Source organism: Aquabacter cavernae (genome assembly GCF_003993795.1).
Lineage (GTDB): Bacteria > Pseudomonadota > Alphaproteobacteria > Rhizobiales > Xanthobacteraceae > Aquabacter > Aquabacter cavernae.
The window spans coordinates 338,099-568,784 of the sequence record NZ_RWKV01000008.1; the positions used below are offsets into that span (position 1 = coordinate 338,099).

Consider the following 230,686-nt stretch of genomic DNA (forward strand, 5'->3'; position numbering starts at 1 on the left):
GACCTCTCCAACGCCCGCCCGCTGGAGCGGGTGGCCGCGCGCACCTTCGCCGGGGCTCTGCTGTTCGTGGCGGGGTTCAGCGTGGTGTTCGTGGCGCTGGGCGCGGGGGCGTCGGCCATCGGCGAAGTGCTCAGGACGCATATGGAGGTCCTGTCCATGGTGGCGGGCATCGCCATCGTGGTCATGGGCCTCAACTTCCTCGGCGTGTTCCGCATCCATCTGCTCTCGCGCACCGCGCGCAAGGAAGTGGCTCCGCCCACGGGCATCTGGGGCGCCTTCGTCATGGGCCTCGCCTTCGCCTTCGGCTGGACGCCCTGCCTCGGGCCGGTGCTCGGCGCCATCCTGGCGGTGGCCGGTTCCTCCGCCACGGTGGAGAAGGGCGCGTTGCTGCTGGCGGTCTATTCGGCCGGGCTCGGCGTGCCGTTCCTGCTGGCCGCGCTGGCGGTGCGCCCCTTCCTCAACGGCCTGCGCCATGCGCGGCGCTTCCTGCCGGTGATGGAGAAGGTGATGGGTGTGCTGCTGGTGCTCACCGGCATCGCCTTCATGTCGGGCTGGATCGCCGAGGCCTCCTATTGGCTGCTGGAGACCTTCCCGGCCCTCTCCACCATCGGCTGAGGCGCGTCAGGTCAGCGGCGTCGCCACGCCCGTCCGGAAGGCCGGGCGCTCGCTGATGCGGGCATACCAGGCGGCAAGGTGCGGCAGATCGGGCCGTTCGATGGGCATGGCGAACCAGCCATAGGCGAAGCAGCCCAGCGGAATGTCGCCCATGCGGAAGCTGTCGCCGGACAAATAGGGCGCATGGGCGAGGGCGGCGTCCACCCGCTCCAGCAGGCCCGCGCATAGGGTGCGCCCGCGCTCCATGGCGGCGACGTCGCGGGTTTCGGGCGTCATGCGCACCTGATTCCAGAACACGTCCCGGAACGGCGCGGCGAAGCTGGATGTGGTCCAGTCCATCCATTTGTCGCCCACGGCGCGCAGCGCGGGATCCTCGGCCCAGAGGCCGCCGGAACCGTAGCGGGCGGCGAGATAGCGCACGACCGCGTTGCTCTCCCAGAGCAATGTGTCGCCGTCTTCCAGCAGCGGCACCAGGCCATTGGGATTCTTGGTGCGGTAGGCGGGATCATTGACGATGCCGAACGCGCCGCCGGCATCGATCCGCTCATAGGCAAGGCCCAGTTCCTCAAGGGCCCACAGGACCTTCCTGACGTTGGACGAGTTTGCCCGGCCCCAAAGTTTCATCATGGGATTTCCTCCATCACCTGCCGCAAACAAAAAGGCCCGCGCCGGAGCGCGGGCCTCGAAGCGAGTCTTCGTGGGACTCACAGCTCGCTATAGCTGCCGTCCTTCCACGTATAGACCACGTAATCCTTCTTGGTGATGTCGCCCTTCTTGTCGAAGGAGAGCGGGCCAAGCACCGTCTGGAAGGTGGCGCCGGAATGCATGTAGTCCGCCAGCTTCTTGGGGTCCGTGGACTTGGTGGCCTCCATGGCCTGCTTCATCACCTGCACGGCGGCGTAGGAATAGAGGACGTAGCCCTCCGGATCGATGCCCTTCGCCTTGAACTTCTCCACCACTTCCTTCGCGGCGGGGTTCTTGCGCGGATCGGGGCCGAAGGTCATCAGCGTGCCCGCGGCGCCGGGACCGGCGATGGTCCAGAACTCCTTGTCGGTGATGCCGTCGCCGGAGAAGAGGACGGACTTGAGGCCCTGGTCGCGCATCTGGCGCACCAGCAGGCCCGCTTCAGGATGCAGGCCGCCGAAATAGACGAGATCGACGCCCGCCGCCTTCAGCTTGGAGACAAGGGCGGAATAGTCCTTCTCGCCGGGATTGATGCCCTCGTAGAGGACTTCCTTCACGCCGCCCTGGTTCATGGCCTTCTGGGTCTCGTCCGCAAGGCCCTTCCCGTAGGGGGTCTTGTCATGGACGATGGCGACCTTCTTGCCCTTGAAGTTCTTGGCGATGTACTCGCCCGCAACCGCGCCCTGCTGGTCGTCGCGTCCGCAGGTGCGGAAGGTGTTCCACAGCTTGCGCTCGGTATAGGTGGGGTTGGTGGAAGCCGGGCTGATCTGGAGGACGCCGGATTCCTCATAGTCGGTCGAGGTCGGGATGGAGACACCCGAGTTGAAGTGGCCGACCACGTACTTGACGCCGTCCGAGATGAACTTGTTGGCGGCCGCCTTGCCCTGCTCGGGCTTGGAGGCGTCGTCGCCCACCGACAGCTCGATCTTCTGGCCGTTGATGCCGCCCGCGGCATTGATATCCGCCACGGCCTGCTCGGTGCCGGTCTTGAGCTGGGCGCCGAAGGCGGCGTTCGGGCCGGTCATGGGGCCACCCACGCCCATCTTCAGCGGCGCCTGGGCATGGGCGCCGCTCGCCAGAGCGAGGCCGGCGCCGAGCGCGAGACCCGCCAATAAGAGCTTCTTCATCAGGTTCTCCTCTGTCCTCCGCAGCTGCCGGTTCCTGCCGGTTTCGGCCGCGGTATTGGCTGTCCCAAGGTCATTCTGCCCGTTTTCCGGGTGGTGTCGATGCCCGTTGCCTCACGACTTCGCGTCATCCCCAGCCGGCGGCTTGACGCTCCAGGCGAGCGGGCCTGCGGGCGCGAAAAGCCAGTCATAGCGCTGCACCATCTGGGCCTTGCGCACCGAGCGGAAGCCGAGCGTGGCGATGGAGACGAGCAGCACCAGTTCCAGCAGATAATAATCGAGCGCGCGCAGCGTGCCGTTGAAGAGGGCGAAGTGGCAGAAGCGCACGGCGGCGGTGAGCAGGGCGCAATAGACCAGCACCTGCCAATAGGGGCTCCATCCCTTCGCCACAGCTCGCCCGGTGAGCCAGGCGGCGCCGCCGCCCAGGAAGAGGGTCACCAGCATGAAATCGCCGATGGACACCTCCACCACGGCGCCGGGACGGACGACGAAGAGGACCAGGATGGCCACCAAGGCCAAGGCTGGCACCACCACCATGGGGGATGTTGGGCGGCCGGGTTCGAAAGCGGTCATGCTCACGCGCCTCCTTCCAGATAGGCGGCCTTCACGTCCGGATTCTCCAGCAGCGCGCGGCCGGTGCCCGAAAGCGTGATGGCGCCGTTCACCAGCACATAACCGCGATGGGCGAGCTTCAGCGCGTGATAGGCGTTCTGCTCCACGAGGAAGACGGTGAGCCCCTCGGTGGCGTTGAGGTCGCGGATCACGTCGAAGATCTGCCGCACCACCAGCGGCGCGAGGCCGAGGGAGGGCTCGTCCAGCAGCAGCAGGCGCGGGCGGCTCATAAGGGCGCGGGCGATGGCCAGCATCTGCTGCTCGCCGCCGGAGAGCGTGCCGCCGCGCTGGTGCAGGCGCTCCTTCAGGCGCGGGAACAGGTCGAACATGCGTTCGAGGTCGTCGTTGAAATGGGCGTAATTATCCAGCGCCGCGCCCATCTGGAGATTTTCGAACACGCTCATGCGCGGGAAGATGCGGCGGCCTTCCGGCGACTGGGCGATCTTCAGGCGCATGATCTCGTGGGTGGGCATGCGGGTGATGTCCTGCCCCTCGAACAGGATGCGCCCTTCGCTGGCGCGCGGGGCGCCGCAAATGGTCATCATGAGGGTGGACTTGCCCGCGCCGTTGGCGCCGATGATGGTGACGATCTCACCCTCGTTCACGTCGAGGTCCACGCCCCTCAGCGCGATGATCTTGCCATATTGGGTCTTCACGCCCTCGGCGCGCAGCATGGGGGCACTCATACGCCCACCTCCGCTTCGACGGCTTCCACCGCGTCCTCGTCCACGCCCAGATAGGCGGCGATGACGCGCGGATCGGTGCGCACCTCCGCGGGCGTCCCGTCCGCGATCTTCCGGCCATATTCCAGCACCACCACATGGTCGGAAATGCCCATGACCACGGACATGTCGTGCTCGATGAGCAGGACCGAGGTGGCGAAATCCCGCCGGATGGAGAGCAGAAGCTCGTTGAGCGCCAGGGATTCGCGCGGGTTCAGCCCGGCGGCGGGCTCGTCCAGGCACAGCAGGACCGGCTGGGCGCACATGGCCCGCGCGATCTCCAGGCGTCGCTGGTCGCCATAGGGCAGTTCGCCCGCCGGGTCGTCGGCACGGTCCATGAGATGGATGCGCTCCAGCCATTCCACCGCGCGCGCCACGGCGGCCTTCTCCCGCCGCTGCCAGCCCGGCAGGTTCAGCAGGGCGGAAGGAGAGAGCAGGCCGGTTTCGGTGAGGCCCATATGCTGGGCCACCAGGAGATTTTCCAGCACCGTCATGCCGGAGAAAAGGCGGATGTTCTGGAAGGTGCGGGCCACCTTCGCGCAGGAGGCCACCTTGTGGTCCGCCAGGCGCTCCAGCAGATGGAGGCTGCCGGTTGCGGTGCGCATGGAGGCCTGCCCCAGGCGGGTCAGGTCATGCAGCTCCTTGGGCAGAGGCGGGCCGCCCTGGGCGAGGGCGAGGCGCCCCGCGCTCGGCTTGTAGAAGCCGGTGATGCAGTTGAAGACCGTGGTCTTCCCGGCGCCATTGGGGCCGATGACGGCGGTGACTTCGCCGCGCCCCACCTTGAAAGACACATCGCCCACCGCCAGAAGCCCGCCGAAACGCATGCTCAGATGGTCGATGGTGAGAATCGGATCCAGCTCCCAGGACCTCATCCGTGGCCCTCCGCCACGAGGTCGCCGGACACCTTCTTGCGATGCTTGAGGAAGATGGTGGCGAGGCGCCCGGAGACGAGGCCGCGCGGACGCCAGGCCATCACCGCCACCATGGCGAAGCCGAAGATCAGCATGCGGTAGAGGCTCGGGTCGAAATCCGGGCCCAGCAGCCAGGGGGATTTCAGGAAGGTGAGGTTGCGCAGCATCTCCATGCCGCCGATCAGCAGGATGGCGGACATGGCGACGCCCATCTGAGAGCCCATGCCGCCCAGCACCACGATGGCCAGGATGACGGCCGATTCCATGAAGGTGAAGGATTCGGGCGAGACGAACCGGATGCGCACCGCGAAGAACGCCCCCGCGAACCCGCCGAACATGGCGCCGATGGAGAAGGCGGTGAGCTTGGTGAGGGTGGTGTTGATGCCCAGAGACCGGCAGGCGATCTCGTCCTCGCGCAGCGCTTCCCACGCGCGGCCCACGGGCATACGGCGCAGGCGCACCGTGGCGAGCGCCGTGAGGGCGGCCAGCGCCAGGATCACGAAATAGAGGAAGATGTTTCGGTGCATGGGATCGAAAGTGAGCCCGAACAGGCTCGCGAAGCCGCCGTCGCTATTGGTGAAGGGAATGCCGAAGAAGGTGATGGGCGGAATGGAGGAGATGCCCGCCCCGCCATTGGTGAGATCCACCCAATTGATGAGCACGAGGCGGATGATCTCGCCGAAGGCCAGCGTCACGATGGCCAGATAGTCGCCCCGCAGCCGCAACACGGGGAAGCCGAGGATGACGCCCCAGAGAGCCGCGAGAATGCCCGAAATGGGCAGGCAGACCCAGAAGCTCCAGGCTTTCCAGAAATCCGCGCCCAGCGCGCCGGCGAAGAAATCCGACACGGGGATAGAGGTGGAGAGGAGCGCGAACGTATAGGCGCCCACCGCATAGAAGGCGACGTAGCCGAGGTCCAGGAGGCCGGCGAGCCCCACCACGATGTTGAGGCCCCAGCCCAGCATCACATAGGTGAGGATATAGATGCCGAGATCCACCCAATAGCGGCTCGGCCCGAGCCCGCCGGAGCCGAGCACGGCCAGGAGCGGATAGACCAGCAGGATGCCGAAGAAGGCCGGCTTGAGCACCGGCGCCAGCCGGTCGCCGAGCCCGTTGAACAGGGCCGGGCCGGTGCGGCCCGGCTTCGCGCGGGCGGGGTGCCAGATGGTGAGCAGCAGGACGAAGCGCAGCACGCCCACGATGAGCCCGAAGATGGCCACCAGCCCGAAGCGGGTGGTAAGGATCAGCGGGCCGCCGCCTTGCTCGGTCGCCCGCAGGCCGACCAGCGGGACGAGGAGCAGGGCAGTGAGCGCGGCGCTGATCACCGCGTCCTTCAGGGCCGCGGCGACAGGACCGGGCGCGGAGGCCGACACAGGGCCGACCGCCATCACACCTTCTCCACTTCCGGCCGCCCGAGCAGGCCCTGCGGCATGAAGACAAGGGTGATGGCGAGGATGGAGAAGGCCGCCACGTCCTTGTATTCAATGGAGAAGTAAGCGGACCAGAAGGTCTCGATGAGGCCGATGAGCAGGCCGCCGATGACCGCGCCGGGCAGCGAGCCGATGCCGCCGAGCACCGCGGCCGTGAAGGCCTTCACACCCGGCACGAAGCCATCCGCGAAATTCACCACGCCGTAATAGCTGAGGTAGAGCACACCGGCCACGGCGGCGAGGGCGGCGCCGATGATGAAAGTGAGCGAGATGGTGCGGTCCACGTCCACGCCCAGCAGGGCGGCCATCTTGCGGTCCTGCTCGCAGGCGCGCTGCGCCCGGCCGAGCGGGGTCTTCTGCACCAGCCACCAGAAGCCGAACAGCAGCACGGCGGTCACCACCATGATGAGGATCTGCTTGTAGGCCAGCGTCACCTGATAGGAGCCGCTGTCCCACACCACGATCACGTCCGGCAGGATGGGCGGCAGCGCCTTGTTGCGTGGGCCCTGGGCCACCTGCACGAAGTTGGACAGGAGGATGGACATGCCGATGGCGGAAATCATCGGCGCGAGGCGGAAAGAGCCGCGTAGTGGCCGGTAGGCGACCCGCTCGATGCTCCAACTCACCAGCCCCGTGAAGGCCATGGCCACCACCAGGACGATCGCCAGCACCAGGAAGATGGAGGTGATGCCGAGCACGGTGGTCAGCAGCAGGAAGGCGATGAGCGCGGTGAACGTGCTCACCATGAACACATCGCCATGGGCGAAGTTCACCATGCCGATGATGCCGAAGACCATCGTATAGCCGATGGCGATGAGGCCGTAGATGGAGCCGAGGGTCAAACCATTGATGAGCTGCTGCAGGAATATATCCATGCCGCCTGAAACCCCTCTGTCTGGTGGGCGCTGATTGCTTGATCGTGCCTCATGAATGGGCGCGCCTCATATCAAGTCATAGCGCGGGTGGTTGCGGGTGACAAATGCCTGTCGCGACCAGTTTTGCAGCTTTCCCTTGTCCCGCCGCCGTGGCCTGCGCCAGCATGGCCATTCCCGAGGGAGGACGACGCCATGGCTCTGGAAATGACCGGCTCCTACGACATCCCGGTACCACGGGAGAAAGTGTGGGAAGCCCTGAACGACCCGGCGATTCTCAAACGCTGCATTCCCGGCTGCGAGGAATTGGAGCGGACGGGCGAGACTGAATTGCGGGCCTTGGTGGTCGCGAAGGTCGGGCCCGTGAAGGCGAAGTTCAAGGGCAAGGTGTTCCTGTCCGAGCTCGACCCGCCGTCAGGCTATCGGATTTCCGGCGAGGGAGACGGAGGCATCGCCGGCTTCGCCAAAGGCGGTGCAAAGGTGGAACTCAGCGAGACACAAGCCGGAACAACTCTGGTATACACCGCTGAAGCGCAGATCGGAGGCAAGCTCGCCCAGCTTGGGCAGCGGCTCGTCGCCGGAACGGCCAAGAAGACCGCCGACGAGTTCTTCAAGAATTTCGCCGAAGCGGTGACAGGGGAAACGCACGAAGGGGTATAGTTCCTAAGACCCCGAAATTGCGATGTTGGCTCGACTTAAGGTTGATCCGTTCGTTCTTGCACTGTTGGTTGTCGTTGCCGCCGCGGTGGCGTGGCCCACGCCCGGAGAGACCGGCGGGCCGCTGCATGCCGAGAAGGTGGCCAGCTACGGCATCGGCCTGATCTTCCTGCTTTACGGCATCTCGCTGTCGCCGGAGCAGATGTGGCGCAGCATGGGCAAATGGCGCGAGCACCTTCTGGTGCAGGCCGCCACCTTCCTGCTGTTCCCGGCCATCGTGTTTGCCGTGCAGCCGCTGACGGGCCACGTCTTCCAGCAGGACGTTCTCACCGGCCTGTTCTTCCTGGCGGCGCTCCCCTCCACGGTGTCGTCCTCCGTGGCCATGACGTCCCTGGCGCGGGGGAATGTGCCGCTCGCCATCTTCAATGCCAGCATTTCCAGCTTCATCGGCGTGTTCGCCACGCCCGTCCTGCTGGCCTGGTATCTCCACGCCACCGGCGCCAGCCTGCCGCTGAGCACGGTGATTCTGAAGCTTGTGCTGCTGGTTCTCCTGCCCATCGCTGTCGGCCAGTTTCTGCGTCCCCTGGCAGGGCCCTGGGTGGCGCGCCACAAGGTGGTGGTGCGGGTGGCGGACCGGGCGGTGATCCTGGCCATCGTCTACAATTCCTTCTGTGATTCCGTCGCGGGCGGTGTCTGGAGTTCGCAGGACATCTGGACCCTGCCCATCCTGGCAGGTGCGGTCATCGGGCTGTTCCTCTGCGTCTACGGCATCCTCGACGGCATCTGCCGCCTGGTCGGCCTGAAGGTGGAGGACCGGATCGCGGTGCTGTTCTGCGGCTCGAAGAAGTCGCTGGCGACGGGCCTTCCCATGGCCGGCATCATCTTCGGCACGGGACCGGCGACAGCCCTCATCATCGCACCCGTGATGATGTTCCACTTCTTCCAGCTTCTGATCGTGAGCTTCATCGCCGCCTCCTATGCCCGCAGGCCGGAGGAGGGCATCCCCGCTCCGCAGGAAGCCCTGCCGGAGCGCAAGGAAGCGGCCGAATAGGATCAAAGGCCCGTGAGCATTTCTCGCGGGCCTTTTTTGTACGGTCTGCGCGGCGCGCAGGTGCGGGGCGGGCCCGTTTCGCATCTTGACCGGCCGTTCGCGACGGCGCCACACTGGAACCAATAAAATGAAAAACCGGGGGGAGATCCCCACTGGTTCCGGGCGCCCGAGGGAGGCCGCTTATGACGAAGATTTCCCTGACCGTGAACGGCAAGTCCGTTTCAGCCGAGGTCGAGCCGCGCACATTGCTGGTCCAGTTCCTGCGGGAGAAACTCCTGCTCACAGGCACCCATGTGGGATGCGACACCAGCCAGTGCGGCGCCTGCGTGGTGCATGTGGACGGTTCGGCCGTGAAGTCCTGCACCATGCTGGCCGTGCAGGCGGACGGTGCGCGCGTCACCACCATCGAGGGTATCGCCCAGGGTGGTGTGCTCCATCCCATGCAGGAGGCGTTCCGCGAGCATCACGGCCTGCAATGCGGCTTCTGCACGCCGGGCATGATCATGTCGGCGCTGGACATGGTGAACCGCCTCGGCCCGATCCTGGATGAGAGCGCCATCCGCGAAAACCTGGACGGCAATCTCTGCCGGTGTACGGGCTACCACAACATCGTGAAGGCCATCGCCGCGGGCGCGGCGGCCATGGGCGCGAATCCCACCCGGGCGGCAGCGGAATAACAAGCGCGCCGTCTTTTGATGCTCTGACGCGCTTCCGTTCAGCGAACCGCTTCACACCTCGCTCGGAAACGCTCTGGAAGACACGTCCTTGAGGGAGGACACCATGAACGCCAGCGTCGTGACCCCTATCGGCGCCCCCGTGCGGCGCAAGGAAGACCATCGTTTCATCACCGGCAAAGGGCGCTATACGGACGACCTGTCGCGTCCCGGTCAGGCGCACGCTTATTTCCTGCGCTCGCCTTATGCCCATGCCCGCATCCGGGCCATCGACACGTCTGCGGCGATTGATATGCCCGGCGTCGTCGCCGTCCTCACCGGCAAGGATCTGGCGCAGGACGGCCTCGGCGGTCTCATCTGCGGCTGGATGATCCACTCCAAGGACGGCTCGCCCATGAATGCGGGCGCCCACCCCGCTCTGGCGCTCGATACGGTGCGCTATGTGGGCGACCATGTGGCGGTCATCATCGCCGAGACCCTGAATGCCGCGAAGGATGCGGCTGCAGCGGTTGTGGTGGATTACGAGATTCTGCCCGCCGTGGCGGACCTCGCGCAGGCGCAGGCGGAGGGTGGCCCCGTCATCCACGATGTGGCGCCGCGTAACACCGTGTTCGAGTGGGAGTTGGGCGACAAGGCGGGGACTGAAGCCGCCTTCGCCCGTGCCGCCCATGTCACCGCCATCGACATCGTCAACAACCGCCTCGCGCCCAATCCCATGGAGCCGCGCGCGGCCATCGGGGACTATGATGCGGGCGACGATGCCTTCACGCTCTGGACCACCAGCCAGAACCCCCATGTGGCCCGTCTTGTCCTGTCCGCCTTCGTAGGCCTCGCCCCCGAGAACAAACTGCGCGTGATCGCGCCGGATGTGGGCGGCGGTTTCGGCTCCAAGATCTTCATCTATGCAGAGGAGACGGTCTGCGCCTGGGCCTCCAAGCGGGTGGGGCGCCCGGTGAAATGGACCTGCGAGCGGGGCGAAGCCTTCCTGTGCGACGCCCATGGCCGCGACCACATCACCCGTGGGGAACTGGCGCTGGACGGGGAGGGGCGCATTCTCGGCTTCCGGGTGAAAACCACAGCCAATATGGGCGCCTATCTCTCCACCTTCTCGTCCTGCGTGCCCACCTATCTCTACGCGACGCTGCTCTCGGGCCAGTACGCCATTCCCGCCATCTATTGCGAGGTGGACGCGGTCTATACCAACACCGCCCCGGTGGATGCCTATCGCGGCGCCGGGCGGCCGGAGGCCACGTTCCTCGTGGAGCGCATCATCGACAAGGCGGCGCGCGAACTGGGCATGGATCCCGCGGAGATGCGGCGGCGCAACTTCGTCACCGCCTTCCCGCATCAGACGCCGGTCATCATGTGCTACGACGCGGGCGATTATGGTGCCTCGCTGGACAAGGCCCTGGCGCTTGCGGACTACACGGGCTTCCCCGCCCGCAAGGCGGAGGCCGAACGGCGGGGGCGCCTGCGGGGCATCGGCCTCTCCGCCTATATCGAGGCATGCGGCATCGCGCCGTCCGCGGCCGTGGGTTCGCTGGGGGCGGGCGTCGGCCTGTGGGAAAGCGCCGAGGTGCGGGTCAATCCCACCGGCAATGTGGAGGTGCTCACCGGCTCCCACAGCCATGGCCAGGGCCATGAGACAACCTTCGCACAACTGGTTTCCGCCCGCCTCGGCATCCCCATCGATCAGGTGAGCGTGGTGCATGGCGACACGGACAAGGTGCAGTTCGGCATGGGCACTTACGGGTCCCGTTCGGGCGCGGTGGGCATGTCCGCCATCGTCAAGGCGCTGGACAAGGTGGAGGCCAAGGCGAAGAAGATCGCCGCCCATGTGCTGGAGGCCAGCGAGGGCGACATCGAGTTCAAGGACGGCCGCTTCACCGTGGCCGGAACCGACCGGGGCCTCGCCTTCGCGGAAGTGGCGCTGAACGCCTATGTGGCCCACAAATTTCCCACCTCGGAGATCGAGCCGGGGCTGAAGGAGGGCGCCTTCTACGACCCCTCCAACTTCACCTTTCCGGCCGGCTGCCATGTGTGCGAGCTGGAGGTGGATCCGGAGACCGGGGTGACTCAGATCGTCAACTGGGTGGCGGTGGACGATTTCGGCACCGTCATCAATCCCATGATCGTGGAAGGGCAGGTGCATGGCGGCATCGCCCAGGGCGTGGGGCAGGCGCTCATGGAGCGGGTGGCCTATGACAATGACGGCCAGCTCGTGACCGGCTCCTATATGGACTACCAGATGCCGCGTGCGGAGGACCTGCCGTCCTTCACCCTCGGCCTCACCGAGACGCGCTGCCCCTCAAACCCGCTGGGCATGAAGGGCTGCGGAGAGGCGGGGGCCATCGCCGCCCCGCCCGCCGTCATCAATGCGTTGACCGACGCGCTCGGAACCCAGGACATCTCCATGCCCGCGACGCCCGCGAAGCTTTGGGCCGTCGCCCAGGCGCGCGTGACACGCCGCGCGGCGGAATGACGGAGGACAGCCATGTACGCCTTCGATTATCAGCGGCCCTCCTTTTCCCAGGATGCGGTCTCCATGATGCGCTCCCTGGAGGAGCCCAAGCTCCTGGCTGGCGGGCAGACGCTGCTGCCCACCCTCAAGCAGCGCCTCGCCCAGCCCGGCACCCTGGTGGATCTCTCCCGCATCCCGGATCTCTCCGGCATTTCCGTTGCGGGGGACGTGCTGCGCATCGGCGCCATGACGCGCCATGCGGAGGTCGCGACCTCTGATCTCGTCCATGCCCATAGCCCGGCGCTTGCGGAGCTTGCGGGCATGATCGGCGATCCGGCGGTGCGCAATCGCGGCACCATCGGCGGATCGCTCGCCAATAATGACCCATCCGCCGACTATCCCGCCGCCGCCTTGGCGCTGGGGGCGACCCTTGTCACGGATCGCCGCCGCCTCGCCGCCTCCGACTTCTTCCGGGGGCTGTTCGAGACGGCGCTGGAGGAGGACGAACTCATCCTCGCCGTGGAGTTTCCGAAGTCCGGCCCGGCGGCCTACCGCAAGTTCCGCAACCCCGCCTCCCGCTATGCCATGGCCGGCGTGTTCGTGGTGCGCGGCGCGGACGGCGTGCGCGTGGCGGTCACGGGCGTGGGGCAGGAGGGCGTGTTCCGCTGGAAAGAGGCGGAGGCCGCGCTGACGGCCCGCTTCGCGCCGGACGCGCTGGAGGGCATCGCACTCGATCCCCACACGGCCATGAGCGACCTGCACGGGGACGGCGCCTATCGCGCCCAACTCACCAAGGTGATGGCGCGGCGCGCGGTGGAGGCGATCGGCGGCTGAGAGCGGTGTCGTCCCGCCGGAGGCTCAGGCCCCGGCGGGTGCGCCGTCCAGCGGCACCACGGGGGCGTTCTTGCTCTGCTTGAGCGTGAGCGCAGTGCGCACATTGCGCACATTGGGCGTGGCGGTGATTTCCAGCACGAAATTCTGGAAGGTCCGCAGGTCCGGCGCCACGCAGAGCATGAGGAAATCCACTTCGCCGGAGAGCATCCAGGCGCCGCGCACCAGGGGCCAGCGGTCGATCCGTTCCTGGAAGGCAGAGAGGTCCACTTCCGCCTGGCTCACCAGATGCACCATGGCGAAGGCCATCAGGTCATAGCCCAGGCTCTTCTCGTCCAGCAGCGCGCGGTAGCTCTGGATGAAGCCTTCCTCTTCCAGATGGCGCACGCGGCGCAGGCACGGAGGCGCGGAAATGCCGACCCGGCGCGAGAGTTCCACATTCGTCATCCGCCCGTCGCGCTGCAGCTCGGTGAGGATTTTCCAGTCCACAGCATCGAGATCAACGGGCAAGGGAACCTCCGGTAAGCGTGCGCACCTTAGTTCAGCTTCCTGGCAGTGCAACGAAATAATATTTCTCGCACAGGCCTGGGCCGTGGACCGCATGACGGTAGGCCATGCTTGTCCTTGTGGGGCCTCTGGTGCGTCCCTACATTGATGCATAGCTCTATTTGCCGCGCGCGCGTCCGAAGGGGATGCGCAGCCGCGCGAAGGCGTTCCGCCGTTCGAGGAAGTCATGTCCACGCATCACGCCAAGGTCGTCATCATCGGTTCTGGCCCGGCCGGCTACACCGCTGCCATCTACGCTGCCCGCGCCATGCTCGAACCGATCCTGTTCGAGGGCATCCAGCCCGGTGGGCAGCTCACGATCACCACGGACGTGGAGAATTATCCCGGCTTCGCCGACGTCATCCAGGGCCCCTGGCTCATGGAGCAGATGCGCGCCCAGGCCGAGCATGTGGGCACCCGCATCATCTCCGACCATGTGTCGAGCCTGGAAATGACCGGCCGCCCGTTCCGTCTCGTGACCGACAGTGGCGACACCTATCTGGCGGAGACGGTGATCCTCGCCACCGGCGCGCAGGCGCGCTGGCTGGGAATTCCCTCCGAGGAGACCTATCGCGGCTTCGGCGTCTCCGCCTGCGCCACCTGCGACGGCTTCTTCTATCGCGGCAAGACCGTCGTGGTGGTGGGCGGCGGGAATACGGCGGTGGAGGAAGCTCTCTTCCTCACCAATTTTGCCGCCAAGGTCATCCTCGTGCATCGCCGGGACAAGCTGCGGGCCGAGCGCATCCTCCAGGATCGCCTGTTCGCCCATCCCAAGGTCGAGATCATCTGGAACGCAGAGATCGAGGAGATCGTGGGCGCCGAAGAGCCGTCGCGCGTCACGGGCGTGCGGCTGCGGGACGTGGATGGCGGGGGCGAGCGGCTGGTTGCGGCCGACGGCTTCTTCGTCGCCATCGGCCACGCGCCCTCCACCAGCCTCGTGGAAGGCAAGGTGCGCCTGAAGCCCAACGGCTATGTCTGGACGGCTCCTGATTCCACCGCCACCTCCGTGGCCGGGCTGTTCGCCGCCGGAGACGTGGCGGACGATGTCTATCGGCAGGCGGTCACGGCCGCGGGTCGCGGGTGCATGGCAGCGCTGGAAGCCGAGCGCTTCCTGGCGCGCGAGGAAACTCCGCTCGCGGCGGAATGAGGAATGCCGGGCGCGGGAAAGCCCCGCGCCCGTTCAATGAGAACAGGGCGGAAGCGCGGGCGCGCATCCCAACCAGGGGCGGGCAGGAATGGACTGGGACAAACTTAAGGTTTTCCATGTCGCGGCGGAGGCTGGCTCCTTCACCCATGCGGGCGAGACGCTGGGCCTGTCGCAGTCTGCGGTAAGCCGGCAGGTCTCGGCGCTGGAGCAGGAGCTGAAGGTTCCGCTGTTCCACCGGCATGCGCGCGGCCTCATCCTCACCGAGCAGGGCGAGCTGCTCTACCGGACGGCCCATGAGGTGTTCCTCAAGCTGGAATCGGCCCGCGCCCAGCTCACCGACAGTCGCGAGAAGCCGAACGGCGAATTGCGCGTGACCACCACCATGGGTCTTGGGACACATTGGCTGACGGCCCGAGTCGGGGAGTTCGTGGAGCTGTATCCCGATATCCGCATCCAGCTCATCCTCACCGACGAGGAGCTGGACCTGGCCATGCGCGAGGCGGACGTGGCCATCCGCATGCGCCAGCCGGTACAGCCGGACCTTGTGCAGCGCAAGCTGTTTACCGTGCATTTCCATGCCTATGCCTCGGCCGACTACATCAAGCGGCACGGCCATCCCCGCTCGCTGGACGAGTTGGACAAGCACCGCATCCTGCTGCTCGGTGGTCCCATTCCCAGCTATTTCCAGGGCTTGAACTGGCTGGAGCATGCGGGCCGGGAAGGCGGGGCGCCGCGGGTGCCGGCGTTCGAGGTCAATTCTGTTCTCGGCCTGCGGCGGGCGGTGGAGCGGGGCGTGGGAATCGGCACGTTGCCGGACTATCTCACCGACGACGCCTCCTCGCTGGTGCAACTCTTCACGGATCGGGAAACGCCTCAATTGGAGGCATATTTCACCTATGCCCAGGAAATGCGCTCCGTGGCGCGTATCCAGGTGTTCCGTGACTTCTTAATTTCCAAAGCACAGCGTTGGAATTACTGAAATATGACCATTTTCTCGCGTTTGGACGAATTTCGCGCGAGGAGCTAAGCGTTGGGCACATGCCTGACATGCGGTCATGTTGCGTTGCATTCTGCCTAAGAGGCGGGCATATTTCTCGGGCATTGCTTGCACCCTGTGCGGTGTAGCAATTGTTCCCCTCTGGAAGGTTCGCCGCTCTGCGGCGATACTTGCCGGACCTCGCAAGAGGTCCGGCTTTTTTCTTTTGGGCGCTCCTGTTCCGCGATATTCCGCGTTGGCCTTGCCTGTAACAGGCAAATTCCGGAACTTTCGCGCGCCGCGCCGCGTTCCTTCCGCTCCTGCCTCCACCCGCCACGCACGAGGCGCACTTATGGAGGAGACATGACGCAGGCGACCCTCGATACCCGGCTCCAGGCCGGGCCGTTCCCCGATCCCAGCCGCTCCCCGGATCCTCCCATCCTCCCGCCCGACCCGGTGGAGGATCCGTTCCCCCCGGACGAGGGGCCGGACCTGCCGCCCTTGCCGGAGGACGACCCGTCCCGCACGCCGCGCCGGGAGCCGTTTCCGGAGCCGGGGCCGATTGACGATCCCCTCTGGCCCGGTAACGATCCCCTTAGACAGCGCGCCTGAGGGGCGAGGGGGGCGGGATGAAGCCGAGCGTGGTGGTGATGGGGGCGGCCTTGGCCGCCGGTCTCTCCGGTCCCGCTCCGGCCGCCGAGGCGCTGCCGCCCGGCTTCGTGAACGTGGCCGAGGCGATCCCCGATGCCCGATTCGACATCCGCTATTATTCGGACGCGAATTTCGTCGGCACCCGCATCGACGGTTATGAGGCGCCGCGCTGCTATCTCACCCAGCCCGCCGCCGAGGCGCTGAAGGTTATTGCCCAGAAGGCGGAGGCGCAGGGCCTCGGCCTGCTCATCTTCGATTGTTATCGGCCCGCCCGCGCGGTGGCCCATTTCGCCCGCTGGGCAGCCGATGCAGCCGATCAGGCCCATAAGGCCGCCTATTATCCGGATATCGCCAAGCAGGATCTGTTTCGCGAGGGCTATATCGCGGAGCGCTCCGGCCATTCGCGGGGCTCCACCCTGGACCTGACCCTGTTCGAGCGGGCCACGGGCCGGGAGTTGGACATGGGAACGCCGTTCGACCTGTTCGGCCCGCGCTCATGGACGGCGGCGCCGGACATCACCCCCGCCCAGCGCGCCAACCGCGTTCTGTTGCAGGATCTCATGGCGTCCGGCGGCTTCAAGGGGTTCGACAAGGAATGGTGGCACTTCACCCTGGCGGGCGAGCCCCATCCGGACACCTATTTCGATTTCCCCATCCGATAAACGGGCTGCGCGGTCATCCCGTCAGTTGCGGGTGACTTCCTCCACCTGCATGCGGCGGCCCCAGGCGTCGAAGAAGGCACCGGAATTCAGCGTGAGCCGGTCTTCCTTCACCCGGCTTTCCAGGGTCCTGAGGCGCGCGCGCGCCTCGGCATTCAGCAGCGGCCCCCCGGCGTCCAGCACGGGGAAGAAAGCCGCCCCGTCCCACGCCTTGCCCGATCCCGCGAACAGGCTGACGATCTCCGCCCAGCGGGTCTCATCGCCGATGAAGCTCACGAATGTGGAGGCCAGCGGCTCCACTTTCAGGTCGCCGATCTTCACCAGCATGACGAGCGCCGTGAAGGCGCCTTCTTCGCCATAGGTCTGCTTGAGCCAGGCATCGAATTCCGTGAGCGCGGCGGCCCGGCCGGGGCCACGCATGTGCGGGGGGCGGCTAGAAATCGACAAGGGGTGTCTCCGGCATGTAGTGCTCGAAGAGATACCAGAACGGTGTCTCGCGCGTCGCGGAATACCACGCCTCGAACGCCTCCAGGGCCAGAGAGGGATCTCCCAGTGAGGGATCTTGCGTAGCACCTGCCTCGGCAGCCACGTCTTGCACCGGGGATGCTTGCGCGGGGGTGTCGGGCGCCTCGTTCTGCGCAGCGCCGGAAATCGCCCCATGGACGGCAAGAGCCACCGGGCCGAGGCGGTCCAGCACCTCCGTGCGGGCGGGCGTCATCTCCTCCCAGTCCAGGCGGCTGCGCAGATAGGCCTGGGCGGCCCGCACCGCTTCCGGCCCGTCCGGCGCGGCGCTGAGGCTGCCGGCCAGACCCTTGAGGAAGTTCAAGCGCCGGAATGCTTCGGCGCGGGCGGCGGCGAGCGCCTGTCCGCGCGCCAGCGCTTCCGCCTTGAAGGCATGTTCGGCCGCGGCCGCCGTCTCGGCTGCCTGCTCCAGGGTCGTGACAAAGGCGGCAAGACGATCCGCCGGGGGAGGGGAGGTCATGGGCACACTCCTGCGGGGATCCTGAGACCGCGGGCCGAGGGGAGAGGCGTCATGACGACCCGCCTTTCCGACGTGCAGGTCCGGCACGGCCTGTGTCCGGGGTCGGCGTGGAAGGTGGCGGAAGAGAGTGGGAGTCGAACCCACCAAGGACCGGCTCGCGGCCCCTCCCGGATTTGAAGTCCGGACGCCCCACCAGGGACGCTTCTCTTCCATTGCCCGCTTCGCCCGGAGCAGACACCGCTGCTTCCTGCTCAGTTGTCTTCTGCGCTATCGACGGTTGTGCCGTCAATTCCTGCGCCGGCGCATCTTCCGCTGTCGGGCGGAACAGGTCCAGCCGGTGCGGATTGGTGCGCCGCAGGTCGCCCCGGCGCAGGGTGACGCCGTGGCGGTCGAAAAACTCCAGGATCTGGATGGCCACCTTGCGGCCATTGTCCACCTGGTCGCGGAACTGGGCAGCGGTGAAGGCGCCCGCATGCTCGGCGTCCAAGCGCACGAGGATGGACACCATCTCGGCCACGGTGGCGCGCAGGAAGAAATGGTCATGGGCCACCTCGTCCACGCGGCCCATGCGGCCAAGCAGCTTCATCATGCGCCGGATGTCGGCCTCCGGCTCGTCCAGCACCCCCGCTATGTCGCGCACCCGGGGCGGACGGAAGCGTTCCGGCCCGCTGACGAGGAGGCAGGCCCGTGCCCACAACGCCTCGTCCCGCGGGGTCAGGCGCACCTCAAAGCCCGCTCGGCGGATCCAGGCCCCTTCGCGGGAGATAACCCCTTCCTGCGCCAGATTATCCAGCGCGGCGGCGAAGACCGGGGCGGGCAGGCGCGGCTGGAGCTGGAGGCGCATGCGCTCGCTGCCCATGCCCGGCAAATCGGGATTATCCGCATGGAAGGTGTCCAGCCGTTCCAGCAAGGCGGCGTGGAACGCCCCCCAGAGCGGGCGTGCCATGGCGTGGACGGTGCCGGCGACGGGGAGCGTGACGAGGTCCAGCGCGTCAGAAATGTCGGCGGCGGCGCTTTCCGGCAAGGCGCGGTCGCGGCAGAAGGTGGCGAGGTCCAGCACGAAGGGGGCGGTCGCCAGCAGCGCCGCCACCGCCTGGGCCGGGTCGGTCTTCTCATGGGCGGCGAGCTGGGCAAGGCGCTCCGGCGTGCGGCGCTTGCGGCTGGGCGCCCGCAAATCCAGCAGGCGACCGCCGCCGATGGTGCGCTGGGCGGAGGTGTCGCGCACCACGAAGCGGTCGCCGGACGCGGCGGCGATGGGCGCCTCCAGCACCAGTTGCACGAGCCCGCTCCCGCCCGGCGTGATGGGATCGCCCAGAAGCACCAGCCGCGCGCCCACCTCGCAGGCGGCCGTGTGCAGGCGCACGGGCAGCCATTGGGCGATGGGCTTCTTCTCGCCGGGCAGAACTCGCAGCGTGGCGTCCATGCGATCCGTGGGCGCGTGAAGGGTGGGATCCACAACCACGTCGCCGCGCGCCAGGGCGTCCTTGGTGATGTCCGGCCCGGCAAGGTTCAGGCCGCAGCGGTCCCCAGCCTTTCCCATCTCGGACGGGCGATCCTGCGCGCGGATGGAACGCACCCGCGCCTCGAGGCCCGTGGGGCTGACGCGCACCCGGTCTCCCGCATGCACGACGCCTGAGAGCACGGTGCCCGTGACCACCGTTCCCGCCCCGGACAAGGTGAAGGAGCGATCCACGGCGAGGCGGAAGCGCCCGGTCTCGGGTCGATGACGCGGCGCCTTGGCCTCAGTGAACAGGCGCGTGCGCAGCGCCTCCACGCCCAGCCCGCTGGTGCTGGAGACGGGGAGGATATCCGCCCCCTCCAGGCCGGTTCCGACCAGGGTGGCGGCGATCTGCGCGCGCACCTGAGACAGGCGCGCTTCGTCGGCCAAGTCCGCCTTGGTGAGGGCGATGACGCCACGGGTGAGGCCCAGCAGGTCGAGGATGGCGAGATGCTCGCGAGTCTGGGGCATCACCCCGTCATCGGCGGCCACCACGAGCAGCGCGAAGTCGATGCCGCCTGCGCCCGCCAGCATGGTGTGGACGAACTTTTCGTGGCCGGGAACGTCGATGAAGCCCAGCGTCTCGCCGCCCTCCACGGGGAGATAGGCGAAGCCGAGATCGATGGAGATGCCCCGCGCCTTCTCCTCTTTCAGGCGGTCCGTATCCACGCCCGTCAACGCACGCACCAGCGAGGTCTTGCCGTGGTCGATATGGCCTGCCGTGCCGATGATCACGGAGCCGCCTCCGGCACGGGAGGCGCCAACGGACGGCGCGCCCGCTCCTCCGCGTCTGCGAGGGCGGCGGGGGATAGCGCGGCCTTTACGGCCTCAAGAAAGGGCGCGGCAAGGCCGCTGCCGCCCTCATGGCCGCGCAGCAGCCATTCATAGGCGACCTGCGGGTCACGCGGCACGCCCGCGCCCAGATGGTGGGCCGCGCCCAGCATGGCCTGCCCGTCCGCGTCGCCCCGCTCGGCGCCCTTGCGCCACCAGCGGGCGGCTTCCGCAGCGTCGCGCGCGACGCCCAGCGCATTGTGGTGGAGCATGCCGAGCCGCGTCATGGAGGAGGCGACGCCCTGGTCGGCGGCGGCTTCGGCCCAGAGGCGGGCGCCCGTGATGTCCAGGGGCACCACTTCGCCTTCCAGCAGCATCCAGCTCAGCATGTCCTGCGCGGGGGCGTCGCCCTGCTCGGCGGCGGCGCGGTAGAGGTCGGCGGCGCGGGCATAATCCTGCGTGACGCCCTCGCCCTTGAAATAGAGGGCCGCGAGATTGCGGCGTCCCACGGAGTCACCGCCTGCGGCGGAGAGGGAGAGCCAGCGTTCCGCCAGCGCGGGATCGCGCGCGAGGCCGCCCATGCCTTCCGCGAAGCAGGCGCCGATATTGTTCTGGGCGCGCGCATGGCCGGCGCGGCCGAGCCGTTCCCAGATGTCGAGGGCGGCGGCATAGTCGCCCGCGCGGGCGGCGGCGAGGGCCTGTTCCATCTCGGCCTCGGGGGCGGGCGCCGCCGGGCGGCGCAGCCGGTCAAGCCAGCCCATGGGGAGGCTCCGCCGCCCGGAGCGCGGCGAGGAAGGCGGCCTCGTCCTCCAGGCACCTGAGGTCCAGCAGCAGCGCCCCATCCTCCATGCGGCCGATGACCGGAACGGGCAGTGCGCGCAGCCGCGCCGCCAGCGCATCCAGCGCGCCGCCCCCGCCCTCGGGGCGCAGGCTCAAGGCGTGACTGTCCAGGGTTTCGGTGGGCAGGGCGCCGGAGCCGATCTGGCTGCGGCACGCACAGGTGGAGACCGTGACGTGCGGGCCGAGCAGCGCCGCCACCACAGGCGCGAGGCGCAGGGCCGCCGCTTCCAGATCCGGCGCGGTGCGGGCCAGCAGGCGCAAAGTGGGCAGGCGCTGCGCGAGCCGGTCGGGATCCGCATAGAGCTTGAGGGTGGCTTCGAGGGCCGCGAGCCGGATCTTGTCCACCCGCAGGGCGCGCTTCATGGGGTTCTTGTTGATGGCGGCGATAAGGTCCTTCCGGCCGACGATGAAGCCGGTCTGCGGGCCGCCCAGCAGCTTGTCGCCGGAGAAGGTGACGAGGTCCGCGCCATCGGCCACGCATTCGCGCACGGTGGGCTCGTGCCCGAGGCCGTAGCGGGCGAGGTCGCACAAGGTGCCGGAACCCAGGTCATGGAACAGCGGCACGCCTTGGGCATGGGCGAGGTCCGCCAGCTCCCGCGCGGGCACCTCCTTGGTGAAGCCCTCGATCCGGTAATTGGAGGTGTGGACCTTCACCACGAGGCCGGTCTGCGGGCCGATGGCGCCCGCATAATCCTTGGGGTGGGTGCGGTTCGTGGTGCCCACTTCCACCAGAAGCGTGCCCGCCCGGGCCATGATGTCCGGCATGCGGAAGGCGCCGCCGATCTCGATCAGCTCGCCGCGCGAGACGATGGATTCCCGGCCCGCCGCCAGCGTGTTCAGCACCAGCAGCACGGCGGCGGCATTGTTGTTCACCACCGTGGCGTCCTCGGCCCCCGTGAGGTCGCACAGGAGCGCGCGCACATGGTCGTCGCGCTCGCCGCGCCGCCCGGCGGCGGGGTCGTATTCCAGCGTCACCGCCTGCCGCATGGCGGCCACAGCGGCCTCGATCGCTTCTTCCGCCAGGATGGCGCGGCCGAGATTGGTGTGCAGCACCGTGCCCGTGAGGTTGAAGACCGGCTGGAGCGAGGGGCGCGCCTGCGTCTCCAGGAGCTTTGCGGCTGCGGCGGCAAGGTCGGCGGGCGTCGCCGGGGCGTCTGCGCCGGCGCGGATGGCGGCCCGCGCCGTCTCCAGTGCAGCTCGCATCGCCGCCGTGGTGGCTGCGCGCCCGTGCCGCTCCAGCAGCGGGGTGGCGGCGGGAGAGGTGAGCACGGCGTCCACGGCAGGCAGGGCGCGCAGTCGCTCAGTGAAGGAAGGGGCGGGCGCGGTCATGGGCGCCTCAGAAGCCCAGCAGGAAGGGATTGAAGGCGGCGCGGCGATAGGGGCCGCTGCGCATCAGCAAATCGAGCCCGAGGGACGCGACGTCGTCGGCGAACGGGTCCACGTTCGCGTCCTTCGCCTCGTAAAGCACTTTCACATAGCTGCCGCACTCGTCGCAGGTCTCGGCCTTCACGGTGCCGCTGGTGCCCTCGATCTCCTGGAGGCCGATGCCCTTGGTGGAGCCGCAGGCCACGCAGCGCACGCGCACATGGTTCCACAGGGTGCCGCACAGGGCGCAGGCGCAGTAGCGCGCGCCGGGGGCGGAGGGCCAGTCCACCACGAGGCTGGACATGGGCGGCCCGCCGCAGCAGGGGCAGGCGCCTTCCGCGATGCGCACAAGGCGCTTGGCCTCCAGCCCGGCGGCGAGGCGCACGAAATGCACCTGGAGGGCAGCGGTGACATAGAGATGCTCAGCCAGGCTCTCCATGGGCAGGCTGTCCGCCAGCACGTTGCGCACCATGGCGTCGCGCGCGGCGGGGCCCGCGCTGCGCACCCGTTCCAGGGCGGCGGCGGCCGGTTCCGGCTTGGCGATGGCCTGCGCCGCCGTCGCCAGCCGCTCCAGCGTCGCGTCGAAGGCGTCGTCCAGGGTGAAGCGGCCCCTGTCGAGCGGCGGCATGGCGAACTCGGCGGCGCGGGCCAGCGTCTCTTCGTCGGGGGCTTCCACCGGGGGAAGGTCCGCAAGGACGGCGTCCTGCGCGCGGGCGAGGCCCGCGAGGAACAGCAGATAGGGCTTGAGATCGCTGCCCTCGGCGAGCGCGGTGAGGCGCCGCGCGCGGGTCGCGAAGATGGCGGCGGGGTCCGGAAGCCGGGCGTAAGGCGGCTGCGCGATGCCGCCGATCAGGGAGGGATCGGGCTGAAGGCTGGAGAAGTTCGACATCACATCCTCACGAACCCCACGGGTCACGCGGCGCCGCGGGTCGCGTCCATGGACCCGGTCGGCTCATTCTAGCACAACCGCCCGACAGCGCAGGCAGGCTCGGCTTTGGGGAAAGGGGCCGGGGCGGGCGGGCCGCCCCGGCAGGATCATTCCGCGGGCGTGCCGCGACTGCGGCGGACCACCAGTTCGCGGAGCCATTTGCGATGGTGGCGCCACGCCCAGCCGCCGGTGACCTGTCCCTTGGTCATGGCGGACATGGTGCCGCGCACCCAGATGGCGGCATAGACGTGGACGATCCACACGCAGATGATGCCGATGGCGGCCAGCGCATGCACGAGGATCGCCACCCGCTTCTGCGGGATGGTGGTGAAGGGATAGAAATACTGGTCCCACACCACGATGCCGCTGGAAATCAGAATCACGATCAGCGCCGACATGCCCCAGAAGACGAACTTCTGGCCGGCATTGTACTTGCCCAGCTCCGGCAGCCGCTCCTCATGCCCGGCGATCACGTCGCGGATGCGCCGCAGCCAGGTGCCGTCCTCGCTCTTCCAGAGGTTCGCCTTCCAGAAGCGCAGGAACAGGCCCATGAAGGAGAAGAACAGCACTACGCCGATCCAGGGATGGATGGCGCGGGTGGCCTGGCCGCCCCCGAACAGGGCGGTCAGGAAGAACAGCTTGGGGCTGAACAGGGCCATGCCGGAAATGGCCAGCAGGATCAGGCTGATGGCCGTCACCCAATGGTTGATCCGGGCGGCCAGCGTATAGCGGTTCACAATGACCGGATGGCCCTTGTGGACGGCGTCGCCGGGCTGGATGTCGTCGGGCATGCTCATGAGCGCTCCCCTCCGGCCAGCTTCTCGGCGTTTTCCTCATCCTCGGCCGAGACCTTGTTGGGTCCCGCCACCATATGGTGGAACACGCCCGCCACCGCCGCGAAGCCGATCACGGCGAAGCCGAAATACTTCGTGGCGCCCTTCCACAGCTCCACGATGGGGCTGATGGTGGGGTTCTTGGGCAGTCCGGCATAGATTTCCGGTTGGTCGGCATGCTGGAGCACGTACATGACATGCGTGCCGCCCACGCCCGGCGGGTCATAGAGGCCGGCATTCTGGTAGCCGCGGGACTTCAGGTCCGTGATGCGGCCGTCCGCCCACTTCTTCATCTCGTCCTTCGTGCCGAAGGCGATGGCCTGGGTGGGGCACGCCTTGGCGCAGGCGGGCCACTGGCCCACGGCCACGCGGTCGGAACACAGGGTGCACTTATAGGCCTTGTTATCGACCTTCGAGATGCGCGGGATGTTGAAGGGGCAGCCCTTCACGCAATAGCCGCAGCCGATGCAGGCGTCGTGGATGAAGTCCACGATGCCGTTGGAATATTGCACGATGGCGCCGGGGGCCGGGCAGGCTTTGAGGCAGCCCGGATCCTCGCAATGCATGCAGCCGTCCTTGCGGATCAGCCATTCCAGATTGTCGGTCTGCGGGTTCACCCATTCGGTGAAGCGCATGAGCGTGAGGCTGTTCGCCGTCAGGTCCGGCGGGTTGGTGTAGCTGCCGTTGAAGGTGCCCACCTCCTCGTGGAGGTTGTTCCATTCGAGGCACGCCGCCTGGCAGGCCTTGCAGCCGATGCACTTCGACACGTCGATGAGCTTGGCCACTTCGGTCTGGCGCGGGGAGGCCGGCGTGATGGTGGACGCCGACCTGCGGATCAGGTCCTTGTCCCCGAAGCGCTCGGGGACAGGAGTGATCGGAGGGTTTGGGGCTGGAGGAAACATGTTGCTCTACCTCCTCAAGCCACCGGCCCGGTCGTGGGCTCGATATTGACGCAGAACGCCTTGAACTCAGGCGTCTCGATGTTGGCGTCGCCGACAAACGGCGTGAGCACGTTGGCGGTGAAGCCCTTCCGGGCCGCGCCGACGAAGCCCCAATGGATGGGGATGCCGACGATGTGCACCGTCTTCCCGTCCACCGTGAGCGGCCGGATGCGCTTGGTCACATAGACCTTGGCGAGCACGCTGCCGCGCTTCGAGGAGACCTTGGCCCAGCCGGCATTGGAAATGCCCTTCTCCTTGGCCAGCTGCTCGGAAATCTCCACGAAGAATTCCGGCTGCAGCACCGCGTTCACCTGGTTGTTCTTCGTCCAGTAGTGGAAGTGCTCCGTGAGGCGATAGGAGGTCGCCGCATAGGGGAATTCCTTGGACGCGACTTCCGCGAACTGGGTGAAGTCGTCCTTGAACACGCGGGCCACGGGATTGCCCCGGATCTTGGGGGCGATCACGTTGGCGACCGGGCTTTCGAACGGCTCGTAATGCACCGGGAACGGGCCGTCCCGCATCATGCCCCGGGCGAACAGGCGCGAGACGCCTTCCGGGTTCATGATGAAGGGACCCACATCCTGCGGCTTGGCGGTGGGCGCGATGTCCGGGACGTCATAGCCCGTCCATTTCGCACCGTCCCACCACAGGAGCTTGCGGGTCTCGTCCCACGGCTTGCCGTTGATGTCCGCCGAGGCGCGGTTGTAGATGATGCGCCGGTTGGCCGGCCACGCGAACGACCATTTCAGGAACGCGCCCGTGTCGTCGGGATCGGAATTGTCCCGCCGCGCCATCATGTTGCCGGCCTCGGTATAGGACCCGGAATAGATCCAGTTGCCGCAGGCGGTGCTTCCGTCGTCCCGCAGGACGCCAAAGGTCGCCACCTGCTTGCCGGCTTCCAGCAGCTTCTTCGTGGGATCGTTGGGATCGGCCACGTCGGTCAGCACGTAGCCGTTCATTTCCTTGGCGAGTTCCGCCGCGGTGGGCTCGTGCGTGTCCTTGTAGTTCCAGGTGAGGTTGAGGATCGGATCGGGGTTGGCGCCGCCTTCCTTGCGATACAAATCCTTCAGCCGCAGATGGATCTGGGACATGATCCAAACGTCGGTCTTCGCCTCGCCCGGAGGCGAGCCCGCCGGCCAGTGCCACTGCATCCAGCGGCCCGAATTCACCAGCCCGCCTTCGTCTTCCGCGAAGCAGGTGGTGGGGAGCTGGATCACTTCGGTCTGGATCTTCGTGGGGTCCACGTCATTGTAGATGCCGTGGTTTTCCCAGAAGCGGGCGGTTTCCGTCTCCAGGGGATCCATGATCACCAGGAGCTTCAGCTTGGACAGGGCGGAGGCCAGCTTCGCCTTGTTGGGGAAGGCCTGCAGCGGGTTGAAGCCCTGGCAGACATAGGCGTTCATCTTGCCCTGGTTCATCAGCTCGAAGGCGCGCAGGATGTCGTAAGCCGGCACGTCGAGCTTGGGCAGATAGTCGTAGGCGAAGTTGTTTTCCGGCGTCGCCGCCGCGCCCCACATGGCTTTCTGGAAACTGACGAAGAACTTCTTGTAGTTCTGCCAGTAGCTCATCTGGTTGGGCCGCAACGGCTTGAAGCCGCGCGTGGACATGTAGGTGGCGAAGTCGGGCTCCCTCTCCGTCGGCAAGCTCATATAGCCGGGGATCAGGTTCGACATGAGCCCGATATCGGTCAGCCCCTGGATGTTGGAGTGACCGCGCAGCGCGTTCATGCCGCCACCGCGCACGCCGATATTGCCCAGGATGAGCTGGAGCATCGCCATGCAGCGGATGTTCTGGGATCCCTTGGAATGCTGGGTCCAGCCGAGCGCGTACATGGAGGTCATCGTCTTGGTGGGCGACGACGTCTCCGCGATCATCTCGCACACCTTCAGGAACTTGTCCTTGGGCGTGCCGGTGATGCGCGAGACCATGTCCGGCGTGTAGAGGGCCACATGCTCTTTGAGGAGATTCCAGACGCAACGCGGGTTCTGCAAGGTGTCGTCCACCATTGCATAGCCATCCGCCCCGATCTGGTAGTCCCAGGTCGAGCGGTTGTAGTCCCGCTTCTGCTCGTCATATCCGGTGAAGAGGCCTTCCTGATAGGTAAAGCCGTCCTTCACCAGATAGGCGGCGTTGGTGAACGCCTTCACATACTCCCACTGCACCTTGTCGTTCAGCATGCAGTAATTGATCACGCCCAGCAGGAAGGCGATGTCGCTTCCCTGGCGGATGGGCGCGTAATAGTCGGCCACCGCCGCAGACCGCGTGAAGCGCGGATCGACGACGACAAGCTTCGCGCCACGGGTGGCTTTCGCCTCCGTAACCCACTTGAAACCACACGGGTGCGCTTCAGCGGCATTGCCGCCCATGATGACAACGAGGTCGGTATTCTTGATATCCGTCCACGAGTTGGTCATCGCGCCACGGCCAAAAGTCGGGCCCAAACTGGACACCGTGGGGCCGTGTCAAACGCGCGCCTGATTGTCGAACACCACCATTCCGGCGCTGCGGACGACCTTGTAGGTACACCACGCCGTTTCATTGGTTGTTGCGGACGCGGCCAGGAAACCCGTGGTGGTCCACCGGTTCACGGTCACGCCGTCATTGTTCTTGGTGACGAGATTCTTGTCGCGATCGTCCTTGAGGACCCGCGCGATCTTGTCGAGCGCCGCATCCCAGCTCACGCGCTCGAACGTGTCCGAGCCTGCCTTGCGCATCATGGGATAGTTGAGGCGCTGCTTGGAGTGGACGATGTCCAGCAGGGCCGCGCCCTTCGGGCAGAGCGTTCCCCGGTTGGTGGGGTGGTCCACGTCACCCTCGATATGGGTGATGGTGGCCTTTTCGCCCTTCTTCAGGTCGCCCTTGGAGAAGATGAGAATGCCGCACGCGACCGAACAATAGGTGCAGGTGTTGCGCACCTCGGTCGTGTTGACGAGTTTGAAGGGCCGGATCGCGCTGGCCACAGCCTCTTCAACGCCGCCGAAACCAAGCGCGCCGAGAGATGTGCCCGCGATGCCCGCACCCGCCGTTCGTAAGAACTGGCGCCGCGAAAGCTCCATGTTCATCGAAGATGACCTCCGACTGGGCTGCCCCCTCCGGGGGACGTTTTTTAAAAAGGGGATCGAGCTGCCCCCTTCGTCGGGAATCCGACTTACACAAATTCTATTTTTGAATTGGAACTATGTCAAACCATCCCATTGCGCACGCAGGCGATTTTTGCTTTCGCGAGGGTTTGATTTTGCTTCCGGATCTGGTTTTCGCTTTGCTATCAGTCCGGTGGGGGAAGAAATACGGCCGGAAATGCTGCGTATGCGAGATGTATTCCAGCGCAGTGTTGCATTGCAACTTCATGCTGGCGGTCTCTTCTTAGGAAGGATTGACTGGTTGATGGGCCTGTTGCAGCCTTCGCTACGTGGATCAAACAGACACTCCCGAGTTTCGGGGTCTATTCCTGCGGCGCTCCCTGGCGGCCGCACATAGATCGCTCGCCCTGCATGCCCGCAGGCGTGGGGCGCGTTCTGCTGCCTATTCCATCCTGTCCGAACGCCCATTCCATGGGGCTCGCCGGTCCTGCGCCGTTGCGGTCGGGCTCGCGGCTGCGGTGTTCTGCGCCACGCCCGTGGCCGCGTCCGGTGCCGAGGTGCTCAAGGTCTATGAGGGGCCGCCGCTTGCGGCCCTGTCTCTTCCCCGCCTTCCCCTCGGTCCCGGCCCCACCGCTGTGCGCGTTCCGGGGGAGGGGGTGAGCGTGGTGCATTTCTTCGCCACCTGGTGCGAGCCGTGCCGCGCGGAGCTTCCCGCGCTCGCCGCCATGGCGCGGCGCCTCTCCGGGCAGGGTGTCCAGGTGATCATGGTGGATGTGGGCGAGCCCGCGAGCCGGGTGACGCGCTTCTTCGAGACCGCGCCCGTGGCCGGTGAGGTTGGTCTCGACGCTGACCGCGTGGCAGCCCGCGCCTTCGGTGTGGACGTGCTGCCCGCAAGCCTGGTCTTCGCCGACGGCCAGCCCCGCCTCATGGCAGTGGGCGAGGTGGCGTGGGACCACGCGGACAAGGATCTGCTGGGGCTTGTCCCCGGACGGTAACGACGACGTCTGAAATTGACGCGCAAACAAGATATTGGAGGAAGCCACATGACCACACGACGCGATTTCCTGAAGGCGGGCCTGCTGGCGGGGGCCGGGAGCCTTCTGCCCGCCGCCGCCTTCGCCCAGGCAGCGGCTCCGGCCGCGGCGACGACGACGCCGTTCGCGCCCAACGTGGGTCGCTGGCGCTCCTTCCAGATCGTCACCACGGTGGAAATCCTGAAGCCCGAGGGCAAGGTTCAGGCATGGCTGCCGGTGGCCTCGTTCAGCAATCCCGACTGGTTCAAGCCGGGCGACAATAGCTGGACCACCAATGCCGCCTCCGCGAAGCTGGTGCGCGATACCCGTTCCGGCGCGGAGATGCTGCATCTGGTCTGGGCCGATGGGGAGAAGGCGCCCCGCGTGGACCTGACCAGCAAGGCCACCACCCGCGACTGGAAGGTGGACCTCAACCGCCCCGGCATGCCCGCTCCCATCACCACCGAGCTGCGCACGAAGAACACCGCCTCCACCACGCTCATCCCCACGGGCGGCATCGTGAAGGAGACTTCGGACAAGATCGTTGCCGGCAAGAGCGAGGAACTGGACAAGGTCCGGGCCATCTTCCAGTGGGTGGTGGAGAATTCCTATCGCAACCCGGCCACGCGCGGCTGCGGCATCGGCGATATCGCGGCCATGCTGAAGAGCGGCGATCTCGGCGGCAAATGCGCGGACCTCAACGCTTTGTTCGTGGGCCTCGTGCGGGCGCAGGGCATTCCGGCGCGCGATGTCTATGGCCTGCGGGTCATGCCCTCGCAGTTCGGCTATAAGAGCCTCGGCGCCAATTCCGACATCGTCACGAAGGCCCAGCATTGCCGGGCGGAGGTCTACCTCTCCAAGTTCGGCTGGGTGCCCATGGATCCGGCGGATGTGCGCAAGGTGGTTCTGGAGGAGCCGCCGGGCAAGCTGGCCTTGGACGATCCGAAGGTGGTGGCCGCCCGCGCCGGGCTGTTCGGTGGCTGGGAGGGCAACTGGTTCGCCTTCAACACCGCTCATGACGTGGTGCTGCCGGGCTATAATGGCGCGCCGCTGGGCTTCCTCATGTATCCCCAGGCGGTGACCGCGGCGGGCCTTCTGGACTGCCTCGATCCCGACGGATTCAAATATACCATCCGGTCTTCCGAGATCGCTGTCTGACGTGCCCCGCCGCCGCGTTCCGATGCGGCGGCGACTTGTTTTCGAGAGATGCCATGACCGCCCGAGAGAATGTCCGCGAACGCCCCCAGGAGCCCGCGCCCTTCCGCCTGACCAGCCTCGCCCATGGCGGCGGCTGCGGCTGCAAGCTGGCGCCCAACGTGCTCCAGGACTTGCTGGCGGGCGGCCCCTTCGCCCAGCCCTTCGAGCGGCTGCTGGTGGGCACGGAGACCGGCGACGACGCGGCGGTGTGGGACCTGGACGGCGAGACCTGCATCATCGCCACCACCGACTTCTTCATGCCGGTGGTGGATGATCCCGACCATTTCGGGCGCATCGCCGCCACCAACGCCATTTCGGATGTCTATGCCATGGGCGGCACGCCCATCATGGCGCTCGCCATCCTGGGCATGCCGCTGGGCAAGGTGGACACGTCCATCGTGCGCGCCATCCTCCAGGGCGGGGCGGCGGTGTGCGCGGCGGCGGGCATTCCGGTGGCGGGCGGCCATTCCATCGATAGCCCGGAGCCCATTTACGGCCTCGCAGTCATCGGCACGGCGAAGAAGGCCGACATCCGCCGCAACAGCGGGGCGCGGGCAGGGGATGCGCTGATCCTCACCAAGGGCCTTGGCGTCGGCGTCTATTCCGCCGCCTTCAAGAAGGAGGCGCTACCGCCGGGCGCCTATGAGGAGATGATCGCCTCCACCACCTTGCTCAACAAGGTGGGCGCTGTGCTGGCGAAGGACGCGGACGTGCATGCGATCACCGACGTGACCGGCTTCGGCCTGCTGGGCCACGGCCTGGAAATGGCGCGCGGTGCGGGCGTGGCGCTGGAAGTGGGTTTCTCGTCTTTGCCCTGGCTCTCGCAGGCGCAGGCGCTGGTGCGCGAGGGCTTCGTGACCGGCGCCTCGCTGCGCAACTGGGCGAGCTATGGGGCCGCCGTCCGCCTGCCCGAGGGGGCGCCGGACTGGCACCGCCACCTGCTCACCGATCCCCAGACTTCGGGCGGCCTGCTGGTGGCCTGCGCGCCGGAGGCGGCGGACCGTCTTGTGGCCGAGATCCGCGCCGCGGGCTATCCGTCCGCCACCCGCATCGGCCGGGTCGTGGCGGGCGAGCCCGTGATCAAGGTGCGGGACATGGCGGGCGAGCACGTACGCAGCGGCCGGGACGTAGGGAACGGCTGACCTCAACTCAGCGTTTCGGGTGCATCAGAAGAAGGATGCGCCCGTGACACCCTGGCTCCCGAAATCCTCACATCTGCGTCGGTCCGCGCTTTTGGCGGCCGTGTGCATCTCTCTGGGCGCGCCGGTTTACGCCCAACCCGCCGCGCCCACATCCAGCGGCTGCGAGGCGACGCCCGCACCGGCTCCGACGCCCATGGCGCAGGGCGAGCATTCCGGCACCGCGCCGGGCGGCGCGGGTTCCACCGGCTGGACCGGCGGCACGGGCGGCTCAAATATCGGCACCACGCCGGGCGCGCCAACCCCAGGCTCCCCTACGGAGCACCCTGCCACCGTTCAGGGCAAGGACCCGTCCGTGGTGGGGCCGGTGCGGCGCGATTGCTGAGGCCGAGAAACCGTCGGCCCCGTCTTTGACCGGAGCCGCATGGGCGTCACCAAGCGCCTTTGGTCTCAGCCCTCGCCCGCATAGCGGCGGCGCAGATGGGCGATGAAGACCGAGGCGTCCAGCGGGCGGCCGGTGGCGCGGGTCAGCAGGTCGTCCGTCTCATAGAGCGAGCCCTGGCTGTGGATGTTGGCGCGCAGCCAGCGCACCAAAGGCGAGAAGTCGCCGCGCGCGAGACCCGGCACCACGTCCGCGTCCGCCCGGCGGGCGGCGTCGAACAACTGTGCGGCAGTCATGGCGCCCAGCGTGTAGGTGGGGAAATAACCCCAGCCGCCGCTCGGCCAGTGGATGTCTTGCAGGCAGCCCAGCCGGTCATCGGGCGGGGTGATGCCCAGAAGGTCCCGCATGCCCTGGTTCCAGGCGTCCGGCAGGTCGGCGAGCGCTAACTCGTCGCCGATCATCGCCTTTTCCAGCCGGTAGCGCAGGATGATGTGGGCGGGATAGGTGACTTCGTCCGCATGGATGCGGATGAAGCCGCGCTTCACCTGCGTATAGGCGCGGAACATGGCTTCCGGCTCCCAGGCCGGGCCTGAACCGCCGAAGATCTCCTGCATGCGCGGCGCGGCGAAGGTGAGGAATTCGCGGCTTCGGCAGGCCTGCATTTCCATGAGCAGGGACTGGCTCTCATGCACGCTCATGGAGCGCGCGGCGCCCACCGGCTGGTGGATGAAGGGCTGCGGGCGCCCCTGCTCGTAGAGAGCGTGGCCGGTCTCATGCATCACGCCCATGAAGGCGCGGGCGAAGTCAGCCTCGTCATAATGGGTGGTGATGCGCACGTCATTGTCCGCGCCGCCGCAGAACGGGTGGGCGGAAACATCGAGCCGCCCGCGCTCGAAATCGAAGCCCAGCACCTTCATCATGGAGAGGCCCAGCGCCCGCTGGGCATCCACGGCGAACGGGCCTTCGAGCGCCTCGGTCGCGGGACGGCGCGCCTGGAGGGCAATCACCTCGTCGGTAAAGCCCGGCAGGAAGGCGGCAAGGTCCGTGAACAGCGCGTCGATGCGCGCGGAGCGGGCACCGGGCTCGTAATCGTTCAGCAGCGCGTCATAGGGGGCAAGCCCGAGTTTTTCCCCCTTGGCCGCGCCGATCTCCTGCTGGAGCCGCAACACCTCCTGGAGGAAGGGGAGCAGAGCGGGAAAATCGGAATCCGCCTTCGCCTGGCGCCACTTCATCTCGCAGGCGGAGACGGCCTTGCTGGAGGCTTCCACCAGATCGGCGGGCAGGGCGGTGTCCACCGTGTAGATGCGGCGGATTTCGCGCAGATTGGCCTGCTCCCACGCCCCGAGGTCGCTCTCGCCCTCGGCCGCATCCAGCCAGTCGGCGATGCGCGGATCGGTGATCTGGGTGTGATGGCTCACCCGCAGCAAAGCGAGGCTGTCCGCGCGCGTGCCCACGGCGCCCTTGGGCATCATGGTGTCGCTGTCCCATTGCAGGATGCCGATGGCATTGGACAGCGCGGCGGCGCGGGCGAAATGGTCGGATAGCGCGCGATAGGCGGTCATGGCGTTTCCCCCGTCGGCGGCCGGAGCGGTCCGGCCATGTTCCGGACCTTCTCCTTAAAGTGCTGCTCCACCGGAGAAAACAGAAAAGCAGCGTGCCGCCCGCGCGGGTGCGCGCGTCAGGCCGCCTTGCGCCCGGCGATGGCGCGCATCTCGGCTTCGATGGTGCCGATGAAGGCGGCGAACGCCTCGGGGTCGTGCGTGGCCTTGTTCAGCTCCGTCGCCCAATTGGGGCGGCGCAGGGTGAAGGTGGTGAAGGCGGTGTGGGCGCCGGTCTTCTTCAGGAGATGGTCGGAGACGCGGGAGGGCAGGGCCTCCTCGATGAAATAAGCCAGCCCATGATGGGTTTTGTTGAAAGCGGTGATGCCCGCCGCCGCTTCCGCATAGCGGTCTTCCGCGATCAGGCCGGTGAGGCTGTCGATGAAGGCAATGAGCTCGGGCTTGTGGGCCGCAGATGCAACCATGTTCATCTCCCGTTCGTGCGCTCCCGCAGGTGAAATCCCGCGGGATGTGTTGGACACGAGGGGATGCGGAGCCGTTGGCGCGGCGGGGCAGCCGCATCCCATCCTGTGCGTGGTATTCAGTATGGCACGGGAGGCGTGGTTTTCAACGGGGCGGGCGCCCCCGTCATTTGTCCTCGGGCTTGTCGTCCGGCTTTCGCCCGCCCTGGCGCCCGCCTTCCTTGCCCGCCTTGCTGGCAAGGTCCCTGTCCAGGGAGAAGCTGCGCTTTTCAGGCGGCGTATTGCGCCCGCCGGTGGCTCCGGCCCGTGCGGCCAGATCCGTGCTCTGCGAGAAGCTGCGCTTTTCGGCCGGCACGCTCTTGCCGCCCATGCTCGAGATGCGACGCCGCTTTTCCGGATCCATCGAGGCGAACCCGCGTCGCGATTTCGGCTTTTCGTCCATCCTTGACCTTTGGTTGCGGGCCGTCCGGGAGGGCCAGACGGCGCCTGTGGCGGGATGTCCGGCCCGGTTGGCCTGACCTTGGGCAAACGCAAGCTAGGGCTCACGGTTCCACGGTCCGCGTGCATTCGCTCCGTGGAGCGTTCCGGGGCTGGGGCTTTCGCCGGACTGTCTTGGAGGCGCTATGGGCGCAGAAAGCCGTTTCCTCCCGTGACGTCGCGCTCTAGCGTGGCGCCGTTCCCGCTTTGGGGATGCGCAAGGGGGCTGACATGAAAACGGGTGTTCTCGGCGCGGCGATCGTCGTCGCCGCTCTCGCCGTCACGCCGGCCATGGCCAAGGGGCCTGGCAAATATGGGGTGAAGGGCACCAATGGCGGCGACAAGTCGGAATATTCCGGCAACGCCACCCTCACCAAGACCGGCGAGAATACGTGGCGGCTCGTCTCCGTCATCGGTTCGGACAAGTTCGAAGGCTATGGTATCGGCGACGACGACATCATCGCCGTGACCTATGCGGGCGGCGGCTCCACCGCCGTGGCGCTCTATGTGGCGCAGGCGGACGGCAGCTATTCCGGCGTGTGGGCCTTCAAGGGCGACACCAAGGTGAGCATCGAGACGCTGACCCCGAAATGAACTCTTGGGGTACGGGCCTTGCCGGGCGAGTGGGGGCGCTCAGGTGAGGTCCGAGAGGTAATGGGCCTGGTGCGTCAGGCATAGGCTGACGCGCCACTCCACCGGCACCTGGTCCAGCGAGAAGCCGAGCCGGTCGATGAGCAGAGCGGGCGTGCCGGGCGCAACGCCGAGGGCGGCCGCATCATCGGCGGGCGCGGCGACGGCCTTCAGCTTCTCCCGCGCCCGGGCCACGGTGATGCCGTAGCGCGCGGAATAGAGGCCGTAGAGATTGTTGGGAATTTCCATGTCGGTGAGGCCCGGGAACAGGGCCTCCGGCAGGGAGAGGGTCTCCACCAGCAAAGGCGCCCCGTCCAGAAGGCGCACGCGGCGGATGCGCACCACCCGGCTGCCCCGCACCAGATCCAGCGCCGCGCATTCCGCCGCGCTCGCCTTGGCCTTGCCGATGGACAGGACACGGCTGTCGGGAAAGCGCCGCACCCCGTCATTGGGCACCAGTTTGAAGAATTGGAAGAGGATGCGGTCCTCGTCGTGCCGCGCCACGAAGGTGCCGCGCCCCTGGCGGCGCACCACCAGATTCTCGGCCGCCATCTCGTCCAGCGCCTTGCGCACGGTGCCCTGGCTCACCCCCAGCTCGGCGGCGAGCTGCATCTCGCTGGGCAAGGGTTCGCCGGGCGCCCAGACGCCGTCCACCATGCGGCGGATGAGCGTGTCGCGCACCTGGCGATAGAGCGGCTTCATGCCGAGCCCGTCGCCGTCCGGCGCGGTGCCGGCCATGGTCCGGGACTGGTCGCCCCCGCTGATGCCCGCCTTGCCCACGCCAACGCTTCCCCTTCGCACCTTACCACTCCGCTTTAACGTGAAATGACGGCTCCCGCCACCACCCGGCGGCCGGGGAGGGCCGCTCTGGACTGGTCTTATATCTTATATATGATAGCAGAGCAAAGAAGCGGCGTGAGGCGCCCGTGGGCGGAACAGCCCCGGCGGCACGGCCGCAGGATCCGGGGAGTAGGATGCCTGATATTGTCGTAACCGAGTTCATGGACGAAGCCGCCCTCGATGTGCTGCGGGCGGACTATGACCTTGTCTATGATCCCACCCTCGTGGACAAGCCGGAAGCCCTGGCGGCCCTGCTGCCCGGCGTGCGCGGCCTCATCGTGCGCAACCGCACCCAGGTGCGCGGCGCGGTGCTGGAAGCGGGCACGCAGCTCCAGGTGGTCGGCCGCCTCGGCGTCGGCCTCGACAATATCGACGTTGATGCCTGCCGCGCGCGCGGCATTGAGGTGTGCCCCGCCACCGGTGCCAATGACGTGTCCGTGGCCGAATATGTGGTGTGCGGCGTCATGATGATGCTGCGCGGCGCCTATTTCGCCACCGCCGAGGTGGCCGCCGGCGCCTGGCCGCGCACCCGCCTCATGGGCCGCGAGGCCATGGGCGCGACTTTGGGCCTCGTGGGCTTCGGCTCCATCGCCCGCGAGACCGCCCGCCGCGCCCGCGCGCTGGGCATGGAGATCGTCGCGTACGATCCCTTCCTCCCCGACGACCACCCGGCCTTCGCCGCCCATGAGGCGCGCCCGGTTTCGCTCGACGCGCTGCTCGCGCAGTCCGACGCGGTGAGCCTGCATGTGCCGCTGACCGACGCCACGCGCAATCTGATCGATGCCGGCGCGCTGGCGGGCATGAAGTCCGACGCGGTGCTGGTGAATGCCGCGCGCGGTGGCGTGGTGGACGAGGCGGCGCTCGCCGAGGCCCTGAAGGCGGGCCGCATCGGCGGCGCCATGCTGGACGTGTTCGACCGCGAGCCGCTGCCCGGCGGCGGGCCGCTGATGGACGTGCCCAACCTCGTCCTCACCCCCCACATTGCGGGCGTGACGGTGGAATCCAACGTGCGCGTTTCCGGCGTCACCGCCGAGGCGGTCGCCCGCGTGCTGAAGGAGCGTGCCTGATGCCCGTGACCCTCACTTTGGATGACGCGCGGGATCTCGCGCGCGCCGCGCTGATGGCGGCGGGCACCTCGCCTGAGAATGCCGCCATCACCGCCGCTGCCCTGGTGGCGGCGGATGCGGATGGCATTGCCAGCCACGGCCTTTCGCGCCTGCCCGCTTATGCGGACCAGGTGGCGACCGGCAAGGTGCAGGGCAACGCGGTGCCCGCGCTGGACTGGACCGCCACTGCCACCCTGCGGGTGAATGCCGGCTGCGGCTTCGCCTTCCCGGCCGTGGCGGCGGGCCTTGCCGCCGCTGCCGAGCGGGTGCGCGAGACCGGCATCGTGGGTGTCGGTGTTTATGCCTCCCACCATGCGGGCGCCATGGGCCATCATGTGGAATGGCTGGCGGAGCGGGGCCTTGCGGGCATCGCCTTCACCAATTCTCCGTCCGCCATCGCCCCCTGGGGCGGGTCGCAGGGCGTGTTCGGCACCAATCCCGTGGCCTTCGCCGTGCCCCGCGCAGGCAGGCCGCCGCTGGTTATCGACGCCTCGCTGAGCAAGGTGGCGCGCGGCAAGATCATGGTGGCGGCCCAGCGCGGCCAGCCCATTCCCGACGACTGGGCGCTGGATGTGGACGGCAAGCCGACCACCGATGCCAAGGCGGCGCTGGCGGGCACCATGCTGCCGGTGGGTGACGCCAAGGGTGCGGCCCTGGTGCTGATGGTGGAAATCCTCGCCGCCGCCCTCACGGGCGGGCAGTTCGGCTTCGAGGCTTCGTCCTTCTTCACGGCGGACGGACCGTCTCCGGCCATCGGCCATCTGTTCCTGGTGATGGACCCGGTCCGGCTTGGGGGCGACCAGTTCCCGGCCCGTCTCGAAACCCTGCTGGGTGCGATCCTTTCCCAGGAGGGCACCCGCCTTCCCGGCGACCGGCGCATCGCGGCGCGCACCAAGGCGGCCGGGGAGGGGATCAGCATTCCCGACGATCTCGCCGCGGACCTTCGCCGCCGGGCGGGCGTCTGACGCGCTGCCATCGCATTTCGCATATCGAATCACCTGCGCGCCCGGCGGGCAGGTGTTTTTTTACGGGTCAATAGCCGTGAGAAAATTTTTATATTGCCGGCAAATTAAACTGCGTTTCCCTTAAAAAAGCGGCGTCCCGAGGGACGCCGCAGTTGGTCACAACATCGTTCGCGGGGTGCTACCATAACCCGCGTGCTGCTCAGGAGCGGCGCGCCAGGGCAGGGCGCCGACCGATGCCTCTTTCCATCGGCCCGATCATGGACCGGGCCGATGGGCTCAATTCAGGCGCTGCGATAGAGCTTGGTCATCACGAACTCGCGGTGGCCGAGGGATTCAGCCGCCGTGAGCCGGCCGTTGGCGGTGCGGATGATCATGTCGATCAGCGCGTCGCCGGCCTGCGGGATGGTCATGTCGCGGCGCAGCACGCCGGAAACGTCCACGTCGATATGCTCGCCCATGGTGCGGATCGTGCGGGGATTGCCCGTGATCTTGATGACCGGAACGATGGGGTTGCCGATCACGTTGCCCTGCCCGGTGGGGAAGGTGTGGATCACGTAGCCCGCCGCCGCCATCAGGGTCACGCACTCGGCAGCCGCCGAGGAGGTGTCCATGTAATAGAGGCCGGGACCCTTCGCAGGGGCTTCAGCCGCATCCAGGGCGTCGATGAACTTGCACTCGCGGCCGATCTTTTCGAGATTGCCGAGGGCCTTTTCCTCGATGGTGGTGAGACCGCCGACAATATTGCCCTTGGTGGGCTGGCTGTCGGAGAGGTCGTTGGTCTTGTGGGCCTCGATCACGTCGTCCTGGTAGGACTTCCAGATCTTGTACCACTTCTCCGCCACTTCCGGAGACGCAGCCCGCTCCTTGCAGAGATGCTCGGCGCCGGTGATCTCGGAGGTCTCGCCGAACACGCCGTAGATGCCGTGCGGGATCAGCTTGTCATACATGTTGCCCACGGTGGGGCAGGAGGAGAGGCCCGTGGTGGTGTCGCTCTCGCCGCACTTGGTGGAGACCCACAGCTCGGAAATGGAGCAGGTCTCGCGCGGCAGCTCGGTCGCCCACTGCACGAAGCGCTTGGCCTGGTAGGAGGCCTTGGCGATGGTGGCGATGTCGCCATGGCCTTCGATGCCGAAGCCCACAACCGGCTTGCCGGTCTTGGCGATGCCCTCGACCACGGTGTTGGTCCACTGGTCCTCAATGCCGATCACCACCACGGCGGCGACGTTCGGGTTCGAGCCGATGCCGATCAGGGTGCGGAAGTGGAGGTCCAGGTCCGCGCCGAACTGGAGGCGGCCATAAGCGTGGGGGAGGGCCTGCGTGCCCTTCACGTTATTGGCCACGGCCTCGCAGGCGGCGTTGGACAGGTCGTCGAGCGGCAGCAGGACGACGAGGTTGCGCACGCCGACGCGGCCATTCTCACGGCGCCAGCCGGTGAAGGTGGCGTTCTTGTAGTCGATGGAGGCGAGCTCGGTGGGGGTCGCCGTCGTCACCATCTGGTCGGGCGCGCCGCCGTTGAACGGGTTCTGTGCGGTCTGGGCATGGAACATTGCGTTTTCGGACATGTCGGCCTCACCAGCGCTTCGTCTTGGCATTGTGGACGTGGAGATGCTCGCCCTTGGCGATATCCGCCTTCGCGACGCCAATGTCCTGGCCGTATTTCCAGATGGTGTCGCCGGCCTTGATATCCACCAGCGCCACCTTGTGGCCGATCGGAACGTCCATCTTCGAGGTGAGGTGGAAGGCCGAATTGTCGTGGGTGATCACGCAGAGCATGTCGGTCCCGGCCTTCAGGCCCTCAACCACCACCACTCCGACCGTATCTTTTTTCTCGTGAACCAATAGGTGCGGCGCACTCACGCTTGCCTCCTCGCCTCTTCCGGCTTGCCGTTTCGACACAAGTCTTCTATAAGACGTATGATAGATGAGTTAATCGAAGGTCGGTGTCAAGCGCGGTTCCGGCACTTCGGTGAAAAACTCACAAAAACACGATGCGCGTCAATGCGTTAGCTGCCGTGTGCTTAGGGAAGAACCATTGAGGAGGAAGCTGATGGTGCGTTTGATGAAATGGGTGGCCGCCGGTATTTTCGGCCTCACCATGGGCGTGAGCGGGGCGTCCGCGCAGGGCTATCCCACCCGCCCGATCACTTTGATCGTTCCTTATTCCGCCGGCGGCCCGAGCGACGCCATTGCCCGGCTGCTCGGCCAGAGCATGTCGGCCACCCTGGGCCAGCAACTGGTGATCGAGCCGGTGGTCGGCGCGGGCGGCACCACGGGCGCGGGGCGCCTCGCAAAGTCCGCCCCGGACGGCTACACCCTTCTGATCCACCACGTTGCCCTGGCCGCGAGCGCCTCGCTCTATGCGAGCCTCGCCTATGACACCAACAAGGCGTTCGAGACCATCGGCCTGATCAATTACGGCCCGATGGTGCTGCTCTCCAAGAAGGACTACGGGGCGGCCAACATCGCCGAGCTGATCGCCAAGGTGAAGGCGGACGGCACCAAGACCACCATTGCCCATGCCGGTGTCGGCTCCAATTCCTATCTCTGCGCCCAGCTGCTCCAGAAGGCGATGGACGTGAAGATGACGGACGTGGGCTATCGCGGCACCGGCCCGGCCATGAACGACCTCATGGGCGGCCAGGTTGACCTTCTGTGCGAGCAGTCCACCACCGCGGTTCCGCAGATCAAGGGCGGCACCGTGAAGCCGTTCGCCGTGACCTCCGCCAAGCGGATGGAGATCCTCAAGGACCTGCCGACGCTGCAGGAAGCGGGCCTGAAGGATTTCGACTTCGTCATCTGGCACGGCCTCTACGCGCCCAAGGGCACGCCGGCCGACATCGTGACCAAGCTGAACGGCGCCCTCCAGAAGGCGCTGGAGGATCCCACCATCCAGTCGCGCTTCGCCGACGTGGGCACCAGCGTGTTCCCGCCCGCCGATCGCGGCCCCGATGTGCATCTCAAGATGTTCGAGAAGGAAATCGGCATCTGGAAGACGGTCATCGACAAGCCGGTTCAGTGAGGCTTTTCGACCTGTCCTGACATTGGGCGCGCGGCTCCGGCCGCGCGCCTTTTTCTTTTCCCGGCATCCCCGCTGGATACTACTGCCTCGCCGCCTCCGGTTACGCTTCAGATGAGCGACGAAACAGAGTGTAACGAAATCCTGCGTGTGCTGAGCGAGGCCGCGCTTTGGCAAGGTGTCGCGATTGGCCTCAACAGCCGCATACGGCTCACCGGCAAGCTGGCGCTGGAGGGGGACGCCGCCGCCAGCGCCTATGCCGTCGCCGGCCGGCCCAATGTGAGCCTCGGCGGTCGCTCCGGCTGGCAGGGGTGAACCTCGCCCCCGCGAATACCCGCATCGACACGGTGGCGATGACGCTGAACTGGCGCTTCGATCCCTTCGCGGCCCGCTCCGCGCCCTGAGCGCGGGGCGAACGGAGGTGGCCTGTGCCGGATGGCGCTCTATGCGGGCTTTCCCTTCGCCGCTATCCTGAGTGCCGATGACGCCGGAGCGTGCGCCGGAAGCGGAAGGCGAAGGGGCGGGTGAGATGAAAAGCGTGCGTTTCTTCGCGCTGGTGCTCGCCGCATGGTCGCTGATCGCGGCGGAAACCGCGCTGGCGCGGCAGGTGAAGTCGTTCGACGTGCGCGGCTGGGACGTGCATGTCTATGTGGACGACGATACCGGCGCCTTCAGCAATTGCGTCGCCTCCGCCGAATATGAAAGCGGGATGGTGCTGGCTTTCCAGATCGGCGCCGACTTCTCCTGGAACATGGCGGTCTTCGACGCGCCCGTGACCTTCAAGAAGGGTCAGAAGGTGGATGTCCGCTATCAGGTGGACGGCGGGCGGACCCGCCGCGCCTCCGCCACGGCGGAGGACACAGACTTCCTGCTTATCCCACTTCCGGATGATGTGGACCTGTTCAGCGAGTTCCGGCAGGGCAAGCTTCTGCGGGTGTTCGTCTCCGGCCGCACAGCCGGCTTCCGGCTGGACGGCACCGCCGCCATGCTGGCCGCGCTGCTGGACTGCGCCGACAAGCACCAGAACATGACCGCCGATTCCGGGGGCGGCAAGCGCGGCAAGGGAGAGGCGGAAGCGGGCAAGACGGACAAGGGCAAGGATGGCGGCAAGGGGAGTGGCAAGGGTGGCGGCGATGCCTCGGAGGGGGATCTCTCCACGGGCAGCGGCTTCTTCGTGACTTCGGACGGCGTCGCGCTCACCAATGCCCATGTGATCGAGGGCTGCACGGAGGCGGTGATCGCTGGCTACGGCGCCGCGCGCATCCTCGCCACGGACACCGCCAACGACCTCGCTTTATTGAAGGTGACGACGCCCGCCGCCACCACGCCCGCCCGCTTCCGGCGCAAGCATCTGCAACTGGGCGAGACCATCTTCGTCATGGGCTTTCCCTTGGCGGGGCAGCTCGACAACGGCCTGAACTTCACCAGCGGCATCGTCTCCTCCCTGGCCGGGCCGGGCAATGACACCCGCTCGCTCCAGCTCACCGCGCCCATCCAGGCGGGGAATTCCGGCGGTCCCATCGTGGATTCGGCGGGCCTTCTGGTGGGCGTCACGCAGGCCAAGCTCAGCGAGGTGGCGGCCATCAAGTCCGGCGGCGCCTTCCCGCAGAACGTGAATTTCGGCATCAAGTCCGATCTGGCGGCGAGCTTCCTGCGTGCCAATTCCGTGGACGCCCAGGAGGTAGAGACCGCCGAGGGCCAGCCCGCCGTCGCCATCGCCCGCGATGGGCGGGCCTATACGATCCAGGTGAAGTGCACGCCCAAATAGAGTGGTCGGGTGCCGCGTCAGGAATCCCGGTTCGTGCCTTGGACGAAGCGGTCGGTGAGGGCGAGCACGCCATAGGCGGCCACGAAGATGATGTTGGCCACCACGAGCCACTTCACCTGCGTCTCGCTCACATCTGTTTCAAGCCGCATCAAGGCTTTCAGCAGGGTGATGCCGCAAATGGCCATGAGCGAGGCGAACAGCTTCAGCTTGAGGCCGGAGAAGCTGATGCGGGTCATCCATTCCGGCGAGGAGGGGGCGTCGGCCCGGTCGATCTTCTCGACGAAATTCTCATAGCCGGAGGAGATGACCACCACGATGAGCCCGCCCACCAAAGCGAGGTCCACCAGGGTCAGCAGACCCATGATGACCTGCGTCTCGGTGAGGGTGGGCAGGCCCACCGCGAAGGTCCACAGCTCCCGGAAGAAGGCGAACACCAGCAGGATCAGGCCCGCCAGCAGGCCCACGAACAGCGGTGCCATGGCCCAGCGGCTCAGCACCACCAGGCGGATCATCCACTCGCGCACCGCCATCCCTCTCATCAGAAGCTACCCACCAGCGTGCCGAGCACGATGATGGTGGCAAGCGCGATGAGCGCCCCGACCACCGCCGCCATGACGATGTCCAGATAGCCTTCCTTGTGGGTCACCCCGCACACGGCCAGCAGCGTCACCACCGCGCCGTTATGAGGCAAGCTGTCCAGCGTGCCCGAGCCGATCACCGCGACGCGGTGCATCAGCGCCGGGTCGAGGCCGGTCTCGCCGGCGATCCGCATGAAGGTGGGGCCGAGCGAATCGAGGGCGATGGTGAGGCCACCGGAGGCCGAGCCCGTGAGCGCCGCCAGGATGTTGGTGGCCACCGCCAGCGAGACGAGCGGCCCGCCGCCGATATTGAGCACCCAGTCGCGCACGTCCGCGAAGGCGGGCAGGGCGGCGACGATGGCGCCGAAGCCCACGAGGCTCGCCACCGAGAGGATGGGCAGCACCGACGCATTGGCGCCCGCCGTCACCGTGGCGCGCAATTTCGGCACGCTGCGGAAGTTGATGGCGATGACCGTGATGATCGCGGCGATGAGCGCCACCATTACCGACCAAACGCCGCCCACCGCCGAGATGGTGGTGCCGCCCCACTGGGGCGAGGCGAGGAAGCTCGTGTCCATGCGCGGCAGCACCGCGAAGGACATGAGCAGGTTCACCACGATCACCACGATGATGGGCAGGAAAGCGAGGAGCGCGGACGGGACCTTCTTGGCCTCGTCGCTGTGGTGGATTTCGGCCGGGTCGAACGCCTGCGACGTGGTGGTGCGTTCGCGCACGATGGGATTGCTGGTGGCCGCCTCGGCGGCTGCCTCCGGCGTGCTGTCCGAGCGCCCGAATCCCTCGCCGGCGGCGCGGGCGGAAGCCTCGCGGCGCTTCAGCCACCACATGCCGAAGCCCAGCATGATGAGCGAGGCGATGATGCCCAGGCCCGGCGCCGCGAACGGCGTGGTGCCGAAGAACGGCATGGGGATGGCGTTCTGGATGGAGGGCGTGCCGGGCATGGCCGACATGGTGAAGGTGGAGGTGCCGAGCGCGATGGCGGCCGGCATGAGGCGGCGCGGCACGCCCGCGGCGCGGAACAGCGCCATGCCCATGGGCGCGATGACGAAGAAGGCCACGAACAGGCTGACGCCACCATAGGTGACGATGGCGCCCGCCAGCACCACGGCGAGGATCGCCCGCTTGGTGCCGAGGCGGCGGGTCATCTCATCGGCGATGGCGGTGACGGAGCCGGAATCCTCCATCAGCTTGCCGAACACCGCTCCCAGCAGGAACAGCGGGAAGAATTGCGCGACGAAGTCCGCCGCGCTGCGCATGAAGGTCTGGGTCCAGCTCGCCAGCAGCGGCTCGCCGGAGAACACGGCCGCGATCAGGCCCGCAATGGGGGCGAGCAGCAGGATGCTCGATCCCCGGAAGGCGAGATAGATGAGGAGCGAGAGCCCCGCGAGAATGCCGATCAGGCCCATGGCTCACACGCCTTCCAGAAGCTCGTCGAGGTCGATGGAGGATTCGCGGCCGAGCTTGTCGGCGTCATGGATGAGGAATGCCTCCGCCGATTTGCGCCCCTCGGCCTTCAGCATGGAGAGGAAATCCCACTCCGCATTGAGCTTGGAGGAATAGCCGAGGCTGGACATGAGCCGGTTGCGCACCATGTGGATGCGCATCTTCGCCCATTGCGCGCCCTCGGTATTGCCGGGGTCGGCCACCTTGCGGAGCATGGCGATCATGCGCAGCTCCTTCAGCAGCACCGCGTTGAACGACACTTCGTTCAGCCGGTTCATGATCTCGGCGGCGGACTTGGGCGTGCCGGGCCGCTGCACGGGATTGATGGGGATGAGGATGGTGTCGTCGGACTCCAACTCGCGCACCAGCGGCGTCATGGTGGGGTTGCCGGAATAGCCGCCGTCCCAATAGGGCTCGCCGTCGATCTCAATGGCCTGGAACATGGTGGGCAGGCAGGCGGAGGCGAGCAGCACGTCGGGCGTGATTTCGGGATTGCGGAACACCCGCCCGCGCCCGGTGCGCACATTGGTGGCGGTGATGAAGAGGCGGATGGGCGAGGACTTCAGCCGCTCGAAGTCGATCTGCTCCTCCAGGATGCCCTTCAGCGGATTGAAGTTGCCGGGATTCATGTCGTAGGGCGAGAACAGCCGGGACATGATGTCCATGCCGACAAAGAGCGGCGAGGTGTCCATGGTCCAGCGGCCGGTCAGCTTGTCGATGGGGCTGCGCTGGAACGGGCTGTAGCGGGCGGCGTTCGACACCGCCTTCCAATAGCGGTCGAGGGCCGCGCGCGCACCTTCCGGCCCGCCCGCCGCATAGCCGTCCGCGAGGACAGCCGCGTTCATGGCGCCCGCAGAGGTACCTGAAATGCCGTCGATCTTCAGCCAGCGTTCCTGGAGCAGGCGGTCGAGCACCCCCCAGGTGAACGCCCCATGGGCGCCGCCGCCTTGAAGGGCAAAGTCGATCAGCAGGGGAGAACGTTCCATGTCGCGCGTCTCCGGTCAGTGGCCCCGCCGTGGCGGGCCGTGAAAATGCTTTGCTCGCTGTCCGCTCTGTGCGCTTCCGCCGTGCTCGTGGCGGGCTTATGGGCAGGTTCTTGAGCCTGTCCTTGGACCGGGGCGCCGCCCCGGCCGTCCGTGTGCCCCGGGGTCAGGCCCCGGCGGGCTTCATGGTGTCCGGCTTGCCGCCTGCCGCCGCCGCCCGGCTCTCGGCCCGGCTGAACCAGGCCACATAGAGCGTGGGCAGGAAGATGAGGGTCAGCAGCGTGCCCACCAGCAGACCGCCCATGATGGCGAAGGCCATGGGCCCCCAGAACACCGTGGGCGCGATGGGGATCATGCCCAGCACCGTGGAGAGGGCCGTGAGCATGATGGGCCGGAAGCGGGCGCAGGACGCCTGCACCGCCGCATCAAGCACCGAGCGCCCGGCCGCCCGGTCCGCCTCGATCTGGCTGATCAGGATGACCGCGTTCTTGGTGATCATGCCGATGAGCGCGAGGACGCCCAGGATGGCGACGAAGCCAAGCGGGCGGCCCGAGAGCAGGAGCGCGGCCACCACGCCGATCAGCCCCAGCGGCGCCACGGACACGACGATCAGCGTCCGCTGGAAGCTCTTCAGCTCCACCATCAGAATGGTGAGCATGAGGAACAGCATGACCGGCACCACGGCGATGACGGAGGCGAGGGACGACGCGCTCTCCTCAACCGTGCCGCCCACCGCGATGGCATAGCCCGGCGGAAGGGTGCGCCGCAGGGCCTCGATCTTCGGATCGAGATCCGCCACCACGCCCTCGGGCAGCACGCCCCGCTCCACGTCCGCCTGCACGGTGAGGGTGGGGATGCGGTCGCGGCGCCAGATGGCGGGATAGTCCTGGCCGAACTCGAAGGTGGCGAACTGGCGCAGCGGAACCGTCCGCCCGTTTGGCAGCGGCACCTGCAGGCTCGCCAGCGTGGCGAGGGAGACGCGCTCCTCGTCGGTGGCGCGGGCCACCACATTGACGAGGTAGATGTCGTCGCGCACCTGGGTGACCGGGGCGCCCGAGAGCACCGTGTTCAGCACTCCGGCGATCTGCTGGGTGGAAAGGCCCAGCAGGCGCGCCTCGTCCTGGTCGATGCGGATGCGCACCTGCCGCGCGGGCTCGATCCAGTTGTAGTTGACCTGCTCCGTGCCGGGCACCGAGGCCATCACGGAGGCCAGCTGGAAGGAGATGTCGCGCACCTTTTCGATGTTCGGGCCGGAGACGCGATACTGCACCGGCCAGCCCACGGGCGGCCCGAGTTCCAGCGGCGAGATGCGGGTGACGAGCTGCGGGAAGTCGTTGGCCAGCAGCTTTTCGAGCTTGGCCTGGAGGCGCTCGCGGGCCGCCACGTCGGTGGCCACGATCACCGCCTGCGCGAAGAAATCGTTGGGCAGCTGCACGTCGAGGGGCAGGTAGAAGCGGATGGCGCCGCGCCCCACATAGGTGCTCCAGCGCTCCACGTCCGGATCGCCCGTCAGCACCTTGTCGAATGCCTGCGCCACGCTCTCGGTGGCATAGATGGAGGCGTTCTGCGGCAAGGCGAGGTCCACCAGCAGTTCGGGCCGGTCGGAGGAGGGGAAGAACTGGCGCGGAATGAGCGGCAAAGCCAGCACGGAGAGCACGAACAGACCGAGCGTGACCGCCAGCGTCACATAGCGCAGCCGCAGGCACAGGAGCAGGATGTTCCTGTAGATCGCCATCAGCCCCTTGGGCGGCGCGTTCGGGTCCGGCTGCTTGGCCGGGTCCGGGGCCTTCAGCAGCATCACCTGGAGGAGGGGGGCGAACAGGACCGCCACGATCCAGGAGACCAGCAGCGCGATGGCCACCACGGCGAACAAAGTGAAGGTGTATTCACCCGCCGAACTGGCGGCGAAGCCCACGGGCACGAAGCCCGCCACCGTCACCAGCGTGCCGGCCAGCATGGCGGGCGCATAGGCCTTGAAGGCGTAGGAGGCGGCTTTGTTCTTGTCGTCACCCGCGGCGAGGCGGGTCAGGGTCGCGTCGGTCGTCGTCATGGCGTCGTCCACCATGAGGGCGAGGGCGATGATCAGCGCGCCCAGCGAAATGCGCTGCATGTCGATGTGCACCATCTGCATGATGGCGAACACCAGAGCGAGGGTGAGCGGGATCGCGAGGGCCACGATGGCGCCCGCGCGCACGCCCAGCGCGATGAAGGACACCACCAGGATGATGGCCACCGCCTGCCAGAGGCTTTCCATGAACTCGGCGATGGCACTGTTCACGGTGACGGCCTGGTCGGCCACCAACTCGGCATTGATGCCCAGTGGCACATCGGCCATCTGCGCCTGGAGGGCCTTTTCGACGTTCTGGCCCATGGCCAGGATGTCGCCTCCGTCGCGCATGGCGATGGCGAGGCCGATGGCGGGTTGGCCGTTCACGCGGAACATGGGCTGGGGCGGATCGGCATAGCCGCGCCGGATGGTAGCGATGTCGGCGAGCCGGATCAGCCGTCCGTTGGAGACAAAATTGACGTTGGCGATGTCCGCTTCCGAACTGAAGGCGCCGGACACGCGGATGGAGATGTTCTCCGCCCCGGTCTGCATCTCGCCGGAGGGCTGCACCATGTTCTGGGCCTGCAGCGCCGCGAGCACCGCCGCGCGGTCGATGCCGAGGCTCGCCAACTCGCGGATGGAGAATTCGATGAAGATGCGCTCGTCCTGCGCCCCCAGGATCTCGATCTTCGACACATCGGGGACGCGCAGCAACTCGGAGCGCACGTCTTCCACATAGTCGCGCAATTCGCGCTGGGTGAAGCCGTCCGCGGTGAAGCCGTAGATGATGCCGAACGTGTCGCCGAACTCGTCGTTGAAGAACGGGCCGATAATCCCCTGGGGCAAGGTGTGGCGGATGTCGCCGACGCTCTTGCGCACATGGTACCAGATGTCCGGAACCTCGGCGGCGGTGGCGCTGCCCTTCAGGTTCACGAAGACGGTCGTGGTGCCGGGGCGGGTGAAGCTTTCCAGAAAGTCGAGCTGGGGCACTTCCTGGAGCTTGCGCTCCAGCCGCTCGGTAACCTGCTTGAAGGTCTCTTCCAGGGTTGCGCCCGGCCAGTTGGCCTGCACCACCATGGTCTTGATGACGAAAGTGGGGTCTTCCGCCCGCCCGAGGGCGCGGAATGCCAAGACGCCGGCAATCGCCGAGACGAGCATCAGATAGACAACCAGCGAACGGTGCCGGAGTGCCCAGGCGGAGAGGTTGAAGCCGCTCACCGGGCGGCTCCGAGCAGGCGCACCTTTTGGCCCGGATGGAGGGCCTGCACGCCTGCCGTCACCACGATCTCGGAGGGCTTGAGGCCCTCGGCCACGGCCACGGAGGACGGGGTGTAGCGCAGCACGTCCACATTGCGCAGCGCCACGGTCTCGGTCTTGGGATCCACCACCCACACGGCGGGCTTGTCATTCAGACGGGTGAGGGCGCTGGCCGGGATCTCGATGACCGGGCCGGTATCCACCACCACGCGCCCGAGCACCGTCACGCCGAGCCGCATGGCCTCTGGCGGATCGATGAGGCCGACGCGCACCCGGAAGGAGCGGGTCACAGGATCCGCCTGCGGCGCCACCTCGCGCACGCGGCCCATGGCCTTCACGGCCGGGTCGCTGGCGAGCGTCACTTCCACCTGCGGGTCCGCCGGAAGGGCGGTCAGCAAGGGGGCGGGTACGTCGAACACGGCGTCGCGCCCATTCTGGCGGGCGATCTCGACGACGGGCTGTCCGGCCTGGACCACCTCGCCCGCCTCGGCGCGGCGCTGGGTGACGACACCGGCAGAATCGGCGCGCAATTCGGTGAAGCTCAGCCGGTCGTCCGCCATGCGCAGGCGGGCGGTGGCGTCGTCCATCTGCGAGCGGGCGTTCAGGAAGGCTTGCTCGGCTTGCTCATATTGTGCGCGGGGGGTGAAGCCGCGGTCCAGCAATTGGCGCTGGCGCTCATACTGGCTCCGGCTCTGGTTCACCGCCGCCTCGGCGGCCGCCAAGGCGGCCTGCGCGGAGCGCTTGGCATTCTGCTCGTCCTGGGGATCGAGCCGCGCGAGCACCTGGCCCGGCGCGACCGTATCGCCCACATTCACCAGCCGCTCGAGAATGCGCCCGCCGATGCGGAAGCCGTAGCTGGCCTCGTTCTGGGCTTCCACGGCGCCGGTCAGAAGGATGGAATCACTTGCCGTGCGGCTGGATGTAACGATGGTGCGGACCGGCCGGGGACCGGGGGGCTCCGGGGCCTTCTGCTCGCCGCATCCGGCGATGAGAAGCACGGCGCCGAGGGCGACGGCGGGGCGCAGATAGGTGCGAAGACGGCCCTTGCCGGTGGTCCGCGGACGGTGATCCATATCGGTCAAGGCTAAGCGTCCCTTCGCAGTGCGTCTCATGGCTATAGCTTAGGTTGGGTGTGTCTGCCAGCCGGCCAGAGTCGCAGCCCGCGCGGTGTGGCCGCATGGCGACAGGCCCTGGTTTGGAGGCATTTTAATCCATTGCACGCGGAGCGGTTCGGGCTCACCTCGATGGAGGAGAGGCTCCGCGCGGCGAAAAACGAAGCAGGCTGCGGGCCCACCCGCGAACGGGAGAAACGCCGATGGTGACGGAACAGAACGGCATGCATGCGGATGCGCCGGGCAGCGGGAAGGCGTGGACCGGCTGGCGGCCCTTCTTCGTGGATCACCGGGTGGATGAAAGCGACGCCATCACCTCTTTCTGGCTGCGGCCGGTGGATGGCCGGACGCTGGCACCTCACGCGCCCGGCCAGCACATCACCTTGCGCCCCACCGGGGAGGGGGCGCCGGCGGGCCACCGCAACTATTCCCTCTCCGCCCCCGGCGACGGGCGCATGCTGCGCATCTCCGTGAAGCGCGATCCGCGCGGCGCCGTCTCGCGCTGGCTCCACGACCACGCGGTGCCCGGCACGGCCATCGATCTCCTGCCGCCCTCCGGAGACTTCTGCCTCCCGGCATCCGGGCGGCCTCTGGTTCTGATCAGCGCCGGGGTGGGCGTGACGCCGCTCATGGCCATGCTGGAGGCGGTGGAGCCCGAGCGGCGGGTGGCCTTCCTGCACGGCACGCGGGACGGAGCGACCCATGCCTTCGGCGCGCGGGTGCGGGAAATCGCCGGAGCGCGGCCGGGCCTGACGGCCCGCGTCCATTATTCCCGCCCCCGGAGCGCGGATGTGGAGGGGCGGAATTTCGACGCGGCGGGGCACCTGACGGTGGATGCCGTGGCGGGGCAGGTGCCGCTGGGGGAAAGCGACATCTTCATCTGCGGTCCCGTTGGCTTCATGCGGGACATGGTCACCGGGCTGCGCAAGGCGGGCGTCCCGGCCGTGCGCATCCATACGGAATTCTTCGGCGACTTCGCGGTGCTGGACGAGACTGCACCGGACGCCGCGCCGGCCTTGTCATCAAACGCCGCCATGGCGGCGCCCGAGGGCCTGGATCCCGCCTCCATCGGCGCGGCGCTGCTGGGCAGTGCCGCCGACGCCGTCATGGCCAGCGACCGGGAGGGCATCATCGTCCTGTGGAATGCCGGCTCGGAGCGCATTTTCGGCTTTTCGGCGCAGGAGGCATTGGGCCGGTCGCTGGACATCATCATTCCCGAGCCGCTGCGCGCCCGGCATTGGGAGGGTTATCACCACACGGTGGCCACGGCCGTGAGCCGCTACGGGGCGGGCGACATGTTGTCCGTGCCCGGCCTGCACAAGGAGGGGCACCGCCTGTCCCTGGAATTCACCATCGTCCTCATCAAGGACGCGGCGGGCACGGTGACCGGCATGGTCTCCACCCTGCGCGACGTGACCCGCAGGTTCGAGGAGACGCGCGCGCTCAAGAAGCGCATCGCGGAGCTGGAGGCAGCGGCGCGTCCGGAGGGGTAGGGGCTTCGCCTTCCGCCACCAGCCACCGCTCCAACTCCGCCAGGATGCGGGGATTGCGGGCGGCGGGCGGGCGGACGAAATAATAGCCCTCCTCCAGCTCCGCGACCGTGCCAAGGGCGCGCAGCCGTCCCGAAGCCAGATGCGGCGCGATGAAGCGCGCATCCGTCAGGACGACGCCGGCGCCCGCCAGGGCCGCTTCCAGGGCCTGCGCCCTGTTCTCCACCACCATGCCACCTTCAGGCGGGGCACCTGCAAACCCGGCCGCCTGCCACCAGAGCGACCAGTCCCGGAACCGCGTCCGCGCGCGGATGACGGGCCATGCGGACGGGGTGCCCGCGAGGACCCCCGGGGCGATGGCGGGGACCAGCGTCTCCCGGAACAGGAGGCGCGCGGTGACCCCCGGCCACTCCCCACGCCCGTGCCGGATGGCGCAGTCGATACCTTCCGCTTCCAGATCCGCCACCCGCTGTGTGGTGAGGATGGCCATCTCCACATGGGGATGCGCGCGCTGGAAGCCCGGCAGGCGCGGGAGCAGCCAATTGGCGGCCAGCGTGTTGACCGTGGAAAGCCGCACCTGCGCCCGCCGCCGCTGGAGCGGGGCGACCGCCGCCTCAATGCGCTCCAGCGCATCCCCCATGGCGGAAAGCAGTGCGACGCCGTCATCCGTGAGCATGGAAACGCGGCCCGTTCTGGCGGTGAGCGCCGCGCCAAGCTCGCGCTCCAATTCATCGATGCGATGGGACAAAGCGGAGCGGGAAATGCCCAGCGCCTGTGCCGCCGCCTTATGTCGCTTGTGGCGCGCGAGCGCCTGAAGGGCGGCAAGGCCACGCAGGGAGGGCAGGGTGGCGGGCATGCGCGTCTCTGCTCCTCGTGCGGCGTCCGGTCGGGAGGCGAACAGGTGAGAATATCTCACCGTTATCATGCCCCATCTGCGCTAGGGTCCAAACCAGTACTTTGCACAGGAGACAATGATGACCGCCCCCGATCACCGTCCGCGTGTGGCGCTCGACGTTCCGCCGCGTGTCACGCCCTCTAACTATCCCGCGCCCTTCGTGGCGCGCATGGCGGGGCGGGTGAAGCGGCAACTGGGTGATGCGTTCGGCCTGACGCGGTTCGGGGTGAACCTCACCATCCTGGCGCCGGGCGCCCAGTCCGCGCTGCTGCACCGTCACAGCCGGCAGGAGGAGTTCGTTTATATCCTGAGCGGCACACCCACATTGCGCACGGATGCGGGTGAGTTCCCGCTCTGCCCCGGCATGTGCGTGGGGTTTCCCGCGCAGGGATGCGCCCACCACCTCGTCAACCGGAGCGGGGAGGAGGTCCAGTATCTGGAGATGGGCGACCGGGATGCGCAGGATCGCGCCGATTATCCCGAGGACGACCTGGAGGCGGCCTTCTCGGCACACGGATGGTCTTTCACGCGCAAGGACGGCACGCCCTGGTGAGCGCCTGCCGCAGCGAGCGGCTCGGCTGATCCTTGCGCGGGAGATGTGACGCGGGACGCGCCTATTTCGGCCGCCGATCCGGCGGCGCCTGCCGTTCCGCCGCGTGAAGCGGGTGGGCCTTGTTCGCCTCCATCAGCGTCTGCAGGACGGACGCCACATCCCGTTCCTTGTCGCCGCGAAAGTGCTGCACGAGCGCGCGCAGAAGCGGCTTGTCGGTGCTACCCATGGTAAAAACCCCAGCTATCCAGGCGCAATCAACGCTTGGCTGGGGTTCCGGTTCCCGATGTGCGTAGGGAAGGGCGCAAAAATAAACCCCGGCCCTCCTGAGAGGACCGGGGCCGGGTTTCCAGGTACTTGGATCAGCGCTGGCCGGGATTGTCGCGATCCTTGCGCTGCTGATCCTGCGAGCCATGCTGGCCCTGCTGATCAGGCCGCTTCTGACCGCCCTGCTGGCCATGGCCTTCGCCGCCCTGGCTCTGCTGGCCCGGACGATTGGGATCCGTCTGGCGATTGGGATCCTGCTGCTGGCCGCCCTGCTGGCGGTTGCGGTCCTGTTCGTTCTGATTGCCCATGTTGATTTCCTCTTGTTGGGGTATTCCCACAAACACAACGACAGTCCCCACCATGCGTTTCAGCTTGGCCGGAAATAAAAGTCGGGTTTGGCATGGAAATGGTTGATGCAATTGGCTTTGCGCCGCCACGGGCGGGCGCTCGCCGAGGGCCGTCGGATTGGGCGTCGGAAAGCGAGCATCGCGGCTTTGTCGGCAAGCGTCGCGGTGCGCTTTAAGGGCCGTATGTCTTTCGTTGGCACCGAGCGCTCAGCGTCGATTGATATTTTCCTGCCGCTCAACCTGCAGTAACATGAGGCGATCGGGAGTGGGGCAAGCCACCCGGCGCTCTCCATGTCCCGTGCATTTTATCCGTATATTCATTGATCATGGGGCGGGGAACATGCGGAATTTCAAAAGCCTGACGGCCGTTGCGGCAGCATTTTGCGGATCATTGGTGGCCCTCACCGCCAGCTCAGCTTATGCGGGCCGGGGATTCCTCGTGACAATAGAAAATCACCGCAGCGGTGATGTTTATATAAACGTATCATCTTATCAAAACTGGTATAAATATGGATTTACATTTCAGCAAATGGTCCCGCCGAATGAAAAAAGAACTTTCTATACAGAATCGTGCGAGGCGTTTCTGGGGTGCATTGACAATTGGGGAGATCATGGAAAGCGATCTTTGAAATTTAAGATAGTAGAATATTCTGTACTTTTGGGTGAAGTTACGATTTTTGCTGAAAATTATTATAAATTTCAGAATGATCCGGCGAGTTTCTTGTGCGCTCCGCCTATTCAACACAGCAATTTCAAGAAGCCGAAAGCAGGAGAGCAATTGCATCTACGGGTGAAGGTTTTTCCAAAATGGCACATCGCGTGCAGTTCGGAATAGGTTATCCGTGCTTAATGGCATCGGTGACCTACCGTATAACGCAGGCTAACCCCAAATATGGGGGAGAAATGGAGAAGCGACCTGCAGGTCTCTGCAGGTTTTTGACGCTTCCATTCAGCGTATCTCGCAGACGTGACATGCCACTGGATTGGCGGCCGATATTTCATCGACAACAGAAATGACGCAATGCGCCGAGAGACGGGATGAAGGAGGCGGCATCGTGCCTCCTCCTTCCAAGTGTGGACACTTGGCGTTAGCCGATTTGTTCCGCAATAATCTGTCGAAGCTCTTCGCGCGTAAGACCGTTGGGCTGGGGCTTCCAGTCCGGTGAAGATCGGGGCGGGCGCGGGTGATGTGATGATTTAGTCTGAGTGTTCATAAATATCCTGGGCCTCGACATTGCAGCCGTGGCCAACGCCGTTTTTCCGGCGATCCGTTTGGTTTTTTGTTGATGGCGAATGGCGCGTGCATCTGCGCCAGGTGGCCGAAAATAATCGGCGATGAAGCTTATGATCTGAAACTACGGTTTTTGAAAGGCTGTGCCGGGATCTCCCTGGACGGCGCTCATCCCTGCTATACGACGCGCAACCAGTCCGAGCTTCGCCCGGGCGCAGCAGGAGCAGAACATGGCCGAGCGTTTTGAACGGCATCGCCAACCTTGGACCAACGATGAATTGGAGAAGCTGAAGCTTCTCGCGAAGAAGGGCATGGCGCTGAAGGCCATCTCGAAAGCGATGACGCGCAGCGAAGAATCCATCAAAGACCGCGCCAAGCTCGACGGCATCGGGATCGCGAAGCTGCGTTAGTTGATTGCTGGTGCCCACGACGCGGGCGATGTCGCCGCCAAGTTCGCGGCGCGGGCAGAGGTGCGCATTGTAGTGCTTGATGACGATAAAATCGCTTTCGGAATGGTTATGCGAAGTGTGCGTTCCGTTTAATCGGGAAGACACGACCGAAAATGAGAGTGAATAGTAGGTGATATCGGAAATGTTTACTGAAACGTTGGCAATATCATTGAGGGGCGTTGGGCGCTGTCCGGGGTAGCAATCGTAACCCATTGAAAAATTGGTGGGCCCGGCAGGACTTGAACCTGCAACCAGACCGTTATGAGCGGCCGGCTCTAACCATTGAGCTACAGGCCCCACCCGTTGGGCATCGTCCGAGCCGTCCGGTCGCCTAATGCGGGACGGCGCGGCGGCAACCCTTTGTCCGACTTCCAAATAACCCCGGAGACGGAACCGCCGGGCCGCCTGATTCAAGCGGCCCGCATCAGCCTCTAGCAAGTCCCGTGCACAGGAACAACCGCCCGCGCCCCATTGGCGCCGTGATCGCGCTGTCGTGTGGCACCCTCATTGTTCCCATGCGGAGACGTTCATGATCGCCCGACGGCTGCACCGGCACCTTGCCGCAGCGCTCGCCTTGTCCCTGTCGCTCGGTTGGCTCGCGGCGCCGGCGCACGCGCAGGATCCGGAGCGCGCCACCCTCTCCGTGGTGGGCGAGGGCGAAGCCGCTGCCGCGCCCGACATGGCGACCTTCAGCACCGGCGTCGTCGCCAGCGGCAAGACCGCCGAGGAGGCGTTGGCCGCCAATTCCAAATCCATGGGCGAGCTGATCAGCGCCATCAAGGCCATCGGCATCGAGGACCGGGACATCGCCACGTCCGGCTTCTCCATCTCGCCGCAATATTCCCAGCCCGCCCAGAACAGCCGCGAAGCGCCGCGCCTTGTGGGCTTCGAGGTGCGCAATACGGTGGGCGTGAAGGTGCGTGATCTCACCCGCCTGGGCAGCCTGCTGGACCGCATGGTCCAGGCGGGTGCCAATCAGGCGGGTGGCCTGCGCTTCGGCCTCGCCGATGACGGGCCGCTGATGGAAAAGGCGCGGGTCGCCGCGCTGAAGGACGCCCAGGCCCAGGCGAAGACCCTGGCCGAGGCGGCCGGAATGCGCCTGCTGCGCGTGCGGCGCATCGCCCCGTCCGATCGCGGCGGCGACATGATCGCCTCCGCACCCATGATGATGAAGGCGGAAGCGCGTGCGGTTCCCATCGAGGCGGGAGAGCTGGCCGCCCGCGCCCGCATCACCATCGTCTATGAAGTCGAGCCGATCTGAGGCGGCTGCGGCGCGGGGGCATCGCGCTCGCGCCGCTTGGCTTCCACCCATAGCGCCTCCATCTCATCGAGGCTCGCCTGCGCGGGATGGCGGGCCTGAGCCGAAAGGCTGTCTTCGATGAAGGCGAAGCGGCGGGTGAATTTCTGGTTCGTGCCGCGCAAGGCCGCCTCCGGGTCCACCCCCGCATGGCGCGCCAGATTGACCACGGCGAACAGCAGGTCTCCCACCTCGTCGCGGATCGCGTCCGTTCCCCCGGCTGCGAGAGCTTCGTCCACTTCCTCGGTTTCTTCGCGGATCTTCGCCAGCACCTGGCGGGCATCCTGCCAGTCGAAGCCCACCTTTCCGGCCTTTTCCTGAAGCTTGAGGGCGCGGGTCAAGGCGGGCAGAGGCACGGGGATGCCGTCCAGCGTGCGGCCCTCGCTGTCAGGCGGCAGGCCCGCCTGCGCCCGCCGCGCGGCGCGCTCCGCCTTTTCCTGCGCCTTGATGCGCCCCCAGCTGGCTTTCACGTCTTCCGGGCTGAGGTCGGCGGTATTGCCGAACACATGGGGGTGCCGCCGGATCATCTTGGAGGTGATGGCCTCCACCACGTCGCCGAAGTCGAAGGCGCCCGCTTCCTCTCCCATCCGCGCGTGGAACACCACCTGCAGCAGCAGGTCGCCCAGTTCCTCGGGCAGGTCGCCCATGTCGTTCCGCTCGATGGCGTCCGCCACCTCATAGGCTTCCTCCACCGTGTAGGGGGCGATGGTGGAGAAGTCCTGCTCCAGGTCCCAGGGGCAACCGGTTTCGGGCGTCCGCAGCGCCGCCATGATCTCGATGAGGCGCGCGATGTCGCGGGAGGGCTGCATGGAGGTCTCCGGTGGGCAGGGGCCGTGGGTTTCCTCTAGAGTGCGATCATGCCGCCTTGAAGCAAATTCTTGCCGGAGGGCGGCATGTGAATCGCTCGCTATCAACGAGCTGGAGCCTGATCGGATCAGGCTTCAGCGTGGGAATGGCTGGCGGGGAAGCGCCAGTGCGCGGTCTCCCATGAGGTGCGGCGGCAGGGAGGGGGATGGGGTGAGCGAAGTGAGCGATATACGGCCGGGCGAGGTGGCGGTGGACCTGCCATCCGCCTTCGATGGCGGGCTCTATTTCATCGGCCGCATCCGCACGCCCTGGACGCGCCGGGGGGAGTGTCCGCGCCGGGGCGCGGCGGATGGCCCGGTGTGTCGCCTGGAGGTGGACCCGCGCTGGTCGGCGGCGCTGGAAGGGCTGGCGCGCAGTCCCCGGCTCCAGGTGCTCTATTGGATGCATGAGGCACGGCGCGACCTGGTGCTCCAGTCCCCCAAGCATGACGGCACCACGCGGGGCACGTTCTCCCTGCGCTCGCCGGTGCGGCCGAACCCTATCGCCTCCTCGGTGGTGGATCTGGTGGCGGTGGAGGGAAACACGGTGCTCGTGCGCGGGCTGGATTGCCTGGACGGCACGCCGCTCCTGGACCTCAAGCCCGAGGCATGTGCTTTTGCCTGAGGGTTGCGCTTTTGCGCGAGGTGCGCGTAAAGGGCGATGAACGGTGACGGAACGGAAGACGATGGACGACCACGCGGACGACGGCGCCGTCACCTATGCGGCAAAACCGAAACTGGTGGGCCCGGGATCACGCTTCCGCCTGCAGGATGGCGTGCTGGACTGGACCGTGGGTCCCCGCTCGGGCCGCCTTGCCCTCACGGACGTGGTGGCGGTGCGCCTCAGCTATCATCCCGGCCAGCTCGCTGCGCCCAATTACGAGATGCGGCTGAAGGGCCGCAACGGCGAGTCGCTGCGCGTGGGCTCCCTCTCGCGCACCTCCGTCACCAATGTGGAGGACAACCGGGTCGCCTTCGCGGGCTTCGTGCGCGCGGTTCATGCCGGGGTCGCGGGCAATCGGGAAACGGACTTTGCCGCCGGGCTGCCGCGTTGGCGCTGGGTTTTGATGGCCGCGCTCGGCTTCATCACAGCCCTGGGCCTGCTCGCCGTGCTGGTGAGCGCGCTGATGCAGAGCGAGTGGCCGGTGGCGACGCTCATGGCGATCCTGTGCCCGGTTCTGGGCTGGCCGTTGGTGGAAACCCTCTGGCGAAACGTGCCTGGGGCCTATTCGCCGGGCGCCTTGCCCACGCGCCTGATGCCCGCCTGAGGCTCGGCCTGGGTTTCGGCGTCCTGCGCGCTGCGCACGAGGCCGCTCGCCACGTCCGCGATGCGCGGTGCCGGGAGGGCGGCGAAGGGCAGGGGGCGGGTGACGGCGATGGCGGCAAGGCCGAGCCGGGCCGTGAGCAGCCCGTTCACCACACCCTCGCCCAGCCGGGCGGAGAGCCGGGCGGCCAAGCCGTGACCCACCACTTGCTGAATGAGGCTGTCACCCGCCGCCATGCCGCCGGTGACCGCCAGATGGCTCACCACATGGCGCACCAGCCGGATCATGCCCAGGGCGCCCGGTCGCCCGCCGTAAAGGCGGGATAGTCGTCTCATGAGGGTGAGGGCCGTGTAGAACACGAACAGCAGGTCCACGGCGGCGCGCGGGGAGACGGCCGTGACCACCGACACCTGCTTGGCCGCGTCGGACACCATCTGGCTGGCCCGTGCATCCAGCGGGGCCATGAGGGTGCGCTCCGTGAGGCGGACGAGGTCCGCGCCGTCGATGATGGCACCCAGATGGGAGGACAGTTCGGCGCGCGGGCGGGCGAGCGCGGGCATGGTGGCGGTGAGGGAGAGGAGATCCCGCGTCACCGCCTCGGCCTCGGGCCGGTCGTCCGCCGCGAGCGCCGCCATGGCGCGGGTGCGCATGGCATCCAGGCTGGACAGGCGTGCCAGCGCCAGCCCTTCCCGGCAGATGATGGCAAGGGTCGCCGCACCGAACAGGGCCGCGAAGCTCAGGCCCACATAGCCGAGCCAATCGGCCCGTGCGAACAGGTCTTCCACCAGCTTGGAGACCGCAAGGCCCGTGCCCAGGCTCACCAACCCGCCAAGCCCGGCCCAGAACAGCGTGCCGAGGCCGAGGCGCGACCGGGCGGGCGGCGCTGGGACCGTCACGGGCAGAGCCAGTTCGTCGGGCATGGGCTCGGCCTCGGCAAAGGTGATACCGGCCTCGTCCAGGCGGAAGACCTGCGGGCGCGCGGCTTCTCCGCTGCTCTCGCGGGTGTTCGTGCCCTTCGCCATCCTTCGATCCTTGTCCTCGATCCCGCGTTTCTCTCACGCGAACCGCTTCACACTTCGCTCGGAAACGCTCAGCCGAGGCGGTCGCCAAGAAGGAACTGAAGCGCGCGGTCGAGGCGGATATGGGGCAGGGGAGCGCCGGTTCCAATCCCCGGCGGGGGGCGGAAGCGCAGGAAGCGGAAATCTGCATCGCCGCTGGCAAGCCCCCGGAAGCCCGAGCCGGAGGGGTCGAACAGGGTCTCGGGGTCCTCCGGCAAGGCGCCGGGAAACAGGGCCACCTCCTCCTCGCCGTCGAACAGGTGCCCGCCCGCCTCCTGTCCGGCCTCGGGCGTGCCGACGATGGCAGCCATGCGACGGCCATCTCGCGTAACTTCCGCCTCTCGGGTGGCGCGCACGGCGGCCATGGCCACCACGTCCAGGCTCGCCCCACCGGTGCGGGCGCGCGCATAGGCACGTTCCACGAGCCGGCGCAGAATGGCTTCCAGCCGGTCATGGCTGGTGCGGTGCAAATGGTCGGCCTTGGTGGCGGCGAACAATACCTTCTCGATGCGCGGCCGCCACAAAGCCGAGAACAGGCTGTTCCGCCCCACCCGGAAGGCCAGAAGGATGGAGTCCAGCGCCCGCTCCAGGTCGGCCAGGGCCGCCGGGCCGGCATTGAGCGCGGCCAGCACGTCCACCAGCACGATCTGGCGGTCCAGGCGGGCGAAATGCTCCCGGAAGAAGGGGCGCACGATGCCGGCCTTATAGGCCTCAAAGCGCCGCTCCATCATGGCCGCCAGGGAGCCTGGGGGCGGTGTGCCGGGGGCAAGGTCCAATGGCGCGAAGGTGAGGGCAGGTGAGCCTTCCAGATCCCCCGGCAGCAGGAAGCGGCCGGGCGGCAGGAGGCTCATGGCCACCCGCTCCGCGCGGCAGGCGGAGAGATAGGTGGTGAACCGCGCCGCCAGCGCACGGGCGGTGGCCTCGTCGGCCGGTCCCGCCGGGTTGGCTTCGCCGAGGCCCGCCAGCATCTGCGCCGCCGCCTCGCGCCGCGCGTCCGCCCGGGCGAGGCTCAGGCTCTCGCGGCTGAAATCCGCATAGGTCATGTCCAGCAGCGGCAGGTCCAGCAGCCATTCGCCGGGATAATCCACGAGGTCCAAAGTGAGGGTGCGCATGCCGCCGCGCCGGGTGGCGTGGCGCACGGCGAGGCGCAATTCACTGACGCGCGACGTGGAGGCGGGCCATGCGCGCGCCGCCAGGGACAGCAAATGGTCTTCCACGGGAAAGCGCGGGACGGTGTCGTCGGGCTGGGGCTGCAAATGCGCGCCGGCTATGCGCCCGGAGGCGAACGGCTCGAACACCGGAAGGCGGCCGCCATTGCGCAAGGCCTCCACCAAAGCGGTGGTGAAAACCGTCTTGCCGGACCGCGCGAGGCCGGTGACGCCGATCCGGAGCGTCGGCCGCGCCAGATCTTCCACCCTGTCCGCGACGGCGCGCAGGCCGATGCGCGCCTCCTCCAGCAGGCGCGAGCCGCCCGCCATGGGTCAGCTTTCGCCCGACAGCATGCGCGGCGTGATGAAACGGTCGAGGCGGCCGCTATCGGGCGCGATATCGATCCAGCGGTCCACGGGCAGGTCGATGACCGCCACGGCCCCGGTGGGGAACTTCTCGTCCATGGCATCCCGCGCGGAGACGGAGCCGTTCTGCACCAGCGTATCAGCCAGATCCTCGAAGCCAGGATTGTGGCCGATGAGCAGCAACGTATGGGCGGTGTCCGGTTGTTCCCGCACCACGGCGAGCAGGCGCGCCGCGCTGGCCTCATAGATGCGCGGTTCGCTGGCCGAATCCGGCAGGCCCTTCATCTCGGCGCTCAGGAGATCCCACGTCTCGCGGGTCCGCCGCGCGGGGGAAACCAAGATGCGGTCGGGCACGAGGCCTTCACGGGCCAGATAGCGGCCCATCAGGGGCGCGGCAGTCCGCCCGCGCGCCGCGAGCGGACGTTCGAGATCGACAATGCCATCGGGCCAGTCGGATTTCGCGTGGCGGAGCAGGATGAGACGACGCATTGCACCGGCAGTCGATGGGGAAAGGCGACTCGCAGTTTAGAGCGCCAGCGGCCCCGGCGGAAGCGCGGCACGCACCCGTTCCACCGCTCCCCCGCCCAAATGCAGCATCTGGCGAAGTCTGCGGGCTTCTGTCACACAGGTGGGCAGGGGGCGAGGGCTGCATGAGCACCACATCTTCGCGGGCATCCGCCGCGGTGCGGGACCTGGATTGCGACGTCTGCATTGTCGGGGCGACGCTGGCCGGGCTCGCCTGTGCCCTGTCGCTCGCGCTCCGCGACCGGGAGGTGGTGGTGGTGGAGGCCGGGGAGGTCGGCCCCTATCAGGGCAGCGGCCTCGTCCGGCCGGGTTTCGGGCGCACCGCGGCCGATCTGTGCGCGGCCGGCGCCCGCGATGACGTCCGGCGCATCTATGACCTCTCGGCGGCGGCCGCCCGCAGCGCCAACCGGCTCATGGAAGTGATCGGCATCGCCCCGCGTGCGGGCGGCCTCATCTATCTGCCCGGCCCCACCGGCCGCCTCGACCTGATCGACGAGGCGGCGGCGCGGGACAGCCTGGGGCTCGAAACGCTCGTTCATCTGGGGGCGGAGGAAGTGCGCCGCCTGCTGGGGATCAATGCCCCCTTCGGCGCCCTCTTCGATCCGGACCCCATCTCCTACGACGCCCACAAGGTCTCCCTCGTCCTCGCCAAGGCGGCGCGGGGGGCGGGCGTGCGAATCATCGAGCGCTCGAAACTTCTCTCCTCGGATCTGGACGGGGTGCGCAAATATCTGAGCGTGCCGGGCCTGCGGGTGCGAGCGGAGCATGTGGTGTTCGCCACCGAGTGGGGCCTCGGCGCCGCCGCGCCCTGGATCGCCCGTGCGCTCATCGGCGACCATTACGTGACCGGGCGATTCTCGGTCGGCGTGGATGAGAGCCGGGCAAGCGAAACGGTGGTGGAGGGCGGCGCGCGGGGCGCGAGCTTCGCCTGGGACGGGACAAGCCTGTCCTTCACCGCGGCCACGGCCAGTCTCGTGCGCGGTGAGACGGGCGCGGCATGTGCCCTGCGCCGCCACGCCGCCCGCCTCTATCCGGGTCTTCGCCGGTCTGTGGTGGAGGGTGCGCATGGCATCCGCACACGCAGCTCGCGCCACGGTCTGCCGCTCATCGGCGCCTTCCGGCCCGGCATCTGGTATGCCGCCGGCCTCGGGCCGGAGCCGCTTACGGTGGCAAGCCTTGCCGCCGACCTGATCGCCGACGCCATCGTGGAGCGGGATGACCTCATCGCGGCGTTCCGGCCCTTTGCCCCGTCCTATAGCTGGGGCATCCCCGGCCGCCTCGTGCGGCGCGCGGCCTATTGGACGGGCCGCATCTCCGATGCCTCCGCCCGCGCCGAGGCGCTGCGGGAACTGCCGACCGCGCCCCTGCAGGCTACATCTCAAGCTTAACCGCTCGTGGGGCGTGGTTTTTTACCCTCATGACTGTGGGGGAGGTGCGAATGTGTGGCATTCGCGCAACCAACCGGAAAGGCGTTTGCGCTATCGTGCTCACCGCTGGAGGCGTTCAAAATGCGTTTGATGAGCGGTCGGACTATTGCGGGTCTGTGCGTCGGTGCGGCCATTTCGCTGGGAGCCGGTGCAGCGTGTGCCCAGGAGGTGCTCGACCAGATCCCCGGCTTCCGGGCGCCTGAATTCGTTTATGACGAGAACAATTGGTACCTGAATGTGGGCGTGGGCATCATGGTCCAGCCGCGTTTCGCGGGCGCCGACCAGTATACGGTCCTGCCGTTCCCCGTCATCAGCCTGGCAAAGGGTGGCGAGCTCTACGACTTCAACAGCGTGGATGATCGTTCCTCCATCACCCTGTTCGACTTCAGCGGCTTTTCCGGCGGCGCGGCGTGGGGACTGAACCTCGGCCGCGACGAGGAAGAGGGCAATGAGCTGGCCGGGCTGGGCGATGTGAGCCCCAGCTTCGAGGCGGGCGGCTTCCTGCAATGGTTCCCGGTGTCGTGGTTCCGCCTGCGCGGTGAGTTCCTGTACGGCATGGGCGGGTTCAGCGGCTATGTGGGCAATGTCGGCGCGGACTTCATCGCCGCCAACGGCCCCTGGCGCTTCGCGATCGGCCCGCGCATGAGCTTCGGCGGCACCGACTATATGGATTCCTTCTTCGGGATCTCGCCGACCCAGTCGGCCATCGCCAATTATTTCGGGAACTACGTCCCGGCCTATCAGGCGTCCAGCGGGATTGAAGCCTGGGGCGTGACCGGCCAGGTGACCAAGTATCTCGGCAAGGGCTTCACCTGGGGCATGTACGGCACCTATGGCCGCCTTGTGGGGGATGCGGCGGATTCGCCTCTCACCCAGAGCGCGAATCAGTTCGAGGCCGGCATGTCCATCAGCTACGCCATCAATCTGGGCAAGTCCTGGTGGTGAATGTGCCCCTGTGCTGAGTGCCTGTCGCGCCGGGACATCCCGGCGCTGCACGCTTTATCAACGCGCCCGGCCCATTCGAATGGCAAAGCGCCCATTGCGTGATCATCTGTCGCTTGTGCGCTGCAGGCCAGTTGTCGGCGGGCCGACGTATGGCTATAAGCGCGGCGACCCCACGGGATCAGCGACGGCGTATCGAGGACTTTGCTGATGTCGATCCAAATCGACCAGGACTATCGCCCCCGCGAGGATGAGCCTTTCATGAACGATCGGCAGCGGGAATATTTCCGCAAGAAGCTGTTCGGGTGGAAGGAAGACATCCTCAAAGAGGCGCGCGAGACCCTACAGCACCTTCAGGACGAGAATCAGAACCACCCCGATCTGGCGGATCGCGCCTCTTCGGAGACGGACCGTTCCATCGAGCTGAGAGCCCGCGACCGGCAGCGCAAGCTGATCGCGAAGATAGACGCTGCGCTCATGCGCATCGAGGATGGTTCCTACGGCTATTGCGAGGATACCGGCGAGCCCATTTCGCTTAAGCGGCTTGAGGCCCGTCCCATCGCGACATTGTCGGTGGAGGCTCAGGAGCGTCACGAGCGGCGTGAGCGGGTTTATCGCGACGACTGATGGGAGACCGCCGAACGGCTGCGTTGCCGTCGTTCGGGGGCTCGGCTAGGTTTCTGGAAACGTCAATGCGGCGCGCGGCTTCCGGGCCGCGCGAGGGTGGGCAGGATGGTGGCACGTATCTACAAGCCGGCGCGCAACGCCATGCAGTCTGGCGTGGCGAAGACCAAGTTCTGGCTGCTCGAATATGAGCCGGAGCTTCCGCGCTCCATCGAGCCGCTCATGGGCTACACCTCCTCCACGGACATGCACAGCCAGGTTCGCCTGCGCTTCGAGACCAAGGACGAGGCGGTGGCCTACGCGGAGCGCCACGGCATCCCCTATCAGGTGTTCGAGGCGCACGATCCCGAGCACCGCAAGATCGCCTATTCCGACAATTTCGCGTTCGGCCGCGCGGGGCAGTGGACGCACTGACCTCCGCCGCGGGCGCGTCCCGCGTGCCCTTATGCCTGATGCTGACCGGCCCGGCCCGTTCCGGGCTGGGGTTTGCCGCCCGACTGGCGTAAAAGCGCAGCCATGGCCCCGTAGCTCAGCTGGATAGAGCAGCCGCCTTCTAAGCAGCAGGTCGCAGGTTCAAGTCCTGCCGGGGTCGCCACCTCCTCGCCGGGAGCAGGTTTCAGGCGATGGCGACGCGGTTTCGGCCTTCGCTTTTCGCGCGATACATGGCCGCGTCTGCGCGCCGCAGCAGCACGTCCACGGAACGTCCCACAGGTTCAAGAGCCCCGTGCGTGAGGGGATCGAGACGCGCGGCCGAGTCCAGGCCGGCATTGTCCTGCCCATGAGAGACACCCATAAGAGACGCCGCGTCTTGTTGCGGCGGGCCTCACTGGCGCACGAAATGGCCGAGCCCGTCGGTATTGAGGTAGTCGATGGTGATTTCCCCCGCCGGGTCCTGCCCGGATAGGGAGAAGGTGGCCGCCGCTTTGGAGCCGGCGGGTTCGTTCTCGCCAAACGGGACAAAGGCGAAAGTGTTCCCATCCCAATGGGTCAGCGGATAGCGCACCGCACCGTCGGGCCCGAGTGCCAGCTCCAGCGCGCCGTCCTTCTCAGTCACCCGGGCAGTGCCGAAATAGGGATTGTAATAGGAGCCCGCATAAAGGGCGGCGGTGGCGGCGGGCGCCGGATTGGGGGGCGCGGTGCGCCCGGCCAGGCTGCCCGCGGGCGCCATGAGCGGCCCCATCACCTGGCTGTAGGCCGCGAACCAGTCACGGGAGGTCCGGCCGATCTCCACCTGGTCCATGAATTCCGCGGCCACCGCTTCCGCCGCGCCGATGGGCTCCGCATTGGTGAATACGGCGATGCCGATGCCGAGCGAGGGGAGGAGGCGGTAGGTGGTGCCCGCGCCCATGGAGAAGGCGCCCGAATGGTCCAGCGACACCCGCCCGCTGGAGGAGATGCTGACGCCGAAACCGTAGCCGTAGGAGCCCGTCCGGGATTCCGGGGTGCGGGAGAGCGAGGAGATCATTTCCGCCCGAATGGCCGGGAGGAGGACGTTGGCTGGCACGATCTCACGTCCCTCGAAGGTGCCCTGCTGGAGCACCATGACCATCCAGCGGGCGAAATCATTCATGGAAGCGCTGGCGCCTCCCGCCGGTGCCTGTGCGTCCGGCTTGCGCTGGTATTTCGAGACGAATGTCCCATTAATCTTCACATGCGGAAAGGCGCGGTTGGCCCGCGCCTCGTAGTCGGCGAAGCGGGAACTGGTTGAGGCCATGCCGAGCGGCTTGTAGAGGGCTGTCTCGGACAGGCTGGCCCAGTCGGTGCCGGAGGCGACGGCCACCGCTTCCGCTCCGGCCGTCAGGCCGAAATTCGTATAGGCATAGGTGTCACGAAAGCTGGCCAGGGGCAGGTAGCGCAGCCGCTCCAGGACCTGCTGGCGGTCAAAGCCCACATCCTCCAGTTCGTCGCCCGCATGGTCGGGCAGTCCGGAGCGATGGCTGAACATGTCGGCGACGGTGACATGGCTGGTGACCCAGGGGTCGGACAACTGGAACCAGGGCAAATGGGACACGAGAGGCGTGTCCCATTTCACCATGCCGGCACCGACTTGCCGCGCCACGACGGTGCCGGACAGGGATTTGGAGAGAGAGGCGAGCTGGAAGACGGTGTCGGGGTCGATCTTGGCGGGCTCGCCCACCTTGCGGATGCCGAATCCCTTCGCATAGGCAACCTTGCCGTCGCGCACTACGGCGACCGCCATGCCGGGAATCTGGGTCCGGCGCATGATGGCTGCGGCGATATCGTCCAGGCGGGCGAGGGCGGCGTCCACCTGGGCCGGAGGCACAGGCGTGGCCGAATATTCGGCGGGCGACGGGTCCGCATGTGCATGCGTCGCGGGCAGCAGCCCGGTGAGGCCGAGAACCCCTGCCGCCAGGAAAAACCGCAGCGCCGACCGTCCCTTACCGCATTCGATCTGTGCCATGCTCTCGTCCGTTCGCAGGCGCGCGAGCGCCGTTTCGGTTCGCGGCGCAGCTTACATCAAGGGCCGGACACGTTAACCGGGGGCAGGCAGGTTTCGCTGCGGCATCTCTCCTCCTGCGCGGTGGGCTCCGCGGCTATTAAGGGCGTGGGTGGCGTTGGCGCCCAAGGTTTGATTTGATTGTGGCCATGGCTGCTCACTTTTCCTCCCGCGCCGTTCCGCGCCTGTGCGCCCTTGCGCTCCTGCTTGCCTTTACGTCCGCAGGGCTTGCCCGTGCGGATGCGATCCAGGTTCCCGCGCAGGACGCCTATCTCTTCGGCACGGCGCGGGTGATCGATGGCGATACGCTTGAGATCGCGGGCAACAGCATCCGGCTCGCCGACATTGATGCTCCTCCGCTCAGCTTCACCTGCGGCGCGGACGAGGCGGGTCGGCCGGTTCCCTGCGGGCAGCGCGCGGCGCTGTTTCTGCGGGAACTGGTGGGCCTCTCGCCTGTCGCCTGCATTCCCGAAGGGCGCGACAGCTATACGCGCGACGTGGCGCAGTGCCGCGTGAAGGAGCAGGATCTCGGCGCGGCCATGGTGCGCGCGGGTTGGGCGCTGGCGAGCTTCGGAACGCGCTATGTGGCCGAGGAGGCGCAAGCCAAGGCGGACAATGCCGGACTGTGGGGCTTTCCGGCGGGCCGTGCCTTCCTTCCCGCTGCGCCGCCTGCGCCATCTCCCGCGGCATCCGTGGGCACAAAACCCTGAGACATATGTCGCAGGACGTCGCGCCACTCTGTATTCGCCTCAAATTCAACCTCTTGTCTTGGCCAACTCACGCATGCTCTGCGCCGAATGCCCCCGTTGCCGCCGCCGATCCATCATCGGAATGCCGAAGCCGGATCTGTCCATAGAAGACCTCTCCGCCGCCGGCCCGTCCGCCGAAGGCCCCGAAACGGCGGACAGGCCCGCAGGCGCGCGCCTGCGGTGCGACCTGTGCGGAAGCCGCGCGGTGCGTGTGGTCAGCTTTGCCTCGCCCATCGAAGCCTTGCGCTTCACCACCGCCCGGCGCTGAAGCCACAAGCCATCCACGGGGCGAGAGCCCCGTTCTCTCAGGCGAAAGCGGCGTGCGTCGTCTGTGCGGCGGGGATAGCGATGCCGTGGCTGATCAGCGGGTAGTCGGCCAGAAGGCCGCCATCCACGCCCAGCGCATAAACGGCGAGACCTGCGGCATGGCCACGGTCGCTCTCCGCCATTTCCAGCGCCAGATCCAAATCGAAGCAAATGGTGTCCGGTTCGGTCAAAAGTGCCCCTGACGACGTCAGGAGGCAGGCCCGGACAAGGTAAGCATAAGCAGAGGAATGGATGGGCATGATAACGATCCCCGCCCCGCCGTGGCTGCGCTCCCCCCGGAACGACCCTCTGGCACACGACGAGCCCACAACCACCATACGCCCGAAGGGCAGGACCGGCTACACTCGATTCCTTTCCGATTGTTGCCGGTGAAACCGAAGGACTGCCTGCTCCATGGCCTCCGTGATCCTGTCCAACCTGGTGCTGCTCATCTGCGCGACCCTGGTGGTGGTGGGGACGGTATCGAGCCTCGTGGCGGCCCGCTTCGGCGCCCCCATCCTGCTGGTGTTCCTGATTGTGGGCATGCTGGCCGGCGAGGACGGCCTCGGCGGCATCCATTTCAGCGATTACTGGGCCACCTACATGGTGGGCTCGGCGGCGCTCGCCGTGATCCTGTTCGACGGCGGGTTGCGCATGCGGGTGTCCAGCATGCGCGGCGCGGTTGCGCCCGCATTGCTCCTGTCCACTGTCGGGGTCTTGGGCACGACCGGGCTGGTGGCGGCGGCGGCGGTGCCGCTGCTGGGGCTCAATTGGCTTCAGGGATTGCTGCTCGGCGCCATCGTCGCCTCCACGGATGCGGCGGCGGTGCTGTTCCTGGTGCGCGCCCAGGGACTGAAGCTCGGCCGCAAGCTGGATGCCGTGATCGAGATCGAGTCCGCCACCAACGATCCCGCGGCCGTCTTCCTCACCGTGCTGCTGGTGGAGCTGATCAGCTCCGGAACAGGGGATTTCGGCTGGGCGGTCATCACCGGCGTGCTGCGGGAAATGTCCGTGGGCGCGGTGATGGGCGTGGTGGGCGGCTTCGCGTTGGCCGCTTTCCTAAACCGGGTGGACCTTCCCGGCGGGCTCCAGCCCATCCTGGTGGTGGCCTGGGCGGTGCTGGTGTTCGCGCTCACGTCCCTGGCCCACGGCTCCGGCTTCCTGGCGGTTTATCTGGCGGGCCTCGTCCTCGGCAACAGGCCGGTGCGCGGCATCGCGGGCATCACCTCGTTCCATGATGCGGTGACGTGGCTGTGCCAGATCGTGATGTTCACCATGCTGGGGCTGCTGGTGACGCCCCATAGCCTGATGGTGATCCTGCCCGCCGGACTAGCCGTGGCGGGCTTCCTGTTCCTCGTGGCGCGCCCGGTGGTGGTGTTCGCCTGCCTTGCCCGGTTCGGCTTCTCGGTCCGGGAGAAGCTGTTCGTCTCCTGGGCGGGTCTCAGGGGCGCGGTGTCCATCTTCCTCGCCACCATTCCCATGCTGGCGCAGCTTCCCATGGCGCCGCTCTACTTCAACATCGCCTTCATCGTCGTCCTCGTGTCGCTGGTGCTGCACGGGCTCACGCTGGCTTTGTCGGCGCGGCGCCTGGGCGTGGCGCTGTCCGATCCGGCCCGCGAGCCGCAGCGCTTCGAGATCGACCTGCCGGGCCAGAGCGAGCACGAACTGGTGGGCTATCCCGTCGCTTCCGGTGCCCAGCCGATCCTGCCGGGGCTGCTCCCGTCCTGGGCGCAACCCGTTCTGGTGGTGCGGGAAGGGCATGTCCTGTCGGCGGCGGATGCGGGGCTCCTGATGCCGCGTGATTATGTCTATCTGCTCGCGCCCCCCAAGCGGGTGCAGCAGCTCGACCGCGTCTTCATGACCGAGTCGCAGATCTGGGCCGACGATTCCGCCTTTCCCTTTTCCGGCGACGTGCGGCTCGGCGACGTGGCGGACCTGTACGGCCTTCCCGTTCCCGAGGTGGACCGGCAGATGTCAATCGCGGACGCCTTCGCGGACCGGGCCGAAGAGCGGGTGGCGCCGGGCATGCGCATCATGCTTGGTCACGCCACCGTGGAGGTGCGCGCCGTGCATGGCGGGCGGGTCACGCAGGTGGCGCTGCGCTTCGAGGGGGTCGCGGAAGAGGAGCAGGGTGCGCGCGAGCGTCTGGTGCGTCGCGCCCGCCGCGCCGTCGCCCGCGCCGCCGCCCGCATTGTCGGGGGGTGAGGTCGCTCGCCATCGCTACGTTCGGAACGGCTTCATCTCTCAGGTTGGTTCAACCTGACGGGATCAGGCTCTATGATGCACGGGCGCGGACAGCGCGCGACGCTTTGGGAGGATCCAAGGGCATGGTGCGCTTCTTCATGCGCGGCAAAGGCGGGGACGGTAGCCGGGAGGCGGCCCGCGATGCGGCGCGCGAGGTGGCTGACAAGGTGCGCCGCCTGCTGGACCTCGATGAGGAGGCGACGGTCTCCGTCACCGAGATCGCCTGCGGGGATCCCGCCTGCGGCGGCGCGGAGACGGTCATCCTCGTCATGCGCGCCGGACGGCGGACCGAGGCGGCCAAGCTCCTGAAGCCGCTGTCCACCGTGACCGAGGAGGAACTGGCCGAAGCCCTGGTGCCGCTGCGTGCCGTGGGCTGACTTGGGCGTCCTGCCGCACGGCCGGGCTGCGCCCTTTTCCTTCCGCCCGTGAAGGATTACACATCCGCGCCCATGACAACGTCCGCGCCCATGACCAGCCAAGCCAACAGCCCCATCGTCCCGCGCCCCCTGAACGCGGTGTTCTCCGGCCTGCCGACCACCGTGTTCGAGGTCATGTCCGCGCTTGCGCGTGAGCATCAGGCCATCAATCTCGGCCAGGGCTTTCCGGACGATCCCGGCCCGCTGGACGTGCGCACCAAGGCTGCCGAGGCGGTGGTGGACGGCTGGAACCAGTATCCGCCCATGATGGGCCTGCCCGAGCTTCGGCAGGCGGCGGCGGACCATTACCGGCACTGGCAGGGGCTGGACCTGGACCCGGCCGCCGAGGTGATGGTGACATCCGGCGCCACGGAGGCGCTGGCGGGGGCCCTGTTCGCGCTTATCCAGCCCGGCGACGAGGTGGTGCTGTTCCAGCCGCTCTATGACGCCTATCTGCCGCTGGTGCTGCGGGCGGGCGGCGTGCCGCGCCTCGTGCGGCTGCAGCCGCCGCAGTGGCGCATCACCCGCGAGGCGCTGGCGGAGGTGTTCTCGCCGCGCACCAAGCTGGTCCTGTTCAACAATCCCCAGAACCCGACGGGCGTCGTCCATAGCCGGGAGGAGATGCAGCTCATCGCCGACCAGTGCCTCGCCTGCGACGCGCTGGCCGTGTGCGACGAGGTGTGGGAGCACATCATCTTCGACGGGCGAAGCCATCTGCCCATGATGAGCCTGCCCGGCATGCGCGAGCGCACGGTGAAGATCGGCTCGGCGGGCAAGATCTTCGGCATGACCGGCTGGAAGGTGGGCCTCGTCTGCGCCGCGCCGCCGCTCATGAAGGTGCTGAGCAAGGCGCACCAGTTCCTCACCTTTACCACGCCGCCCAATCTCCAGGTGGCGGTGGCCTATGGACTGGGGAAGGATGACGGCTATTTCGAGGGCATGCGGGCGGATCTCCAGCGCTCGCGTGACCGGCTGGCGCGGGGCCTGTCCGAACTCGGCTTCCCCGTGCTGCCGAGCGCGGGCACCTATTTCCTCTCGGTGGATCTCGCCGCGCTCGATCCCACGCTGGATGACGAAGCCTTCTGCCTCGACCTCGTGCGCACCCATGGCGTCGCGGCCATTCCGGTCTCGGCCTTCTACGCGCAGGATGCGGTGCGCTCGGTGGTGCGCTTCTGCTTCGCCAAGCGGGACGCCACTTTGGATGGGGCGCTGGAACGCCTCGCCGGAGCACTGCGCGGGCGGGTCTGACGGGCGGCGGAGGGGCTGCCGTCGAAAATCAAGTCGAGTATCAAACGGAACAAAATCGGCCATCGAACACGAACGTGATCGCCGACAGGCCGTGTGCTGTGTAAAGTCTTGAACGCGCGTTCGAGCTTTACCTTACGCATGCGCGGACGCGCGCTTCCTCGGATTTGGTTCATGGCGCTTCAGGCGCCTGAAACGCTCTCTGGCATGAATGGCATATGGCGCGCTCTCGGTCTTCTGGTCGCAAAATTCTTCTCATGGTCTTCGTTCTCGTCCTGGCGGGCGGGGGCGGGTGGCTGTGGACCAGTGGACTGCTCGGCAGCAAGGCCCCCGGCGCCAATGCCCAGACCACGGGCGCGCGCCAATCGGTGGCGGTGACCGTGGCCAATGCGGTGCGCGAATCCGCTCCCGTTCGTTTCGAGGCCATCGGCGCGGTCGAACCCCTGGTGACCGTCACCATCCGGGCCCGGGTGGCGAGCCGGGTGGAGCAGGTGAAGTTCGAGGACGGCGCCGAGGTGAAGGAGGGAGACGTGCTCTTCGTCCTCGATTCCCGCGAGATCGACGCGCAAATTCTCCAGGCCCAGGCGACCCTCACCAAGGACAAGTCGCAGCTGGAAAAGGCCATGCGCGACGTGGAGCGCTATAGCGGCCTCGCAGCGCGCAACGCCGTCTCGCAGGTTCAGGTGGACGATTCCAAGACCACCGCCGACATGCAGAAGGCCACGGTCCAGCAGGACGAGGCCAATCTCCAGGCGCTGCAGGTCCAGCGCTCCTATTACGAGATCAAGGCGCCGGTTTCCGGCCGGGCCGGCATCGCGCAGGCCCGTCCCGGCGCGGTGATCCGCGTGGACGACACGCTCGCCACCATCCGGCAGATCAAGCCCATCTACATCGCCTTCGGCGTGCCTGAGCGCTATCTCAGCGACGTGCGCACCAACATGGCGCAGGCCACGGTGCAGTTCCGCCTCCAGGGCAGTGGCACGGTGGTGTCCGGCGGCAAGGTGGCCGCGCTCGACAACACCATCGATATCCAGACCGGCACGCTCATGGTGCGCGCCATCTTCCCCAACGCCGACGAGCGCCTGTGGCCCGGCACCCTGGGCGACGTGACGGTGACGCTGCGCATGGAACCGAACGTGGTCACCGTGCCCGCCGAAGCGATCCAGAGCGGCCAGTCCGGCACCTTCGTGTTCACGGTGGACAACAACACCGCGCGGGTGAAGCCCGTGACCGTGGAGCGCACGGTGGACGGCAAGGCGGTGGTCTCGGTTGGCTTGTCGGGCGGCGAGGTGGTGGTCACGCAGGGTCAGCTGGCGCTGCGCAATGGCAGCCGCGTCGATATCAAGGCTGAAACGAAGGCGCCGAGCGCGGGGAGCTGACCGTCATGTTCTCCGATCTCTGCATTCGCCGACCGGTGATGACATGCCTGATGATGCTGTCGCTGGTGGTGGCGGGCCTGTTCGCCTATCGCCTGCTGCCGGTGGCGGCGCTGCCCCGGGTGGATTTCCCCACCATCAACATCAGCGCCACTCTGCCGGGCGCGAGCCCGGAGACCATGGCCTCGGCGGTGGCGACGGTCATCGAGCGCCAATTAGCGACTATTTCGGGCATTTCCTCGCTCACCTCGTCCAGTACCCAGGGCTCCACCTCCATCACGGTGCAGTTCGACCTCTCCCGCAATATCGATGACGCGGCGCTGGACGTTCAGTCGGCTCTTTCAGTGGCGCAACGGCAATTGCCGGATGAGATGACCACGCCGCCAAGCTTCCGTAAGGTCAATCCTGCGGACGCTCCGGTGATCCTGCTGGCGGTCTCCTCGGATACGCTGCCGCTGTCCTCCGTCAACGAATATGCCGATACCATCATCGGCCAGCAGATCTCCCAGCTTCCCGGCGTCGCGCAGGTGCAGATCTACGGCACGCAGAAATATGCGGTGCGCATCCGGGTGGACCCGGCCGCCGCGGGCGTGCGCAACATTTCCGCCAGCGACATCCAGGGCGCGGTGCAGGCGGCGGCTTCCAACACGCCCATCGGCCAGCTCTCCGGCCCGCGCCAGAACCTCACCATCGACATGGGCACCGCCAAGGCGAGCGCGGAGCCGTTCCGCCGCATCGTCGTCGCCTGGCGCAACGGCGCGCCGGTGCGGCTCGACGAGATCGCCCGCATCACCGATGGGGTGGAGAATGAGCGGGTCGCGAGCTGGTTCAACGACAACCGCGCCATCGTGCTCGCCGTGGTCCGCCAGCCGGAAGCCAATACGGTGGCCGTGGTGGACGAGGTGCGCGGCCATCTCGACCAGTATCGCGCCCAGCTTCCCCCCTCCATCAGCATCGAGGTTCTGAACGACCGCTCGCGCTCCATCCGCGACGCGGTGGCGGACGTGCAGAAGACGCTGCTGGAAGCGGTGGTGCTGGTGGTGCTGGTGATCTTCCTGTTCCTGCGCAATGTGCGGGCGACGATCATCCCATCGCTGGCCTTGCCCCTGTCCATCGTCGCCACCTTCGCGGCCATGTGGGTGCTGGATTTCTCCATCAACAACATGACGCTGCTGGCCCTTACGCTGTGCGTGGGCTTCGTGGTGGACGACGCCATCGTGGTGCTGGAGAACATCTATCGCCACATCGAGAACGGCGAACGTCCCTTCAAGGCCGCCATATTGGGCGCGCGGGAGATCAGCTTCACCATCATCTCCATGACGCTGTCCCTGGTGGCGGTGTTCATTCCGGTGCTGTTCATGGGCGGCGTCGTGGGACGGGTGTTCCGCGAGTTCGCCGTCACCATCTCGGTGGCCATCCTGGTCTCGGGCTTCGTGTCCCTGACGCTCACGCCCATGCTGTGCGCGCGGCTCCTGAAGCCCGTGGACCATTCCAAGCGGCCCAACGCCTTCTTCCGCGCCAGCGAGCGCGTGTTCGATGCGTGGCTCGCGGGCTACCGCGTCAGCCTCGACTTCGTCCTGCGCCACCGTCCCTACATGCTGGTGGTCACCTTCGCGACCATGGGGCTGGCCGCCTATCTCTATGTGATCGTGCCGAAGGGCTTCTTCCCCACCGAGGATACCGGCTTCATCACCGGCACCGTGGAAGGCGCCACCGATATTTCGTTCGACGCCATGGTGGAACGGCAGAAGGCGGTGGCGGACGCGGTGCGGGGCGATCCCAACGTCGCCTATCTGGTTTCCACCGCCGGGGCCACGGGCGTCAGCCGCACGGCCAATAGCGGGCGCATGTTCATCGCGCTCAAGCCCCAGTCCGAGGGGCGCCCCAGCGCGTTCAACATCATCCAGGACCTGCGCAAGCGGGTCGCGGTGGTTCCGGGTGTGAAGGTGTTCTTCCAGCCGGTGCAGAACATCAATATCGGCGGCGTCGCCTCCAAGAGTCAGTTCCAGTACACGCTGCAAAGCTCGGATTCCGAGGCCCTCTATCCCGCCGCCTCCGCCATGGAGGACCGTCTTGCCGCCTTGCCGCAATTGCGGGACGTGACCTCGGACCTGCAGATCACCAATCCGCAGCTCACCATCAATCTGGAGAAGGACAAGGCGGCGGCCCTGGGCATCACCGAGGAGCAGTTGCGCAATGCCCTCTACACCCAGTTCGGCACCCGCCAGATCGCCACCCTCTACACGCCCACCAACCAATATGCGGTGATCGTGGAGGCGCAGCCGCGCTTCCAGCAGGATGCCACCGACCTCGGCCGCGTCTATCTGCGCACCTCCAGCGGGGCCGTGGTGCCGCTGGAGACGGTGGCGGACATCACCCGCTCCGTGGGGCCGCTGCAGATCGCCCACCAGCAGCAGCAGCCGGCGGTGACCATCTCGTTCAACCTGGCGCCCGGCGTGTCGCTGGGGCAGGCGGTTGACGCCATCGGCGTGGCGGAGCGGGAGGCGGGCCTTCCGGCCTCGGTCAATACGGGCTTCCAGGGCACCGCGCAGGTGTTCCAGGATTCCCTCTCCAACCAGCCGCTCCTGATCCTGGCGGCGGTGGTGGTCATCTATATCGTGCTGGGCATTCTCTATGAGAGCTTCGTTCACCCGCTGACCATCCTGTCCGGCCTGCCGTCCGCGGGCATCGGCGCACTGCTGACGCTCATGGTCTTCGACATGGAGCTGTCGGTGATCGCCCTCATCGGCATCATCATGCTGGTGGGGATCGTGAAGAAGAACGCGATCATGATGATCGACTTCGCGCTGGAGCGAAGACGCGAGGGGGCGGATGCGCAGGATGCCATCCGCGAAGCCTGCCTGCTGCGGTTCCGCCCGATCATGATGACCACGCTCGCCGCCATCTTCGGCGTCCTGCCCATCGCGCTCGGCGGCGGGGCAGGGGCGGAGCTGCGCCAGCCTTTGGGCATCGCGGTGGTGGGCGGCCTGCTCGTGTCGCAGGTGCTGACCCTCTACATCACGCCCGTGGTCTATCTCTATCTGGACCGCTTTGACCGCATGGTCACCAAGGCCGTGAGCGGCGAATCCTCCGGCGCCGGCAGTGCTCCCCATCCCGCCGAATAGCGGGCGCCGGCGTTCATTTCATTTTGATGTCTGATCAGAGACGGGCGGGTGCGGGCAGCGCATCCGCCCGTTTCCTTTACGTCTGCGCATGGATCTGCCCCAGCGCCATGCGTTGATTTTCGCATTCCAGTGTATTAGGGGACGTTGAGCATCATTCTGATAAATATTGAGCTATTCCAAAGTAGCTCGAAAGCTTCGCCGCCGTAGTTTTGGACGCATTTTAATTTGGAGTCATTCAAATGACGAAGCATGAGCACAAGTCGGCTGCATGGTCGTCGCGGGGGAAGGCCCGGTCGGTCTTCATGGTGGAAGAGCAGTTGGACAGCCGGGACCTGTTTTCCTCGTCGAAGGTGATCACCATCGCCCATGGGGGGCAGGTCTATCAGTTGCGCCTGACGTCGCAGGATAAGCTCATCCTCACCAAATAGGCCGGTCGCCGCTCCGGGGGAGGGCAGCGGTTACGGTGTCGTGCGGCCGAGACAGAACGCGCCATCATTCCGCCCACCTCGCTGGGCACTTGGGCGCGATCGGGAACAGGCCGCGCGTTTCGGTCCAGGGCATCTTTTCGCACCGGACGTTTCTGCTATGGTCCCGCGCCCTGAACCGACCGGACCCGAATTTACGAATGGCCCTCTCCGAGCCCGCCGGTAGCGCACGCACGGCCTCCCGATCGTCGCTGCTGGACTTCGCCGCGCGCGGCCTGGATTTCGCCAGCGCCACGCATCGCCGCGCGAGCCTCCTGCTTGTGCTGGTGGCGCTCTTCGCCTTTCTGCCCGGTTTCGGCTCCATCTCCCCCATCGACCGTGACGAGGCCCGCTTCTCCCAGGCCACCAAGCAGATGCTGGAGAGCGGGAATTTCGTCGATATCCGGTACAAGGAGACCGCGCGGCACAAGAAGCCGGTGGGCATCTACTGGCTCCAGGCGGCAAGCGTCGCCACGGCCGAGGCCCTGGTCGGACCCTCCGCCCGCACAACCATCGCCTTCTACCGCATCCCCTCGCTCCTGGCGGCCATCGGCGCGGTGCTGCTCACCTATTGGACCGCGCTCGGCTTCGTGACACGGCGGGGCGCCTTCCTCGCCGGGTTGATGATGGCGAGTTGCGTGCTGCTGGGCGTGGAGGCGCGCCTCGCCAAGACCGACGCCGTCCTGCTCTTCACGACACTCGCCTCCATGGGCGCCCTGGCGCGGGCCTATCTGCGCCCCGCGCCCGCCAAGGCGGATCTCGGCCTTGCCGCCCTCTTCTGGACCGCCATGGCGGCGGGCATTCTCGTGAAGGGTCCGCTTGCGCCCATGTTCGTGGGCCTGCCCATCCTGGTGCTTGCCATCGCGGATCGCTCTGCGCGCTTCATGCGCCCTCTCATGCCGCTTCCGGGCCTGCTCTGGTGCCTGCTGCTCTGCCTGCCCTGGTTCATCGCCATCTATTTTGTCACCGGCGGCGCCTTTTACGAACATGCCGTGGGCGTGGACATGCTGGGCAAGGTGGCGGAGGGCGCGGAGGGCCATTGGGGGCCGCCGGGAACCTATCTGCTCGCCGTATGGGGCACGTTCTGGCCGTCCGTGGTTCTGGTGGCCATGGCAGTGCCGTTCGCCTGGAAGAACCGGCGCGAAAGGCCGGTCCGGCTGCTTCTGGCCCTTATTGTGCCGTGCTGGCTGGTGTTCGAGATCGCGGCCACCAAGCTGCCGCACTATGTGCTGCCGCTCTACCCGGCCCTCGCCATCCTCACCGCGCTGGCGGTGGAGCGGGGCGCGGTGGATGCGGTGGGCAAGCGCCTGGGCGACCTTCGGGGCCTTTGGGGCATCCTCGGTTCCATCCTCGTTGTGGTGCTGGGCGGCGCCTTCATCTGGCTGAAGGGCGACTGGGCCTATGGCGTGGCCGCCGTGCCCTTCCTGGCCCTGTCCATCTATGTGCTGTTCCGGGCATCCTTCGGCTTCCGCCCGGCGGGCGCGGCCGCGGCCTTCACCACCGCCGCCTGCGGCGCGCTGCTGCTCTATGTGGGAGTCTACCAGTTCCTTCTCCCGCACATGCGGGCGGTCTGGATTTCCGAGCGCCTGGCGGAAGTGGCCCGCGAGAGCGGGTGCCCGGCCTCGTCCATCGCCACCGTTCCCTATCAGGAGCCGAGCCTTGCCTTCCTGGTGGGCACGGACCTGCGCTTCACGGACCCCGTCCAGGCGGCGGACCTGTTGAAGCAGGGCGGGTGCACCATGGCCTTCGTGGGCTCCAACATGGTGCCCCTGTTCGAGCAGCGCGCGCGGGAGATCGGCCTGCGCTATAAGGCGGCGTCGAGCATATCGGGCTTTACCTATAATGGTGGACGCAACGTGGTGATCACCGTCTTCCGGCCCCTGGAGGGTAATCCGTGACCAGCAGGGCCGCTGCTCTGGGTGCCGGGCTGGCTGCGGCCGTGAGCGGGCTTGTGGCCGCGTGGCGCTATCTGTGGCGCCGCCCGGTGCGCTTTCCGCGCCCGCGTATCGGCACGGCGGGCCTCGTGGAACTCGTCGCCCTTGCCATCCTGGTGGCGAGCCTCGTCGCGGCCTCCATGATCCTCATCGATCCGCTGGTGCCGGGCCTGCGCGGCAACCTGCCGCTGGAAGTGGTCCGCTTCTTCGAGCGCATCACCGAACTGGGTCTGGGCGGCGTTGTGCTTTGGCCCATCGGCCTGTGCCTGCTCGTCCTGTTCGGCCTGATGCCGCGCCTCGACGCCATGGGGCGGCGCATCGCGGCGGCGGCGGCGGCGCGGGTAGGTTTCCTGTTCATCTCCATCGCCGGGTCGGGGCTGGTGGTGCTGGTGCTGAAATATATCCTCGGCCGGGCGCGCCCCCATGTGGCGCTGCATCTGGCGGGGGCGAATCCCCAGCTCACCTTCGACTGGCTGGCCCTGAAGTCGAGCTTCGCCAGCTTCCCCTCCGGTCATAGTGCCGTGGTGTTCTCCACCGCGGTGGCGTTCTCGGCCCTGTTTCCGCGCGCCCGTGTGCCTCTGGTGCTGCTCGCGGTGCTGGTGGGATCGTCCCGCGTGGTGCTCGGTTCCCACTATCCCAGCGACGTTCTGGCGGGCGCGGCGGTGGCGACGGTATTCGTTCTGCTCATGGTCAAGGCGTTCGCTGCGCGCCGCATCGTCTTCTCTGTTGCGTCCGACGGCGCTATTTCACCCATGCTCGGGCCGTCCCCGCGGCGGCTCGCGCGGCTTCTCGCGCCGGCCGCGGCGCGGCCCGCCCTCGAAGAGGCCAGATCTTGACCCTATCCGTTTCCGGCGCGCCCGCTCCCGCGCGCCTGTCCGTGATCATCGCGGTCCGCGATGAGGTGGACAATATTCTTCCCCTCGTGTCCGAGCTGGACGCGGCGCTGCTGCCGCTCGGCTACGAGCTGATCTTCGTGGATGACGGCTCCACCGACGGCACGGGCGCGCGCCTCGTGGAGGCCGCCCAGGGCCGCCCCCATATGCGCGTGCTGACCCATGAGCGGTCCTGCGGCAAGTCGGCGGGCGTCGCCTCCGGCGCCTGGTTCGCGCAGGGCGACATGCTGCTGCTGCTGGACGGCGACGGACAGAACAACCCGGCCTACCTGCCGGAAATGGTGCGCCTGCTGGACAAAGCCGGCCCCGGCGCCGGCATGGTGCAGGGCGAGCGGCAGGGCCGGCAGGACACGCTGTTCAAGAAGGTGCAGTCGCGCTCCGCCAATTATGTGCGCCGGGCCTTGCTGCGGGACGGCACCAAGGATACGGGCTGCGGGCTGAAGGTGGTGCGCCGGGATATCTATCTGCGCCTGCCCCATTTCGAGGCCCTGCACCGCTTCACCCCCGCCCTCGTGGCGCGGGAGGGGTATGAGGTGCTCACCTATCCCGTGGTGGACCGGGCGCGCTGGCACGGCGTGTCCAAATACGGCTTCTGGAACCGCCTCTGGGTGGGGATCGGCGACATGCTGGGCGTGTGGTGGCTCCTGCGCCGGCGCAACGTGCAAAAGGTCGTGAAGGTTTATCCGGATGCTCATTGATCTCGCGAACACTGTCGGCGACTACCTGCACGACGTCTTCGTCACCCAGATCGACGGCTGGGTGATCCTGGGCTTCGTGGCCCAGTTCATGTTCACCATGCGCTTCGTGGTGCAGTGGCTCGCCAGCGAGCGGGCAGGGCGCAGCGTCATCCCGTTCGCCTTCTGGACCTTCTCGCTGGGCGGCGGCACGCTGCTGCTGGTCTATGCCGTCTATCGCCGCGACCCCGTCTTCATCGCGGGACAGGCGCTGTCCACCTTCATCTATATCCGCAACCTGCAATTCGCCCTGCGCGAGCGGCGCCAGAACAGGGCGGCGGCGGGCTGAACGCCCGCCTGTTCAGGTTGAAGCCGCCTCGTCCATGCGGACGAAAGCCTGGGCGAGGTCGGCGATGAGATCGGCGGGTGCTTCCAGGCCCACATGGAGGCGGATGGCCGGTCCCTCCGTCTGCCAGCGTGTCGCGGTGCGATAGGCCGAGCAGTCGAACGGGATGATGAGGCTCTCGAAGCCGCCCCAAGAATAGCCCATTCCGAACAAGGCCAGCGAATCGAAGAAGATGGCGAGCGCCCGCTCCGGCACCGGCTTCAGGATGGCCGAGAACAGGCCGGACGCGCCGGTGAAGTCGCGCGTCCACAGATCGTGGCCCGCATCGCCCGCCATGGCGGGATGGATGAGGCGCGCCACCTGCGGCTGGGCCTGGAGCCAGTGGGCCACTTCAAGCCCCGACTGCCAGTGCCGCTCCAGCCGCACCGCCATGGTGCGCAGACCGCGCGCGCCGAGCGCGGCGTCATCCGGGCTCACGCAGATGCCCATGTCGCCATGGGTGCCGATGACCTGTTTCCAGGCCCGGCCCTTCGCCGCGATGGTGCCGATATTCAGGTCCGCATGGCCGGAGAGATATTTCGTGCCGGCCATGATGGAGACGTCCACCCCGTGCTCCAGCGGGCGGAAATAGAGCGGCGTCGCCCAGGTATTGTCGATCAGCGTGGTGATGCCCCGGTCCCGCGCCACGGCGACGATGGCGGGCACGTCCTGCACCTCCAGGCTCTGGGAGCCGGGCGATTCCATGAAGATGGCCCGCGTTTCGGGGCGAACCAGCTCCGCGATGCCGCCGCCCACCAGCGGATCATAATAGGTGACTTCCACCCCGTAGCGGGTGAGCAGGCCATCGCAGACGCGGCGGGTGGGATTGTAGGCGCTGTCCGTCATGAGCAGGTGGTCGCCCGCCTTCAGCACCGAGAGCAGCGCCACGGAGACGGCGGACAGGCCAGAGGGGGTGAGCACGGTGCCGTCCGCGCCCTCAAGGGCCGAGATGGCCGTCTCCAGCCCCTCGCTGGTGGGATTGCCCCGCCGCCCATAGCTGTAGCGCCCGCGATGGTTCACGAGATCGTCATAGGTGGGGGAGAGCACGGTCGAGCCGCGCACCACCGGAGGATTGACGAAGCCGTCGAAACGGAACGGGTCCCGGCCCAGGCGCACCACCTCTGTTTCGGGCGCATATGCGGTTCCAGGGGCGGGCGCTTTCATCACGAACTCCCAAATGGACAAAGATAGGATGTTGAACGCGCGGACGAACTATTGACCGTCCGCCCGCAACCGAATGAGATACATGCATACGACGTCCCGGACGACGACGTCGACCCGCGGCGCGGGCGGAGATCGTCAGGGCTGGCTTGGGAGCGCAAAAAGCTATGTCACGGACATTCAAACACTTCCTGCTTGCCGCCGGCATGCTCGCCATGGGCGCCAGCGCCGCAGGCGCGGCGACGCTGGACGACGTGAAGGCCAGGAGCGCCCTCAATTGCGGCGTGTCCCAGGGGCTTCCCGGATTCTCCAATCCCGACGACAAGGGCAATTGGGCCGGCCTCGACGTGGATTTCTGTCGCGCCATCGCGGCGGCGATCTTCAACGATCCCACCAAGGTGAAGTTCTCGCCGCTCTCGGCGAAGGATCGCTTCACAGCCCTCCAGTCGGGCGCCATCGACGTTCTGTCGCGCAACACCACCTGGACCATGTCGCGCGACACGACGCTGGGCTTCAACTTCGCGGGCGTCATGTATTATGACGGCCAGGGCTTCATGGTCCGCAAGTCGCTGAACCTGAAGTCGGTCTCGGACCTGAACGGCGCCTCCATCTGCGTGCAGACGGGCACCACCAACGAGCTGAATGTCGGCGACTACTTCCGCACCAACAATCTGAAGTACGAGCTGATCGCGTTCGCGACCATCGACGAGACCATCAAGGCCTATGATTCCGGCCGCTGCGATGCCTTCACGGCCGACCAGTCCCAGCTCTATGCGGTGCGCCTCAAGCTCACCAATGCGGCTGACCACGTGGTGCTGCAGCAGGTGATCTCCAAGGAGCCCCTCGGCCCGCTGGTGCGCCAGGGCGACGACCAGTGGTTCGACCTGGTGAAGTGGACCTACTTCGCCATGCTCGACGCCGAGGAGCTGGGCGTGAACTCCAAGAACGTGGACCAGATGGGCTCCACCGCCAATCCGGAGATCAAGCGCCTGCTGGGCACGGACGGCAAGTTCGGCGAGGCCATCGGCATCTCAAACGACTGGGTCGCCCGCATCGTCAAGCACGTTGGCAATTACGGCGAGGTGTTCGACCGCAATCTCGGCCCCGCCACGCCGCTGGCCATCAATCGCGGCCAGAACAATCTGTGGAACAATGGCGGCCTGCAATACGGCATGCCGGTTCGCTGACGCTCTCCCGCCCGGCATCTGATTGATGCCGGGCGGCCTCTCGTGCGAGACATGAGAATTTTATAATAAGACTTTGATATAAAAGACTTTTGGGGAGACAAGGTCGCGTCTCAACCCGTCGTCGGCCTGGGGCGGTTGGCGGCACCGGAAGAATGATAAGGGCCAAAGCGCCCAGATTTCGAGGGGCTAATGACTGACGCACGCTTGCCGGATTCCGCTCCGGCGCGCCGATGGTCGTGGACCGACCCGGCGCTGCGATCCGCCGTGATCCAGGTCTCCCTGGCCATATTGCTCATCTGGATGGCGTGGTCGTTCTTCGCCAACGCCCAGGCCAACCTCGCCCGACAAGGCATCGCCTCGGGCTTCGGCTTCCTCGACAATTCCGCCGGCTTCGGCATCACCCAGACGCTCATTCCCTATTCGGAATCCATGAGCTACGGCCGCGCCTTCCTGGTGGGCCTGCTCAATACGCTCCTGGTGGCCGTGCTGGGCATCATCCTCGCCACCGTCATCGGCTTCCTGGTGGGCGTCGCGCGCCTGTCGGAGAATGTGGTCATCCGCGCTTTGGCCTCCGCTTATGTGGAGGTGACGCGCAACCTGCCGCCGCTGTTCCAGATCCTGTTCTGGTATCTGGCGGTGCTCGCCACCATGCCCAATCCGCGCCAGGGCTGGGCCTTCGGCCTCCAGCCCCTGCTTCAGTCGCTCGCCAACGGGGCGGCATCCATCGGCCTCTCCCCTCTGGCCGACGGGCTGCGCAGCCTTGCGGGTGACGTGTCCGGTCCGGGGGTCTTCCTGTCCAATCGCGGGCTCGTGGTGCCCCGGCCGGTCTTCGAGGCGGATTTCAATATCATCTTCGGCGTATTGGTCGTCGGCATCATCGCCGCCTGGATCGTGAAGCGCTGGGCGCATGTGCGTCGCGAGAAGACCGGCCAGCCTTTTCCCACCTTCTGGGTGGGACTGGCCCTGGTTCTCGGTCCCGCCATCATCGCGGGCTTCGTGCTGGGCTGGCCCATGACCTTCGAGAAGCCGGAACTGCGCGGCTTCAACTTCGCGGGCGGGGTGCGCATCATCCCTGAATTCGTGGCCCTGCTGGTGGCGCTGTCGGTCTACACGGCGGGCTTCATCGCGGAGATCGTGCGCGCGGGCATCCTGGCGGTGTCCAAGGGGCAGACGGAAGCTGCGAAATCGCTGGGCATGCGCTCCGGTCCGACCATGCGGCTGATCATCATTCCGCAGGCCATGCGGGTCATCGTGCCCCCGCTCACCAGCCAGTATCTGAACCTCACCAAGAATTCGACGCTCGGCGTGGCGGTGGGCTATCCGGACCTGTTCGCGGTGTTCGCCGGCACCACCCTGAACCAGACCGGGCAGGCCATTGAAATCATCGCCATGACCATGGCGGTCTATCTCACCATCTCCATCCTCACGTCGATGCTGATGGGTTGGTACAACAAGCGCGTCGCGCTTGTGGAACGGTGAGGAGGCGCGCCATGGAAACCCGCACCGTCGCCTTTGTGGCCCCTCCGGAGCTTCGCCCGCAGGAACCCGCACCCGCCAACACCCGCGGCGCCATCGGCTGGGCCCGCGCGCATCTGTTCGGCTCGGTCGGACAGGTTCTGCTGACCCTGCTCGGCATCTTCGTCGTCTATGCCGTCGTGCCGCCGCTGCTGAAGTTCTTCGTCTTCGAGGCGGTCTGGACCGGCACGGGTCGTGACGACTGCCTGCCCGAGAAGATCGGCCGCCCCGTGGGCGCCTGCTGGCCCTTCATCTGGGCCAAGTGGAACCAGATCCTTTACGGCTTCTACCCGGCGGCGGAGCGCTGGCGGGTGAACACGGTCTATCTCATGGGCGCGCTGCTGCTGGCGCCGCTCCTGTTCCCCAAGCTGCCCTTCAAGCGGCTCAATGCGCTCGCCTTCTTCGGTATCTATCCGGTCATCGCCTTCGTGCTGCTGACCGGCGGCGACCTGGACATGCGCACCTTCCTGCTCGGCTGGACCGGCCTGGATTTCGGGCTGGCGAGCTTCGCCGGACTGCGGGTCGGATTCTGGCTGCAATTCATCCTCGTGGCGCTCATCGCGGCGGGGATCGGCATGCTGGTCTGCCCCTTCTTCGGGGGCGAGCGCGGCAGCGTCGCGAAGTCCATCCTCAAGGTCTTCGCGGTGCTCGGCGTGATCCTGCTGGTGGTGGATCTCGATTTCGGCCTGGAGCCGGTGGAGACCCGCCAATGGGGCGGCCTGCTCGTGACGTTGGTGATCGCGGTCACCGGCATCACGGTGTCGCTGCCGTTCGGCATCCTGCTGGCGCTGGGCCGACGCTCCGACTATCCGCTGGTGAAATACGCCTCGATCATCTTCATCGAGTTCTGGCGCGGCGTGCCGCTCATCACGGTGCTGTTCTTCGCCACCTACATGCTGCCGCTGTTCCTGCCCGGCCGCTTCACCATTGACGGCCTTCTGCGGGCCCTGGTGGGCGTCGCGCTGTTCGCCTCCGCCTACATGGCGGAAGTGGTGCGCGGCGGCCTGCAGGCGATCCCCAAGGGGCAATATGAAGGCGCCATGGCGCTCGGCCTGCGGTCGGGCTTCATGATGCGCCTCGTGGTGCTGCCGCAGGCGCTGAAGCTTGTCATTCCGGGCATCGTCAACAACTTCATCGGCCTGTTCAAGGACACGACGCTGGTGCTGATCGTGTCCATCTTCGACCTGCTGGGCATCCTGCGGGCGTCCTTCACGGACCCCGCCTGGGCGACGCCGACCACGCTCTTCACGGGCTTCGGCTTCGCGGGGATCGTCTATTTCGTCTTCTGCTACGGCATGTCCCGCTATTCCATGGCGCTCGAGAAGCGCCTTGACCGCAGCCACCGCCACTGAGGAGAGCGCCATGAGTGCCCAGCAACAAGCCGCCTCCAATTCCACCGCCCAAGGCGCGGCGGAATATGCCGTCGAGCTGATCGGCGTGAACAAGTGGTATGGCGATTTTCACGTCCTTCGGGACATCAACCTGTCGGTGGGGCGCGGCGAGCGCATCGTGGTCTGCGGACCCTCCGGCTCCGGCAAGTCCACCATGATCCGCTGCATCAACCGGCTGGAAGAGCACCAGAAGGGTCGGATCGTCGTGGATGGCATCGAACTCACCAACGACCTCAAGCGCATCGACGAGGTGCGCCGCGAGGTGGGCATGGTGTTCCAGCACTTCAACCTGTTCCCCCACCTCACCATCCTGGAAAACTGCACCCTCGCGCCCATGTGGGTGCGCAAGATGCCCAAGAAGGAGGCCGAGGATCTGGCCATGCATTTCCTGGCCAAGGTGAAGATCCCGGAGCAGGCGGCCAAATATCCCGGCCAGCTCTCCGGCGGCCAGCAACAGCGCGTGGCCATCGCCCGGGCGCTGTGCATGCGCCCGCGCATCATGCTGTTCGACGAGCCCACCTCGGCCCTCGACCCGGAAATGGTGAAGGAGGTGCTCGACACCATGGTGTCGCTCGCCAATGAGGGCATGACCATGCTGTGCGTGACCCACGAAATGGGCTTTGCGCGGCAGGTGGCGGACCGGGTGATCTTCATGGATGCCGGGCAGATCATCGAGATGAACGAGCCGAGCACCTTCTTCTCGAACCCGCAGCACGAGCGCACCCGGCTGTTCCTGTCCCAGATCCTGCACTGAGCGAAAGCCCGCGCGCGGGCTTTAGTCAACGCACTTTCGTCAACGGGGCATTCCCCGGGTTTCGATCCGGGCAATGCCCCGTGTTGCCGCCGCTCCGGCGGCCGGGTTCACAGGAGCAGGTCGGGCCGCAAATGGCGGCGGTCCCGCACCATGGCCTTGAGGCAGGTTTCCGACACCGACCGCGAGAACAGGAAGCCCTGGCCGGTGTGGCAGCCCAGCTCCACGAGCGCCTCCCGCTGTCGTTCCGTCTCGATGCCTTCAGCGGTGATCGACACGTCCAGCGTGCCCCCGAGGCGCAATGTCATGTCCACGATGGAACGGGAGACGAGGTCCGTATCGATGGCATGGACAAAGGAGCCGTCGATCTTCAACTCGTCGAAATTCATCAGATTCAGGTAGCTGAGCGAGGAATAGCCGGTTCCGAAATCGTCCAGCGACACCTTGAAGCCCATGTCGCGGATCTGGTTGATCTTGCGGACTGTGTCCGCGATTTCGCGGCTGAACACGGTCTCGGTCAGTTCGATGGTCACGAGGCTTGGATCGATGCCTGTGGTGACCAAGTGATCTTTTAGCGTCAGCGCCACATCCACCCGGTCGAACTGGGCGTGGGAGACGTTCAGCGAAATGGGAATGGGCGCGACGCCGTCCGCTTCATCCAGCCACCGGCGCTGGAAGCGCATGACTTCTCCGATGACCCACTCGCCCAGCGGCACGATGAGCCCGCTTTCCTCCGCCACCGGAATGAACACCGCGGGGCTGAGCGGCCCGTCCGTGGGATGGCGCCAGCGCACCAAGGCTTCCGCGCCAATGATTTCGCCGGTGGAGAGGTTGACCTTCGGCTGATATTCCAGCTCCAGCCCCTTGTTGGAGACCGCGCGCTGGAGGTCCTCATAGAGCCGGACGCGCTCGTGGGCCTTGGCCTCCAGCTCAGGGCTGAAGAAGGCATATGAGCCTTGGCCTCGCCGCCGGGCGAGGCCGTGGGCGATTTCCGCCGCCTGCAGCAGCTTCTCGCCGTCATGCCCCACCGCACCCACATGGGCGGCGCCGACCGTCATCTGCGCCAGGAAGGTATGGCCGGTCAGCGGGTATTCTCGCGACAGATGGGTCACCAGGGAGTGGAGCCGGGCCTCGGGGTTGTGCCCGAGGCTGGGGCCGCAGACGAAAACGCAGAATTTCTCGCTGTCGGTGCGGGCCACCAGGCAGCCATGGGCGCTCAGCGTCGCAAGTGTCGCGCCGACGGCGGAGAACGCCTCGTCACTGATCTCGAAGCCCCGGAACTCCTTGAGGCCAGCGAGGCCCACAATGTCGAACACGAACAGGCAGTCGTCGTTCGCGGCGACGGACAACGGCGCGGCGACGGCAGCCAGGAAGCCTTCGCGGTTCGGAAGCCCGGTCTTGGAATCCAGGACGAGCTGCGAGCGCAGCCGCAATTCCAGGGCGCGCTGCTTGGAGATGTCCATCACCAGGATGGCGAAGCCTTCAGCGCTGCCGCCGGGGGCGATGTCGATGCGGCTGATATTCACCGTGAAGTAGCGGTCGATATCGTTCTGGATGCACCGCAGCTCCAGCGAAGCGTGCGATTTCAGGCCGGATGACACCAATTGCAGGTCGCGCAGGGCCTTTTCGAGGTTTTCCGTCAGCCCCTGGTCGCCGCCGGACCGGATGGCGTGGCGCAGGCTGGCGAACACGTCTCCGCGCAGATGCTCAGGCACCGCGAACATGTCGGAGAGGCTGATCCAGTTCTCATTGTGCTTGATGGCCCCGCCATTGACGTTGGAGATGGCAATGCAGGCGGGCGTCTGGGTGAACATGGTGTCGAGAAGGGTGGAAACCTCCTCCTGATTGCGGATGCTGCGGGCACCTGCCAGGCCGACGAAGATGATGACGGCGCTCATCAGGCCCGCCAGGGACAGGACCGCGCGGCTGAGGGCCCGCCATTCCGCCAAAGCATGTTCGGTCGGCACGGAGATGGCGAGGATCAGCGGCAAGTCGGGCAGGTGGCGCAGGACATTCAGGCTCTCGGCATCCCCCGCCAGGGTCTGCCCTTCCTCGGCAATGAAACGCTCGTTCGTCGTGGCGAAGCGCCGGAGTGCGGGATTGTCCTCGAAGGTGCGCGCAAAGACCGTTGCATCGGAGGGGGCCTGGGCGACGATACGGAACTTGGTGGTCAGCAGGCTGATGACGATGCCGGAATCGGGGCGGTATGTGGACAGCACGTTCTCGAACAAGGCGGTGTCGATGGAGGCGCAGATGACGCCGAGGGGATGCCCGTCCGGTCCGCGAATGGGGCGGCTCGCGAAGAATTGCCAAGTGTTGAGGACACGGCTGACGACGGTCTCGGAGATGTAGAGCTTGTCCTGCTTGCCATCGGAAATCTCCCGGAAATAGGGACGATCGGAGAAGGACAGGTAGGGGAATTCCGGAAGCCGGGAATTGGCAATCATGCGGCCGGTCGAATCCAGCGCGAAGACCGTCGAGAGGCCCGTGACGCCGGTGGCGAAGTCGGCCAGCTTGGCCTGGATGGCCCGGGTCTCCACCTGTCCGCCGGACGCCGCGATTTCACGGGAGCTTTTGTCGAGGACGCGGTCTATCCCCAGGATGGCCTTGCTGACGAATTCCGCCAGGACTGCGCTCGCATTCTCGATGCGGCGATAATTGTTGGCGATCGTGTTCTTTCTTTCGTAAGCAACATAAGCGAGTGAGCCGGCAATTATCGTGATCGCAATTGCAAAGCACGCCGCGACAAGAATCTTCGCCTGCGTAATCCTCATCACGGTTCGCCCGTGCGCGGAGTTAATCGGGGTAAAATTTCAGCCTCCTCCATACTTATTAACCTTAAAAGAAAAGCGTGTTTCTCCAAGATAGGTGGCTGAGATCACTCTTAAATGTGGCCGACCGCAGGGTGGAAGGTCAAGCTGAACCAGCGTGAATCCTGAAACGTTCTTCCTTGTGGATTGAAATAAAAAGTAATTCGAGGATGCGGGGGTCAAAGGGGGCCGAAAGCAGAAGCCCAAGCCCCTGGTTCCGATCCGGAACGGGCATAGCGGGCATAGCGATCCTGCGGTGGGGCACGTTCCGGTGATGGCGGGATCAGCGATCCGCCAGATGAGCGCGCGCCGATGCGCCTGGACAGCCCAGCGCGTCGCGAGCGTTCGTCATTCAGAAGGCGCTTGGATCCCGCTTCCCCACGCCAAGCCCGGCATGGCGGCTGGTTCGGGGCGCCCCGTCATACGGGGATGTTGTCGATAAGGCGCGTCTTGCCGAGCCACGCGGCCGCCAACAGGCGGATGGGTTCGCCCGGCTCAGCGAGGGGGGCAAGCGTCTCCGCGTGGCGGGCCTCCACATAATCTACCTTCAGCCCGGCCGCCGCGATGGTCTTTCTGGCCTGCGCCGCTGCATCGACGGGCGTATGTCCGGTCCGGATGGCATCCGCGGCGGTGATCAGCGCGCGGGCTATGACCGGCGCGGTGGCGCGCTCCTCGGGCGTCAGATAGCGGTTGCGGGAGGAGAGGGCGAGGCCGTCCGGCTCCCGCGTCGTGGGGCCGGGTACGATCTCGATGGGAATGTCGAGATCGCGGGCGAGGCGGGTGACCACCTTGAGCTGCTGGTAGTCCTTTTCCCCGAACAGGGCGAAGTCCGCGCCGGACTGGAGGAAGAGCTTCGACACCACGATGGCCACGCCCGAGAAGAAGTGCGGCCGGAACGTGCTTTCGAGGCCCTGCGCCGGGCCCTCAAGGACGATCTGGGTGGTAAAGCCGGAGGGGTACATGTCGGCGGCGGCGGGCACATAGACGAAATCGGCCCCCACCTGCGTGAGAAGCTCCACGTCCCGCTCCAGGGTGCGGGGATAGCGCGAGAAGTCCTCATTGGGGGCAAACTGCGTGGGATTGACGAAGATGGAGACCACCACCTTCTCGGCCAGCGCCTTCGCCTGACGCACCAGGTCCAGATGGCCCTCATGCAGGGCACCCATGGTGGGTACGAGGGCAACGCGCGCGCCGCCCATCTGCAAGGCCCGCAGGGTCCGTCGCAGCTCCGCCGGAGTGTCCACCAGCTTCGGCGCCTGCGTCATGATCCATCCTCCCGGTTTCTTTTTCGGCGCGGACCTTAGAGTGCCATCGCTTCGGGTGGAAGCGGCCGAGTGCTTGTGCAATGGGCGGTGAGGCTTATGTTCGCCCTCATGACCACGCCCGGCCTGTCCGCACGCTTTCCGGCTCCGCCCCATGGGTGACCGGGGCCCCCGCCTTCCCGTTGGAAGCACCTCGTCGCACGAGGAACTGGACGCCTTCCTCAAGGCCGCCGGCAAATCCGTCGCGACCCCAGCAGGCGGCGGGCGCGGGCGGCTGGCCTTCGCGCTGGACGCCACGTTTTCCAGGCAGGCCACATGGTCGATGGCGCAGGAAATCCAGGCCGAGATGTTCGCCGCGGCCATGGCGCTCGGCGGGTTGGATGTCCAGTTGATCTATTATCGGGGCGCCCGCGAGTGCCGCGCGTCCGGCTGGGTCAGCGAGAGCGCGGCCCTTGCGCGCCTCATGGGGCGAATCTCCTGCGAGGGCGGGATGACGCAGATCGGCCGGGTGCTCGCCCACCTCGCCGGCGAGGGAGAACGCGCCCGCCTGCGCGCGGCGGTGTTCGTGGGCGATGCGGTGGAAGAGGATCCCGGCGCGCTCTATGAAGCCGCCGGGCGGCTCGGCGTGCTCGGCCTCAAGCTCTTCCTCTTCCAGGAGGGGCGGGACCCGCAGGTGGAGCGGGTCTTCCGCGAGATGGCCCGCCTGTCCGGCGGTGCCTGGTGTGCGTTCGCGCCGGGCGCGGGCGATGAATTGAGGGCGCTGCTGCGGGCGGTCGCCGCCTATGCCGCGGGCGGGCGGCAGGCGCTCCTTGGCTCGCGCGAGGGCGGCGCCGTGCGTCTGCTTTCCGCCATGGGAGACCGGACACCGTGACTTTGCTTGCCGGCGTCGCCGTTCTTGGGCTGCTGCTTTACCTGTTTAGCCTCTGGTCGAAGGCCAATCCCAAAGTCCTTGCCCGGCGCCTCATAGAGGCGGGCGGCGTGGCCTGCCTGCTGGGCGCGGCGGGGCTCCTGGTCACCGGGCGCTTCATGGCCGCGATGGCCCTGGGCGGCGCGGGCCTGGCTCTGCTGGGTCGCTCCGGGGGGAAGTTCTCCGGCCTGTTCAAGGGCAGGACCGCGCCGAAGGTATCGCGGGTGCGCTCCCCCTGGTTCGAGATGGAACTGGATCATGGCAGCGGGGCATTGGCGGGAAGCGTCCTGGCCGGACCGCTTGCGGGAAGCAGACTGGATGATCTGTCCCTGGACAACATTCTCGCCATGCGCCCCGCGCTGGATGCCCAGTCGCTGGCGCTAATCGAAGCTTATCTCGACCGCCGGGCGCCCGCATGGCGTGAAAACGCTGAGGGCGATACGGGTCGCCGGCGCAGCGGAGAGGGCCTGAGCCGGAGCGCGATGACCGAGCAGGAGGCCTACGAGGTTCTTGGCCTTGAACAAGGGGCGGGGGAGGCGGAAGTCCGCCGTGCGCACCGGGCGCTGATGAAGAAGCTCCACCCCGATCATGGCGGTTCCGACTATCTCGCGGCGCGTGTCAACCAAGCCAAGGACATCATCCTGAGCAAACATCGCTGATTCTTCCGCCGCGCTCTAGGGTTTGATAGAGGGCCATTCACGCTCCACCTTGCAGCACCAGAGAGCTTCAAGGTGGAGCGATCGCGCTCTAGTTCAGTTCCGTATAGTCATGCAGTCGAAATCATTGCGTTGCAGTAAACGGCACGCATCCTTCGCACCCTTTTCGTCCAGGCCCGCGAAGCGGGCGCGGTAGATGGACGAGGAGCCCTTGCTGGCGCGCTCCACGAAGGGCTCGGCGCGGCCGAGCAAGGACTTGGCCTTGGTCTGGGCGAGATCGAGCCGGCTCTTCGCTTCCTTCTCGGCGCCAAATGCACCGATCTGGATCATCCAGCCCGACCGAGGCGTGGGGGTCTCCGCCTTGGGCGCGGGCGGCACGGCGCGCGGCGCTGCCGCCACGGGGGCCACGCTGGCGGGCAGGGCGATGGGTGCCGCGGATGCGGTGCGGATGGGCTGCTGCAGGACCGGCTGCTGAGAGGGAGCGGGCAGGGGCGGCAGCATCTGCCCGGCGGGCAGAGCGGCGGCCAGCGGCTGCGCCTGAATCGGCTGCTGGTAGACCGGCTGGGCCTGGAGCTGCTGGGGCGGCTGCATCTGGGCGGGCTGGGCGAGTGCCGCGGGCGGCGTCGGGCCACCGGAGAAGGTGGGCGCGGGCCCCGCCTGCATGACCGGCTTCGCAATGGCGGTGACCTTCACGGCGGTGGGCTTGATGGGCTCATTGGAGCCCGGCGCCTGGCGCGGCGCGATGGCGGCGGTGGTGACGGGATCGGCCGCATAGGCCATGCGCTGGGGCGTCGGCAGGGGGGCGACCTGGGCAGCGGCCTCGCGCACCGGGGCCGGAGTGGGCCGCGGGGCGGCCTCGGGGGCCTCGGCGGTCTCCACGGACTTCGGCGCGGTGCGCCGGCCAGCATAGGCGCGGCCCATGTTTCCGGTGATGAGGCTGGCCATTCGGCTGTCGCGGGACGCGGCGCTGCCGCCGCCCATCACCACGCCGATGACGAACTTGTCGTCATTGTGGACCGAGGTCAGCAGGTTGAAGCCGGAGGCATTGGTGTAGCCGGTCTTGATGCCGTCCACGCCCTCGATGCGCCCGAACATGCGGTTGTGGTTCGCGATCGCCTGCCCGCGATAATAGAAGGTGCGGGTGGAGAAATACTTGTAGTAGCGCGGGAAGCGGTCCTGGATGGCGATGCCCAGCGTGGCGAGGTCGCGCGCCGTGGTGACCTGGCCCTTGTTGGGCAGGCCCGAGGCATTCCGGAACTGGCTGTTATTCATGCCGATGGCGCGCGCCTTGCGGGTCATCATGGAGGCGAACGAGGATTCGTCGCCGCCGATGGCCTCGGCGATCACCACCGCGATATCGTTGGCCGAGCGTGTCACCAGGGCCTTGATGGCATCCTCCACCTCGATGGTGGCGCCCGGCCGCAGGCCCAGCTTGGAGGGAGACTGCGAGGCGGCGAACGAAGAGACCGTCAGCGGGCTGTCGAGCCGCAGGCGGCCCGCCTCAAGCTGCTCGAACAGCATGTAGAGGGTCATCACCTTGGTGACCGAGGCCGGGTGAAGCGGGTTGTCGGCATTGTCCTCATAGAGGACCCGGCCGGTATTGGCGTCGATGATGATGGCCGACTGGCCGCGGCGCCAGCCGGTGTCCGCGGCAACCGGTCGCGAGACGGAGGGTTTCGCCTTCGCCTGCTTCTTGGGCTTCGCATCCGCGGCTCCCGCGGACAGGCAGACGGAGACGGCAACGGCCGCCGCGAGGATCTTGGCCGGGAGGGTGCCGTGAGCCAGCGCCAATCGCATGAAGAAAGGTCCCGTGTCGGCGCGGGTGAGGCGCTCACGTTCGATTCATGTGGCAGTGCAACCGGGCCGCAAGGGTCGAACGTGTAAAAAGGTGACTGGCCCAGAGCCTAGAAAGGTGCGGTTACTAAGCCGTAAATTCGGGCGCCTCCGTGATTGTGCGGTGCACAAAAATATTGACGAAAATGTTGCACTGCATATTATGCAACCAGGCGGGGAAAAAGTGGCCTCTCGCCGGGCCCGCGGCCCGGACGAATGAGCTCTGATTCTGGAAAGGAACTCCCAATGGTACAGGTGCAGTCTGTCGAAGAATTTCAGAAGATCGGCAAGGACAACATGGATCTTGCCATGAAGAGCTTCGGCTCCTGGTCGAAGAGCGCCCAGGCAATCGCTATCGAGGTTGCCGACTATACCAAGACCTCGTTCGAGCTTGGCACGTCCACGCTGGAGCAGCTTCTCGGCGCCAAGACCGTCGAGCAGGCGCTGGAGATCCAGCAGACCTATCTGAAGAGCAGCTACGAGGGTTTCGTGGCCGAGGCGACCAAGCTGGGCGAGCTGTATTCTGCTCTCGCCAAGGAAGCCTACAAGCCCTACGAGGGCCTGTTCCCCAAGACCCACTGACGACGTGACCTCCTGACCTCTCGTCAGGACCGATCAGGCAGCGAGGGCTCGTCCCGGGTCCTCGCTGCGTATTGACCGTGCCGTCCCGGGCGTCATGCCTGTTGGACGACCTGCCGTCCCGGCATTTTCCGCCATTCTCCCGTCACGCGCAGCGCAGGCATCCGACCGTTTTGGCGGCCATGCGGCGGGAATTTCATATCTCGGTGGCGGGGCAGGCTGGCATAGTGCTGTCAGGCTTCCTATTATTTTGGCATGTGCCGAGGTGGCGGGGCGACGGGCCGCGCCAACACCGATCCGGCACTCAGAATTGCCAAATGACTGAGACTGACCACTCCTCTTCCGTGTTTAACTCCTCGCCGCGCCTGTCCGGCGAGCCCGGAAAACCGCGCCGTTCCGGCAGCGGGCCGGGCACGGCCGTCATCACGCGCACCAAGCCGCAGACCAAGCGCCCGAGCCTCTATCGGGTGCTGCTGCTGAACGACGACTACACCCCCATGGAGTTCGTCGTTCACATCCTGGAGCGCTTCTTCAGCAAGGACCGCGACGAGGCCAACACCATCATGCTCCACGTCCACAATCACGGGGTGGGCGAGTGCGGCATCTACACCTACGAGGTCGCGGAAACAAAAGTGACTCAGGTGATGGACTTCGCGCGCAAACACCAACATCCTCTCCAGTGTGTCATGGAAAAGAAATGATGCGGCCGCCAGCGGCACGCAGCTTTGACAGGGGGAACGGGGAGGGTCTTGCGCGGGGCAAGGGCCGGTACGAAGTTTAGGGGAGCGCGTGCACGCCGGGCCGGCTGGAGTGTCCAGTCCCGCCGGGCGAGGCACGGGATAGAGGTGTAGATGCCAACGTTCTCTCGCAGTCTTGAGCAGTCGCTGCATCGGGCCCTGGCCCTTGCCAACGAGCGCCACCACGAATACGCGACGCTCGAACATCTGCTCCTGTCCCTGGTTGATGACCAGGATGCCTCCGCCGTCATGCGGGCCTGCAACGTCGATCTCGAAAAGCTCCGGCGCAACCTCGTCGAATATGTGGATGGCGAGCTGGAAAATCTGGTCCAGCAGAGCGGCGACGATTCCAAGCCCACCGCCGGCTTCCAGCGCGTGATCCAGCGCGCGGTGATCCATGTGCAGTCCTCCGGCCGCGAGGAGGTGACCGGCGCCAACGTGCTGGTGGCCATCTTCGCCGAGCGGGAGAGCCATGCCGCCTATTTCCTGCAGGAGCAGGACATGACGCGGTACGACGCGGTGAACTACATTTCCCACGGCATCGCCAAGCGGGCGGGCATGTCCGAGAGCCGCCCCGTGCGTGGCGCCGAGGACGAGACCGAGACCAAGTCCGGCGACGACGGGAAGAAGAAGGCGGACGCCCTGGACGCCTATTGCATCAACCTCAACCGCAAGGCGGCTGACGGCAAGGTCGATCCCCTGATCGGCCGCGACAAGGAAATCCAGCGCACCATCCAGGTGCTGTGCCGCCGCCAGAAGAACAACCCGCTCTTCGTGGGTGATCCGGGCGTGGGCAAGACCGCCATCGCGGAGGGCCTCGCCCACCGCATCATCAATGGCGACGTGCCCGAGGTTCTGGCCACGGCAACGGTGTTCTCCCTCGACATGGGCTCGCTGCTGGCGGGCACCCGCTATCGCGGCGACTTCGAGGAGCGCCTCAAGCAGGTGGTCAAGGAGATCGAGGCCTATCCGAACGCCATCATGTTCATCGACGAGATCCACACGGTGATCGGCGCCGGTGCGACCTCGGGCGGGGCCATGGATGCGTCCAACCTGCTGAAGCCCGCGCTCGCCTCCGGCACGCTGCGCTGCATGGGTTCGACCACCTACAAGGAATACCGGCAGTATTTCGAGAAGGACCGCGCTTTGGTGCGCCGGTTCCAGAAGATCGACGTGGCCGAGCCCACCGTGCCCGACGCCATCGAGATCCTGAAGGGCCTCAAGCCCTATTTCGAGGACTACCACAAGCTGCGCTACACCAATGAGGCCATCAAGGCCGCGGTGGAGCTGTCGGCCCGCTACATCCATGACCGCAAGCTGCCCGACAAGGCGATCGACGTGATCGACGAGAGCGGCGCGGCCCAGATGCTGGTGCCCGAGGCGCGGCGCAAGAAGATCATCGGCCTCAAGGAGATCGAGGCCACCATCGCCACCATGGCGCGGATTCCACCTAAGACCGTCTCCAAGGACGATGCGGAGGTGCTGGCCGCGCTGGAAAGCACGCTCAAGCGCGTGGTCTACGGCCAGGACAAGGCCATCGAGGCGCTCTCGGCCTCCATCAAGCTCGCCCGCGCGGGCCTGCGGGAGCCGGAGAAGCCCATCGGCTCCTATTTGTTCTCCGGCCCCACCGGCGTCGGCAAGACCGAGGTCGCCAAGCAGCTCGCCTCCACGTTGGGGGTGAATCTGCTGCGCTTCGACATGTCGGAATATATGGAGCGCCACACGGTTTCCCGGCTCATCGGCGCGCCTCCCGGCTATGTGGGCTTCGACCAGGGCGGCCTGCTGACCGACGGCGTGGACCAGACGCCACATTGCGTGCTGTTGCTGGACGAGATCGAGAAGGCCCACCCGGACCTGTTCAACATCCTCCTGCAGGTGATGGACCACGGGAAGCTCACCGACCATAACGGCAAGTCGGTGGATTTCCGCAACGTCATCCTGATCATGACCACCAATGCGGGTGCGGCTGATCTCTCCAAGGCGGCCTACGGCTTTACCCGCACCAAGCGGGAAGGCGACGACGTGGAGGCCATCAACCGGACCTTCGCGCCGGAGTTCCGCAACCGCCTGGACGCGATCATTCCCTTCGCCCACCTGTCCACCGACATTATCGGCCAGGTGGTGGAGAAGTTCGTGCTCCAGCTGGAAGCCCAGCTCGCCGACCGCAACGTCACCATCGAGCTGTCCGACGAAGCCACCGCATGGCTGGTGGAGCGCGGCTATGACGAGCAGATGGGCGCCCGTCCCATGGCGCGGGTGATCCAGGAGTTCATCAAGACGCCGCTGGCGGACGAGGTGCTGTTCGGGCGCCTCAAGACCGGTGGGCATGTGCGCGTGGTGGTGGAGGAGGGCGAGACGGGCAGCAAGCTCGGCTTCTCCTTCCCCGAAGGCCCCGTCACGCCCAAGCCGGACAAGATCGCCCCCGCCACCAAGCGGGCACCGCGCCGCAAGGCCGATGCCTCCCGCTCCAAGGCGCCCCGTCCGGGCACCAAGGGCCGCACGGGCACCAAGCCCGGCCCGAAGGGCGGCCCCAAAGGCGGCGGGTCCGGTGGCAGCCATGTGCCCAAGGTTCCGCTGGTCAAGGCTTGATCTGAGCCGGGCGCCCGTCAAGGGGCGCCCGGTTCCTTCGCGTCGGGTCTGCCTTGCATTCCATGAACTCGACGCGCGCTTCGACGGACGCTAAACCTTCATCTTGAAGCGCCCCCGGCGCGCGAGAACGGCATTTTCCATGGTCACGCTCGTCAACACGCTGAACAGGCCCCGGCACCCCGAAAAGGCGAACCGCCCCGAGAACGAGGTGCTGCGCAAGCCGGACTGGATCCGGGTGAAGGCGCCCGGCTCGGCGGGATGGTCCCAGACGGCGGAGATCGTGCGCGCCAACGGCCTGCACACGGTGTGCGAGGAAGCCGGTTGCCCCAATATCGGCGAGTGCTGGGAAAAGAAGCACGCCACCTTCATGATCATGGGCGACACCTGCACGCGGGCCTGTGCCTTCTGCAACGTGCGCACCGGCCTGCCGGGTCCGCTGGATCAGGGCGAGCCCGAGAAGGTGGCCGCGGCAGTGGCCAAGCTCGGCCTGTCGCATGTGGTCATCACCTCCGTGGACCGCGATGACCTTTCGGATGGCGGCGCCGAGCATTTCGCCCTCACCATCCGGGCCATCCGCGCGGCGAGCCCCGGCACCACCATCGAGATCCTCACCCCGGACTTCCTGCGCAAGCCCGGCGCCATCGAGGTGGTGGTGGAGGCACGGCCGGATGTGTTCAACCACAATCTGGAAACCGTGCCCGGCCGCTATCTCAAGGTGCGTCCCGGCGCCCGCTATTTCCACTCTCTGCGCCTGCTCCAGCAGGTGAAGGAACTGGATGGCTCCATCTTCACCAAGTCCGGCATCATGGTCGGGCTGGGGGAGGAGCGGAACGAGGTGCTCCAGCTCATGGACGACCTGCGCTCGGCCGAGGTGGATTTCATGACCATCGGCCAGTATCTCCAGCCCACCCGCCGCCACCACAAGGTGGAGCGCTTCGTGACGCCGGACGAGTTCAAGGCGTTCGAGACGGTGGCCTATGCCAAGGGCTTCCTGATGGTGTCGTCGAGCCCGCTCACCCGCTCGTCCCATCATGCGGGCGACGACTTCGCCCGGCTGCGCACGGCCCGGGACACCAAGCTGGGCCGGGCGTGACATCGTGCCGGCCTTTTCCAGCACCCGCGTGGTCGGCCATTCCCCGGCCGACATGTTCGACCTCGTGGCCGATGTCGAGCGCTATCCCGAGTTCGTGCCTTTGTGCAGCGGGCTGCGCATCCGCCGCAGGAATCGCAGCGACGAGGGCGTGGAGATTCTCGTTGCCGACATGACGGTGGCCTACAAGCTGATCCGCGAGACCTTCACCTCCCGCGTCACGCTGGACCGGCCGCGCCTCGTCATCCATGTGGAGTATCTCGACGGCCCCTTCAGCCGCCTCGACAATCGGTGGGAATTCCATCCGGCTGCGGGGGAGCGCTGCGAGGTGAAGTTTCACATCTCCTACGAATTCCGCTCGCGCACCCTGGGCTTGCTCATGGGCGCCATGTTCGACGCCGCCTTCCGGCGGTTCGCGGATGCGTTCGAGAAGCGGGCCGACGAGGTGTATGGGGCGAAGGCGCGGGCCTGAAGGGCGCACATATTCAACGGGTGCACGTCGCTTCTTTTCTTCGCGAATTTCCCCCTCCCAACCCTCCCCCGCAAGCGGGAGAGGGCTTTACCCGACGGCGCAGCGACACGCTCCCTCTCCCGCCCGAACTCGACTGCTGTCGAGTTCGGATGGTGAACGTGCCGAAGTCGGAAACATCCGACTTCGGTGCGGGGGAGGGCTGGGGAGGGGGAAGACCGGGAGCAACGGGGAGGGGCAAGAGCGCTGAGCCAAAGCCCCACTCCCCGAAAAACTACCGCATTACATAGACTTTTGCGCCGACCTTCACGCGATTGTAGAGGTCGGTGACGTCGTCATTGGTCATGCGGATGCAGCCGGAGGAGACAGCCTGCCCGATGGTCTCCGGCTCATTGGAACCGTGGATGCGATAGAGGCTGGAGCCCAGATACATGGCGCGCGCGCCCAGCGGATTGTCGAGGCCGCCGGGCATGTAGCGGGGCAGATCGGGGCGGCGCTTCAGCATCTGGGCCGGAGGCGTCCAGGAGGGCCACTCCTTCTTCGCCGACACCACCTTCACGCCCGACCACTGGAAACCGTCGCGGCCGACACCGACGCCGTAGCGCACGGCCTGGCCCGGCGTGGTCACATAATAGAGCCGCCGTTCCGCGGTGTTCACCACCACACTGCCGGCCGGATATTTCGGATCGAAGGACACCATCTGGCGCGGAATGGGCGAGGTGCCGGCGGTCATCCCGAAGGGCGAGCCGAAGGGGGAACTGAAAAGGCCGCCGAAGATATCGTAGCGGTCGTCCGCCTGGGCAGGCAGGGCCAGCATGGCAGCCGCGGCGCACGCGGCCATGGCCATCAGCGTCCTCTTCATCATGCGCATGACTCGTCCTCTTCAGGGGGGCAGCGCGCCCGCCGGTTCAAGATGTCGCCGCATTTCGGGCGTTGCCGCAACATCTTTGTGCGGGGAATGGTTCCCCCTGCCGGTTTGCGGCTCAGAGGTGCTTAACGAAGTCTCGCAACAGATGGTTGAAGGCGGCCGGATGCTCCAGGAAGGGGGCATGCCCGGTGTCCGCCATCATCTCCAGCCGGGCGCCGGGCAGCATGCCTGCCAGGTGCACGGCCATGGCGGGCGCGATGACCTGATCATCGATGCCGTGGATGACGAGCGCGGGAATGTCCACGCCCGCCAGCGCCGCGGTATAGTCCGCGGGCCGCGCCATGGCGGCGCGCACGCGGGGCGGACACATCATGGCGGCCGCCAGGAGGCTTTCGGCAAGCTCCCCCTCCAGCGGGTGCAGCACGCAGGCCCGCTGGAAGGCGCGGGTGGCGGCGATGGATACAGCCGGGTCCGGGTCGCCCATCTCCTTCATGAGGCGATTGCACGAACCATAGAAGTGCCGGGCATTCTCGGTGATGGCATCCACGAAGACGAGCCCGGCGAGGGCGTGCGTGCCGAAGGCCGCCAGATAGTCGCCGATGATGCGCCCGCCATAGGACCAGCCCACCAGCGTCACGGCCTGAAGGCCGCACTGTTCCAGGATGGCGGCGATATCGCCCGCCCAAAGGGCGCTGTCCTGATAGCGGGAGGTTTCCGGCGGATGGTCGGAGCCGCCGTGGCCGGGCAGGTCGAAGGTCACGAGCCGCAGATGGGCCAGTTCGGGGGCATCCACCTGCCGGGCCCAGGAGAGGCCGGTCTGGGAATAGCCGTGGATGAACAGGACCGGCCGCCCCGTGGGATCCCCCCATTCGCGGACGGCCAGGGTGGTTCCGTCCGGGGCGGTGATGCGGAGGCTGCGGCGGGGAGGAGAGACGAGCATGGGAGAAGACTAAAGAGCTTCAGCCTTGCCCGGAAGGGCTCACTCGTCGCGCGGCAGGCCGAGGCGATAGACGCCACGGAAAGTGGTCGGGTCCACCGGCTTGCCCTTCCGATAGACCATGAGCCGCCCTTCCTGGGCGAGCTGCACGGCCGCGCGGCGGATTCGGGGCAGGGCCCGCTGCCAGTTCTCGCCCGGCATGAGGCGCTGGGCGGCCTCCATGGGGCTCAGCGTCTTTGCCGGGCCGATCTCGCGCGCAATGGTGAGAATGGCCGCCTGCGCCTCGGGATCGTCCGGGCCGGATTCGGTCGGGAGTTCGGATTCGCTTTCCATTTCGTCCTCATGGCACCCGCTGCTGGCCCCGGCAAGGGTGCGCTGCAGCGTGAATCTGAAAGGTTCGGTCACAAAAAGTGTGCGTTGCCGCATCCATGCATTGCTTCTTGGTTACGGAATGCCTAATGAATCGGTTTGTTCGCATGCGTGATGCAGCGGACACATCCAGGCATTCCGGCTTGTCCCGGCATTCAAGGTCCATTGTCATCATGGCAGTAAAGGCCGAGCGCTCCTGTTGGGGGATCGCACGTTTAAGTTTCGGCGTGTTTCTCGCCGCCATCGTCATGGTCTACCTGTTCGGCGGGTTCGAGCCCATCGCGGTCGTCGCCTCTCGGTAACGCGGCCGATATCGGCACGCCCGAGCGCCTGCGCCGACCCGCTTGTGCGACAAGCCGGTCGGTCGCCCGCAGCCTCCATGAACATTTAGAGTGCGATGTGCCGATCAGGTTGATTTAATCCGACCGGTCCGCGCTCTCATTCGGAATGCTCGCGCATGCTGACCCTGTTCATCGGCAACAAGAACTATTCCTCCTGGTCGCTGCGCGCCTGGCTGGCGCTGAAGGCGAGCGACGTTGCGTTCGAGGAGCGGCTGCTGCCGTTCCACACGCCGGAATTCGCCGCCGCGTTCGAGGGGCTCGGTTCGCCGCACCGCGTGCCGCTTCTGGTCCATGACGGGGTGCCGGTGTGGGATTCCCTCGCCATCATCGAGCATGTGGCCGAGCGTTATCCCGACAAGGGCGTGTGGCCTGGAGACCGGGCGGCGCGCGCCATGGCGCGGTCCATTTCGGCGGAGATGCATTCCGGCTTCCCGAATCTACGCCGTCACATGCCCATGAATCTCTGGCGACCCGTGGAGCCGCGCGCCTATGGCGAGGATGTGGGCGCCGATATCGCGCGCGTCCTTGAGATCTGGCAGGCTGCGCGGGCGGCGTTCGGCGCGGGCGGGCCTTTCCTGTTCGGCCGGTTCAGCGCCGCGGACGCCATGTATGCCCCGGTGGCCACGCGCCTGCGCACCTATGCCGTGCCGCTCGATCCGGTGAGCGCCGCCTATGTGGAGGCGATCCATGCCGAGCCGAACTTCGTCGCCTGGAAGGCGGCGGGGGTGCAGGAGACCTGGGTGGAAGCCCATGACGAGGTGGATTGGCCGGTCGTGAAGCGCGAGAGCGCCGAATGACCTCCGCCGCGCCCACCCGCGCCGTTAAGCCGGGGGCGGCACCGGGGCCGCTCAATCTCATCAAGCTGTGCGTCGGCGCCGAGAGCGTCGAGGACCTGACCGGCTGGATCGCCGAGCGGCTCGCGGATTGCCGCGCGCGGGGCGTGCCGGAACGCCAGATCCATGTGACACGCATGGTGCCGAGCCGCGCCGAGGACCTTCTGGCCGGTGGCTCTCTCTATTGGGTCATCAAGGGCGAGGTGCTCTGCCGCCAGAGCCTGCTCGCCGTCGAACCGTTCGTGGACGGGGAGGGCATCGGCCGCTGCCGGCTGGTGCTGGATCCCGATGTGGTTCGCGTCGCGCCGCGCCCGTCCCGCCCGTTCCAGGGCTGGCGCTATCTGAAGGGCGCCGAGGCGCCTGCGGACCTTGCGGCCGGAAACAGCGGCGCCGGGCTGCCCGAGGATCTCCAGCGCGAACTGCGCCAGCTCGGCCTGCTCTGAGCCGACCCGCTTTCATCCCGCCCGCAGGTTGGCGACGAAGTGCCGGACCTCCCGCTGCAATTGCGTGGCCTGGGAGGAGAGCGAACTGGAGAGCGCCAGCATCTGGGTGGATGCGGCCCCGGTCATCTCGGCGGCGCGGCCGACGCCGTGAATATTGTCGTTGACGCCCTCCGTGCCGTGGGCGGCGTGCTGGGTGCTGAGCGCGATTTCCCGCGTGGCGGCGCTCTGCTCCTCGATGGCCGCCGCGATGGCGGTCGTGGCGCCCCTTATCTCGCCGATGATGCCGACGATCTTCTCGATAGAGGTCACGGTCCGCCGGGTGGCGCCCTGGATCTCCTTCACCTTGGTGCCGATTACGTCCGTGGCCCTGGCGGTCTGGGCGGCCAGCGCCTTCACCTCGCTGGCCACCACCGCGAAGCCCTTGCCCATCTCGCCCGCGCGGGCCGCCTCGATGGTGGCGTTGAGGGCGAGGAGATTGGTCTGGCCCGCAATGGTGGCGATCAACTGCACCACTTCGCCGATCTGGCCGGCGGCGCGGGACAGGTCGCGAATCTCGCCATGGGTCTGCTCGCTCGCCTGATGGGCGTCCTCCGCGATGCGGGCGGCGTGGCCCACCTGGCTGCCGATCTCCTGGACCGATGCGCTCATCTCCTCCGCCGATGACGCCACCGTCTGCACATTCTCGGACGCCTGGGTGGCCGCCCCCGAGACCGCCTGGGCCTGCCGGGAGGTCGCCTCGGCCGATGCGGCAAGGCTGCGGGCCGCGTCCGAGACCTCGTGGGAGGAGGTCGCGAAGGCCCCGGCGAGGGCGCCCATGCGGGCCTCGAAATCCAGGGCGATGGCCTCCCGGTCGTCGCGCAGGCGCTCAGCGTTGCGCTGTTCCTGGAGAGCCGCCTCCCGCCGCACCGTCTCGGCTTCGGCGAGTGCGTTGCGCAGCAATTCGGCGCTGCGCGCCATGGCGCCCAGCTCGTCGCGGCGTTTGGTGCCGGTGACAAGGGTGTCGAGCCGCTGTTCCGCGAGGTCGTTCAGCAAGGCCGTGGTGCGGCGGATGGGGCGGGCAATGCCGTATGTGGCGACCAGCGCGCTCAGGCCGAAGGCCAGCAGCATCACCGCGCCGAAACCGGACAAGGTGAGCATCATGGTGCGATCCGCGCGTTCCTTCAGCGCTGCCGCATGGGCATCCTGTGCCGCCTGCACCTTCGTGACGAAGGCGGAGATGCGCTCCGTCACCTGCTTCAGGGCCGGGTCGCAGGTGGCATGCATGATGGCCGTGGCGCGGGCATTGTCCTCCTCCGAGAAGGAGTTGGCGGTGAGGGTGATCGCTTCCGCGCAGGTCTTCTCGATGGTGGTGTCGAAGGTGGAAACCAGCGGGTCGATCTCGGCGCCATAGTCCGGCATCGAAGCGTTCGCCGATGCCATGTGGCGCTTGAAATTCTTGGTGGCGCCAGCGACGGCCCCCGCGACCTGCAGGTTCTCGCCGGTCAGGATACCGTTCAGCCCGCGATAGATGACGGTCTGGGTGAGCACAGCCGCCCGGTTTGCGGCGGCAAGGGAGAGAAGGCCCCGCGACGCCCTGTCATGAAGCGCCACCAGCCCGTCCTGTGTCCCGCGCGCATTGAGCGAGACGGCGGCGATCCCGCACAGGCCGGCGGCCAGCATCAAAGCGGAAAGGGCGAGGATCTTGAATCGAATCGGCCAGTGATTGAATCCCATCGGAAGGCACCATCCTTGGCGGCGAACTTCTTCGGTTCGCCTTGAACGTCCTCATCGACGGAGTCCGGCATCATGCGTGCCGTTATGCTCCTGCGACGACGCCATTGGAGGCACCCCGCGCTTGCCCCAGGCTTGCGCGTGCGCGAAATGTTGCCGGTTACGCAATCCCTGGTGGTCAAAGCGCGAGGGTATGGCCGCCCGGCAGGCCGGGCGGCGGAGGGATCAGCCCGCCCGCAGGTTTTCCACGAAGCGCTTCACTTCTTCCTGGAGCTGTCCTGCGCGGTCCGACAGGGAATTGGAGAGGGTCATCATCTGGGAGGAGGCGGAGCCGGTCATCTCGGCGGCACGGCCCACGCCCTGGATGTTGTCATTGACCGCTTCCGTCCCGTGGGCGGCGCTCTGGGTGTTGTGGGCGATCTCGCGGGTGGCCGCGCCCTGTTCCTCCACCGCCGAGGCGATGGCCGAGGTGGACTGGCGGATGTCGGAGATGATGCCCACGATGCGCTCGATGGAATCCACCGTGCGCCCGGTGGCACCCTGAATTTCGGACACCTTGCCGCCGATCACCTCGGTGGCCTTGGCGGTCTGGGCGGCGAGTTCCTTCACTTCGCTGGCGACCACCGCGAAGCCCTTGCCCATGTCGCCCGCGCGGGCCGCCTCGATGGTGGCATTGAGGGCGAGCAGGTTGGTCTGGGCGGCGATGTCGGTGATGAGCTGCACCACCTCGCCGATCTCCGCCGCCGCCCTGGAGAGGTCGCGGATTTCCCGGTGGGTCTGCTCGGCGCCGTCGGACGCGACGCGGGCCACATCTGCGGCGTGGCTCACCTGTTCGCCGATCTCGCGGATGGACGCGCTCATTTCTTCCGTGGAAGCCGCCACCGTCTGCACATTGGTGGAGGCATCCCCGGCCGCACCGGCCACGGCGCGGGCCTGGCGCGAGGTTTCTTCCGCCGAGGCGGACAGGCTGCGCGCGGCGTCATAGACCTCGCTGGAGGAATTAGCGAAGGCGCTGGCGAGGGCGCCCATCTTGGATTCGAAGGCATCGGCGATGGCGTTGCGTTCGTCGCGCAGGCGCGCGGCGTTGCGGCGCTCCTGCTCGGCCGCCTCGGCGCGCTCCACTTCCGCAGCCTCCAGGGCCTGCCGCAGGGTCTCGGTGCCGCGCGCGATGGTGCCCATTTCGTCCTTGCGCTCCAGGCCGGGCACGAAAGTGGTGAGCTTGCCCTGGGAGATGGAGGTGAGAACGCCGGTCAGGGTCTTGATGGGCCAGGAGATGCCGATCAGGGCCGTGAGCGCGGTGAGGATGAAGATGACGGTCAGGCCCACCGCGACGCCCGTGAGGGTCATGAAGGTGGTGGAGCGGGAATTATCGATGACGCCCCGGGTCGTGGTCTCCAGATTGGTCTGGAGGTCGCGCACCAGAACCACCAGCTTGTCGCCCACCTCCTGCATGGCCGGGCGGCAGGCCCGGTTCATCAGGCGCGAGGCCTCGGCATCATCCTCGCTGGAGGTGGAATCGAGGGCGATCTTGAGCGGCTCGGCGCAGGTGGTCTGCACCGCCTTGGTGAAGGCCGTCTGCAGCGGCTGCAGTTCGCCGCTCATCTGGGGGAGGATCTGCTTGGCCAGTTCCATCTGCTCGTTGAAGGTCTTGATACCCAGCGCCTGGCGGTCGGTGGCGGCCTTGGTGTCGTTGGCCGTGAGGGCGGCAAGGGCCTCGTAGAGCGAGGCATTGGTGAAGGCGAGGGCCTGGCTGGCGCGGGACAGGGCGATGGTCCCGGCGGCATCCTCGCGCACCAGCCGCTCAAAGCGGTTCTCGATGAAGCGGGAGGTTGAGTTCATGAAGTAGATGGCGCCGCCCGCCACGATGAAGAGCATGATCGCCAGCGAGACGAACTTCACGATGATGGGCCAGTGCTTGAAATTCACTTTCTCGATGAATGCCGCGAAGAAACCGCGGGGATGAGGCTCGGAATCTGAAAAGGTGGCGAGTGACATGAATCGGGCCCTTAAAAGCTGAAAAACACGTCTGTCATACGCACGCGGGAGCGGAGGCGCGCTCGCGGAAATGCCCGAGACCCCGCCGCTCAGGAAAAGCCGATCCCATGTGTTGCGGTGCAAGCTTGCATGGACCTTGCCGTCCCGCATCGCGGCGAACCCCTAAGGGTTGTTACGGAGCGGACGTCAAAACGCGACTGCCCGCGCCGAGGGCGCGGGCAGGGGTAACAGTCAGGTTCGGAAGATCGAGGGTGGTGGCTCAGGCGCCGGTATCGATGGGCTTCTCGCGAGAGGCCCACTCGGTCCAGGAGCCGTCATAGAGCGCCTGGGGACGCTTGCCGACGCTCTCCAGGGCTATCCACAGGATAGCGGCCGAGACGCCCGACCCGCAGGTGGTGATCACCGGGCGTGCCATGTCGAAGCCGATGGCGGACAGTTCCTCGCGGACCGTCTCGGCCGGCACGAGGTGGCCGTCCTTTACCAGCTTGGAAGACGGAAGGTTCAGGCTGCCGGGGATGTGGCCGGACTTGAGGTTGGGCCGGGGCTCCGGCGCCGCGCCCGTGAAGCGGCCGGCGGCGCGCGCGTCGAGGATCTGAGTCTGGCTGCCAATGGCCTTTTCCATATGGGCGATGTCCGCCACGATGGAGCGGTCCACGCGCGGGGTGAACACCGCCGCGGGGCGCCGGGACGGGCCGCTTTCGACATCGCGGCCTTCCGCGATCCATTTGGGCAAGCCGCCTTCCAGGATCTTCACGTCGCTCGCGCCGAACGCGCGGAAGGTCCACCAGACGCGCGGGGCCGAGAACAGGCCGTGCGCGTCATAGACCACGATCCGAACGCCGTCGCCGATGCCGAGCGCCCCCACGGCGGTCGCGAAGTCGCGCGGCTCGGGCAGCATGTGGGGCAGGTCGGTGGAATGGTCGGAGATGGCATCCAGGTCGAAGAAGACCGCGCCCGGAATATGACGCTCCAGATATTCCTGCGAAGCGACCCGCTCGGTGGGCGGCAGGATCCAGGTGGCGTCCACGATGACGAGGTCGGGCGCGCGCAGATTCTCGGCGAGCCAGTCGGTGGAGACGAAGAGGGACATGGTTCAGGTTCCGGAAAACGAAATTCAGACGAGGACGTTCGGCACTTCGACCTTGCGCTCCAGCCACGCCGGGACCGGCAGGCTCTTGGTGCGCAGGAAGTCGGGGTTGAAGAGCTTGGACTGATAGCGCGTGCCGTAGTCGCACAGGATGGTGACGATGGTGTGCCCCGGCCCCAGTTCCCGCGCGAGGCGAATGGCGCCCGCCACGTTCACGCCGGAGGAGCCGCCGAGGCACAGGCCCTCATGCTCCAGCAGGTCGAAAACGATGGGCACGGCTTCTTCGTCGGGGATCTGGAAGGCCATGTCCACGGGGGCGTCCTCCAGGTTGGCGGTGATCCGCCCCTGGCCGATGCCCTCGGTGATGGACGAGCCCTCGGCCTTCAGTTCGCCGGTGGTGTAATAGGAATAGAGCGACGCCCCCATGGGGTCGGCCAGGGCCACCTTGATGGCAGGGTTGCGCGCCTTCAGCGCCATGCCGATGCCCGCAAACGTGCCGCCCGTGCCCACGGAGCAGACGAAGCCGTCCACCTTGCCGCCGGTCTGGTCCCAGATTTCCGGGCCGGTCGTGTCGAAATGGGCCTGCCGGTTCGCCACATTGTCGAACTGGTTGGCCCAGATGGCGCCGTGCGGCTCGGTTTTGGCCAGCGCCTCGGCGAGGCGGCCGGAGACCTTCACGTAATTGTTCGGGTTGGCATAGGCGACGGCGGGCACTTCCACGAGGGTGGCGCCGGCGAGCCGGAGCATGTCCTTCTTTTCCTGGGACTGGGTCTCGGGAATGACGATCACGGTCTTGAAGCCGAAGGGGGCGGAGACCAAGGCGAGGCCGATGCCGGTATTGCCGGCGGTGCCTTCAACGATGACCCCGCCCGGCTCGAGCGTGCCCTTGGCGATGGCGTCCTGGATGATGCCGAGCGCCGCGCGGTCCTTCACGGACTGGCCGGGATTGAGGAATTCCGCCTTGCCGAGAATCGTGCAGCCGGTCTCTTCCGAGGCTTTCTTGAGCCGGATCAGCGGGGTGTTGCCGATGGAATCGAGGAGGCCGTTACGGATGGTCATGGCGGAAAACCTTGAAGAAAGGGAACGCAAACTAGCCGGAACCATCCTGGCGCGGCAACCGAGGGACGCTAATTTCCCCTGATGTGCTCGAACGCGCGCAGCGCCCGCGCCCGCGCCGCATCATGGTCCACCAGCGGGCGCGGATAGGTGATGCCGAGGCGCACCCCGGCCCGCGCCAGCGCTGCCGCATCCGCCGCCCAAGGCTTGTGGATCAGGCTGTTCGGCAGGCGCGCCAGTTCCGGCACGAAGGCGCGCACATATTCGCCCGCCGGATCGAATTTCTCGCCCTGGAGCACGGGGTTGAAGACACGGAAATAGGGCGCGGCGTCCGCGCCGGTCCCGGCCACCCATTGCCAGCTGGCGGGATTATTGGCGGGGTCCGCATCCACCAGCGTGTCCCAGAACCACGCCTCGCCCTCGCGCCAGTCGATGAGCAGGTGCTTGGCGAGGAAGGACGCCACCACCATGCGCACGCGGTTATGCATCCACCCCGTCTGCCAGAGCTGGCGCAGGCCCGCATCCACCAGGGGATAGCCGGTGAGGCCCTTGCGCCACGCCTTCAACTCGCCGGACGCCTCCCGCCAGGGGAAGGCATCGAAGCGGGGCTGGAGGTTGCGCACGCGCAGGTCCGGCTCCGCTTCCAGCAGGTGGTGGGAGAATTCCCGCCAGAGCAGCTCCGCCTCGAACTTCTCCGCATCCCCGTGCGGCGCCTCGCCCGCCTCGGCGGCGCCCCGGATGGCATAGAGCACCTGGTTCGGGGAGAGTGCGCCGGAGGCCAGATAGGGCGACAGGCGCGACACATGCTCGGCGTCGGGCCTGTCACGCCCTTCCGCGTAGCCTTCCAGCCCGTCCGTGATGAAGTCCGCAAGACGCTTCCGGCCGCCCGCCTCGCCGCAAGTCCAGGCCGCGCGCATCCCACCCGCCCAATCGGGCGCGGTGGGCTCCAGCCCCTGGGCGGTGATCCAGGCTTCGACATCGTCGGACGGAAGGGTGCCGACCCCGGTCAGGCTCGGCGGCACGGGGAGCGGGCGGCGCGGCTCGGCGGCCTTGCGGCTGGCGCGCTGGAAGGCGCTGAAGGTGCGGGGCAGGCCGCCCGCCATGGTGCGGATCGAGCCCGGCTTGTAGAGCAGGTGGCCGTTGAAGCGCTTGACGGTGATGCCGTCATCTTCAAGCGCCGCCGCCACGGCTGTGTCCACCCGCGCCTCGGCCGCGCCGGGCCGGCTGTTGAAGGCGAGCCGTTCCGCTCCGATGTCGCGCGCCAAAGCAGGCACGAGATCGGCCGCCCGGCCGGTGCGCAGGAGGAGGGGGATGTTCCGCGCTGCGAGGTCTGCGGCGAGGGCCCGGAGCGATCCAGCCAGCCACCAGCGCGCCGCGCCGCCCATGGCGCGTATCCCATGCGAATCCTCGTCCAGCACGTAAAGGGCCGCCACGGGGCGGGCGTCTTCCGCCGCCCAGGCGAGGGCGGGATTGTCATGAAGGCGCAGGTCGCTGCGGAACCAGAGAAGGGTGGGGCGCATGGCATGTCCTCATATCGAGGGGCGGGGATGCCGACGCATCCGCCTCTCGAACGCTCAATGGCCGCGCGATGCCGATATCGGGCGGCGCCCGCTTCTACGGCTGCGGTCGCGTCTTGGATGCCTCATGCCGGACCCTGGTCCGGCATGGCTCGTGCTTGCCGGTCATATGGGTGTAGTGTCGGCGAAAAGCCAATCGGATGGGGATTAGATTTTGCCGAGACTGGATACCGTCGTCGAGGAGATCGCGGCGCGCATGCGCTCGCGCGAAGAGCGCGGCAAGGTGGCGAGCTATATTCCGGAGCTTGCCAAGGTGCCGCTGGACCAGTTCGGCATCGCCGTCTTCACGGCGGACGGCGAGATGTTCACGGCGGGCGATGCCGACATTCCCTTCTCCATCCAGAGCATCTCTAAGGTCTTCACCCTGACCCTGGCGCTCGGCAAGGTGGGTGACCAGCTCTGGAACCGGGTGGGCAGGGAGCCTTCGGGCCATCCCTTCAACTCCATTGTCCAACTGGAATATGAGAAGGGAAAGCCCCGCAATCCCTTCATCAATGCCGGTGCCATCGCGGTGACGGACGTGCTGCTGGCGGGACACCAGCCACGCGAGGTTCTGGGGGAGATCCTGCGCTTCTGCCGTTTCGTGGCCGATGACGACACGGTGGCCATCGATGAGCATGTGGCGCGCTCGGAGAAGGTGACGGGCTTCCTCAACACCGCCCTCGCCAATTACATGAAGGCGTTCAAGATGATGGAGAATCCGGTGGAGCACGCCCTCGGCGTGTATTTCCACCACTGCGCCATCACCATGACCTGCCGCCAACTGGCCATGGCGGGCCGCTACCTCGCGTTTTCCGGCCGCCTGCCGGGCAAGGGCGTGTCGGTGATCTCCTCGGAGCGGGCGCGACGCATCAATGCCCTCATGCTCACCTGCGGCCATTATGACGGCTCGGGCGACTTCGCCTTCCGCGTGGGCCTGCCGGGCAAGAGCGGCGTGGGCGGGGGCATTCTGGTGGTGGCGCCGGAAAAGGCCTCCATCGCCGTCTGGTCGCCCGGCCTCGATCCCCACGGCAATTCAGTGCTCGGCTCCCTGGCGCTGGAGCAACTGGCCAAGGCCATGCACTGGTCGGTGTTCGGCGGCTGATACCAACGGCAGCCTTGAAAAAGTCCGGAGGGCGGGGCATGGAAGGCGACGGTCGGCAGTTCACCGAGGCGTCGCTGTTCCCTTTGCGGAAAGCTAAACCTGCCGTTTTGCCTAACGTCGCTCACACTCGTCCCGTGCCGCGTCGGAAGCCAGCGACCAACGACATCGATTTGCGATCCCGGCACGACCGAGGATGAGTGATGTCCAGACAAACCCTGTCCTTCGAGACGAAGGACCTCTCCGCTTTCGCGCGTGCGCTCGGGCGTGAGTTGGCCCGCGCCGAGGGCGCGCCCGGCCATCTCGCGCTGCTGAACATGCTCGCGCGCGCCGGCGGCTTTCGGAACTACCAGCATCTGCGCCAGGACGCCGAGGCCCATGACCGCCTGGAAGCCGTCCCGTCAGCTCCCGCGCCGGTGGATCATCGCCGCGTGGAGCGCGTGTGCCGCCATTTCGATGCGCAGGGACGCCTGGTGCGCTGGCCCGGCAAGGCCAGCGAACGCACCTTGTGCATCTGGGCGCTGTGGGCGCGCCTTCCCACGCGGGAAACCCTGAGCGAGAAGGCCGTGAACGCCGCTCTGAATGAGCAGCACCTGTTCGCCGATCCCGCCCTGTTGCGGCGGATCATGTGCGATGACGGTCTCATGTGGCGCACCCGTGACGGGCGGGCCTATCGCCGCCTGGAAGCGGCACCGCCGCCGGAGGCCGTGGCGCTCATCCGCGCTTTGCGGCTGCGGTCCCCGGCAAGGGGAGGGTAGGGATGCGTCACGCCATTCCCCGCACCCTGGAGACCGGCCTTGGCCCCGTCGAACTGCTGGACAGCGGGACGGGGCCGGCCCTGCTCGCCCTGCATGGTGGAATGGGCGGTTGGGATCAGGGGCAGATCCTGGCGCAGACCCTGTTCGGCCTCCGCCCGCCCTTCCGTCTGCTGTCGCCTTCGCGGCCCGGCTATCTCGGCACGCCGCTCGCAGGCCGTGTGACACCGGCCATGCAGGCGGACTTGTTCGCCGCGAGTCTGGACCGGCTGGGTGTGGACAAGGCCCTCGTGGCCGCCGTCTCGGCGGGCGGGCCGGGGGCAGTTGCCTTCGCGGCCCGCCACCCTGATCGCTGTTCGGGCCTGATTCTCGTCTCCGCCTGCACGGGCGGGCTCGCCATGCCGCCCGGCGCGGCGCGGCGATTGCCCTTCATCCGCCTCGCCACCCGCATTCCGCCGCTTGCGGGGCTCCTGAGCCTCCTGGCGCGGGCGAATCCCACAAGGGCGGCCCGGCGCTCCATCTTGGACGAAGAGGTGCTGCACGAAACCCTGCGCCATCCGGAGGCAGGCCCGCTGCTGGTGGCGCTCCAGAACAGCGTCGCCAGCCGTCTGGCGGCGCGCCTGCCGGGGACGCTGAACGATGTGGCCCAGTTCGGCGCCATGGGCCCGCTGCCGCTCTCCGGCCTGCGCGTGCCCGTGCTCGCCATCCACGGCACCGGCGACCGCGTGGTGCCGGTCTCTCATCTGGATCGGGTGGAGGCGGAAGTCGCCCATGCCGCCATCCTGCGCATTCCGCGGGGCGAGCATGTGTGCCTCGTCACCCATCTTGATGCGGTACGGACCGCGGCGGCGCGATTGGCGGCGTTGGCGGAGGCCTGAAAAGAAAATCCCCCGTCCGCAGGGCGAACGGGGGATTTTCGGAAAGATCCGAAGCCGCATGGCGAACTTCGGAAGTGTTGGCTCCCCGGGCCGGATTCGAACCAGCGACCAACCGGTTAACAGCCGGTTGCTCTACCACTGAGCTACCGGGGAATAGGCGCTCACTTGCGAGGCGCGCCATATAGCAATGGAGCGCGGGCTTGTGAAGCCGCTTCGGCAAGAAATCTGCCGAAGAAGCTCACGCGCTCAATAAAGCAGGGGCGTTCTTGCCCTCCCGGCCTTCCATCTCGTGGGCGAACTGCATCTGGTAGAAGCTGTAATAGCGGCCCTTCGCGGCCATCAGCTCCTCGTGGCGGCCCACTTCCACCACCTTGCCGCCGTCCACAACGCAGATCTTGTCCGCGCGCACCACGGTCTGGAGGCGATGGGCGATGACGATGGTGGTACGGCGGCTCTGGAGGGTTGTGAGGGCCTTCTGCACCTCCGCCTCCGATTCGCTGTCCAGTGCCGCCGTGGCCTCGTCCAGGAGGAGGATGGGGGCATCCTTGAGGAAGGCGCGGCTGATGGCGATTCGCTGGCGCTGGCCGCCGGACAGCTGCACGCCGTGCTCGCCCACCTGGGTGTCGTAGCCGTGCTCGAAGCCCGAGATGAAGTCATGGGCGTGGGCGGCCTTGGCGGCGGCGATGATCTCGTCCTCGCTCGCGCCGGGGCGGCCGAGGGCAATGTTCTCGCGCACCGTGCCGGAGAACAGGAACACGTCCTGGCTCACGAGTGCCGAAGCGGCGCGCACGGAGTGCAGCCCATGGGCCATCACGTCGTTCCCGTCGATTCGGATGGTGCCGGCGCTTGGCGTGTAGAAGCGCTCGATAAGATTGACGATGGTGGTCTTGCCGCCGCCGGAAGCGCCCACCAGGGCCGTGGTCTGGCCGGGCTCGGCCACGAGATTCACACCGCGCAGCACCGGCTCGCCCTCGCGATAGCCGAACACCACCTCGTCGAACTCGATCCGCGCGCGGTCCACGGGCAGCTTGGGCAGGTTGTCGTCGCCCATTTCAGGGGCGTCGCCGTCCAGCAGCTCGAAGAGCATGCCGGCGCCGATCACCATGGGCGTGAGGTCCACATGGAACCGGGCGAGGCGCTTGGCGGGCTCATAGGCCAGCAGCAGCGCCGTCAGCACCGAGAAGAACTCGCCGGGGGTACGGTCCAGCACCACCACGTTATAGCCCGCATAGAGGATGACGCCGGCGATGGCGAAGCCGCCCAGCGTCTCCATGAGGGGGCTGGACTTGGCCTGGGTGCTGGTGAGGTTGTTGGCCGCCCGCTCCACCTCGTCCACATAGGTGTGGACCCGCTCGCGAACCACCGGCTCCAGCGTATAGGCCTTCACGGTGCGCACGCCCTGGATGAACTCCATGGCGATGGAATTCAGCTTCACCGCGCTGCCGAACTCGCGCTTGAAGATGAGCTTCGCCTTCTTGATGAGCTTGCGGGTGCCGACGACGGCCACCGGCATGACCACTGCCGAAATGATGGCGAGGAACGGATCCTGGATCACCGCCACCGTTGCCAGTGCCAGCAGGGACAGCACATCGCGGCCCATGGAGGTGATGACGAGGTTCAGCGCGTCACGCGCCGAATTGGCGCCCGATGAAAAGCGCATGGTGATGTTGGCGGTGTGGTTGTTCGCGTAATAACGAACGTCCTTGCCGAGCAGCCGGTCGAAGATGCGCTTCTGGTTGTCGGCCACAATGCGGTTGCCCACCCGCGCCATGGTCACCGTCTGGGCGTAAGCGGAGAAGCCCTTCACGATGGACAGGCCCATCATGGTGAGCGCCACGGCCCAGATGGCGGCGGTGGTGGGGGTGACGAAGATCGAGTCGATCGCATCCTTCATGAGATAGGCCATGCCGCCGGTGGCGGCGGCCATCAGGCCCATGAAGGAGAAGGCGATTGCATAGCCCTTCCAGTGCCGCATCCCGTCCGAGACGAACAGGCGGTAGATCACGCTCAGGCTTTCATCCCTGAGGATGGCGGCGCGAACACGCTCCAAGAAGGCAGCGATCATCAAGGTCTCCGGTTTGAGCCGTGCAGCGCCGTCACGGCGCGAGTGTTCTTCGTCGCGACGAGAAGGGGCGCGGAAGAACGGAGCGGCAAAGCAATCATCGGCTCAGGCTTTCGCCGCTGTTGGAGGCCACGCCCGGAATCGAACCGGGGTGCACGGATTTGCAGTCCGCTGCGTAACCACTCCGCCACGTGGCCTCATTCGCCGGGTTGTTAAAGCAGGACGGGCAGTTCTGCAAGTGACCGCCCCGGCACGGGGGCGGCGCGGCGGCCGTCAGGTGGCTGAAATGGGGCTCACGCAAGGTCATCCCGGGGCTGTCCCGGATGGGTCAATTATTGCGCGGACTATCGACTTGAGGATGACGCACGCGGCAGCTAGGCAGGCGCATCGCTCCGTGCGGGGGCGATGATTCAGGAGTAGTCCGATGAAAATGCGCACCCTCATTGCCGCCGGCGTCGTGGCGCTCGCGCCGACCTTCGCTCTCGCCGCAGATCCGATCCTGGCGGTCGGCTTCGTGGTGAAGGAAGAGATCAAGGCGAAGGTCTCTGCCGTGGACGAGAAGTCGCGCACCTTCACCCTGGTGGGCCCGGCCGGGAATTGGATGGTCATCAAGGCCACCCCGGAGATGCAGAATTTCCCGCAGATCAAGGTGGGCGACACCATCGTGGCGGCCATGGAGCAGGCCACCGAGATCAGCGTCGTGCATGCCAATGACGGCACGCCGCTCCCGGTAGACATCCAGACCCTCGACACCGCGCCGAAGGGCGCCAAGCCCGGCGTGATCGTGACCGACCGCCGCGAGATCGCGGCCACCATCACCAAGATCGCCGCCGACACCCGCACCATCACCCTGCAGGGCCCACTGGGCAATTCCGCGGACGTGAAGGTGCCGGGCGCTCCGGACGCCGACAAGGACGGCTTCAAGAAGCTGGGCGTGGGCGACCACGTGATCTTCCGTCAGGTGACCGTGGTCGGCATCGGCGATGCCGGCGCCGCTGCTCCCGCTGCTGCTCCCGCTGCTGCGCCCGCGGCTCCCGCGGCTCCCGCCAAGTGATCCGGTCTAAACTGATCCGGTCCACGTGACCTCGGGGCGGGGGCGGCAGAGGCTGCCCCCGCCTTGCTTCCGGCGGATGGCGAATGGGTGCGCTGCGGGGGAATGACCCGGCGGGCCGCTTGCAAATGGTCCGGCGGTGTGGCTCTTGACCCTGGAATGGCTCAAATGCGGACAAGCCGAAGGGGTTTGCCATGATCGATTTCGCCGAGTTGCGTCGTGGAATGGTGGATGGTCAGGTCCGCACGAACGATGTGACCGATCCGGGTATCGTCGATGCGATGCTGGAGATCCCGCGCGAGCGATTCGTCCCTGAGGCCCTCAAGGCACTGGCCTATATCGATGACGACCTGATCGTCCGGCAGGCGGGCCCCGGCGGCCCGGCCCGCTACCTCCTGGAGCCCATGTTCCTCGCCAAGCTGCTCCAGCTTGCGGACGTGCAGGCCACGGACCTCGTGCTCACCATCGGCGCGGGCACCGGCTATGCCGCCGCCCTGCTGGCGCGGCTCAGCAGCCAAGTGGTCTCGGTCGAAGACGATTCGGAACTGGTGGCGGCTGCGAATTCGGCCCTCGCGGATGTGGATGTGGGCAATGTGGCCACCTTCCAGGGCCCGCTCACGGCGGGCTGGGCGTCCGAGGCGCCCTATGACGTCATTTTCCTGAACGGCTCGATCGAAGTGATTCCCGATGCGCTCATCGCGCAGCTGAAGGATGGCGGCCGGCTGGTTGCGGTAAAGGGTCGTGGCGGGGCCGGGCGGGCCAGCACGTTCACCAAGGTGGGCAGCGCCCTTTCGGAATATCCCACCTTCAACGCCTCCGTCCCGCTGCTGCCGGGCTTCGAGGCCCCGCCGCGCTTCACCTTCTGAGGCGGTTAGGGCAGGGGCTGTGGCCCATCTGCCGCGGTTAACATAAAAGCTACTTTTGGTTCGGCCGCTCGGTTCCCTCGGCTGAAACCTATGGATATGGTCCGAACGCACATGCTGAGCTGGGCGGATCAGCATGTTTCGTTTGCGTGGGTCGGGGAGAGGTTCATGTCCCTTTCGGCGCGGTTTAGCCTGCGCGTTAATGTGTTCGGTTCGCTGGCAGCGGCTTCAATGCTCATGCTGCCGGTGGGAGCGAACGCACAGTCGCTCGATGCTGCCCTTGCGGCGGCCTATATCAACAATCCGTCTCTCAATTCGCAGCGGGCGGGAACCCGTGCGGTGGACGAGAACGTGTCCCAGGCGCTGTCCGGGTATCGGCCGAACGTGTCGGCGGGTGCCAGCGTCGGGTCGCAATATTCGCGCTACACGGCCGGCGGTCAGACCACGGACGGGACCATCGCGCCCCGCTCCTATAATCTCACCGTCACCCAGACCATCTTCAACGGCTTCCTCACCGCCAACACGACGCGGAAAGCCGAATCGCAGGTGAAGGGCTCGCGCGAGACCCTGCGCAACACCGAGCAGACCGTTCTGCTGAATGGCGTCACGGCCTATATGAACGTGATCCAGGGCGTCGCGTTGCTGGAACTGCAGAATCAAAATCTCGCTTCGCTCCAGCAGGAACTGCGCGCCACCCGCGATCGGTTCAATGTGGGTGAAGTAACCCGTACCGACGTGGCACAGGCCGAGGCGCGCGTCGCCGAGGCGCAGTATGAGGTGGCCCAGGCGGTCGCCAACCTGTCGTCCTACCGGGCAGTGTATCGTCAGGTGATCGGGCAGGAGCCGGGCAAGCTGATCGCTCCCGGCGCCGGCATCGAGCGGCGCATCCCGGTCAATCTCGACGGGGTGATCCGCACGGGTCTGCAGCATCATCCTGCCGTTCAGGCGTCGCAGTATGCGGTGGACGCGGCCAACTTCCAGGTGCGCATGGCCGAGAGCAATCTCGCCCCCGTCGTGAGCGCCACGGGACAGGCCCAGTTGAACCATGACCAGTCCGGGACTGTGGATTCCCAGTCCGGCGCGAGCGTCATGCTCAACCTGACGGTGCCGATCTATCAGGGCGGCTCGGAATACTCAGCCATCCGGCAGGCCAAGGAATATCTGACACAGGCCCGCATCGAGGTGGATGTCAACCGCGACCAGGTGCGCACCCTGGCTGTGCAATATTGGGGTTCGCTCGTCGCCGCCAAGGCGCAGATCGAATCCGCGCAGTCACAGGTGGCGGCGAACACGCTGGCGCTCGAAGGCGTGCGTGAGGAATGGCGGGTCGGTCAGCGCACCACCACGGACGTGCTGAACGCGCAGACGGACCTGACCAACTCCAAGTCCGCCCTCGTGGTCGCTCAGCGCGACCGCGTGGTGGCCGCCTACTCGCTGATCTCCACCATCGGCCAGATGGACGCCGTCTCGCTGAGCCTCAAGGTGCCGGTCTACGACCCGAAGGTGCACTACAATCAGGTCCGCGACAGTTGGGCCGGGGTGCGCACGCCGGACGGAAAGTAGGGGACGCGGCCCGGGCGGTGCCTATCGCCTGCCCGGGCTTGAATGTCATACTTCAATCATAGGTGTGATTCTGGCGTCCCTGCTCAATGGCGGCTTGCCGCGCGGATGGAAGGGCGTCTTCGGCCGGGGTCGGGACATGTCCGCAAGTGCGAAGCCTTCCGAGCCGTCCATGGACGACATTCTCGCGTCCATCCGACGGATCATTGCGGATGACGAGCCAGCGCCCCCTCGGCGCCCCGTAGCACCGTCCAAGACGCAGGCGGCCGAGCCGCCGCGTCGCGCAGCGCCGGTGAACGGCCCCGCGCCGCGCGCCAATCCTGAATGGACTGCACGTTCGCCCGAGCCCCGCTCCGGCGAAGCGCGGCCTGTGGAGTCTCGCATCCCCGCGCGCCCGGTTCCCGCCGCCTTCGGCGACCAGACGCCTGCGCCCGATGCGCTGTCGCCGCTGCCTGCGGCGCCGGCTTATGCGCCCGCTTATCCCGCAATTCCGGAGGACGTGCCCATGGCCGATCATCCGTATCCGACTGCCGACCAGATGCCGATGGGCTATGACCATGAGCTGACCGGCTATGATCACGCCCCGCCTGCCTATCGGCCCGTGCCTGAGCTCGCGCCGCGCCCGGCGCCGCGCAGCTTCGAGCCCGTCCGCAGCGCGGAGCCCTACCGGGCGCCCGAGCCGGCCCGCCGCAAGGAACTGCTCTCCCCGGACGTGGACGCAGCCGTGGCGGCAGCCTTCGGCACGCTGGGCGACCTCGTGGTACCGGCCCATGAGCGGACCATTGAGGATCTGGTGAAGGAGATCCTTCGCCCCATGCTCAAGACCTGGCTCGACGACAACCTGCCCCGGATCGTGGACGATCTGGTCCGCCAGGAAATCGAGCGGATCTCCCGTTCCGGCCGCTGAGGCGGGCCGACATTCAAACGCGCTCACGCTTGCCGTTTATCCGGCCGGTTGGCCGGGAACGGTCGGCTCGCCGATTCTGAGCGGTGCACTCTCTGTCTCTTTCATGTGATCCGTCGCCCGCATCTGCCTCGGCCCCAGGGCGCGCGGCGCACAGGCCGGTGCCAGCCGCCATATCCGCGTCTTCATTTGCGTCCCTGTGTGTCCCGCTGTCCCGGCCTTCCGGCTTGGGACATGCCGCTCCGGCGCGGCGCATTCCGCCCTGCGCAGCCTTTCGGGGATCGGATCCGCTCTCTGCCGGTTGACGACCTGCGGACCGAGCGGCTTTAACGCGGCTCACGTTTTCATCCGGCGGCCCCCGCCCGCCACGGAGCACTGACATGCTGGACAAGGTGTTTGAACCCGCAGCCGTCGAGGCGCGCATCTCCGCCGCCTGGGAAGAGGCGGGCGCCTTCCGGTGCGGTCGGCCCGAGCGCGCGGATGCGCCCGGCTTCTCCATCGTCATTCCCCCGCCCAACGTCACCGGCTCGCTCCATATGGGGCACGCGCTGAACAACACGCTCCAGGACGTGCTGGCGCGGTTCGAGCGCATGCGCGGCAAGGACGTGCTCTGGCAGCCGGGCATGGACCATGCGGGCATCGCCACCCAGATGGTGGTGGAGCGCCAGCTTGCGGAGCGCCAGCAGCCGGGCCGCCGCGAGATGGGCCGCGACGCCTTCGTGGAGCGGGTCTGGGCCTGGAAGGAAGAATCGGGCGGCACCATCGTCGAGCAGTTGAAGCGCCTCGGTGCTTCCTGCGACTGGTCGCGCGAGCGCTTCACCATGGATGAGGGCCTCTCGCGGGCGGTCCTGAAGGTGTTCGTCCAGCTCTATCGCGACGGGCTGATCTACAAAGACAAGCGTCTCGTGAACTGGGACCCCAAGCTCCTCACCGCCATTTCGGACCTGGAGGTCCAGCCGGTGGAGGTGAAGGGCAATCTCTGGCACCTGCGCTATCCCATCGAGGACGAGCCGGACCGCTTCATCGTGGTGGCCACGACGCGCCCGGAAACCATGCTGGGCGACACCGCGGTCGCCGTTCATCCTGATGACGAGCGCTACAAGGACCTGATCGGCCGCTTCGTCGTGCTGCCTCTGCTGGGGCGGCGCATTCCCATCGTAGCGGATGAATATTCCGATCCCGAGAAGGGCTCGGGCGCGGTGAAGATCACGCCGGCGCACGACTTCAACGATTTCGAGGTGGGCCGCCGCCATCGCCTGCCCATGATCAATGTGCTGGACGCGGAAGGCCGCATCGATCCGGCCGGCATCCGCGACGATTTCCAGTCGCGCCGCGATGCCTATGTGGACGATCCCGATTTCGGCGGCGTGCTGAGCCTCCTCGCCGGCACGGAGCGGTTTGCCGCCCGCAAGCAGATCGTCGAGCTGCTCACCAATCTGGAGCTGCTGGAGAAGATCGAGCCCCACACCCACATGGTGCCCCATGGCGACCGCTCCAACGTGGTCATCGAGCCCTGGCTCACGGACCAGTGGTATGTGGACGCCAAGACCCTGGCCCAGCCCGCGCTCGCCGCGGTGCGCGAGGGGCGTACCGATTTCGTGCCCAAGAACTGGGAGAAGACCTATTTCGAGTGGCTGGAGAACATCCAGCCCTGGTGCGTCTCGCGCCAGCTCTGGTGGGGCCACCAGATCCCCGCCTGGTACGACCCCTTCGGCAATGTCTTCGTGGCGAACGACGAGGACGAGGCGTTCGAGCAGGCGCTCGCCCATAATGTGGGGAACGAGACCCTCTCCACCGCCGACGCGCAGGAGCTGATCGACGACGCGGACAAGCGCGCAGCCTTCCTCACCCGCGACGAGGACGTGCTGGACACCTGGTTCTCCTCCGCTCTGTGGCCCTTCTCCACCCTGGGCTGGCCGGACGAGACGCCGGAACTGGCCAAATTCTACCCCACCTCGGTGCTGGTGACGGGCTTCGACATCATCTTCTTCTGGGTCGCCCGGATGATGATGTTCTCCCTGCACTTCATGCCCGACGTGCCGTTCAAGGACGTCTATATCCACGCGCTCGTCCGGGACGAGAAGGGCGCGAAGATGTCCAAGTCCAAGGGCAACGTCATCAATCCCCTGGACCTCATCGACCAGTATGGCGCGGACGCGCTGCGCTTCACGCTCGCCGCCATGGCCGCGCAGGGGCGCGACATCAAGCTCGCCACCTCGCGTGTGGAAGGCTACCGCAATTTCGCGACCAAGCTCTGGAACGCGGTGCGCTTCGCCGAAATGAACGGCTGCGTGCGGGCGGAAGGATTCGACCCGGCGAAGGTGGACGGCACGCTCGCCCGCTGGATCATCGGCGAGGCCGCCCGCGCCACCGACGAGGTCACCGCAGCCATCGAGGCCTATCGCTTCAACGATGCGGCCGGGGCGGTCTATCGCTTCCTGTGGAACGTGGTGTGCGACTGGCACCTGGAACTGGCCAAGCCTGTCCTCTCCGGCGCCGATGGCCCGGCCAAGGACGAGATCCGCGCCACCACCGCCTTCGTGCTCGACGTGGCGCTGAAGCTGTTGCACCCCTTCATGCCCTTCCTCACCGAGGAATTGTGGGCCCGCACGGGCGAGCAGGGCCCGGCCCGCACGGGCATGCTGGTCCTGTCCTCCTGGCCGGACCTGTCGGGCCTGGAAGCGCCGGATGCCGAGGCCGAGGTGGGCTGGGTGGTGGATCTCGTCACCGAGATCCGCTCGGTGCGCGCGGAGATGAACGTCCCCGCCGGGGCGCAGGTCCCGCTGGTGCTGGTGGATGCGTCCGCCGAGACCCGCGCCCGCGCGGCGGCGTGGGAGGATGCCTTGCGCCGTCTCGCGCGCCTGTCCGAGATTTCCGTGGCGCCTGTGGCGCCCGCCGAATCCGTGCAGATGGTGGTGCGCGGCGAGGTGGCGGCCCTGCCGCTGGCCGGCGTCGTGGATCTCGGCGCGGAATTGGTTCGCCTGGGCAAGGAAGAAGCCAAGCTCGGCCAGGAGGTGGCGCGCATCGACGCCAAGCTCGGCAATGAGAGCTTCGTTGCCCGCGCCCCCGAAGAGGTGGTGGAAGCCGAGCGCGAGAAGCGCGAGGAATATCTCGCCCGCGCCGAGAAGGTGCGCACCGCCATCCGGCAATTGTCCGGCGGCTGATCAGCCCGCCAGCAGGCCCCCGGCCGCCGCCAGCAGTATGACCACTGCCAGCGGCGGCGCCTGCCACACAGTGAGCAGGAGAAAGCCGCCTGCGGCCAGCGTGAAGTCCAGCGGCGTTGCCACGGCGCTGGTCCAGACCGGGCTGTAAAGCGCGGCGGCGAGCACGCCCACCACCGCTGCATTGGCGCCGCGCATGGCGGCCTGGGCCAAGGGCGCCCCGCGCAACACGCCCCAGAAGGGCAGGGCGCCGTAGACCAGCAGCAGGCCGGGCAGGAAGATGCCCACCGTGGCAAGCGCCGCGCCCAGCGGACCATCCGCCACCGCACCGAGATAGGCCGCGAAGGTGAAGAGCGGGCCGGGTACCGCCTGGGCGAGGCCGTAGCCCGCGAGGAAGTCCGCCTTGTCCACGAAGCCCGGCGCCACCACTGAGGCTTCCAGCAGCGGCAGAACCACATGCCCGCCGCCAAACACCAGGGCACCCGCGCGATAGCAGGCGGCGAATAAGGCCACCCCCGTGGAGGTCGCGACTAGCGGCAGCACCAGCAGCAGCCCGCCCGCCAGAATGAGGGCAAACGCCCCCGCGCGCCGGGAGACCGGGACCGGAATGTGGCTGGGCGCGTCGCTTCCCGCCGCCCGGCAGGCAAGCAGACCGACCGCCGCGCCGGCCACAATGGCCAGGACCTGGCTGACGGCGACGGGCCAGAGCAAAGTGAGCGCGAGGGCGAGGAAGGCGATCGCTGCGCGGGTCCGGTCGGGGGTGAGGGTGCGGGCCATGCCCAGCACCGCCTGCGCCACCACCGCCACGGCCACCAGCTTCAGCCCATGGATGATGCCCGTCGCCGCCGGCCCGCCGAGATGGGCGGCGCCCAGCCCGAAGGCGGCCAGCACCAGCGCCGAGGGCAAGGTGAAGCCGACCCAGGCGGCGATCCCGCCTAGGAGGCCGCCGGCGCGGATGAGCCCCAGCCCGAATCCCACCTGGCTGGATGCGGGGCCGGGAAGGAACTGGCAGAGCGCCACGAGATCGGCATAGGCCGCCTCGCTGATCCAGCGGCGGCGCACCACAAGGGCCTCGCGGAAATAGCCCAGATGGGCCACCGGCCCGCCGAACGCGGTCAGGCCCAGCAGGAAGAAGGTGCGGAACACCTCGCCCACGCCGCCGCTCTCTGCCCGATGATCCGCCATATGTGCCTCCCGCCGGGCGGCATGTTGACGAGCGGGCGGCAGCGGTCAAGGCCACTACCTGACGCTGCAATGTCCGCCCGGTGCAGTTTCGTGTGTCGCGCCCGCAACACCCGCGGCGTTTCAAGCGTCCGGAGGGGTCCGAGACATCTTGCGCCGCGATCCCGCCACAAAACGAAACGAGACGGTAAGGAGCGATGTGGCGAAGTGCGTATCCGGGCCGTGGTCCCGGCGTCACATGCGGGGTGATGTGAATGGTAGGGCACAAGATTGAGAACGGTTTTCCGCCGGGGGGCGTCTGCCAAGGAGAATCCTTGGCTTGGCCTTTCGGCAGCCGCGATGTTGCCCGCAGTCTTTGGCAATCTCAGCCTGTCATGATCGTTTCGTCCCATAGCCGCCAGCGCGGCGCGGCCGCTCCGGCCCGTCTCCGGTCCGCCCTCAGCGGGTCCGCGCGGGGCGCCGTGGGTGCGGCCGTCCTCGCGCTCAGCCTTGCGGCGTCTCTTGCCCCGGCCGCGGCCTTCGACGGCAATGCCCAGAATGAACCCTCCGGCTCCGTGCTGATGCCCCCGGCCAACGTGCCCATGGCGCCGCCGCTGCGTCCGGTGGACGAGGCGTTCCGCTCCGGCGCGCAGGCGCTGCGTTCGGGACAGACCGCGAAGGGCGTGGACGCCCTGCGCTATGCCGCCGACCAGGGCCACCCGGCCGCCCAGTGGAAGCTGGGGCGCATGTATGCCGATGGCGACGGCGTGAAGCGGGACGACATCAAGGCCTTTGAATATTTCAGCAAGATCGCCAACAGTCACGCCGAGGACTATCCCGGCACGCCCCAGGCGCGCTTCGTGGCGAGCGCCTTCGTGGCGCTGGGCGGCTATTATCTTGTCGGCATCCCCAATTCGGGCGTGCGCCGCGACGCCAACCGCGCTCGGGACATGTATTCCTACGCGGCCTCCTATTTCGGTGATCCGGACGCGCAGTTCCGCCTGGCCAAGCTCTATCTCGACGGCGCGGGCGTGAAGCGCGATCCGCGCCAGGCGTCACGCTGGCTGTTCCTCGCCTCCCAGAAGGGGCAGTACGAGGCGCAGGCCATGTTGGGCCACATGCTGTTCCGCGGCGATGACGGCGTGACCCCGCAGCCCGCCCGTGGCCTCATGTGGCTCACGCTGGCGCGCGACAGCGCCGCCGGGCCGGGCGACAAATGGGTGGTGGACCTCTATGAGGACGCCTTCCAGGACGCCTCTCCCGACGAGCGGGCGTCGGCCTTGAAATATCTGGAGCAGTGGCTGAAGACAGCCCAGCGCTAAGGCCAGCCTTTCCAGCCCTCACGCCGCGATGGCGAGATCGATCCAGACCGGAACATGGTCCGAGGGCTTCTCCCAGGCCCGCACATGCTTGTCCACGCCCGCCGCGACGAGGCGGTCCGCCGCCTGGGGCGACAGGAGCAGGTGGTCGATGCGGATGCCCAGATCGCGCTGCCACGCGCCCGCCTGATAATCCCAGAACGTATAGATCCGGTCCGAATCCGAGGTGGCCCGAATTGCGTCGGTGAGCCCCAGATGGATGAGATCGCGGAACGCCGTGCGGGTGGGCGGCAGGAACAGGGCGTCATTCACCCAGGCTTCCGGCACGGCCGCATCTGCGGGCATGGGGATGACGTTGAAGTCCCCCGCCAGCACGAAGGCTTCCTCCAACTCCAGCCGCGCGGCGGCGAGTGCTCGCAGGCGCGCCATGAAGCCGAGCTTGTAGGGGTATTTCTCCGTCTCGGGCGGGTTGCCGTTCGGCAGATAGAGGCAGCACACCCGCACCGCCATGCCCTTGACCGACACCACCGCCTCGATGAAGCGGGACTGCACGTCGCTCTCATCGCCGGGCAGGCCCAGGGTCACGTCCTCCAGCGGGAGCTTGGAGAGGAGGGCGACGCCGTTGAACCCCTTCTGGCCGTGCACCGCCACATTGTAGCCGAGCGCCTCGAACGCCTCGCGGGGGAAGGCCTCGTCCTGGCATTTGATCTCCTGGAGGCAGACCACGTCCGGCTGCGCCTCCTGCAGCCAGCGCACCGCATGGTCGAGCCGCTGGCGGATGGAATTCACGTTCCAGGTGGCGATGCGCATGGGGGCTCTCCGGTTCGCGGGGAGGATAGGATGGGCAAGCGGGCGTGCAAATCCCTGATGCGACGTTCTTCACGGCCTTGTCGGGTCGGCCAATCTTGCTCCGTCCGCAAAAGGATGGCATTTCAGTCCGCCCCCATCGGACGCCCGCGCCGGCATGACCTTCGCCTCCATCGAATTTCTGTTCTATTTCTTTCCGCTGTTTCTCCTGCTGTATTTCTCAGCCAGGACGATCAAGCTCAAGAACATCATCTTCGTTATTTTCTCGCTGGTCTTCTATGCGGGCGGGTACACGCCGCATCTGTTCCTGCTGCTCTTCTCCATTTTCGTGAACTACAAGGTGGCCCTTGCGCTCGATGCGCGGGAAGGGGAGGGGCGGCGCAAGCTTCTCGTCTATGGCGTGGTGTTCAACGTCGCCCTGCTGGGCTTCTTCAAATATACCGGCTTCTTTCTGGAGAATTTGGACGCCCTGCTGGAGCCGTTCGAGGTGGTGATTCCCGTTCCGCGCATCGGCCTGCCGCTGGGCATCTCCTTCTATTCCTTCCACGCCATCTCCTACATCGCCGACATCTATAAGGGCCGGGTGCGGGCGAACCGGGATCCGCTCCAGTTCGTGCTCTACATGACCATGTTCCCGCAGCTCGTGGCGGGCCCCATCGTGCGCTATTCCACGGTGGCCCGGCAGCTCGGGGAGCGGCACACCACATGGGGGCGCTTCTCGGCGGGCTCGCGGCTGTTCGCCATCGGCCTTGCCTGGAAGGTGCTGATCGCGGACGAGGTATCGCCGCTGGTCATGTCCATCTTCGACGGCACCAGCCATCCCACCATGCTGGAGGCGTGGCTGGGGGTCTATGCCTATGCCATCCAGATCTATTTTGACTTCGGCGGCTATTCGGCCATGGCCGTGGGCCTGGGCGTCATGGTGGGCTTCACCCTGCCGCGCAACTTCCGGATTCCCTATGCCGCGCTCAGCATCACCGACTTCTGGCGGCGCTGGCACATGAGCCTGTCGTCCTGGCTGCGCGACTATGTCTACATCACGCTGGGCGGCAACCGGCTCGGGCCGATGCGGACCTATGTGAATCTGTGGAGCGTCTTCCTGCTGTGCGGCCTGTGGCACGGGGCGAGCTGGAACTTCGTCATCTGGGGCGCCCATCACGGCGCCTTCCTGGTGATCGAGCGCATGGGCCTGAAGCGCTGGCTGGACAAGGGGCCGGCGGCGCTCGCCCATCTCTATACGGTGGTCGTGGTGCTGCTGGGCTGGGTCTGGTTCCGGGCGGAAACCTTCGACGGGGCGCTTGGCATGTTCGCCGGGCTGTTCGGCTTCAACGGGGTGGGTGGCATGAGCTTTCCCATCGCCTTCGGCCTGTATCCGCTCTCCGTGGCGGCGCTGGTGGCGGGCGGGCTCATCGGCTTCTGGAAGTGGCCGCGCATCAAGGTCGCGCTCGGCTGGCGGCCCGCCGTGGCGGTGCTCGACTATGCCATGATCGCGGCCATCATGATCCTCAGCGTCATCTGGATCGGCGGCGGCCCGGCCGCGCCCTTCCTGTATTATCGGTTCTGACCCATGCCGCTGCTTCTCCGACATCGCCGTCGCATGGGCATCCTGGTGGTGGGCATCATCGCCCTGCTGCTCATCGGCAATCTCATTCCCGACCCGTCCGGCCGCTATATCTGGCGCGGCGGGCAGAAGCTGCCGGGCGCGCCCTGGTATGAGCAGCTCCACGGCCGCCTCCAGCGCCTTGCTTTCTATGTGCAGGACAATTTCGGCTTCCGGGCCAGCCTGCCCCTGGTGCGCCTCGCCATCCGCGACACGCTGAACTCGCCCGAGAACGGCTTCATCTATGTGGGGCGGAATGGGCAGTTGCTGTTCGCCGGCCAGCATGCCGCCGGCCAGTCGGCGGGCGCGCTCATGCGCAAGGATGCCGTGGAGCGGTTCGCCGCGCTCATGATGGCGCTTCAGAGGGAACTGGCCTCCTACGGCACCAAGGTGGTGGTGGCGCTGCCGCCCAATGCCCAGTCCGTGGACCTGGAGCAGCTCCCGGAATGGCAGGACAAGTATCCCGCCCAGCCGACGGAATATTCCTACCTGCTGGAGGAACTGAAGGTGCGCGGCATCGCCGCCGTGGACCTGCGCGACGTGCTGCGCCAGTCAACGGATGCGCGGCGCTATCTGCCCAACGACACCCATTGGACCAACCGCTCGGCGGTGCTGTCCTTCAATGCGGTGATGCGCGCGGCAGGCCATCCCGACTGGCAGGTGAACGAGGCCGAGGTGCTCGGCCCGGTCGGCCCCTTCTTCCTTGGCGACCTCGCGCGCTCGCTCCGCCGCACGCCGCCGCTGCCGGACGAGAATCAGGTGCTGAACCTCAAGCCGCCGGGGCCATCCACGGGCTTCGTCTTCGAGGGCAAGCATGAGGCGAAGCCCTTCAACGGCTTCACCTATCGCTATGCGGAGAGCGGGCCGCGCGTGCTCATTATCGGCGATTCCTACACGCTCAATATCTGGCCGCGCCTGTTCGCCTTCACCCCCGTGGCGGAGGTGGGGTGGATGCATATGAGCAAGACCACCTACGGAAGCTGCGACTTCAATTTCGCGGATGTGAAGCGCTTCAAGCCGGATTTGCTCATCGTGGCACGCGGCGAGCGTCTGTTCCCGTGCCTCAACGGCTCCTGGCCGGACTATCTGACCTCGCCCGACTGACGACAAAAGCCCGGACGCAGGGGCGTCCGGGCCTTCGGGAAAGCCTGTGCCGCGCTGGCGTGAGACGTCTATCTCAGAGCGCGAAGCTGGTGCCGCAGCCGCAGGAGGCGGTGGCCTGGGGGTTGTCGATCTTGAAGGACGCTCCGATCAGGTCGTCCACGAAATCGATGCGCGAGCCGGAGAGATAGTCCAGGGACGTCCGGTCCACCACCACCACGGCGCCGTCCTTCTCGATCACGAGATCGTCGGGGTCGCGTTCGCGGGTCACGTCGAACTTGTATTGGAAGCCGGAGCAGCCGCCGCCTTCCACGCTGACGCGCAGGACGCTTTCCGGCGGCTCGCCGGAGAGGATTTCACCGATCCGGCGCGCGGCGCTGTCGGTGACGATGACATTGGGGGCGAGAGCGGCATCCACGGCGGGTTTCCGGAATTCGGCGGTTGATCCTTCACTGGCATATTAGTTAAGTGCGCCCGCGTCGAAGTTAAAGGGGCAGGGGGAATTGGCATGGCGGTTGCGGGAGGGCGGCCGCGCGTGCCGTGGGCGAGCGATCCGTTCCAGACCCGGGGCCGCCTGTTCGCCGAGCCGGACGATTCCCGCAATCCCTTCCGCCGCGATTGCGACCGCATCATCCATTCCACCGCCTTCCGGCGCCTGAAGCACAAGACGCAGGTCTTCGTGTTCCACGAGGGTGATCATTTCCGTACCCGCCTCACCCATACGCTGGAAGTGGTGCAGGTAGCCCGTTCCGTGGCCCGCGCCCTGGGGCTGGACGAGGATCTGGCCGAGGCGCTGGCGCTGGCGCACGATCTCGGGCATCCGCCCTTCGCCCATGCGGGCGAGCGGGCGCTTCATGCCTGCTTGGCGGAGCAGGGCGGGTTCGATCACAACGCCCAGTCGCTGCGCGTGGTGACGCGCCTGGAACGACGCTATGCGGAGTTCGACGGCCTCAACCTCACCTGGGAGGCGCTGGAGGGCATCGCCAAGCATAATGGCCCCCTGACCGACGCGGCGGGGAGCGGAATCGGGCGCTACTCAGGCGGCTTGCCCCACGCCATCGCAGTGCATTCGGCGGCGCAGGACCTTGAACTTCACCAACATGCGGGCCCGGAGGCACAAGTGGCCTCCATCTCCGACGACATCGCCTATGACGTGCACGATTTGGACGATGGGTTGCGCGCGGGCTTCTTCTCCCTGGAGGAGATCGCCGATCTACCCCTGGTAGGCGAGGCGGTGGCCGAGGTGCGCGGCCGCTATCCGGAACTGGAGCGCAACCGCATCGGCACCGAGGTGATGCGCCGCGTCATCACCCGCCTCATCGAGGATGTGGTGCGCGAGAGCGATGCCCTGGCGCTGGCGGCGGGCGTCTCCAGCGCCGCCGAGGTGCGCGCGCTGGGGCGTCCCGTCATCGCCTTCTCGCCCGCCATGGTGGAGGCGGAGGCGGCGATCAAGCGCTTCCTGTTCGCCCGCATGTACCGCCATCCTCGCGTGGAGCGGGTGATGGCGGATGCCATGCAGGTGGTGACGGACCTTTACGGCCATTTCCTCGCCCATCCCCAGGCCATGCCTGATCGCTGGCGCGAGGGGCTGGACCCGGCGGACGGCGCGCGCCTTGCCCGGCGCGTGGCGGACTACATCGCGGGAATGACCGACCGCTACGCCCTGGACCAGCATGCCCGCTTCTTTGACTTGACGCCGGATTTGCGTTAGGCGCCGCCCTTCGCCGGTTCCCGTTTCCGCCAGCCCATTGGATGCGTCCATGAACGTCTACGCGATCTTCGCCGATCACGTGCGCGCCGCCGTCACCGCCCTTCAAGAGGAAGGGCGCGTGCCTGCCGGGCTCGCGCTTGCCCGCGTGGTGGTGGAGCCGCCGCGCGATGCGTCCAACGGCGATCTCGCCACCAATGCCGCCATGGTGCTCGCCAAGGACGCGGGGATGAAGCCGCGCGATCTGGCGGTTCTCATCGCCGGACGGCTGGAGGGCTTGCCCCAGGTGACGAAGGTGGAGGTGGCCGGCCCCGGCTTCATCAACATCTCGCTCGATCCCGCCTTCTGGCCCACGGTGCTGGCCGAGGTTCTGCGCAAGGGCACCGCCTTCGGCGCCTCCACGCTGGGCGCGGGCGAGCCCATGAATGTGGAATATGTGTCCGCCAACCCCACCGGCCCCATGCATGTGGGCCATTGCCGGGGCGCGGTGTTCGGCGATGCCATGGCGAGCCTGCTGGCCTTCGCCGGCTACAAGGTGACGCGCGAATATTATATCAACGATGCGGGCGCCCAGGTGGACGTGCTCGCCCGCTCGGCCTTCCTGCGCTATCGCGAGGCGCTGGGCGAGGAGATCGGCGCCATCCCCGAGGGGCTCTATCCGGGCGACTATCTGGTGCCGGTGGGCGAGGCTCTGACCAAGGAGCATGGCCCGGCGCTCGCCGCTTTGCCGGAGGCCGACTGGCTGCCGGTGGTGAAGGATGCCGCCATCACGGCCATGATGGCTATGATCCGCGAGGATCTTGCGGCGCTGGGCATCTCGTTCGACGTGTTCTTTTCCGAGCGCTCGCTCACCCAGGGCGAGGACCGGGTGGGCGCGACCATCGCGCAGCTGCGCACCAGCGGCGAGGTCTATGAAGGCCGCCTGCCGCCGCCCAAGGGCGCGCCCATCGAGGATTGGGAAGACCGGGAGCAGATCCTGTTCCGCTCCACCGATTTCGGCGACGACGTGGACCGTCCGCTGGTGAAGTCGGACGGCAGCTACACCTATTTCGCGGGCGACATCGCCTATCACAAGGACAAGTTCGATCGCGGCTTCCTGCGCATGATCGACGTGTGGGGCGCCGATCACGGTGGCTATGTGAAGCGCATGCAGGCCGCCGTGAAGGCGGTGAGCGGCGGCACGGCGAGCCTCGACATCGAGCTGTGCCAGCTGGTGCGCCTCACCCGCAACGGCGAGCCGGTGCGCATGTCCAAGCGCGCGGGATCCTTCGTGACGCTGCGGGAAGTGGTGGACGAAGTGGGCCGCGACGCGGTGCGCTTCATGATGTTGTTCCGCAAGAACGACGCGCCGCTCGACTTCGATCTTGGCAAGGTGATCGAGCAATCGCGCGAAAATCCCGTGTTCTACGTCCAGTATGCGCATGCCCGCGCACAGTCGATTCTGCGCAATGGGCGCGTCGCATTTCCGGACCTTCCGCAGGGGCGGGAAGGGTTTGCGGACGCCGATCTGGCGCGCCTGGACGATTCCGGCGAGATCGGGCTGCTCATGCGCCTCGCCGCCTGGCCGCGTCTCGTGGAGCAGGCCGCAACGGCACGGGAACCGCATCGGGTCGCGTTTTTCTTGTACGAATTGGCAAGCGATTTCCACGCGCAGTGGAACAAGGGGAAAGACTTGCCACATTTACGCTTCATTATGGAGAATGATCTAGGTTTGACCATGCCGCGGCTGGGCTTAGTGCATGGCGTGGCGACGGTGCTCGCTTCGGGCCTCGCATTGCTCGGGGTGGAAGCGGTCCAGGAAATGAAGTGATCCCGCACGCCGGCATTTGTGCCGTACGCCATCGGCGGAGCAGGGTCGAAATCCCCGTTCGCAGACGGTTGAGGCAATATGGGCGACGACAGCAGCTTCCGCTACCGGCGCGATGACGGCTACCCCGGCCAGCAGGCCGGCTCCAGGTCTCCTCAGGCGGCCGATGGGCCGTCGGCGGAGGACGCGCTTGCGGAACTCGCCCGCCTGATCGGGCAGGATGATCCCTTCGCCGATTTCGCTGATATCGCCGAGGAACCGGCACCCGCTCCGGCGCGGCCCGCCCGTGAGGCGCCCGCGCCCCGGCCGCAATTCTCCGCCCCGCCGGTGGAGCGTCGCTTCGAGGACTGGCAGCCCGGCCGCCGGTCCGCCCGCGATGCGGCGCCGGACGCGCAGGAGCTTCCTCCCGCCCGCGAAAGCACGGTGATGCGTGAGCGCACCGTGCAGCGCGAGGCACCCACCTCCACCCGTGACATTCCCACCGCCGCCCGCGAGGCGACCGGCTATCGTCAGCCCGCTGGCTTTGCCGGGGGACAGGCGCCAGCCATGCCGCCGCGTGCCCCCATGCCCGCTGCCCCCATGCCTGCCGCGCCTGCGTCGTCCGGGCGTGATGCGGCCTTCCCGCCCCGCGAGAGCGGCGCGGTGGGTGGCTTGCGCGGCCGCGCGCCCGTCCAGAACGACTGGGGCACCGGCGAAGAGACCGGCTGGGGCGCAACCGAGGCTGCCTCCGCCCACCTCCAGACCGAAGCCCGCTCCACGGTTCGCTCCGGCTACGGCTCGCTCGCCCGGCGTGGCGAGACCCAGCCTGACGAGAGCCCCCGCGCGCCTAACGCCCGCCATGAGCAGGAGGCCGCGCACGACCCCTCCCGGCAGGACGGGGCCTACGCCTATACGGATTCCGAGCAGACCCGCTACGCCGACTATGACGACACCTATGACCCGGCCTTCGATGAAGAAGGCTATATGCCCCCGCACGGCGAAGAGGTCTATGAGACCGAGCCGCGCCGCAACAAGGGCCGCACGGCCCTGATCGCGGTGGCCGCCCTGGTGGGCCTCGGCGTCGTGGCGACGGCGGGCGTGATGGTATTCCGGGGCGGTGGGTCCGGTTCCTCCTCCACCGCCGAGACGGCGCCTGTCATCAAGGCCGACACCTCTCCCAGCAAGGTGGCGGGACCGACGCCCGCCAATGGGCAGAATGGCGACGGACAGAAGCTGATCTATGACCGCGTGGGCGGCCAGCCCGGCCAACCCGGCCAGGAACGGGTCGTTCCGCGCGAGGAGCAGCCCATGGACGTGGCAGCCGCTGCGGCCGCTGCCGCGGCGGGCGCCCCCCAGCAGCCCGCTTCCCCCACCGATCCCAAGCGTGTGCGCACCGTGGCGGTGCGCTCGGACGGCAGCATCGTGCCGGGCGCCAATCCGCCCGCCGCGCAGCCTGTTTCCACCGGCGCGGCGCCCACGGCCTACGCGCCCACGCAGAATCCCCTTCCTGCGGGCGCGCCCGCGCCCCGGACCGTGACCACCACGGCCACCACCGGCCAGGGGGGATCCGTGGCGGCTGCTGCTCCGGCCGCGACCCAGCAGGCCGCCGTAACCCCGGCCGCCCCGCCTCCGGCGGCGGCCGCCAACGGGGCCTATGTGGTGCAGGTATCCTCGCAGACCTCCGAGGCGGGTGCGCTCGGCTCCTTCAAGGTGCTCCAGAGCCGCTATCCGCAGCTTCTCGGTAGCTATAAGCCGTCCGTGCGGCGTGCGGATCTGGGCGAGAAGGGCATCTTCTACCGCGCCCTGGTGGGGCCCTTCGCCTCGCGCGACGAAGCGAACAATCTGTGCGCGGCGCTGCAGGCGCAGGGCGGCACCTGCTTCGTCACACGCAACTGACGAGACCCGCTTCCAATGAAAAAGGCCGGGCATAGCCCGGCCTTTTTTGTCTTCAGGCGCCTGCGGGCGTCAGGACCACCCCGAGGCGGCCGGCGAGATCCTGCACATATTGCCAGGCGGTGCGGCCCGAGCGGGCGCCGCGCGTGGTGGCCCATTCCAGAGCCTCCGGGCGCCATGTCTCCATAGTCACGGGCAAGGCGTGGTGCGCCACATAGGCTTCCACCATGGCCAGATATTCGTCCTGGCTGCATTTGTGGAAGCCGAGCCAGAGGCCGAACCGGTCCGACAGCGACACCTTCTCCTCCACGGCCTCGCCGGGATTGATGGCCGTGGACCGCTCATTCTCCATCATGTCGCGCGGCAGCAGGTGGCGGCGGTTGGAGGTGGCGTAGAAGATCACATTGTCCGGCCGCCCCTCGATGCCGCCTTCCAGCACCGCCTTCAGCGACTTGTAGGACGTGTCGTCCGCATCGAAGGAGAGGTCGTCGCAGAACACGATGAAGCGATGCCGCGAGGTGCGCATGCGCGCCATGAGGGCCGGCAGGGTCTCGATATCCTCGCGATGAATCTCCACCAGCTTGAGACGGCTGTCTCCTGCGGGAATTCCCAGATTCACATGGGCGTGGGCGGCCTTCACGAGGGAGCTTTTGCCCATGCCGCGCGCGCCCCAGAGCAGGGCATTGTTGGCGGGCAGGCCGCGCGCGAAGCGGGAGGTGTTCTCCACCAATTGGTCGCGCACCCGGTCGATGCCGTGGAGCAGTTCCATGTCCACGCGGTTCACGCGCGGCACGGGCTCGCAGCGAGGCGGCTCGGTCTGCCAGACGAAGGCATCGGCGGCATCGAAATCAGTCACGGGCGCGCGCAGTGGCGCCAGGCGCTCCAGGGCGTCGGCGATGCGCAGCAGCAGGGCCTGCGTGGCGTCGGATTGGGTGTCTGGCGTCATGATATCCTCCCGGGCCTGCGCATACCCGCCCGGGCCGGGAGCAACAAGGCTGAGATGCGCGACGCGGCGCGCAGAGGCATGCCGCCCGCGCATGGATGTGTGACCTCGCTGCCGCAGGTCACGCCGGATCGGCCGCGCGGGGGCGATTCGATGTTGCGTTGCGGCAGGCTTCCGTTAACTTTTGTCCATTCTACTGACGCTGCTGTTCCGGAGGCTGGGCCGGGCAGCATCCGATGCGATCGTGCGTTCCTTCGGGAATGTCGATCATGAGGAGCGCGCATGCGATTGACCCGGCCCCGAGCCTCTTTTGGCTCTTCGTCCCTTTCTCTCGTGGTTCTGTCTCTGGCCGTGGGCGCTTTGCCCGCGGGAGTGGCGCGCGCGCAGGAGCCTGCCGCTCCCGCCGCCCAGTCCACGCTGCCCTCGTGGGTGCCCGACTGGATCGCCATGGGCTTCGGCGAGGAGCCGCAGGCTGAGCCGCAGCCCCCCGAGCCCGAGCCCTATTTCCTGAATTCCACGCCCTCCGTTCCCGGTGGCTCGCAGGCGCAGGGCATGACCACCCGCGTCAGCCGCACCGTCAACAAGGACGGCAGCAGCGCGGTGACAGCCGCGGGCGCCGTGCGCGAATGGCGTGGGGCTGAGTTCGGCGTGGACATGGCGCTTGCCGCCCGCCAGGGCAATGCCGTGCCCGTCCAGAGCGCCGTTACGGCGAGCCAGGACGGCGCGGGTGCCGCCGCATGGGCGCGGGCGCAGATTCCCGGCGTCGCCAATCTCACGGGCTGGGACAAAGGATCGGTGGACGTGCGCGTGGACCCGGTCCAGGAGCAGGGGCGCCTGGGCACCACCTTCTCGCGCGAATTCGCCGTGACCGAAGGCGTCAAGGCGCGGGTGAGCGACAGCTATACGGTCGTCTCCGGCAGCGACGGCACCCAGCAATGGGAGACCGGAAAGTCCGTGAGCGTGGATCTGCAGGCCACGGGCACCAGCGTCAGCGTCGGCACGGGCAATCGCAGCGGCGATGCCAGTTGGCAGCCCTCCGTCAGCGCGTCCCAGCAGATCGTGGGCCCGCTGTCCGTGACCACCAGCGTCGCGGACAATGGCGATACGCTGAACAAGTCCATCACCGCCGGCTTCCGCCGCACCTGGTGAGAGAGAGGGGGCGCGGAATCCGCCCCCCGCCGGGGACTATTGCCAGATCATCGCGGCGAGGAAGCGCGCCACCATGAGAAGCAGGAAGCTGCCGAAGCCGATTTCCAGCGTTCGGCGCGACAGGCGATGGGCGAGCCGCGCGCCCAGCGGCGCCACAGCCGTGCTCACGGGCGCCATGCAGGCAAAGCCGATCAGCGACACATAGCCGATGGACAGAGGCGGCAGGTCCGCCATGTGCGACCAGCCGCCCACCGCATAGCCGATGATGCCCGGCAGTGGGACGATCATGCCGATGCCCGCCGAGGTGGCCACGGCCATATGGATCGGCACGCCATAAAGGCTCAGCACCATGGTGACGAGCCCGCCCCCGCTGATGCCCACCAGGGCGGCCATCACGCCGATGAAGAACGCATAGGCGCGCTGGGTCGTCGGGCCGGGCAGGGTGTCGGCGATGCGCCAGTCGCTGCGACCCGCCAAGGCTTTCGCGGCCATCACCAGGGCGATGACGATGAAGGCCGCCTGGAGCACCCGGCCATCGGCGAAGGCGGCCACCACAGAGCCCAGGGCCACGCCGATGAAGGCCGGCAGGCTCCAGAGGCGCAGCACGCCCGGCAGCACCGCGCCGCGCGCCTTGTGGGCGCGATAGGATTGCAGGGCGGTGGGAACGATGATGGCGAGCGAGGTGCCGACGCACAATTGCATGCGCACGGCCTCGTCCACGCCCATGGCCCGGAACACCTCATAGAGAACGGGGACGATCAGCGCGCCGCCGCCCACTCCGAGGAGCCCGGCGAGAAGACCCGTGAAGACGCCGCCGGCAAGCAGAGGCACGGCGAGCGTGAGAAGCTCGCTCCAGGAAAAAGACGAGAGCATGGGCTTGTGTCGGGATGGGTGGCGCCGGAGCGGCGCGGGAGAGGGCGGCACACTGAACCCGCCCCCTGTCCTTGTCCAGTTATCGCAGGGGAATGCCCGGCCGGCGAAACGCGGACGCCTCAGGCCGCGGCGCGGCGCGGCGCGTGGCGCACATCATCAACCGCCGCATGCAGCACGCCGAGCCCAGCGCCCGGCTGCACGCCTTCTGTGGCAAGCCGCCGCCGGAAGCGCCGGGAGCCCGGCTGCCCCCCGAACAGGCCCAGCATGTGCCGGGTGATGTCGTGGAGGCGGCCGCCCGCCTCCAGATGGGCGGCCATATAGGGCTCGAACGCCTCCAGCGCGGCGAAGGTGTCGGCATGGGGGGCGGGCGTGCCGTAAAGGCGCGGGTCCACGTCCAGCAGCAGCTCGGGATTCTGATAGGCGGCGCGGCCGAACATGACGCCATCGAGCCCGGCGCCGTGGGCCTCGGCATCGTCCAGCGTGGCAAGGCCGCCATTGAGGCTGATGGGAATGTGGGACAGGCGCGCCTTCAGGCGATGCACGCGATCATAGTCGAGCGGCGGGATTTCCCGGTTTTCCTTGGGCGACAGGCCCTTCAGCCAGGCCTTGCGGGCATGGACCGTGAGCGCGTCCGCGCCAGCGGCCACCACCGCATCGGCCAGGGCATCCAGGGCGATTTCCGGGTCCTGATCGTCCACGCCGATGCGGCATTTGACGGTCACGGGCACGCGCACCTCTGCCTTCATGGCCGCGACGCAGTCCGCCACCAGAGCGGGCTCGCGCATGAGGCAGGCGCCGAAATTACCGCCCTGCACCCGGTCGGAGGGGCAGCCCACATTCAGGTTGATCTCGTCATAGCCGAACTCGGCGCAGATGCGCGCGGCCTGCGCGAGAAGGGCCGGATCGCTGCCGCCGAGTTGGACGGCGACAGGGTGCTCTTCGGGGGAATAGCCGAGCAGGCGCTCGCGATCGCCATGGATCACGGCCAAAGCGGTGACCATCTCCGTATAGAGTAGCGCGCGGGCGGACAGGTGCCGGTGAAAGGCCCGGCAGTGCCTATCCGTCCAGTCCATCATGGGCGCGACGGAGAATGTCAAGCCATTGATATGGTTTTGTAATTCGCTCATTTCGATTGAGTTTTCCTCAAACTCCGGCGTTCGGCTCGCCTCCGTTTTCCGCCGTTTGTTCGCTGCCCGCACTGCGGTGCAGTATTATTTCGCACCGTGCAGTACCGGGGCGGGAATGGGGTATGGGGATCAGTATAACACGCCGTCGAAAGGACGGCTCGACCCGCCACCGGACCACCGTCAGCCAGGGGCGGTTCCGACGGGAAATCTTGACATCCTGAATCGTCGCGCGAACTTGCCGCGCCTCGGTTGGCGCGATCCTTACTCCTTGACGAACCGGATGTGGCAGCGCAGGCCCGCGGGGATGCTCAGGTCCGGGTTGGGCAGGGTGAGGCGCACGCCGAAGGTGCCGCTGGCGGTGTCCAGAACCTGATCCACCACAGTCACCTTCGCTTCGTGGCGGGAATTAAGCGGGGCGTCGAGGGTCACTTCCGCGCGGGTGCCGGGCGCGGTCTGGCCGTAATAGGCCACCGGCACGTAAACCTCCACCTGGAGGGGGTCGATCTCCGCCAGCGTCATGAAGGTGCCTTGCTCATTGCGGTATTCGCCGGGCTGCATGGTGCGCTCCACCACCACGCCATTGACCGGGCTCGCGATGCGCTTCTGGTCCAGCACGGACTTGGCCTTCTCCACCTCCAGCGCGGCGGCCTCAAGGTTCAGTTCCGCCTCGCGCAGGTTGAAGGCGGCAATCTCGGCCTGGGCCGTCGCGTCGTCGAACTGAACGGCGGAGACGGCACCGGGATTGGTCTGCTTGAGCCGTACGATTCGATCCGCGGACTGGGCGGTGAATTTGACACGCGCCCGCGCAGCCTGCACCAGTTGGTCGTTGCGCGCCCGGGAAAGCGCAACCAAAAGCTGTGCATTTTCCACGCTGGCCTCCAGTTCCACCAGCAGGTCGCCAGCCTTGACCTTGTCTCCGCGGTCGGCGTGCATTTTCTGGATAAGTCCGGGCACCGCGGCGCCAAGCTTTATTTTCGCATTGGCGTCAACGAGGCAATCATAGGCGGTATCCGATAGCGCGCGCGGCTGAGCCTGAGCCATAGTGGATATGGCACAGGCAGCGGTGGCGACAGCGAAGACAACGAATACTTGTATCATGCCAGATCGCATCGGCGTTTTCATTCTGTTTTCCGAATAGAAAGCTTTGTTCAAGCGCATAGTGCGCTGCAGGTGGCCGAAGAGGGTGTCGCGGTCAAATTTTGCCATGGGTATTGGCGGCTTGCTGCCTTCTAAAGCCCGCAACTGGCAGTCGCGCTTCCCTTCATCCCCCTTGAAATCATTGCCATTATTTAATGCGCATCGGCCCCCTCGCAACCCCATCCGCTCTGATTGACCTTAACCACGGCCTTAAGTTAATTACAGAATGTAAATCGCTGGATTTCTGACTGCGCAAGATTGCGTGCCAGTTTTTTTGGCCAAGGCGGGGGCCTTTATTCATGTCATCGGCTGCGAGTGAACGCGATCGCGGCTCGATTTCGCCTTTTGGCCGGTTGACGCGCTGGCTGAGTGGATCGGTCTCTCGTGCCGCCCTTGCGCCGCGCGAGAGGGTTCCGTCCCTCGCCTTCGAGCCGCTCGAACCCCGCCTGCTGCTCAGCGCCGACCCGCTGGCCGCCCAGTTGACCGTCGATCTCGGCACCATTGATCCCGGTTCGGGCGCGCGCTCCGTGTTGCTGCGCGTGGTGGAGGACACTACCCCGCAGCAGGGACACAAGCTGCAGGTCATCAATGCCCGCGACAATTCGCTGGTGCGCGAGACGGATGCGGAGTCGCTGCTCATCGTGTCCCTGCTCGGTAGCTCCGGAAGCGACACGGTCACGCTGGGAGAAGGCTTCCCCACCACCACGAAGGTTCTGTTTTCCGGCACTTCCGGAGACGACCGTCTCGTCATCAACACCGCCGGCGATGCGGGTGTCATTGATGAACTGACCGTCCGCCGCCTCTCCGTCAGTTCCGGCATCATCTCCGTGGACGGCGCGCAGGCGGTGCTGTTCGACAAGGTCGGTTCGGTCGAGATCAAGTCGCAGACCACCGCGTTCACCGTCTGGGACGACCGCGCTTCGACGAACAGCTTGGTGCTGGCGGATGCCGACAGCTCCGCCACGGACGGTCGTCTCGTCTTCACCGATGCCGCCGCGGCCAGCGGCACGGGCATCTTCTTCCGCGCGCCGCTGGAGACGCTGGACGTGTCCGGCTCGCGCAGCCTGCTGCGGGGCGATGCCATCGAGGTGCGCACCCTCGATCCGGACTTTGCCGGCGATCTTCATGTTACCACCGCGCGCGGCTATGATCCCTTCGCGGAGAACGCGGAGACGGACGCCGCCCTTGTGGCCTCCGACCTTGCCTTCTTCTCCGCCCTCGGCTCCCTGACGCCGGAGACCGGCGCCACGGGCGACCAGTTGTTTGCCTATCTTTCCAATGGCGGCTCCATCACGCTCAAGGGCCAGATCGCCACCAGCGGCGGCAGCTTGACGCTGATTGCCGATACCGTGACCGTTTCCGGCACGGGCACCGTTTCCACCCCAGCCTCCATTGATACGTCCGATGGCGTGGGGGAGGCGGGCGACATCATGATGGCGGGGCGCAGCCTTTTCATTGGGCGCGGCGTCACGCTCTATGCTGGCTCCGCCACAGACGGCAACGCGGGTGACATCACCTTGTCCGTCGAGGCGCGGGAATCCCTCGCCAAGGCGCTGCTTGCCACCCTCGTGCCCTTCAGTTTCGACCGGCAGACGACGGGCCTCGCCATCGACGGAGCGACCCTTGTCGGCGGCGATGTGGAGATCAAGGCCACCGCCAGTTCGGGCACGCTGGATGACGTGGATCTCGGCATTGCCATGCCGGAACTGCCGGATTTCGTGCTCGACGCATTGGAGGACAAGCTCTCCGAGATTCCCGGCCGGGAAGCGGCCGGCATCGGCCTGTCCAATATCGCCGCCGCCGTCTTCTTCAAGGGCGCGGACGCCACCATCACACTCACGGACACGCAGATCATCGCCGCCGGGGACGTTTCCATCGAGGCTGTCACCAGCGTCGCCTCGAAGCCCGAGGCGGATGTGGACCCGGACGAGAACAACCGGCCCACCGGCGTGCAGATTTCCGTTGGCGTCGGCCGCGCCGCCTCCGACGTGGCGGTCGCGCTCAATGGCGCGACGCTGATCCGTGCCGGCGGCGACGTTCTGGTGTCCGCCGAGGCGGAACTGGAGATCGAGGGCGCGGCCAAGGCCGCGGGCCAGGGCTCCGGCGATGCCGGCAACGCAAAGTCGCTGGCCGTCATCGTCGGCATCATCGATCTCGGCGCCAGCGTCACCCTCGGCAATGCCGCCTCCATCAGCAGCGAAGGCAACGTCAATCTCATCGCGAAGGGCAGCATCGCGATGAAGACGGAAGCGGGCGTCACCACGGTCGGCGACGCCAAGGGCGCCGTGGCGCTCGCTCTCGCCTTCAGCGACGCGGACGTGCAGACCAAAGTGGACGGGCGCATCGACGCCAGGGGCACCATCTCCGCCGCCGCGCCGGAGGGCGAGACCTCCGAGGGCAGCGTCGCGTTCGACGGCGACGACACGGGCGTGATCGACCTCGCGCAGGATGTCTTCTCCGTGGAAAAGCACGGCTTCTCGCAGGGGCAGCAGGTCTTCTACAAGGCGGAAGCCTCGCCCATCCTCGGTACGCAGATCGAGGCCGATCCGGTCGGCGGGCTGGAAGACGGCAAGGCCTATTACGTGATCGTCCTCGATGACGGCCACTTCCAGCTTGCCGAGAAGCCCACCATCGACCTCGGCACGCAGGGGGTAGACCCGGATTCCGTCCAGACTTTCTCCATCCCGCAGGCGGTGTCCGGCAGCCTCAACGCCATCGGCGGCGACACCATCCGCGTCAATAGCCACGGCTTTTCGTCGGGCGACCGGGTCACCTATGAGGTGCCGGCAGGCGAGGTCGCCATTTCCGGCCTGGCCGACGGCGCCACCTATCTGGTGGAAGTGCTGGATGCGAGCACGTTCCGCCTGAAGACGCTGGGCGGAGCCGTGATCTCCGTCGCGCAGGGCACGACCCTCGGCACCCATGTCTTCCGGCACGCGGACACGGCCCATCCAATCGCCATCGACCTCTCCGGCAGCCCGGTGGACGCGGCGGCAGACACGCTGCACCTAGCTGGCCATGGCCTCTCCGATGGCGACAAGGTGCGCTACGAGGCGGGCGGAACAGCCATTTCCGGACTGGTGAGCGGCCGGGACTATCTGGTGGAGACGGTGGACGCCGACACCATCCGCCTGACCGATGCAGACGGCACCGTCATCGACCTGCGCACCGGCGCCGCCAGCGGCACGCAGCGTCTCATTGCCGTGCACGAGGCGAGCCTCACCCTCCTGCGGGTGGATGCGGCGGCCAACACCATCACGCTCAGGGATCACAGCTTCTCCACCGATCCGGCCAACCCCACCATCGTCACCTACGGGCTCTACGGTTCAGGTGACACGGACCTGCTGCCGGGCCTCACGGCCAGCGGTCGCTATGCGGTCAAGGTCGTAGACGCCGACACCTTCCAACTGCTGGATGCGGATACCGGAGCGGTCATCGATCTCGGCGCGCCCACAGCGGGCGGTACCCACATGTTCGCCTTCCTGGCAGGCGGTGTCTCCATCGAAGCGGCGAGCGCGGTGGACGGGGATACCGACCTCGTCACGGCAGTGGGCCACGGCTTCAAGGATGGCCAGCAGGTCGTCTACCGGGTCGATCCCACCCTCTCCCGCACGCTGCCGCAGACGCTCCAGAATGCCTCAGGCGTCCTCACCACACAGGATGTGGCGCTCTCCGACAAGGCCATTTCCGGCCTTCAGGACAACGGCACCTATTATGTGGTCGTCATCGACGCCGACCATTTCCGCCTCGTCTCCTCGGCGGCGGACGTGGAGGGCGCGCACCCCATCAATCTCACCGCCCTCGGCACGGGCGACAAGCACAGCCTGAGCGAGAACGAACTTACCACCGGCGTCGGCATCCATGCCGTGCTGGAGGTGGAACTGGAGAATGCGGCCGAGACCGAGACCGGCGCGGAAGAGGACGAGGACGAGGAAGACGGCGGCTCGTCCTCCGGCTCCGACGATGCGGACGATTACGCCAATTTCTTCTTCGGCGATGCGGGCGCGGATGACGCTGTTCCCGCCGGCGCGGCCGCCACGGATGACGCGCCCGCCAAGAAGGGCGGCGCGGCCGAGGTGAAGGACGGCACAGAAGAAGCGGGCGATGACGCCAAGGCCGCGCCGAAGGCCGGCGCCAATGGCGGTCTCGCCCTCGGCGGCACCATCGCCTTCTCCTATACCAACCACAAGGTCAGCGCCCTTGTGGGCACCGATCCTGCGAACCGGGACCGGACCGTCATCAATTCCGGCGCGGACGTGGATGTGAAGGCCTCGTCCGAGCAGAAGTCCATCCTCAATGCCAAGAGCATGACGGTGAAGCCGGAGGATGGCGGCTCGTCTTCCGACACGGCGGTGGCGCTGGCCATCACCGTGGGCGTCTACAACAATGAGACGCGAGCCGTCATCGGCGGCAAAGCGGACGTGAACGCGGCGTCTGCCGTCACCGTGGAGGCGAAGACCGAATATCCTTTCCTCGCCAGCCTTGAGGATATTGTCGGCGAGAGCCCGGCCGACTTCTTCGACACGCAGCTCGAAGCCTTCAACGACGACCCGACCGACGCGCGCGAGACGTTGATGGACGGGACGCTGGGCTTCTCCCAACTCGTCAATAACTGGTCCGTCGCCCTCGCGAACACCGGGGCTGCGGGCTCCATCGGCGTGTCCGGCTCCATCTCGGCCCTCGTCTACGACGACAGTGCGGTGGCGAAGATCCAGAGCGGCGCGCGCATCAACCAGCGCACCGACGATGCGTCCACGCCCGCGGACGACTTCTTCGGCCAGCCCTGGACGCCGGCGGAGGACCAGAGCGTCACCGTCAATGCGGAAGTGGTGCACGAGACGGTGGACATTGTCGGCCTTGGCAATTGGGGGCTCGGCGAGGGAATGGCGGATGCCATCCGCGAAAATGGCATCGCGGAAGCTGCCAAGGGCGGCGACCTCGTGGACCTGTTCAATCGCTCCGGCGGCTCCGGCGCGGGTGGCTCGCTGGGTGTCGCGGTCTACATGACCGACACGGTCGCCCGCATCGAGGGGGACGTGAAGGTCCGCATCGGTGCCGAAGGCGCGCTGGCTGTCACGGCCACCGAGACCCTCACCCGCGTGGCCCTCAGCCAGGCCGGCGCCCTCGCGGGCGATAGCGCGGCCTATGCTATTGCCGGATCCGGCCTTGTCACCGTGTCCCGCTCGCGCGTGGATGCGGGCATCGTCGCGACGCTCTCGGGCGCGCCGGAGATCACCGGCGGCGGGGCGGTCACGGTGTCCGCCGGCAATGACGGCTACATGTTCAATCTCGCCGGCGCCTTCGTCTGGGGCGGTTCGGGCAGCAAGAGCATCGGCGTCAGCTTCGGCGTCTTCAATATCGACCGGGACGTGAGCGCCTTCATCGGCGCGGATTCTTCCGGCACCATGACCTCAACCCCGACCGCGAAGATCGTCATCGAGGCGTCGGAGCTGACGGTGGAGGGGCGGGTCACCAACACCGCCGTCAACATCATCGCGGCGGGTGCCCTGAGCGGTCCCTCCGGTGATGGCGGCGAGGAGCCCGCGAAGGAACTCGACGCCAGCGCCAAGCAGGAAAGTGACCTCACCGGAGGTCTTTCGCCCAGCGCCTCCATGTCGGGCGGGGAGCCGGACGGCGGCGCGGACAGCGCGGCCGGTCAGGTCTCCTCGCTGAGCGAAGCGCAGGCGGCGCCGTCCTCCCGCAGCGGCCTCGGCCTTGCGGGCGCGGCGTCCGTGTGGGTCGGCAACGACACCGTGCGCTCCTATGTGAATGCCTCGGGAGATATTTCCGCCTCCGACGTGACCGTCTCCGCGAAGAATGCGGCAGACCTGTTCAACCTCATCGGCGGCGCCTCCGTCGCCTATGGCGGGCAGGGCGGCACGGTCATCGGCGGCGCCTTCTCCGTCACGGTGGCCACCTCGGTCGTGGAGGCGTTCGTCGCCAACCGCCTCGCGAGCCCCAACGCGGCCAATGCGCTGGCCATCACCCTCGCCCCCGCCGCGGTGCCGGCCCCCGGCACAGGCACACGTCCCGGCCGGCTGAAGGTGGAGGCGCTGCAGGAAGGCGAGATCGATACCTTCACGGTGGGCATCGGCGTCACCACCAACGCGCAGGCGCGCGGCTTCGGCGGCTCGGTCGCCGGCACCTATATCGGCAGCACGGTCAATGCCTTCATCGATGGCGTGGCGGTGGTGCGCGCGGAGGATGAGGACCATCCCGGTGCACCTGTGACGGCGGCGGACGTGGCCGTCACCGCGCACAATGCGATCGACCTCTTCACCGTGGGCGGCGGCGCGGGCATCGCCCTGGCCGGCGCCGGCGTGGGTGGCTCCGTGGCGCTCAACATCCTCGGCTCGTCCACGCAGGCGCAGGTGCTCGGCACCACGCGGCAGGCGAGCTTCGACCTCGGCTCCGGTGAATTCTCCGTCGAATCCATCAACGACCAGAGCATCAAGGCCTTTGCCATCGGGGCCGGCGGCGGCGGGGGCGGCGGCGCCTCAGTGGGCTTCACGCTCGCGGCCAACATCATTTCCACGGACCGCGAGGTCTTCTCCAGCTCCAGGAGCGCCATTACGGGCGCCTCGCTCTCCAACGCCTCGGTTTCGGCCGGCTCGGTCACGGTGAGCGCGGACAACAGCGCCAGCATCACGGCGGTGGCGGGCGCGCTTGGCCTGTCCGGTCAGGGCAGCGGCTTCGGGGCGGCCCTCGCCTGGAACCAGATCGCCACCACCACCCGCGCCAGCATCGCCGGTTCCACCGTGCGAACCTCGGGCGCGGGAGTGACGCTCTCGGCCCTCTCGGACAGTTCCATCGCCTCGCTGGCCGTGGGCGCGGGGCTCGGCATGCGCACGGCGGTGGGCGCCTCGCTGTCGGTCAACGGCATCATCAACACCGTCACCAGTGGCATTTCCGGCACCAGCTTCATCGCGGCGAGCGGCATCGACGCCCTGACCGGCGGCGATGTCTCCGTCACCGCGCAGGACCGTTCCTCCATCCGCTCGCTCACGGGTGGGCTCGGGCTTTCGGCCCAGACCGGCGTGGGCGCCGCCATCGGCGTGAATTTCATCGTCAACACGGTGCAAAGCACCATTGCCGTGAGCGGGCAGGGGACGTTCGACGGCAACACCGAAGCCGCCTTCGTGAAAGCGGATGGCGATGTGGATGTGTCCGCCTCGGAAAAGGCGGCCATCAAGACCATGTCGGTCGGCCTTGCCGGCGGCCTCCAGTCCGCGCTGGGCGGCTCGGTCTCGGTCGAGGTGGTGAAGAACAGCGCGAAGGCTGGCATTGACGGCACCTCCGTGGTGGAGGCGGGCAGCAATGTCCGCGTGCGCGCGGCCAATGAGGCGACGGTGACGGCGGTGGCCGGACAGGTCTCGCTGGCGGCGGGCGGGGTTGCCTTCGGCCTCTCGGCCACCATCCTCGCCGTCGCCAATGTCACGGAGGCGCGCATCGCCTCCGGCGCCACCGTCTCTGCCGCCGCGCGGCGGCACATGTTCACGGATCTGGATGGCGAGAACCGTTCCGGCGTGGGCGTGGAAGCGTCCTCCAGCCTGCCGTTGCTCATGGTGGCGGCGGCGGGCTCGGTCTCCAGCAGTTCGGGCCTCGCCGGCGCGGTGAGCGTCACCACGGTCAGCGACAGCGTGAAGGCCACCATTGGCAAGGCCGACGCCACGGGTGGCAGTGTCTCGTCCGAGGGCGACGTGGTGGTGGCGGCGCGCGGCGACCTGACGCTGACCGGAATTGCCGGCTCGCTCGGCATCGGCGGCTCGACCGGCATCGGTGCGGGCGTCGATGCGGGCGTGCTCAGCCGCACGGTGGAAGCCTCGATCGCGGCGGGGGCCGATGTCACGGGGCGCACCAATGTGGTGGTCTCCGCCAAGGGCAGCACGTCCAATCTCGGCGTGTCCGCGGCGGGCGCCATTGGCGGCTCGGCGGCCGGCGCGCTCACGGCCGGCATTTCGGTGGCAAACCTCGCGACGCGCGCGTTCATCGGCGACAATGCCACTGTCACCAGCGCCGGCAATGTGGTGGTGCAGGCGGATTCCGACCTCTCCCTCACCGCCGTTTCCGCCAACCTGACGGTCGGCGGCTCGGCGGCGGTGGGCCTGCCGCTCACCCTCGGCCTCCTCAACGTCACGACGCTGGCCTATGTGGGGCAGAATGCCCGCGTGACCGCCCTCGGCTCGCTCGGCTGGGCCGCCGCGAAGAACGGCGATTTCTCGGACGTTACGGACGAGACCCCCGACAGTTCCGACACGCCCCTCTCCACCGCCTTCAACGATGATGCGGTGACGGGCAATCTCATCACCGTGACCGGCCACGGCTATGAGAGCGGGCAGGAGGTGAACTACCTCACCGACGGCGACACGCTGGGCGCACTGACGGACGGCAGCCGCTATTATGTGGGCCGCATCGACGCGAACACCATCGCGCTCTACCGCACCGCTGCGGCGGCTAGGGCGGGGCTTTCGGCTGACCGCATCGATCTTTCGGACAGCGACCTCGTCCGCCTCTCGCGCCACACGCTCGTGCCGGTGCTGAGCTTCCGCGCGCCGGACGTGGACAACGACTCTTTCTCGCGCGACCTCGACGACAACAGCCACACGGCCGCGAACTCCGTCTCCCGCAAGGGCCTGATCGTGGCGGCGGTGAGCACCAATTCCTTCGTCGGCGCGGGCGCGGGCCTTGCCGTGGCCGGCTCCGTGGCAGGCACCATCGCCGGCAGCGTCGCCATCCACGACATCGACACCACGGCGGAAATCCGCGCGGGCGCGAAGATCAACGACGGCGCGACCCCGGCCTCCGACAGCGATATCCTCGTCTCGGCCGGACGCAGCTATGAGGCGTTGTCCATCGGCGGCGGCCTTGCCGCGTCGGGCGCGGCGGCGGGCACGCTGGCGGCGAGCGGCGTGGTCCTGAAAGGCGACACGCAAGCCCGTATCCTCGGCACGCAGGCTGCGCCCACCACGGTGAATGCCGGCGGGGATGTGACCATCCACGCCAATGCGCAGGAGGACATCGTCATCGTCGGCGCGGGCGTCGGCGGCGCGGGCACGGTGGGCCTTGCCGGCAGCTTCGCCATCGCCAGCCTGGACACCACCACGCTGGCCGCCATCGACGGCGGCGCGATCGTCACGGCCGGGGCGAACGTGGACATCGCCGCCACCGACACGACGGACCTGACACAGGTCGCCGGCGCGGTCGGCATCGGCGGCATGGGCGGCGGCTCCGGCGCCGTCAGCTACATTTCGATCACCAAGATCACCAAGGCGCTCATCGGCGACGGGGCGGATATCGGCGCGGCCGGAACGGTCTCGGTGGACGCCACCTCCTCGGAAGACGTGACGACGGTGGCCGCCAGCCTCGGCGGCGGGCTTTTCGCAGGCATCGGCGGCTCGGTCGCCTATCTGGACATCGACAGCGACACCACCGCCGCCATCGGCGAGAATGCCAGCCGTGCTCCGAGCGTGACGGCGCGAGACGTGTCCGTGTCCGCCGGCAATACGACTGAGGTCACCGTCGTGACCGGCGCGGGCGGGATCGGCGCGGTCGCTGCGGGCGGCTCGGTGGTCGTGGGACTGCTGCGGAACGACACCAAGGCCTCCATCGGCCCCTCGGCGGAGGTGACGGCGACTCATTCCGTTGCCATTTCCGCCACCTCGGACTGGACGGTGGACAGCACCGCCATCAGCGCCGGCATCGGTATCGGGGCTGCGGCTGGCGGCGTGGTGGTCTTCTCCATCGGCGGCAATCTGGACGACACGTACGAGACGGACGGCAAGACCGGCCATGCCTTGAGCGGGCAGGGCACGGATGTGAGCGGCGCTGCCAATGCCATGCTCGGAACGCTGTTCGAGCGCCTCGGAACGCCCGGCTCGGGGACCGGGCCGGTCAGCGGCGTGGCACATGCGGACAGGCAGGCACGTGCAGGCGTGCAGGCTGCCGGCACCCCGGAGCTTGAGAGCGCAGGGACCGCCGTGGATCCGAGCGGCACCTCTGCCTCCGTCCGCGACGGCGCCCTCGTCACGGTGGGCGCGGGCGGCGGCACGGGCACGCTCTCCATCACCGCCACGCAGACCGTGGACGTGACGGTTCGCGCGGGCGGGGCGGCACTGGCCGCCGTCGGCGCGGGCGTCGGCATTGCCGTCATCTCGCTGGATGCGGACCTCACGGCCTATATGGGCCCGGCCGTGACCGTGACGGCGGGCGCATCCTCCAAGGTGGATGTGAATCTTGCGGCCAATCGCACCACCACCTTCGACGTGCTCGGCTTTGCCGGTGCGGGCGGCGGTTTCGCGCTGGGCGGCGCGGTGGCGGTGGTGAAGGACACGAGTTCGGTTTCCGCCTTCATCGGCGCGCGTCCGGCCATCGGCTCGGCCGCCGCCGGCACGGGCGATGGCGCGAGTCTCACGCGCGTGGGCGCCGTGAGCGTGCGCGCCTCCAGCACGGACACGCTGGAGCAGAACGTCACCGCCGCAACGCTCGGCGGCGTGGTGGTGGGTGTTGCCCTCCTGTCCGCCACCCAGGACGTGGATGTGGTCGCCGCCGTCAGCGACGGCACAGAGATCGGCTCCGATGCTGCGGGCGAGCGCGCCTCCTCGGTCACGGTGGATGCGGTGCGTCGCACCACCATCAAGCCTCGTGACGCGCGGGTGCTGGGCCAGGACATCCCCATGGCGCTGGCGCTCTCGGCCGGCGGCCTAAGCGCTCAGGCGGGCGTTGTGCTCATCGATGTGGGCGGCTCCACCACCGCCAGCGTGGGCGCGGATGCCTCGATCAATGCGGATGGCACGCTCCGTGTGAAGGCGGATTCCGTCGTAAACTTGCAGGATATCAGCGTTAAGGGCGGCCAGCTCGGCGCCCTCGCCGTGGGCGTGGTGGTGGTGAGCGTCGTCGCCAATCCGCGCACGGTGGTCTCGGTTGGCGCGGGCGCCGCCCTGCGCGGGCGTGACTTGAGCGTGCTCGCGCAGGGCCGCACCACTGTGGATGCCTCCGGCGAGTCTTCCTCGCTTGCGCTCTATGCCGGTGCGGGGCTGCTGGTGGACGTGGAGGCGAACCCGCAGACCCTCGCCACCCTTGCCGATGGCGTGGTGCTCTCCGGCACCAATATCTCCGTGGGCACCGATGCCGGCGTTGTCCTTGACGTAACGGCGGACGGGCGCAGCCTGGCTCTGCGCTCCGTGGTTCTCGCGAAGGCGGTGGCGGACACGGCGCAGGAAAGCCGCACCACCATCGGCGCCAACGTGGCAATAGCCGCCACGGGCGACCTCGATATCGTCTCCCTCGCCACCCAGACCGCGACCGTCACAGCCCATGGCGGCAGCGGCGGCATCATCAGCGGCTCACTGGCGAATGCGAGCGCCAGCAACGGCGCGAAGGTGGAGACCACCATCGGCAGCGGCACGGACCTCACCGCCGGTGGCGACCTGACCATCGACAGCCGTTCCGGCAGCAATTTCGACGTGGTGTCCAAGACCAAGTCTCTGGGCGGCGTCTCCGGCTCCAAGGCCGACACCACCCTGACGCAGGACACGTCAACGACGACCACAGTGCTCGCGGGGCGCGTCTCGGCCGGCGATGTGCTGAACGTGCTCGCGACGGTCAGCCAGCTCAAGCTCAACGCCTATGCCGAGGCGCTCACCGTCGCCGGCATTAGTGACACCAACGCCACGTCCGCGCTGACGGGCACGGGCTCGACCGCCCAGGTCACCGTCGGGGGCAGCGCTGCGCTGAGCGGCGATGCCGTGATACTGAAGGCGTCGCAGGCGGGCGTGGACGAACGCTCCACCGCCAATGCGCGCATGACCGGCGTGGGCGGCGACACGGACAGCACGGGCACGCTCAAGGCGATTACCAACACCAACATCGCGGTCACCCGCAACGTCACCATCGCCGCCCGCACGCTGGACGTGCTGGCCGATGCGCAGGCGAATGCGATCTTCGTCGCCAATGCCTACAAGGAATCGGCGCTGATCGATTTCGGTGATTCCACTCCTGTCCGTGAGGTCACCTATAACCGTGACATCAATTTCAATGGCGATGTGACGCTGTCGGGCTCCGCCGCGCCGTCCATCACCATCGACGACAGAGGGCGCGTCACCCAGTCCGGCGTTTCAGCCGAAGTGGTGGTGACGGACGACAAGGTGACGGTGTCCGACATCCTGTTCGGGCAGGCTGGCCCCTCCCGCGCGCTGTTCCGCATCACTGCCTCCAACTGGGATCCGGACACGGAGCGGCGGGCCAGCGGGTTCGTGGAATCGGCGGAAACCATTCGCGGCCTCGATGCCACCTTCAGCGGCGTCAGTGGCTTCGACACCGTCACCATCACCAACGCATCCGCGCGCCTGCTCCAAATTGGCGCCATCCGCACCACGGGCACGGCCTCCAGCGCCGGCATCGTGGTGGAAGGCGGCCTTGCCTCGGGCGCATTCGCGAGCCCGGTGGTCACCGCCAGCGGAATTGCCGCCGGTACAGTCACGATCACGTCGAACGACGACATCCTCCTCACCAAGGGGATCGTGACCGCTGGCGCGGTGAGCATCACCAGCGCCATGGGCGACATTTTGGGTTCCGGCGCGCCATCCGCCATCCGCGCCGGGCGCGTGGCGCTTGATGCCGGCTTCAATGGCAAGGTCGGTACTGCGGACAATGCCATCGCCACCGATGCCGGAGAGGTGAGCGCCAGCGCCAATCGCGGCATCGCGATCGAGGCGCTGGGTGACCTCGTGGCGGGGGCGATCACCATCACCAACCCGTATTATGCGGAAGTGGTTCTCACCGCGGCGGGCTCCATCACGGCGGCCGGCACCGGCACCACCCCGGCCATCTCCGGTGCGCTGCTGCGGCTGGCGGCCGGCACGGGCATCGGCACTGCGGATCGCTCGCTCGCTATCTCCACCGACGCGCTGAATGCCATGGCTGGCAGTGGTGTGAACGTGACGGATTCCGGCGCGCTCCTTGTCGGTACTTTGCTTTCCACGTCCGGCGACATCACCGTCGCCACCACGGACACCAGTTCCGCCACCCAGAACATCACCCTGGATGCCCAGAGCCTCATCAAGGCTACGGCGGGGGCGGTGAGGCTCAATGCGGGTGACAATCTCTCCGTGGCCTCCGGGGCACGGGTGGAAGCCGGCGGCGGCGCCGGAATCCTGCTGAACGGCGATGCCGGTTCCGCTGATATCCACGGCGCGGTCATCACCATTTCCGGCCTGCTGCAGGCGTCCTCCATCACCATCAATGGCGGCGCCAAGGCGGACACCATCACGGTCAGCCGCGTGGAAGCCGGCACGACGCTGACGGTGAACGGGGGCGGGGGGGCCGATGCGCTCATCTTCTCCGCCGCCAATCCTTTCGCTCTGGCGGGCAGCATCATGGCTGCGGGCGGTGACGGCGCGGACAGCGTGGTGCTGGACTTCGCCTCCGCTCCGGCCGTTGCGCTCACGCTCGGCACGGCCACGGTGGGCGGAAATACGCTCACCCGCATCTCTGGTTTCGGCACCGGGCGGCTGGACCTTTCGGGTGCGGCAGGCGACATGCTGGAGGTGCGCACCGGCGCCTCCGCCGACAGCGTCGCCGTCACCGGCACCGCCATTGAAACCCTGCTGAGCCTCGGCGAAGGCGATGACAGTATCTCGGTTGTCGCGGGCGCTGTCGGCAGCCTGCTGCGCGTGCGCGGCGGCGGCGGCACCGATGCCTTGGTGGTGGATGCCGCCGACGCCCCGTCAGCCCTTGCGGGCGTGCTGGACACTGACGGCCAGCGCGTGTCGGGCCTCGGCCCGGCAGCGGTGGAGTTCGGCGCCTATAACAGCGTTGCCGGCGGCATCGAGACGCTCCGCATCAAGCTGGGGATGGGCAGCGACACCTTCACGGTGAAGTCCACTGCGGCCTCGACCGCCACCACCATCGAGGCCGGCGCGGGCTCGGACACCATCACCATCGGCGACGCTTCCATCAGCAACGCCTTCCTTCAGATCAAGTCCGCCGTCACCGCCACGGGCGGTACGGGCGATGCCGTCGCGTTTGCCATGAAGGCGGACGACATCGCCAACATCGCCTTCACCCTCGGCACGGATGCGGCCGGGCGCGGCACCGCCACCTACCGGACGGATACGGGCGCGGACACGCTGCTCGGCCGCTTCTCCGGCTTCGCCGGCACCACGAACGTGCAGCTTGGCGGCGGCAGCGATGCAGTCACCATCACCGGCGCCACCGGCGCGCTGCGCATCGGCACGCATGGCGGCGCGGATACTGTGACGGTGAACAGCTCCGCCCATCTCGTCACCGCCGAGCTGGGCGAGGGGGCGGACACGCTGATCATCGGAACGGGCGCGGTAAGCGTTGCGGTGGATGGCGGCGGGGGCACCCAGGACACGGTGCGCCTCGACCGCTCGGCGGCCACCGACGCGCTGTCCGTCAACATTCACGACCAGGCGGGAGGCATCGCCTTTGACGGCCTGCTCTCCGGTAGCTTCACCTCGGCGGGCATCGAGGTGGTGGATGTGGAACTGGGCTCCGGCAATGACAGTATCACGCTGAACACCACCTCCGCCGCGCAGGGCGGGCTGCGAATCAATGTGCGCGCGGGCGGCGGCAATGACGAGATCCGCGCCGTCAGCGTGGGCGGCGACATCTTCGTGGATGGCGAGGAGGGCACGGACACGCTCTCCGTGGTCATTCCGTCCACCATCGATGGCAGCATAACCTCGCGCTTCTCGCGTCTGACCAAGCTTGTCGAGCGCTTCGTGGCCGATGACACGGGCAACGCAACCACCCGCAACTGGGCTTACAATGGCGGCGTGCTCAGCGAGGGCACCGGCACCGCCTACACGGTGCTGGATGCGGATGGCGCCAGCGAGTTCGTGCTGAAATCCGGCGGCAGCGTTGGCGATCGCCTCACCGTCACTTCCGGCTCCGGCGGTGACGTGACCGGCATCATCAATGGCGACCTCGTGCTGATGTCGGCCGACCCCAGCATCGTCAGCCAGACCAATCCGCAGGCGGATTTCGAGCGCCTGTCCGCGATTCTCGGCGTCATCTCCTTCGACGGAACGGTTTCCTCCGGCGCCTATACGGAGGACGGATTCCGGTTCTCCGGCAGCCTGACCAGCGCCAACCTCGCCCTGGTGGCGGATGTGGGCACGGTGCTGAAGACGGGCGACGGCAGGACCGTGACGATGCAGACCTCTCCCGCCGGCGGGGTCTTCAGCCTGCAGGGGCTCACGGCTCGCCTCTCCGATGGCGGCAGCGGCACGGTGACCATCACCGGCACCACGCTGTCCGGCCAGACGGTGACGCTCGCGAGCCTCGCCGTAGATTCCACCGGGCGCGCCATCCAGTTCGGCGACGACTTCGCCGCCCTGACGGCCGTGACATGGACCTATAGCGGCACGGGCGATCTCTATATGGACAGCGTGAAGGCGCTGCGCCTGTTCGACCGAGACACCTCGGTGAAGTCGCTGGCGAACAGCGTGACGATCCCGGTCATCCAGTTCGGCACCGCCTCCGCCTCCACCCTGGTGATCAACACAACGGCGCTGAGCATCTCCGGCAGCTATTCCACCGGCGGGCAGGGCTATCGCCTCTCCTGGTCCACCAATGCCACCACGGGCGTCGCGACGCTCACCATCTATGGCAACCTGAAGATCACCGACAACACCACCGTGCGGGTGTCGGGCTCGCGTGCCCTTGCGCTCAACGTGCTGGGTGACGTGGAGATCGGCGCCAACGTCACCCTGGAGGCCAACGGCAGCAACGCCGCGGAAGGCACCGGCGGCGCGGTGGATGCCGCCGGCAGCGCCGGCGCGGGCGGTGGCACCGGCGGCACGGCGGCGGGCGGCGGCGCGGGTGGAACGGCGGGCACGGCCGGCAGCGGTGGCGACGGCGGCGATGGCGGCGCGGGCGGGCGGGCCTATCTGCGCTCCGGCTCCGATGCACAATATGCCGACTGGCGCGACTATCACGGCGAATGGGGCGGAGCCGGCGGCGACGGCACGGCCGCCACCGCCAGCACGGCGGGCGCGGCCGGCGGCGCGGGCGGCTCCGGTGGCGCGGCCACGGCGGGCGGCTCGTCCGGTGGCAGCAGCGCGGGGGCCGTGCTCGGCGGGGCAGCCGGCACGACGGGTGCGGGCGGCGATGGCGGCGGGCTGGCTTCGGGCGGCTCCATCACCGGCGGCATGGGCGGAAAATATCCCGGCAGCACTTCCAACGTGGCGCAGCAGGAACGCATTCCCCAGCGCATCGACAATGACACTACCTATGGCGGCAAGACCTCGGACGGTACCGCCAGCGTGGATGGCGGCACCGGCGGTACGGGCGCCGATGGCCTTGCGGGCGTGGGCGGCAGCAACAGCGGCACGGGCCTCGCCCTCTCGGCAGGCGGCGGCGGCGCGGCGGGCGGCTCCGGCTCGGGCGGCGGCTCGGGCGGCTCGGGCGGCGGCGGCGGCGGTGGCGCCGGCGGCGGCGGCGGCGGCGCGGTGCGCGATTCCAGCGGTCCGCGCGGCATCGGCGGCAATGGCGGCGAAGGTGGCAGCGGTGGTGACGGCGCCACGGGCGGTGCCGGCGGCACGGGCGGCGCAGGTGGCGCGGGTGGCGGCGGCGGCGGTGCCTTCGCGATCATCGCCTCCGGCAAGATCTCCGCGCTCGGGGGTGGCACGCTGACCGCAACGGGTGGCACCGGCTCGGCCGGGACCGCCGGCACCGGCGGCGCAAGCGGCTCCAACGGCACAAGCGGCACCTCCGGCGCGACGGGTGGCGATGGCGTGAACAACGGCGCTGGCGGCGCCACGGGCGCGGCGGGCGGCTCCGGCGGCAACGGCGCTGCCGGCGGCGCGGGCGGCGATGGGGCGGGTGGCTCCGGCGGCGCGGGCGGCACGGTCCAACTCATCGCCACCGACATCAAGATTGGTGGCGTGACGGTGAACGTCTCCGGCGGCACGGGCGGTGCGGGTGGCGGCACGGCTGCCTCGGGCGGCTCCGGCAGCAACGGCCGGGCAGTGGTCCTCGACAACACCACCGACACCGCGGGCACGCCCACCATTCTCGGTAGCCAGGGCGTCACCGGGCTGTCCGCCACGGCGGGCGGCGAGCACAATGCCATGTTCAATGGCAATGTGGAGACCCCGAACATCGTGGGTCTCAGCTATGGGGCCGGTACGGCGGGCCTGCTGCTGAACAAAAACGGGACGCTCCTGGACGGTCGCGCCCTTGATTTTGACTCCGGAACCGGCGGCGTGCAGGCGTCGGACAGCAACGCGCTGGTGGCGGTGCTGCGGTTTGACACCATGGCTGCGCTGGCCGCCGCCTCCAGCGGCATGCTGACGCTGGACCAGGATTATACCGGCTATGACGTGGTGGTGGTGGTGAACCTCACCGGCACCAGCTCCACCGCCGGCATCACTCTCAACACGCCCATGCTCGGCATCAATGGCGAGGCGTCCAGGTCCCTCGCCGTGGACGGCTACCTCACGCAGGCATGGGATGCTGTTGGCCAGAAGTGGGTCACCACCGTCACCCAGGTGGACCAACTCCTGCCGGGCGCGGTCTGGATCACGCTGGTGCGCGAGACCGATACCGCCGTCACCGCTTCCGTGGTAGCGGGCGGCACGACGTTGTCGCTGGACGCCAACAACCTGCCGACCGCCCTCGCGGACGGCCAGGTGAAGTACATCACCGTCACCCAGAAGGCCTCCGCCACCACCAGCGACCTGCAGGGGCTGGATCATGCGGTGCGCGTCACCAATGCCTCCGGCACTGCATTCTACGGCATCGACAAGGTCTCCAACACGCTGGTCGTGTTCTCGGAGGACGGCGCCGTGCTCCAGGGCTTCCGGCAGGGCGTGGACGGGCGCACGGAACTGGGCGCGCTCGGCGCCATCACGGTGAATGGCAGCCAGGTTCTGGTCAGCGCGACCAATGCCGCCAACCAGACCGGCTATGCCGTGTTCACGCGGGGCGTGGACAACAGGCTCACCTTCAGCAGCTTCTCCGTGAATGCCGGCGCCTATGCCAATAGCGGCATGGGCGAGGGCAGCAGCGGGGTCTATGGCTTCGTCATCGACAGCTTCGCGGCAGGTGGCTCTACGCCCACCACCACGCTCCGCACCGACGCCGCCTCCGCCTCGCTCTGGGTGACGAGCGCCTCGGGCGTTACCACGGAACTGGTGAGCAACGGCGTCGTCTCCGGCAGCATGGCGAAGGCAAGCAATGGCTCGGACACGCGGCCGACCTTCACCAGCCTCACCGATATGCGCATCGACGGTGCGTTCGTGCGCATCAATGCGGTGACGAGCGACGGCCAGTCCGGCCAGCTCCAGCTTTTCCGCAACATCAGTACCGGCGTCTTCGCCTTCCATTCCTTCACCACCAGTTCAGGCGTCCCGGCCGCCACCTCGAACGGCACGGCGGGACAGAGCGTGGCGAGCGCGATCCGCTATGTGTCGCGGCCCGAGTTGAACGGCTTCGATGTCTATGACGGCGCAACGCTGGTGCAGGAGGTGCGGCAGGGCGCGGACAATGCGCGCGGCGCGGCAGGCATCACGGACTTCGCCGTGGCGCCCGGCGGCAAATATGTGCTCGCCGTCAATGCCAGCGGCGCCATTTCCGTGTTCGAGCGCGACGATGCCACGGGCAAGGTCGATCCACGCGCCATCCAGGTGTTCCGCGAGGGGTCGGGCGGAGCGGCTGGGCTCGTGGGCGCCAGCTCCATTCTCATCGGCGCGCGTACCGGCAATGGGCTGACCGTCTATGTGACGAGCACCGGCAATCTCACCCAGCGCGGCGGCATCGCCACCTTCGTGGTGGACCTCTCCGACGTGGTGGCACCGCGCGATTCCGTTCTGCGCCACTCGGGCGTGGAGAACCTCGTGGTCGAGACCGGCGCCGGGGCGGACCGCATCTCCTATCTGGGCGCGGTTGCTGCGGGGGTGATGTCCGTCACCATCAGCACCGGCGCAGGTGCCGATACGGTGGTCCTCTCGGATGTGGGGGCGAACACCGGTGTCGATCTGGGCAGCGGCAACGACACCGTGTCGCTGCGCGCCGAGAATGCCGACGCCACCATCACCGTGGCGGGCGGCGATGGCAGCGACACGTTCGACGTGGTGACCACGGGCACCAACGGCCGCGTGACGCTGTCCGGCGGGGTTGGCGCGGACAGCTTCGTCATCTCGCGCCTCGGCGCCGGTTCCGTGCTTATCGCCTCCGGCGGGGCCGGGAATGACGTGTTCACCGTCTATGGCACCGGCACGGGCGCAAGCCTCACCCTCAAGGGCGAAGGGGGAGCAGACAGCTTCTCGGTGGTGCGTGTCACATCCTCCACCGTCACCCTGCAGGGCGGCGACGATGCGGATACGGCAAGCGTCACCGGACAGGGGATCAGCCCCGGCAGCGGCATCAGCCTTGACGGCGGCGCGGGTGTGGACGTGCTCGTCTTCGATCCCGGCAGCGGCACCATGAGCACCTACACCTCCGGCGGTGCGCTCGCGAGCCCGGCCGGCACCCTCGTCTTCGAGGACGGGCAGGTGGACGTTTTTGGCTACGGCCGCGTTGTCTATACCAGCTTCGGCGCCTCGGCGCCGCCGCCCACGCCCGCCAGCGGCGGCAGCGCCCGCGCGCTCCTTCCGCCCACGATCGCCTTCGGCACGGTGGATGCGACACAGGAGGGCGCCGGCCTTGCGCTCCGGGTGAATGTGAGCGACGTGGGCAGCGCAGCCCTCATCAATGGCATCGTCTCCTTCGACCTCGACGGGGATGGCCGCTTCGGCGATAAGTTCGCGCCTGTGGTGAATGGCGTGGCGCTGCTGACACTCACCTGGTTGGACCTGCTGGCCATCGGCATTCTTGATAATGGCAGCTACACCTTCGCCGCGCAGGCCACGAACGAGGACGGCCTCACTGCCGTCGCCAGTGTGCGCGTGAGGGTGAATGACGCGAAGCCCGTGGTTTCCGTCGCCGCGTCCGCCGGCACCGTCACCTTCGGCAGCGCGGCCACCGTGCAATTCTCCAGCAGCGACCCCTCGGCGGCGGATGTCCCCACCGGCTGGCGCATCGACTGGGGCGACGGCACGGTGCAGACCTATGGCGCCAGCGTGCGCGAGGCGAGCCACGCCTACCAGTCGCCGGGCAGCTATCAGGTGACCGTGGGCGTGTATGACAAGGACACCGCCTCGACGCCCACGCTCTCCACGCCGGTTTCCGTCACCGTGGTCCTGCCGCCTCCCACTGCGCCCGGCTCCGTGAATGCGGTGGTGCTGGCGGATGCCACCATGACCGCCGGCGGCACCGTGCAGCTTTCCGCCACTGCCAACGGCACGCCCACCAGCTATGTGTGGCGAGTGAACGGCACGGTTGTCTCCGGGCTCACGGGAGCGGCCCCGCTCCTCACCTGGCAGCAGGCGAAGGATGCCGGCATCACCAGCAACGGGTCTTATGCCGACGCCATCTCGGTGGAAGTGGTCTATGGCACGGGTGGCTCCGCGCAGTCCGTGATCCGGCAGGCGGACCTGACCGTGACCAATTCCGCCCCCACCTTTACGGCGTTCAGCCAGCTTGGCGGCGGCACGGAAGGCGCCACCACGCCGGACCAGCAGGCCATTGTGGGCTTCACCGGCGCGACCGACGCCTCCGCCTATGATGCCGCACGCCTGCGCTACGATTTCGACTTCGACAATGACGGGACATGGGATCTGGTGAACCAGACCACCTCCGCCGTCGCCATTCCCGCGGCCTATGCGCGCCTCTCCGGCACCATGGTCGTGAAGGCGCAGGTGAAGGATGCCAGCGGCGCGGCGATTACGGCCTATGCCTCCGTCACCATCAGCGACGTTCCCCCCAGCGTGGACGCGACCGGCACAGGCACGGTGGAGGAGGGCTCCGCCTATACGCTGGACCTCACGGCCACCGATCCCGGTTACGTGGACCCGGGCCTGTGGTGGATCAATGGCGACCGCCTCACCGGATGGACGGTGAACTGGGGCGACGGCACCACCCAATCCCTGACCGGCGGCGCCACCAAGACCCTGACCCATGTCTATCGCGATGAAGCGGCTTACACCGTCACCGTGAGTTATGTGGACAGCGAGGGCCTCAGCGGCACCGTCACCCATGGCGTGGTTGTGACCAATGCGGCGCCCGTGCTCGCCAATGTGGCCGCCTCCTCCATTCCGGTGGAGGGCGGCACCTTCCATCTCACGGGCGAGATGTCCGATGCGGGCGCGGACGACGCCCGCCGGCTCACCATCGACTGGGGCGACGGCACCACCACGGTGAGCAGCATTGCAGCGGGCGTGACCCGCTTCGACCTCGCCAAGTCCTATGGACGGGACAGCGGGCCGGGCAGCTACACCATCACGGCGACGCTGAGCGACCTTGAGGGCGGCACTGTCACCCAGACGTTCCAGCAGCAGGTGACCAACGCCGCCCCGGTGGTGACGGACCTCGCCGTCTCCAGCACGGTCGTGGACCAGATGCAGGCCGTGACCATTTCGGGCCGCTATTCCGATGCCGGCCTGTCCGACCTGCACAATGTCGGCATCAATCTTGGCAACGGCATCATCCTGGCTGGTTCGGACGTGGTGGTGAACACCACGGATCGCAGCTTCATCGCCACCGCCACCTATGCCGTGGCCGGCACATGGCAGGTGACGGCGACCGTGACAGACCGCGCCGATGCCACCTCCAGCGGCCAGCGCGGCACCGGCATCACGGTCGTGAACCCTCTGGCCTCCGTGCGCGACGTGCTGGTGAACGGCACCGCCGCCAATGCGGTGCGCACCAGCGATCCCGCGGTGGTAACCATCGACAAGGGTGACACGCTGGATGTCACCTTCACCCTGTCCGATCCGGGGCAGGGCGGCGCCTATGCGGTTCAGGTGCGGTGGGGCGACGGCACCTCCACGGCGGACCTCGTGCCGGTGTCCTCCACCTATGACGCAGTCACCAACCGCACCATCAACACCTATTCCGCCTCCCGCGTCTTCGCGCGCGCCGGCGGCAACGAGGCGGACCCGACGCTCTCCGTGGTGGACGTGATGGTCGGCGAGGGCAGCGCCACCCCCACCATCGCCAGCAGCTTCACCGTCGCGGTGCGCAATGCACCGCCGGTGGCCGGCGCCCTCACCGTCACCCCGGCGCCGGAAGCGGGCACCGTGACGGCGAAGCTCGTCTTCTCCGATGTGGATGTGGACGACACCCATACCGTCACGTTCACCTGGGGCGACGGCACCGCCACGGAACTGGACGCCAGCGCCCGCGTGAGCGAGGCGGGCGGCGGCTATTCCTTCTCCGCCACGCACGCCTATCCGGACAACGCGGCCGACGGCGGCGGCTATATCGTCTCGGCCAAGGTGGAGGACCAGGATTTCGGCAGCGCCACCACCTCCGTGGCGGCGGCCATCGCCAATGCGGCGCCCGGCCAGATCGTGCTGACGCTGGACCAGGCCGAGATCGCCGAGGGCGGCTATGTGACCCTTACAGGCACCTTCGCCGATGCCGGCGTGCGCGATACCCACACCGTGAGAGTGGACTGGGGCTTCGGCGCCGATGCCGTCCGCTACGAGACCTTCACGCTCACGGGTGGCGAGCGCGGCTTCTCGGTGCAGCATCTCTACGGGGAAGGCGTGCGGCTTGCCTCCGGCGGAGCGCCGCTCTCCATCGGCGTCGCCATCATCGACAAGGACGGCGGGGAGGGCAGGCAGAGCCTCGCTCTGCCTGTCTCCAGCGCGCCGCCCACGCTCTCGGACATGAAGCTCGGCGCCGACAGCATCGTGGAAGGCAATTCCGTGCGTCTCAGCGGGCGCATCCTCGATGCGGACGTTCTCGATGCGCACACCGTGGTGGTGGATTGGGGCGACGGCACCGTGCAGACGGTGGTCCTTGCGCTGGGTACCCGCACCATCGACCTGACGCACACCTATGCGGATGACGCCCGCACCGCGATTTCCGCGGACCGCTATCCTGTCTCCGTGCGCGTGACGGACAGCGTGGGGGTGGCGGTGGAGGCCGCGCTTGAGGTGGCGGTGACCAATGCCGCACCGCGCGTGGAAGGGCTCACCTTCAATGCCAGCGTGGACGAGAACGGCATCGTCACCCTCACAGGCCGCGTCGCCGATGCAGGCGTGCGGGATGTGACCCAACTCGCCATCCTGTGGGGCGACGAGACGGGCGGGGCCACGGCACAGGCGGTGACGTTGGCCGGCGACGGCACCTTCACGGTGTCCCATCGCTATCTCAATGACAGCCGCTCGGCGGGCCTGTCCTCCGATAGCTACACGGTGACGCTCTCGGCCACCGATGGCGTCAGCGCTTTCTCCACCACCCGCGCCGTCACCGTGCGCAATGTGACGCCGGTCCTGGAGAATGTGGCGGCTACTTCCACCGTGGAGGAAAACGGCCTTGTCACCCTCACCGGGCGCGTCACCGATGCGGGCACCCGCGACACCCTCACGCTGAGGGTGCTGTGGGGCGATGAAGGCGTGGGCGCGACCGGGGCGTTGGTCACCGTGGCCGCCGATGGCAGCTTCTCGGTCACCCATCGCTATCTGGACGACGCGACCTCCGCCGGCCTGCCTGTTGACCGCTACACCGTGCGCCTCAGCGCGAGCGACGATGCGGGCGCCGGGACCACCGCGCAGCGCGACGTGGTGGTGACCAACGCGCCGCCGACCCTGACCGGGCTGGCCCTGACCTCTGCCATTTCCGAGGGCGGCACCGCCCGGCTCACCGGCACCATCGGCGACGCCGGCGCGCTGGACGGCCACGTGGTGACGGTGGACTGGGGCGATGGCACGGTGGCGGAATACACCTTCACCGCCTCCCAGCGCGCCATCGACCTGACCCACACCTATGTTGATGACGGCACCACCTATGGCCACCAGACCGACGCCTATGAGGTGAGCGTCTCCGTCCGCGACAATCGCGGCGCCACGGCGGCCACGCAGACGGCCTCCGTGCGGGTGGATAATGTGAGCCCGAGCCTCGCGGGCGTTTCCTTGGACAGCGTGGTGGACGAGGGCGGCACCATTACCGTCAGCGGCCGCCTGAGCGATCCTGGCCTCCAGGATACCCATGTCCTCGCCATCTTCTGGGGCGACGAGACGCTGGGCGTGTCCGGCACCTTCGTGACGCTGGAGTCCGATGGATTTTTCCGCGCGACCCATCGCTATCTGGACGATGCCCGCTCGGCCGGGAAGGGGGCGGACAATTACACCGTCCGTATCCGCGCCGTGGACACTGGCGGTGGCGAGGTGGAGCAGACCGCCAGCGTCACCGTGCGAAACGTGGCGCCCGTGCTCTCCAACGTGGCCGTGACCTCCACGGTGGACGAGAACGGCACCGTCATTCTCACCGGCCGCCTCTCGGACGTGGGCGCCAACGACGCCCATGTGGTGAACGTGCTGTGGGGCGACGAAGTCTCCGGCGCGCCGGCCACCCTCGTCACCGTGGCGCAGGACGGCACCTTCACCGCCACCCACCACTATCTGGATGACGCCCGCTCGGCGGGCCTGCTCGCCGATACCTACACCATGACCGTGACGGCGACGGACAATGCCGCCGCCGCCACCCGCTCCACCGCCTCCGTCACCGTGCGCAACGTTGCGCCGGTCCTGGCGGATGTGTCGGTGACGCCGACCATGAACGAGAACGGCATCGTCACCCTCACCGGCCGCGTGACCGATATGGGCTCCCTCGATACCCATGTCGTCACCGTCATGTGGGGAGACGAGACCGGCGGCGCGGGGGCGGAAACCGTGGCCGTGGCAGCGGATGGCACTTTCACCGCCACCCACGGCTACCTGGACGATGCCCTGTCCTTCGGCCTCCCCGCCGACCGTTACACCGTCTCGGTGACCGTTGCGGACAACGCGGCCGCCACGGATGCGACCACGCGGTCGGTGAGCGTCGCCAACGTCGCCCCGGCCCTTTCCGGCCTCACCCTCACCGGCACGGTCTCGGAAGGCGGCACCGCCCGCCTCGCCGGCGTCATCCTCGATGCTGGCAGCCTCGACGCCCATGTGGTGACGGTGAACTGGGGCGACGGCACCGTGAACGACTACACCTTCGATGCCGCCACCCGCACCTTCGATCTCTCTCACCTGTATGCGGACGACGGGACGAGCTTCGGCAACGTGACGGATGCCTATCGGGTGAGCGTTTCGGTCCGGGACAACCGCGCCGCCACCTCCGCCGAGGATCGTCTGGCGGTGACGGCGGAAAATCTCGAACCGAAGCTGGAAGACCTCGTGGTCCGCGAGTTGCGGAGCGGACCTTCCGGCCAGTTCCTCATCACCGGCCGCGTGAGCGATATCGGTGTCCGGGACAGCCATACCGTCCTCATCGCCTGGGGTGATGGCACCACCAGCGAGGTGAGCGTCGATCCGCAGACCCGCACCTTCACCGCGACCCATCGCTATGAGCGGGATGGGACCTACGCCCTGACCCTGACCGCCATCGACAATGCCCGTGGACGGTCCGAGGACGGGTCTGTGACCTTGCGCCTCTACAATCCGCCATCCGCCTTCTCCGCCGTGATGGGCGCCGGCGTGAACACCACCGCTGCGGCTGCGGCTGCGGCCGTGGAAGGGGCCGGGCCGGCAAGCAATGGCGGCTCCGAAGGGCTCGTCGACCGTGGCGGCGCGGCCGGGCCGACCTTTGATGGGCCGACCTTCTTCGGCAGCGACCTGCCGCAGCGCGAGACGGCTGGCGATATCATCGGCTCGGCGGCATCCGATACGCTGGGGCTGGAATACCAGACGCGCGGCGGCGGAATGCCGTCCGGCCGCAACTCGTCCGGCGCCAAGCCGGAGGAGGCCCAGCCCCAAGGGGAGGCCGGGCCGGGCCGTGGCGGGCAGGGCGGACAGCCTCTCGACGGCCAGGGCCAGTTGGCGCCCGAGCAGGGGCCCGCCTCCGGTCAGAGCGGTGGCGGCATCGAGCAGGATGGCCGACCCGACCATTCTGCGCTCGACTGGCGGCTTCCGCTTCTCGCCGGTCTCGCCTCGGACATCGTCCTGCCCATAGCCGGACCGTTCCAGCCGGCGGATGTCCTGCAGCCCAATGCCGGCGGCATCGCCATCCGGGCCGGGGCAGAAGAGGAAAACGCGAGCAGCGGCATGCATTTCGCTTCCGCCGCTGCCTATGGCCTGTTCAGCCTCGCGGCGTTCGACCGGCAGGCGGCCGCGGCGCGCGCCCGCCGCATGCAGGCGCTGCGGGAGGCACTGGATCTCGACGGCGACTGGATGGTCGGCGGCGCGGCCGGAGACCTGCCGGACGGCTGGGACATGAATGTGCCTGTGCTCAAAGAGCCGCGCGCGGGCTAACATCTGAAAGGGTCCGCGCTCCGGGGGGGCGGATCCGCATCGAGGATCGAGCACAATGTCGGAAATGCCGCTTTTCTATTCTTCCGTTGTCCCGCTGGACAGCACGGCACACCGTGCGCACGTGATTGCCCCGTCGCAGGCCCCGTTCGCCTTCGCGAGCGGGTCTCATCTCATTCCCGCGGTGGTGGACGAGTTCGCGGCCGCTTCCCGCGAAATCCCCATCGTCTTCGCCCCCGTGGGCAACCGGTTCGCCAGCGTCTTCCTGTGCGGCCTGAAGCCCGGCTCGAACCTGTTCGTGGATGCGGACGGCCGCTGGAACGGCACCTATCTGCCCGCTTATCTGCGCCGCTATCCCTTCATGCTGGGTGAGCGGGACGGCGCCGAGCCGGTGGTCTGCGTGGACCCGTCCTATGAAGGTTTCCGCGCCGGGGCGGAGGGGGCGTACCTGTTCGATGGTGAAGGCAAGGCGTCGCCCACGCTTTCAGCCATGATCCGGCTCATCACCGATTTCGCCCTCTCGGCCAGGCGCACGGAAGACCTGTGCGGTACGCTGAAGGATCTGGGACTGCTGAAAAGCGTCACCATCGACGTTCAGGGTCCCACCGGGCCCAGCGCCAGCATCCATGGCCTGTCCATCGTCGATGAAAAGAAGCTGGCCGAGCTTCCGGACGACGCCTTCCTCTCGCTTCGCCGGAACGGGTTCCTTGGCCCGCTCCACGCGCACCTCTTCAGCATCGGCGCCACACAGAGCCTGTCGCAGAAGCTCCGCGCGCTTGACGCGGTTGCGGCGCAAGCGGCCGCCTGACGCTCCGGCGCCTGTGCTCACCGCCCTGCCCAGTTCCCGCGCTGCCGGCACCCGCAAGGCCGGGTTTGCCGATCAGGCGGCCTGGGCGCGACTGACCGGGGCGGAAACGGTGGAGGCCGGGCTCGGCGCCTGGCTGGCCCTGCAATGCGCCGCCATCGGGGGCGTGACGGCGGCGATGGTGATGCTGGAGGGGGACATCTCCGCGCCGCCCCGTGCCGTGTGGCCGGAGGGCGCGGAGGCCGTGCCGCTCCTGCCGACGCTTGAAGCCGCCCGCGCGCGCCAGCGCGGCGTGCTGGAGGATGGTCCCGATGGCGTCGGCCATCTCATCGCCTTTCCCATCCTGTTCGGCGACACCTGTGCCGGCGCGGTGGTCGTCCAGGTTGAAGCGCAGTCGCCCGATGCCCTTGGCCTGTCCTTGCGGCAGCTGCAATGGGGGGTCGCGTGGCTCCGCGAAAGGCTCGCCTCGGAGCATCTGGCGCGCAGCCGTTCGGAAGAGGCGGCAGGCCGGGTGCTGCTGGACCTGCTGGCGGCGGGGCTGGAGCCGGTGCGGTTCAAGGACAGTGCCCGCGGCATCGCCATTGAACTGGCCCATCGCTTTTCCTGCGAGAGGGTCTCCATCGGCATGGTGCGCGGAATGCATGTGGAGGTGGTGGCCATCTCCCACAGCGCCAGCTTCGGCAAAGACATGAACCTCGTGCGCATGCTCGGCGAGGCCATGGACGAGGCGGTGGACCAGCGTGCCCTGATCTCCTGGCCGGCACGGCCGGACGGCCGTCTCGCTGTGCGGATGCACGAGCAACTCATCCGAGCCCATGGCTCGCGCTCCGCCCTCACCATTCCCATGCCGCTCCGCGACGGGTTCGTCGGCGCCATCACGCTGGAGCGCAGCAGCCTCGCCCCCTTCACGCCGGATCACGCCCGCCTGCTGGACATGCTGGCGACGGTGCTCGCCCCGGTACTGGACGACAAGCGGCTCAATGACCGGCTGCTGGTTATCAAGGCCCGCGATGCCCTCGTGGAGCAGGTGTCACGGCTGTTCGGCCCCCGCCATGCGGTGCGCAAGGCCGTTGCAGCTGGTGCGGTGCTGTTGGTGGTGGTGTTCGCCTTCTGGCACCAGACCTACCGCGTGTCGGCGGATGCGCAGGTGGAAGGCCAGATGCAACGTGCGATGACGGTGAGCTTCGACGGCTTCCTCCGCGAGGCGCCCGCACGCGCCGGCGACACGGTGCGCGAGGGTGATCTGCTCGCCAGCCTCGACGATCGCGAACTGGTGCTCGAGCGCCTGCGCTGGGCCACCGAGCGCCAGCGCCGCGCCTTCGAATATGAGCGCGCGCTGTCCGAGCGCAACCGCGGCGAACTGCGGCTCATCACCAACCAGATCGAGCAGGCGGACGCCCAGATCCAGCTCATCGATGCCCAGATCGCCCGCGCGCGCCTGACGGCGCCGTTCGATGGCCTCCTGGTCTCGGGCGACCATTCCCAGTCCATCGGAGCGGCCGTGCAGCGGGGGCAGGTGCTGTTCGAGGTGGCGCCCAACTCTGGCTATCGCGTTGTGCTCAGCGTGGACGAGGCGCAGGTGACGGACCTGAAGGAGGGGCAGACAGGGCAACTGTTGCTGGCCGCCCTGCCGGGGGACAGCTTTCCCGTCGAAATCACCCGCATAACGCCGGTGGCTAAGGCGGAAGAGGGGCGCAACACTTTCCGCGTGGAAGCTAGGCTGCTCGGCTCCGCCGAGGCGTTCCGGCCCGGCATGCGCGGGGTGGCGAAGATCGAGGTGGACCAGCGGCGTACCTTGTGGATCTGGACGCGCAGCCTCGTGGACTGGCTGCGCCTGTCGCTCTGGCGCTGGATGCCCTGAGCCATGGCTGGAGCGCTCTACAGCCCCTCCTGGTATCGCGTTGCCGGACTGTGCCCGCAATTGCGCGCCCATGTGCAGGTTCACCGGCAATCCTTCCGTGGCAAGGTCTGGCATGTGGTGCAGGACAACCAGACCGGCCGCTTCCATCGCCTCTCCACGCCCGCCTATCACGTCGTCTGCCTGATGGATGGTAACCGGACGGTGGACGATATCTGGCGGCTTATCTGCGACCGGCCCGGGGGGGCGCAGCCGACGCAGGAAGATGTGGTGCGCCTCCTCTCCCTGCTGCATGGGTCAGATCTCATTCTCGGCGGGGTGCAGCCACACCTTGAGGACCTCGCCGAACGTGCCGGCCGCCAGGCACGGCGCGACTTCGTCTCACGCTTCCGCAACCCGCTGGCCATCCGCATTCCGCTGCTCGACCCGGATCGCCTCCTGACCGCCACCTTGCCGTTCGTGCGCCCGCTCTTCACCATATGGGGCCTGCTGGCCTGGATGGTCCTGCTGATGGCGGGCCTGACGCTGGCGGTGACGAACTGGCGGCAGATGACAGGCGCGGCCTTCGACAGCGTGTTCCTCGCCCACAATGTGCTGCTGATCGTGCTGCTCTACCCCTGCATCAAGCTGCTGCACGAGATGGGGCACGCCTATGCCACCAAGGTGTGGGGCGGCGAGGTGCACGAATTCGGGGTGATGCTGCTGGCCTTCATGCCGGTGCCCTATGTGGATGCCTCCGCCTCAACCGCCTTTCCGCAGAAGACACGGCGAGCGCTGGTCGGCGCCGCGGGAATCCTCGTGGAGGTGGCCCTCGCCGCCCTCGCCATGATCGTGTGGGTGCTCGCCGAGCCTGGCATGGCGCGTGCCGTCGCCTTCAACGTGGTGGTTACGTGCGGCCTCTCGACCGTTCTGTTCAACGGCAACCCGCTGCTGCGCTTCGATGGCTATTACGTGCTGAGCGACCTGATGGAGGTGCCGAACCTCGGCCAGCGGGCGAACCAGTACCTGAAGCACCTCTTCCAGCGCCACGCCTTCGGCCTTCCAGACCGGGAGACGCCGGTGACGGCGCCGGGGGAGCCGGCCATCTTTGTCTTCTACGCCATCGGCTCTTTCATCTACCGCACCATCGTCATGGTGGGCGTCGCCTTCTTCATCGCCACGCACTTCTTCGTGGTGGGCGTGCTGCTCGCCTGTGCCAGCGTGGCCGGCACCATCGTCTGGCCGGCCCTGAAAGCGCTTCACTTTGTCCTGTTCAGCCCGCAACTCGCGGGGCACCGGGGACGGGCCGTATCGGTCGCTTTCGGAACGGCAGGCGCAGTCGCCATCGTCCTCATGGCCATCCCCTTTCCCTATTCCACCATGGCGGAAGGCATCGTCTGGGTATCAGACGAGGAAGCGACGCTGCGCGTGCGCACTGCCGGCTTCGTTTCCGACATTCCTGCCGAAGGGCTCTCGGACGTGGCGCAGGGAACGCTGCTGATGCGGCTCGAGGACCCGTTCCTGCAGCTCAAGGCCGATGTGGCCGAGAAGGAGCTGGAGGAACTGCAGATCAAGCTGGAGGCGGTGAACCTCTCCGACCGGGTGGGCGCGAACATCCTGCGGGAGCAGATCCGCCAGAGTGGGGCGAAGCTCGCGGACATGCGGCGCAGCCTCGACGAACTGGCACTGGTGGCGCCCTCTGCCGGACGCCTGCTCATGATGGATACCACCGACCTTCCCGGCCGCTTCCAGCGCAAGGGAGAGGTGGTCGGCTACATCGTGGGGCAGGAGGGGCTGGTGGTGCGGGCCTTCGTCCCACAGGGCGCCATCGATCTGGTGCGGCGGAATACGCGGGCGGTGTCAGTGCGGCTGGCATCCGACAAGGCCGATATCCTCAAGGCCGCCGTCACGCGCGAGGTGCCGGCGGCCGTCGCCGACCTGCCGCACCCGGCGCTTGCCACCAGTGGCGGCGGACAGATCCTCATCGATCCCGCGAAACCGGAAAAGCTCAAGCCGCTGGACAGCCTGTTCGAAGTGGATCTGCGCGTCGCGGACCTGCCGGCGGACGCACGGATCGGCATGCGGGCCTATGTGCGGTTCGAGCACGCTGCCGAGCCGCTCGCGGTGCGATGGTTGCGGGAGGTCCGGCAGGTGTTCCTCCGGCACTTCAATGTCTGAGGTCGCGGCCACACTGCACCTGGACCCGATGGTCTATGCGGAACGGGAGGTTATTCCCCCCACCTCCGCCGACCGCCTGCTGCGGCGCGCGGAGGGGCTGGTGGTGCCGCTGTTCGCCCGGCACCGCAGCGCGCGGCAGCGGAAGATCGTGCCCCTTGTCCACGGCCATGCCGGGGAGGTGAGCGCACTGCCGGATGAGGCGCTCGCCGGCCGTGCTGGAGCGGTCGGCCAGCGGCTCCGGCGCACGGATACCCCGGCGCTGGCGGATCTGGCGGAAGCCTTCGCCATTGTGCGCGAGGCGTCCGGTCGGCTCTTCGGCATGCGGCATCATGATGTGCAGCTCATGGGGGGCCACGCCCTCATGCGCGGCATGATCGCCGAGATGAACACGGGGGAGGGCAAGACGCTCACTGCGACCCTCGCTGCCGTCACGGCAGGGCTTGGCGGGCGCCCGGTGCATGTGGTGACAGTGAACGACTATCTGGCCCGGCGCGATGCCGAAAAGCTCGGCCCGCTCTATGCCTTCTTCGGCCTCAGCGTGGGCGTGGTCGTCGCCGGCATGGCACGGGAGGAGCGGCGGGCGGCCTATGCCTGCGACATCACCTATTGCACCAACAAGGAACTTGCCTTCGACCACCTGAAGGACCGCCTCGTGCTCGCCCGTCTCGGTGGAAACCTGCGCCGCAAGGTGAAGCTGGCCGAGCGGCGGGACGACAACGCCCTGCTGCTGCGGGGCCTGCACTTCGCCATCGTGGACGAAGCGGACAGCGTGCTCATCGACGAGGCGCGCACCCCTCTCATCCTCTCCGGGGAGGCGGATGCCACCCTTGAATCCACCCTCATGCGCGAGGCACTCCAGGTGGCGCAGGCCCTGCGCGTGGGGGTCGATTTCGTCCATGTGGCGCATCAGGGGCGGATCGAGCTGACGGGCGCGGGCTATGGGCGGCTTGAGCGGGAAGGGGAGGTGCGCGGCGGGGTGTGGCGGAACATGGCCGTGCGGGAGGACATGGTCGGCAAGGCCCTGACCGCGCTGCATGTGATGCTGCGGGGGGAGCAATATATCGTCCGTGACGGCAAGGTGGAGATCGTCGACGAATATACCGGCCGCATCATGGCCGAGCGCTTCTGGAGCGATGGGCTGCACCAGCTCGTGGAGTTGAAGGAGCAGGTGGCGCTCTCGCCCCGCCGCAGCACGCTGGCGCGGATGACATACCAGCGCTTCTTTCGGCGCTACCGCCATCTCAGCGGCATGTCGGGCACAGTGCAGGAGGTGTCAGGAGAGTTGTGGGAGGTCTATCGCCTGCCCGTCGCCCGCATTCCCACGCACCGCCCGTCCCGACGGAAGGTGTTGACCGACATCGTGTTTCCTACGGCTGAGGCGCGCTGGCAGGCGCTGGCTCAGACGGTGCGACGTTTCCAGATGGAAGGCGTGCCGTTCCTCGTCGGCACCCGCTCCGTCGCGGCCTCGCTGGAGGCGAGCCGCCAGCTCGGGCTGGCCGGGGTGGACCACAGGGTGCTCAACGCCATGGACGAGGCTGCCGAGGCCGAGATCGTGACCGGCGCCGGCCTGGTGGGGCAGGTCACCATCGCCACCAACATGGCCGGGCGAGGGACGGACATCGCCCTGGGGCCGGGTGTCCATGAGGGGGGTGGGCTCGTCGTCATCATGACCGAGCGGCACGATTCCCTGCGGGTTGACCGCCAACTGGCCGGGCGTACCGCGCGGCAGGGAGATCCGGGGGTCTTCATCGCGGCATTGTCGCTGGAGGATGCGATCCTCGCCAACTGTCCGCTGGCGCATGTCCGCCTTCTCGCACGCTTCGCTGGCCATTTCGGGCTCCAGCCGCTGGCACGGCTCACGCTCCGCCTTGCTCAACGCCATGCGGAGCGGGATCACGCGCGGGTGCGCCGGCAGCTTCTCCATGCGGACGAGGCTCTGGAAAACGTGCTCGCCATCACGGGGACGCTTGAGTGACGGCCGCCGATGATTGCGCGCGGGATCAGTCACGTGCTCCCCTGAATTCCTGCCACGGATAAGTCGGGCCCTACGACCGGGCGAAGATCCTCTCCGTGCTGAAGGCGCGCGAGGCAGCATCAAGACCGCCGATACATGCCGCAAGCGCGGGATCTCGGACGCCACCCCCGACAAGCGGAAGGCTCGGTACGGGGCATGAGCACCACGATGGTGGGGATCGATCAGGTCCTGCGCGTCAGGCCCACGGCGTCTTGCAGGGCATGGATCCGGTCGTGTGCGGATTGGCATGTGAGGCTTTGATAGGCAGATGCGTATCGCGCGCCTCTGAATGCAGCAATAATCTCGCTAAAATGCAGTCAAGTGATCACCTCTTCATCACTTTGCAGAATTCTCAAAACACCCAAATTAAAAGCCCATGTTCCGCCTCGCGCCAAAGTTCAATATGAAATTGACGCAGTTTAAAAATGGAAGAATATTTATCTTATGCCGATTGGAATGGCGTCAGCTTCTTATCTTGGGAGATTGCTATGGGTGTCCAGTCCATGGTCGATTTCAAATGGCCGGGTCTGCGCGAGCCGGACGGCGCGCATCTGAGCCTCAATCGCTCGGATTTCGTCGCCGTCGATCGCTACAAGGACATCACCTACGATCCCGTCTACCGGCCCCAGGCCCTCTATCATCGTGCGCTGGAGGGGCTGCACGCCAATAATGACGCCTTCCTGCTGCAAGAAGTGGCGACGAACCTTCCCATCTATCGGGAAGATACCGGGCCGACGGATTTTCATCTTCATCTTCCGCCCGGTGGCTTCCAACTGGTGCTCGTCACCTCCGGCATGTTCACCTTCGACTATGACGGGAAGGTCTATTATGTCGGCCCCGGCGCGGTGATGCTGCAAAGCGCCATCGTTCACCGCCAGCTTTTCTATACGTGGTCGGGTCTCTCCACGGAGGAGAACCTCAGGACGCCCCAGACCGTGGTGCCGGATCCCCTGTGCATGGGCTATTCGGGCAAGTTCCTGGAAGCCTTCATCACAGATCCCTCCACCTTCCCCAATCCCACCGTGGTGGGCCCGGAGCAGATCCGCGAGGATGAGACGCCGCGCACGGCCTGGAAGCATCCCTTGCACAACCGCCCGGCCGGTGCCGGCTTCTGGTTCCAGGATCCGCTGGCGCTCGACGCCCTGTTCCGCGCCTATCCGGCCGATGCGCTGGGGCCGGTGACGGCCCCCATGCCGGTGCGCGTGCGTGACCTCGGCATCGAGGCGCCCAGCGGCAATCTGGTGACCGGGCATATCATCGCCACGGATCCGCGCGGCGGCTCGGTGCTGCCCAAGTCCGCCGCGCTGGCCGATGCGGAGGGGCTCTCGAAGGGCGAGGTGGTGGTCTATCGCGTCATTCGCGGCACGGCAGCCTTCTCGGACAGCGCTGGCAAGCGCCTGGAACTGGCGGCAGGCGACACCGTCACCGCCGGCAAGGCGCTCCGGCTCACGGACATGGGCGAGGACACGCAGGTGCTGCGCCTCGGCCTCCTCAACGGCATGGAACAGCTGCGCCGCTGGACGCGCAGCCAGCGCGATGAAGTGAATGCGCTGGCGGGCCAGATCATCACCCGCTCGGACCTGCGCAATGACCGGCTTGAAGGTAGTCCGGTGGGCTATCTCTACGAATAGGGACAGGCGAGCGGCGGGGTCCACAGGGCTCCGCTGCGCCGGCAGGTGACAAACCGGAAAAGAAGAAGAATGGTGAGGGCGAGGCCGCCGACAGCGCAGCCGCGGCCGGCATCTCCCCAGGATGCGGTCTCGCCTCTAAATCATTGATAGAGAGCGATTCACGGCCCCCTCCACGCACCAAAGTGCGTGACGGGGGCGATCGCACTCTCGGGAAAAAGGGTGACTGGCAGTGACGATGGCAAGTGGGACCGAAGCCCGGGTGGAACGCGCCGGGCTGCTAATCGCGGGTGCTTTGCACGATTTCATCGAGACGGAGGCGCTTCCCGGCAGCGGCATCGAGAGCGATGCATTCTGGGCCGGACTGTCCGCCATCGCCCACGACCTGGCGCCGCGTAATCATGCGCTCCTGGTCCGCCGCGAGAAGCTCCAGGAAGCCCTTGACCAGTGGTATCGCGACAATGGCGCCCCGCTGGACCTCGAAGTCTACAAGGCTTTCCTTTCCAAGATCGGCTATCTCGTGCCCGAGGGTCCCGCTTTCAGCGTGACCACGGCCAATGTGGATTCCGAGATCGCAGATGTCGCCGGGCCGCAGCTCGTGGTGCCGGTGATGAACGCGCGCTATGCGCTGAACGCCGCTAATGCCCGCTGGGGCTCGCTCTATGATGCGCTCTACGGCACGGACGCGATCCCCGAGACCGAGGGCGCGGAGAAGGGCAAGGGCTACAATCCCGTGCGGGGCGCCAAGGTCATCGCCTGGGGCCGCGCCTTCCTGGATGAGAGCGCCCCCCTGAAGGACGACTCCTGGACGAATGCCGGGGCGCTTTCGGTGACGGACGGCGTGCTTTCGGTCGGCGCCACGGGCCTTGCGGATCCCGCCCAGTTCGCCGGCTATGTCGGGGCGCCGTCGGCGCCCTCCGCCGTTCTGCTGAAGAAGAACGGCCTTCATATCGAGATCGTCATCGACCGGGCGAGCGTGATCGGCAAGGACGATGTGGCGGGCATGTCCGACATCGTGCTGGAAGCCGCGCTCACCACCATCCAGGACTGCGAGGATTCCGTCGCCGCCGTGGATGCCGAGGACAAGGTCGTGGTCTACCGCAACTGGCTCGGCCTCATGAGCGGCGAGCTGAAGGAGGAGATCACCAAGGGGGATCGCACCTTCACCCGCGCCCTCAATCCCGACCGCACCTATACCGCCCCGGACGGCGGCACGCTGGTGCTGCCGGGCCGCTCGCTCATGCTGGTGCGCAATGTGGGGCACCTCATGACCAATCCGGCCATCCTGCTGAAGGGCGGCACGGAAATCCCCGAGGGCATCCTGGACGCCGCCGTCACCGCGCTCATCGCGCTGCGCGATGTCGGCCCCAACGGGCGCCGGGCCAACAGCCGCGCGGGCTCCATGTATGTGGTGAAGCCCAAGATGCACGGGCCGGAGGAGGCCGCCTTCGCGGTGGAGATCTTCGACCGCGTGGAGGACCTGCTCGGCATGCCCCGCAACACCATCAAGGTGGGCATCATGGACGAGGAACGCCGCACCACGGTGAACCTCAAGGAATGCATTCGCGCGGCCTCGTCCCGCGTCGCCTTCATCAATACCGGCTTCCTCGACCGCACGGGCGACGAGATCCACACCTCCATGGAAGCCGGGCCCATGGTGCGCAAGGGTGACATGAAGCAGGCCGCCTGGATCAGCGCCTATGAGGCCTGGAACGTGGATACCGGCCTGGAATGCGGCCTCGCGGGCCACGCGCAGATCGGCAAGGGCATGTGGGCCATGCCGGACCTGATGGCGGCCATGCTGGAGCAGAAGATCGCCCACCCCAAGGCGGGCGCCAACACGGCCTGGGTGCCGTCCCCCACCGCCGCGACCCTGCACGCCACCCACTATCACACGGTGGACGTGCACGCGGTGCAGGACGCGCTCCGCAGCCGGGCGAAGGCGAAGTTGGACGACCTGCTGACCATTCCGGTGGCCGTGCGGCCCAATTGGTCGTCCGACGTGATCCAGCAGGAACTGGACAACAACGCCCAGGGCATCCTCGGCTATGTGGTGCGCTGGATCGACCAGGGGGTGGGCTGCTCCAAGGTGCCGGACATCCATGATGTGGGACTGATGGAAGACCGCGCGACCCTGCGCATCTCCTCCCAGCACATCGCCAACTGGCTGCGCCACGACGTGTGCACGCACGCGCAGGTGATGGAGACCATGAAGCGCATGGCGGCTGTGGTGGACCGGCAGAATGCGGGCGATCCGCTCTACCGCCCCATGGCGCCGGACTTCGATGGCTCCATCGCCTTCCAGGCCGCCTGCGACCTCGTCTTCCAGGGGCGCGTGCAGCCGAGCGGTTATACCGAGCCGCTGCTGCACCTGCGCAGGCAGGAACTGAAGGCCGCCCTCGCCGCGAAGAATTGACGCTCAACCGGCCGGGGCATCGCGTCCCGGCCGCTTTCCGGTCAGGTTCCGGAGCGCTGTGACGGCCCATCCGGTTCGGGCTGCTGCTGCTTGGCCGCGCCGCGCAGGCAGTCGGGGCAGAGGCAATCGCCTTCGGGCAGCCTCTCCTTCAGCGGCGGCAGGTCCTGGCACCAGCATCCGGGGCCGGTGTCGGACGAGGCCGCGCCGCAGGCGAAGTCCACGCCGCAGCGTTCGCAGCGAAGCCGACGGGCGGGAAGGACAGCAGGCACGGCATGCCTCGTTCTCAAGGGCCGATGTGCGACGGCCTGGATGACGGGCGCACATGTACGCCCGCGAACGGCATCATTCCACAGCGAAGGTCCGGAACAGCCTCTCAGGCCGCAGGCGGACGCGGGGTGCGGCCGAAGGCCGAGGCGGCAACAGCGGCGGCCGCCGCCGCGCATGCGACGCCGGCCAATGCCAGGATGCTGGGCGGGTGGCGCAGCACGTCCCGCCAGTCGGGGATGATCACATGGCCCGTGCTGAAGATTTCGGCGCTGTGCTGGCACAGGCTCGCGGCCGCTTCGCTCGCCACCATTTCCTGATCGATCTGCCGGACGAGGAGGGGCGCCTGCTGCGCGGCACCGGGCATGTCCTGCATGTGGACCAGCAAGGCCCGCAGCGCCGCCAGATAGGAATGCAGGCACCCGTTGAACGGGCTTTCCTCGTCCGCGAGGCTGCCCGGCACGAGACCCCACAGGCAATAGGTGCGCTGGAGCGCCGCGAAATTGGCAAGGCGGCGGAAGGTGGGATCGGTGCGGCCCTGGTCGTCCGCCATCTCCCGGATCACCGCCGCATGGCGCGACACCACGGCCATTTCCCCATGGGTCAGGGCCGGGATGGGGAGACCGTTGGCCACAAGGGTGGCGGGATCGACCGGATGGTGGGCCTGCGCCTTATGGGACACGGCGGTGCACACAAGCGCCGCCACCAGCCCGGCCATCAGGACCGGGAGCCGCGCTCCGCGTGAATGTCGCGAGGCGCGCGTGGTCCCGAACGGGGCGGCGTCAGCGCCCGGCATAGGCCGAAGCGATGCGCCCCGGGCGCGAACCGGCGAGGTAGCGTTCCGCCACCGCGCCGAAGGCAAGGCCCAAAGTCGCCCACAGGATCGCCTGGATGCCCAGGGTGGCCATGCGGAACTCCCACAGCAGCATCGCCGGGAAGGTCTCGGGCACCTCGTTGATGCCGGGCAGGGCCTGCACGACAATGGCCATGAGCACCACATAGAGGCCGCCGCCGAGGAGCGCGGCATTCCAGCCGCCCAATTGCTGCCACCGGCCGCGCGCCACCACCACCGCCAGCGCCAGGGCGCCGAGGGAAAGAGCGAGCATCAGGAAGAAGAATTCGGTGCGGTAGGCGATGGTTTCGGGATCACCTACGGCAGGCGGGTTGGGCGGGTATTTGAGGCCCGGTACCAGAACCACCGCCACGAAACCACCCAGCGCCAGGATCGCGGCGGTGCCGCGCGGGCCGAGCGTGGTGAGCCGCCCATAGGAGAAGGCGAAGGCGAGGGAGAACAGGCCGCCCAGCGCCGCGCCGAAGGTCACGATGCCGGTGAACAGGCCGATGCCCGCCTGGACCTCACGGCTGACGATTTCCGGCTCGGGCGCTTCGCCCTTCGCCTGGCTCGCAGCCTCTTCAAGAGCGATGGCGTGATCCACGGAGGGTTCGCCATAGACACGCGCAAAGCCGAACGCGAGCAAGCCCGCCACGGCACCGACGATCATGCCGCGGAGCAGAAGATTTCCGACCATGGGGATGCCTCAGTGGCAGGGGAAGCCGAGGAGATGGCGCCCGTCATGGACGAATTCGTGCACGTAGGAGCCCGAAAAGAGCGACGTGGCCCCTTCTTCCGCACCCACGAAATAGATGGCGAGAAGAAGCATCAGCCCGGCGAAGACCGCCCAGGGGAGAATCTGCCCCACCGGGATCGGTGCCGGCGCGGCGATGGGCTTCAGAGCAATATCGGACATCAGGTACTCCCCGGGATGGCGCGTCCCACTGGAAAAAGAGATCGTCCCGGATCAGGTCTGACTTCCGGCACCCCGGCTGTGCAATAGCCCAACGGGTGCATCGGTTACAGTGGCGCGACCGTGCCGGACTTCAACCGGCTTCCAACCCACAAACGACTCTGAAAGCTATGCCTGCAATGCAGTATATGTCAACGAAACGCTGATGCGTTTCGCCTTTTCCTCACCATGGATGAGCCTCGACGTGCATCGCCTGACCCTGCTTTGCCACGCTGCCGCGGCGCGCACGCAGCCTGTCACCTTTCCGGAAGACCGGCCGCTGGACGAGGATGTCCGGTCGCAGCTGCCGCAAGGAGGCACGCGCTTTTCCAAGGCGGGCCGCTGCCTCACCAGCCCCTTGCTGCGTGCCCGCCAGACCGCCGAGGGCCTTGGGCTGGTCGCCGAGGAGGAGGACGCGCTGCGCGATCTCCATCTCGGCCGATGGGAGGGCAGGGCGCTTCACGACATCCACGCGGCCGAGCCGGAAGCGGTCGCCGCCTGGCTCAGCGACCCCGAGGCCGCTCCCCATGGGGGCGAATCGCGTGCGGCGTTGCGGGTGCGTATTTCCGATTGGCTCGGCGTACAGGTGGGCACGCGCGGTCACACACTCTGCGTCACCCATGCCGCCGTCATCAGGGCGGCCGTTCTCCTCATGCTGGACGCCCCGGCCGATGCCTTCTTCCGGCTGGATGTGGAGCCGCTCAGCTTGACCGAGATCAGTCATGACGGGCGGCGCTGGGCGCTCCGCTCGCTGAATGTTCCCTGGAAAGCATGGGCGTCATCCGTTTGAGGGGGCGCTGCGTCGGGAAATGCGTTTCCCAGCGCACAGGGTGACGCAAGGTCATTAGGGCTGAAATGTGGCGGGAACACGAATGTGTCCGTGGCGCGGTGACGGGGTCACAATCTATGGGAGAAATATGAACATACGTTCATTTAATAATGCCTGGGCGGTACGCCGTTAATAAAATATGTTCCGTGGCGGGATTGAATATTTACATTTGTTCATGAAGAGTGCGCCCGCGTTGAAACAGCTACGGGGTAGATCATGGTGACGGGGACGACGACGAAAATCACCTGGGCTTGGGGGCAGAATGCCCTCCTCTCCTTCAATCCGGCCACCGACACGCTCGACTTCGGCTGGCTCCAGGGAGGTCAGTTCACCATCTCGGAGGTGAACGGCTCGGTGGTGATCTCGCTCCCCTCGAACAACCAGACCTACACCCTGTCCGGCGTCACCCTGGCGGACCTGTCTCCCGCCAATATCGTGGCGCTTGATTCCGGCACCAGCCAGACCTGGGCGACCACCCTTGCTGAGGCGGACGCCGCGGCGCCTGTGGTGGTGACGCCCGTGACCCCCACGCCGGACGTGCCCACCACCCCGGTGACAGAGACACCCGAAACCGAAACCCCCGCCACGGGGACGGGCACGTCGGAAACCGGCGAGACAGCCGCGCCCCGGCTCGTGGGATATTACCCCGAATGGGGCATTTACGGCCGCGACTTCGACATCGCCGACATTCCGGCGAGCCAGCTCACCGATCTCGTCTATGCGTTCGCGAAGATCGATTCGTCCGGCCGCGTGGCGCTCTATGATTCCTACGCCGCCGTGGAGAAGACCTTCTCCGCCGCCGACAGCGTGGACGGCATCGCCGATACCTGGGACCAGGGTCTGGCGGGCAATTTCAATCAGATCGTCGAGCTGAAGGCGATCAATCCCGACCTGAAGGTGTCCATCGCCGTCGGCGGTTGGACCCTGTCCGGTCCGTTCAGCGACGTGGCGGCCACCGAGGCGGGGCGCGAGGTGTTTGCCACGTCGCTGGTGGACTTCCTCGTCAAGTATCCCATGTTCGACGGCGTCGATTTCGACTGGGAGTATCCCGGCGGCGGCGGCCTTGCCGGCAACACCGTGCGGGCCGAGGACGGCGCGAACTACGCGCTGCTGCTGGCCGAGGTGCGTGATCAGTTGGACGCGCTGGAAGCCTCCACGGGCCGTGAGTACCACATCTCCGTGGCCTCGCCCGCGGGCGCCGACAAGATCGCGACCTTCAACCTGGAAGGCCTCGCGCCCTACGTCGATTACTTCAACGTGATGGCCTACGACTTCCACGGCGGGTGGGAGACGACCACGGGCCATCAGGCGCCGCTCTATGACACGATCGGCGGCAATTACGATGTCGCCACCGCCGTGGCGCTGTATCTGGCGGCGGGCGTGGACCCGAGCGCCATCGTGCTCGGCGCCCCCATGTACACCCGCGCCTGGAGCGGCGTGTCCAATGGCGGCGACGGCGGCTGGAACGCGGCCACGAGCGGCCTCGCGCCCGGCAGCTTCGAGGCCGGCGTCTATGATTATAAGGACCTGCTCCAGAAGGTGCTGGAGCCCGGCAGCGGCTGGCAGCTTTATTGGGACGACGAGGCCCAGGCGGCCTATGTCTATAACGAGCAGCTCAAGATCTTCTCCACCATCGAGACCCCGGCCTCCATCGCGCTGAAGTCCGAATGGGCCCAGTCCATGGGCCTCGGCGGCATGATGTTCTGGGACCTGTCCAACGACGCCACCGGCTCGGCCGAAAGCCTGCTGAAGGCGGCTTATGACAGCTGGGTCCTGGGCAAGAGCCTGGAAGAGATCGCCGACGCCTCCAGCCTGACCCCCGATGTGGTGCTGGGCGGCAATGGCGTGCTGGACAGCATCGTCGAGATCGACGGTGGTGAGACCGGCGGAGAGACCGGTGGCGGCGAAACGGGCGGCGAGACCGGTGGGGGTGAAACCGGCGGCGAGACTGGTGGTGAGACCGGCGGTGGCGAAACTGGTGGTGAGACCGGTGGCGAAACGGGCGGTGAAACCGGAGAAGGTGAAACCGGCGGCGAGACCGGCGGTGGAGAGACCGGCGGCGAGCACGGCGGCCATGAGCATGGCGGCGGTGAAACCGGTGGTGGCGAAACGGGCGGTGAGACGGGTGGCGGCGAGACCGGCACCGGTGGCACGGTCTATGCCATCAACATCTCTGGCGCCGACATCTCCGGCTTCGATGTGTCCAAGGACAAGATCAGCACCGGCGCCAACACCATCCACGCTTTCATCATCGTCGATACCGCGAACGGCGTCGGCTTCATGAATCCGTGGAACGGCGAGACCCAGATCATCCTCGGGGTGCGTCTGGCGGATCTGACCGTGGACAATTTCGCCTATATCGACAACGCCCATCTGCGCGAGGCCGTCAGCGGCGCGCTCGCCTGGGAGTTGGGCATCACGCCGGCGGCGAACACCGTCTATGCCCGCTCGCATGAAGTGGGACAGGTGGACCGCGTCGCCTTCGATCCGGCGACGGACGTGGTGAGCTTCAAGTATTTCTCCAGCCGCGAGCGGCTCTCCATGACCGACAGCTCCGAAGGCGTGGTGATCGCCGACGGGGCCACCGGCCAGAAGCTGATCCTGCTGGGCGTGACCATCGCCCAGCTCTCGCCGGAGAATTTCATCTTCACCTTCACGCAGGTGCGTGAGGACCATCTGGACAACCAGCTCGGCTTCACCGCGCCGGATTCCCAGATCATCCCCTTCAACATCGCCATTGCCGGCGGCGGCACCGTCACGGGCGGCACCGAGCCGGACGGCCACGAGCATGGCGGCGGCGAGACCGGCGGTGGCGAAACTGGCGGTGGAGAGACAGGTGGCGGCGAGACCGGTGGGGAAACCGGTGGCGGCGAAACCGGTGGTGAGACCGGAGGCGGTGAGACGGGCGGTGGCGAAACCGGCGGCGGGCATGTGGGCGACGGTGTGAAAACCGTCACGACCATCACCTGGGCCTGGGGCACCAATACCGTGCTCAATTTCGACACGGCGCTGGATGTGCTCGATTTCGGCTGGTTCTCGGCCGACAACTTCACCATCACCGAGGTGAACGGCTCGACCATCGTCTCCATCCCGTCCAACAACCAGACCTACACCCTCACGGACGTGGCGCTCTCCGAGCTGACCCTGGCCAACATTTCCACGAAGGACGCCTCGGCGCTCGCCAAGTGGGAAACCGCGCTGTCCGGTACGTCCGGCGGCGGGGAGACCGGCGGTGGCGAAACTGGCGGTGAAACCGGTGGTGGAGAGACGGGCGGCGAGACGGGTGGCGGCGAGACCGGTGGGGAAACCGGTGGCGGCGAAACTGGCGGTGGCGAGACCGGTGGTGGAAACACGGGCGGCGGGCATGTGGGCGACGGCGTGAAGACCGTCACCACCATCACCTGGGCCTGGGGCGCCAATACCGTGCTCAACTTCGACACGGCGCTGGATGTGCTCGATTTCGGCTGGTTCTCGGCCGACAACTTCACCATCACCGAGGTGAACGGCTCCACCGTCATCTCCATTCCCTCCAACAACCAGACCTACACCCTTACGGATGTGGCGCTCTCCGAGCTGACCCTGGCCAACATCACGGCCAAGGACGCCTCCGCACTCGCCGAATGGCAGACGGCCCTGGCCGGCTCCGGCGGTGAAACGGGTGGCGGCGACACGGGCGGGGAAACCGGCGGTGGAGACACTGGCGGCGAGACCGGCGGCGGCGATACCGGGGGAGAGACCGGTGGCGGCGAGACGGGCGGCGGCGGCGACGATGGCGACGACGATGGCGAAACCGCCTATGCCGATCCGTGGTCGTCCACCAAGGTCTATGTGGGCGGCGACCGGGCCAGCATCGGCAACCTCGTCTATGAGGCCAATTGGTGGACGCAGGGCATCGATCCCTCGGCCCATAACGGCGCCATCGGCAGCGGCCAGGTCTGGACGTTCGTGGGCTATCTGGACGCGACCCCGGTCGTGCCCGATGCGCCGGACGATCTGGTGGCCACCGGCGTGTCAGACGACGATCTCACGCTGCGCTGGGATGCGGCCGATGTGGACGGGTTCGGTACGGTCTCGGGCTACCAGATCTACCAGGACGGCGTGCTGATCGGCACCACCAGCTCCACCTCCTACAAGGTCACCGGCCTTGAGGCGGCCACCACCTACAATTTCTCCGTGGTGGCCATCGATGAGGCGGGCGCCTCCCAGCCCTCGGATCTGCTGTCGGTGACCACCGACGCGGAAGGCACGTCCCATGACGGCGACAAGAGCTTCTCGCCTTATGTGGACATGTCCCTGACCAGCAGCCAGGGTCTGGTGCAGATCGTCGAGGATGCGGGCCTTCAGGCGGTGACGCTGGCCTTCCTCCTCTCCTCCGGCACCGACACCATCGGCTGGGGCGGCCACGGCAGCATCACCGACGACGATCTCTCCAACGGCACGTCGCTGGGCACCATCATCGGCCAGCTCCAGGCGAACGGCGTGGACGTGACCATCTCGTTCGGCGGTGCCAACGGGCAGGAAGCGGCCAACACCTTCTCCAGCGTGACCGCGCTGGTGGCGGCCTATCAGTCGGTGATCGACACTTACGGCGTGACGAAGCTGGACTTCGATATCGAGGGCGCTGCGCTCCCTGATGCCGAGGCCAATTCCATGCGCAACGAGGCGCTGGCTCTTCTCCAGGACAGCAATCCGGGTCTGCAGGTGTCCTACACCCTGCCGGTCCTGACCGACGGCCTCACCGCCGCGGGCGTCGCCCTGCTGCAGAATGCCATGGCCCACGGCGTGGAGATTTCCTACGTCAACATCATGGCCATGGACTACGGCGACTATTACGACACCGGGGACATGGGCGACGACGCCATCTCGGCCGCCGAGGCGACCCTCGCGCAGCTGGATGCCATCGGGCTCGACACCCAAGTGGTGATCACGCCCATGATCGGCATCAACGACGTGACCAGCGAGATCTTCACGCTGGAGGACGCCCAGCAGCTCGTGGATTACGTGGAGAGCAACGACGATATCGCCGGCATCTCCATGTGGTCGCTGAGCCGCGATAATGGCGATGTGATCGGCTATGTCTCGCCGGTGGGCAGCGGCATCGAGCAGGATCAGTACGCCTTCAGCGAGATCTTCGGCTACGTCTGATCCCCTGGCGCCGGCCTCAACCGGCGCCTCGTGAATACCGGCCCGCCGCGTTCGCGCGGCGGGCCTTTTTGTTGGCCGCTGCGCCGGGGAGGCCTATGGTGCCGCCCGCGACGGAGGCGGAACATGAAGACGGTGGTCCTTCCTGGTGGCGAAGCGGTGCCGGCCCTCGGCCAGGGCACCTGGTATATGGGCGAGCAGGCGGCCCGCGCCGCCGACGAGATCGCCGCCCTGCGGCTCGGCGTGGAGCTGGGCGCCACCCTCATCGACACGGCCGAGATGTATGGCGACGGGCGCACCGAAAAGCTGGTGGGCGAGGCGCTGGCCGGGCTGCGGGACGAGGTGTTCCTCGTCAGCAAGGTCTATCCGCACAATGCCAGCCGCCGCGACGTGGTGGCGGCCTGCGAGCGCAGCCTGAAGCGCCTCGGCACGGACCGGCTGGACCTCTATCTCCTCCATTGGCGCGGCAGCCATCCCTTCGAGGAGACCATCGAAGGTTTCGAGGCGCTCCAGCGGGCGGGCAAGATCCGCCATTGGGGCGTGAGCAATCTCGACACGGACGACATGGAGGAATTGCTGGATGCGGGCGGCGCGGCCTGCGCGGTGAACCAGATCCTCTACAATCCCAGCCGCCGTGGTCCGGAATTCGATCTCCTGCCGTTCCTCCGGCAGCATTCCATTCCCGTCATGGCCTACAGCCCCATCGAGCAGGCGGGCCTGCCGCGTGACGGCGCGCTGGGCGCGGTGGCCCGCAAGCACGGGGTGGACCCCTATCAGGTGGCGCTCGCCTGGGTGATGCGCACGCCTGATGTCATCGCCATCCCGAAGGCATCCCGCGCGGCCCATGTGCGGGCGAACGTGGCGGCGGCGGACCTTGTTCTGGATGCCGACGATCTGAAGGCCATCGACGCCGACTTCCGCCCGCCCACCCGCAAGCGCGGGCTGGAGATGCTTTAGGGGGGCTGCGAGGCGGCTGGGCTGAAAGAAGCGCCCTGTCTTTCCCCCTCCCAACCCTCCCCCGCAAGCGGGAGAGGGCTATGACGCACGCCAATTGTGAGGGCGCGCGTGCCTTCCACTGGCACAACAGGTTCCCTCTCCCGCGTGCGGGGGAGGGGTAGGGAGGGGGAAATCGCCCCCTCAGCGCGCCGGGCCGCGTAGGATCAGCTTGTCGCCGTCGATCTGGAACCCGGCGAGGCGGGAGAGGAAGGTCATGCCCAGCAGGCTGGTGCGCAGCGCGCCTGGAGCGGATACCAGCGCCCGTACGTTGGTTTCGCTGATCGACCCCACGGCGACCGTGCGCAGCGTCACTGACGCGGCCCGTGTGCGGCCGTTGGCGGTGTCCACGGGAACGTCGTAGCGCAGCCCGTCCGGAGCGATGCCGGCCGCCCGCGCGTCGTCCTGGGTGAGCACCACCACCGAGGCGCCGGTATCCAGCATGAATGTGATCGGGGCGCCGTTCACCAGCGCGTTCACCGCGAAGCTGCCACTGCCGCTGCGCGTGATCTCCACCGTGCGTGCATCCACCGACACGGCCATGCCCGGCACCATCTCGCCCAGCACGCGCTGTCCCACCTCCTGGAGCGGCGCGCGATAGGTATAGGCCACCGCCAGAACCGCCGCGATGACCGCCCAGAAGGCGAAGGCCTTCGCCATGTCCCCGGCCTTGCCCGCGAACATGCGCCAGGCGGTGGCGCCGATGACGCTGATGAGCGCGACCGACACCACCATGTGGCCGAACTGATCCAGGGAAAGGCCGAACACCTCGCCCTCGCCGTGAAAAATCACCAGAATGGCGAGCCCGACGCCGATGAAGCCGAGGAGCAGCCAGAGGAAACGATCGCCGCGCATCAATCGGGTATCCGGTCAACGTCGCGTGCCCGCAGCACCTTCAGGCGCGCGGGCAGGGAGCGGATGATGGTCATCCGCCGTTCGGGCGACATGGAGATCCAGGAGCCGATTTCCTGGAGCGAGCGCCCGCAGCCCGTGCACAGGCTGCTGGCCGGATCCACCACGCACACCTTGATGCAGGGTGTCTTGATGGAAGGTTGGGTCATCGCGCCTCGTTCACTGCAGGCCTCGTTCACTGCACACGGGCGAAGATAAGAACGCCCAGCAGGATCGCAATCTCCGCCACCTGCTGCGTGGCGCCCGCCACGTCGCCGGTCTGGCCGCCGATCAGCCGATTAGCCAGCCGATGGAAGAACAGCCAGGAGAGCAGGGGGGCGATGAGGCCCGCGAAGGCGGCGCTGACGCCAACGGTGGGCACAAGGGTAAGGGCCACCACGAGCCCGCCCGCCAGCAGGCATCCCACCATGCCGTCCGGCCCCGGCACACCGGCGCTGGCGCCCGAGCCGTCCGTGCGGGCCGCAGGAAGGCTCTGAAGCAGGAGAATGCCCGCCGCGCGCGATCCCGCGGCGGCGGCCACCATCACGCACACCGTGCGCAAGGGGCCGACAAGGTCCATGAGCGCCGCAAGGGCGGTGACCCGCAGCAGAAGGGAGAGCACCAGGGCCGCCCCGCCATAGGTGCCGATGCGGCTGTCACGCAGGATGGCGAGCCGCGCCTCCACGGTCCGTCCGCCGCCCAGGCCGTCCGCCGTGTCCGCGAGGCCGTCCTCGTGGAAAGCGCCCGTGGCCATGACCAAAGCGGTCACGGCGAGGCCCGCGCAGATGAGCGGCGGCAGCCCCGCCCAGCGGGCCGCCAGGAGGACGAGGCCGCAGAGCAGCGCGATCACCGCCCCCGCCAGGGGAATCGCATAGGCGATGCGCGGCAGGACCGGCGGTGCGTAGGGATCGGCCTCGCCGGGGAGTGCGGGAACCGGCAGGCGCGAGAAGAAGCGCAGCGCCGCGGCGACGTCCCGAACCATCTTGAAATCCCGCATGTTCCGGTCCCGTGGCTTGCTGGCGGCAGATGTCCTTGGGACCCTTATTCGGCCGGAAGGTCAAGCCTGTGCGATCAGCGCTGCTGCGCGTTTGCATTCCCGGGCGCCACCAGTATAGTCCCGGCCGCTTCGCAAGGTCGCCGCCGAGGGCGAGTGGCCATGTCAATTCCATTCTGAAGAACGAGGGACACCATGTTCATTACCCCCGCTTTCGCCCAGGGCGCTTCGGCTGCCGGCGGCGGGACCGACATGCTGATCCAGCTCGCTCCGTTCCTGCTGATCTTCGTGGTGATGTATTTCCTGATCCTGCGCCCGCAGCAGAAGAAGGCGAAGGCGCACCAGGAAATGGTCAACTCGCTGCGGCGCGGCGACGTGGTGATCACCTCCGGCGGTCTCGTGGGCAAGGTCGCGCGCGTCGTTGACGAAGCCGAAGTCGAACTGCAGATCGCGGACAATGTGAAGGTCCGCCAGCTGCGCGCCCACATCTCCATGGTCCGCTCCAAGGGCGAGCCCGCCAAGGACGAGACGCCGGCCTGATCCGGCGGCGCTGAAAGACCATGCTGCACTTCTCCCGGTTCAAGACGCTCGCGATTCTGGGAATCACCTTCCTCGGAATCCTGTTCGCGCTTCCCAATGTCCTGCCGAACAGCGTCGTGCAGGCCCTGCCGCACTGGCTGGCCTCAAGCCGGGTCACGCTCGGCCTCGATTTGCAGGGCGGCTCCCATATCCTCCTGGAGGTGGATGGGGCCGCGCTGCGCAAGGAGCGCGCCGAGCAGGTGCGCGACGAGGTGCGCAAGGTTCTGCGTGATGCCCGCATCGGCTATACGGGCCTCGCGATCCGCGACGTGACCGTGCAGCTGCGCCTGCGCGATCCCGCCGACACCGACAAGGCCGTGGCGGAGCTGCGCAAGCTCGCCGCGCCCATCACCACCAACCTGCTGGGCGGCGGCACCGGCGAGATGGATCTCACCGTCTCGCCCGGCTCCGACGGCCAGGTGAGCGTCTCGCTCACCGAGGCGGGGCTGAATGCCCGCGTTCGCTCGGCGGTGGACCAGTCCATCGAGATCATCCGCCGCCGTATCGACCAGCTCGGCACGGTGGAGCCCAACATCCAGCGCCAGGGCGCGGACCGCATCCTGGTCCAGGTGCCCGGCCTGCAGGATCCCCAGCGCCTGAAGGCGCTGCTGGGCCAGACCGCCAAGCTGTCCTTCCGCATGGTGGACCAGTCCATGTCGCCCCAGCAGGCCATGGACGGGCGCCCGCCCGTGGATTCGGAAGTGCTGCGCGGCCAGGACGGCACGCCCTATCTGGTCGAGAAGCAGGTGCGCGTCTCCGGCGAGGACCTGACCGACGCCCAGCCGGGCTTCGACCAGCAGACCAGCCAGCCGCTCGTCACCTTCCGCTTCAATTCCAACGGTGCCCGCCGCTTCGCCACCACCACCCAGGACGCGGTCGGCCGGCCCTTCGCCATCGTGCTCGACAATCAGGTGATCTCCGCCCCGGTGATCCGCGAGCCCATCATGGGCGGGTCGGGCCAGATTTCCGGCAGCTTCACCGTCCAGCAGGCCAACGACCTCGCCATCCTGCTGCGTGCCGGCGCGCTGCCCGCGCCGCTGAAGGTGATGGAAGAGCGCACCGTGGGTCCGAGCCTCGGCCAGGATTCCATCGAGGCGGGCAAGACGGCGGCCTTCGTGGCGGCCGGCCTCGTGGCCGTGTTCATGCTGGCGGTCTACGGCCTGTTCGGCATGTTCGCGCTCATCGCGCTCGCCGTCCACATCACGCTCATGTTCGCCCTGCAGTCCATCCTGGGCGCGACGCTGACCCTGCCGGGCATCGCCGGCGTGGTGCTCACCATCGGCATGGCGGTGGATTCCAACGTCGTCATCTTCGAGCGTATCCGCGACGAAGCGCGCGAGGGGCGCTCCGCCATCTCCGCCATCGACAAGGGCTTCGTGCAGGCGCTGGGCACCATCCTGGACGCCAACATCACCGCGCTCGCCACCGGCGTGATCCTGTTCCTGCTCGGCGGCTCCGGCCCCGTGCGCGGGTTCGCCGTCACCTACATCCTCGGCCTTCTGACCACCGTATTCACCGCCTATACGCTGACGCGTCTCATGATCGCGTGGTGGGTGAAGTGGCGGCGCCCGGCCAAGCTGCCCATTTGAAGGCGCGCCCATGCCCTTGATCGACTATATCCCGGCGCAGACCAATATCGGCTTCATGCGCCTGCGCCATGTGACGTTCCCGCTTTCGGCGGGAATCATGGTCATCGCTGTCGCCGTCTTCTTCGCGTTCGGCTTCAACCTCGGCATCGACTTCCGGGGCGGTACCCTCATCGAGGCCCAGTCCAGCCAGGAGCGGGCGGAACTCGGGTCCCTGCGCGAGCACCTCACCGATCTCGACCTCGGCGACGTGCAGATCCAGGAATTCGGCTCGCCGCGTGACGTGCTCATCCGCGTGGGTGAGTTCGGCACCACGGAAGAGGCGCAGCAGGCCATCATCGGCAAGATCACCGGTGCGCTCGGCAGCGAATATTCCGTGCGCCGCGTGGAGACCGTGGGTCCCAGCGTCTCCGGCGAACTGGTGCGCCAGTCGGTGGTGGCGCTCATCCTGGGCGCCGTGGCGGTGCTGATCTATCTGTGGTTCCGCTTCGAGTGGCAGTTCGCCGTGGGCGCGCTGGTCACCACGGCCCACGATATCTTCGTCACCCTGATGTTCTACTCGATCCTCGGGCTGGACTTCGACCTCACCTCCATCGCGGCCATCCTCACCATCATGGGCTATTCGCTCAACGATACGGTGGTGGTGTATGACCGCATCCGCGAGATGCTGCGTCGCTACAAGAAGATGCCCATGCCGGAGATGCTCGATCTCTCGGTGAACGCCACCTTCTCGCGAACCGTCATCGTCTCGCTGACCACCTTCCTCGCCTGTCTCGCGCTGTATCTGTTCGGCGGCGAGGTGCTGCGCGGCTTCTCGCTGGCCATGACGGTGGGCGTGGTGATCGGCACCTATTCCACCATCTTCGTGGCGGCGCCCATGCTCATCCATCTGGGCCTGCGCGCCAGCGCGGTTGGGGAAAAGCCGCAGCCCAAGGCGGAAGAGGGCGAGATCATCCCGCCCGGCGTGGACACGAGCGCCATTGAAGCTACGGCTCCGGTCGTGGCGTCTTCGGCACCGGCGCCTGCACCGGCTCCCACTCCTGCGCCTGCTGCTCCGGCGGGTGGCGCGGGGCGCCGCACCGGCAAGGGCCGCGGCCGCCCGGCGCGCGGCTGAGGGCCCGGGCCGTGGCACAGCGCCCGGACACGCCCTTCCTGCCGCGCCGGGTGCCCATCGACGGTTACTCGGACAATTTCTTCCACTTCGCGGGCATGTCGCACAGCGGCTCCATTCTGGCGCTGCCGTCCGGCATCCGGCCGTGGCCGGTGACGCGGTTCGCCGAAGTCACCACGTCCGCGCTCGCCCAGGTGATCGCGGAAGCCGGCGATTTCGAGCTTCTGTTCCTCGGCACGGGCCGGGACCCGGCGCACCTGCCGGAACTCCAGAAGCAGGCCCTGCGCAATGCCGGGCTGCGCTTCGAGCTGATGCCCACGCCCGCCGCTGCCGCCACTTACAACGTGCTTCTCGGCGAAGGCCGGCGCGTGGGCGCGGCCCTCGTGGCCTTCTAGAGCGTTAGAGTCTTTCGTCGAAACGCTGCAACACTCGATCTCTTTGATCTTTGGCGTTTTCCTTCACGCAGGCCGCTTCACACTTCGCTCGGAAACGCTCCAGGCCATGGCACAGGACATCACCCCGGCCGAACTCGAAAAGGCCTATGCGCATTGCGCCCGGCTGATCCAGGCCCATGACCGCGACCGCTTCCTCGCCAGCCTGTTCGCGCCACTCGCGGCCCGGCGCCATCTGAGCGCGCTCTATGCCTTCAACCTTGAAGTGGCGCGGGTGCGCGAAGTGGTGCGCGAGCCCTTGCCGGGGGAAATGCGCCTGCAATGGTGGCGCGACCTCATCGAGGGGCTGGGCCGGGGCGAGGTGGCGGGGCATCCCGTCGCCAGCGCCCTCATGGACACGCTGACCGCCACGACCCTGTCGCGTCCCGCGCTCCTGAACCTCCTGGAGGCGCGCACCTTCGATCTCTATGACGACCCCATGCCCACGCTGAACGACCTGGAAGGCTATGCGGGGGAGACCGCCTCCGTGCTCATCCAGCTGTCCGCCGGGCTTCTGCTGGGCGCCCCGCAGACGGGGCTGGCCACCGCAAGCGGCCATGCGGGCGTGGCTGTTGCGGTGACGGGTCTCATGCGGGCCTTGCCGATCCACGCGGCGCGCGGGCAGTGCTTCCTGCCGCTGGACCTGCTGAACGCCTATGGCGGCACGCGCGAGGATGTGGTGGGCCGCAAGGCGACCGCCGGGGTGCGCGAGACGCTGACGACCCTGCGGCGGCGCGTGCGCCACCATCTGGCGGCTGCGCAGGAGGCCCTGGCGGGCGCACCGCCCGAGGCCATGGCCGCCTTCCTTCCCCTGGCCCTGGTGCCGGGCGACCTTCACGACCTGGAGCGGGCGGGAGATCCGTTCGCGGCGGTGGTGGGCGCGCCGCCTCTGGTGCGGCAATGGCGCCTGTGGCGGGCCGCGCGCAAGGCGCGGGCCGGGCGCCCCTTCTTCACGCTGCCGGACGTGTGATCCGGTCCGTGAGGTTCAGCCGCTCGCGGCAGATGGGGGTCATGAGCGTGCGGGTCTGCGCATCGCCCGAAAGGGCATCCACCATCTCGATCTGATTGCGCGCCACCAGCAGGAGCAGGTCGTCGCGCACCTCGCCCGCCGCCGTGCGGGGCAGGCGCGGCACGATCTGAAGCTGGTCGAGATGGGGCCGGTCGGGCAATGCCACCGCGAGATGGGTGCGCAAGGCTCCCGAATCGGTCGCGCCCTGCAGCTCCACGAAGGCATAGAGCCCCACCTTGCCGCCCAGCGTCTGGTAGTCGGCCATGTGGACCGCCTTCACCGCCGGATGGGCCATGAGCGCATCGGCGATGCGCGGGGCCACCTGGGTGACGCGGGGGCCGCGCCCTTCCGTGTCCGAATAGGACATGAGGCGGCGGGTGACGAAGCGGTAGACCTTCTTGCCCGTGGCCATCCACACCCGCGCGAAGATGCTCTTGCGGGCCAGCACCGCCTTCTCGCGGCGGGTGAGCGCCTCGGGGCAATAGGTGCGCTTGTGCTTCAGCAGGTGGCGCAGGTCTTCATAGGCCAGAACCCGGCCGATGCGCGTGCGGCGGCTGATGGGCAAGGCCAGCTGGAAATCGGTGAGCCAGGCTTCTCCGTCCGCCCCACGCAGCCAGTTCTGCTGCTTGGCGAGGTCGTTATGGGCGAAGCCCGCCCCATGCAGGGTGCGCAGCGCGGATTTGGCGGAGCGGAAGAACGCGAGGTCGCCATGGGGGCGGGCGATCTGGAGCGGCACGCCCTCGATCCAGCCGCGCACCAGGAAGCGGTCCCCCATGGCCAGCAGCGGGGTGGTGACCCCGGTCTTCGTCACATGGGCGAGCGCATGGGATTCGCGGCCCGCGAGGATGCCGGCCAGCAGCGCGAACCAGGGCGAGACCTCGTTCCAGCGGCGGCGCACTGCGGGATAGTCGCGCCCGTCCGCCGCGCGCCAGATGCCACGCTCCACGGTGGAAAACACATCGCGCTTCAGCACGGTGTCCACGGTGAAACGGGCGCTCTCGGCCTTGCGCTCCAAAGGCGGGAAATAATCGATCTGACGGGCCATGAGGGCTCTTAAGCCGCCTTCTCGGTTGTGTCGAGCCAACGCTCCGCGTCCGCGAGCGCGCGGGCGGCAATGGCCTTCTTCTTGGCGAGGGTCTTTTCCGAACCGCGCAGGCGCTTTCCGTCCGGCCCCTTGGGGGTGATGTCCAGCGGCGGGAACAGGCCGAAATTGACGTTCATGGGCTGGAAGGAGCGGGGACCGGCATCGATCACCTCGATATGTCCGCCCGTGATGTGGCCGAGCAGCGCCCCATGGGCCGTGGTGGCGGGGGGCAGGTCCGGCTCGACGCCATGGCGCTCGGCGGCGGCGAATCGGCCCGCCAGCAGGCCCACGGCGGCGCTTTCCACATAGCCCTCGCACCCGGTGATCTGCCCGGCGAAGCGCAGGCGCGGATCGGCCTTCAGGCGAAGGGTAGCGTCCAGAAGGCGCGGGGAATTGAGATAGGTGTTGCGGTGCAGGCCGCCGAGCCGGGCGAATTCGGCGCCCTCCAGGCCGGGAATGGTGCGAAACACCCGCGCCTGCTCGCCATGGCGCAGCTTCGTCTGGAAGCCGACCATGTTGTAGAGCGTGCCCAGCTTGTTGTCCTGGCGCAGCTGGATGACCGCATAGGCCTTCACATCCGGCGCATGCGGATTGGTGAGGCCGACCGGCTTCAGCGGGCCGAAACGCAGGGTCTCGCGCCCGCGCTCGGCCATCACCTCGATGGGCAGGCAGCCGTCGAAATAGGGCGTCTTGGCCTCGAAGTCGCGCAGCGGCACCTTCTCGCCCTCCAGCAGCGCGTCCACGAACGCCTCATACTGGTCTCGGCTGAGGGGGCAGTTGATATAGTCCGCCCCGGTGCCGCCGGGGCCCACCTTGTCGTAGCGCGACTGGAACCACGCCTTCGACATGTCGATGCTGTCGAAATGCACGATGGGGGCGATGGCGTCGAAGAAGGCGAGGGCGGTTTCCCCCGTCAGCTCCAGAACCGCCTCGGCGAGAGCGGGCGAGGTGAGGGGGCCGGTGGCGACGATCACCTTGTCCCATTCCGCGGGCGGCAGGCCGGCCACTTCCTCGCGGCGGATCTCCACCAGGGGGTGGGCCTCCAGCGCGGCGGTGACGGCTTCGGCGAAGCCCACGCGGTCCACCGCCAGTGCCCCGCCGGCGGGCACCTGATGGGCGTCCGCGCAGCGCAGGATGAGCGAGCCGGCCTTGCGCATTTCCGCATGGAGCACGCCCACCGCATTGCCCTGGGCATCGTCGGAGCGGAAGGAGTTGGAGCAGACCAGTTCCGCGAGGGAGTCCGTGTGGTGCGCGTCCGTGGAGCGCACCGGGCGCATCTCGTGCAGCACAACGGGCACGCCGCGCTCGGCCATCTGCCAGGCCGCTTCGGAGCCCGCCAGGCCTCCGCCAATCACATGGACCGGATCCACCATCATCCTCGCTTACACGCCCCGGATTCCGCGATCCGGCAAAGGGAAGTGGGTCTGTGCCCCAGGATGACGGCAGGTTCAAGGACAGCGCGCGTTTGAGCGCGGTTTCAGGCGCGGAAAAGGACCGTTCGCGGCGTTCTGTGGAAACGGTACCCCGAAAAAGAAAATGGCCCCCGGACGGGGGCCATTTCAGGCAGGCGACGCGGATCGCGTCGCGCCGGCATCACACCAGGTGCAGCGTCGCGCGGCGGGCCACGGCCCGGATCTCGCTGCGCACGATGTTGATATCGCCCAGAGCACGGTCATCGAGCCCGGAAAGCTCGGCAACGGTGCGGTTATAGGCATGCCAGCGGCGGACCTGGCGAGCCAGGAAACCCCAGAGCAGCATTTTCAATCTCCTTAACGCGCGGCACACGTCCTGCGCCGCGTTTCTTGGAGGGGAAGATAGGCTGACCTATCCGCTTCGCCAATGCTCTTCGATGCAATGCAGCAATGCGCGCGCCGCATATTACGCAGCCTTGGGGCTACGTTGTTTTACGTGAGTGTGGTCGGGCGGCAACAATTCATTAAACAACTTCTATCTCGCAACTGCACAACGGAGAGGCGTGCCGCTAAGTCGGGCAGTGCATGGCATCGAGCGGGCGTCGCCCCAACGCCGCACAGGCGGTCCCCAGGGCCAATCAAGCAGAGTGCGATCGTCTTCCCTCGATGCACCGAAATGGGTCGAGGGAAGGCGTGAACCGCTCTCCATCAATGCGTGAGAGTCTGATCGACATTCAGAAGGATGGAAGGCTTGCAGCCTTTCAGGGGCGTCATGGCCGGGGCAAACCCAGCCATGACGCTGCCCTCTTACACAAGCCGTCCAGGCCGCTCCAGGTCGATCCCATGAAGGCGCACGGCCCCCTGGCGTCACCCGGCCGCGTTGCGCTTGCGGCTCTTGGCCTGCGGACGGCGCGCCAGCACGTCGGCGAGGAACTTGCCCGTATAGGAGCGCTCCGAGGCGGCGATGATCTCCGGCGTTCCCACCGCGACGATCTCGCCGCCGCCATGGCCGCCTTCCGGGCCGAGGTCCATCACCCAGTCGGCGGTCTTGATGACTTCGAGATTGTGCTCGATGACCGCGATGGTGTTGCCCTGCTCCACCAGTTCGTGGAGCACCTCCAGGAGCTTCGCCACGTCGTGGAAATGCAGGCCCGTGGTGGGTTCGTCCAGGATATAGAGCGTGCGGCCCGTGGCGCGCTTGGAGAGTTCCTTGGCGAGCTTCACCCGCTGCGCCTCACCGCCGGACAAGGTGTTCGCCTGCTGGCCCACCTTGATATAGCCGAGCCCCACCCGCGAAAGGGTCTCCAGCTTGTCGCGCACCGCGGGCACGGCCTTGAAGAAGGCGGCGCCCTCATCCACGGTCATGTCCAACACGTCGGCGATGGACTTGTCCTTGAAGGTGACGTCCAGCGTCTCGCGATTATAGCGCTTGCCCTTACAGATGTCGCAGGTGACGTACACATCCGGCAGGAAGTGCATCTCGATCTTGATGACGCCGTCGCCCTGGCAGGCCTCGCAGCGTCCGCCCTTCACGTTGAACGAGAAGCGCCCCGGCCCATAGCCGCGCGCCTTGGCCTCCGGCAGGCCGGAAAACCACTCGCGGATGGGCGTGAAGGCGCCCGTATAGGTGGCCGGGTTGGAGCGCGGCGTGCGGCCGATGGGGGACTGGTCGATGTCGATGACCTTGTCCAGATGCTCCAGCCCCTCCAGCTTGTCGAAGGGGGCGGGGGCCTCGCTGGCATTGTTGAGCCGCCGCGCCACGGCCTTGTAGAGCGTGTCGATGAGCAAGGTGGACTTGCCCCCGCCCGACACGCCGGTGACGCAGGTGAAGACGCCCAGCGGGATTTCCGCCGTCACATTCTTCAGGTTGTTCCCGCGCGCGCCCGTGAGCTTGAGCATGCGCTTGGGGTTCGGCTTGCGGCGGGCGGGCACGCCCACGGTCAGTTCGCCGGTGAGATATTTGCCGGTGAGGGAGGCGGGATTGGCCAGGATTTCGGCCGGGCTGCCTTGGGCCACGATGCGCCCGCCATGGACGCCCGCGCCGGGGCCCACATCCACCACATAATCGGCGGCGAGGATGGCGTCCTCGTCATGCTCCACCACGATCACGGTATTGCCCAGGTCCCGCAGGCGCTTCAGCGTCTCCAGCAGGCGGGCATTGTCGCGCTGGTGCAGGCCGATGGAGGGCTCGTCCAGCACATAGAGCACGCCGGAGAGGCCCGAACCGATCTGCGATGCGAGGCGGATGCGCTGGCTCTCGCCGCCCGACAGGGTGCCGGAGGCGCGCGACAGGGTCAGATAGTCCAGCCCCACATCCATGAGGAAGCGCAGCCGCTCGCGGATTTCCTTCAGGATGCGCGCCGCGATCTCGTTCTGCTTGGCATTGAGCGCGGCGGGCAGTTCCTCGAACCAGGCGGAGGCGGCGCGCACGGAGAGTTCGCTCACCTCGCCGATATGCTTCATGGCCACCTTCACCGCCAGCGCCTCCGGCTTCAGGCGGAAGCCGTGGCAGGTGGCGCAGGGCACGGTGGAGAAATATTTGGAGATTTCCTCCCGCGCCCAGTCGCTCTCCGTCTCCCGCCAGCGGCGGTCGAGATTGCGCACGATGCCCTCGAAGGTCTTCGTGGTCTCGTAGGCCCGCAGCCCGTCATCATAGGCGAAGGTGATCTCGTCCGTGCCGGACCCGAAGAGGATGACCTCCTTCGCCCGCTCGGGCAGGTCCGAGAAGGGCGTGGTCAGCTTGAAATCGTAATGCTTGGCGAGGGCGTTCAGCGTCTGCCCGTAATAAGGCGATGTGCTCTTGGCCCAGGGGGCGATGGCGCCCTGCTTCAGCGTGCGGGAGCGATCGGGCACCACGAGGTCGGGATCGATGGTCTGCTCCACCCCGAGCCCGTCGCAGGCCGGGCAGGCGCCGAACGGATTGTTGAAGGAGAACAGGCGCGGCTCGATCTCAGGGATCGTGAAGCCGGAGACCGGGCAGGCGAACTTCTCCGAGAACAGGATGCGCCGGGGCGCGCCGCTCTCGTCCTTCTCGTCCGCGAACTCGATGACGGCGATGCCGTCCGCAAGGCCGAGCGCGGTCTCGAAGCTGTCTGCGAGGCGGGTGGCGAGGTCGGCGCGCACCACGAGGCGGTCCACCACCACGTCGATGTCGTGCTTCAGCTTCTTGTCCAGGGGCGGCGCCTCGGCGATCTCGTGGAAGGTGCCGTCCAGCTTCACCCGCTGGAAGCCCTTCTTGAGGAATTCCGCCATCTCCTTGCGGTATTCGCCCTTACGGCCCCGCACCACGGGCGCCAGCAGATAGAGCCGGCTGCCCTCCGGCAGGGCCAGCACCTTGTCCACCATCTGCGAGACCGTCTGGCTCTCGATAGGCAGGCCCGTGGCCGGGGAATAGGGAATGCCCGCGCGCGCCCAGAGCAGGCGCATATAGTCATGGATTTCCGTGACCGTGCCCACCGTGGAGCGCGGATTCTTGGACGTGGTCTTCTGCTCGATGGAGATGGCGGGCGAGAGACCGTCGATCTGGTCCACGTCCGGCTTCTGCATCATCTCCAGGAACTGGCGCGCATAGGCCGACAGGCTCTCCACATAGCGCCGCTGGCCTTCCGCATAGATGGTGTCGAAGGCGAGCGAGGACTTGCCGGAGCCGGACAGGCCGGTGAACACCACCAGGCTGTCGCGGGGCACGTCCAGGTCCACATTCTTCAGATTGTGCTCGCGCGCGCCGCGCACGGACAGCATGCGCGCGTCGCGCCGCTCGGTGGCGCCGGGGGAGAGGCGGGAGGGAGAACGCTCGCTCATGGGATCGGGTCGGCTCGCGGAACAAGGAGGCGGGGGCGCGCTGCACCCTGCTTACGGCCATCCCGCGAGGTGGATCATGGACGGCGGCGCAATGCCGCGCATCCCGATCCGCCGCGCGGAGCGGCCGATTGCGTCGCCTCGGGGAAGACGACTCAATTTAGGGTGCCGCGTGCGCTGCGGTAGGGAACGTATCAGGAACGCATGTCCGGTCCAGCGAAAAAGCCTGCATCCCTGCCTTGCGCCCCACGGAGAGATCATTTAGGAACATAAGAAGAACAATTCGCGTGGGGCGGTCGTGCCCGGGATTGCTGTGGCGGGCGCCGGCCCGCACAGATGATCAGTTTTCGGTGGACAAGGCGCACGGGCTCTCGCTTCCGCGCGCCGGATCACTAGGGTGCGGGTTTCGGAAACTGCTGTGACAAGGCGCGCGGTATCCGTTTTGGTTTGCAGGAGGAAGAGATGGCCGGCAGCGTCAATAAGGTGATCCTGATCGGCAATCTCGGCCGTGATCCGGAAATCCGCTCGTTCCAGAATGGCGGCCGGGTCTGCAACCTGCGCATCGCCACGTCCGAGACCTGGCGCGACAAGGCGTCCGGCGAGCGGCGCGAGCGCACCGAGTGGCACACCGTGGCCATCTTCAACGAGAATCTGGTGGGCGTTGCCGAGCGGTTCCTGAAGAAGGGCTCCAAGGTCTATGTCGAAGGCCAGCTGGAAACCCGCAAGGCCACCGACAACCAGGGCGCCGAGCGGTATTTCACCGAAGTGGTGCTGCGCCCCTATCGCGGCGAGCTGACGCTCCTCGACGGCCGCTCCGGCGGCGGTGGCGGCGAGGGCGATGAGTATAGCGGCGGCTCCGATTTCGGCTCGTCCAGCCCCATGGGCGGCGGCGGCAGCAATTTCGGTGGTGGTGGCAATTTCGGCGGATCCGGCGGTGGGTCGAGCGGCGGTGCGGCGGGCGGTGGACGCCGTCCCGCGCCTGCGGGTCGCCCGTCCGACGACATGGACGACGAAATCCCCTTCTGAGTTGTGGTCAGGTGGCTGTGTAAACATAACGAGAAAACGTCAATATAATCAGTGGGTTGATGTTTTCGCGAATGTGTCGTGGATCGGTCGCCATAACCTAAATCGGGCGGTGTAGCCTTGTGTAAACAAGGAGTCCCGAGCACTTGCTTTTCTGTCGGATCGGCCTCGCTTCCGCGTAAAGAAGGTCGTATTTCCTGGCGGCGAACGTGTCCCGCTCCTCCTCGATAACCGAACGGGGCTGCCGGATCCCTGGGCTGCCGGATCCCTGGGCTGCCGGATCCCTGGGCTGCCGGATCCCTCGACGGCCCGTTACGGGGTGCACTTCCTCAGAAGCAAAGACGGCTTGGTCAACACCATTGCTAAGACGCTGCGCTTGGTCGCTTTGGGTGCGCAGTGGGCGGAACTTCGCAAGATCGACCGCGCCCAACGTGTCGAGTCAGGCGATCTTCTCAATCGGGAAGAGACCATCGACCTTATAAATTGGTCGGGGATCCGGCGCTCAATTTCCAGCCTTGAGCGGGGGGGGCATCTCCGAGGGCCGCGACCGTCGACCAGGATTCCATGCCGACCGTGAACTCGCTCTCACCGCAATGCGGCGCTGGGCCTCGCGAGGTGCGAGTGTCGTCCATCCAGCGTCCTGGATTGCACAATCGCGGCGACTTTATTTCGATAAATATCGAAGTACGTATTGACCGTGTCCGTCAAGTGGATGACGTTGTTTCGATGAATATCGAAATAGCGTCTCGGCAGCTTGAGGCTCTGGGCAACCCCACCCGCCTTGGCCTTTACCGGACCCTTGTTCGAGCGGGCGGGGCGGGCTTGAGTGTCGGTGCACTGCAGGAGAAGCATGGCATCCCTGCATCCACGCTCTCCCATCACCTTCGCAAGTTACTTGAGACGGGTCTCGTGACCCAGGAGCGCCATGCGACGACGCTCATTTGCCGGGCCCACTATCCCAGCATGAATGCCCTTGTTGGCTACCTGGTCGATGAATGCTGCGCCGATGTTGGCACCGACATCGACTGTGCCGTCCCATCATCCGAAACCATCACATGAGGATTTTGCGCGGTCTTAATTTTTGAATTTCTGGAATTATCGAAGGATTCGCCGTGACCTATCCATTTTTCCCCGTCGAACGCGGCGGCGATGCGTGACCGGGCAAGCGGACGCTGCCCTATTCAAGCCCCTCAGCGGCCGCAGCCTCTTCATCACAGGCCTCGGCATCGGCCAGGTCTGCTCCTGGGGATCGCTTTATTATTCCTTCCCACTCATCGCCGAGGCGATGGGCCGGGAACTCGGCTGGTCCAAGCCGCAAATGTACGGCGCCGCGACGCTCGGCCTTGTTCTGGCGGGCATCGCGAGCTACCCGATCGGGAACGCCATCGACCGCGGCCACGGCCGCCTCGTGATGGCCGCCGGGTCGGTGATGGCGGGCTTCCTTCTCCTGGCCTGGTCCCAGGTCGAAGGGCTCCTCGCCTTTTATGTCTGCGTCGCCGGCATCGGCATCCTCCAAGCGGCCACCTTGTACGAACCTGCGTTCGCGGTGGTGGCGCGAAGGAGCGGAACGCTCGGCGCAAGATCAGGCATCACGGCCCTGACCTTATGGGGCGGCTTCGCCTCCACTGTGTTCATCCCCCTGGTCCAATTCCTCCTGGACGGGTTCGGATGGCGCGGGACCCTCGTGGTCCTGGCGGCGATCAACCTCGTCCTGTGCGCCGGTGTCTATGCCGCCGTCATTGACCCTGCGGCGGACCATCCCGAGCATGCGCATGCCAAGGGCGGGCCGTCGGCGGGATGGTCGGTCGTGCGCATCGTGATGCGCCAACCCGCGTTCTGGGCCCTCGCCTTCGCCTTCACGGCCTATTCCGGGACGTTCTCGGCCTTCACCTTTCACTTCTACCCGCTTCTGGTGGAGCGAGGCTTCGATACCGGGACCGTGGTATCGGCCATGGCGATCATCGGCCCGGCCCAGGTGGCGGGACGGATCGCCATCTGGGTGTTCGCGCCCAAGGCATCCGTCCGCCTCATCGGATGCTGTGTGGTGGTGGCTTTTCCCTTAGCCCTCATCATCCTGGAGGCGACCCCACCCAGCTTCGCCCTCGTGGCGTGCGTCGCAGCCCTGTACGGAGGGGCGAACGGCATCATGACCATCGTCCGGGGCCTTGCCGTTCCGGAAATGGTGACCCGCGAGGCTTACGGCGCCGTCAACGGTGTCCTGGCCGCTCCCGCGACCGTCTCCAGGGCAATTGCGCCCGTTGGGGCGGCCGGACTTTGGGCATGGAGCGGATCCTACGATCCCGTCCTCCTCGCTGCCATCGCAGGCGCCCTCATCCTCGTTGCCGGATTCTGGACGGCCGCGATCCTCTCAACCCGCACAAACCCCTCTTGAGCTTGCTGGACGCCAACATGCACGACGCACCTTTCGATCCGGACTTCCCTGCCCTCGAGGGGCACCATCTCGATCTGCCTGACCTGCACAAGCTTGAGCCCAAGGCAGCGTTCGTCCATCCGCCGCGCATCCTGCTCCTCTACGGCTCCCTGCGAGAACGTTCCTACAGCCGCCTTCTGACCGAGGAGGCCGCCCGTCTCCTCGGCCGCATGGGCGCCGAGACGCGGATCTTCGACCCGCGCGGCCTGCCGCCTCCGGATAGTGTTCCGGCCGATCATCCGAAGGTCCAGGAACTGCGGTCCCTATCCGAATGGTCTGAAGGACAGGTGTGGTGCAGCCCTGAACGGCACGGCACGATCACCAGTGTTTTCAAAAGCCAGATCGATTGGATCCCGCTTGAGATCGGCGGAATCCGTCCGACGCAGGGCCGCACGCTGGCGGTGATGCAGGTGTCCGGCGGGTCGCAGTCCTTCAACGCCGTCAATGCCCTGCGGGTACTTGGACGCTGGATGCGCATGGTCACGATCCCGAACCAGTCGTCGGTGGCGAAGGCTTATCAGGAATTCGACGAGGCGGGCCGGATGAAGGCTTCGCCCTATTACGACCGGGTCGTGGACGTAATGGAGGAACTCGTGAAGTTCACCCTCCTGGTCCGCGAGCGGTCGGACTACCTGGTGGATCGCTACTCCGAACGGAGGGTGCAGGCCGAGGCACATCGCAAGTCCGTCGCGGCCAGCCTAGCGGATGCCACCAGTCGGGCCTGATCCCGCTTCCGGCTCCTTCGGTATCCCGATAATCTGCTCTTCTGAAAAGCGCGAGGCCGCGCAGAACCTGCCGCAGTACGCGCTCCGCATCTGCGCCCAGGGAGACATCTACGCCGATGGCGTGGACAAGCTCCTCTACGGCTGCCTGTCGAACGTTCTTTGAGAGAGAAAGATGGCCTGCAGGGGGGCCTGTTCTCGGTGGATGTCGACATCGTGCCGACCAAGATCGGCGAGGCCGCGCACGTTATTCTCCCGGCCCCAGGCCTCATGGCCGTCCGAGCCATTTCACGGATAGCGAAGCCGCCACCCTCACCATTCGGCGGGCTGGTCAGCCACGTCACACCAACGTCACCTCCGATGCATATTCGATCTGTCGACGCGCATGGACATATCGTGATATACGAGTCCGTGGACGGAAACGCCAATATGCCGGGAGGCACCCGTGACACGCATAATCAGTCTGGCCATCGCCGCATTGACCGCCGCCGCCGTGCTCGCGCCCGCAGCGCGCGCTGACGAGGTCCGAGGAGCGGGCTCGACGTTTGCCTACCCGATCATCTGGAAGTGGTCGCAGGCCTTTCGGGATAAGGCGGGCCAGACGGTCAGCTACCAATCCGTCGGTTCATCGGCGGGCGTCAATGCGATCAAGGATCGGACGGCAGACTTCGGGGCCTCGGATAAGCCGCTGCAACCGGCGGAACTGGCGAAGCTCGGCCTCGGTCAGTTTCCCATCGTGTTCGGCGGGGTCGTGCCCGTCCTCAACGTCGACGGGATTGGTCCCGGCCAGATGAAGTTCACCGGGGTGCTGCTGGCGGACATCTTCCTCGGGAAGATTACCAACTGGAACGATCCGGCGATCAAGGCCGTCAATCCCGACCTGACCTTTCCCGATGCGAAGATCGCCGTGGTTCACCGGGCCGACGGCTCCGGCACGACCTTCAACTGGGCCTCCTACCTGTCGAAGGCGAGCCCCGAGTGGAAGCAACGGGTCGGCGAGGGAAATGCGGTCGACTGGCCGGTCGGCTCCGGGGCACGGGGCAATGAAGGCGTGGCAACCGACGTAAAGCGCATCAAGAACGCGATCGGCTATGTCGAATTCACGTATGTCGTCCAGGTGAAGTTGACCTACGGCCTCGTCCAGAACCGGGCCGGCAAGTTCATCGCCCCGAGCGCGGCTTCGTTCCAGGCAGCGGCCGCAAGCTTCGATTGGACGAAGGCGGATGACTTCGCGGTCATCATCAACGATTCCCCCGCCGAGGACGCCTATCCGATCGCCGCCTCCACGTTCGTGCTGATGTACAAGGATCCCAATGCTGCTGGCGCGAGCCGGGCGGCGTTCGACTTCTGGAAATTCTCGCTCGGCGAAGGCGAGAAGTACGCTTCGCAACTGGGCTACGTTCCCTTGCCTCCCGCACTGGTGGAGCAGGTCAAGGCGTACTGGGCCCGAACCTTCAAGAGCGGCGCATAGGGCTGCGCCGCCGTCAGGCATTTCCAACGAGCGAGATTTTCATGGGCACGGCGACATTCAACGCGGACGACGCAATCAAGGTCTTCGATGCGCTGGCGCAGCCGACGCGGCTGGAGACCTACCGTCTGCTGCTGCGGTACATGCCTTTTGGCCTGCCCGCGGGTGATGTCGCCCGGCTGCTCGCCGTGCCCCACAACACCATGTCCACGCACCTCGCCTTGCTTGAGAGGGCGGGCCTCCTCACCGCGCGTCGCGAGGGACGCTCGATCATCTATGCGGCGAACGTCGCTCCCGCAGCCCCGCCGCTCGCGTCCCTGATGGGGGAAATGGGCTTCACGGCGACGCCCCGCCGGGGCGGACTCGTCTCTTCCTTCCCCGAGGTGCGCACCGCCGCCGCCAACGACCGCGTCTACAATGTCCTGCTCGTCTGCTCGGCGAATTCCGCGCGCTCAGTGATCGCCGAAGCGATCCTGAACCGCGAGGGCAGGGGGCGCTTCCGCGCCTTCTCCGCGGGGAGCCGCCCGAAGGCGAAGCCGCATCCCGCCGTGATCTCCCTTCTCCAATCGCTCGGCTACGAGACCGATGGGCTCTCCTCGAAGAGCTGGAGCGGGTTCGCGACGCAGGATGCGCCGGAGATGGACTTCGTCATCACCACCTGCGACACGGCGGCGGGCGAACAGTGCCCTGCCTTCCCGGGACACCCGCTCCAGGCACATTGGGGACTGCCGGATCCCGCCCTCGTGAAGGGCTCGGAGGCGGAGCAGCGGGCCGCATTCGTCGCCACCTACCGGCGCCTCGCATCCCGCATGTCCGCGTTCGTGAACCTGCCCTTCGCCGCACTCGATCTTGCGACCCTCAAGGATCGCATCGCCGAGATCGGCCGGATGGAAGGGGCGACCGAGCTGACGCTCTCCGGCATCGCCGCATAAGGAATCGATCCTCGTGTCCGTATTCGAGCGCTATCTGACCGTCTGGGTCTTCCTCTGCATCGTCGTCGGCATCGCCCTGGGTGCCATCGCGCCCTCGGCGTTCCAGGTGATCGGAAGCCTCGAGGTCGCGCAGGTGAACCTGCCCGTCGCGGTCCTGATCTGGCTGATGATCGTCCCCATGCTGCTGAAGATCGACTTCGGGGCGCTCGCCCAGGTCGGCCGGCACTGGCGCGGAATCTCCGTCACGCTGCTGGTGAATTGGGGCGTGAAGCCCTTCTCCATGGCCGTGCTCGGCTGGCTCTTCATCGGCTGCCTGTTCCGGCCGTACCTACCCGCCGACCAGATCGACAGCTACATCGCCGGGCTGATCCTGCTCGCGTCGGCCCCTTGCACGGCCATGGTGTTTGTCTGGTCGAACCTCACGAAGGGCGAGCCGCATTTCACCCTGTCCCAGGTGGCGCTGAACGATGCCATCATGATCGTGGCGTTCGCGCCGGTGGTCGGCCTCCTCCTCGGCTTGTCGTCGATCACGGTGCCGTGGAACACGCTGCTCCTGTCCGTGGTGCTCTACATCGTCGTCCCGGTCATCGCCGCACAGGTGATCCGCGGGCGCATCCTCGCCGGTGGTGGGCAGGCGGCACTCGACCGGGTCCTGGGCGTCCTGCAACCCGCCTCCCTGGTCGCGCTGTTGGCCACGCTGGTCCTCCTGTTCGCCTTCCAGGGCGAGCAAATCCTTGCCCAGCCCCTGGTCATCGCCCTCCTGGCGGTGCCGATCCTGATCCAGGTCTACTTCAACTCCGGACTTGCCTATCTGCTGAACCGGATGTCCGGCGAGGCGCACTGCGTCGCGGGTCCCTCCGCCCTCATCGGCGCCTCCAACTTCTTCGAGCTCGCGGTCGCAGCCGCCATCAGCCTGTTCGGCTTCCAGTCCGGCGCGGCGCTCGCCACCGTGGTCGGCGTGCTCATCGAGGTGCCGGTCATGCTGTCGGTCGTGTGGATCGTGAACCGCTCGAAGGATTGGTACGAGGCCGGAGGCGTGAAAGTTCCGGATGCCTCCCATTGATCAAGCGCGCTGCGATGAGCGCGGCGCGAGCACGGGGATGAGAAGATGAGAGTGGGAATCAATGGCCTCGGCCGGATCGGACGCCTCGCTTTGCGGGCCTCCATGGGCGGCGCCGAACGTCCCGTCGACGATCCGCGCGGCAACAACCGCCTCGACGTGGTGCATCTCAACGAGATCAAGGGCGGCTCCACCGCGACCGCCCATCTCCTCGAGTTCGATAGCGTCCAGGGCCGCTGGCGCATGCCCATATCGGTGGAGGGCGGCGAGGACATTCGGATCGACGGGAAGAACCTGTCCTTCTCCTGCCATGCCGCGCCCGGCGACATTCCATGGGGCGACCTGGGCGTGGACGTGGTGCTCGAGGCCACCGGCAAGTTCCTCACCCCCGAGACGCTGGAGGGCCACCTGAAGCGCGGTGCGAAGCGGGTGATCGTGGCCGCGCCGGTGAAGGACCCCTCCGTCCTGAACGTCGTCGTGGGCGTCAATGAGCACCTCTACGATCGGTCGAAGCACCCCATCGTGACCGCGGCCTCCTGCACCACCAACTGCCTCGCCCCCGTGGTGAAGGTGGTGCACGAGAAGATCGGCATCCGGCACGGGCAGATCACCACCATCCATGATCCGACGAACACCAACGTGGTGGTGGACGCGCCCCACAAGGACCTGCGCCGCGCCCGCTCCGCCATGCTGTCGCTCCAGCCCACCACCACCGGGAGCGCCACCGCCATTGCCCTGATCTATCCGGAACTGAAGGGCAAGCTGAACGGCCACGCGGTGCGCGCGCCCGTGCTGAACGCCTCCCTCACCGATTGCGTGTTCGAGCTGAACCGGGAGACCACGGCCGAGGAAGTCAACGACCTGTTCCGGGAGGCCGCCGAGGGCGCGTTGCGCGGCATCCTTGGTTTCGAGCCGCGCCCCCTGGTCTCCGCCGACTATGCGCGCGACACCCGTTCCTCGATCGTCGACGGCCTGTCAACTTTGGTGACCGACGGAACCCTCCTAAAGGTTTATGCCTGGTACGACAACGAGATGGCCTATGCCTGCCGCATGGTGGACCTGGCCTGCCATCTCCAGCGGGAGGGCCTCTGACATGGCCCGTGCGCCGGCGGCTTCAGGGGTCCGCAACTACGCCATCGTGACGGCCGCCTATTGGGGCTTCACGCTGACCGACGGCGCGCTTCGGATGATCGTGCTCTTCACCTTCTTCAAGCTGGGATACTCGCCGTTCACCCTGGCGTTCCTGTTCGTGCTCTACGAGGCCGCGGGCATCGGCGCCAACGTCATCGGCGGCTGGCTCGCGGGCCGCTACGGCATCACCCGCATGCTCACGGTGGGCCTCACGACGCAGATCTCCGGCTTCCTGATCCTCTCGGCGGTCTCCCCGTCCTGGGAGACCGCGCTGCTGGTCCCCTGGGTCGTCGCCGCCCAGGGCATCTGCGGCGTTGCCAAGGACCTGACCAAGACCGCGTCCAAGTCCGCCATCAAGGTCACCGAAGCCGACGCCAAGGGCGCCAACGCAAACACCCGCCTGTTCCGCTGGGTGGCCTGGTTCACCGGCTCGAAGAACGCCATGAAGGGCTTCGGCTTCCTCCTCGGCGGCGCGCTCCTCGAGCTGATCGGCTTCCGTCCCGCGCTGTGGCTGATGGCCGGCGCTCTCGCCCTCGTCCTCGTCGGTGTCGTCGCTTCCCTTCCGCCCATGCTGGGGAAGGCGAAGTCGAGCAAGAGCATGAAGGAGCTGTTCGCCAAGAACCGCGGCGTGAACCTGCTGGCCCTGGCCCGCGTCGTGCTTTTCGGCGCGCGCGACGTTTGGTTCGTGGTCGGCGTGCCCGTCTTCCTCTACGCCTCGGGCTGGACCTTCATCATGGTGGGTGGCTTCTTGGCCCTGTGGACTATCGGCTACGGCGTGGTCCAGGCGGCCGCGCCCGCCATCGTCACCCGCAGCCAGGACGGCCTCTCACGGGAGGTCCCCGCGGCGCGGTGGTGGGCCCTCGCTCTCGCTTTGGTCCCGGTCGCCATGGCAGGCTGGCTTGCCCTCGCGCCGCCGCATGCCGACTTCGTCCTGGTGGCGGGGCTGTCCATCTTCGGCTTCGCGTTCGCCGTGAACTCGTCCCTGCACTCCTACCTGATCCTGGCCTATGCGGGATCGGAGAAGGCCGCCGAGGACGTGGGCTTCTACTACGCCGCCAATGCCGCCGGGCGCTTCATCGGCACCCTCTCGTCCGGCTTGCTCTACCAAGTGGGCGGCATCTACGCCTGCCTCGGTGGCTCCGCCCTGATGCTCGCCATCTGCTTCGGAACCACCCTCCTGCTGCCGCTCCATGCCCAGCCGATGGGAGCACCCGCACCGAGCCGGTGAGGACGAGACCCTGCAGACATTCACGATCGGAAATTCAAGCGAGCCTTGGACAATGACCGACCATCCCCCGTCACCATCTGGCACAATCCCGATTGCGGCACGTCGCGCAACACGCCGGCGCGATCTGCCCTAGGATCTGTTCGGACCCTATCAGGCGGCCAAGCGACGCCACTATCGCTGGATCGAGAGGGGGGTGTTCGATCGCCTGTTCGACGCCGTGGCGGTGGATCCCGATCTGGAATGGCTTGCGATCGACGCTACCGTCATCCGCGCCACAGAGACCGATGGCGTCTTCGACCTGTGTTATCGCCGCCACCCAATATCGCGCACCGACCTGCGTGATAACGTGGTCAAACCCGTCCACCATGTCCCCGAACAGCCGTCCAGCATCTCCCAGGTCTGAACATCAAGTCCGGGCATGACGGCGCATTCTTAGAAATGCCCGTCCCAACCGCTTGAATATCGATCCGTCCTAGCCTGCGGCAAGGTGATCGCCGACCGCGCCTACGATGCCGACAGCCTTCATGATGCAATACGCGACGAAGGCGGCGAGCCGGTCATCCGGCCACGGCGTCATCGCAAATGCCGGTATCGCTACGACAAGAGCGCCTACCGCCAGCGCTGGCTGGCATAGAGAGCGTCTTTGCAAAGCTCAAGCAGTGGCGACGCATTGCCACCCGATACGACAAAATCGCCAGCATCATGCTCCGGCTCAAATGATTAAATCGTCCCCACAGCCGAGCGCGGTCTGGCCGCACGGCCCGAACCCCCTACGGGAGGCCGTTTGCGCGCCCTGCATGTATCGTCCCTCCCATGCGCGCGGCGCCAAGGACGGGCACAGCCTTCTGGTTTGGCTGAAACCCTTCCGTGCCGCGGGCGTTGGCGCAGGAGCGCTTCGTTCAGGAGGCGCCGCGCCGAGCCGGGAGGGATCGCAGCATGCGCCTTTTGACGTTCCATCGCACCGCAGCCCGCAAGGCGGCGGCTCCACCCGTTTCCACCGGACGGATGACGCGGAGGCTGGCCGCCGCCGCCATCGGCTTTCTCGCTTTCGCGGCGAACCCGGCGCACGCCTTGGACGCCATCGTCCAGAAGCAGACATTCACGCTGCCCAGCTACACCACGGTGGGCGGCGCGCCGCTGCGTGATGTGAAGGTGGGCTGGGAGGCCTATGGCACGCTCAATGCCGACAAGAGCAACGTGATCCTCATCACGCATTTCTTCTCGGGCACCAGCCATGCCGCCGGGAAATACAAGCCGAGCGACGCGGCGCCGGGATATTGGGACGCCATTATCGGGCCCGGAAAGCCGCTCGATACCGATAAATACTACATCATCTCCTCCGACACGCTGGTGAACCTGAACGCCAATGACCCGAACGTGGTGACCACCGGCCCCGCTTCCATCTCTCTTGAGACCGGCAAGCCCTACGGGCCGCGTTTCCCGGTGGTGACCATCCGCGATTTCGTGAATGTCCAGAAGGCGCTGCTGGATTCGCTCGGCATCGCCCGCCTGCATGCGGTGATGGGCCCCTCCATGGGCGCCCTCCAAGTGTATGAATGGGCCACCGGCTATCCCGAGGTGGTGGAGCGGGCGATCCCCGTGATCGGGGCAGGGGAGGCGGACGGCTGGCTGGTGGCGTGGCTGGATGTGTGGGGCTCGCCCATCCGCGTCGACCCCAATTTCAATGGCGGCGACTATTACGGCCGCACCCCGCCCAAGCAGGGCCTCGCCCAGGCACTGAAGGTGGTGACGCTGAGCGCGGGCGCTTATCCCTGGGCCAACACCACGTTCGGCCGCAAATGGGCCGAGCCCGGCAAGGACCCGGCCCTGGCCCTCGACAATCGCTATGCCATCGAGGCCAAGCTGGACGAGGTCGCCGCCGCCCGCGCGGACCTCGCGGACGCCAACCATTTCCTCTATCTGGTGAAGGCCAATCAGGTGTTCGCGGCCGGCGGCGACGTGGGCCTGAAGCGCATCAAGGCGCCGGTCCTCATCATCTCGTCGGACGAGGACTTGATTTTCCACCCCGCCGCCATCCAGCGCACCGCGGACGAGATCCGCAAGGGCGGCGCGCCCGTGGAACAGGTGAAGATCGGCGGCGGCCGGGGCCATCTCAACGGCATCGGCAACATCCAGGAGGCGGGGGAGGCGATCAGCCGATTCCTCGCCCAATAGGCCCCCTGGAGGCCCGGAATCGGACGCTTTCTCCATGCGCCGGACGCGGGGCTCCTAAGTTATTGATTTTAAAGGGCGTGCGGAAGGCGTTTGGCGCGCCTTCCGCTGGCGTCCCCGGGCTGAATCGGATAGAAGAAACCAGCCTTTTCTCCAGGAAAGACGTGCGTTTTGGCTGATAAAGATAGCCCGGCCGGCGGCGGTTCGCTGCCTTCCGAAATCCGTCCGGTCTCCATAACCGAAGAACTTTCGCGGTCCTATCTCGATTACGCCATGAGCGTGATCGTGTCCCGTGCGCTGCCGGATGTGCGCGACGGGCTGAAGCCGGTGCATCGGCGCATCCTCTATTCGATGCACGAGAACGGCTATCTCTGGAACCGCTCCTACCGCAAGTCGGCCCGCGTGGTCGGCGACGTTATCGGTAAATACCATCCCCACGGCGACCAGGCGGTCTATGACGCGCTGGTGCGCATGGCGCAGACCTTCTCCATGCGCCTGCCCTTGGTGGACGGCCAGGGCAATTTCGGCTCCGTGGACGGCGATCCGCCAGCGGCCATGCGTTACACCGAAGTGCGCATGGAAAAGGTCACCCAGGCGCTGCTGGACGACCTGGACAAGGACACGGTCGATTTCCAGGAAAACTATGACGGCAGCGAGACCGAGCCCAAGGTCCTTCCCGCCCAGTTCCCGAACCTTCTGGTGAACGGCGCGGGCGGCATCGCGGTGGGCATGGCCACCAACATTCCGCCCCACAATCTGGGCGAGGTGATCGACGGCACGCTGGCGCTCATCGACGATCCGGCGCTGCTGCCGGAATCGCTGCTGGACATCATCCAGGGCCCTGACTTCCCCACCGGCGGCCTGATCCTCGGCCGCACCGGCATCCGCCTGGCCTATATGACGGGGCGCGGCTCCATCATGGTGCGCGCGCGGGTGGCCATCGAGACCATCCGGAAGGATCGCGAAGCGCTCATCATCACCGAGATTCCCTATCAGGTGAACAAGGCGACGATGATCGAGAAGATCGCGGAGCTGGTGCGCGACAAGCGCCTGGAAGGCATTTCGGAGATCCGCGACGAGAGCGACCGCGACGGCATGCGCGTGGTCATCGAGATCAAGCGCGACGCCCAGGCGGACGTGGTGCTGAACAACCTCTACCGCATGACCCCGCTGCAGTCCTCGTTCGGCGCCAACATGGTGGCGCTGTCCGGCGGCAAGCCCGCGATCATGACCCTGCACGACATGCTCACCGCCTTCGTCGCATTCCGCGAAGAAGTGGTTAGCCGTCGCACCAAATTCCTCCTGCGCAAGGCGCGTGATCGCGCCCATGTGTTGGTCGGCCTCGCCATCGCCGTGGCGAATATCGATGAAATCATTCGGCTAATTCGCACCGCGCCCGATCCGGCGACGGCGCGCGACTCGCTCATGGGGCGTAATTGGCCGGCTAAGGATATGGCACCCCTGATCGCGCTCATCGCCGATCCGCGCCATGCGCTGCAGCCGGACGGTACCTACCGCCTCTCCAACGAACAGGCCCGCGCCATCCTCGACCTGCGCCTCCAGCGCCTCACCGCGCTGGGCCGGGACGAGATCGCGGAGGAGCTGGACAAGCTCGCCGCCGAGATCGCCGACTATCTGGACATCCTCTCCAGCCGCGAGCGGGTGATGGACATCATTCGCGCCGAGCTGATCGCCATCAAGACCGAGTTCGGCACCCCCCGGCGCAGCGAGCTGGTGGAAGGGCTGGGCGACCTGGAGGACGAGGACCTCATCCAGCGCGAGGAGATGGTGGTCACCGTCTCCCATGCCGGATACGTGAAGCGCGTGCCCCTCTCCACCTATCGCGCCCAGCGGCGCGGCGGAAAGGGCCGCTCGGCCATGCAGACGCGGGACGAGGATTTCGTCACCCGCCTGTTCGTGGCCTCCACCCATGCGCCGGTCCTGTTCTTCTCGTCCAAGGGCAAGGTCTACAAGCTGAAGGTGTGGCGCCTGCCCGCCGCCGCCCCCCAGGCGCGCGGCAAGGCGCTCATCAACATCCTGCCCCTGGAGCCGGACGAGCGCATCACCTCCATCGTTCCCCTGCCCGAGGAGGCGGACGCGGAAGGGCGTGTGCAGATCATGTTCGCCACCACCGGCGGCACGGTGCGGCGCAACGCCATGGCGGACTTCTCGCAGGTGAACCGCAACGGCAAGATCGCCATGAAGCTGGAGGAGGGCGACGCCATCGCCTCGGTCCAGCTCTGCACCGAGGATGACGACGTGCTCCTCACCACGGCGAACGGGGCCTGCATCCGCTTCCCGGTCACCGAGGTGCGTGTCTTCAAGGGGCGCGATTCCGTTGGCGTGCGGGGCATCCGGCTGGAGGAGACCGACACGGTCATCTCCATGGCCATCATCCGCCATTCCGATGTCAGCGCCGAGGAGCGGGTGGAGTATCTGCGCCGCGCCAATGCGGTGCGTCGCGGCGCGCCGGGTCCGGGCGACGAGGCGGAAGAGATCGTCGAGGTCGATGCCGAGGAGGCGCTCGCCGCAGACGCCGCGCCGGGCGACGGGACCCTGGGGCTGGAGCGCTACGCCCTCATGGGCGCGGCCGAGCAGTTCATCCTCACTCTGTCCGAGAACGGCTACGGCAAGCGCACCTCGTCCTACGAGTATCGCGTCACCGGCCGCGGCGGAAAGGGCATCGTCGCCATGGCGGTGAACGAGCGCAACGGCCGCCTCGCCGCCTCCTTCCCTGTGGAGGATCCGGACCAGATCATGCTGGTGACCGATGGCGGGCAGCTCATCCGCTGCCCGGTGAACGGCATCCGCATTGTCGGCCGCGCCAGCCAGGGCGTCATCGTGTTCGATACGGCGGAAGGCGAGCGCGTGGTCTCCGTGGAGCATATCTCCGAGGAGGAGGATGCGGCCGGGGAGGTCGGGGCTGACGGGCCGGGCGAGGGCGGCGAGACGGAATGAGCGCCGAGAGCCTCACGCTCTTCGTGCTTGCCTGCCTTGCGCTGGGCGCGACGCCGGGGCCGAACGTGGCGCTCATCGTCGGCACCAGTCTCAAGCATGGCCGGCGCGCCGGCCTGCTTACCGCCACGGGCGTGAATGTGGGCCTCGTGCTCCAACTCGCCTTCGTGGCGGCGGGCCTTGCCTGGATGGTGGAAGTGTTCGCCCGCCATTTCGATCTGGTGCGCTATGCGGGCGCCGCCTATCTGGCGTGGCTCGCCATCGCCCAATGGCGCGCCGCCGGGACTGAGCGGCGTGAAGCCGCCCCCACGGGGCGGGCAGCCTTCTCGCGCGGGCTGGCAGTGGCGTTCGCCAATCCCAAGACCTTGCTGTTCCACGCGGCCTTCCTGCCGCAATTCATCACCGATCCCACCGATCCCGTGCCCCAGATCGCGCTTCTGGCGGCCATCTTCGCGGTGATCGCGCTGGTGGGCGACATGCTCTGGGCGGTCGCGGCCGACCGGGCGCGCGCCGCGCTCTCCGGTCGTTTCACGCGGCTGGCGGATCGCGTGTCCGCCGTCATCCTGCTCGGCGGCGCCGCCGTTCTGCTGGCGGCCGGGCGGCGCTGAGCGTCACGCCGCCTGCCGGCTGATGGTCAGGTCTTGCCGGGGCGAGGCGCCGAACATGCGTGAATAGTCCCGGCTGAACTGGGACACGCTCTCATAACCCACATCGAAGGCCGCGCTGGAGACGGCGAGCCCGCCCGCCATGAGACGATGGCGCGCCTCGATGAGCCGGAGCTGCTTCTGGAATTGCAGCGGGGTGAGCGAGGTCACGGCCTTGAAATGCTGGTGGAAGGCGGACGGGCTCATGCCCGCCGCCTCCGCCAATTGCCGGACGGGCAGGGCGCGCGCGAAGTCCGCCCGCAGCACGGCCACCGCGCGGGCGATGCGCTGGGCATGGCCTTCCGGCCGGGCAAGACGGCGCAGCATGGGGCCGTGGCGGCCCTGGAGCAGCCAGTAATGCAGCTCCTTCAGCAATGCCGGGCGCAGCACGGCCTGCGCATCCGCCCGCTCGGGCAGGAGAACGAGCCGCCGGATGCAGTCGGCCACGGCCGCGTCGGTCTCGCTCACCAGAATGCGCGGGCCGGGCGCGTCGGGGGCGCCCGCAATGGCGGAAATCTCCCCCAGCACGTCGCGCAGCAAGGCGAGGTCCAGATTCAGGGAGATGGCGAGATAGGGCGCCGTGCCGCTCGCCTCCACCACCCGCCCCTGGATGGGCGTATCGGCGCTCACCAGCAGGGTCTGGCCGGTGTGGAAGCGCCAATTGTCCGTGCCCGCCGCCACTTCCTTCGCCCCCTGGAGGACGAGACAGAGCAAGGGGGCATAGATGGAGTGGAGATAGCCGGTGGGCCCGTCCGCCCGCGCGAAATTGAGGCCGTTTCCCTCGGTGATGACGAGGCCCTCCCGGGCCGGTGTGTCGGCGGTGCGGGCCAGAACCAAGGGGAGGACGGGATCGAGGGACATGAGGGTCGCGCCTGTGGGTCATCGGCCGGACGGAGGAAAATGCCCGTCCGGCTGTTGGGACACTGTAGCGGAGGGGCGGGCGCGGGGAAGGGGATTTGGAGGATCAGGCAAGTCTTCCGCAGCATTCGGCAAGCGCGCGTCACGGGCGGGAATTAGGGTCTCTTCACTCTCAGATGGAGTTCAGCCATGACCCTTTCCGCTTCTTCCCCCACCCCCATCGCTCTCGTCACCGGCGCCAGCCGGGGCCTTGGGCGCAATACGGTTCTCGCGCTGGCGCGGCGCGGCGTGGACGTGATCCTGACCTATCATTCCCGCGCCGACGAGGCGGACGCCGTGGTGCGCGAGATCGAGGCGCTGGGCCGCAAGGCGGTCGCGCTGCGCCTGGATGTGGGTGACAGCAGCACCTTTCCCGCTTTCGTCCAGGAGGTTCTGGCAAGTCTGAAGAGCCGCTTCGGCCGCGAGACGTTCGACTATCTGGTGAACAATGCCGGCATCGGCGTGCATGGCAGCTTCGCGGAGACGTCGGAGGCCACGTTCGACCTGCTGATGAACATTCATTTGAAGGGCACCTTCTTCCTGACCCAGAAGCTGCTGCCGCTGATCGCCGATGGCGGATGCATCGTGAACCTGTCCAGCGGCCTCGCCCGCTTCACCATGCCGGGCTATGCCGCCTATGCGGCCATGAAGGGCGGCATCGAGGTACTCACCCGCTACATGGCGGCGGAACTGGGTCCGCGCGGCATTCGCGTGAACACCGTGGCGCCGGGCGCCATCGAGACCGATTTCGGCGGCGGCGCGGTGCGCGACAATGCCCAGATCAACAAGGTGATCGCCGACAACACCGCGCTCGGCCGCGTCGGTCTGCCTGATGATATCGGCCACATGATCGCGGCTTTCCTGGCTGCCGACTTCGGGTGGGTGAACGGCCAGCGCATCGAGGTGTCCGGCGGCGTCAATCTGTGAGGCGCAAGCGGGGTCGGGCACAGGCCCGGCCCCGCTGTTCCCCAGTCGTCTGGGCGCCTGCCCCATTGCGCGGCGGCGCGCGGCGGGATAACGCTTCCCGCCCATGAGCGCCGCCCAGCACACCACCCGCACCGCCATCTATGCCGGGTCGTTCGACCCGCCCACCAACGGTCATCTCGACGTGGTGCGCTCCGCGTGCCGGCTCGCGGACCGTCTGATCCTTGCGGTCGGGATCCATCCCGGTAAGACGCCCGTCTTCCCTCCGGCCGAGCGCCTGGACATGCTGCACGAGGTCTGCGGGCCGGTGGCGGCGGAAGAGGGCACCGTCCTGGAGGTGATCACCTTCGACAATCTGGTGGTGGAGGCCGCGCGCAAGGCGGGCGCGGGCCTGCTGATCCGCGGCCTGCGCGACGGCACCGATCTCGACTACGAGATGCAGATGGCCGGCATGAACGGCACCCTCGTGCCGCAGATCCAGACCGTCTTCCTGCCCGCTTCCCCCCGCGTGCGCCCCATCACCGCCACCTTGGTGCGCCAGATCGCCTCCATGGGCGGGGATGTCTCCGCTTTCGTTCCGCCGGCCGTGCTGGCGCGGCTCGTCGTCAAGTTCCCCAAGCGGGCCTGATCCCATTCCGCGCTCCCTCTCGGGGCGCCAGTCAAGGAGATCCCCATGCGCACCCTGTTCGGCCGGATGTCCGGTGCCCTGATGCTGCTCGGCGCGCTCGTGCTGCCGCTCGGCCTCTCGCTCGGCGCGGCCCAGCCCGCCTCTGCCCAGGCCGCCGCCTCCAAGATCGACCCGCAGAACACCCTTTATCTCGACACCACCTATGGCCGGGTGGTGATCGCGCTGCGGCCCGACCTTGCGCCCAAGCATGTGGAGCGCCTGAAGCAGCTGGCGCGCGAGGGCTATTACAACAACGTGCCGTTCCACCGCGTCATTGATGGCTTCATGGCCCAGACGGGCGACGGCCAGTATGGCAACGGCACCGGCGGCTCCAAGTATGCCAATCTCCCCGCCGAGTTCTCCAGCACGCCGTTCGTGCGCGGAACCGTGGGCATGGCGCGCTCGTCGTCGCCCGACAGCGCCAATTCGCAGTTCTTCATCTGCTTCGATTCCTCGCCCTTCCTGAACGGCAAGTACACCGTGGTGGGCGACGTGGTGTCGGGCATGGAGTTCGTGGACAAGCTCAAGAAGGGGTCGCAGGCCAATAACGGCACGGTCAGCAACCCCGACAAGATCGTGAAGATGCAGGTGGCCGCCGACGCCAAGTGAGGCGTTCGGGGCCCCTGAGGACGGGCGCGCGTGCGCCCGGAACAACCGACAACAGGAAGAGGAGCAGCCCATGGCTGAGGAAGTGATCGTCCTGGAGACCACCAAGGGTGAAGTGGTCATCGGCCTTCGGCCGGATCTCGCGCCGGGCCATGTGGCCCGCATCAAGGAGCTGGTGGCCGAAGGCTTCTATGACGGCGTGCCGTTCCACCGCGTCATCGACGGCTTCATGGCCCAGACCGGCGATCCGACCGGCACCGGCATGGGCGGCTCGGGCAAGAAGCTGAAGGCCGAGTTCAATCGCCAGCCCCACACGCGCGGCACGGTCTCCATGGCCCGCGCGGCGAGCCCGGATTCCGGCGACAGCCAGTTCTTCATCTGCTTCGGCGATGCCCGCTTCCTGGACGGTCAGTATACCGTGTGGGGCGAGGTGATCTCGGGCATGGACAATGTGGACACGATCAAGCGCGGCGAGCCGGTGAAGGATCCCGACAAGATCGTCAAGGCGACCCTGAAGCCCAAGGAGGCGTGAGCCTCTAAAGGGTGGCGGATCGCCCCCTTGGATGCCTAAAACAGCGATGGCCGGTCCTTGGACCGGCCATCTGCATTTCAGGGGCTTGTTCTCGCGAGCCCCAATTCCCGGCAGGGAGCCGCGCGAAACTCAGTAGCGGCGCATGAGGCCCACGAGGCGGCCCTGGATGCGGACGCGATCCGGCCCGAAGATGCGGGTCTCGTAGGTGGGGTTGGCGGCCTCCAGGGCCACGGAGGCGCCTTTCTTGCGCAGGCGCTTGAGGGTGGCTTCCTCGTCATCCACCAGGGCCACCACGATGTCGCCCGTCTCGGCCGAATCGCATTTGCGGATCAGCACCGTGTCGCCGTCCAGGATGCCGGCCTCGATCATGCTGTCGCCGCGCACTTCCAGGGCGAAATGCTCGCCCGAGCCGAGCATTTCCGGCGGCAGGTTCAAGGTGTGGCTGCGGCTCTGGATCGCCGAGATGGGCGTGCCGGCGGCGATGCGGCCCATGACCGGCACGGAGACCGTGGGGGCCGTCTCCTCATCCTCGGCAGGCGGGCGCACGCGGCCGAGGCTCCCCTCGATGACGCTGGGCGAGAAACCGCGCGCCGCGCGCGGGGAGGCGAGGCCAGGGGCCACGCTGTCCGGCAGGCGCACCACTTCCAGCGCGCGGGCCCGGTTGGGCAGGCGGCGGATGAAGCCGCGCTCTTCCAGGGCCGTGATCAGGCGATGGATGCCCGACTTGGAGCGCAGGTCCAGCGCTTCCTTCATTTCGTCGAAGGAGGGCGGAACCCCCGTCTCCTTCAGGCGCTCGTGAATGAAGCGCAGCAGATCATATTGCTTGCGAGTGAGCATGGCCGCCCCGTTTTTCGGCTTCCCGGTTGACACTCGCGCCCGGAAAGCGCGAAACAAATCGGGAACAACCTTTAGCCGTTCCTTTTGTGTTCCGCAAGCGTGAACATGGGGTAAACGTTATTTCAGCCCAATAGCGGCAAGGCCTTGCAGGGATCGCCCACGCGCCCGGTGGGGGCATCGGCCTCGCGAATCAGCAGGCAATCGGCCTCGGCGAGCGCCGAGAGCATGCCCGAATCCTGCACCGCCAGCGGCGCCACCATGCGCGTTCCGTCCGCGGAATGGGAGAGGGTGGCGCGCATATAATCGCGCCGATGGTCATTGGCCTTCACCTCGGCGCCGAGCCTGGCATCGAAGCTTTCAAGGGCGGCCGGGGCGCCCTGGAGCGCCCGGATGAGCGGCACCAGGAACAGCAGCGAACACACATAGGCCGAGACCGGATTTCCCGGCAGGCCCAGCACCCGCATGGCTTCCCGCTGGCCGAACATGAGCGGCTTGCCCGGCCGCAGGGCGATCTTGTGCACGGAGAGGCCCACGCCTTCCGCCTTGAGGGCAGGGGCCATCAGATCATGCTCGCCCACGGAAGCGCCGCCCGAGGTGACGAGAATGTCGAATCCCCCCTCCACGGCGCCGCGCACCGCCGCGCGGGTCGCCTCCAGGCTGTCGCCCACAAGGCCGAGATCCACCACCTCCGCCCCCGCGTCACGGGCGAGGCTCGCCACGCCATAGACATTGGAGACCACCACGGCGGCCGGCGAAGCGGCCCCGCCTCCCGGTCGCACCAGTTCGTCCCCGGTCTGGAGAATCGCCACGCTCGGGCGTCGGCGCACCGAAACGGTGCCATGGTCCGCGGCGGCCGCCAGCATGACGGAGCGGGCATCGAGCCGATGTCCCGCCGGCAGCAGGGCCGTGCCGGCCATGAAGTCAAACCCCGCCTTGCGGATGTTCCGGCCCGGCGCGGTCTCGTTCACCACTTCCACCACATCGCCGTCGCGCGTGGTGTTCTCCTGGATCACCACCGTGTCCGCTCCCTCCGGCACTAGCGCGCCGGTGAAGATGCGTGCGGCGGTGCCGGGAAGGACCGTGCCGGAGAAGGGGCGGCCCGCAGCGGATTCGCCGATCATGGTGAGACGGGCCGGCAGGTTCGCGATGTCCACCGCGCGCACCGCATAGCCGTCCATGGCCGACATGTCGGCCACCGGCTGGCTGCGACGGGCGACAAGGTCCCGCGACAGCACCCGCCCATGGGCCTGCGCGATGTCCACCGTCTCTTCCGGCAGCGGTGCGGCGTCGGCGAGGATGAGCGCCAGCGCGTCGTCCACGGGCATGAGGGCCATGAGGGGGATCTCTCGTGTCATGAAACGATCCCGGCCTGCGACCGGGCTTGCAAGAGCGTTTCCGAGCGAAGTGTGAAGCGGTTCGCGTGAAGGAAACGCGGAAACACTCTGGGTGGCGCGGCCGGCTGGCGTCAGCTCTCCGCCGTCCAATGGCCGGAGCGGCCGCCCGCCTTTTCCAGCAGGCGGATGCCCTCGATGCGCATGGCCCGGTCCGCCGCCTTCGCCATGTCGTAGATGGTGAGGCAGGCCACGGAGACGGCGGTCAGCGCCTCCATCTCCACGCCGGTCTGGCCGGAGACGCGCACCCGCGCGCGGACGCGCAGGCCCGGCAGGGCGGCCTCGGGCTCGATCTCCACCTCCACCTTGCTGAGCAGGAGCGGATGGCAGAGGGGAATGAGTTCATGGGTGCGCTTGGCGGCCATGATGCCCGCGATACGCGCCACGCCCAGCACGTCGCCCTTCTTGGCGTTGCCGGAGAGGATCAGCTCCAGCGTTGCGGGGGCCATCACCACGGCCCCCTCCGCGACCGCCTCGCGATGGGTGATCTCCTTGTCGGAGACATCCACCATGCGGGCGGCGCCGCTGGCGTCGAGATGGGTCAGGTCCGCCACGGTCGCGGGCCTATTTCGCGCGGGTCCAGGTCTGGGTCTCGCACAGCGGCACGAACACGCAGCCGCGCACTTCCAGCGTGTTGTCGCCCTTCAGCGTCAGCGTGGCGGTATAGGTCTTGCCGTCGTCGGGATTGTAGATCTTGCCGCCGCTCCAGCTTCCGCCCGAGCCGGAGAAGCCGGAGAGCATGGTGAGGCCCTTCAGGGGGCGGCTGCGCAGGGAGGCGTCGGCATTCTTGGCATCCGTCAGGGCCGGATTCTTCTTGATGTCGTCGGAGGAGACGAGCTTTCCGCACACGGAATTGCCGCAAGCGGTGATCTCGACCACGCCTTCGTCCGTGGGGGTCATCCAGGTGCCGGTCACGTCGGCGGCCAGGGCCGGCATGGCGACGAGCGAAAGGAAGGCGGCAGTCAGGGCAATGCGCATCTTCAACTCCCGATAGTGCCCGGTCATAGCCGGGCTTGCGAAAAATATGTCAGAGCGGCGTTCACGCCGCCAGCAGCGCCCGCGTGGCGGCCGTCACGTCGGTCTGGCGCATCAGGCTTTCGCCCACCAGAACGCTGCGGATGTTGCAGGCCGCGAGGCGCGCAATGTCGGCGGGCGTGAAGATGCCGCTCTCGCCGATGCAGATCCGGTCCGCCGGCACCTTGGCCGAGAGCCGCTCGCTGGTCTCCAGCGTGGTCTCGAAGGTGCGCAAATTGCGGTTGTTGATGCCGATGAGCGGGCAGGGCAGGGCCAGCGCGCGGTCCAGCTCCGCGTCGTCATGCACCTCGATGATGGCGTCCATGCCCCAGTCCTGCGCGCAGGCATAGAGGTCGGCCGCCAGCGCATCGTCCACCGAGGCCATGATGATGAGGATGCAGTCCGCGCCCCAGGCACGCGCTTCCGCCACCTGGTAGGTGTCGTGCATGAAATCCTTGCGCAGCGCGGGCAGGGCCGTGGCGGCGCGGGCGGCGATCAGATAGTCCGGCGCGCCCTGGAAGGACGGCGTGTCGGTGAGCACGGAGAGGCAGGCGGCGCCGCCCGCCTCATAGGCGCGGGCGAGCGCGGGCGGGTCGAAGTCCGGCCGGATCAGGCCCTTGGAGGGGCTGGCTTTCTTCACTTCCGCGATCAGGGCGGTGCGGCCCTGCGCCATGGTGGTGCGCAGCGCGCCCGCGAAGGGGCGCACGGGAGAGGCGGCGCGGGCGGCGGCCTCGATCTCGGCCAGCGGGCGCGCGGCCTTGGCGGCGGCGATCTCCTCGCGCTTATAGACTTCGATGCTTGCGAGGATATCGGTCATGACGCGAGCTTTTCCGTGACATGGACGAGGGTTTCCAGCCGGGCCCGGGCGGAGCCGGTATCGACGCTGGTGGTGGCCATGGCCACGCCCTCGGAAAGATCCGCAGCCCGCCCGGCGACCAGCAGCGCGGCGGCGGCGTTCAGGATGGAGACGTCGCGATAGGCGCCCTTTTCGCCGTCCAGCACGGCGCGCAGCGCGGCGGCATTGTGGGCGGCATCGCCCCCCTTCAGCGCCTCGGGTTCCACGCGCGGCAGGCCCACGAGGTCGGGGGCGATCTCGAAGGTGTGGATGTGCCCGTCTTCCAGCGCCGCCACGGAGGTGGAGCCGGAGAGGGTGATCTCGTCCAGCCCGTCGGAGCCGTGCACCACCCAGGCGCGCTCGCAGCCCAGCGTCTTCAGCACTTCGGCGAGCGGGGTGATCCAGGCCTTGGAATAGACACCCACCATCTGCCGCTTCACGCCAGCGGGATTGGAGAGCGGTCCCAGCAGGTTGAAGATGGTGCGGGTGCCCATTTCCACGCGGGTCGGCCCCACATGCTTCATGGCCGGGTGGTGGGAGGGGGCGAACATGAAGCCGATGCCCGCCTCGGCGATACAGCGCGAGATGGCCTCCGGCGACAGGTCGAGGCGCACGCCCAGCGCCACCAGCACGTCCGCCGCGCCGGACTTGGAGGACAGCGCCCGGTTGCCGTGCTTGGCCACCGGCACGCCCGCGCCCGCCGTGATGAAGGAGGCGCAGGTGGAGATGTTATAGGAGCCCGAGGCGTCGCCGCCGGTGCCGACAATGTCCACCGCTTCGTCCGGGGCTTCCACGGGCAGCATCTTGGCGCGCATGACGGAGACCGCGCCGGCAATCTCCTCCACCGTCTCGCCGCGCACGCGCAGGCCCATGAGCAGCGCGCCCATCTGGGAGGGGGTCGCCTCGCCCGACATCATCCGGTCGAACACATAGGCGGATTCCTCCCGCGTCAGGCTGGCGCCGGTGGCCACCTTGCCGAGGAGGGGGCGGAAGGTTTCCATCGATCAGCCCTTCGTCCGGTTGAAGGCGCCCGCAAGCTCCAGGAAGTTGCGCATCAGCGCATGGCCGTTCTCGGAAGCGATGCTTTCGGGATGGAACTGGACGCCGTGGACGGGAAGCGTGCGGTGCGCGAGGCCCATGATGAGGCCGTCATCGGTGTGGGCCGTCACTTCCAGGGCGTCGGGCAGCGTCGTGCGGTCCACGATCAGCGAATGGTAGCGCGTCGCCTGGAAGGGATGGTTGAGGCCACGGAAGACCGAGCGGCCCTCATGGTGGATCTCGCTCATCTTGCCGTGCATGGGCAGGGGCGCGCGGATCACGTCGCCGCCGAACACCTGGCCGATGGCCTGATGGCCGAGGCATACGCCGAACAGCGGCACCGCGCCGGAGGCGCGGGCGATGAGATCGAGGCAGATGCCGGCTTCGGAAGGGGTGCAGGGGCCGGGGGAGATGACGATGGCGTCCGGCTTCTCGGCGAGGATCGCCTCCACGTCGCGCGCATCGTTGCGGTGCACGGTGACGGTCGCGCCCAGTTCCCCGAGATAGTGCCAGAGATTGTAGGTGAAGCTGTCGTAATTATCGATCAGCGTAACGGCGGTCATCACGGCTCCCGGCCCGGCGCATCCGGGCGTCGCGCTTGCGTCCCTCGCAAGCCCCGTCCCGACTTAATCCTTCCGGCGCGGGGCGGCAAGCGTGAGGGGGGCGGAGGGCGTCCCCTCAGAGGTCCAGCAACTCTTCTCCGGCGAAAGCGGCGTGTTCGGAGATGAAGGCGAAGCGGGCTTCGGGCTTGTTGCCCATGAGGCGCTCCACCAGATCGGCCGTGGCCGCCGCCGCCGCTTCCTCGATGGTGACCCGCAGCAGGGTGCGGGTAATGGGGCTCATGGTGGTTTCCTTCAATTGCGCCGGCATCATCTCGCCGAGGCCTTTGAAGCGGCCGATATCCACCTTGCCGCGGCCGGTGAATTCCTTTTTCAGCAGCACGTCCTTATGGGCGTCGTTGCGAGCATACAGGGTCTTCGGCCCCTGGGAGATGCGGTAGAGCGGCGGCACGGCCAGGAAGAGGTGGCCCTCCTCGATGAGCTTGGGCATCTGGCGGAAGAAGAAGGTGACGAGGAGGGAGGCGATGTGCGCCCCGTCCACGTCCGCGTCGGTCATGATGACCACCTTCTCATAGCGCAGGTCCGCCTCGCGATATTGCGAGAGCGGCCCGCAGCCCAGCGCCTGCATGAGGTCGGACAATTGCTGGTTCTGGGCGAGCTTGTCGCGGCCCGCGCTCGCCACGTTCAGGATCTTGCCGCGCAGCGGCAGCACCGCCTGGGTCTTGCGGTCGCGCGCCTGCTTGGCGGAGCCGCCCGCCGAATCGCCTTCGACGATGAAGAGTTCGGACCCCGCCGCCTCGGTGTTGGAGCAATCCGCCAGCTTGCCCGGCAGGCGCAGCTTGCGCACCGCCGTCTTGCGGGAGATCTCCTTCTCCTGCTTGCGCCGCAGCCGCTCTTCCGCGCGGTCGATCACATGGTCGAGCAGCTTGGTGGCCTGGTTGGGGTTGGCGGCGAGCCAATGGTCCAAGGGATCGCGCAGCGCCTGCTCGACAATGCGCGAGGCCTCGGCCGTGGCGAGGCGATCCTTGGTCTGGCCCTGGAATTCCGGCTCGCGCACGAACACGGAGAGCATGGCCGCGCAGCCGGCGGCCACGTCGTCGCCGATGAGCACGGCCGAGCGCTTGCCCTGGCCCACGCGCTCCCCATAGTCCCGCAGGCCCTTCAGCAGGACGAGGCGCAGGCCGTTCTCGTGGGTGCCGCCGTCATGGGTGGGAATGGTGTTGCAGTAAGAGGAGATGCCCCCGTCGGCATCGGCCACCCAGGCCACCGCCCATTCCACGCTGCCATGGCCGCCGGCCTTCTGGATGCGGCCGGAGAAGATGTCCGGGTGCACCAGGGTCTGGCCCTCGATGTCGGCGGCGAGATAGTCCTTCAGGCCGCCGGGAAAGCGGAAGGTCATCTTCTCCGGCACGCCGGTGACGCCGGCCAGAAGCTCCGTGTCACACGACCAGCGCACTTCCACGCCGCCGAACAGATAGGCTTTCGAGCGCGCCATGCGGAACACGCGGGCAGGCTCGAAATGGGCGGAGGCGCCGAAAATCTCAGGATCCGGATGGAAGCGGATGCGCGTGCCGCGCCGGTTGGGCGCGCGGCCCACTTCCTTCAGCGGGCCTTGCGGGTGGCCCTTGGAGAAGATCTGGCGATAGAGCGTCTGGTTGCGGGCGACCTCCACTTCCAGAAGGTCGGAGAGCGCGTTCACCACCGAGACACCCACGCCATGCAGGCCGCCGGAGGTCTCATAGACCTTGCTGTCGAACTTACCCCCCGCATGGAGCGTGGTCATGATGACTTCGACGGTGGACTTCTTCGGGAATTTGGGATGCGGCTCCACGGGAATGCCGCGTCCATTGTCGGTCACCGTCAGGAAACCGTCCTTGCCGAGAAAGACCTCGATGAAGGTGGCGTGCCCCGCCACCGCCTCGTCCATGCAATTGTCGATCACTTCGGCGAACAGGTGATGCAGCGCCTTGGCGTCTGTTCCGCCGATATACATGCCCGGACGCCGCCGAACCGGCTCCAGCCCTTCCAGAACCTCAATATGCGCGGCGGTATAGTCGCTCGCCATTTGCGGCGTGACCGGCGTCGCCTTGCGTGGCTTGGCGGGAGGGGGGCTGGAAAAGAGATCGTCTGAATTGGACATGAAGCGGATCTGGACTCGCGAATCAGTGCGGGCCGGCGACAGGCACCGGCCCAGCAATTATGGGGCTTTTAGCCCAGGTTTGGAAACACGTCGCGGTTCGCGTCCCCGCTGATCAGCGGGGACGCAGGCCGAGCGCGGCGCGGCGCGCCTGCTTGTTGGTGTACATCAGCGCGTCGGCGTGGCGCAGCATGTCTTCTGCCGAGCCTTCCGTGGGGGCCGCATCGATGACCCCGAAGCTCGCGCCGGGATAGTCGATGGAGGCCGGGCCGATATCGAATGTGCCGATCAGGAGCGGGGCCAGCCGTCCCTCCGTCGCTTCCGCGGGCGGCGCTTCGCCCTCCTGGGCGGGGGAGGTGAGGCCCACCACCACGAATTCATCGCCGCCCAGGCGGCCCAGCACGTCGCTGGTGCGCAGGCCCGCGGACAGGCGCTTGCCCACCTCGATCAGGAACCTGTCGCCCGCCTCGTGGCCGTAGGTGTCGTTGATGGCCTTGAAGCCGTCGAGATCGATGAAGGCCACGAGAACCCGCTGGTCCGTCCGGTCCGCCATGGCCACCAGCCGCTGCAATTCGTCGAGCACGAAGCGCCGGTTCGGCAGGCCGGTGAGCGCGTCCGTGAAGGAGATGGCCTCCAGCTTGGCATTGGCCTTGCGCAACTCATCCAGCAAATGCTCGCGCTGGATCTGGTGCCCGATCAGCGCGGAGAACAGCGTGAGCACCTCCTTGCCCTCCTGGGCCAGGGGCTTGCGGTCGGAACTGGCGGCGCAGAGCGTGCCGTAGAGCATCCCGTCATCGAGATAGACCGGCGTGCTCGCATAGGTCTGGATCCCCAAAGCGCGCGCGGCGTCGGAATCGCCCCAGCAATTGGCCACGTCGTCCGTATAGATCCGCCCCTCATCCATGGCGCGCTTGCACAGCGTGTCGCCCCACGGCACCGAGAGCCCTTCGGGGATCTGCATGGCCTTCGTGTTGCGGGAGAAGACGATGTTCTGGATACCCGCGTCGGTATCGATGCGCGTCAGATAGGTGCTTTCGAGCCCGGTGACGAATTCGAGCAGCTCAAGCAGCGGCCGCGTGACATCCTCGACCGTCCGGGCGCCCGCAAGGGTGCGGGAGATCCGGGCCAGGAAGAAGTCACGCAGGTCGGTCTTATCCATTGCGAAGCGTCCTTTTCAGGGTTCCGAAGAGGCGAGGCGACCGTTGCCGCCCGCTCAGGCGCCGGGCGGCAATACGATCACACCGTACGTTTTCCGAGGGAATGACGGATCAGGTGGGCATGTGGGAAAACCCGCTGCGGCAATCGACACGGCCGAGCTTAGCAGTACCGATCGATTGCGACAGCCCACATGGTCGGGAGGCGGGGGCGTCGGCCATGGCGATTGTCCCTCCCGAGCCCTGCCCCCGAAAAAGCACCGCAGCATGGATCGGGTTCCCGACGGGCATATGGCAAAGCCGTATGGCTGGACTGCTTTTGCGTGTCTTTCACAGGACATGGGATGGGTGTATGGACCCTCGCCCCCCTGGTGCGCCGCCCAAGAGGCGCATGCCGGGGCAAGCCTCATCTAGGCCCGTTTTTGCGGGCGGGAGCGTGTCATGTCGGAAGCGAAAGCGCGGATCGCGGTTCTGGGTGCCTCGGGCTATACGGGCTCCGAGCTGGTGCGCCTGCTGCTGCGCCATCCGCGCGCGGAGATCGTGGCGCTGACCGCAGACCGGAAGGCGGGCCAGTCCATGGCCGATGTCTTCCCGCAATTCGCGCCCTTCCCGCTGCCGAAGCTCGTGACCATCGACCAGGTGGATTTCACCGGCGTCGATCTCGTCTTCTGCGCCCTGCCGCATGCCACCACGCAGCAGGTGATCAAGTCCGTGTTCGAGAAGGCCCCCGCCGTGAAGGTGGTGGACCTCTCCGCCGACTTCCGCCTGTCCGATCCCGGCATGTATGAGACGTGGTACGGCCACCCCCATTCCGCCCTGGACCTCCAGAAGGAAGCGGTGTTCGGCCTCGTTGAGATCTACCGGGACGAGATCAAGAAGGGCCGGCTCATCGCCAATCCCGGCTGCCACACCACCACGGCCATCCTGCCCGTGGTGCCGCTGCTGGAAGCCGGCGCCATCGATCCCGAGAGCATCGTCATCGACAGCAAGACCGGCATGTCCGGCGCCGGGCGCTCGGCCAAGGAGGCCATGCTGTTTTCCGAGGTATCGGAGGGCATCAACGCCTATTCGGTGGGCTCGCACCGGCATATGGGCGAGCTGGACCAGGAATATTCCAAGGCCGCCGGCCGCCCCGTGAAGCCCATGTTCGTGCCGCACCTCGTGCCCATGAACCGGGGCATCTACGCCACGCTTTATGTGCGCACCACGGGCGCCAAGGCCGAGGACCTGCACAAGATCCTCGCGGACTATTACCAGAACGAGCCCTTCGTCCATGTGTTCCCGTTCGGCCAGGTGCCCCATTCCCGGCATGTGCGCGGGTCCAACATGGTGATGCTGGGCGTGGTGGCGGACCGGGTGGAAGGGCGCGCCATCGTGGTGTCCACCATCGACAATCTGGTGAAGGGCGCGTCGGGGCAGGCGGTTCAGAACATGAACCTCGTGCTCGGCTTCCCGGAGACCATGGGCCTGGAGCAGATCGCGCTCATGCCGTGAGAATGTGGATTTAGGACATTAGTCACAAGGACTGTTGTCCTAGTTCCATTTTTCGGCTATGGTCATTCCACCTTGCACCAAGGAGGGGCGCGTCCGGAGCGGCCTGACGGGTGGTGCGGGGCGCGGGTGTCCGACGCGGCGGGGATTAACGCCCCCTGCCGCGCGAGAAAGGGGGCCGAAGGGGTTGCGCACCGATCCGGGGCTGGTTCGCCCGGACGTGATGGGAGATCCACGAAAGCCCACGCGGCGCGGCCGACACGCCATAAATCCCCGCGCGGGAGCGGACGGAATGCTGGTTCCGACGTCACCCATCTTCCCAAAGGCATGCCTTGCCGGCGTGCCGACCGCTCCCGCATCCCTCCACCCCCGCCCGAAAGGCGGGGATGAAGGTGTTGCCGCCGAGCCTATCGACGCGCGGCGGGCAAGGGCCTATCAGCGTCGCAGCATTCCGAAGGTTCTCCATGCTCGTCGATAGCCATTGCCATCTGGATTTCCCCGACTTCGCCTCCGAGCTGGACGCCGTGGTGGCGCGCGCGGGGGAGGCGGGGGTCTCCCATCTCGTCACCATCTCCACCCGCGTGCGGCGGTTCGACGAGATCCGCGCCATTGCCGAGCGCTTCCCCAATATCTTCTGCACCGTGGGCACCCATCCCCATCAGGCGGCCGAGGAGCCGGACGTGACGGCGGACGACCTCGTCGCCCTCTCCGCCCATCCCAAGGTGGTGGGCATCGGCGAGGTGGGGCTCGACTATCATTACGACAACAGCCCGCGCGCGGCGCAGCGGGCGGGCTTCCTCACCCATATCGAGGCGGCGCGGCGCACCCAGCTTCCCCTCGTCATCCACGCCCGCGAGGCCGATGACGACGTGGCCGAGATCCTGGAGACGGAGACCGCCAAGGGCGCCTTCCCCTTCCTGCTGCACTGCTTCACGGCCGGGCCGGACCTGGCGCGGCGGGCGGTGGCGCTGGGCGGCACCATTTCCTTTTCCGGCGTGCTCACCTTCAAGACCGGCGCGCCGCTGCGGGAGATCGCGGCCGGGCTGCCCGCCGACCGCATCCTTGTGGAAACCGACGCCCCGTTCCTCGCGCCCATCCCCCACCGGGGCAAGCGCAACGAGCCGTCCTTCGTGCGCGAGACCGCCAAGATGCTGGCCGAGACGCGCGGCGTGAGCCTGGACGAGATCGCCCGCCAGACCACCGACAATTTCTTCGCCCTGTTCTCGAAGGCGCAGCGCTGAAGCCGGGAGCCGCCCATGACTCACGACCGCTATGACGACGCCTATATCCGCGACATCCTCACCAGCGTGCGCACCATCGCCGTGGTGGGGGCGAGCACCAATCCGGCGCGCCCGTCCTTCTTCGTGACCAAATATCTGTCCGAGCGCGGCTTCGAGGTGTTTCCGGTCAATCCGGGGCAGGCGGGCAAGGAGATTGCGGGCCGCCCCGTCTCCGCCAGCCTCGCGGAAATCCCCGTGGCCATCGACATGGTGGACGTGTTCCGCGCGGCCGAGCATCTGCCGGGCGTGCTGGACGAGGTGCTGACCCTCGTGCCGCTGCCCAAGGTGCTGTGGATGCAGCAGGGGGTGCGCCATGACGAGACCGCAGCCCGGGCCGAGGCCGCGGGCATGCGCGTGGTCATGAACCGCTGCCCCAAGATCGAATATGGCCGCCTCTCCGGCGAGATCGGCTGGACCGGCGTGAACAGCCGCACCATCTCGGCCAAGAAGCCGCAGCGCCTGGGGGCGGGGGTGCAGCGCCTATCGCTCACCCGGACACCGCCGGTCAAGAAATAACAATCATCTTTCGGTTATACGTTTATTG

Annotated in this window: 184 protein-coding genes, 5 tRNA genes and 4 pseudogenes (1 of these 193 only partly in view); 110 read left to right on the top strand and 83 right to left on the bottom strand. The window is 67.2% G+C overall.

The genetic code is table 11. The annotated features are described in order from the left end of the window. Positions 1-615, top strand: the 3' portion of a protein-coding gene (locus tag EJJ38_RS06350) for a cytochrome c biogenesis CcdA family protein (RefSeq protein WP_127089267.1). The gene continues 117 nt to the left of window position 1, outside the view; 615 of the gene's 732 nt are visible here — the last part of the coding sequence; its start codon lies off the left edge, out of view; its stop codon occupies positions 613-615. A 6-nt stretch (positions 616-621) separates the two neighbouring features. On the opposite strand, the gene EJJ38_RS06355 is transcribed toward EJJ38_RS06350, so the two are convergent. From EJJ38_RS06355 to EJJ38_RS06385, 7 genes are all read right to left on the bottom strand, one after another. Beyond that, positions 622-1,242, bottom strand: a complete 621-nt coding sequence (locus EJJ38_RS06355) for a glutathione S-transferase family protein (protein WP_127089268.1) — start codon at positions 1,240-1,242, stop codon at positions 622-624. Between the two features lie 77 nt (positions 1,243-1,319). Next, a complete protein-coding gene (locus tag EJJ38_RS06360) occupies positions 1,320-2,426 on the bottom strand; it encodes a branched-chain amino acid ABC transporter substrate-binding protein (protein ID WP_127089269.1) in 1,107 nt (368 codons plus the stop codon). Positions 2,427-2,537: 111 nt separating this feature from the next. Next, on the bottom strand, positions 2,538-2,996 hold the full coding sequence (locus tag EJJ38_RS06365; protein ID WP_245454137.1) for a DUF6867 family protein: 459 nt from the start codon (positions 2,994-2,996) through the stop codon (positions 2,538-2,540). Between the two features lie 2 nt (positions 2,997-2,998). After that, positions 2,999-3,721, bottom strand: coding sequence for an ABC transporter ATP-binding protein (locus tag EJJ38_RS06370; protein ID WP_127089270.1), 723 nt, complete (start codon positions 3,719-3,721; stop codon positions 2,999-3,001). Then, positions 3,718-4,629, bottom strand: a complete 912-nt coding sequence (locus EJJ38_RS06375) for an ABC transporter ATP-binding protein (RefSeq protein WP_127089271.1) — start codon at positions 4,627-4,629, stop codon at positions 3,718-3,720. The genes EJJ38_RS06370 and EJJ38_RS06375 overlap by 4 nt, the downstream gene beginning before the upstream one ends. Next, the gene (gene livM / locus EJJ38_RS06380) at positions 4,626-6,056 is read right to left on the bottom strand and encodes a high-affinity branched-chain amino acid ABC transporter permease LivM (protein WP_127089272.1); all 1,431 of its coding nucleotides are present in this window, start codon (positions 6,054-6,056) and stop codon (positions 4,626-4,628) included. Before livM ends, EJJ38_RS06375 begins: the two co-directional genes overlap by 4 nt. Next, positions 6,056-6,973 (bottom strand): branched-chain amino acid ABC transporter permease, encoded by a 918-nt coding sequence (locus EJJ38_RS06385; protein ID WP_127089273.1) that lies wholly within the window; start codon positions 6,971-6,973, stop codon positions 6,056-6,058. The genes livM and EJJ38_RS06385 overlap by 1 nt, the downstream gene beginning before the upstream one ends. 192 nt (positions 6,974-7,165) lie before the next feature. On the opposite strand from EJJ38_RS06385, the gene EJJ38_RS06390 reads away from it, so the two are divergent. The 5 genes from EJJ38_RS06390 to EJJ38_RS06410 all read left to right on the top strand — a co-directional run bounded on the left by EJJ38_RS06390 (position 7,166) and on the right by EJJ38_RS06410 (position 12,647). Beyond that, a complete protein-coding gene (locus tag EJJ38_RS06390; RefSeq protein ID WP_164738434.1) occupies positions 7,166-7,630 on the top strand; it encodes an SRPBCC family protein in 465 nt (154 codons plus the stop codon). Between the two features lie 22 nt (positions 7,631-7,652). Continuing rightward, complete coding sequence (locus EJJ38_RS06395) at positions 7,653-8,678, top strand: bile acid:sodium symporter family protein (protein ID WP_127089274.1); 1,026 nt, start codon at positions 7,653-7,655, stop codon at positions 8,676-8,678. 182 nt (positions 8,679-8,860) lie between these two features. Beyond that, the gene (locus EJJ38_RS06400; RefSeq protein ID WP_127089275.1) at positions 8,861-9,355 is read left to right on the top strand and encodes a (2Fe-2S)-binding protein; all 495 of its coding nucleotides are present in this window, start codon (positions 8,861-8,863) and stop codon (positions 9,353-9,355) included. A gap of 103 nt (positions 9,356-9,458) precedes the next feature. Further along, positions 9,459-11,834 carry a xanthine dehydrogenase family protein molybdopterin-binding subunit gene (locus tag EJJ38_RS06405; RefSeq protein WP_127089276.1) on the top strand — a complete coding sequence of 792 codons (2,376 nt, stop codon included), beginning with the start codon at positions 9,459-9,461 and terminating at the stop codon, positions 11,832-11,834. Between the two features lie 12 nt (positions 11,835-11,846). Beyond that, positions 11,847-12,647, top strand: coding sequence for an FAD binding domain-containing protein (locus EJJ38_RS06410; RefSeq protein ID WP_127089277.1), 801 nt, complete (start codon positions 11,847-11,849; stop codon positions 12,645-12,647). Between the two features lie 24 nt (positions 12,648-12,671). Here EJJ38_RS06410 and EJJ38_RS06415 read toward each other — a convergent pair whose 3' ends face one another. Then, complete coding sequence (locus EJJ38_RS06415; protein ID WP_127089278.1) at positions 12,672-13,154, bottom strand: Lrp/AsnC family transcriptional regulator; 483 nt, start codon at positions 13,152-13,154, stop codon at positions 12,672-12,674. A 223-nt stretch (positions 13,155-13,377) separates the two neighbouring features. On the opposite strand from EJJ38_RS06415, the gene trxB reads away from it, so the two are divergent. The 4 genes from trxB to EJJ38_RS06435 all read left to right on the top strand — a co-directional run bounded on the left by trxB (position 13,378) and on the right by EJJ38_RS06435 (position 16,626). Next, the gene (gene trxB, locus EJJ38_RS06420; RefSeq protein WP_127089279.1) at positions 13,378-14,337 is read left to right on the top strand and encodes a thioredoxin-disulfide reductase; all 960 of its coding nucleotides are present in this window, start codon (positions 13,378-13,380) and stop codon (positions 14,335-14,337) included. Between the two features lie 88 nt (positions 14,338-14,425). Beyond that, positions 14,426-15,316, top strand: a complete 891-nt coding sequence (locus EJJ38_RS06425; RefSeq protein ID WP_127089280.1) for a LysR family transcriptional regulator — start codon at positions 14,426-14,428, stop codon at positions 15,314-15,316. Between the two features lie 360 nt (positions 15,317-15,676). Then, entirely contained in the window at positions 15,677-15,925 is a 249-nt protein-coding gene (locus tag EJJ38_RS06430; RefSeq protein ID WP_127089281.1) for a hypothetical protein, read from the top strand. 17 nt (positions 15,926-15,942) lie between these two features. After that, on the top strand, positions 15,943-16,626 hold the full coding sequence (locus EJJ38_RS06435) for a M15 family metallopeptidase (RefSeq protein ID WP_245454138.1): 684 nt from the start codon (positions 15,943-15,945) through the stop codon (positions 16,624-16,626). Between the two features lie 21 nt (positions 16,627-16,647). Here the strand turns inward: EJJ38_RS06435 and EJJ38_RS06440 are convergent, their stop codons facing one another. The 10 genes and pseudogenes from EJJ38_RS06440 to fdnG all read right to left on the bottom strand — a co-directional run bounded on the left by EJJ38_RS06440 (position 16,648) and on the right by fdnG (position 27,843). Further along, positions 16,648-17,070: a hypothetical protein gene (locus tag EJJ38_RS06440; protein ID WP_245454139.1), complete on the bottom strand. Its 423-nt coding sequence runs from the start codon at positions 17,068-17,070 to the stop codon at positions 16,648-16,650. After that, positions 17,057-17,605 (bottom strand): hypothetical protein, encoded by a 549-nt coding sequence (locus EJJ38_RS06445; RefSeq protein ID WP_127089282.1) that lies wholly within the window; start codon positions 17,603-17,605, stop codon positions 17,057-17,059. Before EJJ38_RS06445 ends, EJJ38_RS06440 begins: the two co-directional genes overlap by 14 nt. A gap of 115 nt (positions 17,606-17,720) precedes the next feature. Continuing rightward, positions 17,721-17,816 (bottom strand) — tRNA-Sec (locus tag EJJ38_RS06450). A 198-nt stretch (positions 17,817-18,014) separates the two neighbouring features. Then, positions 18,015-19,838: pseudogene (selB, locus tag EJJ38_RS06455) on the bottom strand (selenocysteine-specific translation elongation factor); the annotation flags it as partial. Continuing rightward, positions 19,835-20,635, bottom strand: a complete 801-nt coding sequence (locus tag EJJ38_RS06460; RefSeq protein WP_127089283.1) for a tetratricopeptide repeat protein — start codon at positions 20,633-20,635, stop codon at positions 19,835-19,837. The pseudogene selB and the gene EJJ38_RS06460, both read right to left, overlap by 4 nt. Beyond that, positions 20,622-22,043: an L-seryl-tRNA(Sec) selenium transferase gene (gene selA / locus EJJ38_RS06465; protein WP_127089284.1), complete on the bottom strand. Its 1,422-nt coding sequence runs from the start codon at positions 22,041-22,043 to the stop codon at positions 20,622-20,624. The genes EJJ38_RS06460 and selA overlap by 14 nt, the downstream gene beginning before the upstream one ends. A gap of 7 nt (positions 22,044-22,050) precedes the next feature. After that, the gene (fdhE, locus tag EJJ38_RS06470; protein WP_127089285.1) at positions 22,051-22,968 is read right to left on the bottom strand and encodes a formate dehydrogenase accessory protein FdhE; all 918 of its coding nucleotides are present in this window, start codon (positions 22,966-22,968) and stop codon (positions 22,051-22,053) included. A gap of 146 nt (positions 22,969-23,114) precedes the next feature. Next, positions 23,115-23,804: a formate dehydrogenase subunit gamma gene (locus tag EJJ38_RS06475; protein WP_127089286.1), complete on the bottom strand. Its 690-nt coding sequence runs from the start codon at positions 23,802-23,804 to the stop codon at positions 23,115-23,117. Next, positions 23,801-24,742 carry a formate dehydrogenase subunit beta gene (gene fdxH / locus EJJ38_RS06480; RefSeq protein WP_127089287.1) on the bottom strand — a complete coding sequence of 314 codons (942 nt, stop codon included), beginning with the start codon at positions 24,740-24,742 and terminating at the stop codon, positions 23,801-23,803. Before fdxH ends, EJJ38_RS06475 begins: the two co-directional genes overlap by 4 nt. A 14-nt stretch (positions 24,743-24,756) precedes the next feature. Next, positions 24,757-27,843, bottom strand: coding sequence for a formate dehydrogenase-N subunit alpha (gene fdnG / locus EJJ38_RS06485; RefSeq protein WP_127089288.1), 3,087 nt, complete (start codon positions 27,841-27,843; stop codon positions 24,757-24,759). Between the two features lie 554 nt (positions 27,844-28,397). Here fdnG and EJJ38_RS06490 point away from each other — a divergent pair. The 4 genes from EJJ38_RS06490 to EJJ38_RS06505 are packed head-to-tail and all read left to right on the top strand — an operon-like array spanning position 28,398 to position 31,595. Then, positions 28,398-28,856, top strand: coding sequence for a TlpA family protein disulfide reductase (locus EJJ38_RS06490; RefSeq protein WP_164738435.1), 459 nt, complete (start codon positions 28,398-28,400; stop codon positions 28,854-28,856). A gap of 48 nt (positions 28,857-28,904) precedes the next feature. Next, the gene (locus tag EJJ38_RS06495) at positions 28,905-30,032 is read left to right on the top strand and encodes a transglutaminase-like domain-containing protein (protein WP_127089290.1); all 1,128 of its coding nucleotides are present in this window, start codon (positions 28,905-28,907) and stop codon (positions 30,030-30,032) included. 53 nt (positions 30,033-30,085) lie between these two features. Continuing rightward, entirely contained in the window at positions 30,086-31,213 is a 1,128-nt protein-coding gene (gene selD, locus EJJ38_RS06500) for a selenide, water dikinase SelD (protein ID WP_127089291.1), read from the top strand. A gap of 43 nt (positions 31,214-31,256) precedes the next feature. After that, positions 31,257-31,595: a hypothetical protein gene (locus EJJ38_RS06505; protein ID WP_127089292.1), complete on the top strand. Its 339-nt coding sequence runs from the start codon at positions 31,257-31,259 to the stop codon at positions 31,593-31,595. A 65-nt stretch (positions 31,596-31,660) separates the two neighbouring features. On the opposite strand, the gene EJJ38_RS06510 is transcribed toward EJJ38_RS06505, so the two are convergent. The 3 genes from EJJ38_RS06510 to EJJ38_RS06520 form a co-directional block, all read right to left on the bottom strand. Further along, a complete protein-coding gene (locus tag EJJ38_RS06510) occupies positions 31,661-33,154 on the bottom strand; it encodes a carboxypeptidase M32 (protein WP_127089293.1) in 1,494 nt (497 codons plus the stop codon). A gap of 116 nt (positions 33,155-33,270) precedes the next feature. Beyond that, positions 33,271-33,615 (bottom strand): hypothetical protein, encoded by a 345-nt coding sequence (locus EJJ38_RS06515; protein WP_127089294.1) that lies wholly within the window; start codon positions 33,613-33,615, stop codon positions 33,271-33,273. 163 nt (positions 33,616-33,778) lie between these two features. Further along, entirely contained in the window at positions 33,779-34,054 is a 276-nt protein-coding gene (locus tag EJJ38_RS06520) for a con-10 family general stress protein (RefSeq protein WP_127089295.1), read from the bottom strand. A gap of 266 nt (positions 34,055-34,320) precedes the next feature. Between EJJ38_RS06520 and EJJ38_RS06525 the strand changes: the two genes are divergently transcribed. Further along, positions 34,321-34,683 (top strand): hypothetical protein, encoded by a 363-nt coding sequence (locus EJJ38_RS06525; RefSeq protein ID WP_127089296.1) that lies wholly within the window; start codon positions 34,321-34,323, stop codon positions 34,681-34,683. Between the two features lie 39 nt (positions 34,684-34,722). Here the strand turns inward: EJJ38_RS06525 and EJJ38_RS06530 are convergent, their stop codons facing one another. After that, the gene (locus EJJ38_RS06530; protein WP_245454140.1) at positions 34,723-35,520 is read right to left on the bottom strand and encodes a GntR family transcriptional regulator; all 798 of its coding nucleotides are present in this window, start codon (positions 35,518-35,520) and stop codon (positions 34,723-34,725) included. Positions 35,521-35,693: 173 nt separating this feature from the next. On the opposite strand from EJJ38_RS06530, the gene EJJ38_RS06535 reads away from it, so the two are divergent. Next, on the top strand, positions 35,694-36,626 hold the full coding sequence (locus tag EJJ38_RS06535) for a hydroxyacid dehydrogenase (protein WP_127089297.1): 933 nt from the start codon (positions 35,694-35,696) through the stop codon (positions 36,624-36,626). Next, positions 36,626-37,630: an Ldh family oxidoreductase gene (locus tag EJJ38_RS06540; protein ID WP_127089298.1), complete on the top strand. Its 1,005-nt coding sequence runs from the start codon at positions 36,626-36,628 to the stop codon at positions 37,628-37,630. Before EJJ38_RS06535 ends, EJJ38_RS06540 begins: the two co-directional genes overlap by 1 nt. A 281-nt stretch (positions 37,631-37,911) precedes the next feature. Here the strand turns inward: EJJ38_RS06540 and EJJ38_RS06545 are convergent, their stop codons facing one another. Together EJJ38_RS06545 and EJJ38_RS06550 are read right to left on the bottom strand one after the other, a co-directional pair. Continuing rightward, entirely contained in the window at positions 37,912-39,123 is a 1,212-nt protein-coding gene (locus tag EJJ38_RS06545) for a UxaA family hydrolase (protein WP_274704725.1), read from the bottom strand. Between the two features lie 76 nt (positions 39,124-39,199). Beyond that, complete coding sequence (locus EJJ38_RS06550; protein WP_127089299.1) at positions 39,200-39,487, bottom strand: UxaA family hydrolase; 288 nt, start codon at positions 39,485-39,487, stop codon at positions 39,200-39,202. 190 nt (positions 39,488-39,677) lie between these two features. Between EJJ38_RS06550 and EJJ38_RS06555 the strand changes: the two genes are divergently transcribed. The 3 genes from EJJ38_RS06555 (at position 39,678) to EJJ38_RS06565 (ending at position 42,414) form a co-directional block, all read left to right on the top strand. Beyond that, positions 39,678-40,649, top strand: coding sequence for a tripartite tricarboxylate transporter substrate-binding protein (locus EJJ38_RS06555; RefSeq protein ID WP_127089300.1), 972 nt, complete (start codon positions 39,678-39,680; stop codon positions 40,647-40,649). A 111-nt stretch (positions 40,650-40,760) separates the two neighbouring features. Then, the gene (locus EJJ38_RS06560; protein WP_127089301.1) at positions 40,761-40,961 is read left to right on the top strand and encodes a hypothetical protein; all 201 of its coding nucleotides are present in this window, start codon (positions 40,761-40,763) and stop codon (positions 40,959-40,961) included. 214 nt (positions 40,962-41,175) lie between these two features. Beyond that, positions 41,176-42,414 carry a S1C family serine protease gene (locus EJJ38_RS06565; RefSeq protein ID WP_164738436.1) on the top strand — a complete coding sequence of 413 codons (1,239 nt, stop codon included), beginning with the start codon at positions 41,176-41,178 and terminating at the stop codon, positions 42,412-42,414. Between the two features lie 17 nt (positions 42,415-42,431). On the opposite strand, the gene EJJ38_RS06570 is transcribed toward EJJ38_RS06565, so the two are convergent. The 5 genes from EJJ38_RS06570 to EJJ38_RS06590 form a co-directional block, all read right to left on the bottom strand. Next, positions 42,432-42,953, bottom strand: a complete 522-nt coding sequence (locus EJJ38_RS06570) for a YqhA family protein (protein WP_127089303.1) — start codon at positions 42,951-42,953, stop codon at positions 42,432-42,434. Next, positions 42,953-44,416 carry a GntP family permease gene (locus EJJ38_RS06575; RefSeq protein WP_127089304.1) on the bottom strand — a complete coding sequence of 488 codons (1,464 nt, stop codon included), beginning with the start codon at positions 44,414-44,416 and terminating at the stop codon, positions 42,953-42,955. Before EJJ38_RS06575 ends, EJJ38_RS06570 begins: the two co-directional genes overlap by 1 nt. A 3-nt stretch (positions 44,417-44,419) precedes the next feature. Then, positions 44,420-45,439, bottom strand: coding sequence for a patatin-like phospholipase family protein (locus tag EJJ38_RS06580; RefSeq protein WP_127089305.1), 1,020 nt, complete (start codon positions 45,437-45,439; stop codon positions 44,420-44,422). A gap of 163 nt (positions 45,440-45,602) precedes the next feature. After that, on the bottom strand, positions 45,603-48,701 hold the full coding sequence (locus tag EJJ38_RS06585) for an efflux RND transporter permease subunit (RefSeq protein WP_127089306.1): 3,099 nt from the start codon (positions 48,699-48,701) through the stop codon (positions 45,603-45,605). Further along, a complete protein-coding gene (locus EJJ38_RS06590) occupies positions 48,698-49,813 on the bottom strand; it encodes an efflux RND transporter periplasmic adaptor subunit (protein WP_127090299.1) in 1,116 nt (371 codons plus the stop codon). The genes EJJ38_RS06585 and EJJ38_RS06590 overlap by 4 nt, the downstream gene beginning before the upstream one ends. Before the next feature lie 242 nt (positions 49,814-50,055). Here EJJ38_RS06590 and EJJ38_RS20860 point away from each other — a divergent pair, with 242 nt between their 5' ends. Beyond that, the gene (locus EJJ38_RS20860) at positions 50,056-51,345 is read left to right on the top strand and encodes a PAS domain S-box protein (RefSeq protein ID WP_127089307.1); all 1,290 of its coding nucleotides are present in this window, start codon (positions 50,056-50,058) and stop codon (positions 51,343-51,345) included. Here EJJ38_RS20860 and EJJ38_RS06600 read toward each other — a convergent pair. Continuing rightward, a complete protein-coding gene (locus tag EJJ38_RS06600) occupies positions 51,296-52,198 on the bottom strand; it encodes a LysR substrate-binding domain-containing protein (protein WP_127089308.1) in 903 nt (300 codons plus the stop codon). The two genes, EJJ38_RS20860 and EJJ38_RS06600, sit on opposite strands and share 50 nt — an antisense overlap. A gap of 115 nt (positions 52,199-52,313) precedes the next feature. On the opposite strand from EJJ38_RS06600, the gene EJJ38_RS06605 reads away from it, so the two are divergent. Next, the gene (locus EJJ38_RS06605; protein ID WP_420836868.1) at positions 52,314-52,790 is read left to right on the top strand and encodes a cupin domain-containing protein; all 477 of its coding nucleotides are present in this window, start codon (positions 52,314-52,316) and stop codon (positions 52,788-52,790) included. Between the two features lie 61 nt (positions 52,791-52,851). On the opposite strand, the gene EJJ38_RS20270 is transcribed toward EJJ38_RS06605, so the two are convergent. Together EJJ38_RS20270 and EJJ38_RS06610 are read right to left on the bottom strand one after the other, a co-directional pair. Beyond that, a complete protein-coding gene (locus EJJ38_RS20270; protein WP_164738437.1) occupies positions 52,852-53,016 on the bottom strand; it encodes a hypothetical protein in 165 nt (54 codons plus the stop codon). A 133-nt stretch (positions 53,017-53,149) separates the two neighbouring features. Further along, complete coding sequence (locus EJJ38_RS06610) at positions 53,150-53,362, bottom strand: hypothetical protein (RefSeq protein WP_127089310.1); 213 nt, start codon at positions 53,360-53,362, stop codon at positions 53,150-53,152. 304 nt (positions 53,363-53,666) lie between these two features. Here EJJ38_RS06610 and EJJ38_RS06615 point away from each other — a divergent pair, with 304 nt between their 5' ends. After that, on the top strand, positions 53,667-54,236 hold the full coding sequence (locus EJJ38_RS06615; RefSeq protein ID WP_164738438.1) for a hypothetical protein: 570 nt from the start codon (positions 53,667-53,669) through the stop codon (positions 54,234-54,236). 626 nt (positions 54,237-54,862) lie between these two features. Then, on the top strand, positions 54,863-55,042 hold the full coding sequence (locus EJJ38_RS06620; RefSeq protein ID WP_127089312.1) for a hypothetical protein: 180 nt from the start codon (positions 54,863-54,865) through the stop codon (positions 55,040-55,042). Positions 55,043-55,302: 260 nt separating this feature from the next. Here EJJ38_RS06620 and EJJ38_RS06625 read toward each other — a convergent pair. After that, a tRNA-Ile gene (locus EJJ38_RS06625) sits at positions 55,303-55,378 on the bottom strand. Between the two features lie 232 nt (positions 55,379-55,610). Between EJJ38_RS06625 and EJJ38_RS06630 the strand changes: the two genes are divergently transcribed. Then, positions 55,611-56,342 (top strand): SIMPL domain-containing protein, encoded by a 732-nt coding sequence (locus EJJ38_RS06630; protein ID WP_127089313.1) that lies wholly within the window; start codon positions 55,611-55,613, stop codon positions 56,340-56,342. Here the strand turns inward: EJJ38_RS06630 and mazG are convergent. Continuing rightward, complete coding sequence (gene mazG, locus EJJ38_RS06635; protein WP_127089314.1) at positions 56,321-57,187, bottom strand: nucleoside triphosphate pyrophosphohydrolase; 867 nt, start codon at positions 57,185-57,187, stop codon at positions 56,321-56,323. The two genes, EJJ38_RS06630 and mazG, sit on opposite strands and share 22 nt — an antisense overlap. Positions 57,188-57,395: 208 nt before the next feature. Between mazG and EJJ38_RS06640 the strand changes: the two genes are divergently transcribed. Continuing rightward, entirely contained in the window at positions 57,396-57,848 is a 453-nt protein-coding gene (locus EJJ38_RS06640; RefSeq protein ID WP_127089315.1) for an SAM-dependent methyltransferase, read from the top strand. 61 nt (positions 57,849-57,909) lie between these two features. Continuing rightward, positions 57,910-58,491: a hypothetical protein gene (locus tag EJJ38_RS06645; protein WP_127089316.1), complete on the top strand. Its 582-nt coding sequence runs from the start codon at positions 57,910-57,912 to the stop codon at positions 58,489-58,491. Here EJJ38_RS06645 and EJJ38_RS06650 read toward each other — a convergent pair. The 3 genes from EJJ38_RS06650 to EJJ38_RS06660 all read right to left on the bottom strand — a co-directional run bounded on the left by EJJ38_RS06650 (position 58,449) and on the right by EJJ38_RS06660 (position 61,549). Next, positions 58,449-59,510, bottom strand: coding sequence for a YcjF family protein (locus tag EJJ38_RS06650; RefSeq protein ID WP_127089317.1), 1,062 nt, complete (start codon positions 59,508-59,510; stop codon positions 58,449-58,451). The two genes, EJJ38_RS06645 and EJJ38_RS06650, sit on opposite strands and share 43 nt — an antisense overlap. Positions 59,511-59,578: 68 nt before the next feature. Then, positions 59,579-61,024 (bottom strand): YcjX family GTP-binding protein, encoded by a 1,446-nt coding sequence (locus EJJ38_RS06655; RefSeq protein ID WP_127089318.1) that lies wholly within the window; start codon positions 61,022-61,024, stop codon positions 59,579-59,581. A gap of 3 nt (positions 61,025-61,027) precedes the next feature. After that, on the bottom strand, positions 61,028-61,549 hold the full coding sequence (locus tag EJJ38_RS06660; protein WP_127089319.1) for a SixA phosphatase family protein: 522 nt from the start codon (positions 61,547-61,549) through the stop codon (positions 61,028-61,030). A gap of 161 nt (positions 61,550-61,710) precedes the next feature. On the opposite strand from EJJ38_RS06660, the gene EJJ38_RS06665 reads away from it, so the two are divergent. The 5 genes from EJJ38_RS06665 (at position 61,711) to EJJ38_RS06685 (ending at position 65,173) form a co-directional block, all read left to right on the top strand. Beyond that, positions 61,711-62,973 (top strand): NAD(P)/FAD-dependent oxidoreductase, encoded by a 1,263-nt coding sequence (locus tag EJJ38_RS06665; RefSeq protein WP_164738439.1) that lies wholly within the window; start codon positions 61,711-61,713, stop codon positions 62,971-62,973. A 129-nt stretch (positions 62,974-63,102) separates the two neighbouring features. Then, on the top strand, positions 63,103-63,957 hold the full coding sequence (locus EJJ38_RS06670; protein ID WP_164738440.1) for a MipA/OmpV family protein: 855 nt from the start codon (positions 63,103-63,105) through the stop codon (positions 63,955-63,957). Positions 63,958-64,164: 207 nt separating this feature from the next. Continuing rightward, complete coding sequence (gene dksA, locus EJJ38_RS06675; RefSeq protein ID WP_127090300.1) at positions 64,165-64,581, top strand: RNA polymerase-binding protein DksA; 417 nt, start codon at positions 64,165-64,167, stop codon at positions 64,579-64,581. A 105-nt stretch (positions 64,582-64,686) separates the two neighbouring features. After that, positions 64,687-64,992 (top strand): ETC complex I subunit, encoded by a 306-nt coding sequence (locus EJJ38_RS06680; protein WP_127089322.1) that lies wholly within the window; start codon positions 64,687-64,689, stop codon positions 64,990-64,992. Between the two features lie 104 nt (positions 64,993-65,096). Further along, positions 65,097-65,173 (top strand) — tRNA-Arg (locus tag EJJ38_RS06685). Between the two features lie 21 nt (positions 65,174-65,194). Here EJJ38_RS06685 and EJJ38_RS20275 read toward each other — a convergent pair. Continuing rightward, positions 65,195-65,371, bottom strand: coding sequence for a hypothetical protein (locus EJJ38_RS20275; RefSeq protein WP_164738412.1), 177 nt, complete (start codon positions 65,369-65,371; stop codon positions 65,195-65,197). A 30-nt stretch (positions 65,372-65,401) separates the two neighbouring features. After that, positions 65,402-67,000: a serine hydrolase gene (locus EJJ38_RS06690; protein WP_127089323.1), complete on the bottom strand. Its 1,599-nt coding sequence runs from the start codon at positions 66,998-67,000 to the stop codon at positions 65,402-65,404. A 185-nt stretch (positions 67,001-67,185) separates the two neighbouring features. On the opposite strand from EJJ38_RS06690, the gene EJJ38_RS06695 reads away from it, so the two are divergent. Further along, entirely contained in the window at positions 67,186-67,746 is a 561-nt protein-coding gene (locus tag EJJ38_RS06695; RefSeq protein ID WP_127089324.1) for a thermonuclease family protein, read from the top strand. A gap of 121 nt (positions 67,747-67,867) precedes the next feature. Further along, on the top strand, positions 67,868-68,053 hold the full coding sequence (locus tag EJJ38_RS06700; protein WP_245454141.1) for a hypothetical protein: 186 nt from the start codon (positions 67,868-67,870) through the stop codon (positions 68,051-68,053). Positions 68,054-68,090: 37 nt separating this feature from the next. Here EJJ38_RS06700 and EJJ38_RS06705 read toward each other — a convergent pair whose 3' ends face one another. Further along, positions 68,091-68,351, bottom strand: a complete 261-nt coding sequence (locus tag EJJ38_RS06705) for a hypothetical protein (protein ID WP_127089326.1) — start codon at positions 68,349-68,351, stop codon at positions 68,091-68,093. A gap of 154 nt (positions 68,352-68,505) precedes the next feature. On the opposite strand from EJJ38_RS06705, the gene EJJ38_RS06710 reads away from it, so the two are divergent. From EJJ38_RS06710 to EJJ38_RS06755, 10 genes are all read left to right on the top strand, one after another. Beyond that, positions 68,506-70,296 carry a potassium/proton antiporter gene (locus EJJ38_RS06710; protein ID WP_127089327.1) on the top strand — a complete coding sequence of 597 codons (1,791 nt, stop codon included), beginning with the start codon at positions 68,506-68,508 and terminating at the stop codon, positions 70,294-70,296. A 122-nt stretch (positions 70,297-70,418) separates the two neighbouring features. Further along, positions 70,419-70,712 (top strand): hypothetical protein, encoded by a 294-nt coding sequence (locus EJJ38_RS06715; RefSeq protein ID WP_127089328.1) that lies wholly within the window; start codon positions 70,419-70,421, stop codon positions 70,710-70,712. A gap of 90 nt (positions 70,713-70,802) precedes the next feature. Continuing rightward, positions 70,803-71,999 (top strand): aminotransferase, encoded by a 1,197-nt coding sequence (locus tag EJJ38_RS06720; protein ID WP_420836879.1) that lies wholly within the window; start codon positions 70,803-70,805, stop codon positions 71,997-71,999. A 254-nt stretch (positions 72,000-72,253) separates the two neighbouring features. After that, entirely contained in the window at positions 72,254-73,375 is a 1,122-nt protein-coding gene (locus EJJ38_RS06725; protein ID WP_164738441.1) for an efflux RND transporter periplasmic adaptor subunit, read from the top strand. Between the two features lie 5 nt (positions 73,376-73,380). After that, complete coding sequence (locus EJJ38_RS06730) at positions 73,381-76,497, top strand: efflux RND transporter permease subunit (RefSeq protein ID WP_127089330.1); 3,117 nt, start codon at positions 73,381-73,383, stop codon at positions 76,495-76,497. Positions 76,498-76,736: 239 nt separating this feature from the next. Continuing rightward, a complete protein-coding gene (hemP, locus tag EJJ38_RS06735; protein WP_245454142.1) occupies positions 76,737-76,925 on the top strand; it encodes a hemin uptake protein HemP in 189 nt (62 codons plus the stop codon). 197 nt (positions 76,926-77,122) lie between these two features. Further along, a complete protein-coding gene (locus tag EJJ38_RS06740) occupies positions 77,123-78,859 on the top strand; it encodes an ArnT family glycosyltransferase (RefSeq protein WP_127089331.1) in 1,737 nt (578 codons plus the stop codon). Then, positions 78,856-79,731 (top strand): phosphatase PAP2 family protein, encoded by an 876-nt coding sequence (locus tag EJJ38_RS06745; RefSeq protein WP_127089332.1) that lies wholly within the window; start codon positions 78,856-78,858, stop codon positions 79,729-79,731. The genes EJJ38_RS06740 and EJJ38_RS06745 overlap by 4 nt, the downstream gene beginning before the upstream one ends. After that, positions 79,728-80,486: a glycosyltransferase gene (locus EJJ38_RS06750; RefSeq protein WP_127089333.1), complete on the top strand. Its 759-nt coding sequence runs from the start codon at positions 79,728-79,730 to the stop codon at positions 80,484-80,486. The genes EJJ38_RS06745 and EJJ38_RS06750 overlap by 4 nt, the downstream gene beginning before the upstream one ends. Continuing rightward, positions 80,476-80,811, top strand: a complete 336-nt coding sequence (locus EJJ38_RS06755; RefSeq protein WP_127089334.1) for a lipid-A-disaccharide synthase N-terminal domain-containing protein — start codon at positions 80,476-80,478, stop codon at positions 80,809-80,811. Before EJJ38_RS06750 ends, EJJ38_RS06755 begins: the two co-directional genes overlap by 11 nt. Positions 80,812-80,823: 12 nt before the next feature. Here EJJ38_RS06755 and metC read toward each other — a convergent pair whose 3' ends face one another. Next, positions 80,824-82,011, bottom strand: coding sequence for a cystathionine beta-lyase (metC, locus tag EJJ38_RS06760; protein ID WP_127089335.1), 1,188 nt, complete (start codon positions 82,009-82,011; stop codon positions 80,824-80,826). A 164-nt stretch (positions 82,012-82,175) separates the two neighbouring features. Here metC and EJJ38_RS06765 point away from each other — a divergent pair, with 164 nt between their 5' ends. The 4 genes from EJJ38_RS06765 to EJJ38_RS06780 all read left to right on the top strand — a co-directional run bounded on the left by EJJ38_RS06765 (position 82,176) and on the right by EJJ38_RS06780 (position 86,855). Then, positions 82,176-83,195, top strand: coding sequence for an amino acid ABC transporter substrate-binding protein (locus EJJ38_RS06765; RefSeq protein WP_127089336.1), 1,020 nt, complete (start codon positions 82,176-82,178; stop codon positions 83,193-83,195). 189 nt (positions 83,196-83,384) lie between these two features. Beyond that, positions 83,385-84,674, top strand: coding sequence for an amino acid ABC transporter permease (locus EJJ38_RS06770; RefSeq protein WP_127089337.1), 1,290 nt, complete (start codon positions 83,385-83,387; stop codon positions 84,672-84,674). An 11-nt stretch (positions 84,675-84,685) separates the two neighbouring features. Then, positions 84,686-86,062 (top strand): amino acid ABC transporter permease, encoded by a 1,377-nt coding sequence (locus EJJ38_RS06775; RefSeq protein ID WP_127089338.1) that lies wholly within the window; start codon positions 84,686-84,688, stop codon positions 86,060-86,062. Between the two features lie 10 nt (positions 86,063-86,072). Further along, a complete protein-coding gene (locus EJJ38_RS06780; RefSeq protein ID WP_127089339.1) occupies positions 86,073-86,855 on the top strand; it encodes an amino acid ABC transporter ATP-binding protein in 783 nt (260 codons plus the stop codon). A 107-nt stretch (positions 86,856-86,962) separates the two neighbouring features. On the opposite strand, the gene EJJ38_RS06785 is transcribed toward EJJ38_RS06780, so the two are convergent. Both EJJ38_RS06785 and panC read right to left on the bottom strand, forming a co-directional pair. Further along, positions 86,963-89,626 carry a bifunctional diguanylate cyclase/phosphodiesterase gene (locus EJJ38_RS06785; RefSeq protein WP_127089340.1) on the bottom strand — a complete coding sequence of 888 codons (2,664 nt, stop codon included), beginning with the start codon at positions 89,624-89,626 and terminating at the stop codon, positions 86,963-86,965. 455 nt (positions 89,627-90,081) lie between these two features. After that, positions 90,082-90,927, bottom strand: a complete 846-nt coding sequence (panC, locus tag EJJ38_RS06790; RefSeq protein WP_127089341.1) for a pantoate--beta-alanine ligase — start codon at positions 90,925-90,927, stop codon at positions 90,082-90,084. 151 nt (positions 90,928-91,078) lie between these two features. On the opposite strand from panC, the gene EJJ38_RS06795 reads away from it, so the two are divergent. Both EJJ38_RS06795 and EJJ38_RS06800 read left to right on the top strand, forming a co-directional pair. Continuing rightward, complete coding sequence (locus EJJ38_RS06795) at positions 91,079-91,795, top strand: VWA domain-containing protein (RefSeq protein WP_127089342.1); 717 nt, start codon at positions 91,079-91,081, stop codon at positions 91,793-91,795. Then, the gene (locus EJJ38_RS06800) at positions 91,792-92,490 is read left to right on the top strand and encodes a DnaJ domain-containing protein (RefSeq protein ID WP_127089343.1); all 699 of its coding nucleotides are present in this window, start codon (positions 91,792-91,794) and stop codon (positions 92,488-92,490) included. The genes EJJ38_RS06795 and EJJ38_RS06800 overlap by 4 nt, the downstream gene beginning before the upstream one ends. A 93-nt stretch (positions 92,491-92,583) precedes the next feature. Here EJJ38_RS06800 and EJJ38_RS06805 read toward each other — a convergent pair whose 3' ends face one another. Then, positions 92,584-94,284, bottom strand: coding sequence for a D-alanyl-D-alanine carboxypeptidase family protein (locus EJJ38_RS06805; protein WP_127089344.1), 1,701 nt, complete (start codon positions 94,282-94,284; stop codon positions 92,584-92,586). 282 nt (positions 94,285-94,566) lie between these two features. Between EJJ38_RS06805 and EJJ38_RS06810 the strand changes: the two genes are divergently transcribed. From EJJ38_RS06810 to EJJ38_RS06830, 5 genes are all read left to right on the top strand, one after another. After that, positions 94,567-94,902 carry a phasin family protein gene (locus tag EJJ38_RS06810; protein WP_127089345.1) on the top strand — a complete coding sequence of 112 codons (336 nt, stop codon included), beginning with the start codon at positions 94,567-94,569 and terminating at the stop codon, positions 94,900-94,902. A gap of 314 nt (positions 94,903-95,216) precedes the next feature. Beyond that, positions 95,217-95,600, top strand: a complete 384-nt coding sequence (gene clpS, locus EJJ38_RS06815; protein ID WP_245454143.1) for an ATP-dependent Clp protease adapter ClpS — start codon at positions 95,217-95,219, stop codon at positions 95,598-95,600. Positions 95,601-95,750: 150 nt separating this feature from the next. Beyond that, positions 95,751-98,225, top strand: a complete 2,475-nt coding sequence (gene clpA / locus EJJ38_RS06820; protein ID WP_127089346.1) for an ATP-dependent Clp protease ATP-binding subunit ClpA — start codon at positions 95,751-95,753, stop codon at positions 98,223-98,225. Between the two features lie 139 nt (positions 98,226-98,364). Further along, a complete protein-coding gene (gene lipA / locus EJJ38_RS06825; RefSeq protein WP_127089347.1) occupies positions 98,365-99,318 on the top strand; it encodes a lipoyl synthase in 954 nt (317 codons plus the stop codon). Positions 99,319-99,322: 4 nt separating this feature from the next. Continuing rightward, a complete protein-coding gene (locus tag EJJ38_RS06830) occupies positions 99,323-99,787 on the top strand; it encodes a type II toxin-antitoxin system RatA family toxin (RefSeq protein ID WP_127089348.1) in 465 nt (154 codons plus the stop codon). Positions 99,788-100,058: 271 nt separating this feature from the next. Here the strand turns inward: EJJ38_RS06830 and EJJ38_RS06835 are convergent, their stop codons facing one another. From EJJ38_RS06835 to EJJ38_RS06845, 3 genes are all read right to left on the bottom strand, one after another. Beyond that, positions 100,059-100,646 carry a L,D-transpeptidase gene (locus tag EJJ38_RS06835; protein ID WP_127090304.1) on the bottom strand — a complete coding sequence of 196 codons (588 nt, stop codon included), beginning with the start codon at positions 100,644-100,646 and terminating at the stop codon, positions 100,059-100,061. A gap of 121 nt (positions 100,647-100,767) precedes the next feature. Next, the gene (locus tag EJJ38_RS06840; RefSeq protein WP_127089349.1) at positions 100,768-101,592 is read right to left on the bottom strand and encodes an alpha/beta fold hydrolase; all 825 of its coding nucleotides are present in this window, start codon (positions 101,590-101,592) and stop codon (positions 100,768-100,770) included. A 39-nt stretch (positions 101,593-101,631) separates the two neighbouring features. Next, entirely contained in the window at positions 101,632-101,922 is a 291-nt protein-coding gene (locus EJJ38_RS06845) for a DUF3253 domain-containing protein (RefSeq protein ID WP_127089350.1), read from the bottom strand. Positions 101,923-102,131: 209 nt separating this feature from the next. Between EJJ38_RS06845 and EJJ38_RS20765 the strand changes: the two genes are divergently transcribed. The 3 genes from EJJ38_RS20765 to EJJ38_RS06855 all read left to right on the top strand — a co-directional run bounded on the left by EJJ38_RS20765 (position 102,132) and on the right by EJJ38_RS06855 (position 103,575). Continuing rightward, a complete protein-coding gene (locus EJJ38_RS20765) occupies positions 102,132-102,260 on the top strand; it encodes a hypothetical protein (RefSeq protein WP_274704721.1) in 129 nt (42 codons plus the stop codon). Between the two features lie 155 nt (positions 102,261-102,415). Next, positions 102,416-103,096, top strand: a complete 681-nt coding sequence (locus EJJ38_RS06850; protein ID WP_127089351.1) for a glutathione S-transferase family protein — start codon at positions 102,416-102,418, stop codon at positions 103,094-103,096. Further along, positions 103,093-103,575 (top strand): DUF1489 family protein, encoded by a 483-nt coding sequence (locus EJJ38_RS06855; RefSeq protein WP_127089352.1) that lies wholly within the window; start codon positions 103,093-103,095, stop codon positions 103,573-103,575. Before EJJ38_RS06850 ends, EJJ38_RS06855 begins: the two co-directional genes overlap by 4 nt. A 12-nt stretch (positions 103,576-103,587) precedes the next feature. Here the strand turns inward: EJJ38_RS06855 and EJJ38_RS06860 are convergent, their stop codons facing one another. The 5 genes from EJJ38_RS06860 to EJJ38_RS06880 all read right to left on the bottom strand — a co-directional run bounded on the left by EJJ38_RS06860 (position 103,588) and on the right by EJJ38_RS06880 (position 110,943). Then, on the bottom strand, positions 103,588-105,288 hold the full coding sequence (locus tag EJJ38_RS06860) for a methyl-accepting chemotaxis protein (RefSeq protein ID WP_127089353.1): 1,701 nt from the start codon (positions 105,286-105,288) through the stop codon (positions 103,588-103,590). 222 nt (positions 105,289-105,510) lie between these two features. Continuing rightward, the gene (locus EJJ38_RS20430; protein WP_127089354.1) at positions 105,511-107,280 is read right to left on the bottom strand and encodes a methyl-accepting chemotaxis protein; all 1,770 of its coding nucleotides are present in this window, start codon (positions 107,278-107,280) and stop codon (positions 105,511-105,513) included. Between the two features lie 259 nt (positions 107,281-107,539). After that, complete coding sequence (gene sseA, locus EJJ38_RS06870; protein WP_127089355.1) at positions 107,540-108,370, bottom strand: 3-mercaptopyruvate sulfurtransferase; 831 nt, start codon at positions 108,368-108,370, stop codon at positions 107,540-107,542. Positions 108,371-108,394: 24 nt separating this feature from the next. After that, complete coding sequence (locus tag EJJ38_RS06875) at positions 108,395-109,426, bottom strand: cysteine synthase A (protein WP_127089356.1); 1,032 nt, start codon at positions 109,424-109,426, stop codon at positions 108,395-108,397. Between the two features lie 68 nt (positions 109,427-109,494). Next, positions 109,495-110,943 (bottom strand): cryptochrome/photolyase family protein, encoded by a 1,449-nt coding sequence (locus EJJ38_RS06880; protein ID WP_127089357.1) that lies wholly within the window; start codon positions 110,941-110,943, stop codon positions 109,495-109,497. Positions 110,944-111,154: 211 nt separating this feature from the next. On the opposite strand from EJJ38_RS06880, the gene EJJ38_RS06885 reads away from it, so the two are divergent. The 3 genes from EJJ38_RS06885 to EJJ38_RS06895 all read left to right on the top strand — a co-directional run bounded on the left by EJJ38_RS06885 (position 111,155) and on the right by EJJ38_RS06895 (position 113,714). Beyond that, the gene (locus EJJ38_RS06885) at positions 111,155-112,084 is read left to right on the top strand and encodes a glutaminase (RefSeq protein ID WP_127089358.1); all 930 of its coding nucleotides are present in this window, start codon (positions 111,155-111,157) and stop codon (positions 112,082-112,084) included. A 200-nt stretch (positions 112,085-112,284) separates the two neighbouring features. Continuing rightward, the gene (locus EJJ38_RS06890) at positions 112,285-112,839 is read left to right on the top strand and encodes a DUF2087 domain-containing protein (protein ID WP_127089359.1); all 555 of its coding nucleotides are present in this window, start codon (positions 112,285-112,287) and stop codon (positions 112,837-112,839) included. A gap of 2 nt (positions 112,840-112,841) precedes the next feature. After that, on the top strand, positions 112,842-113,714 hold the full coding sequence (locus tag EJJ38_RS06895; protein ID WP_127089360.1) for an alpha/beta fold hydrolase: 873 nt from the start codon (positions 112,842-112,844) through the stop codon (positions 113,712-113,714). A gap of 78 nt (positions 113,715-113,792) precedes the next feature. Here EJJ38_RS06895 and EJJ38_RS06900 read toward each other — a convergent pair. The 3 genes from EJJ38_RS06900 to EJJ38_RS06910 all read right to left on the bottom strand — a co-directional run bounded on the left by EJJ38_RS06900 (position 113,793) and on the right by EJJ38_RS06910 (position 115,973). Continuing rightward, positions 113,793-113,867 (bottom strand) — tRNA-Asn (locus EJJ38_RS06900). A gap of 85 nt (positions 113,868-113,952) precedes the next feature. Beyond that, a complete protein-coding gene (locus EJJ38_RS06905; RefSeq protein ID WP_127089361.1) occupies positions 113,953-115,779 on the bottom strand; it encodes an ABC transporter ATP-binding protein in 1,827 nt (608 codons plus the stop codon). 120 nt (positions 115,780-115,899) lie between these two features. After that, a tRNA-Cys gene (locus EJJ38_RS06910) sits at positions 115,900-115,973 on the bottom strand. Between the two features lie 227 nt (positions 115,974-116,200). On the opposite strand from EJJ38_RS06910, the gene EJJ38_RS06915 reads away from it, so the two are divergent. The 5 genes from EJJ38_RS06915 to EJJ38_RS06935 all read left to right on the top strand — a co-directional run bounded on the left by EJJ38_RS06915 (position 116,201) and on the right by EJJ38_RS06935 (position 123,318). Continuing rightward, entirely contained in the window at positions 116,201-116,830 is a 630-nt protein-coding gene (locus tag EJJ38_RS06915; protein ID WP_127089362.1) for a hypothetical protein, read from the top strand. Positions 116,831-117,021: 191 nt separating this feature from the next. Then, entirely contained in the window at positions 117,022-117,693 is a 672-nt protein-coding gene (locus EJJ38_RS06920; protein WP_127089363.1) for a protein-L-isoaspartate O-methyltransferase family protein, read from the top strand. 165 nt (positions 117,694-117,858) lie between these two features. Continuing rightward, complete coding sequence (locus tag EJJ38_RS06925; protein ID WP_205666116.1) at positions 117,859-119,253, top strand: TolC family outer membrane protein; 1,395 nt, start codon at positions 117,859-117,861, stop codon at positions 119,251-119,253. A 367-nt stretch (positions 119,254-119,620) separates the two neighbouring features. Next, positions 119,621-120,157 (top strand): DUF2497 domain-containing protein, encoded by a 537-nt coding sequence (locus EJJ38_RS06930; RefSeq protein WP_164738442.1) that lies wholly within the window; start codon positions 119,621-119,623, stop codon positions 120,155-120,157. A 377-nt stretch (positions 120,158-120,534) separates the two neighbouring features. Continuing rightward, positions 120,535-123,318: a valine--tRNA ligase gene (locus EJJ38_RS06935; RefSeq protein ID WP_127089365.1), complete on the top strand. Its 2,784-nt coding sequence runs from the start codon at positions 120,535-120,537 to the stop codon at positions 123,316-123,318. On the opposite strand, the gene chrA is transcribed toward EJJ38_RS06935, so the two are convergent. Beyond that, on the bottom strand, positions 123,319-124,500 hold the full coding sequence (chrA, locus tag EJJ38_RS06940) for a chromate efflux transporter (RefSeq protein ID WP_127089366.1): 1,182 nt from the start codon (positions 124,498-124,500) through the stop codon (positions 123,319-123,321). 371 nt (positions 124,501-124,871) lie between these two features. Here chrA and EJJ38_RS06945 point away from each other — a divergent pair, with 371 nt between their 5' ends. Further along, positions 124,872-125,798, top strand: coding sequence for a tetratricopeptide repeat protein (locus EJJ38_RS06945; protein ID WP_127089367.1), 927 nt, complete (start codon positions 124,872-124,874; stop codon positions 125,796-125,798). Positions 125,799-125,816: 18 nt separating this feature from the next. Here the strand turns inward: EJJ38_RS06945 and xth are convergent, their stop codons facing one another. Further along, positions 125,817-126,605 (bottom strand): exodeoxyribonuclease III, encoded by a 789-nt coding sequence (gene xth, locus EJJ38_RS06950; RefSeq protein ID WP_127089368.1) that lies wholly within the window; start codon positions 126,603-126,605, stop codon positions 125,817-125,819. 154 nt (positions 126,606-126,759) lie between these two features. Between xth and EJJ38_RS06955 the strand changes: the two genes are divergently transcribed. Then, the gene (locus EJJ38_RS06955; RefSeq protein ID WP_127089369.1) at positions 126,760-128,166 is read left to right on the top strand and encodes an MBOAT family O-acyltransferase; all 1,407 of its coding nucleotides are present in this window, start codon (positions 126,760-126,762) and stop codon (positions 128,164-128,166) included. Between the two features lie 3 nt (positions 128,167-128,169). Beyond that, the gene (locus EJJ38_RS06960) at positions 128,170-129,306 is read left to right on the top strand and encodes an alginate O-acetyltransferase AlgX-related protein (protein WP_127089370.1); all 1,137 of its coding nucleotides are present in this window, start codon (positions 128,170-128,172) and stop codon (positions 129,304-129,306) included. A 73-nt stretch (positions 129,307-129,379) separates the two neighbouring features. Here the strand turns inward: EJJ38_RS06960 and EJJ38_RS06965 are convergent, their stop codons facing one another. Continuing rightward, positions 129,380-129,721 (bottom strand): HesB/IscA family protein, encoded by a 342-nt coding sequence (locus tag EJJ38_RS06965; RefSeq protein ID WP_127089371.1) that lies wholly within the window; start codon positions 129,719-129,721, stop codon positions 129,380-129,382. A gap of 90 nt (positions 129,722-129,811) precedes the next feature. Here EJJ38_RS06965 and EJJ38_RS06970 point away from each other — a divergent pair, with 90 nt between their 5' ends. The 3 genes from EJJ38_RS06970 to EJJ38_RS06980 all read left to right on the top strand — a co-directional run bounded on the left by EJJ38_RS06970 (position 129,812) and on the right by EJJ38_RS06980 (position 134,693). Continuing rightward, positions 129,812-131,014, top strand: a complete 1,203-nt coding sequence (locus EJJ38_RS06970; RefSeq protein ID WP_127089372.1) for a deoxyguanosinetriphosphate triphosphohydrolase — start codon at positions 129,812-129,814, stop codon at positions 131,012-131,014. 49 nt (positions 131,015-131,063) lie between these two features. Then, positions 131,064-132,821 (top strand): arginine--tRNA ligase, encoded by a 1,758-nt coding sequence (argS, locus tag EJJ38_RS06975; protein ID WP_127089373.1) that lies wholly within the window; start codon positions 131,064-131,066, stop codon positions 132,819-132,821. 78 nt (positions 132,822-132,899) lie between these two features. Then, the gene (locus tag EJJ38_RS06980) at positions 132,900-134,693 is read left to right on the top strand and encodes an SPOR domain-containing protein (protein ID WP_127089374.1); all 1,794 of its coding nucleotides are present in this window, start codon (positions 132,900-132,902) and stop codon (positions 134,691-134,693) included. 52 nt (positions 134,694-134,745) lie between these two features. Here EJJ38_RS06980 and EJJ38_RS06985 read toward each other — a convergent pair whose 3' ends face one another. Continuing rightward, positions 134,746-135,636 (bottom strand): ATP-binding protein, encoded by an 891-nt coding sequence (locus EJJ38_RS06985; protein ID WP_127089375.1) that lies wholly within the window; start codon positions 135,634-135,636, stop codon positions 134,746-134,748. 348 nt (positions 135,637-135,984) lie between these two features. On the opposite strand from EJJ38_RS06985, the gene EJJ38_RS06990 reads away from it, so the two are divergent. Beyond that, positions 135,985-136,782: a hypothetical protein gene (locus EJJ38_RS06990; RefSeq protein WP_127089376.1), complete on the top strand. Its 798-nt coding sequence runs from the start codon at positions 135,985-135,987 to the stop codon at positions 136,780-136,782. A gap of 36 nt (positions 136,783-136,818) precedes the next feature. Here the strand turns inward: EJJ38_RS06990 and EJJ38_RS06995 are convergent, their stop codons facing one another. From EJJ38_RS06995 to EJJ38_RS07005, 3 genes are all read right to left on the bottom strand, one after another. Continuing rightward, positions 136,819-137,655, bottom strand: a complete 837-nt coding sequence (locus EJJ38_RS06995) for a sulfite exporter TauE/SafE family protein (protein ID WP_127089377.1) — start codon at positions 137,653-137,655, stop codon at positions 136,819-136,821. A 119-nt stretch (positions 137,656-137,774) separates the two neighbouring features. Continuing rightward, on the bottom strand, positions 137,775-138,782 hold the full coding sequence (dusA, locus tag EJJ38_RS07000; protein ID WP_127089378.1) for a tRNA dihydrouridine(20/20a) synthase DusA: 1,008 nt from the start codon (positions 138,780-138,782) through the stop codon (positions 137,775-137,777). A gap of 261 nt (positions 138,783-139,043) precedes the next feature. After that, on the bottom strand, positions 139,044-140,102 hold the full coding sequence (locus EJJ38_RS07005; protein WP_127089379.1) for an efflux RND transporter periplasmic adaptor subunit: 1,059 nt from the start codon (positions 140,100-140,102) through the stop codon (positions 139,044-139,046). A gap of 170 nt (positions 140,103-140,272) precedes the next feature. Between EJJ38_RS07005 and EJJ38_RS07010 the strand changes: the two genes are divergently transcribed. The 7 genes from EJJ38_RS07010 to EJJ38_RS07040 all read left to right on the top strand — a co-directional run bounded on the left by EJJ38_RS07010 (position 140,273) and on the right by EJJ38_RS07040 (position 177,106). After that, positions 140,273-166,231, top strand: coding sequence for a PKD domain-containing protein (locus EJJ38_RS07010; RefSeq protein ID WP_164738444.1), 25,959 nt, complete (start codon positions 140,273-140,275; stop codon positions 166,229-166,231). A 64-nt stretch (positions 166,232-166,295) separates the two neighbouring features. Next, on the top strand, positions 166,296-167,036 hold the full coding sequence (locus tag EJJ38_RS07015; RefSeq protein WP_274704726.1) for a SapC family protein: 741 nt from the start codon (positions 166,296-166,298) through the stop codon (positions 167,034-167,036). Further along, complete coding sequence (locus EJJ38_RS07020; RefSeq protein WP_164738446.1) at positions 167,005-168,894, top strand: GAF domain-containing protein; 1,890 nt, start codon at positions 167,005-167,007, stop codon at positions 168,892-168,894. The genes EJJ38_RS07015 and EJJ38_RS07020 overlap by 32 nt, the downstream gene beginning before the upstream one ends. A gap of 3 nt (positions 168,895-168,897) precedes the next feature. Further along, a complete protein-coding gene (locus EJJ38_RS07025; RefSeq protein ID WP_127089383.1) occupies positions 168,898-171,048 on the top strand; it encodes a peptidase M50 in 2,151 nt (716 codons plus the stop codon). Then, positions 171,041-173,023 carry a preprotein translocase subunit SecA gene (locus EJJ38_RS07030; protein ID WP_164738447.1) on the top strand — a complete coding sequence of 661 codons (1,983 nt, stop codon included), beginning with the start codon at positions 171,041-171,043 and terminating at the stop codon, positions 173,021-173,023. Before EJJ38_RS07025 ends, EJJ38_RS07030 begins: the two co-directional genes overlap by 8 nt. 527 nt (positions 173,024-173,550) lie before the next feature. Beyond that, on the top strand, positions 173,551-174,693 hold the full coding sequence (locus EJJ38_RS07035; protein ID WP_127089385.1) for a hypothetical protein: 1,143 nt from the start codon (positions 173,551-173,553) through the stop codon (positions 174,691-174,693). A 235-nt stretch (positions 174,694-174,928) separates the two neighbouring features. Further along, the gene (locus tag EJJ38_RS07040) at positions 174,929-177,106 is read left to right on the top strand and encodes a malate synthase G (protein ID WP_127089386.1); all 2,178 of its coding nucleotides are present in this window, start codon (positions 174,929-174,931) and stop codon (positions 177,104-177,106) included. A gap of 41 nt (positions 177,107-177,147) precedes the next feature. Here the strand turns inward: EJJ38_RS07040 and EJJ38_RS20285 are convergent, their stop codons facing one another. The 4 genes from EJJ38_RS20285 to EJJ38_RS07060 all read right to left on the bottom strand — a co-directional run bounded on the left by EJJ38_RS20285 (position 177,148) and on the right by EJJ38_RS07060 (position 179,118). Next, positions 177,148-177,375: a cysteine-rich CWC family protein gene (locus tag EJJ38_RS20285; protein WP_164738448.1), complete on the bottom strand. Its 228-nt coding sequence runs from the start codon at positions 177,373-177,375 to the stop codon at positions 177,148-177,150. A gap of 104 nt (positions 177,376-177,479) precedes the next feature. Beyond that, on the bottom strand, positions 177,480-178,088 hold the full coding sequence (locus tag EJJ38_RS07050) for a hypothetical protein (RefSeq protein WP_127089388.1): 609 nt from the start codon (positions 178,086-178,088) through the stop codon (positions 177,480-177,482). Positions 178,089-178,152: 64 nt separating this feature from the next. Continuing rightward, a complete protein-coding gene (locus EJJ38_RS07055) occupies positions 178,153-178,899 on the bottom strand; it encodes a CbtA family protein (RefSeq protein WP_127089389.1) in 747 nt (248 codons plus the stop codon). 9 nt (positions 178,900-178,908) lie between these two features. Then, positions 178,909-179,118: a CbtB domain-containing protein gene (locus EJJ38_RS07060; protein ID WP_127089390.1), complete on the bottom strand. Its 210-nt coding sequence runs from the start codon at positions 179,116-179,118 to the stop codon at positions 178,909-178,911. A 202-nt stretch (positions 179,119-179,320) separates the two neighbouring features. Here EJJ38_RS07060 and EJJ38_RS07065 point away from each other — a divergent pair, with 202 nt between their 5' ends. The 3 genes from EJJ38_RS07065 (at position 179,321) to EJJ38_RS07075 (ending at position 186,082) form a co-directional block, all read left to right on the top strand. Further along, positions 179,321-179,944: a histidine phosphatase family protein gene (locus EJJ38_RS07065; RefSeq protein WP_245454144.1), complete on the top strand. Its 624-nt coding sequence runs from the start codon at positions 179,321-179,323 to the stop codon at positions 179,942-179,944. Positions 179,945-180,199: 255 nt separating this feature from the next. Next, positions 180,200-185,128, top strand: coding sequence for a glycosyl hydrolase family 18 protein (locus tag EJJ38_RS07070; RefSeq protein ID WP_127089391.1), 4,929 nt, complete (start codon positions 180,200-180,202; stop codon positions 185,126-185,128). 123 nt (positions 185,129-185,251) lie between these two features. Continuing rightward, positions 185,252-186,082: an aldo/keto reductase gene (locus tag EJJ38_RS07075; RefSeq protein WP_127089392.1), complete on the top strand. Its 831-nt coding sequence runs from the start codon at positions 185,252-185,254 to the stop codon at positions 186,080-186,082. 180 nt (positions 186,083-186,262) lie between these two features. Here EJJ38_RS07075 and EJJ38_RS07080 read toward each other — a convergent pair whose 3' ends face one another. Genes EJJ38_RS07080 through cobS form a run of 3 tightly spaced genes read right to left on the bottom strand, consistent with a single transcriptional unit; the run spans position 186,263 to position 187,991 of the window. Next, on the bottom strand, positions 186,263-186,973 hold the full coding sequence (locus EJJ38_RS07080) for a TIGR02281 family clan AA aspartic protease (protein WP_127089393.1): 711 nt from the start codon (positions 186,971-186,973) through the stop codon (positions 186,263-186,265). After that, positions 186,973-187,179 carry a DUF1289 domain-containing protein gene (locus tag EJJ38_RS07085; protein ID WP_164738449.1) on the bottom strand — a complete coding sequence of 69 codons (207 nt, stop codon included), beginning with the start codon at positions 187,177-187,179 and terminating at the stop codon, positions 186,973-186,975. The genes EJJ38_RS07080 and EJJ38_RS07085 overlap by 1 nt, the downstream gene beginning before the upstream one ends. A gap of 26 nt (positions 187,180-187,205) precedes the next feature. Further along, positions 187,206-187,991 (bottom strand): adenosylcobinamide-GDP ribazoletransferase, encoded by a 786-nt coding sequence (cobS, locus tag EJJ38_RS07090; protein ID WP_127089394.1) that lies wholly within the window; start codon positions 187,989-187,991, stop codon positions 187,206-187,208. Between the two features lie 207 nt (positions 187,992-188,198). Between cobS and yajC the strand changes: the two genes are divergently transcribed. From yajC to EJJ38_RS07115, 5 genes are all read left to right on the top strand, one after another. Further along, positions 188,199-188,543: a preprotein translocase subunit YajC gene (gene yajC / locus EJJ38_RS07095; protein ID WP_127089395.1), complete on the top strand. Its 345-nt coding sequence runs from the start codon at positions 188,199-188,201 to the stop codon at positions 188,541-188,543. A gap of 20 nt (positions 188,544-188,563) precedes the next feature. Further along, positions 188,564-190,171 (top strand): protein translocase subunit SecD, encoded by a 1,608-nt coding sequence (secD, locus tag EJJ38_RS07100; RefSeq protein WP_127089396.1) that lies wholly within the window; start codon positions 188,564-188,566, stop codon positions 190,169-190,171. A 10-nt stretch (positions 190,172-190,181) separates the two neighbouring features. After that, positions 190,182-191,282, top strand: a complete 1,101-nt coding sequence (gene secF, locus EJJ38_RS07105; protein ID WP_127089397.1) for a protein translocase subunit SecF — start codon at positions 190,182-190,184, stop codon at positions 191,280-191,282. Between the two features lie 11 nt (positions 191,283-191,293). Next, a complete protein-coding gene (locus EJJ38_RS07110) occupies positions 191,294-191,674 on the top strand; it encodes an Mth938-like domain-containing protein (protein WP_245454145.1) in 381 nt (126 codons plus the stop codon). A gap of 106 nt (positions 191,675-191,780) precedes the next feature. Beyond that, complete coding sequence (locus EJJ38_RS07115) at positions 191,781-192,680, top strand: phytoene/squalene synthase family protein (RefSeq protein ID WP_127089398.1); 900 nt, start codon at positions 191,781-191,783, stop codon at positions 192,678-192,680. On the opposite strand, the gene EJJ38_RS07120 is transcribed toward EJJ38_RS07115, so the two are convergent. From EJJ38_RS07120 to uvrA, 4 genes are all read right to left on the bottom strand, one after another. Next, positions 192,661-193,764: a serine/threonine protein kinase gene (locus EJJ38_RS07120; protein ID WP_127089399.1), complete on the bottom strand. Its 1,104-nt coding sequence runs from the start codon at positions 193,762-193,764 to the stop codon at positions 192,661-192,663. The two genes, EJJ38_RS07115 and EJJ38_RS07120, sit on opposite strands and share 20 nt — an antisense overlap. Before the next feature lie 8 nt (positions 193,765-193,772). Further along, positions 193,773-195,179, bottom strand: a complete 1,407-nt coding sequence (trmFO, locus tag EJJ38_RS07125) for a methylenetetrahydrofolate--tRNA-(uracil(54)-C(5))-methyltransferase (FADH(2)-oxidizing) TrmFO (protein WP_127089400.1) — start codon at positions 195,177-195,179, stop codon at positions 193,773-193,775. 217 nt (positions 195,180-195,396) lie between these two features. Continuing rightward, entirely contained in the window at positions 195,397-195,561 is a 165-nt protein-coding gene (locus EJJ38_RS07130) for a DUF1127 domain-containing protein (protein WP_127089401.1), read from the bottom strand. Between the two features lie 521 nt (positions 195,562-196,082). Next, entirely contained in the window at positions 196,083-199,016 is a 2,934-nt protein-coding gene (gene uvrA, locus EJJ38_RS07135; RefSeq protein WP_127089402.1) for an excinuclease ABC subunit UvrA, read from the bottom strand. A 459-nt stretch (positions 199,017-199,475) separates the two neighbouring features. Here uvrA and ssb point away from each other — a divergent pair, with 459 nt between their 5' ends. The 15 genes and pseudogenes from ssb to EJJ38_RS07205 all read left to right on the top strand — a co-directional run bounded on the left by ssb (position 199,476) and on the right by EJJ38_RS07205 (position 214,743). Then, positions 199,476-200,039, top strand: a complete 564-nt coding sequence (ssb, locus tag EJJ38_RS07140) for a single-stranded DNA-binding protein (RefSeq protein ID WP_127089403.1) — start codon at positions 199,476-199,478, stop codon at positions 200,037-200,039. A gap of 723 nt (positions 200,040-200,762) precedes the next feature. Beyond that, on the top strand, positions 200,763-201,095 hold the full coding sequence (locus EJJ38_RS07145; RefSeq protein WP_127090309.1) for an ArsR/SmtB family transcription factor: 333 nt from the start codon (positions 200,763-200,765) through the stop codon (positions 201,093-201,095). Positions 201,096-201,189: 94 nt separating this feature from the next. Beyond that, positions 201,190-202,428: an MFS transporter gene (locus EJJ38_RS07150; RefSeq protein ID WP_127089404.1), complete on the top strand. Its 1,239-nt coding sequence runs from the start codon at positions 201,190-201,192 to the stop codon at positions 202,426-202,428. 17 nt (positions 202,429-202,445) lie between these two features. Then, positions 202,446-203,192 (top strand): arsenical resistance protein ArsH, encoded by a 747-nt coding sequence (arsH, locus tag EJJ38_RS07155; RefSeq protein WP_127089405.1) that lies wholly within the window; start codon positions 202,446-202,448, stop codon positions 203,190-203,192. A 52-nt stretch (positions 203,193-203,244) separates the two neighbouring features. Beyond that, positions 203,245-203,355: pseudogene (locus tag EJJ38_RS20595) on the top strand (arsenate reductase (azurin) small subunit); the annotation flags it as partial. Between the two features lie 279 nt (positions 203,356-203,634). Next, positions 203,635-204,660, top strand: a complete 1,026-nt coding sequence (gene pstS / locus EJJ38_RS07165) for a phosphate ABC transporter substrate-binding protein PstS (protein WP_127089406.1) — start codon at positions 203,635-203,637, stop codon at positions 204,658-204,660. 41 nt (positions 204,661-204,701) lie between these two features. Next, positions 204,702-205,589 carry a metalloregulator ArsR/SmtB family transcription factor gene (locus EJJ38_RS07170; protein WP_127089407.1) on the top strand — a complete coding sequence of 296 codons (888 nt, stop codon included), beginning with the start codon at positions 204,702-204,704 and terminating at the stop codon, positions 205,587-205,589. Positions 205,590-205,602: 13 nt separating this feature from the next. Further along, entirely contained in the window at positions 205,603-206,652 is a 1,050-nt protein-coding gene (arsB, locus tag EJJ38_RS07175; RefSeq protein ID WP_127089408.1) for an ACR3 family arsenite efflux transporter, read from the top strand. 45 nt (positions 206,653-206,697) lie between these two features. Further along, positions 206,698-207,741, top strand: coding sequence for an ArsJ-associated glyceraldehyde-3-phosphate dehydrogenase (locus EJJ38_RS07180; protein WP_127089409.1), 1,044 nt, complete (start codon positions 206,698-206,700; stop codon positions 207,739-207,741). A 1-nt stretch (position 207,742) separates the two neighbouring features. Beyond that, positions 207,743-209,008 (top strand): organoarsenical effux MFS transporter ArsJ, encoded by a 1,266-nt coding sequence (gene arsJ / locus EJJ38_RS07185; protein WP_127089410.1) that lies wholly within the window; start codon positions 207,743-207,745, stop codon positions 209,006-209,008. Between the two features lie 97 nt (positions 209,009-209,105). Further along, positions 209,106-209,286, top strand: a pseudogene (locus EJJ38_RS20895) (IS5/IS1182 family transposase); the annotation flags it as partial. 209 nt (positions 209,287-209,495) lie between these two features. Next, a pseudogene (locus EJJ38_RS20900) lies at positions 209,496-209,728 on the top strand (transposase); the annotation flags it as partial. 216 nt (positions 209,729-209,944) lie between these two features. Next, on the top strand, positions 209,945-211,183 hold the full coding sequence (locus EJJ38_RS07195) for an E22 family MetX-like putative esterase (protein ID WP_245454146.1): 1,239 nt from the start codon (positions 209,945-209,947) through the stop codon (positions 211,181-211,183). A gap of 168 nt (positions 211,184-211,351) precedes the next feature. Then, a complete protein-coding gene (gyrA, locus tag EJJ38_RS07200; protein WP_127089412.1) occupies positions 211,352-214,138 on the top strand; it encodes a DNA gyrase subunit A in 2,787 nt (928 codons plus the stop codon). Next, entirely contained in the window at positions 214,135-214,743 is a 609-nt protein-coding gene (locus EJJ38_RS07205) for a LysE family translocator (protein ID WP_127089413.1), read from the top strand. Before gyrA ends, EJJ38_RS07205 begins: the two co-directional genes overlap by 4 nt. Positions 214,744-214,746: 3 nt before the next feature. On the opposite strand, the gene EJJ38_RS07210 is transcribed toward EJJ38_RS07205, so the two are convergent. Continuing rightward, complete coding sequence (locus EJJ38_RS07210; RefSeq protein ID WP_127089414.1) at positions 214,747-215,640, bottom strand: AraC family transcriptional regulator; 894 nt, start codon at positions 215,638-215,640, stop codon at positions 214,747-214,749. Positions 215,641-215,826: 186 nt separating this feature from the next. On the opposite strand from EJJ38_RS07210, the gene EJJ38_RS07215 reads away from it, so the two are divergent. The 4 genes from EJJ38_RS07215 (at position 215,827) to EJJ38_RS07230 (ending at position 218,405) form a co-directional block, all read left to right on the top strand. Then, complete coding sequence (locus EJJ38_RS07215) at positions 215,827-216,603, top strand: SDR family NAD(P)-dependent oxidoreductase (RefSeq protein WP_127089415.1); 777 nt, start codon at positions 215,827-215,829, stop codon at positions 216,601-216,603. Positions 216,604-216,706: 103 nt separating this feature from the next. Beyond that, on the top strand, positions 216,707-217,228 hold the full coding sequence (gene coaD / locus EJJ38_RS07220) for a pantetheine-phosphate adenylyltransferase (RefSeq protein WP_127089416.1): 522 nt from the start codon (positions 216,707-216,709) through the stop codon (positions 217,226-217,228). Positions 217,229-217,309: 81 nt separating this feature from the next. Further along, complete coding sequence (locus tag EJJ38_RS07225; protein ID WP_420836880.1) at positions 217,310-217,876, top strand: peptidylprolyl isomerase; 567 nt, start codon at positions 217,310-217,312, stop codon at positions 217,874-217,876. A 70-nt stretch (positions 217,877-217,946) separates the two neighbouring features. Next, positions 217,947-218,405, top strand: coding sequence for a peptidylprolyl isomerase (locus tag EJJ38_RS07230; RefSeq protein WP_127089417.1), 459 nt, complete (start codon positions 217,947-217,949; stop codon positions 218,403-218,405). 129 nt (positions 218,406-218,534) lie between these two features. Here EJJ38_RS07230 and lexA read toward each other — a convergent pair whose 3' ends face one another. The 9 genes from lexA to EJJ38_RS07275 form a co-directional block, all read right to left on the bottom strand. After that, positions 218,535-219,242: a transcriptional repressor LexA gene (gene lexA / locus EJJ38_RS07235; RefSeq protein WP_127089418.1), complete on the bottom strand. Its 708-nt coding sequence runs from the start codon at positions 219,240-219,242 to the stop codon at positions 218,535-218,537. A 122-nt stretch (positions 219,243-219,364) separates the two neighbouring features. Then, positions 219,365-220,576 carry a molybdopterin molybdotransferase MoeA gene (locus EJJ38_RS07240; protein ID WP_127090312.1) on the bottom strand — a complete coding sequence of 404 codons (1,212 nt, stop codon included), beginning with the start codon at positions 220,574-220,576 and terminating at the stop codon, positions 219,365-219,367. A 131-nt stretch (positions 220,577-220,707) separates the two neighbouring features. Then, positions 220,708-221,187, bottom strand: a complete 480-nt coding sequence (gene moaC, locus EJJ38_RS07245; protein ID WP_127089419.1) for a cyclic pyranopterin monophosphate synthase MoaC — start codon at positions 221,185-221,187, stop codon at positions 220,708-220,710. Positions 221,188-221,197: 10 nt separating this feature from the next. Then, entirely contained in the window at positions 221,198-221,611 is a 414-nt protein-coding gene (locus EJJ38_RS07250; RefSeq protein WP_127089420.1) for a DUF2147 domain-containing protein, read from the bottom strand. Positions 221,612-221,672: 61 nt separating this feature from the next. Beyond that, on the bottom strand, positions 221,673-222,464 hold the full coding sequence (trpC, locus tag EJJ38_RS07255; protein ID WP_127089421.1) for an indole-3-glycerol phosphate synthase TrpC: 792 nt from the start codon (positions 222,462-222,464) through the stop codon (positions 221,673-221,675). Next, positions 222,461-223,483 (bottom strand): anthranilate phosphoribosyltransferase, encoded by a 1,023-nt coding sequence (gene trpD / locus EJJ38_RS07260; protein WP_127089422.1) that lies wholly within the window; start codon positions 223,481-223,483, stop codon positions 222,461-222,463. Before trpD ends, trpC begins: the two co-directional genes overlap by 4 nt. Before the next feature lie 3 nt (positions 223,484-223,486). Then, a complete protein-coding gene (locus EJJ38_RS07265) occupies positions 223,487-224,083 on the bottom strand; it encodes an anthranilate synthase component II (protein ID WP_127089423.1) in 597 nt (198 codons plus the stop codon). A 115-nt stretch (positions 224,084-224,198) separates the two neighbouring features. Next, entirely contained in the window at positions 224,199-226,220 is a 2,022-nt protein-coding gene (gene parE / locus EJJ38_RS07270) for a DNA topoisomerase IV subunit B (protein ID WP_127089424.1), read from the bottom strand. Positions 226,221-226,332: 112 nt separating this feature from the next. Next, entirely contained in the window at positions 226,333-227,376 is a 1,044-nt protein-coding gene (locus EJJ38_RS07275) for a sensor domain-containing diguanylate cyclase (RefSeq protein ID WP_127089425.1), read from the bottom strand. 436 nt (positions 227,377-227,812) lie between these two features. Here EJJ38_RS07275 and argC point away from each other — a divergent pair, with 436 nt between their 5' ends. From argC to EJJ38_RS07290, 3 genes are all read left to right on the top strand, one after another. Beyond that, positions 227,813-228,865: an N-acetyl-gamma-glutamyl-phosphate reductase gene (gene argC, locus EJJ38_RS07280; RefSeq protein WP_127089426.1), complete on the top strand. Its 1,053-nt coding sequence runs from the start codon at positions 227,813-227,815 to the stop codon at positions 228,863-228,865. Between the two features lie 461 nt (positions 228,866-229,326). Next, positions 229,327-230,103, top strand: a complete 777-nt coding sequence (locus EJJ38_RS07285) for a TatD family hydrolase (protein ID WP_127089427.1) — start codon at positions 229,327-229,329, stop codon at positions 230,101-230,103. A gap of 15 nt (positions 230,104-230,118) precedes the next feature. Next, positions 230,119-230,658, top strand: a complete 540-nt coding sequence (locus EJJ38_RS07290) for a CoA-binding protein (RefSeq protein WP_127089428.1) — start codon at positions 230,119-230,121, stop codon at positions 230,656-230,658. Positions 230,659-230,686: the final 28 nt, after the last annotated feature.

Bases quoted from the DNA above. Each gene is read 5' to 3' on its own strand.
- EJJ38_RS06355 (WP_127089268.1), bottom strand. From the start codon at position 1,242: ATGATGAAACTTTGGGGCCGGGCAAACTCGTCCAACGTCAGGAAGGTC.
- EJJ38_RS06360 (WP_127089269.1), bottom strand. From the start codon at position 2,426: ATGAAGAAGCTCTTATTGGCGGGTCTCGCGCTCGGCGCCGGCCTCGCT.
- EJJ38_RS06365 (WP_245454137.1), bottom strand. From the start codon at position 2,996: ATGACCGCTTTCGAACCCGGCCGCCCAACATCCCCCATGGTGGTGGTG.
- EJJ38_RS06370 (WP_127089270.1), bottom strand. From the start codon at position 3,721: ATGAGTGCCCCCATGCTGCGCGCCGAGGGCGTGAAGACCCAATATGGC.
- EJJ38_RS06375 (WP_127089271.1), bottom strand. From the start codon at position 4,629: ATGAGGTCCTGGGAGCTGGATCCGATTCTCACCATCGACCATCTGAGC.
- livM (WP_127089272.1), bottom strand. From the start codon at position 6,056: ATGGCGGTCGGCCCTGTGTCGGCCTCCGCGCCCGGTCCTGTCGCCGCG.
- EJJ38_RS06385 (WP_127089273.1), bottom strand. From the start codon at position 6,973: ATGGATATATTCCTGCAGCAGCTCATCAATGGTTTGACCCTCGGCTCC.
- EJJ38_RS06390 (WP_164738434.1), top strand. From the start codon at position 7,166: ATGGCTCTGGAAATGACCGGCTCCTACGACATCCCGGTACCACGGGAG.
- EJJ38_RS06395 (WP_127089274.1), top strand. From the start codon at position 7,653: ATGTTGGCTCGACTTAAGGTTGATCCGTTCGTTCTTGCACTGTTGGTT.
- EJJ38_RS06400 (WP_127089275.1), top strand. From the start codon at position 8,861: ATGACGAAGATTTCCCTGACCGTGAACGGCAAGTCCGTTTCAGCCGAG.
- EJJ38_RS06405 (WP_127089276.1), top strand. From the start codon at position 9,459: ATGAACGCCAGCGTCGTGACCCCTATCGGCGCCCCCGTGCGGCGCAAG.
- EJJ38_RS06410 (WP_127089277.1), top strand. From the start codon at position 11,847: ATGTACGCCTTCGATTATCAGCGGCCCTCCTTTTCCCAGGATGCGGTC.
- trxB (WP_127089279.1), top strand. From the start codon at position 13,378: ATGTCCACGCATCACGCCAAGGTCGTCATCATCGGTTCTGGCCCGGCC.
- EJJ38_RS06425 (WP_127089280.1), top strand. From the start codon at position 14,426: ATGGACTGGGACAAACTTAAGGTTTTCCATGTCGCGGCGGAGGCTGGC.
- EJJ38_RS06430 (WP_127089281.1), top strand. From the start codon at position 15,677: ATGACGCAGGCGACCCTCGATACCCGGCTCCAGGCCGGGCCGTTCCCC.
- EJJ38_RS06435 (WP_245454138.1), top strand. From the start codon at position 15,943: ATGAAGCCGAGCGTGGTGGTGATGGGGGCGGCCTTGGCCGCCGGTCTC.
- EJJ38_RS06445 (WP_127089282.1), bottom strand. From the start codon at position 17,605: ATGACCTCCCCTCCCCCGGCGGATCGTCTTGCCGCCTTTGTCACGACC.
- EJJ38_RS06460 (WP_127089283.1), bottom strand. From the start codon at position 20,635: ATGGGCTGGCTTGACCGGCTGCGCCGCCCGGCGGCGCCCGCCCCCGAG.
- selA (WP_127089284.1), bottom strand. From the start codon at position 22,043: ATGACCGCGCCCGCCCCTTCCTTCACTGAGCGACTGCGCGCCCTGCCT.
- fdhE (WP_127089285.1), bottom strand. From the start codon at position 22,968: ATGTCGAACTTCTCCAGCCTTCAGCCCGATCCCTCCCTGATCGGCGGC.
- EJJ38_RS06475 (WP_127089286.1), bottom strand. From the start codon at position 23,804: ATGAGCATGCCCGACGACATCCAGCCCGGCGACGCCGTCCACAAGGGC.
- fdxH (WP_127089287.1), bottom strand. From the start codon at position 24,742: ATGTTTCCTCCAGCCCCAAACCCTCCGATCACTCCTGTCCCCGAGCGC.
- EJJ38_RS06495 (WP_127089290.1), top strand. From the start codon at position 28,905: ATGACCACACGACGCGATTTCCTGAAGGCGGGCCTGCTGGCGGGGGCC.
- selD (WP_127089291.1), top strand. From the start codon at position 30,086: ATGACCGCCCGAGAGAATGTCCGCGAACGCCCCCAGGAGCCCGCGCCC.
- EJJ38_RS06510 (WP_127089293.1), bottom strand. From the start codon at position 33,154: ATGACCGCCTATCGCGCGCTATCCGACCATTTCGCCCGCGCCGCCGCG.
- EJJ38_RS06515 (WP_127089294.1), bottom strand. From the start codon at position 33,615: ATGGTTGCATCTGCGGCCCACAAGCCCGAGCTCATTGCCTTCATCGAC.
- EJJ38_RS06520 (WP_127089295.1), bottom strand. From the start codon at position 34,054: ATGGACGAAAAGCCGAAATCGCGACGCGGGTTCGCCTCGATGGATCCG.
- EJJ38_RS06525 (WP_127089296.1), top strand. From the start codon at position 34,321: ATGAAAACGGGTGTTCTCGGCGCGGCGATCGTCGTCGCCGCTCTCGCC.
- EJJ38_RS06535 (WP_127089297.1), top strand. From the start codon at position 35,694: ATGCCTGATATTGTCGTAACCGAGTTCATGGACGAAGCCGCCCTCGAT.
- EJJ38_RS06540 (WP_127089298.1), top strand. From the start codon at position 36,626: ATGCCCGTGACCCTCACTTTGGATGACGCGCGGGATCTCGCGCGCGCC.
- EJJ38_RS06545 (WP_274704725.1), bottom strand. From the start codon at position 39,123: ATGGTGACGACGGCGACCCCCACCGAGCTCGCCTCCATCGACTACAAG.
- EJJ38_RS06555 (WP_127089300.1), top strand. From the start codon at position 39,678: ATGGTGCGTTTGATGAAATGGGTGGCCGCCGGTATTTTCGGCCTCACC.
- EJJ38_RS06560 (WP_127089301.1), top strand. From the start codon at position 40,761: ATGAGCGACGAAACAGAGTGTAACGAAATCCTGCGTGTGCTGAGCGAG.
- EJJ38_RS06565 (WP_164738436.1), top strand. From the start codon at position 41,176: ATGAAAAGCGTGCGTTTCTTCGCGCTGGTGCTCGCCGCATGGTCGCTG.
- EJJ38_RS06570 (WP_127089303.1), bottom strand. From the start codon at position 42,953: ATGAGAGGGATGGCGGTGCGCGAGTGGATGATCCGCCTGGTGGTGCTG.
- EJJ38_RS06575 (WP_127089304.1), bottom strand. From the start codon at position 44,416: ATGGGCCTGATCGGCATTCTCGCGGGGCTCTCGCTCCTCATCTATCTC.
- EJJ38_RS06580 (WP_127089305.1), bottom strand. From the start codon at position 45,439: ATGGAACGTTCTCCCCTGCTGATCGACTTTGCCCTTCAAGGCGGCGGC.
- EJJ38_RS06590 (WP_127090299.1), bottom strand. From the start codon at position 49,813: ATGGATCACCGTCCGCGGACCACCGGCAAGGGCCGTCTTCGCACCTAT.
- EJJ38_RS20860 (WP_127089307.1), top strand. From the start codon at position 50,056: ATGGTGACGGAACAGAACGGCATGCATGCGGATGCGCCGGGCAGCGGG.
- EJJ38_RS06600 (WP_127089308.1), bottom strand. From the start codon at position 52,198: ATGCCCGCCACCCTGCCCTCCCTGCGTGGCCTTGCCGCCCTTCAGGCG.
- EJJ38_RS06605 (WP_420836868.1), top strand. From the start codon at position 52,314: ATGATGACCGCCCCCGATCACCGTCCGCGTGTGGCGCTCGACGTTCCG.
- EJJ38_RS20270 (WP_164738437.1), bottom strand. From the start codon at position 53,016: ATGGGTAGCACCGACAAGCCGCTTCTGCGCGCGCTCGTGCAGCACTTT.
- EJJ38_RS06610 (WP_127089310.1), bottom strand. From the start codon at position 53,362: ATGGGCAATCAGAACGAACAGGACCGCAACCGCCAGCAGGGCGGCCAG.
- EJJ38_RS06620 (WP_127089312.1), top strand. From the start codon at position 54,863: ATGGCCGAGCGTTTTGAACGGCATCGCCAACCTTGGACCAACGATGAA.
- EJJ38_RS06630 (WP_127089313.1), top strand. From the start codon at position 55,611: ATGATCGCCCGACGGCTGCACCGGCACCTTGCCGCAGCGCTCGCCTTG.
- mazG (WP_127089314.1), bottom strand. From the start codon at position 57,187: ATGCAGCCCTCCCGCGACATCGCGCGCCTCATCGAGATCATGGCGGCG.
- EJJ38_RS06645 (WP_127089316.1), top strand. From the start codon at position 57,910: ATGGACGACCACGCGGACGACGGCGCCGTCACCTATGCGGCAAAACCG.
- EJJ38_RS06650 (WP_127089317.1), bottom strand. From the start codon at position 59,510: ATGGCGAAGGGCACGAACACCCGCGAGAGCAGCGGAGAAGCCGCGCGC.
- EJJ38_RS06655 (WP_127089318.1), bottom strand. From the start codon at position 61,024: ATGGCGGGCGGCTCGCGCCTGCTGGAGGAGGCGCGCATCGGCCTGCGC.
- EJJ38_RS06660 (WP_127089319.1), bottom strand. From the start codon at position 61,549: ATGCGTCGTCTCATCCTGCTCCGCCACGCGAAATCCGACTGGCCCGAT.
- EJJ38_RS06665 (WP_164738439.1), top strand. From the start codon at position 61,711: ATGAGCACCACATCTTCGCGGGCATCCGCCGCGGTGCGGGACCTGGAT.
- EJJ38_RS06670 (WP_164738440.1), top strand. From the start codon at position 63,103: ATGAGCGGTCGGACTATTGCGGGTCTGTGCGTCGGTGCGGCCATTTCG.
- dksA (WP_127090300.1), top strand. From the start codon at position 64,165: ATGTCGATCCAAATCGACCAGGACTATCGCCCCCGCGAGGATGAGCCT.
- EJJ38_RS06680 (WP_127089322.1), top strand. From the start codon at position 64,687: ATGGTGGCACGTATCTACAAGCCGGCGCGCAACGCCATGCAGTCTGGC.
- EJJ38_RS20275 (WP_164738412.1), bottom strand. From the start codon at position 65,371: ATGGGTGTCTCTCATGGGCAGGACAATGCCGGCCTGGACTCGGCCGCG.
- EJJ38_RS06690 (WP_127089323.1), bottom strand. From the start codon at position 67,000: ATGGCACAGATCGAATGCGGTAAGGGACGGTCGGCGCTGCGGTTTTTC.
- EJJ38_RS06695 (WP_127089324.1), top strand. From the start codon at position 67,186: ATGGCTGCTCACTTTTCCTCCCGCGCCGTTCCGCGCCTGTGCGCCCTT.
- EJJ38_RS06700 (WP_245454141.1), top strand. From the start codon at position 67,868: ATGCCGAAGCCGGATCTGTCCATAGAAGACCTCTCCGCCGCCGGCCCG.
- EJJ38_RS06705 (WP_127089326.1), bottom strand. From the start codon at position 68,351: ATGCCCATCCATTCCTCTGCTTATGCTTACCTTGTCCGGGCCTGCCTC.
- EJJ38_RS06710 (WP_127089327.1), top strand. From the start codon at position 68,506: ATGGCCTCCGTGATCCTGTCCAACCTGGTGCTGCTCATCTGCGCGACC.
- EJJ38_RS06715 (WP_127089328.1), top strand. From the start codon at position 70,419: ATGGTGCGCTTCTTCATGCGCGGCAAAGGCGGGGACGGTAGCCGGGAG.
- EJJ38_RS06720 (WP_420836879.1), top strand. From the start codon at position 70,803: ATGACCAGCCAAGCCAACAGCCCCATCGTCCCGCGCCCCCTGAACGCG.
- EJJ38_RS06725 (WP_164738441.1), top strand. From the start codon at position 72,254: ATGGTCTTCGTTCTCGTCCTGGCGGGCGGGGGCGGGTGGCTGTGGACC.
- EJJ38_RS06730 (WP_127089330.1), top strand. From the start codon at position 73,381: ATGTTCTCCGATCTCTGCATTCGCCGACCGGTGATGACATGCCTGATG.
- hemP (WP_245454142.1), top strand. From the start codon at position 76,737: ATGACGAAGCATGAGCACAAGTCGGCTGCATGGTCGTCGCGGGGGAAG.
- EJJ38_RS06740 (WP_127089331.1), top strand. From the start codon at position 77,123: ATGGCCCTCTCCGAGCCCGCCGGTAGCGCACGCACGGCCTCCCGATCG.
- EJJ38_RS06755 (WP_127089334.1), top strand. From the start codon at position 80,476: ATGCTCATTGATCTCGCGAACACTGTCGGCGACTACCTGCACGACGTC.
- metC (WP_127089335.1), bottom strand. From the start codon at position 82,011: ATGAAAGCGCCCGCCCCTGGAACCGCATATGCGCCCGAAACAGAGGTG.
- EJJ38_RS06765 (WP_127089336.1), top strand. From the start codon at position 82,176: ATGTCACGGACATTCAAACACTTCCTGCTTGCCGCCGGCATGCTCGCC.
- EJJ38_RS06770 (WP_127089337.1), top strand. From the start codon at position 83,385: ATGACTGACGCACGCTTGCCGGATTCCGCTCCGGCGCGCCGATGGTCG.
- EJJ38_RS06775 (WP_127089338.1), top strand. From the start codon at position 84,686: ATGGAAACCCGCACCGTCGCCTTTGTGGCCCCTCCGGAGCTTCGCCCG.
- EJJ38_RS06780 (WP_127089339.1), top strand. From the start codon at position 86,073: ATGAGTGCCCAGCAACAAGCCGCCTCCAATTCCACCGCCCAAGGCGCG.
- EJJ38_RS06785 (WP_127089340.1), bottom strand. From the start codon at position 89,626: ATGAGGATTACGCAGGCGAAGATTCTTGTCGCGGCGTGCTTTGCAATT.
- panC (WP_127089341.1), bottom strand. From the start codon at position 90,927: ATGACGCAGGCGCCGAAGCTGGTGGACACTCCGGCGGAGCTGCGACGG.
- EJJ38_RS06795 (WP_127089342.1), top strand. From the start codon at position 91,079: ATGGGTGACCGGGGCCCCCGCCTTCCCGTTGGAAGCACCTCGTCGCAC.
- EJJ38_RS06805 (WP_127089344.1), bottom strand. From the start codon at position 94,284: ATGCGATTGGCGCTGGCTCACGGCACCCTCCCGGCCAAGATCCTCGCG.
- EJJ38_RS06810 (WP_127089345.1), top strand. From the start codon at position 94,567: ATGGTACAGGTGCAGTCTGTCGAAGAATTTCAGAAGATCGGCAAGGAC.
- clpS (WP_245454143.1), top strand. From the start codon at position 95,217: ATGACTGAGACTGACCACTCCTCTTCCGTGTTTAACTCCTCGCCGCGC.
- clpA (WP_127089346.1), top strand. From the start codon at position 95,751: ATGCCAACGTTCTCTCGCAGTCTTGAGCAGTCGCTGCATCGGGCCCTG.
- lipA (WP_127089347.1), top strand. From the start codon at position 98,365: ATGGTCACGCTCGTCAACACGCTGAACAGGCCCCGGCACCCCGAAAAG.
- EJJ38_RS06835 (WP_127090304.1), bottom strand. From the start codon at position 100,646: ATGAAGAGGACGCTGATGGCCATGGCCGCGTGCGCCGCGGCTGCCATG.
- EJJ38_RS06840 (WP_127089349.1), bottom strand. From the start codon at position 101,592: ATGCTCGTCTCTCCTCCCCGCCGCAGCCTCCGCATCACCGCCCCGGAC.
- EJJ38_RS06845 (WP_127089350.1), bottom strand. From the start codon at position 101,922: ATGGAAAGCGAATCCGAACTCCCGACCGAATCCGGCCCGGACGATCCC.
- EJJ38_RS20765 (WP_274704721.1), top strand. From the start codon at position 102,132: ATGGCAGTAAAGGCCGAGCGCTCCTGTTGGGGGATCGCACGTTTAAGT.
- EJJ38_RS06850 (WP_127089351.1), top strand. From the start codon at position 102,416: ATGCTGACCCTGTTCATCGGCAACAAGAACTATTCCTCCTGGTCGCTG.
- EJJ38_RS06855 (WP_127089352.1), top strand. From the start codon at position 103,093: ATGACCTCCGCCGCGCCCACCCGCGCCGTTAAGCCGGGGGCGGCACCG.
- EJJ38_RS06860 (WP_127089353.1), bottom strand. From the start codon at position 105,288: ATGGGATTCAATCACTGGCCGATTCGATTCAAGATCCTCGCCCTTTCC.
- EJJ38_RS20430 (WP_127089354.1), bottom strand. From the start codon at position 107,280: ATGTCACTCGCCACCTTTTCAGATTCCGAGCCTCATCCCCGCGGTTTC.
- sseA (WP_127089355.1), bottom strand. From the start codon at position 108,370: ATGTCCCTCTTCGTCTCCACCGACTGGCTCGCCGAGAATCTGCGCGCG.
- EJJ38_RS06875 (WP_127089356.1), bottom strand. From the start codon at position 109,426: ATGACCATCCGTAACGGCCTCCTCGATTCCATCGGCAACACCCCGCTG.
- EJJ38_RS06880 (WP_127089357.1), bottom strand. From the start codon at position 110,943: ATGCGCCCCACCCTTCTCTGGTTCCGCAGCGACCTGCGCCTTCATGAC.
- EJJ38_RS06890 (WP_127089359.1), top strand. From the start codon at position 112,285: ATGTCCAGACAAACCCTGTCCTTCGAGACGAAGGACCTCTCCGCTTTC.
- EJJ38_RS06895 (WP_127089360.1), top strand. From the start codon at position 112,842: ATGCGTCACGCCATTCCCCGCACCCTGGAGACCGGCCTTGGCCCCGTC.
- EJJ38_RS06905 (WP_127089361.1), bottom strand. From the start codon at position 115,779: ATGATCGCTGCCTTCTTGGAGCGTGTTCGCGCCGCCATCCTCAGGGAT.
- EJJ38_RS06915 (WP_127089362.1), top strand. From the start codon at position 116,201: ATGAAAATGCGCACCCTCATTGCCGCCGGCGTCGTGGCGCTCGCGCCG.
- EJJ38_RS06920 (WP_127089363.1), top strand. From the start codon at position 117,022: ATGATCGATTTCGCCGAGTTGCGTCGTGGAATGGTGGATGGTCAGGTC.
- EJJ38_RS06925 (WP_205666116.1), top strand. From the start codon at position 117,859: ATGTCCCTTTCGGCGCGGTTTAGCCTGCGCGTTAATGTGTTCGGTTCG.
- EJJ38_RS06935 (WP_127089365.1), top strand. From the start codon at position 120,535: ATGCTGGACAAGGTGTTTGAACCCGCAGCCGTCGAGGCGCGCATCTCC.
- chrA (WP_127089366.1), bottom strand. From the start codon at position 124,500: ATGGCGGATCATCGGGCAGAGAGCGGCGGCGTGGGCGAGGTGTTCCGC.
- EJJ38_RS06945 (WP_127089367.1), top strand. From the start codon at position 124,872: ATGATCGTTTCGTCCCATAGCCGCCAGCGCGGCGCGGCCGCTCCGGCC.
- xth (WP_127089368.1), bottom strand. From the start codon at position 126,605: ATGCGCATCGCCACCTGGAACGTGAATTCCATCCGCCAGCGGCTCGAC.
- EJJ38_RS06955 (WP_127089369.1), top strand. From the start codon at position 126,760: ATGACCTTCGCCTCCATCGAATTTCTGTTCTATTTCTTTCCGCTGTTT.
- EJJ38_RS06960 (WP_127089370.1), top strand. From the start codon at position 128,170: ATGCCGCTGCTTCTCCGACATCGCCGTCGCATGGGCATCCTGGTGGTG.
- EJJ38_RS06970 (WP_127089372.1), top strand. From the start codon at position 129,812: ATGGCGGTTGCGGGAGGGCGGCCGCGCGTGCCGTGGGCGAGCGATCCG.
- argS (WP_127089373.1), top strand. From the start codon at position 131,064: ATGAACGTCTACGCGATCTTCGCCGATCACGTGCGCGCCGCCGTCACC.
- EJJ38_RS06980 (WP_127089374.1), top strand. From the start codon at position 132,900: ATGGGCGACGACAGCAGCTTCCGCTACCGGCGCGATGACGGCTACCCC.
- EJJ38_RS06985 (WP_127089375.1), bottom strand. From the start codon at position 135,636: ATGACGCCAGACACCCAATCCGACGCCACGCAGGCCCTGCTGCTGCGC.
- EJJ38_RS06995 (WP_127089377.1), bottom strand. From the start codon at position 137,655: ATGCTCTCGTCTTTTTCCTGGAGCGAGCTTCTCACGCTCGCCGTGCCT.
- dusA (WP_127089378.1), bottom strand. From the start codon at position 138,782: ATGAGCGAATTACAAAACCATATCAATGGCTTGACATTCTCCGTCGCG.
- EJJ38_RS07005 (WP_127089379.1), bottom strand. From the start codon at position 140,102: ATGGGGTTGCGAGGGGGCCGATGCGCATTAAATAATGGCAATGATTTC.
- EJJ38_RS07015 (WP_274704726.1), top strand. From the start codon at position 166,296: ATGCCGCTTTTCTATTCTTCCGTTGTCCCGCTGGACAGCACGGCACAC.
- EJJ38_RS07025 (WP_127089383.1), top strand. From the start codon at position 168,898: ATGGCTGGAGCGCTCTACAGCCCCTCCTGGTATCGCGTTGCCGGACTG.
- EJJ38_RS07030 (WP_164738447.1), top strand. From the start codon at position 171,041: ATGTCTGAGGTCGCGGCCACACTGCACCTGGACCCGATGGTCTATGCG.
- EJJ38_RS07035 (WP_127089385.1), top strand. From the start codon at position 173,551: ATGGGTGTCCAGTCCATGGTCGATTTCAAATGGCCGGGTCTGCGCGAG.
- EJJ38_RS07040 (WP_127089386.1), top strand. From the start codon at position 174,929: ATGGCAAGTGGGACCGAAGCCCGGGTGGAACGCGCCGGGCTGCTAATC.
- EJJ38_RS07050 (WP_127089388.1), bottom strand. From the start codon at position 178,088: ATGGCCGGGCTGGTGGCGGCGCTTGTGTGCACCGCCGTGTCCCATAAG.
- EJJ38_RS07055 (WP_127089389.1), bottom strand. From the start codon at position 178,899: ATGGTCGGAAATCTTCTGCTCCGCGGCATGATCGTCGGTGCCGTGGCG.
- EJJ38_RS07060 (WP_127089390.1), bottom strand. From the start codon at position 179,118: ATGTCCGATATTGCTCTGAAGCCCATCGCCGCGCCGGCACCGATCCCG.
- EJJ38_RS07065 (WP_245454144.1), top strand. From the start codon at position 179,321: ATGCGTTTCGCCTTTTCCTCACCATGGATGAGCCTCGACGTGCATCGC.
- EJJ38_RS07070 (WP_127089391.1), top strand. From the start codon at position 180,200: ATGGTGACGGGGACGACGACGAAAATCACCTGGGCTTGGGGGCAGAAT.
- EJJ38_RS07075 (WP_127089392.1), top strand. From the start codon at position 185,252: ATGAAGACGGTGGTCCTTCCTGGTGGCGAAGCGGTGCCGGCCCTCGGC.
- EJJ38_RS07080 (WP_127089393.1), bottom strand. From the start codon at position 186,973: ATGCGCGGCGATCGTTTCCTCTGGCTGCTCCTCGGCTTCATCGGCGTC.
- EJJ38_RS07085 (WP_164738449.1), bottom strand. From the start codon at position 187,179: ATGACCCAACCTTCCATCAAGACACCCTGCATCAAGGTGTGCGTGGTG.
- cobS (WP_127089394.1), bottom strand. From the start codon at position 187,991: ATGGTTCGGGACGTCGCCGCGGCGCTGCGCTTCTTCTCGCGCCTGCCG.
- yajC (WP_127089395.1), top strand. From the start codon at position 188,199: ATGTTCATTACCCCCGCTTTCGCCCAGGGCGCTTCGGCTGCCGGCGGC.
- secD (WP_127089396.1), top strand. From the start codon at position 188,564: ATGCTGCACTTCTCCCGGTTCAAGACGCTCGCGATTCTGGGAATCACC.
- secF (WP_127089397.1), top strand. From the start codon at position 190,182: ATGCCCTTGATCGACTATATCCCGGCGCAGACCAATATCGGCTTCATG.
- EJJ38_RS07115 (WP_127089398.1), top strand. From the start codon at position 191,781: ATGGCACAGGACATCACCCCGGCCGAACTCGAAAAGGCCTATGCGCAT.
- EJJ38_RS07120 (WP_127089399.1), bottom strand. From the start codon at position 193,764: ATGGCCCGTCAGATCGATTATTTCCCGCCTTTGGAGCGCAAGGCCGAG.
- trmFO (WP_127089400.1), bottom strand. From the start codon at position 195,179: ATGATGGTGGATCCGGTCCATGTGATTGGCGGAGGCCTGGCGGGCTCC.
- EJJ38_RS07130 (WP_127089401.1), bottom strand. From the start codon at position 195,561: ATGCTGCTCTGGGGTTTCCTGGCTCGCCAGGTCCGCCGCTGGCATGCC.
- uvrA (WP_127089402.1), bottom strand. From the start codon at position 199,016: ATGAGCGAGCGTTCTCCCTCCCGCCTCTCCCCCGGCGCCACCGAGCGG.
- ssb (WP_127089403.1), top strand. From the start codon at position 199,476: ATGGCCGGCAGCGTCAATAAGGTGATCCTGATCGGCAATCTCGGCCGT.
- EJJ38_RS07145 (WP_127090309.1), top strand. From the start codon at position 200,763: ATGAATATCGAAATAGCGTCTCGGCAGCTTGAGGCTCTGGGCAACCCC.
- arsH (WP_127089405.1), top strand. From the start codon at position 202,446: ATGCACGACGCACCTTTCGATCCGGACTTCCCTGCCCTCGAGGGGCAC.
- EJJ38_RS07170 (WP_127089407.1), top strand. From the start codon at position 204,702: ATGGGCACGGCGACATTCAACGCGGACGACGCAATCAAGGTCTTCGAT.
- EJJ38_RS07180 (WP_127089409.1), top strand. From the start codon at position 206,698: ATGAGAGTGGGAATCAATGGCCTCGGCCGGATCGGACGCCTCGCTTTG.
- arsJ (WP_127089410.1), top strand. From the start codon at position 207,743: ATGGCCCGTGCGCCGGCGGCTTCAGGGGTCCGCAACTACGCCATCGTG.
- EJJ38_RS07195 (WP_245454146.1), top strand. From the start codon at position 209,945: ATGCGCCTTTTGACGTTCCATCGCACCGCAGCCCGCAAGGCGGCGGCT.
- EJJ38_RS07205 (WP_127089413.1), top strand. From the start codon at position 214,135: ATGAGCGCCGAGAGCCTCACGCTCTTCGTGCTTGCCTGCCTTGCGCTG.
- EJJ38_RS07210 (WP_127089414.1), bottom strand. From the start codon at position 215,640: ATGTCCCTCGATCCCGTCCTCCCCTTGGTTCTGGCCCGCACCGCCGAC.
- EJJ38_RS07215 (WP_127089415.1), top strand. From the start codon at position 215,827: ATGACCCTTTCCGCTTCTTCCCCCACCCCCATCGCTCTCGTCACCGGC.
- coaD (WP_127089416.1), top strand. From the start codon at position 216,707: ATGAGCGCCGCCCAGCACACCACCCGCACCGCCATCTATGCCGGGTCG.
- EJJ38_RS07225 (WP_420836880.1), top strand. From the start codon at position 217,310: ATGCTGCTCGGCGCGCTCGTGCTGCCGCTCGGCCTCTCGCTCGGCGCG.
- EJJ38_RS07230 (WP_127089417.1), top strand. From the start codon at position 217,947: ATGGCTGAGGAAGTGATCGTCCTGGAGACCACCAAGGGTGAAGTGGTC.
- lexA (WP_127089418.1), bottom strand. From the start codon at position 219,242: ATGCTCACTCGCAAGCAATATGATCTGCTGCGCTTCATTCACGAGCGC.
- EJJ38_RS07240 (WP_127090312.1), bottom strand. From the start codon at position 220,576: ATGGCCCTCATGCCCGTGGACGACGCGCTGGCGCTCATCCTCGCCGAC.
- EJJ38_RS07250 (WP_127089420.1), bottom strand. From the start codon at position 221,611: ATGCGCATTGCCCTGACTGCCGCCTTCCTTTCGCTCGTCGCCATGCCG.
- trpC (WP_127089421.1), bottom strand. From the start codon at position 222,464: ATGACCGATATCCTCGCAAGCATCGAAGTCTATAAGCGCGAGGAGATC.
- trpD (WP_127089422.1), bottom strand. From the start codon at position 223,483: ATGGAAACCTTCCGCCCCCTCCTCGGCAAGGTGGCCACCGGCGCCAGC.
- EJJ38_RS07265 (WP_127089423.1), bottom strand. From the start codon at position 224,083: ATGACCGCCGTTACGCTGATCGATAATTACGACAGCTTCACCTACAAT.
- parE (WP_127089424.1), bottom strand. From the start codon at position 226,220: ATGTCCAATTCAGACGATCTCTTTTCCAGCCCCCCTCCCGCCAAGCCA.
- EJJ38_RS07275 (WP_127089425.1), bottom strand. From the start codon at position 227,376: ATGGATAAGACCGACCTGCGTGACTTCTTCCTGGCCCGGATCTCCCGC.
- argC (WP_127089426.1), top strand. From the start codon at position 227,813: ATGTCGGAAGCGAAAGCGCGGATCGCGGTTCTGGGTGCCTCGGGCTAT.
- EJJ38_RS07285 (WP_127089427.1), top strand. From the start codon at position 229,327: ATGCTCGTCGATAGCCATTGCCATCTGGATTTCCCCGACTTCGCCTCC.
- EJJ38_RS07290 (WP_127089428.1), top strand. From the start codon at position 230,119: ATGACTCACGACCGCTATGACGACGCCTATATCCGCGACATCCTCACC.